This window comes from Lelliottia jeotgali (genome assembly GCF_016771845.1).
GTDB lineage: Bacteria > Pseudomonadota > Gammaproteobacteria > Enterobacterales > Enterobacteriaceae > Enterobacter > Enterobacter jeotgali.
Map to the genome: position 1 here is coordinate 1,150,289 of NZ_JAENMQ010000001.1, position 228,568 is coordinate 1,378,856.

General features: G+C 54.1%; 202 protein-coding genes, 7 tRNA genes, 2 rRNA genes and 1 other RNA gene (1 of these 212 only partly in view). 77 read left to right on the top strand and 135 right to left on the bottom strand.

Annotated elements, in window-relative coordinates; translation table 11 throughout:
* The 5 genes from accD to pdxB all read right to left on the bottom strand — a co-directional run.
* Positions 1–711: the 5' portion of an acetyl-CoA carboxylase, carboxyltransferase subunit beta gene (gene accD, locus JBO43_RS05415; RefSeq protein ID WP_095282781.1), read on the bottom strand. Its footprint begins 195 nt before the window's first position; the window shows 711 of its 906 coding nt (coding positions 1–711); its start codon is at positions 709–711; its stop codon lies beyond the left edge, outside the window.
* Between the two features lie 154 nt (positions 712–865).
* Complete coding sequence (locus JBO43_RS05420) at positions 866–1,525, bottom strand: DedA family protein (RefSeq protein ID WP_202673851.1); 660 nt, start codon at positions 1,523–1,525, stop codon at positions 866–868.
* A gap of 29 nt (positions 1,526–1,554) precedes the next feature.
* Positions 1,555–2,367, bottom strand: a complete 813-nt coding sequence (gene truA / locus JBO43_RS05425; protein ID WP_202673852.1) for a tRNA pseudouridine(38-40) synthase TruA — start codon at positions 2,365–2,367, stop codon at positions 1,555–1,557.
* Positions 2,368–2,369: 2 nt separating this feature from the next.
* Positions 2,370–3,380: an aspartate-semialdehyde dehydrogenase gene (locus tag JBO43_RS05430; protein WP_095282784.1), complete on the bottom strand. Its 1,011-nt coding sequence runs from the start codon at positions 3,378–3,380 to the stop codon at positions 2,370–2,372.
* Between the two features lie 67 nt (positions 3,381–3,447).
* Positions 3,448–4,584, bottom strand: a complete 1,137-nt coding sequence (pdxB, locus tag JBO43_RS05435; RefSeq protein WP_202673853.1) for a 4-phosphoerythronate dehydrogenase PdxB — start codon at positions 4,582–4,584, stop codon at positions 3,448–3,450.
* Positions 4,585–4,701: 117 nt separating this feature from the next.
* Here pdxB and flk point away from each other — a divergent pair, with 117 nt between their 5' ends.
* Positions 4,702–5,706 (top strand): flagella biosynthesis regulator Flk, encoded by a 1,005-nt coding sequence (gene flk / locus JBO43_RS05440; protein WP_095282786.1) that lies wholly within the window; start codon positions 4,702–4,704, stop codon positions 5,704–5,706.
* Between the two features lie 76 nt (positions 5,707–5,782).
* Here flk and JBO43_RS05445 read toward each other — a convergent pair whose 3' ends face one another.
* Positions 5,783–6,961: an MFS transporter gene (locus JBO43_RS05445; protein ID WP_202673854.1), complete on the bottom strand. Its 1,179-nt coding sequence runs from the start codon at positions 6,959–6,961 to the stop codon at positions 5,783–5,785.
* A gap of 205 nt (positions 6,962–7,166) precedes the next feature.
* Entirely contained in the window at positions 7,167–8,384 is a 1,218-nt protein-coding gene (fabB, locus tag JBO43_RS05450) for a beta-ketoacyl-ACP synthase I (RefSeq protein WP_095282788.1), read from the bottom strand.
* Positions 8,385–8,541: 157 nt separating this feature from the next.
* On the opposite strand from fabB, the gene mnmC reads away from it, so the two are divergent.
* Positions 8,542–10,554: a bifunctional tRNA (5-methylaminomethyl-2-thiouridine)(34)-methyltransferase MnmC2/FAD-dependent 5-carboxymethylaminomethyl-2-thiouridine(34) oxidoreductase MnmC1 gene (gene mnmC / locus JBO43_RS05455; RefSeq protein ID WP_202673855.1), complete on the top strand. Its 2,013-nt coding sequence runs from the start codon at positions 8,542–8,544 to the stop codon at positions 10,552–10,554.
* Between the two features lie 292 nt (positions 10,555–10,846).
* Here mnmC and JBO43_RS05460 read toward each other — a convergent pair whose 3' ends face one another.
* The 6 genes from JBO43_RS05460 to prmB all read right to left on the bottom strand — a co-directional run bounded on the left by JBO43_RS05460 (position 10,847) and on the right by prmB (position 15,398).
* Positions 10,847–11,125, bottom strand: coding sequence for a YfcL family protein (locus JBO43_RS05460; protein ID WP_100779413.1), 279 nt, complete (start codon positions 11,123–11,125; stop codon positions 10,847–10,849).
* A 9-nt stretch (positions 11,126–11,134) separates the two neighbouring features.
* Complete coding sequence (locus JBO43_RS05465) at positions 11,135–11,683, bottom strand: elongation factor P hydroxylase (protein WP_202673856.1); 549 nt, start codon at positions 11,681–11,683, stop codon at positions 11,135–11,137.
* A complete protein-coding gene (locus tag JBO43_RS05470; protein ID WP_095282792.1) occupies positions 11,683–12,492 on the bottom strand; it encodes a sulfite exporter TauE/SafE family protein in 810 nt (269 codons plus the stop codon). The genes JBO43_RS05465 and JBO43_RS05470 overlap by 1 nt, the downstream gene beginning before the upstream one ends.
* The gene (gene mepA, locus JBO43_RS05475) at positions 12,492–13,316 is read right to left on the bottom strand and encodes a penicillin-insensitive murein endopeptidase (protein ID WP_202673857.1); all 825 of its coding nucleotides are present in this window, start codon (positions 13,314–13,316) and stop codon (positions 12,492–12,494) included. The genes JBO43_RS05470 and mepA overlap by 1 nt, the downstream gene beginning before the upstream one ends.
* A 2-nt stretch (positions 13,317–13,318) precedes the next feature.
* A complete protein-coding gene (aroC, locus tag JBO43_RS05480) occupies positions 13,319–14,404 on the bottom strand; it encodes a chorismate synthase (RefSeq protein WP_202673858.1) in 1,086 nt (361 codons plus the stop codon).
* 61 nt (positions 14,405–14,465) lie between these two features.
* Positions 14,466–15,398, bottom strand: a complete 933-nt coding sequence (prmB, locus tag JBO43_RS05485; RefSeq protein ID WP_202673859.1) for a 50S ribosomal protein L3 N(5)-glutamine methyltransferase — start codon at positions 15,396–15,398, stop codon at positions 14,466–14,468.
* A 157-nt stretch (positions 15,399–15,555) separates the two neighbouring features.
* Here prmB and smrB point away from each other — a divergent pair, with 157 nt between their 5' ends.
* Positions 15,556–16,107: an endonuclease SmrB gene (smrB, locus tag JBO43_RS05490; protein WP_095282796.1), complete on the top strand. Its 552-nt coding sequence runs from the start codon at positions 15,556–15,558 to the stop codon at positions 16,105–16,107.
* 45 nt (positions 16,108–16,152) lie between these two features.
* Here smrB and sixA read toward each other — a convergent pair whose 3' ends face one another.
* From sixA to JBO43_RS05510, 4 genes are all read right to left on the bottom strand, one after another.
* A complete protein-coding gene (gene sixA, locus JBO43_RS05495; RefSeq protein ID WP_095282797.1) occupies positions 16,153–16,638 on the bottom strand; it encodes a phosphohistidine phosphatase SixA in 486 nt (161 codons plus the stop codon).
* 210 nt (positions 16,639–16,848) lie between these two features.
* Positions 16,849–18,996, bottom strand: a complete 2,148-nt coding sequence (gene fadJ, locus JBO43_RS05500) for a fatty acid oxidation complex subunit alpha FadJ (protein WP_202673860.1) — start codon at positions 18,994–18,996, stop codon at positions 16,849–16,851.
* Positions 18,996–20,306 (bottom strand): acetyl-CoA C-acyltransferase FadI, encoded by a 1,311-nt coding sequence (gene fadI / locus JBO43_RS05505; RefSeq protein WP_103947238.1) that lies wholly within the window; start codon positions 20,304–20,306, stop codon positions 18,996–18,998. Before fadI ends, fadJ begins: the two co-directional genes overlap by 1 nt.
* Positions 20,307–20,554: 248 nt before the next feature.
* Entirely contained in the window at positions 20,555–20,839 is a 285-nt protein-coding gene (locus JBO43_RS05510) for a YfcZ/YiiS family protein (RefSeq protein WP_095282800.1), read from the bottom strand.
* 374 nt (positions 20,840–21,213) lie between these two features.
* Here JBO43_RS05510 and fadL point away from each other — a divergent pair, with 374 nt between their 5' ends.
* Positions 21,214–22,560, top strand: coding sequence for a long-chain fatty acid transporter FadL (gene fadL / locus JBO43_RS05515; RefSeq protein ID WP_095282801.1), 1,347 nt, complete (start codon positions 21,214–21,216; stop codon positions 22,558–22,560).
* A 45-nt stretch (positions 22,561–22,605) separates the two neighbouring features.
* On the opposite strand, the gene mlaA is transcribed toward fadL, so the two are convergent.
* Positions 22,606–23,358, bottom strand: a complete 753-nt coding sequence (gene mlaA / locus JBO43_RS05520) for a phospholipid-binding lipoprotein MlaA (protein WP_095282802.1) — start codon at positions 23,356–23,358, stop codon at positions 22,606–22,608.
* Positions 23,359–23,675: 317 nt separating this feature from the next.
* Between mlaA and JBO43_RS05525 the strand changes: the two genes are divergently transcribed.
* The 3 genes from JBO43_RS05525 to JBO43_RS05535 all read left to right on the top strand — a co-directional run bounded on the left by JBO43_RS05525 (position 23,676) and on the right by JBO43_RS05535 (position 26,094).
* Positions 23,676–24,617, top strand: coding sequence for a formate/nitrite transporter family protein (locus JBO43_RS05525; protein WP_202673861.1), 942 nt, complete (start codon positions 23,676–23,678; stop codon positions 24,615–24,617).
* A 75-nt stretch (positions 24,618–24,692) separates the two neighbouring features.
* Positions 24,693–24,767, top strand: a tRNA-Arg gene (locus tag JBO43_RS05530).
* Between the two features lie 160 nt (positions 24,768–24,927).
* Positions 24,928–26,094 (top strand): tyrosine-type recombinase/integrase, encoded by a 1,167-nt coding sequence (locus JBO43_RS05535; protein WP_202673959.1) that lies wholly within the window; start codon positions 24,928–24,930, stop codon positions 26,092–26,094.
* A 2-nt stretch (positions 26,095–26,096) separates the two neighbouring features.
* Here the strand turns inward: JBO43_RS05535 and JBO43_RS05540 are convergent, their stop codons facing one another.
* The 10 genes from JBO43_RS05540 to JBO43_RS05585 all read right to left on the bottom strand — a co-directional run bounded on the left by JBO43_RS05540 (position 26,097) and on the right by JBO43_RS05585 (position 35,719).
* Entirely contained in the window at positions 26,097–27,137 is a 1,041-nt protein-coding gene (locus JBO43_RS05540) for a retron Ec48 family effector membrane protein (protein ID WP_202673862.1), read from the bottom strand.
* Positions 27,137–28,321 carry a reverse transcriptase family protein gene (locus JBO43_RS05545; RefSeq protein WP_202673863.1) on the bottom strand — a complete coding sequence of 395 codons (1,185 nt, stop codon included), beginning with the start codon at positions 28,319–28,321 and terminating at the stop codon, positions 27,137–27,139. The genes JBO43_RS05540 and JBO43_RS05545 overlap by 1 nt, the downstream gene beginning before the upstream one ends.
* A gap of 722 nt (positions 28,322–29,043) precedes the next feature.
* Positions 29,044–29,316 (bottom strand): Ogr/Delta-like zinc finger protein, encoded by a 273-nt coding sequence (locus JBO43_RS05550; protein WP_202673864.1) that lies wholly within the window; start codon positions 29,314–29,316, stop codon positions 29,044–29,046.
* A gap of 284 nt (positions 29,317–29,600) precedes the next feature.
* Positions 29,601–32,288: a DUF927 domain-containing protein gene (locus JBO43_RS05555; protein ID WP_202673865.1), complete on the bottom strand. Its 2,688-nt coding sequence runs from the start codon at positions 32,286–32,288 to the stop codon at positions 29,601–29,603.
* Positions 32,285–32,695, bottom strand: a complete 411-nt coding sequence (locus JBO43_RS05560; protein ID WP_202673866.1) for a DUF5375 family protein — start codon at positions 32,693–32,695, stop codon at positions 32,285–32,287. The genes JBO43_RS05555 and JBO43_RS05560 overlap by 4 nt, the downstream gene beginning before the upstream one ends.
* Complete coding sequence (locus JBO43_RS05565) at positions 32,685–32,924, bottom strand: hypothetical protein (protein WP_202673867.1); 240 nt, start codon at positions 32,922–32,924, stop codon at positions 32,685–32,687. Before JBO43_RS05565 ends, JBO43_RS05560 begins: the two co-directional genes overlap by 11 nt.
* Positions 32,921–33,493: a host cell division inhibitor Icd-like protein gene (locus JBO43_RS05570; RefSeq protein ID WP_202673960.1), complete on the bottom strand. Its 573-nt coding sequence runs from the start codon at positions 33,491–33,493 to the stop codon at positions 32,921–32,923. Before JBO43_RS05570 ends, JBO43_RS05565 begins: the two co-directional genes overlap by 4 nt.
* 108 nt (positions 33,494–33,601) lie before the next feature.
* On the bottom strand, positions 33,602–34,606 hold the full coding sequence (locus JBO43_RS05575; RefSeq protein ID WP_202673868.1) for a P2 family phage major capsid protein: 1,005 nt from the start codon (positions 34,604–34,606) through the stop codon (positions 33,602–33,604).
* Between the two features lie 19 nt (positions 34,607–34,625).
* Positions 34,626–35,486: a hypothetical protein gene (locus JBO43_RS05580; protein WP_202673869.1), complete on the bottom strand. Its 861-nt coding sequence runs from the start codon at positions 35,484–35,486 to the stop codon at positions 34,626–34,628.
* 11 nt (positions 35,487–35,497) lie between these two features.
* Complete coding sequence (locus JBO43_RS05585) at positions 35,498–35,719, bottom strand: helix-turn-helix transcriptional regulator (protein ID WP_407929811.1); 222 nt, start codon at positions 35,717–35,719, stop codon at positions 35,498–35,500.
* A gap of 229 nt (positions 35,720–35,948) precedes the next feature.
* Here JBO43_RS05585 and JBO43_RS05590 point away from each other — a divergent pair, with 229 nt between their 5' ends.
* From JBO43_RS05590 to ypdK, 3 genes are all read left to right on the top strand, one after another.
* Positions 35,949–36,182, top strand: coding sequence for a hypothetical protein (locus JBO43_RS05590; RefSeq protein WP_202673871.1), 234 nt, complete (start codon positions 35,949–35,951; stop codon positions 36,180–36,182).
* Positions 36,183–36,535: 353 nt separating this feature from the next.
* The gene (gene lpxP, locus JBO43_RS05595; protein ID WP_095282804.1) at positions 36,536–37,456 is read left to right on the top strand and encodes a kdo(2)-lipid IV(A) palmitoleoyltransferase; all 921 of its coding nucleotides are present in this window, start codon (positions 36,536–36,538) and stop codon (positions 37,454–37,456) included.
* 355 nt (positions 37,457–37,811) lie between these two features.
* A complete protein-coding gene (gene ypdK, locus JBO43_RS05600) occupies positions 37,812–37,883 on the top strand; it encodes a membrane protein YpdK (protein ID WP_099458937.1) in 72 nt (23 codons plus the stop codon).
* A 78-nt stretch (positions 37,884–37,961) separates the two neighbouring features.
* On the opposite strand, the gene alaC is transcribed toward ypdK, so the two are convergent.
* The gene (gene alaC / locus JBO43_RS05605; protein ID WP_095282805.1) at positions 37,962–39,185 is read right to left on the bottom strand and encodes an alanine transaminase; all 1,224 of its coding nucleotides are present in this window, start codon (positions 39,183–39,185) and stop codon (positions 37,962–37,964) included.
* 386 nt (positions 39,186–39,571) lie between these two features.
* On the opposite strand from alaC, the gene JBO43_RS05610 reads away from it, so the two are divergent.
* Positions 39,572–41,269, top strand: a complete 1,698-nt coding sequence (locus JBO43_RS05610) for a sensor histidine kinase (RefSeq protein WP_095282806.1) — start codon at positions 39,572–39,574, stop codon at positions 41,267–41,269.
* 13 nt (positions 41,270–41,282) lie between these two features.
* Positions 41,283–42,020, top strand: coding sequence for a LytR/AlgR family response regulator transcription factor (locus JBO43_RS05615; protein WP_202673872.1), 738 nt, complete (start codon positions 41,283–41,285; stop codon positions 42,018–42,020).
* A 32-nt stretch (positions 42,021–42,052) separates the two neighbouring features.
* On the opposite strand, the gene glk is transcribed toward JBO43_RS05615, so the two are convergent.
* Positions 42,053–43,018 (bottom strand): glucokinase, encoded by a 966-nt coding sequence (glk, locus tag JBO43_RS05620; protein ID WP_095282808.1) that lies wholly within the window; start codon positions 43,016–43,018, stop codon positions 42,053–42,055.
* A 205-nt stretch (positions 43,019–43,223) separates the two neighbouring features.
* Between glk and JBO43_RS05625 the strand changes: the two genes are divergently transcribed.
* The gene (locus tag JBO43_RS05625) at positions 43,224–44,459 is read left to right on the top strand and encodes an ion channel protein (RefSeq protein WP_095282809.1); all 1,236 of its coding nucleotides are present in this window, start codon (positions 43,224–43,226) and stop codon (positions 44,457–44,459) included.
* On the opposite strand, the gene ipdC is transcribed toward JBO43_RS05625, so the two are convergent.
* Complete coding sequence (gene ipdC / locus JBO43_RS05630; RefSeq protein WP_202673873.1) at positions 44,460–46,118, bottom strand: indolepyruvate decarboxylase; 1,659 nt, start codon at positions 46,116–46,118, stop codon at positions 44,460–44,462.
* A 184-nt stretch (positions 46,119–46,302) separates the two neighbouring features.
* Here ipdC and mgrA point away from each other — a divergent pair, with 184 nt between their 5' ends.
* Positions 46,303–47,301: an L-glyceraldehyde 3-phosphate reductase gene (gene mgrA / locus JBO43_RS05635; protein WP_202673874.1), complete on the top strand. Its 999-nt coding sequence runs from the start codon at positions 46,303–46,305 to the stop codon at positions 47,299–47,301.
* Positions 47,302–47,427: 126 nt separating this feature from the next.
* Complete coding sequence (gene ypeC, locus JBO43_RS05640; RefSeq protein ID WP_095282812.1) at positions 47,428–47,772, top strand: DUF2502 domain-containing protein YpeC; 345 nt, start codon at positions 47,428–47,430, stop codon at positions 47,770–47,772.
* Between the two features lie 45 nt (positions 47,773–47,817).
* On the opposite strand, the gene JBO43_RS05645 is transcribed toward ypeC, so the two are convergent.
* Complete coding sequence (locus JBO43_RS05645; protein ID WP_095282813.1) at positions 47,818–49,056, bottom strand: Nramp family divalent metal transporter; 1,239 nt, start codon at positions 49,054–49,056, stop codon at positions 47,818–47,820.
* Between the two features lie 350 nt (positions 49,057–49,406).
* On the opposite strand from JBO43_RS05645, the gene nupC reads away from it, so the two are divergent.
* Entirely contained in the window at positions 49,407–50,594 is a 1,188-nt protein-coding gene (gene nupC / locus JBO43_RS05650) for a nucleoside permease NupC (RefSeq protein ID WP_010433166.1), read from the top strand.
* Between the two features lie 38 nt (positions 50,595–50,632).
* On the opposite strand, the gene JBO43_RS05655 is transcribed toward nupC, so the two are convergent.
* From JBO43_RS05655 to JBO43_RS05665, 3 genes are all read right to left on the bottom strand, one after another.
* Positions 50,633–52,861 (bottom strand): sensor domain-containing phosphodiesterase, encoded by a 2,229-nt coding sequence (locus JBO43_RS05655; RefSeq protein ID WP_331251884.1) that lies wholly within the window; start codon positions 52,859–52,861, stop codon positions 50,633–50,635.
* Between the two features lie 180 nt (positions 52,862–53,041).
* Positions 53,042–53,117, bottom strand: a tRNA-Ala gene (locus tag JBO43_RS05660).
* A gap of 38 nt (positions 53,118–53,155) precedes the next feature.
* A tRNA-Ala gene (locus JBO43_RS05665) sits at positions 53,156–53,231 on the bottom strand.
* 217 nt (positions 53,232–53,448) lie between these two features.
* Between JBO43_RS05665 and JBO43_RS05670 the strand changes: the two genes are divergently transcribed.
* Together JBO43_RS05670 and JBO43_RS05675 are read left to right on the top strand one after the other, a co-directional pair.
* Positions 53,449–53,811, top strand: a complete 363-nt coding sequence (locus JBO43_RS05670) for a YfeC-like transcriptional regulator (RefSeq protein WP_095282815.1) — start codon at positions 53,449–53,451, stop codon at positions 53,809–53,811.
* A 1-nt stretch (position 53,812) separates the two neighbouring features.
* Positions 53,813–54,208: a YfeC-like transcriptional regulator gene (locus JBO43_RS05675; RefSeq protein ID WP_095282816.1), complete on the top strand. Its 396-nt coding sequence runs from the start codon at positions 53,813–53,815 to the stop codon at positions 54,206–54,208.
* A gap of 50 nt (positions 54,209–54,258) precedes the next feature.
* Here JBO43_RS05675 and gltX read toward each other — a convergent pair whose 3' ends face one another.
* The gene (gene gltX / locus JBO43_RS05680) at positions 54,259–55,674 is read right to left on the bottom strand and encodes a glutamate--tRNA ligase (RefSeq protein WP_095282817.1); all 1,416 of its coding nucleotides are present in this window, start codon (positions 55,672–55,674) and stop codon (positions 54,259–54,261) included.
* Positions 55,675–55,932: 258 nt separating this feature from the next.
* On the opposite strand from gltX, the gene JBO43_RS05685 reads away from it, so the two are divergent.
* From JBO43_RS05685 to JBO43_RS05710, 6 genes are all read left to right on the top strand, one after another.
* A tRNA-Val gene (locus JBO43_RS05685) sits at positions 55,933–56,008 on the top strand.
* A 43-nt stretch (positions 56,009–56,051) separates the two neighbouring features.
* Positions 56,052–56,127: transfer RNA gene (locus JBO43_RS05690), tRNA-Val, on the top strand.
* 33 nt (positions 56,128–56,160) lie between these two features.
* Positions 56,161–56,236, top strand: a tRNA-Val gene (locus tag JBO43_RS05695).
* Between the two features lie 3 nt (positions 56,237–56,239).
* Positions 56,240–56,315, top strand: a tRNA-Lys gene (locus tag JBO43_RS05700).
* 29 nt (positions 56,316–56,344) lie between these two features.
* Positions 56,345–56,468: non-coding RNA, RtT sRNA (locus tag JBO43_RS05705), on the top strand.
* 134 nt (positions 56,469–56,602) lie between these two features.
* Positions 56,603–56,944, top strand: coding sequence for a FlxA-like family protein (locus JBO43_RS05710; RefSeq protein WP_202673875.1), 342 nt, complete (start codon positions 56,603–56,605; stop codon positions 56,942–56,944).
* Here JBO43_RS05710 and JBO43_RS05715 read toward each other — a convergent pair.
* Positions 56,941–57,876, bottom strand: coding sequence for a LysR family transcriptional regulator (locus tag JBO43_RS05715; RefSeq protein ID WP_202673876.1), 936 nt, complete (start codon positions 57,874–57,876; stop codon positions 56,941–56,943). The two genes, JBO43_RS05710 and JBO43_RS05715, sit on opposite strands and share 4 nt — an antisense overlap.
* A gap of 89 nt (positions 57,877–57,965) precedes the next feature.
* On the opposite strand from JBO43_RS05715, the gene JBO43_RS05720 reads away from it, so the two are divergent.
* Positions 57,966–58,961: a bile acid:sodium symporter family protein gene (locus tag JBO43_RS05720; RefSeq protein WP_095282820.1), complete on the top strand. Its 996-nt coding sequence runs from the start codon at positions 57,966–57,968 to the stop codon at positions 58,959–58,961.
* Here JBO43_RS05720 and JBO43_RS05725 read toward each other — a convergent pair.
* The 3 genes from JBO43_RS05725 to zipA form a co-directional block, all read right to left on the bottom strand.
* Positions 58,958–59,173, bottom strand: coding sequence for a DUF3820 family protein (locus tag JBO43_RS05725; RefSeq protein ID WP_095282821.1), 216 nt, complete (start codon positions 59,171–59,173; stop codon positions 58,958–58,960). The two genes, JBO43_RS05720 and JBO43_RS05725, sit on opposite strands and share 4 nt — an antisense overlap.
* 1 nt (position 59,174) lies before the next feature.
* Positions 59,175–61,190, bottom strand: coding sequence for an NAD-dependent DNA ligase LigA (gene ligA, locus JBO43_RS05730; protein ID WP_202673877.1), 2,016 nt, complete (start codon positions 61,188–61,190; stop codon positions 59,175–59,177).
* A gap of 68 nt (positions 61,191–61,258) precedes the next feature.
* Positions 61,259–62,227 (bottom strand): cell division protein ZipA, encoded by a 969-nt coding sequence (zipA, locus tag JBO43_RS05735; RefSeq protein ID WP_095282823.1) that lies wholly within the window; start codon positions 62,225–62,227, stop codon positions 61,259–61,261.
* A 230-nt stretch (positions 62,228–62,457) separates the two neighbouring features.
* Between zipA and cysZ the strand changes: the two genes are divergently transcribed.
* From cysZ to crr, 5 genes are all read left to right on the top strand, one after another.
* On the top strand, positions 62,458–63,219 hold the full coding sequence (gene cysZ / locus JBO43_RS05740; protein ID WP_202673878.1) for a sulfate transporter CysZ: 762 nt from the start codon (positions 62,458–62,460) through the stop codon (positions 63,217–63,219).
* Positions 63,220–63,381: 162 nt separating this feature from the next.
* Positions 63,382–64,353 (top strand): cysteine synthase A, encoded by a 972-nt coding sequence (gene cysK, locus JBO43_RS05745; RefSeq protein WP_095282825.1) that lies wholly within the window; start codon positions 63,382–63,384, stop codon positions 64,351–64,353.
* A 317-nt stretch (positions 64,354–64,670) separates the two neighbouring features.
* Positions 64,671–64,928: a phosphocarrier protein Hpr gene (gene ptsH, locus JBO43_RS05750; protein ID WP_000487600.1), complete on the top strand. Its 258-nt coding sequence runs from the start codon at positions 64,671–64,673 to the stop codon at positions 64,926–64,928.
* Between the two features lie 43 nt (positions 64,929–64,971).
* Positions 64,972–66,699: a phosphoenolpyruvate-protein phosphotransferase PtsI gene (gene ptsI, locus JBO43_RS05755; protein WP_095282826.1), complete on the top strand. Its 1,728-nt coding sequence runs from the start codon at positions 64,972–64,974 to the stop codon at positions 66,697–66,699.
* A 40-nt stretch (positions 66,700–66,739) separates the two neighbouring features.
* A complete protein-coding gene (gene crr, locus JBO43_RS05760) occupies positions 66,740–67,249 on the top strand; it encodes a PTS glucose transporter subunit IIA (protein ID WP_049841435.1) in 510 nt (169 codons plus the stop codon).
* A 44-nt stretch (positions 67,250–67,293) separates the two neighbouring features.
* Here the strand turns inward: crr and pdxK are convergent, their stop codons facing one another.
* The 10 genes from pdxK to JBO43_RS05810 all read right to left on the bottom strand — a co-directional run bounded on the left by pdxK (position 67,294) and on the right by JBO43_RS05810 (position 75,654).
* A complete protein-coding gene (gene pdxK / locus JBO43_RS05765) occupies positions 67,294–68,130 on the bottom strand; it encodes a pyridoxine/pyridoxal/pyridoxamine kinase (RefSeq protein ID WP_202673879.1) in 837 nt (278 codons plus the stop codon).
* A 5-nt stretch (positions 68,131–68,135) separates the two neighbouring features.
* Positions 68,136–69,047, bottom strand: coding sequence for a cysteine synthase CysM (gene cysM / locus JBO43_RS05770; RefSeq protein WP_103947336.1), 912 nt, complete (start codon positions 69,045–69,047; stop codon positions 68,136–68,138).
* A 115-nt stretch (positions 69,048–69,162) separates the two neighbouring features.
* The gene (gene cysA / locus JBO43_RS05775; protein ID WP_103947335.1) at positions 69,163–70,257 is read right to left on the bottom strand and encodes a sulfate/thiosulfate ABC transporter ATP-binding protein CysA; all 1,095 of its coding nucleotides are present in this window, start codon (positions 70,255–70,257) and stop codon (positions 69,163–69,165) included.
* Complete coding sequence (gene cysW / locus JBO43_RS05780; protein ID WP_202673880.1) at positions 70,247–71,122, bottom strand: sulfate/thiosulfate ABC transporter permease CysW; 876 nt, start codon at positions 71,120–71,122, stop codon at positions 70,247–70,249. The genes cysA and cysW overlap by 11 nt, the downstream gene beginning before the upstream one ends.
* A complete protein-coding gene (gene cysT / locus JBO43_RS05785; protein WP_095282831.1) occupies positions 71,122–71,955 on the bottom strand; it encodes a sulfate/thiosulfate ABC transporter permease CysT in 834 nt (277 codons plus the stop codon). The genes cysW and cysT overlap by 1 nt, the downstream gene beginning before the upstream one ends.
* A complete protein-coding gene (locus JBO43_RS05790) occupies positions 71,955–72,971 on the bottom strand; it encodes a sulfate ABC transporter substrate-binding protein (RefSeq protein ID WP_095282832.1) in 1,017 nt (338 codons plus the stop codon). The genes cysT and JBO43_RS05790 overlap by 1 nt, the downstream gene beginning before the upstream one ends.
* A gap of 183 nt (positions 72,972–73,154) precedes the next feature.
* Positions 73,155–74,054 (bottom strand): Dyp-type peroxidase, encoded by a 900-nt coding sequence (locus JBO43_RS05795; RefSeq protein ID WP_202673881.1) that lies wholly within the window; start codon positions 74,052–74,054, stop codon positions 73,155–73,157.
* 92 nt (positions 74,055–74,146) lie between these two features.
* Complete coding sequence (locus JBO43_RS05800) at positions 74,147–74,731, bottom strand: RpoE-regulated lipoprotein (protein WP_095282834.1); 585 nt, start codon at positions 74,729–74,731, stop codon at positions 74,147–74,149.
* A 61-nt stretch (positions 74,732–74,792) separates the two neighbouring features.
* Positions 74,793–75,242 carry a DUF2919 domain-containing protein gene (locus JBO43_RS05805; RefSeq protein WP_095282835.1) on the bottom strand — a complete coding sequence of 150 codons (450 nt, stop codon included), beginning with the start codon at positions 75,240–75,242 and terminating at the stop codon, positions 74,793–74,795.
* Positions 75,229–75,654, bottom strand: coding sequence for a GNAT family acetyltransferase (locus JBO43_RS05810; protein ID WP_041689485.1), 426 nt, complete (start codon positions 75,652–75,654; stop codon positions 75,229–75,231). Before JBO43_RS05810 ends, JBO43_RS05805 begins: the two co-directional genes overlap by 14 nt.
* Before the next feature lie 214 nt (positions 75,655–75,868).
* On the opposite strand from JBO43_RS05810, the gene amiA reads away from it, so the two are divergent.
* Positions 75,869–76,744, top strand: a complete 876-nt coding sequence (gene amiA, locus JBO43_RS05815) for an N-acetylmuramoyl-L-alanine amidase AmiA (RefSeq protein WP_095282836.1) — start codon at positions 75,869–75,871, stop codon at positions 76,742–76,744.
* Entirely contained in the window at positions 76,741–77,640 is a 900-nt protein-coding gene (gene hemF / locus JBO43_RS05820; RefSeq protein ID WP_095282837.1) for an oxygen-dependent coproporphyrinogen oxidase, read from the top strand. Before amiA ends, hemF begins: the two co-directional genes overlap by 4 nt.
* Before the next feature lie 88 nt (positions 77,641–77,728).
* Here hemF and maeB read toward each other — a convergent pair whose 3' ends face one another.
* Complete coding sequence (maeB, locus tag JBO43_RS05825) at positions 77,729–80,008, bottom strand: NADP-dependent oxaloacetate-decarboxylating malate dehydrogenase (RefSeq protein WP_202673882.1); 2,280 nt, start codon at positions 80,006–80,008, stop codon at positions 77,729–77,731.
* 418 nt (positions 80,009–80,426) lie between these two features.
* On the opposite strand from maeB, the gene tal reads away from it, so the two are divergent.
* Together tal and tkt are read left to right on the top strand one after the other, a co-directional pair.
* Positions 80,427–81,377, top strand: a complete 951-nt coding sequence (tal, locus tag JBO43_RS05830) for a transaldolase (RefSeq protein WP_095282841.1) — start codon at positions 80,427–80,429, stop codon at positions 81,375–81,377.
* Between the two features lie 18 nt (positions 81,378–81,395).
* On the top strand, positions 81,396–83,384 hold the full coding sequence (gene tkt / locus JBO43_RS05835) for a transketolase (protein ID WP_202673883.1): 1,989 nt from the start codon (positions 81,396–81,398) through the stop codon (positions 83,382–83,384).
* 49 nt (positions 83,385–83,433) lie between these two features.
* Here tkt and JBO43_RS05840 read toward each other — a convergent pair whose 3' ends face one another.
* From JBO43_RS05840 to JBO43_RS05875, 8 genes are read right to left on the bottom strand one after another with little or no spacing between them, the layout of a single operon-like run.
* Positions 83,434–84,138 (bottom strand): fimbrial biogenesis chaperone, encoded by a 705-nt coding sequence (locus JBO43_RS05840; RefSeq protein ID WP_202673884.1) that lies wholly within the window; start codon positions 84,136–84,138, stop codon positions 83,434–83,436.
* Between the two features lies 1 nt (position 84,139).
* On the bottom strand, positions 84,140–84,658 hold the full coding sequence (locus JBO43_RS05845) for a fimbrial protein (RefSeq protein WP_202673885.1): 519 nt from the start codon (positions 84,656–84,658) through the stop codon (positions 84,140–84,142).
* Complete coding sequence (locus JBO43_RS05850; RefSeq protein ID WP_157738413.1) at positions 84,655–85,179, bottom strand: fimbrial protein; 525 nt, start codon at positions 85,177–85,179, stop codon at positions 84,655–84,657. Before JBO43_RS05850 ends, JBO43_RS05845 begins: the two co-directional genes overlap by 4 nt.
* Positions 85,180–85,190: 11 nt before the next feature.
* A complete protein-coding gene (locus tag JBO43_RS05855; protein WP_202673886.1) occupies positions 85,191–86,285 on the bottom strand; it encodes a fimbrial protein in 1,095 nt (364 codons plus the stop codon).
* A complete protein-coding gene (locus JBO43_RS05860; RefSeq protein WP_202673887.1) occupies positions 86,285–88,906 on the bottom strand; it encodes a fimbrial biogenesis usher protein in 2,622 nt (873 codons plus the stop codon). The genes JBO43_RS05855 and JBO43_RS05860 overlap by 1 nt, the downstream gene beginning before the upstream one ends.
* A gap of 10 nt (positions 88,907–88,916) precedes the next feature.
* A complete protein-coding gene (locus JBO43_RS05865) occupies positions 88,917–89,567 on the bottom strand; it encodes a fimbria/pilus periplasmic chaperone (RefSeq protein WP_158251373.1) in 651 nt (216 codons plus the stop codon).
* Between the two features lie 59 nt (positions 89,568–89,626).
* A complete protein-coding gene (locus tag JBO43_RS05870; RefSeq protein WP_202673888.1) occupies positions 89,627–90,190 on the bottom strand; it encodes a fimbrial protein in 564 nt (187 codons plus the stop codon).
* Between the two features lie 47 nt (positions 90,191–90,237).
* Positions 90,238–90,804 carry a fimbrial protein gene (locus JBO43_RS05875; protein ID WP_095282849.1) on the bottom strand — a complete coding sequence of 189 codons (567 nt, stop codon included), beginning with the start codon at positions 90,802–90,804 and terminating at the stop codon, positions 90,238–90,240.
* A gap of 392 nt (positions 90,805–91,196) precedes the next feature.
* Between JBO43_RS05875 and JBO43_RS05880 the strand changes: the two genes are divergently transcribed.
* Positions 91,197–91,883 (top strand): helix-turn-helix domain-containing protein, encoded by a 687-nt coding sequence (locus JBO43_RS05880; protein WP_103947325.1) that lies wholly within the window; start codon positions 91,197–91,199, stop codon positions 91,881–91,883.
* Between the two features lie 124 nt (positions 91,884–92,007).
* Here JBO43_RS05880 and JBO43_RS05885 read toward each other — a convergent pair whose 3' ends face one another.
* From JBO43_RS05885 to aegA, 3 genes are all read right to left on the bottom strand, one after another.
* Positions 92,008–93,051: a DUF1176 domain-containing protein gene (locus tag JBO43_RS05885; protein WP_202673889.1), complete on the bottom strand. Its 1,044-nt coding sequence runs from the start codon at positions 93,049–93,051 to the stop codon at positions 92,008–92,010.
* A 124-nt stretch (positions 93,052–93,175) separates the two neighbouring features.
* Entirely contained in the window at positions 93,176–93,748 is a 573-nt protein-coding gene (gene nudK / locus JBO43_RS05890) for a GDP-mannose pyrophosphatase NudK (protein ID WP_095282852.1), read from the bottom strand.
* A 66-nt stretch (positions 93,749–93,814) separates the two neighbouring features.
* Positions 93,815–95,791, bottom strand: a complete 1,977-nt coding sequence (gene aegA, locus JBO43_RS05895; protein WP_202673890.1) for a formate-dependent uric acid utilization protein AegA — start codon at positions 95,789–95,791, stop codon at positions 93,815–93,817.
* Between the two features lie 184 nt (positions 95,792–95,975).
* On the opposite strand from aegA, the gene narQ reads away from it, so the two are divergent.
* Positions 95,976–97,667 carry a nitrate/nitrite two-component system sensor histidine kinase NarQ gene (gene narQ, locus JBO43_RS05900; protein ID WP_202673891.1) on the top strand — a complete coding sequence of 564 codons (1,692 nt, stop codon included), beginning with the start codon at positions 95,976–95,978 and terminating at the stop codon, positions 97,665–97,667.
* A gap of 201 nt (positions 97,668–97,868) precedes the next feature.
* Positions 97,869–100,982 carry a multidrug efflux RND transporter permease AcrD gene (gene acrD / locus JBO43_RS05905; RefSeq protein ID WP_103949704.1) on the top strand — a complete coding sequence of 1,038 codons (3,114 nt, stop codon included), beginning with the start codon at positions 97,869–97,871 and terminating at the stop codon, positions 100,980–100,982.
* Between the two features lie 111 nt (positions 100,983–101,093).
* Here acrD and ypfM read toward each other — a convergent pair whose 3' ends face one another.
* Positions 101,094–101,153 (bottom strand): protein YpfM, encoded by a 60-nt coding sequence (ypfM, locus tag JBO43_RS05910; protein ID WP_100780840.1) that lies wholly within the window; start codon positions 101,151–101,153, stop codon positions 101,094–101,096.
* Positions 101,154–101,543: 390 nt separating this feature from the next.
* Here ypfM and JBO43_RS05915 point away from each other — a divergent pair, with 390 nt between their 5' ends.
* From JBO43_RS05915 to JBO43_RS05925, 3 genes are read left to right on the top strand one after another with little or no spacing between them, the layout of a single operon-like run.
* On the top strand, positions 101,544–101,891 hold the full coding sequence (locus JBO43_RS05915; protein WP_095282856.1) for an ArsC family reductase: 348 nt from the start codon (positions 101,544–101,546) through the stop codon (positions 101,889–101,891).
* Between the two features lie 10 nt (positions 101,892–101,901).
* On the top strand, positions 101,902–103,029 hold the full coding sequence (gene dapE / locus JBO43_RS05920; protein WP_095282857.1) for a succinyl-diaminopimelate desuccinylase: 1,128 nt from the start codon (positions 101,902–101,904) through the stop codon (positions 103,027–103,029).
* A gap of 25 nt (positions 103,030–103,054) precedes the next feature.
* A complete protein-coding gene (locus JBO43_RS05925; RefSeq protein WP_095282858.1) occupies positions 103,055–103,258 on the top strand; it encodes a YpfN family protein in 204 nt (67 codons plus the stop codon).
* A gap of 68 nt (positions 103,259–103,326) precedes the next feature.
* Here the strand turns inward: JBO43_RS05925 and ypfH are convergent, their stop codons facing one another.
* From ypfH to dapA, 6 genes are all read right to left on the bottom strand, one after another.
* Positions 103,327–104,022 (bottom strand): esterase, encoded by a 696-nt coding sequence (gene ypfH, locus JBO43_RS05930; RefSeq protein ID WP_202673892.1) that lies wholly within the window; start codon positions 104,020–104,022, stop codon positions 103,327–103,329.
* A 73-nt stretch (positions 104,023–104,095) separates the two neighbouring features.
* Positions 104,096–106,069, bottom strand: coding sequence for a tRNA(Met) cytidine acetyltransferase TmcA (locus JBO43_RS05935; RefSeq protein WP_202673962.1), 1,974 nt, complete (start codon positions 106,067–106,069; stop codon positions 104,096–104,098).
* A 29-nt stretch (positions 106,070–106,098) separates the two neighbouring features.
* A complete protein-coding gene (gene ypfJ / locus JBO43_RS05940; RefSeq protein WP_095282861.1) occupies positions 106,099–106,974 on the bottom strand; it encodes a KPN_02809 family neutral zinc metallopeptidase in 876 nt (291 codons plus the stop codon).
* Between the two features lie 120 nt (positions 106,975–107,094).
* Positions 107,095–107,808, bottom strand: coding sequence for a phosphoribosylaminoimidazolesuccinocarboxamide synthase (gene purC, locus JBO43_RS05945; protein ID WP_095282862.1), 714 nt, complete (start codon positions 107,806–107,808; stop codon positions 107,095–107,097).
* 108 nt (positions 107,809–107,916) lie between these two features.
* Positions 107,917–108,951 carry an outer membrane protein assembly factor BamC gene (gene bamC / locus JBO43_RS05950; protein WP_202673893.1) on the bottom strand — a complete coding sequence of 345 codons (1,035 nt, stop codon included), beginning with the start codon at positions 108,949–108,951 and terminating at the stop codon, positions 107,917–107,919.
* Between the two features lie 16 nt (positions 108,952–108,967).
* Positions 108,968–109,846 (bottom strand): 4-hydroxy-tetrahydrodipicolinate synthase, encoded by an 879-nt coding sequence (gene dapA / locus JBO43_RS05955; RefSeq protein ID WP_095282864.1) that lies wholly within the window; start codon positions 109,844–109,846, stop codon positions 108,968–108,970.
* A 145-nt stretch (positions 109,847–109,991) separates the two neighbouring features.
* On the opposite strand from dapA, the gene JBO43_RS05960 reads away from it, so the two are divergent.
* Complete coding sequence (locus JBO43_RS05960; RefSeq protein ID WP_095282865.1) at positions 109,992–110,552, top strand: glycine cleavage system transcriptional repressor; 561 nt, start codon at positions 109,992–109,994, stop codon at positions 110,550–110,552.
* A complete protein-coding gene (gene bcp, locus JBO43_RS05965; RefSeq protein ID WP_095282866.1) occupies positions 110,552–111,022 on the top strand; it encodes a thioredoxin-dependent thiol peroxidase in 471 nt (156 codons plus the stop codon). The genes JBO43_RS05960 and bcp overlap by 1 nt, the downstream gene beginning before the upstream one ends.
* Positions 111,023–111,152: 130 nt before the next feature.
* On the opposite strand, the gene JBO43_RS05970 is transcribed toward bcp, so the two are convergent.
* A complete protein-coding gene (locus JBO43_RS05970) occupies positions 111,153–112,214 on the bottom strand; it encodes an AI-2E family transporter (protein ID WP_103947319.1) in 1,062 nt (353 codons plus the stop codon).
* Positions 112,215–112,435: 221 nt separating this feature from the next.
* On the opposite strand from JBO43_RS05970, the gene bepA reads away from it, so the two are divergent.
* On the top strand, positions 112,436–113,899 hold the full coding sequence (bepA, locus tag JBO43_RS05975) for a beta-barrel assembly-enhancing protease (protein ID WP_095282868.1): 1,464 nt from the start codon (positions 112,436–112,438) through the stop codon (positions 113,897–113,899).
* 12 nt (positions 113,900–113,911) lie between these two features.
* Positions 113,912–114,271: an arsenate reductase (glutaredoxin) gene (gene arsC / locus JBO43_RS05980; RefSeq protein WP_103949697.1), complete on the top strand. Its 360-nt coding sequence runs from the start codon at positions 113,912–113,914 to the stop codon at positions 114,269–114,271.
* Here arsC and JBO43_RS05985 read toward each other — a convergent pair.
* Positions 114,268–115,092 carry an XRE family transcriptional regulator gene (locus tag JBO43_RS05985; RefSeq protein ID WP_202673894.1) on the bottom strand — a complete coding sequence of 275 codons (825 nt, stop codon included), beginning with the start codon at positions 115,090–115,092 and terminating at the stop codon, positions 114,268–114,270. The genes arsC and JBO43_RS05985 overlap by 4 nt on opposite strands.
* A gap of 158 nt (positions 115,093–115,250) precedes the next feature.
* On the opposite strand from JBO43_RS05985, the gene celB reads away from it, so the two are divergent.
* The 3 genes from celB to JBO43_RS06000 are packed head-to-tail and all read left to right on the top strand — an operon-like array spanning position 115,251 to position 118,957.
* A complete protein-coding gene (gene celB / locus JBO43_RS05990) occupies positions 115,251–116,570 on the top strand; it encodes a PTS cellobiose transporter subunit IIC (protein WP_103949695.1) in 1,320 nt (439 codons plus the stop codon).
* A 3-nt stretch (positions 116,571–116,573) separates the two neighbouring features.
* Positions 116,574–117,533, top strand: a complete 960-nt coding sequence (locus JBO43_RS05995; protein ID WP_202673895.1) for a glycosylasparaginase — start codon at positions 116,574–116,576, stop codon at positions 117,531–117,533.
* Positions 117,530–118,957 (top strand): leucyl aminopeptidase family protein, encoded by a 1,428-nt coding sequence (locus JBO43_RS06000; RefSeq protein ID WP_202673896.1) that lies wholly within the window; start codon positions 117,530–117,532, stop codon positions 118,955–118,957. The genes JBO43_RS05995 and JBO43_RS06000 overlap by 4 nt, the downstream gene beginning before the upstream one ends.
* Before the next feature lie 82 nt (positions 118,958–119,039).
* On the opposite strand, the gene JBO43_RS06005 is transcribed toward JBO43_RS06000, so the two are convergent.
* The 4 genes from JBO43_RS06005 to JBO43_RS06020 all read right to left on the bottom strand — a co-directional run bounded on the left by JBO43_RS06005 (position 119,040) and on the right by JBO43_RS06020 (position 123,566).
* Positions 119,040–119,741, bottom strand: a complete 702-nt coding sequence (locus JBO43_RS06005; RefSeq protein ID WP_199184160.1) for a DnaA inactivator Hda — start codon at positions 119,739–119,741, stop codon at positions 119,040–119,042.
* 96 nt (positions 119,742–119,837) lie between these two features.
* A complete protein-coding gene (gene uraA / locus JBO43_RS06010; protein ID WP_095282874.1) occupies positions 119,838–121,127 on the bottom strand; it encodes a uracil permease in 1,290 nt (429 codons plus the stop codon).
* Positions 121,128–121,214: 87 nt separating this feature from the next.
* On the bottom strand, positions 121,215–121,841 hold the full coding sequence (gene upp / locus JBO43_RS06015) for a uracil phosphoribosyltransferase (protein ID WP_023308769.1): 627 nt from the start codon (positions 121,839–121,841) through the stop codon (positions 121,215–121,217).
* A 294-nt stretch (positions 121,842–122,135) separates the two neighbouring features.
* On the bottom strand, positions 122,136–123,566 hold the full coding sequence (locus tag JBO43_RS06020) for a 6-phospho-beta-glucosidase (protein WP_103947312.1): 1,431 nt from the start codon (positions 123,564–123,566) through the stop codon (positions 122,136–122,138).
* 270 nt (positions 123,567–123,836) lie between these two features.
* On the opposite strand from JBO43_RS06020, the gene purM reads away from it, so the two are divergent.
* The 4 genes from purM (at position 123,837) to ppx (ending at position 129,362) form a co-directional block, all read left to right on the top strand.
* Complete coding sequence (gene purM / locus JBO43_RS06025) at positions 123,837–124,874, top strand: phosphoribosylformylglycinamidine cyclo-ligase (protein ID WP_202673897.1); 1,038 nt, start codon at positions 123,837–123,839, stop codon at positions 124,872–124,874.
* The gene (purN, locus tag JBO43_RS06030; protein WP_202673898.1) at positions 124,871–125,512 is read left to right on the top strand and encodes a phosphoribosylglycinamide formyltransferase; all 642 of its coding nucleotides are present in this window, start codon (positions 124,871–124,873) and stop codon (positions 125,510–125,512) included. Before purM ends, purN begins: the two co-directional genes overlap by 4 nt.
* A 244-nt stretch (positions 125,513–125,756) precedes the next feature.
* Complete coding sequence (ppk1, locus tag JBO43_RS06035; protein ID WP_095282878.1) at positions 125,757–127,817, top strand: polyphosphate kinase 1; 2,061 nt, start codon at positions 125,757–125,759, stop codon at positions 127,815–127,817.
* A gap of 3 nt (positions 127,818–127,820) precedes the next feature.
* A complete protein-coding gene (ppx, locus tag JBO43_RS06040; RefSeq protein WP_103947309.1) occupies positions 127,821–129,362 on the top strand; it encodes an exopolyphosphatase in 1,542 nt (513 codons plus the stop codon).
* A gap of 10 nt (positions 129,363–129,372) precedes the next feature.
* On the opposite strand, the gene JBO43_RS06045 is transcribed toward ppx, so the two are convergent.
* The gene (locus JBO43_RS06045) at positions 129,373–131,613 is read right to left on the bottom strand and encodes a bifunctional diguanylate cyclase/phosphodiesterase (RefSeq protein WP_095282880.1); all 2,241 of its coding nucleotides are present in this window, start codon (positions 131,611–131,613) and stop codon (positions 129,373–129,375) included.
* A gap of 350 nt (positions 131,614–131,963) precedes the next feature.
* Here JBO43_RS06045 and JBO43_RS22925 point away from each other — a divergent pair, with 350 nt between their 5' ends.
* A complete protein-coding gene (locus JBO43_RS22925) occupies positions 131,964–132,152 on the top strand; it encodes a YfgG family protein (protein WP_095282881.1) in 189 nt (62 codons plus the stop codon).
* 131 nt (positions 132,153–132,283) lie between these two features.
* Here the strand turns inward: JBO43_RS22925 and guaA are convergent, their stop codons facing one another.
* Entirely contained in the window at positions 132,284–133,861 is a 1,578-nt protein-coding gene (gene guaA, locus JBO43_RS06050; RefSeq protein WP_095282882.1) for a glutamine-hydrolyzing GMP synthase, read from the bottom strand.
* A 61-nt stretch (positions 133,862–133,922) separates the two neighbouring features.
* Positions 133,923–135,389 carry an IMP dehydrogenase gene (guaB, locus tag JBO43_RS06055; RefSeq protein ID WP_095282883.1) on the bottom strand — a complete coding sequence of 489 codons (1,467 nt, stop codon included), beginning with the start codon at positions 135,387–135,389 and terminating at the stop codon, positions 133,923–133,925.
* Positions 135,390–135,548: 159 nt separating this feature from the next.
* Here guaB and xseA point away from each other — a divergent pair, with 159 nt between their 5' ends.
* Entirely contained in the window at positions 135,549–136,922 is a 1,374-nt protein-coding gene (gene xseA, locus JBO43_RS06060) for an exodeoxyribonuclease VII large subunit (RefSeq protein WP_202673899.1), read from the top strand.
* Positions 136,923–137,037: 115 nt separating this feature from the next.
* On the opposite strand, the gene JBO43_RS06065 is transcribed toward xseA, so the two are convergent.
* From JBO43_RS06065 to JBO43_RS06120, 12 genes are all read right to left on the bottom strand, one after another.
* On the bottom strand, positions 137,038–137,253 hold the full coding sequence (locus JBO43_RS06065; protein ID WP_095282885.1) for a zinc ribbon domain-containing protein: 216 nt from the start codon (positions 137,251–137,253) through the stop codon (positions 137,038–137,040).
* Between the two features lie 42 nt (positions 137,254–137,295).
* A complete protein-coding gene (locus tag JBO43_RS06070) occupies positions 137,296–138,327 on the bottom strand; it encodes a Gfo/Idh/MocA family oxidoreductase (protein WP_202673900.1) in 1,032 nt (343 codons plus the stop codon).
* Positions 138,328–138,400: 73 nt separating this feature from the next.
* Positions 138,401–139,876: a ribosome biogenesis GTPase Der gene (gene der / locus JBO43_RS06075; RefSeq protein ID WP_095282887.1), complete on the bottom strand. Its 1,476-nt coding sequence runs from the start codon at positions 139,874–139,876 to the stop codon at positions 138,401–138,403.
* Positions 139,877–139,986: 110 nt separating this feature from the next.
* The gene (bamB, locus tag JBO43_RS06080) at positions 139,987–141,165 is read right to left on the bottom strand and encodes an outer membrane protein assembly factor BamB (protein WP_095282888.1); all 1,179 of its coding nucleotides are present in this window, start codon (positions 141,163–141,165) and stop codon (positions 139,987–139,989) included.
* A 10-nt stretch (positions 141,166–141,175) separates the two neighbouring features.
* On the bottom strand, positions 141,176–141,796 hold the full coding sequence (locus JBO43_RS06085) for a YfgM family protein (protein WP_202673901.1): 621 nt from the start codon (positions 141,794–141,796) through the stop codon (positions 141,176–141,178).
* Positions 141,797–141,809: 13 nt separating this feature from the next.
* Positions 141,810–143,084 carry a histidine--tRNA ligase gene (gene hisS / locus JBO43_RS06090; protein ID WP_095282890.1) on the bottom strand — a complete coding sequence of 425 codons (1,275 nt, stop codon included), beginning with the start codon at positions 143,082–143,084 and terminating at the stop codon, positions 141,810–141,812.
* Between the two features lie 91 nt (positions 143,085–143,175).
* A complete protein-coding gene (gene ispG / locus JBO43_RS06095) occupies positions 143,176–144,294 on the bottom strand; it encodes a flavodoxin-dependent (E)-4-hydroxy-3-methylbut-2-enyl-diphosphate synthase (RefSeq protein WP_095282891.1) in 1,119 nt (372 codons plus the stop codon).
* 26 nt (positions 144,295–144,320) lie between these two features.
* Positions 144,321–145,328 carry a cytoskeleton protein RodZ gene (gene rodZ, locus JBO43_RS06100; protein WP_202673902.1) on the bottom strand — a complete coding sequence of 336 codons (1,008 nt, stop codon included), beginning with the start codon at positions 145,326–145,328 and terminating at the stop codon, positions 144,321–144,323.
* A gap of 299 nt (positions 145,329–145,627) precedes the next feature.
* Complete coding sequence (locus JBO43_RS06105; protein WP_095282893.1) at positions 145,628–146,794, bottom strand: dual-specificity RNA methyltransferase RlmN; 1,167 nt, start codon at positions 146,792–146,794, stop codon at positions 145,628–145,630.
* 163 nt (positions 146,795–146,957) lie between these two features.
* On the bottom strand, positions 146,958–147,389 hold the full coding sequence (gene ndk / locus JBO43_RS06110; protein ID WP_095282894.1) for a nucleoside-diphosphate kinase: 432 nt from the start codon (positions 147,387–147,389) through the stop codon (positions 146,958–146,960).
* 156 nt (positions 147,390–147,545) lie between these two features.
* Positions 147,546–149,870: a peptidoglycan glycosyltransferase PbpC gene (pbpC, locus tag JBO43_RS06115; protein ID WP_202673903.1), complete on the bottom strand. Its 2,325-nt coding sequence runs from the start codon at positions 149,868–149,870 to the stop codon at positions 147,546–147,548.
* A gap of 1 nt (position 149,871) precedes the next feature.
* Positions 149,872–154,821 carry an alpha-2-macroglobulin family protein gene (locus JBO43_RS06120; protein ID WP_202673904.1) on the bottom strand — a complete coding sequence of 1,650 codons (4,950 nt, stop codon included), beginning with the start codon at positions 154,819–154,821 and terminating at the stop codon, positions 149,872–149,874.
* A gap of 277 nt (positions 154,822–155,098) precedes the next feature.
* Between JBO43_RS06120 and JBO43_RS06125 the strand changes: the two genes are divergently transcribed.
* The 4 genes from JBO43_RS06125 to JBO43_RS06140 all read left to right on the top strand — a co-directional run bounded on the left by JBO43_RS06125 (position 155,099) and on the right by JBO43_RS06140 (position 159,729).
* A complete protein-coding gene (locus JBO43_RS06125) occupies positions 155,099–156,643 on the top strand; it encodes a PTS transporter subunit EIIC (RefSeq protein ID WP_103949688.1) in 1,545 nt (514 codons plus the stop codon).
* 11 nt (positions 156,644–156,654) lie between these two features.
* The gene (locus tag JBO43_RS06130; RefSeq protein WP_095282898.1) at positions 156,655–158,022 is read left to right on the top strand and encodes a 6-phospho-alpha-glucosidase; all 1,368 of its coding nucleotides are present in this window, start codon (positions 156,655–156,657) and stop codon (positions 158,020–158,022) included.
* Positions 158,023–158,113: 91 nt separating this feature from the next.
* Positions 158,114–158,959 (top strand): 3-mercaptopyruvate sulfurtransferase, encoded by an 846-nt coding sequence (sseA, locus tag JBO43_RS06135; protein ID WP_095282899.1) that lies wholly within the window; start codon positions 158,114–158,116, stop codon positions 158,957–158,959.
* A complete protein-coding gene (locus JBO43_RS06140; protein WP_095282900.1) occupies positions 158,959–159,729 on the top strand; it encodes a MurR/RpiR family transcriptional regulator in 771 nt (256 codons plus the stop codon). Before sseA ends, JBO43_RS06140 begins: the two co-directional genes overlap by 1 nt.
* Before the next feature lie 18 nt (positions 159,730–159,747).
* Here JBO43_RS06140 and sseB read toward each other — a convergent pair whose 3' ends face one another.
* The 11 genes from sseB to trmJ all read right to left on the bottom strand — a co-directional run bounded on the left by sseB (position 159,748) and on the right by trmJ (position 168,682).
* Entirely contained in the window at positions 159,748–160,524 is a 777-nt protein-coding gene (gene sseB, locus JBO43_RS06145) for an enhanced serine sensitivity protein SseB (RefSeq protein WP_202673905.1), read from the bottom strand.
* A 96-nt stretch (positions 160,525–160,620) separates the two neighbouring features.
* Positions 160,621–161,907: an aminopeptidase PepB gene (gene pepB / locus JBO43_RS06150; protein ID WP_103947297.1), complete on the bottom strand. Its 1,287-nt coding sequence runs from the start codon at positions 161,905–161,907 to the stop codon at positions 160,621–160,623.
* 183 nt (positions 161,908–162,090) lie between these two features.
* Positions 162,091–162,291 carry a Fe-S cluster assembly protein IscX gene (gene iscX / locus JBO43_RS06155; RefSeq protein WP_095282903.1) on the bottom strand — a complete coding sequence of 67 codons (201 nt, stop codon included), beginning with the start codon at positions 162,289–162,291 and terminating at the stop codon, positions 162,091–162,093.
* A gap of 11 nt (positions 162,292–162,302) precedes the next feature.
* Entirely contained in the window at positions 162,303–162,638 is a 336-nt protein-coding gene (gene fdx / locus JBO43_RS06160; protein WP_095282904.1) for an ISC system 2Fe-2S type ferredoxin, read from the bottom strand.
* A 1-nt stretch (position 162,639) separates the two neighbouring features.
* Positions 162,640–164,490: a Fe-S protein assembly chaperone HscA gene (hscA, locus tag JBO43_RS06165; protein WP_202673906.1), complete on the bottom strand. Its 1,851-nt coding sequence runs from the start codon at positions 164,488–164,490 to the stop codon at positions 162,640–162,642.
* A 14-nt stretch (positions 164,491–164,504) separates the two neighbouring features.
* Positions 164,505–165,020, bottom strand: coding sequence for a co-chaperone HscB (hscB, locus tag JBO43_RS06170; RefSeq protein WP_095282906.1), 516 nt, complete (start codon positions 165,018–165,020; stop codon positions 164,505–164,507).
* 76 nt (positions 165,021–165,096) lie between these two features.
* A complete protein-coding gene (iscA, locus tag JBO43_RS06175; RefSeq protein WP_095282907.1) occupies positions 165,097–165,420 on the bottom strand; it encodes an iron-sulfur cluster assembly protein IscA in 324 nt (107 codons plus the stop codon).
* Between the two features lie 13 nt (positions 165,421–165,433).
* Positions 165,434–165,820, bottom strand: coding sequence for a Fe-S cluster assembly scaffold IscU (gene iscU / locus JBO43_RS06180; protein WP_005120408.1), 387 nt, complete (start codon positions 165,818–165,820; stop codon positions 165,434–165,436).
* A gap of 24 nt (positions 165,821–165,844) precedes the next feature.
* Complete coding sequence (locus JBO43_RS06185) at positions 165,845–167,059, bottom strand: IscS subfamily cysteine desulfurase (RefSeq protein WP_095282908.1); 1,215 nt, start codon at positions 167,057–167,059, stop codon at positions 165,845–165,847.
* Between the two features lie 169 nt (positions 167,060–167,228).
* Complete coding sequence (gene iscR, locus JBO43_RS06190; protein ID WP_095282909.1) at positions 167,229–167,720, bottom strand: Fe-S cluster assembly transcriptional regulator IscR; 492 nt, start codon at positions 167,718–167,720, stop codon at positions 167,229–167,231.
* A gap of 227 nt (positions 167,721–167,947) precedes the next feature.
* A complete protein-coding gene (gene trmJ, locus JBO43_RS06195) occupies positions 167,948–168,682 on the bottom strand; it encodes a tRNA (cytosine(32)/uridine(32)-2'-O)-methyltransferase TrmJ (RefSeq protein WP_095282910.1) in 735 nt (244 codons plus the stop codon).
* 138 nt (positions 168,683–168,820) lie between these two features.
* Between trmJ and suhB the strand changes: the two genes are divergently transcribed.
* A complete protein-coding gene (gene suhB / locus JBO43_RS06200; protein WP_095282911.1) occupies positions 168,821–169,627 on the top strand; it encodes an inositol-1-monophosphatase in 807 nt (268 codons plus the stop codon).
* Positions 169,628–169,688: 61 nt separating this feature from the next.
* Here the strand turns inward: suhB and JBO43_RS06205 are convergent, their stop codons facing one another.
* On the bottom strand, positions 169,689–170,669 hold the full coding sequence (locus JBO43_RS06205) for a nickel/cobalt transporter (protein WP_202673907.1): 981 nt from the start codon (positions 170,667–170,669) through the stop codon (positions 169,689–169,691).
* Entirely contained in the window at positions 170,660–171,298 is a 639-nt protein-coding gene (locus tag JBO43_RS06210) for a DUF1007 family protein (RefSeq protein WP_095282913.1), read from the bottom strand. The genes JBO43_RS06205 and JBO43_RS06210 overlap by 10 nt, the downstream gene beginning before the upstream one ends.
* A gap of 125 nt (positions 171,299–171,423) precedes the next feature.
* On the opposite strand from JBO43_RS06210, the gene csiE reads away from it, so the two are divergent.
* Positions 171,424–172,701 (top strand): stationary phase inducible protein CsiE, encoded by a 1,278-nt coding sequence (gene csiE, locus JBO43_RS06215; protein WP_202673908.1) that lies wholly within the window; start codon positions 171,424–171,426, stop codon positions 172,699–172,701.
* Here csiE and JBO43_RS06220 read toward each other — a convergent pair.
* From JBO43_RS06220 to JBO43_RS06235, 4 genes are all read right to left on the bottom strand, one after another.
* Entirely contained in the window at positions 172,696–173,844 is a 1,149-nt protein-coding gene (locus JBO43_RS06220) for a 3-phenylpropionate MFS transporter (protein ID WP_095282915.1), read from the bottom strand. The two genes, csiE and JBO43_RS06220, sit on opposite strands and share 6 nt — an antisense overlap.
* A 72-nt stretch (positions 173,845–173,916) precedes the next feature.
* On the bottom strand, positions 173,917–174,762 hold the full coding sequence (locus JBO43_RS06225; RefSeq protein ID WP_202673909.1) for an aldose 1-epimerase: 846 nt from the start codon (positions 174,760–174,762) through the stop codon (positions 173,917–173,919).
* The gene (locus JBO43_RS06230; protein ID WP_202673910.1) at positions 174,762–176,204 is read right to left on the bottom strand and encodes a sugar porter family MFS transporter; all 1,443 of its coding nucleotides are present in this window, start codon (positions 176,202–176,204) and stop codon (positions 174,762–174,764) included. Before JBO43_RS06230 ends, JBO43_RS06225 begins: the two co-directional genes overlap by 1 nt.
* Positions 176,205–176,274: 70 nt before the next feature.
* Entirely contained in the window at positions 176,275–179,550 is a 3,276-nt protein-coding gene (locus tag JBO43_RS06235; protein ID WP_202673911.1) for a DUF5107 domain-containing protein, read from the bottom strand.
* A 115-nt stretch (positions 179,551–179,665) separates the two neighbouring features.
* Here JBO43_RS06235 and JBO43_RS06240 point away from each other — a divergent pair, with 115 nt between their 5' ends.
* The 6 genes from JBO43_RS06240 (at position 179,666) to JBO43_RS06265 (ending at position 186,871) form a co-directional block, all read left to right on the top strand.
* Positions 179,666–180,865, top strand: a complete 1,200-nt coding sequence (locus tag JBO43_RS06240) for an ROK family protein (protein WP_202673912.1) — start codon at positions 179,666–179,668, stop codon at positions 180,863–180,865.
* Between the two features lie 213 nt (positions 180,866–181,078).
* On the top strand, positions 181,079–182,470 hold the full coding sequence (locus tag JBO43_RS06245) for an MFS transporter (protein WP_202673913.1): 1,392 nt from the start codon (positions 181,079–181,081) through the stop codon (positions 182,468–182,470).
* Positions 182,467–184,659, top strand: a complete 2,193-nt coding sequence (locus JBO43_RS06250; protein WP_202673914.1) for an alpha-galactosidase — start codon at positions 182,467–182,469, stop codon at positions 184,657–184,659. Before JBO43_RS06245 ends, JBO43_RS06250 begins: the two co-directional genes overlap by 4 nt.
* Positions 184,660–184,730: 71 nt before the next feature.
* The gene (locus tag JBO43_RS06255; protein ID WP_202673915.1) at positions 184,731–186,149 is read left to right on the top strand and encodes an OprD family outer membrane porin; all 1,419 of its coding nucleotides are present in this window, start codon (positions 184,731–184,733) and stop codon (positions 186,147–186,149) included.
* A 27-nt stretch (positions 186,150–186,176) separates the two neighbouring features.
* A complete protein-coding gene (chiQ, locus tag JBO43_RS06260) occupies positions 186,177–186,359 on the top strand; it encodes a ChiQ/YbfN family lipoprotein (protein ID WP_095282922.1) in 183 nt (60 codons plus the stop codon).
* A gap of 89 nt (positions 186,360–186,448) precedes the next feature.
* Entirely contained in the window at positions 186,449–186,871 is a 423-nt protein-coding gene (locus JBO43_RS06265; protein ID WP_095282923.1) for a DoxX family protein, read from the top strand.
* Between the two features lie 80 nt (positions 186,872–186,951).
* Here the strand turns inward: JBO43_RS06265 and glyA are convergent, their stop codons facing one another.
* Complete coding sequence (glyA, locus tag JBO43_RS06270) at positions 186,952–188,205, bottom strand: serine hydroxymethyltransferase (RefSeq protein WP_095282924.1); 1,254 nt, start codon at positions 188,203–188,205, stop codon at positions 186,952–186,954.
* Positions 188,206–188,509: 304 nt separating this feature from the next.
* On the opposite strand from glyA, the gene hmpA reads away from it, so the two are divergent.
* Positions 188,510–189,688: an NO-inducible flavohemoprotein gene (hmpA, locus tag JBO43_RS06275; protein WP_095282925.1), complete on the top strand. Its 1,179-nt coding sequence runs from the start codon at positions 188,510–188,512 to the stop codon at positions 189,686–189,688.
* Between the two features lie 111 nt (positions 189,689–189,799).
* Here hmpA and glnB read toward each other — a convergent pair whose 3' ends face one another.
* The 5 genes from glnB to purL all read right to left on the bottom strand — a co-directional run bounded on the left by glnB (position 189,800) and on the right by purL (position 198,207).
* Entirely contained in the window at positions 189,800–190,138 is a 339-nt protein-coding gene (gene glnB / locus JBO43_RS06280; RefSeq protein WP_002914032.1) for a nitrogen regulatory protein P-II, read from the bottom strand.
* A gap of 80 nt (positions 190,139–190,218) precedes the next feature.
* A complete protein-coding gene (gene glrR / locus JBO43_RS06285; protein ID WP_095282926.1) occupies positions 190,219–191,556 on the bottom strand; it encodes a two-component system response regulator GlrR in 1,338 nt (445 codons plus the stop codon).
* The gene (gene qseG, locus JBO43_RS06290) at positions 191,553–192,317 is read right to left on the bottom strand and encodes a two-component system QseEF-associated lipoprotein QseG (protein WP_095282927.1); all 765 of its coding nucleotides are present in this window, start codon (positions 192,315–192,317) and stop codon (positions 191,553–191,555) included. Before qseG ends, glrR begins: the two co-directional genes overlap by 4 nt.
* Positions 192,314–193,747 (bottom strand): two component system sensor histidine kinase QseE/GlrK, encoded by a 1,434-nt coding sequence (qseE, locus tag JBO43_RS06295; RefSeq protein ID WP_202673916.1) that lies wholly within the window; start codon positions 193,745–193,747, stop codon positions 192,314–192,316. The genes qseG and qseE overlap by 4 nt, the downstream gene beginning before the upstream one ends.
* 572 nt (positions 193,748–194,319) lie before the next feature.
* Positions 194,320–198,207: a phosphoribosylformylglycinamidine synthase gene (purL, locus tag JBO43_RS06300; RefSeq protein WP_202673917.1), complete on the bottom strand. Its 3,888-nt coding sequence runs from the start codon at positions 198,205–198,207 to the stop codon at positions 194,320–194,322.
* Between the two features lie 266 nt (positions 198,208–198,473).
* Between purL and mltF the strand changes: the two genes are divergently transcribed.
* Positions 198,474–200,024: a membrane-bound lytic murein transglycosylase MltF gene (gene mltF, locus JBO43_RS06305; protein ID WP_202673918.1), complete on the top strand. Its 1,551-nt coding sequence runs from the start codon at positions 198,474–198,476 to the stop codon at positions 200,022–200,024.
* Here the strand turns inward: mltF and tadA are convergent.
* Genes tadA through murQ form a run of 4 tightly spaced genes read right to left on the bottom strand, consistent with a single transcriptional unit; the run spans position 199,912 to position 203,383 of the window.
* Positions 199,912–200,451 carry a tRNA adenosine(34) deaminase TadA gene (gene tadA, locus JBO43_RS06310; protein ID WP_095282931.1) on the bottom strand — a complete coding sequence of 180 codons (540 nt, stop codon included), beginning with the start codon at positions 200,449–200,451 and terminating at the stop codon, positions 199,912–199,914. The two genes, mltF and tadA, sit on opposite strands and share 113 nt — an antisense overlap.
* Before the next feature lie 24 nt (positions 200,452–200,475).
* Complete coding sequence (yfhb, locus tag JBO43_RS06315) at positions 200,476–201,111, bottom strand: phosphatidylglycerophosphatase C (protein WP_202673919.1); 636 nt, start codon at positions 201,109–201,111, stop codon at positions 200,476–200,478.
* A gap of 3 nt (positions 201,112–201,114) precedes the next feature.
* A complete protein-coding gene (locus JBO43_RS06320; protein WP_202673920.1) occupies positions 201,115–202,476 on the bottom strand; it encodes a PTS transporter subunit EIIC in 1,362 nt (453 codons plus the stop codon).
* A 13-nt stretch (positions 202,477–202,489) separates the two neighbouring features.
* Complete coding sequence (gene murQ, locus JBO43_RS06325; protein WP_095282934.1) at positions 202,490–203,383, bottom strand: N-acetylmuramic acid 6-phosphate etherase; 894 nt, start codon at positions 203,381–203,383, stop codon at positions 202,490–202,492.
* 114 nt (positions 203,384–203,497) lie between these two features.
* Between murQ and JBO43_RS06330 the strand changes: the two genes are divergently transcribed.
* Both JBO43_RS06330 and JBO43_RS06335 read left to right on the top strand, forming a co-directional pair.
* On the top strand, positions 203,498–204,346 hold the full coding sequence (locus JBO43_RS06330; protein WP_095282935.1) for a MurR/RpiR family transcriptional regulator: 849 nt from the start codon (positions 203,498–203,500) through the stop codon (positions 204,344–204,346).
* Positions 204,347–204,402: 56 nt separating this feature from the next.
* Entirely contained in the window at positions 204,403–204,663 is a 261-nt protein-coding gene (locus JBO43_RS06335) for a YfhL family 4Fe-4S dicluster ferredoxin (protein ID WP_095282936.1), read from the top strand.
* Here JBO43_RS06335 and acpS read toward each other — a convergent pair.
* The 12 genes from acpS to rseD all read right to left on the bottom strand — a co-directional run bounded on the left by acpS (position 204,660) and on the right by rseD (position 214,075).
* On the bottom strand, positions 204,660–205,040 hold the full coding sequence (gene acpS / locus JBO43_RS06340; protein WP_103947281.1) for a holo-ACP synthase: 381 nt from the start codon (positions 205,038–205,040) through the stop codon (positions 204,660–204,662). The two genes, JBO43_RS06335 and acpS, sit on opposite strands and share 4 nt — an antisense overlap.
* Positions 205,040–205,771, bottom strand: a complete 732-nt coding sequence (gene pdxJ, locus JBO43_RS06345) for a pyridoxine 5'-phosphate synthase (RefSeq protein WP_202673921.1) — start codon at positions 205,769–205,771, stop codon at positions 205,040–205,042. Before pdxJ ends, acpS begins: the two co-directional genes overlap by 1 nt.
* Positions 205,772–205,798: 27 nt before the next feature.
* Positions 205,799–206,509, bottom strand: coding sequence for a DNA repair protein RecO (gene recO / locus JBO43_RS06350; protein WP_202673922.1), 711 nt, complete (start codon positions 206,507–206,509; stop codon positions 205,799–205,801).
* 10 nt (positions 206,510–206,519) lie between these two features.
* Positions 206,520–207,425, bottom strand: coding sequence for a GTPase Era (gene era, locus JBO43_RS06355; protein ID WP_095282940.1), 906 nt, complete (start codon positions 207,423–207,425; stop codon positions 206,520–206,522).
* Positions 207,422–208,102 carry a ribonuclease III gene (gene rnc, locus JBO43_RS06360; protein ID WP_095284345.1) on the bottom strand — a complete coding sequence of 227 codons (681 nt, stop codon included), beginning with the start codon at positions 208,100–208,102 and terminating at the stop codon, positions 207,422–207,424. Before rnc ends, era begins: the two co-directional genes overlap by 4 nt.
* 221 nt (positions 208,103–208,323) lie before the next feature.
* Positions 208,324–209,286, bottom strand: coding sequence for a signal peptidase I (gene lepB, locus JBO43_RS06365; protein ID WP_103950368.1), 963 nt, complete (start codon positions 209,284–209,286; stop codon positions 208,324–208,326).
* A 16-nt stretch (positions 209,287–209,302) separates the two neighbouring features.
* On the bottom strand, positions 209,303–211,102 hold the full coding sequence (lepA, locus tag JBO43_RS06370) for a translation elongation factor 4 (RefSeq protein ID WP_095282942.1): 1,800 nt from the start codon (positions 211,100–211,102) through the stop codon (positions 209,303–209,305).
* A gap of 185 nt (positions 211,103–211,287) precedes the next feature.
* Entirely contained in the window at positions 211,288–211,764 is a 477-nt protein-coding gene (gene rseC / locus JBO43_RS06375) for a SoxR-reducing system protein RseC (RefSeq protein WP_202673923.1), read from the bottom strand.
* Positions 211,761–212,714, bottom strand: a complete 954-nt coding sequence (gene rseB, locus JBO43_RS06380; protein WP_095282944.1) for a sigma-E factor regulatory protein RseB — start codon at positions 212,712–212,714, stop codon at positions 211,761–211,763. Before rseB ends, rseC begins: the two co-directional genes overlap by 4 nt.
* Positions 212,714–213,367: an anti-sigma-E factor RseA gene (rseA, locus tag JBO43_RS06385; protein ID WP_095282945.1), complete on the bottom strand. Its 654-nt coding sequence runs from the start codon at positions 213,365–213,367 to the stop codon at positions 212,714–212,716. Before rseA ends, rseB begins: the two co-directional genes overlap by 1 nt.
* Positions 213,368–213,398: 31 nt before the next feature.
* The gene (gene rpoE, locus JBO43_RS06390; RefSeq protein ID WP_095282946.1) at positions 213,399–213,974 is read right to left on the bottom strand and encodes an RNA polymerase sigma factor RpoE; all 576 of its coding nucleotides are present in this window, start codon (positions 213,972–213,974) and stop codon (positions 213,399–213,401) included.
* Complete coding sequence (gene rseD, locus JBO43_RS06395) at positions 213,971–214,075, bottom strand: rpoE leader peptide RseD (RefSeq protein WP_233210446.1); 105 nt, start codon at positions 214,073–214,075, stop codon at positions 213,971–213,973. The genes rpoE and rseD overlap by 4 nt, the downstream gene beginning before the upstream one ends.
* A gap of 325 nt (positions 214,076–214,400) precedes the next feature.
* Here rseD and nadB point away from each other — a divergent pair, with 325 nt between their 5' ends.
* Positions 214,401–216,020, top strand: coding sequence for an L-aspartate oxidase (gene nadB, locus JBO43_RS06400; RefSeq protein WP_103947277.1), 1,620 nt, complete (start codon positions 214,401–214,403; stop codon positions 216,018–216,020).
* Here nadB and trmN read toward each other — a convergent pair.
* The gene (gene trmN, locus JBO43_RS06405) at positions 216,005–216,742 is read right to left on the bottom strand and encodes a tRNA(1)(Val) (adenine(37)-N(6))-methyltransferase TrmN (protein WP_202673924.1); all 738 of its coding nucleotides are present in this window, start codon (positions 216,740–216,742) and stop codon (positions 216,005–216,007) included. The two genes, nadB and trmN, sit on opposite strands and share 16 nt — an antisense overlap.
* Before the next feature lie 131 nt (positions 216,743–216,873).
* Here trmN and srmB point away from each other — a divergent pair, with 131 nt between their 5' ends.
* Entirely contained in the window at positions 216,874–218,205 is a 1,332-nt protein-coding gene (srmB, locus tag JBO43_RS06410; protein ID WP_095282949.1) for an ATP-dependent RNA helicase SrmB, read from the top strand.
* A gap of 52 nt (positions 218,206–218,257) precedes the next feature.
* Here the strand turns inward: srmB and grcA are convergent, their stop codons facing one another.
* Positions 218,258–218,641 (bottom strand): autonomous glycyl radical cofactor GrcA, encoded by a 384-nt coding sequence (gene grcA / locus JBO43_RS06415; RefSeq protein ID WP_095282950.1) that lies wholly within the window; start codon positions 218,639–218,641, stop codon positions 218,258–218,260.
* A gap of 314 nt (positions 218,642–218,955) precedes the next feature.
* On the opposite strand from grcA, the gene ung reads away from it, so the two are divergent.
* On the top strand, positions 218,956–219,645 hold the full coding sequence (gene ung / locus JBO43_RS06420) for a uracil-DNA glycosylase (protein ID WP_103947275.1): 690 nt from the start codon (positions 218,956–218,958) through the stop codon (positions 219,643–219,645).
* Positions 219,646–219,708: 63 nt separating this feature from the next.
* On the opposite strand, the gene JBO43_RS06425 is transcribed toward ung, so the two are convergent.
* Positions 219,709–220,806 (bottom strand): tRNA/rRNA methyltransferase, encoded by a 1,098-nt coding sequence (locus tag JBO43_RS06425; protein ID WP_095282952.1) that lies wholly within the window; start codon positions 220,804–220,806, stop codon positions 219,709–219,711.
* A gap of 206 nt (positions 220,807–221,012) precedes the next feature.
* On the opposite strand from JBO43_RS06425, the gene trxC reads away from it, so the two are divergent.
* The 5 genes from trxC to JBO43_RS06450 all read left to right on the top strand — a co-directional run bounded on the left by trxC (position 221,013) and on the right by JBO43_RS06450 (position 226,732).
* Positions 221,013–221,432: a thioredoxin TrxC gene (gene trxC / locus JBO43_RS06430; protein WP_095282953.1), complete on the top strand. Its 420-nt coding sequence runs from the start codon at positions 221,013–221,015 to the stop codon at positions 221,430–221,432.
* A gap of 69 nt (positions 221,433–221,501) precedes the next feature.
* The gene (gene tapT / locus JBO43_RS06435) at positions 221,502–222,200 is read left to right on the top strand and encodes a tRNA-uridine aminocarboxypropyltransferase (RefSeq protein WP_202673925.1); all 699 of its coding nucleotides are present in this window, start codon (positions 221,502–221,504) and stop codon (positions 222,198–222,200) included.
* 35 nt (positions 222,201–222,235) lie between these two features.
* Complete coding sequence (locus JBO43_RS06440; protein WP_202673926.1) at positions 222,236–224,899, top strand: bifunctional acetate--CoA ligase family protein/GNAT family N-acetyltransferase; 2,664 nt, start codon at positions 222,236–222,238, stop codon at positions 224,897–224,899.
* A 110-nt stretch (positions 224,900–225,009) separates the two neighbouring features.
* Positions 225,010–226,365: a CDP-diacylglycerol--serine O-phosphatidyltransferase gene (gene pssA / locus JBO43_RS06445; RefSeq protein WP_103947272.1), complete on the top strand. Its 1,356-nt coding sequence runs from the start codon at positions 225,010–225,012 to the stop codon at positions 226,363–226,365.
* Between the two features lie 43 nt (positions 226,366–226,408).
* Positions 226,409–226,732, top strand: a complete 324-nt coding sequence (locus tag JBO43_RS06450; RefSeq protein WP_202673927.1) for a YfiM family lipoprotein — start codon at positions 226,409–226,411, stop codon at positions 226,730–226,732.
* On the opposite strand, the gene JBO43_RS06455 is transcribed toward JBO43_RS06450, so the two are convergent.
* From JBO43_RS06455 to JBO43_RS06465, 3 genes are all read right to left on the bottom strand, one after another.
* Positions 226,729–228,024, bottom strand: coding sequence for an MFS transporter (locus JBO43_RS06455; RefSeq protein ID WP_095282958.1), 1,296 nt, complete (start codon positions 228,022–228,024; stop codon positions 226,729–226,731). The two genes, JBO43_RS06450 and JBO43_RS06455, sit on opposite strands and share 4 nt — an antisense overlap.
* Before the next feature lie 228 nt (positions 228,025–228,252).
* A 5S ribosomal RNA gene (rrf, locus tag JBO43_RS06460) occupies positions 228,253–228,368 on the bottom strand.
* Positions 228,369–228,464: 96 nt separating this feature from the next.
* A 23S ribosomal RNA gene (locus JBO43_RS06465) occupies positions 228,465–228,568 on the bottom strand; the annotation flags it as partial.

Sequence of the window (228,568 nt, forward strand, 5' to 3'; positions counted from 1 at the left end):
GACTGTCTGTTCGATAACGCGTGGACCAGCAAAGCCGATCAGCGCTTTCGGTTCAGCGATGTTCAGATCGCCCAGCATCGCGAAGCTCGCAGAGACACCACCCATTGTTGGGTCGGTCAGTACGGAGATATACGGCAGACCGCGTTCCTGCATTTTGCCCAGTGCCGCAGAGGTTTTCGCCATCTGCATCAGGGACATCAGCGCTTCCTGCATACGTGCACCACCGGAGGCGGAGAAGCAGATCAGCGGGCAGTTGTCTTCCAGAGCCTGCTCAACGGCACGGATGAAACGCGCACCAACCACAGAACCCATTGAGCCACCCATAAAGGAGAACTCAAAGGCCACAGCGACAACCGGCATCTCGTGCAGAGTACCTTTCATCACGACAAGCGCGTCTTTCTCGCCGGTCTCTTTCTGAGCAGAAGCCAGTCTGTCTTTGTATTTCTTGGAGTCACGGAACTTCAGCACATCTTTAGGCTCAAGTTCACTACCCAGTTCTACCAGCGAACCTTCGTCCAGCACGCTGTGCAGGCGATTACGCGCCGACATACGCATGTGGTGGTCACACTTCGGGCACACCTCAAGATTGCGTTCCAGCTCAGCGCGGTACAGGACCTGGCCGCAGCTGTCACACTTGGTCCACACCCCTTCAGGAATACTCGCCTTACGGGTTGGGGCTATGTTGCTTTTAATTCGTTCAATCCAGCTCATTGATAACCTTTCTGCCTGAACCTGGTCGTATGCCAGTTTTGCTGTAAGCGGCGCATAATGCCATTTTTGCCGCAAACAGACCATGAATGTTGCACATTAAAACATAACAGCCCGAAACTTTGGATAAAAAAGTGGTCGAACCGCAAATGCGTATTTATTTCGCTTGCTTCGCTGCCGCACGTTTATGGCGAATTATTTCGATAACGCCAGGCAGGATTGAGAGCACAATAATGGCAACAATCAGTAACTTAAGATTTTCCTGCACAATCGGCAGATCGCCAAACAGGTAGCCCGCGTAGGTAAACAGCAGCACCCACAGCAGCGCACCAATGACGTTATAGGCCGCGAAATGACGATAGGACATATGCCCCATTCCCGCCACAAACGGCGCAAACGTACGGACGATCGGCACAAAACGCGCCAGAATAATGGTTTTGCCGCCGTGGCGTTCGTAGAACGCATGCGTTTTGTCTAAATAGCTGCGACGGAAAATCTTCGAATTCGGATTACTGAACAACCGTTCACCGAACACCCGCCCAATAGTGTAGTTCAACGCATCGCCAACGATAGCCGCGATAATCATCAGCACCACCATCAGGTGAACGTTCAAATCGTTGGTCGGCAGCGCGGAAAGCGCACCCGCGACAAACAGCAGCGAATCGCCCGGCAGAAACGGCGTGACCACCAGACCGGTTTCACAGAACAAAATCAGGAACAGAATGGCATACACCCAGACGCCGTACTGCGCGACCAGCTCCGCCAGATGCACATCGATATGCAGGATGAAATCAATAATAAATCGTATTAAGTCCATATTATGAATAACCTTAAATTGCAACTGCGTTAGTCCGCTAAAAACAGCGGGCCCATTGGCGGTTTTGGAAGGTCAAAGCGATCCGGGTAGTCTACCGACACCAGATACAGCCCTTCCGCCTTCGCCGTTGCTGCCGCAAGCGTTCTGTCCTTCGCTGCCAGCAGTTCTGCAATCCAGCTCTCCGGCTGGTGTCCGGCGCCTACTTCCATCAGGCTGCCCACTATATTCCGCACCATATGATGTACAAAGGCATTGGCTTTGATATCCACCACCACATACGCGCCATAACGACTGACGGTAATGTGCATCACGTTTCGCCACGGCGTGCGCGACTGGCACTGAACCGCACGAAACGAGGTAAAGTCATTTTCACCGAGCAGAAACTGCGCGGCACGATGCATACGTTCGGCATCCAGCGGCTCATAAAAATGGGTCACGCCCTGGCTTAACACTGCCGGTCGCAGACGCTGATTGTAGATAACGTAACGATAGCGACGTGCCGTGGCGCTGAATCGCGCATGAAAATCATCCGGCACATCTTTCACCCAGCGCACCGCGATGTCACCAGGCAAATTCGCATTTACGCCCAGTGTCCATGCCGCATGTTTTCGCACCGCAGTGGTTTCGAAATGCACCACCTGGCCCGTTCCGTGTACGCCTGCATCGGTACGACCGGCGCACAGCACGCCGATCGGTTCGTTCGCCACCTGAGAGAGCGCTTTCTCCAGCTTTTCCTGAATGCTGCGCACTTCATTCTGACGCTGCCAGCCATAGTATTTGCTGCCGTCGTATTCAATGCCGAGGGCAATTCTATGAACGGGCTTTTGTTCCACTTCAGACATCCTTACAGGTACTCCTGCACCAGTTTCTCAGCGATTTTCACCGCCATCAGTGCGCCGCCAAAACGAACGTTATCGGCAACCGACCAGAACTGCACCTGTTCCGGCATTCCGTAATCGTTACGCACGCAGCCAATAGAGAGACGCGCATTGCCGGTAGCATCGCCCACCTGAGTCGGGAAGTCGGTTTCTTCACTTAATGAGATATCTTCCCCGCGCTCAAACGCATAACGCGCTTCTTCAGCAGCCAGCGGGCGCAGAGCTTCAAAGCTCACCATCTGCGCATGGCCGTAGAAGACCGGCGCACGCACGCAGGTGGCGGAAATAATCAGACCGTCATCCTGCAAAATTTTGCGCGTCTCATCGACGATACGACGCTCTTCACGCACGCTACCTTCGCGATCGGCCAGAATCGGCATCAGGTTGAAGGCTAACTGGCGACCAAAGAAATCGTCATCGTCTACTGGAATCCCGTTCAGCAGTTTGGCGCTTTGCCCAGCCAGCGCGTCGACGGCCTTTTTACCCTGCGCAGACACAGAAAGCAGACTGGTCACATTAATGCGCGCTAAACCGCCATCGTCGATCAGCGGTTTCAGGGCGGTAAGCAACTGACTGGTCAGGCTGTCCGGCACAGCGATGATGTTACGGTTACGGTAATCGGCCAGCACAAATGGATTCACGTCTGGCACCACAAGCGGCACGTCCGGCTCCAGTGAGAACAGACCGCTCAGGTCGATAACTAAACAGCCTGCGTTAGCCGCTTCTTCAGCGTAAGCTGCCGACGCTTCAGCGCCACCAGCAAAAAACGCCAGCTGCGCCTGCGTCCAGTCAAACTCCGCAACATCCTGCGCACGAACAGTTTTACCTTCATAGCGCAGGGACGTCCCGGCGCTCTCTGCGCGGGACAAAGCATAAATTTCTCCCACCGGGAACTGACGCTCCGCAAGTGTTTCGAGCAGGGCTTCGCCCACAGCGCCAGTGGCACCCAGTACGGCAATATTCCAGCCTTCAGACATGGTGGTTTACTCCAGAAGTGAAACGGCGTCCCTGCCAGATTATCTGGCAGGAAGCATTAAGAAGACATTAACGCGCCGGGTTATATGTGGCGTTGAACCCCAGTTGATTCAGTAACGTTGCAGCAGTGGCATCGTCACAGATGACATACAGGGAGGACCACTCGCGACGCTCAAGATAATTCTTGCGCAATTTGTCGAACTCGCCCGGAGTGCCCGCCACTTTACGCAGCAGCGCATCATCGCGGCGCACATCATACACTAAATGTACCAGCCTTTTTAGCGAAGACTCATCAAGCGATCCGTGCAATGTAATGCGACCAAATTCCGGCGCAGGCAACAGCGAATCCAACGACACCTGCTGCGGATTACCGATAAAAGCGCTATAGGCTTCAAACACCTGCGTCGTGCCGCGTGCTTTGCCTTCCAGGGTATATCCCGCGATGTGTGCCGTAGCGACATCGACGTGATTGAGCAGCGTGACATTCAGATCCGGCTCCGGCTCCCAGACGTCCAGCACCACGCTCAGATCCTGCCCCTCTTCCAGGCATTTCAACAGCGCCGCATTATCCACTACCGGACCACGGCAGGCATTTATCAGAATAGTGCCAGGCTTTAGACGGCGAATAAACACTTCATCAGCCAGATGCAGGGATTTATAAGGGCCGTCTTTGAACAGCGGCGTATGGAAAGTGATCACATCCGCCTGCTCGACCAGTTCATCCAGGGCGCGGAAATCACCTTCATCACCACGATCGGCGCGCGGCGGATCGCACAGCAGCGTGCGGATGCCGAGCGCTTCTAGACGTTTTTGCAAACGCCCGCCGACGTTACCCACGCCAACAATACCCACGGTGCGATCTTTCAGCGCAAAGCCATCGCGCTCGCCTAACATCAGTAAAGAAGAGAAAACATATTCCACGACCGCAATCGCGTTACAGCCCGGCGCTGCTGAAAATCCGATACCGGCCTGTGCCAGCCAGGCATCGTCCACGTGATCGGTTCCTGCCGTCGCTGTACCGACAAACTTGACGCTTTTGCCCGACAACAGCGTCTCATTTACTTTGGTCACCGAGCGCACCATCAGGGCGTCGGCATCGTCAAGTTCCGCCAGCGGAATCGGGCGGCCGGGGACAGCCTTAACGTCACCCAGGCGGCTAAACAGCTCACGGGCGTAAGGCATATTTTCATCAACAAGGATTTTCACGACAGAGTACCTGTTTGAGAGGAAGTTAACCGGGCAAGTGTGCCATAATCTCGCCGCCAGGCATACCCGAACGCCTTGCCTGGTTTACGGTGAGTAACGACTTTAAGGATTTTGACCATGCAGCCCATTTCAGGTACGCCGCCGCGCCCTCCCGGTGAAGGCCCCGTAACAGCTTCCGCCATTGGCGAACAGCCTTTATCGACGCAGCAGCGCACCGTTCTGGAGCGACTGATCACCCGTCTGGTTGCGCTCACCTCGCAGCAGAATGCGGAAGTTTGGGCGGGAATGAAGCATGATTTAGGGCTGAAAAATGACACGCCGTTGTTGTCGCGTCACTTCCCAGCCGCCGAGCAAAATCTCAACCTGCGCCTGAATACCGCGCAGCAAAATCACACGACTCGCCAGATTGTGTCCCAGCTTACCGAGTTGTTAAGCCAGGGAAATAATCGCCAGGCAGTAAGTGATTTTATTCGTCAGCAATTTGGCCAGACGGCGCTGAGCCAGCTCACGCCAGATCAGCTGAAAACCGTGCTGACGCTGTTGCAAAGCAACCAGCTTTCTATCCCTCAGCCGCAGCAGCGCCCTGCTACCGAGCGCCCATTACAGCCAGCGGAGCATAATACGCTCAAGCAGATGGTCACACGGCTGGCCGCCGCCACGGGCGAATCGAACAAACTTATCTGGCAATCAATGCTGGAACTTTCTGGCGTGAAAGCCGGAGAGCTGATCCCGGCGAAACAATTTACCCATCTGGTCACCTGGCTGCAGGCGCGCCAGACGTTGAGCACGCAAAGTGCACCGACGCTGCATACCCTGCAGGCGGCGCTTAAGCAGCCGCTGGAACCGCGTGAATTTGAAGCGGTGCGCGAATATGCTCAGCAGAACTGGCAGGTGACGCCGCAAACGGTGCTGACCACCGCGCAGGTGCAGGATTTGCTCAATCAGATATTCATTCGCCGCGCCGAACGCGATGGCGGAGTGCCAGAAGCACGCAACATTCAGCCGATTTATAGCCCACTGTTTGCCCCGGTGGTCGAAACGATGAAATCGCTGTCGGCACGTCCAGGGCTGATGTTCATTGCGCTGATGATTGCCCTGGCGCTCTTCTGGCTGGTTGCCTGAGTCGTTAAACATCCAGCGGACGAAATAACGGGTTTTGTAGGTCGGGTAAGGCGCAGCCGCCACCCGACAACCCCGCTCAGCGCTTACGAAACGCGATAATCGTCACCACAATCCCCACCACCGCCGAAACCGCCCCGGCCAAAAACACCGACGGATAACCAAATGACGTTGCCAGTACGCCCGCCAGCGGACCGGTGATACCGTAAGAGATATCCTGGAACGCCGCATAGCCGCCGAGCGCGGTTCCGCGAATCTGCGGCGCGACGCGTTTTACCACTTCCACGCCGAGTGCGGGGAAGATAAGCGAGCAGCCGCAGCCCGTTAACGCCGCGCCCAGTAACGCTATCCACGCCACCGGAGCTTGCCACAGGAGCAGCAGGCCGAGGGTTTCGATAACCAGTGAAACCACAGCCACTTTGACACCGCCAAAACGATCCGGCATCCAGCCGAACAACACGCGCATAAGAACGAATGCGCCACCGAATGCGGTCAGCGTGAAACCCGCCATCGCCCAGCCGCGACTCATAAAGTAGAGCGAGACAAAGGTGCCAATCACCGCGAAACCGACGCCCTGCAGCGCCAGTCCAAGACCCGGCTTCCAGATTTGCCCTACCACGCTCCACAGCGAAGGACGCTCGCCTTTGTGCGCGGGCACTTTACGCACCGTGCCATTAAAGGCCCACGCCACCAGCGGCAGGACCATCGTCGTTCCCGCCAGCGCGGCAAAACCGAAATGGCTGTGGATCAGCAGACCCAGCGGAGCGCCTGCGGCGAGTGCCCCGTAGATAGCCATCCCGTTCCAGGACATCACTTTTCCTGACCGCGTCGGCCCGACCAGCCCCATGCCCCAGGTGAGCGTCCCGGTCAGCAGCTGGCTTTCGCCAAAACCGAGAATTAAGCGCCCAACAATCAGCAGCGCGAACTTATAGAAGGCATCCACCGGCAATAGTGCCGCCAGAAGCCAGGCGCCGCCCGCCAGCCCACAGGCAAACATCCCCTGTAACGCGGAGCGTTTTGCGCCATGCTGATCGGCCAGTCGCCCGGCATAGCCACGGGTCAGAACGGTGGCTAAAAACTGAATCCCCACCGCGACGCCCACCAGGGTATTGCCGTAGCCCAGCTCCTGATGCACAAATAAGGGGATTACCGGCAGCGGCAGGCCGACGGTCAAATAGGTAAGAAACACCGCGAATGCGATGCGAAACAGCGAGACATTCGCTGAAGCCGTTTTTTCGGTTTGGGTTACTGCGGTCATGCGTTACTCCGAAATAAAGAGTAAGGCGGGGAAATGCCACGCCCCCTCTACCTGATGATCAGGATTAAGGTGCGTTGGTTGACGTTAAACGCTTACGCATTATCAAAATGATAATGTTGAAGCCGAAGTTTGCCTTTTCAGTCAACCGATTGTCAACGCATAAAAAAAGGAGCCCTCAGGCTCCTTTTTCACATCAGCGGAAAACTTACGCTTTCAGCTTACGCATGACCAGAGTGGCGTTGGTACCGCCGAAACCGAAGCTGTTAGACATGACGGTCGTCAGCGCCTGCTCAGTCGGTTTAGTGACGATGTTCAGGCCAGCAGCCTGCTCATCCAGCTCTTCAACGTTGATGCTTGGGGCGATAAAGCCGTGTTCCAGCATCAGCAGAGAGTAGATGGCTTCCTGCACGCCAGCGGCACCCAGAGAGTGACCGGTCATCGCTTTGGTTGCGGAGATTGCTGGGCTGTTGTCGCCGAAGACTTCGCGGATAGCACCCAGCTCTTTCACGTCGCCGACCGGAGTCGAGGTACCGTGGGAGTTCAGGTAGTCGATTGGGGTATCAACACCGTCCATCGCCAGCTTCATGCAGCGCACAGCGCCTTCACCTGATGGAGCAACCATATCTGCGCCATCGGACGTTGCGCCGTAGCCAACAACTTCTGCATAGATGTGTGCGCCACGCGCCAGAGCATGTTCCAGCTCTTCAACCACAACCATACCGCCGCCGCCAGCGATGATGAAACCATCACGGTGCGCATCATAAGTACGGGAGGCTTTTTCTGGTGTTTCGTTGTATTTGGTGGAGAGTGCGCCCATTGCGTCAAACTCACACGCCATTTCCCAGCACAGCTCTTCGCCGCCGCCAGCAAAGACGATGTCTTGTTTGCCCAGCTGGATCTGCTCAACCGCGCTGCCGATGCAGTGTGCGGAAGTCGCACATGCGGAACTGATGGAGTAGTTCACACCGTGGATTTTGAACGGCGTTGCGAGGCACGCAGAAACTGCAGACGCCATCGCTTTGGTCACGACGTAAGGACCGACCGCTTTCAGGCCGCGCGGACTACGCATAGCGTCTGCGCCGAATACCTGAGATTTAGAAGAACCACCGGAACCTGCGATCAGGCCCACGCGCGGATTGTTCTGATAAACATCTTCTTTCAAACCAGCATCTTCAACAGCCTGCTGCATTGAGAGGTAAGCGTAGATAGAGGCATCGTTCATGAAACGGACCACTTTGCGGTCAATCAGACCGGTGGTGTCCAGTTTGACGTTACCCCACACGTGGCTACGCATGCCTGAATCTTTGAATTCTTGAGAGAAAGTGATCCCCGAGCGTCCTTCACGCAGAGATTCCAGGACTTCCTGCTGGTTGTTACCGATGCTGGAAACGATGCCCAGGCCAGTAATCACTGCACGTTTCATTCAATACCTCTGTCATTCACACTAGTAAAGTTTCGAGTCGCACAATAGCGTACACTTGTACGCTGAACAAGTCCGATCAGCCAATTTCTGTGGAAATTTGCACCATCGGGCGCACATCGTTAAGATCGTGCCACTGCCTGTCAGACGAGTAACTTACGTGAAACAAAACGCCATACAACCCGCCAACCTTGAGTTCAATGCTGAGGGTACACCTGTTTCCCGAGATTTCGACGATGTCTACTTCTCTAATGATAACGGACTGGAAGAAACCCGTTATGTTTTCCTCGACGGTAACCAGCTCAGTGCCCGCTTCCCTGTGCATCCGCGCAGCCAGTTTGTGGTCGCGGAGAGCGGTTTTGGCACCGGATTAAACTTCCTCACCCTCTGGCAGGCGTTTGATCAGTTCTGCGAGGCGCATCCCGACGCTACGCTACAAAGATTACATTTCATCAGTTTCGAGAAATTCCCCCTCACCGCCCAGGATTTGAGGCTGGCTCATCAACACTGGCCGGAACTGCGCGTCTGGGCCGAGCAGCTACAGACCCGGTGGCCGCAGCCGATCGGCGGGTGCCATCGTTTAGTACTGGACGATGGGCGAGTGACGCTCGATCTGTGGCTCGGGGATATCAACGATCTGACGGATAAACTCGACGATTCACTGAATCAGAAAGTCGACGCCTGGTTTTTAGATGGCTTTGCCCCGGCGAAAAACCCGGACATGTGGAGCGAGAATTTGTTCGCGGCGATGGCGCGACTGGCCCGCCCTGATGCGACGCTTGCCACCTTTACCTGCGCCGGATTTGTGCGCCGTGGTTTGCAGGAAGCCGGTTTTACCATGCGTAAAACCAAAGGATTTGGCCGTAAGCGAGAAATGCTGACGGGCGTAATGGAACAGGACAATACTCAGCCTGCACGCACGCCGTGGTTTGCCCGCAGCGGCGCGGAAAAACGTGAAACGGCGATTATTGGCGGCGGTATTGCCAGCGTATTGTTGTCGCTCGCTCTGATTCAGCGCGGCTGGCAGGTGACTTTGTACTGCGCCGATCCCGCGCCCGCCGCAGGTGCCTCCGGCAATCGCCAGGGCGCGCTGTATCCCCTTCTTACCGCCCACGATCCGGCGCTCAGCCAGTTTTTCCCGGCGGCGTTTACCTTCGCCCGCCGTCTGTACGACGCCCTGCCGGTGAAATTTGACCATCAGTGGTGCGGCGTGACGCAGCTCGGCTGGGATGAAAAAAGCCAGCGCAAGATCGACCAGATGCTGAGCATGGGAATGCCCGCGCAAATTGCCACGGCGGTGGATGCGCAGCAGGTTCTGGAAAATAGCGGTTTGCCAACCGAATGCGGCGGTATTCATTATCCGCTGGGCGGCTGGCTGTGCCCGGCAGAGCTGACGGCGGCAGCCATGACACTTGCGCAGTCGCAGGGGCTGACCGTGCATTTTGGCTATCAACTTGAGTCGTTCGAGCGTCGGGACGACAGCTGGCAGCTGCGCTTTAGCAGTGGCTCAGAAGCGCTGCATTCCAGCCTGGTACTGGCAAACGGTCATCGCATTGGCGACTTCCCGCAGACAGAAAATCTACCGGTTTATCCGGTTGGCGGCCAGGTCAGCCATATTCCCACGACGCCACAGCTGAAAAAACTACGCCAGGTTCTGTGCTACGACGGCTACCTGACACCGCAAAACCCGGCTAATGGTCATCACTGTATTGGCGCAAGCTATCATCGCGGTCAGACGGAAATTCAGTACAGCGAAGAAGATCAGCAGCAAAACCGCCAGCGCCTGATCGACTGCTTCCCGCAGGCGGAGTGGGTAAAAGAGGTCGATGTTAGCGACGCGAATGCGCGCTGCGGTATTCGCTGCGCCACCCGCGATCATCTGCCGATGATTGGCAATGTACCGGATTACGCCGCGACGCTGACCACCTATGAGGATCTGACTGAAAACCAGGAATCAGCAGCCAGTGCACCTGTGCATCCAAACCTATTTATGCTCGGTGCGCTGGGTTCGCGCGGATTGTGTACCGCCCCGCTGGCGGCAGAAATTCTGGCTTCGCAGATGAGTGAAGAACCGATCCCGATGGACGGCGTTACGCTGGCAGGACTGAACCCGAATCGACTGTGGGTACGGAAATTATTGAAGGGTAAGTTAGTTAAACTGGGTGCGGCCTGATGCCCTCACCCCTGCCCTCTCCCACGGGAGAGGGAGAAAACATTAAAAACGACAACTGGCGTTGCCGTTTTGCTTTTACCTTGTGCGGTTGGATGCTCTCACCCCGGCGCTCTCCCACGGGAGAGGGAGAAAACACTAAAAACGACAACCAAAGGTTGTCGTTTTGCTTTTACCTTGTGCGGTTGGATGCCCTCACCCCGGCCCTCTCCCACGGGAGAGGGAGAAAACACTAAAAACGACAACCAAAGGTTGTCGTTTTGTTTTTACCTCGCAGCGCCACCGGGCAAAACATTTACTTCAGATTCGCCTGCTGGAACAAATTGTCCCACATGCCCAGCACCAGAGACTGGTCACGCGGCGAAAGCTCACCCGCCTGAATCGCTTTTTCCAGACCACGGCTCACTTCAGCGTGGACCGCTTCAGGTGAGTGATCGTCGCCTGCTTCAAGTTCCGCAACGGCAAGCGTCAGGTGACCACGCAGATAACCGCTGGCAAACAGTTCATCGTCACTGGCGTGTTCCACCATGTCATCAATTAACGCCAGAATGCGTGATTCAAATTCTGCGATCATCTTCTTTCCTCAGTTAAGATCTTCCGGCCACGGGAAGAGTTCCGCCTTTAATTCCGGCGTGTGGTAATAATTCTGTAGTGCCTTGATGAAACGCGCCGGTCGCTCCGGGATGCCTTTCTCAAGATATTCCATCACCTGCGCATGAACGCGGCGCTGGAAGGTAATGCGATCCGGCTCGCAATCGCCTTCGAGATTGTCGCAGCTGACGTTGAACGGGAAACCTGCCGCCACGCAAAACAGCCAGTCGAAGGCCTGCGGTTTAACTTCCACATCTTCAAACTGCCCTTGCTTCGTGGCATCACGCCCGTCCGGACAATACCAGTAACCAAAATCCACCAGCTCGCGGCGCGCTTTCCCGGCGATACACCAGTGGGAAATTTCATGCAAACCGCTGGCATAAAAACCGTGCGCGAAAACAATCCGGTTGTACGGCGCGTCGGCATCAGCAGGAAGATAGATCGGTTCGTCGTCGCCTTTAATCAGACGGGTATTAAAATCATCAGCAAAACAGCCGTCGAAGATCTCAATCAGCTGCTCATATTTATGCGTACTGTTCATTAGTTCATCCCCAACCAGTGGAGGATCTCCTGTCCGTGGCTGTCATAAAGAAGTTTGGCACTCATCACCGCCGACACAATCACAATCATCGGGCGAATAAGCTGTTGCCCTTTGCTCAATACCAGACGCGAGCCGACGCGCGCGCCTAAAAACTGCCCGACCATCATCACAAAGCCGGTCGCCCAAATCACCTTGCCGCCAATAATAAACAGCAGCAGACCGCCGAGGTTCGAAGTAGCGTTGAGTACTTTGGCGTGGGCGGTGGATTTGGCGAGATTAAAACCGGCCAGCGTGACAAACGCCAGCGCATAAAACGAACCCGCACCGGGGCCGAAGAAGCCATCGTAAAAACCGACGCAACCACCGGCAATGAGGGCAAACGGCAGGCCGTGCAAGCGACGTTGTCTGTCCTCTTCACCCAATTTTGGCATCAGTAAAAAATAGAGACCAATGCAGATCACAAGGATTGGTAAAATCTGGCGCAAAATGTCCGACTGCACGTGCTGGACCAGCAGCGCACCGCTGGTAGAGCCGATAAAGGTCATCAGAATATTGAGTTTCTGATCGGCAAGGCTGACCACTTTACGACGAATAAAGTAGATCGACGCGGAAAGCGAACCGCCGCAGGCTTGAAGCTTATTGGTCGCCAGCGCCTGAGCCGGACTCATGCCCGCCGCCAGCAGCGCAGGCACCGTGAGCAATCCGCCTCCACCCGCCAGCGCATCGATAAATCCCGCCAGCATCGCGACAAAAAACAGCACCACCAGCAACAGCGGCGACACCATAAACAGATCGACGAAATTATCCATTACAGTACATGCTCATCCAGTAGCGCCTGGCAGGAAGGCGGCAACGGAGGCGGTGTCTTCTTCTCAGGCTTGGTGGTTCCAGGTTTTGCTGGCTCAAACCAGCTCTGCAGCTCGGCTCCGCAGCCATCTCCCGGCGGCGGTAACGGCTGATCTTCACATTCGAGGCTGTTCGCCGGGCAACGCAGACGCACGTGCATATGCGCACGATGCTGGAACCACGGGCGCACTTTACGCAGCCAGTCGCGATCCGTTCCGGCATCGAGGCACAGCTGCTGTTTGATCGCCGGGTTCACGAAGATGCGCGTGACGTCGTTATCTTTTGCAGCCAGTTTGATCATGCTGGAAACTTCCGGTGACCACAGGGATGGCACTACGCTTTTGCCATCGCGCGCCACTAAATCCAGCGCCTGCGGTTTCAGCAGTTGCGACGAGCTCCAGCGTGTTTTCGGCAATTGCAGGAAAATATCAACATCCAGACCGGACTGATGGCTGGCGTGACCGCCGTTGAAGCGACCGCCCGCTGGCATTCCCATATCGCCAATCAGCATCGTCCCCATCCCCAGGTTGTGCACCTGGTTACCCAGACGCTGGATAAACAGCACCAGATCCGGATGACCAAAGTAACGACGCTGATCGGTGCGCATCACCTGATAGGTATCAGATTGCAGTGGTAAATCTTGCGCGCCCACAATACAACCGTTGGCAAACGCGCCGATCGACTGGGCGCTGCCCGCGATCGGATGGGTAATTTTCTGCCACGGGGTGGCTGCCAGACTGGCTCCGCTGGCGAGCAGTGCCAGCAGAGCAATAGCGGTTTTTTTCATGTTTACCAGCGTGGAAGAGGGGCCGTAACGTCCGCATTCTGCGCGCGCTGGCGCAGGAAATGATCCATCAGCACAATCGCCAACATCGCTTCTGCGATCGGCACCGCACGGATACCCACACACGGGTCGTGACGCCCTTTGGTGATCATCTCAACTTCTTCGCCAGAGCGGTTAATAGTGCGCCCCGGAACGGTAATGCTGGAGGTTGGTTTCAGCGCAATGTTGGTCACAATTTGCTGTCCGCTGCTGATACCGCCCAGAATGCCGCCCGCGTGGTTGCTCTGGAAACCGTCTTTGGTGATTTCGTCGCGGTTCTGGCTGCCGCGCAGCGCCACCACGTCAAAACCGTCGCCAATCTCAACGCCCTTCACCGCATTGATGCTCATCATCGCGTGGGCGATGTCTGCATCAAGGCGATCGAAGACCGGTTCACCGAGGCCCGGCGGAACGCCGTCTGCCACCACGGTCACTTTCGCGCCGATGGAGTCGCCCTCTTTTTTCAGGCCGCGCATCAGTTCGTCCAGCGCATCAATTTTGTCGGCATCCGCGCAGAAGAACGGGTTCTGTTCGACCAGATCCCAGTCTTTGATCGCCAGTGGAATGTCGCCCATCTGGGTCAGGCAGCCGCGGATCACGATGCCAAATTTCTGCGACAGATATTTTTTTGCGATAGCGCCTGCGGCCACACGCATGGCGGTTTCACGCGCCGAAGAGCGCCCGCCGCCGCGATAGTCGCGAAAACCGTATTTTTGTTCGTAGGTGTAATCAGCGTGTCCTGGGCGGAAAACGTCTTTAATCGCGCCGTAGTCCTGGGAACGCTGATCGGTATTTTCAATCAGCAGACCGATACTGGTGCCGGTGGTACGGCCCTCAAAAACGCCGGAGAGAATTTTGACCTGGTCCGGCTCGCGACGCTGCGTGGTGTAGCGCGAGGTCCCCGGACGGCGACGATCGAGATCGTGCTGTAAATCGGCTTCGGTCAGTTCGATGCCAGGCGGAACACCGTCCACGATGCAACCCAGCGCCAGGCCGTGAGACTCACCGAAAGTGGTTACACGGAATAATTGTCCAATACTGTTTCCTGCCATCACGGCTCCGTTGTCGTTGTTCTGTGTTTGAGCAATGTGAAACGGGCCGAAGCCCGTTGGATTAATCTTTATAGATGCTGAAGTATTCGCGCGCGGCGATGAGCTGCGCTTTGGTCAGCATGAAGACGCCTTCGCCACCGTTGTCAAATTCAAGCCAGGTGAACGGCACGTCCGGGTACTGCTCCATCAGATGTACCATGCTGTTACCGACTTCACAAATCAGAATGCCGTCATCGGTCAGATAATCCGGGGCACAGGCCAGAATGCGGCGCGTCAGCTTCAGGCCGTCAGACCCGGACGCCAGGCCGAGTTCTGGCTCGTGGCGATATTCGTTTGGCAGATCGGACATATCTTCTGCGTCAACGTACGGCGGGTTGGTGACAATCAGGTCATATTGCAGTTTTGGCAAGTCACGGAACAGATCGGAGCGGATTGGCGTAACGTGATGAATCAGACCGTGTTCTTCGATGTTGTGTTCGGTAACGGCCAGCGCGTCGGTGGAGATATCCACCGCGTCAACTTCCGCTTCCGGGTAGGCGTACGCGCAGGCAATCGCGATACAGCCGCTGCCGGTACACATATCCAGAATGTGCTGCGGCTGATGGTCGATCAGACCCGCGAAGTGGTTGTTGATCAGCTCACCAATCGGTGAGCGCGGCACCAGCACACGTTCATCAACATAGAATTCGTGGCCGCAGAACCAGGCTTTATTGGTGAGATAAGCGACCGGAATGCGTTCGTTAACGCGGCGAATCACGCGCTCAACGATGCGGTGTTTTTCGCTGGAGGTCAGACGTGCTGTGCGCATGTCCTCTGGAATATCCAGCGGCAGATACAGGGACGGCAGAACCAGTTGAACCGCCTCATCCCACGGATTTTCCGTACCATGACCGTACCAGATGTTGGCGGCGCTAAAGCGGCTGACGGACCAACGCAACATGTCCTGAATGGTATGCAGTTCGTTTACTGCTTCATCGACAAAAATTTTATCCATTATTCTCTCCAGGGCATGCTTGCTTAATTTTCGGCGGCTAGTTTGCCATGAAGACGGCGATAAATCAGCACTGCGAGGGCGTGGGATAGGTGAAAAAATGCGTTTTGCTTGCGGCTCGCTCAGGTAAACTAAGGGAAATAAGAAATGAGACGGACTAATGAAAAAGAAAATGCCGCTTAGCGAGGAGGATCAGACGCTCTTTCGCCAGCTCATGAGCGGGACGCGCAAAATCACTCAGGACACGATTGTCCACCGCCCGATCCGCAAAAAAGTGACCGAAGTGCCAGTGAAACGGCTGCTGCAGGAACAGGCCGATAACAGCCACTATTTTTCAGACGAATTTCAGCCGCTGCTGAACACGCAGGGCGCGGTGAAATATGTGCGGGAAGATGTCAGCCATTTTGAGCTGAAAAAGTTACGTCGCGGGGATTATTCGCCAGAGCTGTTTCTCGATCTGCACGGTCTGACGCAGATGCAGGCAAAGCAGGAATTGGGCGCGCTGATTGCGGCGTGTCGTCGCGAGCACGTGTTTTGCACCTGTGTGATGCACGGCCACGGGAAGCATATTCTTAAGCAACAAACGCCGTTGTGGCTGGCTCAGCATCCACACGTGATGGCTTTTCATCAGGCGCCAAAAGAATACGGCGGAGATGCCGCGCTACTGGTGTTGATTGAAGTTGAAGAGTGGCAGCCACCGGAGCTGCCCTGAAAGGCAGGCGGGTGGCACAGGCTACCCGCCAGATCATTCGTCACGTCAGATAGCTTTTGCCATCTTCAAATTGCACGGACTCATTTGCCAGTTAAATACCCCTTTGCCGCTTTCGTCGAGGGTGACGTTAGCAATGGCCGAGGTAGTAAACATCGGTGGCGTTTCGCCGGGGCACAGTTCAGACACCAGGTAGCCGACCAGCGGCAGATGGGAAATCACCAGTGCAGAAGCGACACCTTCATTGCACAGCGCCTGAAGATAAGCGCTGACAAGACCCACATCGCCGCACGGAGTGAGTTCAGGAAGAACATCCACGCCTTTAGGCAGGTTCATACATTCCCCTACCACATCCAGCGTCTGCTCGGCCCGCAGGAAAGGGCTCACCAGTACACGATCGATATCCACTTTTTGGCCCTTGAGCCAGGTCGCCATTTGACGGGATTCGTCACAGCCACAGGTGGTCAAAGGACGAACAGAGTCACTGGCAGCATCGAGTGCCGCGTCGCCGTGACGCATGATAAAAACTTGCATATTGCACCGCTTTTGTTAACCAGGATCACCGGCGTTGACTACCCGCTATAACAGCAAAAAAGGTAGAAAACCCGATGGCCGGGCATTGTGCCTGATCCATCTGATGAATGAAACGCTGTTTTTTACCTTAATGGTGTAAGTATAGTCAATATCTGTTTACAAAATCACCAAAACAGGTTCATTCACCGTTGGATATACTCTTGTTGGACCTTAAGTTACGAGGTCAGTTTCCTCTGTCGGCCAAAAGTGCAGATTATTTTCTGCCATCCGCATTAAAGGTTCACACGGGGTAAACCGCGGACCATAAAGCGATGCCAGACGCTGCAATATTGCCACAACTTCACCCGCGCCCAGACTATCCATATAGCGGAACGGGCCACCCAGGAAAGGTGGAAAACCAATGCCAAACACGGCGCCAATATCGCCGTCTCGCGCACTTCTAACGACCTGCTCGTCAAAACAACGAGCCGCTTCGTTGAGCATCATCATGACGCAGCGCTCAGCACATTGCTGTGCTGACAGTTTCCCCTGGCCGCTGGCGCGAATAAGCCCATAAACCGAGGGGTCGACCTGTTTCTTGCTTTTACGCCCTTTAACTGCGTAAAGATAGAAGCCGCGTCCATTTTTTCTGCCTTTGCGATCGTCATTCAGGATCGTAGAAACAATGTTTGCAGGCGGGCTAAAACGTTCTCCATAAGCCGCTTCTAACACAGGTATAATTTTAGTGCCTGTGTCTATTCCAACCTCATCCAAAAGTTGGATTGGACCGACAGGAAAACCAAACTTCACTAAGGCTTCATCGATGTGATCGATTTTCTCGCCTTCGGTCAGCAGCCGCATGGCCTCATTAATATAAGGCGCGAGAATACGGTTGACGTAAAAGCCGGCCTTGTCAGCGACAACAATCGGCGTTTTTCCCTGCAACTTAGCGAGCTTCACCACCGTTGCCACCGTTTGTGCGCTGGTTGACGCATGGGGAATAACCTCCACCAGCGGCATTTTTTCGACCGGGCTAAAGAAGTGCAAACCGATTACTTGCTCCGGGCGTGCTGCTTTCTCCGCAATATCGCCAATCGGCAACGACGACGTGTTTGAGGCAAAAATGGTGTGCGGCGCGCAGTGTTGTTCCACTTCCGCGACCATCTGCTGCTTGAGATTCAGATCTTCAAACACGGCTTCAATCACCACATCACGATGCTGAAAACCACTGTAATCGGTGGTGCCGGAAATCAGCGCCAGTTCTTTATCGCGTTCACTGGCTTTGATATGGCGGCGTTTGACCTTTTGATCAAGGTGCTGCCAGCTGTATTGCAGGGCATGGTTGATGCCCTTGGGATTGATGTCTTTAATACGTACCGGCAATTTGCCTTTGCTGGCTGTCACGAATGCAATTCCACCGCCCATCAACCCACCGCCGAGCACACCAATGGCAGTGAGCGGCGCAGGAGAAGCATCACTTCCGGGATCTTTTTTCACGTCGGTGCTGGCAAAGAAAATGCTGCGCAACGCCTGAGATTGCGGCGTCATTGCCAGCTCACCAAAGGCTTTGGCCTCTGCCGCATAGCCACTGCTGCTGCCCTGCGACAGACCGGTTTCAATCACACTCAGAATGCGTTTGGTCGCCGGGTAGTTGCCTTTGGTTTTTTGCTCGGTTTTCTTGCCAACCATATTAAACAGCAGCGCGCGCCCAAGCGGCCCTGCCAGAATACGTTCACGTACCGGCAAATGACGACTGGCCTGACGCCCTCTTAGCGCCAGCTCAACTGCCGCTTCCAGCAGAATCGAGTGAGGAACCACTTCGTCCACCAGCCCGGCTTTTAATGCCTGACGAGGGCGCAGCTGTTTACCGGTTAGAATCATCTCCAGCGCAGTACTCACACCAATCAGGCGCGGCAAACGTTGGGTTCCCCCTGAACCCGGTAACAGCCCAAGCTGTACTTCGGGCAGGCCGAGCACGGTTTTCGCATCATCCGTGCAAATTCGGCTGTGGCAGGCCAGCGCCAGCTCCAGACCGCCGCCAAGACACGCGCCGTGGATCGCCGCGATCACCGGGATCGGCAATCCGTGGATCTCAGCCATGATCTGCTGTCCCTGACGAGCGAGCTCTTCGGCCTCCATCGCACTGTTAGCGCGGGCGATCATATTAATATCTGCCCCCGCGATAAAATTATCTGGCTTGGCTGAGATAAAGATCAGCCCGCGAATCTCTTTGTTTTCACGAATTTGCTTGAGGATAGCCCGCACCTGAACACCAAACTCGGCTTTCAGGGTATTCATTTTCTCGCCCGGCACGTCGATGGTGACGACAGCAATATTGTCCAGACGGACTTTCAGGGAAAAAGCGGAAGTCGTTTCCATTATTCAGCCTCCAGAACCATCGCCGCGCCCAGGCCACCCGCCGCGCAGGCGGTAACCAGACCAAAACCGCCGCCGCGACGGCGAAGTTCATGCAGCGTTTGGGTGATCATACGTGCGCCGGTAGCCGCAAACGGGTGGCCGTAAGCGATGGAGCCGCCCAGCACATTAAATTTGCTCTCGTCCACTTCGCCGGTGGCATGAGCGCGGCCCAGCACGTCGCGGGCAAAGCGTTCGCTGGCCAACAGTTGCAGGTTCGCGAGCGTTTGTGCGGCAAAGGCTTCGTGCATGTCGATCAGAGTTAAATCAGCCATCGTTAATCCGGCGCGTTCGAGCGCCAGTGGAGTAGACCATGCCGGCCCCAGCAGCATGTCCTGCCAGACGTCGATAGCAGTGAATGCATAGCTGCGCAGATAACCCAGCGGAACCAAACCCAGCTCTTTAGCGCGGGACTCCGTCATCAGGATCACTGCTGCCGCACCGTCGGTGAGCGGCGTGCTGTTCGCCGCCGTGACGGTACCGTGTTTGCGGTCAAACGCCGGACGCAACTTTGCATAATCCGCCAGCGTTGAGTTCCCGCGAATGTTGTTATCTTCAACGAGAGGCTCACGGAATGGCGGAATGTAGGCCGTCATGACTTCGTCGGCGAGTTTGCCCTCTGACCACGCCAGCGCCGCGCGTTGATGTGAACGATGCGCCAGCGCATCCTGCTGTTCGCGCGTAATGCCGTACGTTTTTGCCATTTGCTCGGCGGTATCGCCCATTCGCAGGCCGGTAGAGTATTCCGCAACCGCAGGCGGCACAGGCGCGAGATCGCGCAGGCGAAGGCGTGAGAAAAGTTTGAGGCGCTGCCCCATCGTGCGAGCTTTGTTGACGTCTACCAGCACGCGAGCCAGCTTTTTACTGACGCCAATTGGCAGAACGGACGAGGAGTCAGCCCCGCCCGCAATGCCCGCACGAATAGTCCCGGTGATCAGGCTTTCCGCCACGTTGGCGACGGCCTGGAAGCTGGTCGCACAGGCGCGACTGACGCTGTAGGCGTCCGTATGGACGTTCATGCCGGTGCCGAGCACGATTTCGCGGGCGATGTTGGGCGCTTCGGGCATTTGAACCACCTGCCCAAACACCAGCTGTTCGATAACCTCAGGGGGTATTTCGCTGCGTGCCAGCATCTCCCCCACCACCATTTTCCCCAGATCGACAGCCGGTATTCCGTGAAATGCCGTCGCCTGACGTGCAAACGGAGTACGCAATCCACTGACAATGGCAATGCGATCACCCTGACGGGTGACGAGCGGTAATGCCTGACTCATAACAGTCCCCTGTAAATAACCTATGCGCAAAGTGGTCTGACCTGATAACAGTTTTAACCATATTTTTACATTGAGCCAATCGGGGAAGCTAAAAATTGCGAGGTAAGGCACAGAGAAGAAAAAGAAAATGCCCCTGCATAGCAGAGGCATTTGAGATGTTTTTTATCGGGTAGCGCTTCGCTTACCCGACCTACAATTTCGTAGGCCGGGTAAGGCAAAGCCGCCACCCGGCATAATTACTTAGAAAATTAACGCAGACCGAGCTGGAAAATCAGCGTTTCGGCTTCACACGCAAAAATGAAATCGATGTCGAGTTGCACACCGCCTTCCACTTCCGTGAAGGTCGATTTGATTTCACAAGGATCGGATTCCACGTCGCGCGCGCGTTTCGTCAACGCGGTCAGGGTTTCTTCAGCATCCGAACGTTTGCTAAATACACGGCTGTAAGACGCGGTGCAATCGGTGTTATCCATAATGGTACCGACATCCATACAGCAGCAAACCGGGGTTTCATCAGCACTGCATTTACTCATAGCTCAAGTTCCTCTGCGTTTTCGCGCACGGCGCGAGATAAATACGTTGCTGATATTTTACGCCCTGGCTGAAGGTCTCTCCAGCCGTTAATGGCGCAAATGGGGATAAGTGACCGATATCACACTAAAAAATGATCTGGCGCAAAAATCACCCTTTCTGATGAGTGCGGGTGGTCGCATTTTTGCCACATAGATCTCGTTTCAAAAAACATCTTTGAAAAACTTCAGAAACAAACTTGCAACATCCCATCTGGTCCGACCTATACTCTCGCCACTGGTCTGATTTCTAAGTGTTACCACAGACCCTACACTTCGCGCTCCTGTTACTGTATGTAACATATATTGCATAAAAATAACTCAATGAGGTTATGGTCATGAGCCAGAAAACCCTGTTCAAAAAGACTGCGCTGGCAGTCGCAGTGGCAATCGTATCAACGTCCGCCTGGTCAGCGGGCTTCCAGCTTAACGAATTTTCTTCCTCTGGCCTTGGCCGTGCATATTCCGGGGAAGGCGCCATTGCCGATGACGCAGGCAACGTGAGCCGTAACCCGGCGCTGATCACCATGTTTGATCGCCCTACCTTCTCTATGGGTGCCGTCTATATCGATCCCGATGTCAACGTCACCGGGAAATCCAATTTAACCGGGCAGAGTGCTAACCAGGACAACATCGCGCCAGTCGCCTGGGTTCCTAACATGCACTTTGTTATGCCAATCAACGATCAGTTTGGTTGGGGTGCGTCTGTGACCTCCAACTACGGTCTGGCAACAGAATTTAACGACAGCTACGCGGCCGGCATTTACGGCGGCAAGACCGACCTGCAGACCATCAACCTGAACCTGAGCGGTGCTTATCGCCTGGACAGCAACTGGAGCTTCGGTGTGGGCTTTGATGCTGTTTACGCAAAAGCGAAAATTGAACGCTATGCAGGTTCCCTCGGCCCTCTGCTGGCGAGTCAGCTGCAAGGCCGGGTTCCACCCTCCATGCTGGACGGCATTAGCTCTCCAGACGACCAGATCGCGTACCTGAAAGGCGACGAGTGGGGCTTCGGCTGGAACGCAGGCATCCTGTATGAGCTGGACAAAAACAACCGTTGGGGCTTCACCTACCGTTCAGAAGTCAAAATCGACTTCGACGGCGACTATAAAAGCTCCATCGATCCGAACCTGAGCAACATCTTTGCCAGCATGGGTCTGACCGGCCTGCCAGCAGGTACCGGCGGCAGAACCCAGAACGGCGCACTGACGCTGAACCTGCCTGAAATGTGGGAAGTGTCTGGTTATAACCGCGTTGCACCACAGTGGGCTATTCACTACAGCCTGACCTACACCAGCTGGAGCCAGTTCCAGGAACTGAAAGCGACCGGCAACGACGGCCAGACGCTGTTCTATAAAGATGAAAGCTTCAAAGATGCTTATCGTATCGCGCTGGGTACTACCTACTACTACGATAAGAACTGGACCTTCCGTACCGGTATCGCGTTCGATGACAGCCCAGTTCCGGCTGACAAGCGTTCCATCTCTATCCCGGATCAGGACCGTCTGTGGCTGAGCGCCGGTATGACTTATGCGTTTAACGACGATGCATCTATCGATGTGGGCGCGTCTTATATGCACGGTCAGAACGTCAGCTTCACCGAGGGCGAAGGCCCTGCAGCGTACACCTTCAAATCTGAAGGTAAAGCCTGGCTGTTCGGTACCAACTTCAACTACGCGTTCTAAAAGCGTCGTTATTAAAAAAGGTGAGCATTTGCTCACCTTTTTTATTTATTCTTTATCTATCTCAGAAAGCTCATTCTCGATAGCCTTGGCGTTCGGATTATCTTCTGGTTTCAGCTTGCCGCCGCTAGCAATGAAGTCATGATTCTGGAAGTAGGCTTCGCGGACCATAATGTACGGGTCGGAAGACTGACGCAGCAGGCCGTCCGAATCCAGCAGTTGAGCGCGGGTCTCGATACCTTCCACGGTCCATTTGCCAATCGACAGCGGCCAGGTCAGCCACGACAGCACCGGATAAAGGGTATCGACCATGTCGCCACCGTCATCACGAATCGTAAAGCTGCCATAAAACGGCAATTGCATATACGGGCCGTAACCGACGCCATAGCTGCCGAGTGTGCTACCAAAGCGATGCGGCTGCTCACGCTGCAACTTCTGATTCGCCATTCCCGCCACATCAATAAAGCCACCCATCCCTAACAGGCTGTTCAGGAAGAAGCGGGTGAAATGCACCATCCCCTGATACGGATCGCCCTGCAGGAAGAAGTTCACCATGACAGCAGGCTCTTCCAGGTTACTGGTGAAGTTGCTCAGACCATTTCGAGCCGGTTGCGGAACGTAATCACGCCATGCCACAGCAACCGGACGAACCAGATACGGGTCCAGCACGTTGTAGTTAAAGCTATACATGGATCGGTTGAACCCTTCTAAGGGATCGGAGCGCCCTGTTTGCTCGCCCGAGCTGGCACAGCCCACGAGCAACGTGGTGCCCAGCGCAAGCGCCGACAGCCGAAGTTTCATATATTTCTCCCTGTTAGTATGGCTATCGTTGACTGCCATCCGAAACGGAACGCCGCGCGCTCCGCTAACATACGTGCAAGTGATTGTAACAGCACGTTTCTGGATGTCCACGCACACAATGACGGGCAGTCAGCTGCCATCACTCTGATCTCAGCATAGCCTGGCTTTTTCATTTCATTTCTTTGCCAATTTTATCCTGTGTCAGAAGTCGATGTATCACGTTTATTGCCATTGCCAGGAAAATAAGAGCATCCCCACGGGCAATGGCCGGAAAACCGCTACGATTACTGTTATGACAACGCAGCGAGACGCTTCTGATGGACGAACTGAACGCAGAAAAAATCGATAAACATACTGACGAGCTGGAAGTGGAAAGTGAAGAAAAACAGCACGGGGGCAAAATCGAGGTCGATGAGGACCGGCTTCCCTCACGGGCGATGGCGATCCACGAACATATCCGTCAGGACGGCGAAAAAGAGCTTGAGCGCGATGCGATGGCGTTACTGTGGTCAGCCATTGCCGCCGGGCTGTCGATGGGGGCATCGCTACTGGCAAAAGGGATATTCCACGTCCAGCTAGAAGGCGTGCCGGGCGGGTTTCTGATTGAGAATCTGGGCTACACCTTTGGGTTTGTGATTGTCATTATGGCGCGCCAACAGCTGTTTACGGAGAACACTGTCACAGCAGTTCTGCCCGTTATGCAAAAGCCCACGTGGGGGAACTTCGGGCTTCTGATGCGCCTGTGGAGCGTGGTGCTCCTGGGGAATATCATCGGCACGGGCGTCGCCGCCTGGGCGTTCGAGTATATGCCAATATTTGATGAGCCTACCCGTGATGCGTTTGTCAAAATCGGCATGGACATCATGAAGAACACCCCGCTCGAAATGTTCTCCAACGCCATTATCTCTGGCTGGATCATCGCCACTATGGTCTGGATGTTCCCCTCTGCCGGGGCTGCCAAAATCGTGGTGATTATCCTGATGACCTGGCTGATCGCGCTGGCAGACACCACACATATTGTCGTCGGCACGGTGGAAGTTCTGTATCTGGTGTTCAATGGCACCCAACACTGGAGCGATTTTTTCTGGCCTTTCGCCCTGCCAACGCTGGCGGGTAATATCTGTGGCGGAACCTTTATCTTTGCCCTGCTGAGCCATGCACAAATCCGCAATGATATGTCCAACAAGCGTAAGGCTGAGCTGAAGGAAAAGGAAAAATCTCAGCAAAACAACGTCGATAATCCAAAAAAAGCGGATTAAACGGCGACTCTTTAAGCAGTCAGGCGGTATCGAGCTTAACGCTAAGTATAAATAGGGCTATACTCGTGCCGCTTCGTCCCCTTAGTTAAATGGATATAACGAGCCCCTCCTAAGGGCTAGTTGCAGGTTCGATTCCTGCAGGGGACACCATTATCACCTCTCAGTAAGTCTAAGACATTCTATAACTCACTGATTTAAATCCTAATCACTCATATCACTCGTCCAATAAGGTGCCATTATTTCTAATGGAATCTATACATCTTTGCGTATAAGATTGTGTATAACTGAGTTCGATCTTTTTTCTATACACATGCTGCTATCTGACATACAAATAAAACGCGCAAAACCAAAGGATAAGCCCTACACGTTGAACGATGGTATGGGGTTATCACTACTTATTGACACCACTGGCAGTAAAGGTTGGCGCTATCGTTACCGCTTTGCAGGAAAGCCCAAGATGATTTCCTTCGGCGTATACGGTGATGTATCGCTTGCACAAGCGCGTGCTAAACGTGATGAAGCTCGTTCGATGTTGGCCAAAGGGATCAACCCCAGCGAGGCCAGAAAGGCTGTAAAAATTGCGTTGCAGTTTGCACATGAGAACAGCTTTGAATCTGTAGCAAGGGAATGGCATGGTTCAAAAAAAGCCACCTGGTCAGAAGGGTACGCAAAAGAAGTTCTCAATTGCATGGAAAAGGACATTTTCCCTTTTATCGGCCAACGTCCAATCGAACAGATTGAACCGCTGGAGCTGCTTACCGTTCTGCAAAAGATTGAGAAAAGGGGTGCTTTGGAGCAAACCAGTAAGATCCGCCGCCGTTGTGGTGAGGTTTTACGTTATGCCGTCGCCACTGGCCGGGCCAAATATAACTTTGCACCTGACTTAGCTATTGCGCTCAACAAGCCCCAAACGCAACATTTCCCGTTCCTGACAGAAAGTGAATTGCCTGCTTTTGTTAGCGCTCTGGAGAACTATCAAGGCAGTTTAGTAACCAAGTACGCCACACAGCTGCTTATGCTAACAGGTGTGCGTACAATCGAACTGCGTGCAGCAGAATGGGCTGAATTTGATTTAGAAAATGCCTTATGGGAAATCCCCAAAGAGCGCATGAAGAAACGCCGTCCTCATCTGGTTCCATTATCTACTCAGGCACTGGGTATTCTGAAACAGTTGCAAGCCATTACTGGGAATTACAGCCTCGTTTTTCCTGGCCGCAATGATGTCAGAAAACCGATGAGTGAAGCCAGCATCAACAAAGTGATAAAACTACTTGGCTATCATGGTCGGTTAACGGGCCACGGTTTTAGACATACAATGAGCACTATTTTGCATGAGCATGGTTTCGAAAGCGCCTGGATTGAAATGCAGCTTGCGCATGTTGATAAAAACTCTATTCGTGGGACCTATAATCATGCGCAATATTTAGTAGCAAGACGAAGGATGCTCCAATCTTACGCTGATTCTATTTATAAATAGCTTCAAACATATGCTCTTTTTACACTGGATAATTCAATATTTATATCTGTGAATGTTAAATTTATACAATCTATTAACTCAAACACCTGTTCTTCGATTAAAACAAACTCATTCTTTGGACCTGTACTAATCTTCACCCCTAGCAATCCAATAGCATCCAACATACTGATTTGATGATGAGTATAGACATATTTTCCAGATGGATCTGTTATCTTATTATTTGCATCAGTAATAACCTCAATTATTTTCTCTATCTTATTTTTATACTGGAGCGATATAGAGACATCGCCTTTTTTTGAATAAGGAAAAATCAAACTATACCACTTATATATATTTACCTTATCTGGTGATATAAATTTCCTTTTCGATATTTCAGCATTTACGTAATCCCTGAACATATTCAAATGTGAAATATGATTAGTCAAGTTACTGTTTTTCACACCAGTTTTATAAGTCATTAATGCAATACCAATACCGCCAATAGTACTAATTAATGTAATTAACCATGCAGCAGACTGAAGAATAATAGACACACTATTAAAATGTGTAAAAAAAGTTGTTACACACTTATCAGTAAAACAAATGTCTTTCTGATAGAGTTTTTCACTGTAAATAGTGAGAACAGAAACAACCGCACTACAAAAAATACCCATAAAAAATACAGAGATAATAGTTAAAATCAATCCTCTTATCTCTTTATCCCGGCCAAAGTCACCCAATGGTATACGATCAAGTAGTTTGCCGAGCCATACTAAAGGTAACTTAATCAAAAACAAAGGTGTACTAACTATAAAAATAACCAAAGTGATAAAGAGCGCTATGGCGCGTTTAAATACACATTTAAATCTTTTGATGACTCTAATCCAACTTCTTTTAAGACTTATCAAAGAACCTTGGTTTGTACCTCTTTTAAAGATTAAAGTGACAAATCCCCAAATGCTGCTAAGTAGTTGTGATATTACGCTAGAAATGTCTCTATAAAGAAAATAGAACGACATATTCATAGCTTTAAAGTCATCCCTGAGCTTATTAAAACCAATCATTAATACTTAACCTTTTCAAGACGTTTTTTAAAACCATCTGCGATTGAAACGAACCCCGCAGTTCTTCTTAGAATAATTAAATTAAAAAATGCCAGATCATATTTCTTTTTATAATAGTCTTTCTGAGAATTCCCACCTTTATAAGAATTTTCTAAGAACTGTACAGCCCTTTCAATTTTATCAATATCCCTTTTTGCTGCCTTGGGCTGTATCAACTTTAACTTCGCGGAGAGTATTTTATATTTCCCATGCTTGACTCGCCCTAACTTATTTACTCTACCCACACACCTATTGTATTCAAGTCGATATGCTATGCTTGTAATGGAGTTATTTTTTTTCGCTAACTGCTCTAAATTATGGACAGAAGCTCTAATTCGCCCTACCTCATCAGAAGGTAAACGAGGTTCATTAAAAGAAATACGCAGACCATGAACTTTCAAAGACTCAGTAGAAATGTTATGAACCTGAGTTTTATCCTCGTTTAAAGGCAAATCTTTTTCGTCCAACATGGATTTGATATGTTCCAATATCTGATTCATATTGTAACCAACTAACTTTGAAGAAACAGTAATATCATCAACCAACCGAGTGTAAACTAATTGTTTTCTTCTGGCCCGATTTACAACATTATGCTCAAGATCAAAAAGACACAATGAAGCAATATAACTTGAGGTTAACGCTCCTTGAACGATTTTATGATCAAAGCAACAGATATCCGTCAAATAGTTAAGAACTTCACCTTTAAATTTGAAAACACGCTGAAATATGGAATAAACAACATCTCGATGTATGTTATCAAAAAAATTCTTAATATCTACTTTAAGTATGGTCTTAGCATTGCAATGTTGTTTTGCGCATGCAATATAATGCCGTTCAATGCCTGCTTTTTTCTCTTCTTTGTTGGTTGGGACTGAGCCATATATAAAGCCAGGCCAAATAATCAGTTCTTTGAATATTCTATTGTTAATTCTTTTTTGTATACGTCTAATTAAGGGATGAGGGTCATAAACATCTCGAGAATCTCCATTTATTTTTTTCACTTGCTTCTTTTTATATCTCAAATGTGAAGGCATCTCACGAGCTTCATTTAAATCTGAGAGAGAAATATTCAAGCAAGAACTTAAAGAGTGCAGAGATCGCAGAGAATTTGTGTTTGGTTTTTTTATCGGAATATCAGTAATCATGATAACTTTCCATGCTCAGAAATCAAAATTACATCCGGCCTCCCTCATGCTCAAGAGGGCAAAAGAATAGGGATGCTTTCGTCAAAAGCCCTTAGCAACTGCCCCTATTCTTTGACCGGACGCAATTGAGGACGGCTACAGCCCCATCGTTGCCGGCCAGGCTTTGTGGGGGTTCCGTTCCAGCCTGTACGTTTGCACAGGCGCTCTCACATGTACACTGCGAGAGCGGAAGCTAAGAAACTATAAACTTTGACTGCCGCAGGCAAACGGTACGTTTGCGCTGATAAGATATTATCATTGACGTTATGAGTTTCAAGGGTTTGCAGTTATTTTTCTCAGTACCTACCAAAATTGTGACCGAATCACCAAAATCGCACTACACCGCACCCGCCTGCGGTTTTCAGATCATAAAAATTTTTCAGTTTGTTTTTTTTACAAATGATAGCGCCAAGCCGCACCAATTCTGGGGATGTACTGAGAGATAGCTACTGAAAACGATGAAAATAATTTCAGTTTTTTTCAGTTTTGAGGTACTGAGATTTTAGTGAAATCCATATAAGCCATTGATAATAAATGGATAATAAATTTTAGGTGAGACTTTTCAGGAATAAGGGCGAGAACATAAAAATATAATGCGTTGAATTATATGCGTTTTATTCTTTAAACGATTGAAATTTTATGAATCGAATCCGGGAACGTTAATGCCATTCCCGTCGATTCGTTTACCGGCTCTCGTTAGCCTCCAGCAAAAGTTCTAAAGCTCTTTGTCGCTCGTCAGGTGGTAAAGCATCCATCAGCTCTTTAACCCTTCCCTGGCCGTTTAGAGCGCTGGGGCTAATGGTGTGAGAAAAACAGATATTCATTACGAACGTATGCCCACACTCAACATTTGAACAGTAACAGTATACATCTGACAATTTAGGGTGTTTCCGGTTTGTCTTTCTCACCTTTGCCGCAGACATACACTCCGGGCAGTTAATTTTCAGCACTCGCATCGCTGTTCCTCTTTTGCCAGCCAGAATAAGGGATTTGAATCCCTACCTCTTGTTCTGAACGTGTAACACTGGTAACACGTGTAACATCGTTGATTTAATTGAATTTAATCTGTTACCAGTGAGCTAAAAAAGAGGTAACGAGTGGTAACACACTGATTTTTGTTACCTCTGTTACCACTGGCTATTTCTGACTGGTAACAGTGGCAAGCCTCGTCGTTACTGCCTGTTACCTCTGTTACCTCTGTTACCAGTGTTACCTGATAAAAATAAGACTCACGCGATTACTATTCGGGATCGGCGCTACCCAGTACTTGCGTATTAAACTGGTACACACGCTTAAGCCCTATTTCTGGCAGGCGAATGCTGTTTTGCGTTCTCCCGTCCTCCCCGGCTTTCAGCCAGCCCGCTTCAACACATAATCTGGCTACCTTTCGCGAATCGAACCCTTTACAAATTTCTTTCCAGCCAGATGGCAATACGTAGAAGGTCACAGTGGATTCTGTCACGTTGTCGCCCTTGTCCACTTTCCTGAACCCCATCATTGACAGTGGGCGGTTCTTGTCGTCGTGCCAGTCAGCAAAGCGGCTGAACTGGTTACGTGTCATATAATCCCTGACCTGCTCCAGTGCGGTTTTATCCTCCTGGTTCGCGGTGTGCCCACGATCAGCCATCCATGAGGCCAGACAACACTCAGCAGCCCTGAACGCCTCACCTTCGGGCCATCCGGTTATCCCGGCTTGTGTGGCCAGTTCTCCTGCCATCGCAACCAGCGCAAAACGGGTAATGGCGCGCCCAACCTGATTTCCTGCATCCGCAGGGGTCAACCTACGGGTGTAGTCCTTCAGCAGCGCTTTCGCCTGGCTGGTCAGTTCCGGTAGATCAGCTGTCAGACAATGCAGCCAGTCGCGGAAGGGTGAGCCATGATGATGAATAACGGCATGTTCAAGATGCTCCGCCAGCGCTTTACCGCCACTAAAACCGTGCAGCTCTTCAAATACACCATGCTTGCCCGAGTCACTTGGGATCTGGATCATGCGTACTTCAACCCCGGCGTAGGTTCGCTCTCCTGCATTGGCGGCGTGCTCGACCAGTGACAGCTCGCCCGTGGAAAGAAACAACAGATTCCAGCGGTTTGTTTCACGTACCGAACCATCAGTTCGGGCGCGGGCTTTGCCCTGGCCGTTTGCCAGCATGTAGGCAATATTTCCCGCCTCTCTGCCGTCCACTTCGCGGATTTCATCAAGCATCAGTGTGGCATCATTGCGGCGGCTGGCCGTTCCTTCCAGCGCGTTTCCGGTAGCACGCCATGTGTGCCAGAAATCCGTACCACCACACACCGAAGCTGCCACTTTCATGGTCGTAGTTTTACCGTCTGTAGATTCACCTTTAAGGTGATAACCGCCGCCACCTATGCCAACCAGCTTCAAAAGCGGCGCGGCGAATGCCAGGCTTACGGCAAAGGCCAGTCGGGCATTATTGACGCAATAGCGGCCTATATTTTCCCGCCATTCTTTCGTGGTGCCAGTAACACGAAAATCACGCCCCTGAACGCTGGACGTCTGGAGAATGACAGACTGTGACTCTCTGCCGATCACTTCATCCTGAAGAACATAAACGCCGCCATGCCAGCCTGTTTTATTTACACAGGTCACTTTTCTGTCAGGCTTGCACAGGGAGATGTATTCCATCAGGTGCGCTCTGGCCATCCCGTTGATATTGATATAAGAAAGCCCATTAACCAGCAGTATGCGCCGCAGCTCCTCTCCGCTGCCGCCCAGCATTTCCATCGGCATTGCCCATTTTCGGCTCATGCCGTTGGTGTCCTCCCATTCCAGCAGGCGGCCATAGTTGCTGCCGTCCGCATCGCTGGTAATAGCAGTCACACGCAGCGGGCTGCAAATCTTGATATTGCGGATCTCAGTGTCACCATCGGATTTGTTCACCAGCTTGTCGTACCACAAATATTCTTTCGTGAGCCTGAATCCCTGCGGCAATCTGGTTTGCCCTTTTCCGTGCAATGTCATTTCCTCCCGGAAGGCTTCACGCGCCCTTTCCTTCCCGGTTTCCTGACGATAATCATCCCAGTCTGCTTTATGACGTACCGGGGGAAGCGTTACCCAGCCATCTACGGCCTTCGCCGCTTTTTCAGCCCATACCCGGCCAGTGTTCTCTTTCCCGTCAACAAGATCATTATCTCCAGCCAGGATAATCCGGGTGTCCGGCCATCGAATGCGGATTTGCTCCGCAACCTTTACCAAATTTGTGGCCGCAATGGCAGCAACGATCCAACCGTCAGCCAGGAGGCTGACCGTCAACGCAGTGGCATACCCTTCAGTGATAATGACCTGTTCTGGAGCATCAGACGGAACATCAGCCACAGCAATAAAAGCACCTGACAGCTGACTGCCGGGTAACAGACTTTTATCACCGTCTGAGTTAATAAGCTGACCGCCTGTAACATTCCCGACGATGTCAGTTAAAGGCAGCAGCAGCGAATCGGCAGGAAAAGACATCCCCGCCAGATTGATGGTGCCAGTAAGAAGTGGCAAAGCGTAACCCTGTAACCCCTTCGCAGTCAGATAGGCTGATTCACCGTTTTGAGACAGCTTTTTAAGTTTCTGATAGCGGTCTGCCCCGGCTGCTTTTACCTCCGCCTTTTTCCTGGCTGGCATAGCGGGTTTATCCTGTACTTCAGGCAATGCCAGAACCTCAGAAACCATCCCCGCGACTTCCTTCACTGTGCGCCCAGTCACCAGGCGAACTAAATCAAGGCCATCACCATTGCCGCACTGATTACAGAACCATGTACCGCGCCCCTCTTTGTCATCAAGACGGAAGCGATCTTTTCCGCCGCAGGCTGGACAGGCACCGTGGCGTCGAGCGGAAGGAACATTAATCCCTAACGCGGAAAGGATGTTTGGCCAGTGCCCGTTTGCCGCCCCTGAAACCGTAGATACAGACTGAACTTTCATAGCAGCACCTCCCCGACTCCCGCAGTGGTTATGCTGAAACCAGGAGGTATTTCGCCATCGGGCGCACCGAAAACGATATCCCGGTACACTTCACGCAGCTCAGAAACACCAAATGCAGAAAGGTGAATATTTTCAGCCATGTAACCGGGTGACAGCATTCGCTCCAGAACTTCACATGCCAGGCGATGACCCTCTTCATGGCCGAACTCGTTAATCCAGGGCGCTTCAATGTGATAAAGAATATTCATAGCCACGCGATCTGGTGTCAGCTCGATACACTCGCCATCCTCGATATACACGGCTTCCCCATTAACCCGTATCATCAGGGAAATATAGGCATCAGCAATGAAGGAACGCAGAAATGCCGCCCGAAATTCTGGTGAGTTAACCCCGATATTAGCGCGCATCGCTTTCTCCTTTCATGGTGCTGGTTTCTCTCACCACACCTTCCAGCTGATCGGCAATGCAGGCCATGATGGCTGCGGCCCCTTCAGCAGAAACTGTTCTCGGCCCACTCATTGCAGGCAATGACAGAACTTCGGCAAGAAATTCGCTGGCCAGCGCAGCCCGTAAAAGACGGCTCTCGCCCGCTTCAGACAAGGTGCAACCGTGTTTAGTAATCGGTAAATGGCTCATGCGCTCACCTCCCCGAAATTTTTCATCGGAATACGTGCGGCGAAGCTCAGTACAAATTCAGCAACGAGTTTCAGACGTGCTGCACGTTCGCAGGTTGCAACAGTACGCACAGCGAATGGACGTGCGGCATAGTCAGCACGGCGAACAGCGAGAAATACAAAGGTAAATTGGGGGCGAGAAAAAGCAGGGATCGTAGCCATGGTGGCAGTCTCCGTTAGATAGCGTGTAAAGCTACCACCGGAGTTCCTACACTCATGGGTGGTAGCCCAGACGGGGGTAGGAATACCGGCTCTAACGGATACCGGCCAGCCCGAAAGCTGCCCCGCCTGGACTACCATAATTCTGACAATGTGGCGCAAAAAAAGACAAGAAACGATTAATCGCCACACCATTAAATAAAGGTGAGTCAAAGCTACGACACAAAAAAACACGCCTGGCGCGTGTTGTGTCGCCGTTAGATTACTCGGGTTCCTACGCCCGGTTGCCGATTTTGCGGCAACGCTGCGAATATAGCCCGAGCAATTAGCATGGTGCAAGAATTTTATAACCGAATTATGTTTGTTGAACATATAGATAAACCCTGGCATTCTTAAACCTCAGACCGAAGTTTCGGTTTTTCATAATCCTGTTGCTGTGCATAAGACCCGCTTTTGGCGGGTCTTTTTGTTTCTAAAGTCTCAGTCAGAAAAAGTCACTGCACTCTCATCAACAGCCGCATAAAGCTCCGGCTCTCCTAGCGCATAGCCTTCATTGCGAAGATAAGAATTCACGTATTCACATTTCTCATCATCAAACTCAGCCCGAAACGAGCGAGTGCGTGACTGGGTGTAAATGTGCAGATTATCCAGCGTAGTTATCGCAAGACGTTTGCCCGGCATAAAGGGCGGAACAAAAGCAAAACGGCCAGCTACGGAACTGACTGCCATTTGTGCGGCATCTACATCTGCCGGGCGATCAGCTGTGTTAAAAAGCTTAAGGCGCTGTTTAGCAGCTAGTTCAGCGCCAACCAGAACCACCAGGCGCGGATCTTCACGATAAGGTTCGGCAATCAGCTCTGTAATGAGGTGGTTAGCAAGCAGGTCAAGATTCTTCCATTCCCCGGTATCTCCGAGTGTAATAGGGGTGCTTAAAACCTGTTGACCATCCTGATAGTCTTTTGCCAGCGCATGCCACCCGATGTTTACGTCTTCACCTTTTTTATTCATCTCTGGATCAGTCGTATCCGCAATCGACTCACCATTAAAACCAACCCGCAGCATATCCAGCGCATAAGCCTGGCTAAAAAAAGTAGAGATCGTTTTATCGAATTCACCCTGAACACTTGTATTATAAATATGTGACATATCTAAATAGCTGATTCGTGCACAAGTGTCCGTTTCGGATAGAAAAAACTCAGTACCATTTACCGCTAACATCTTACTGAATCTGCCACCATGAACTCGGCCTGTATGCAATTCGCTGGCTCCAATATTTATGGCATTACCTGAAACAGCATTAACATCGCGCAACGTAATATTATTAATTAACCAACCAGACTCAAGAATTGAGCTTCGCAATAAATTTTCAGTTGGCTTGCTCAATGCAAAGCGTCTGCTGGAATCATCCTGATAATTTGTACCAGATACGAATTTACTGTGATAACGGCGTGCAGCGTCCGGCCTTTCGGCTTTGAATGCGTACATATTTTTCCCTTTATATTATTTAAGAAAAGATTTTTTTCTTGAAGTCGGATAACTGATTAAATTTTACAGCATGCTCGGCATACTCGTGATCGCTTACTACGGAGCGTAAAATTGCATTTTCAGCACGATAATACTCCCGGTAGGCCATAGTTCGACTAACCCCGCCCCTATCCAGTTCGTAACGGTCATTTGGAAATTTGCAGCACTTAAGAATGTGATCAACTGCTTTATCCAATGCACACAGAGCAGCCATGATAAATCTCACATCCCGAACTAAAACTGCATCGTTTAAAATATTAATAAACTCGGTTGGGGAAGTTAACTGTCTGGAAAACGAATTCTGATATTTTTTACTAATGTTCTTACCAATATGTTCAGCCTCTTCAAGTAGCAAACCTCCGAATCCTCTGAAGATACTTACGCGCGATTGCTGTTCTTTTAGCCGTGATTTTGCTGAATTGTATTGTCTTTCATAAGCATCACGTGTCACTTTCACAGCATTTTTGTTTTTGACTTCAGCAACCGTTCTTGAGTTAACATTTAATCCTGCATTTTTTAACGCGTACTCAGCAGAAGCAACATCCCTTTGTCTAAAAGATAACTCTTCTTCTTCACAGTGACACAGCCTTTCAAATCGACTCATCAAAAGATTGATTTCATCTGCAACTGCTTCTGTATCGGGGATTGTCAGTCCAGTTAAAGAATGTAGTTTTTCTCCCTTTCCGCGAAATTTATTTAAAGAGTAAATCTCTATTATTCTTACAATACATGCTGCATCACTATATTCATCTTTAAAGATGCTTGGCTGATAACTATTTAAAAGCGATGCACTTTCATTTTTAATTGACAATAGTTCATTTCCATTTTGAGCACTTACCATTTCACAGCCTCCTATGAGCAATTACTCTTTCTGTTCTGAATGTTTCTCTCTATCCATTCATTGATTTCTGTTTCTACCCATGCGACAGATCGAGCGCCAATAGACACTTGATCAGGGAATTCTTTATTTTTTATCTTTAGATAAATCGTTGATTTTGGTAGGCCTGTTAATTTTATTACATCCATCATTCTTAAAAGCCTTAATTTTTTATATGCCGAATCGCTTTGAGACATAAAACTCATAGTTTTGCCCTTTATAATTAATATTTACTTCTGAATTAGTCCTGATTGGATGTTTCTATACTTACACAGATAAATTTATTCGTAAAGGAAGCCTCAATTAGAGTCATTCAAAAATATTGAATGCCACCTTGTGACAAATATAGACCAATATTACTTAATATTATTGAGCAACAACTATTGGCAACAGCTGTTAACCGCTGATAATCATCAAATTTGACGAATGAAATATGTAACAATTTGTAATAATAAAAGGCTGGAGGCTGGAGGCTGGAGGCTGGAGGCTGGAGGCTGGAGGCTGGAGGCTGGAGGCTGGAGGCTGGAGGCTGGAGGCTGGAGGCTGGAGGCTGGAGGCTGGAGGCTGGAGGCTGGAGGCTGGAGGCTTTTCAGAATGTCCCCATACCAGACAAATTATCAAGGAGAAATATGCATGTATAAGTATGTGTATATAAAATAGATTATATAATATAAATAAACAATTTATTCAATGAGTTATGATGCAAATTCGATTCCTGCAGGGGACACTTTACACCTCTTCACTACTCTTACTCGTCACAAAATAAAGCCATCACCCCTCTTCTTTTATTCCATAATATAAATGGTCCCAGAGCGGCATAATTTCATGAAAAACAAGTCATAGCACAGATTGTATAAGGGTGCTACTCTACGCAACCCGCCTTATCTCGGCAGTGGTCTGGCAACGCCGTAAAGTTGGGTAAGGCCTGAAACCATCACCCTAAACTACGGTCTAAATCAGTATGTTGTAACGCAACGTTTGCGCTACCTTCTCAGGTTTTATATAGGTCCACTATTTTGTCTCAATGCAAATTTGAACGTGCATTTCTTCACCCACGTTACTGGCTCACATGGTTCGGTCTTGGCCTGCTCTGGTTGCTCGTTCAATTGCCCTATCCCGCTATACAAGTGCTTGGCTCAAGTTTAGGCAGCGCTTCACGTTACTTTTTGAAACGCCGTGAATCCATCGCCCGCAGAAATCTGGAATTATGTTTTCCTCAATATACTGCTGAGCAGCGTGACAAACTGATCGCCGAGAATTTCAAATCCATAGGCATGGCACTGCTGGAGACCGGCATGGCCTGGTTCTGGCCGGACGCGCGCGTGCGCAAATGGTTTGATGTCGAAGGCCTGGAAAACCTGCAGCAGGTGCAGGCACAGAATCGTGGCGTGATGGTCATCGGCGTACATTTTATGTCACTCGAATTGGGCGGCCGCGTCATGGGGCTGTGTCAGCCGATGATGGCAACCTACCGTCCGCATAACAATCGGCTGATGGAATGGGTGCAAACACGTGGCCGTATGCGCTCGAATAAAGCGATGATCAGCCGCAACAATCTGCGCGGTCTGGTCAATGCCCTGAAGAAAGGTGAAGCGGTGTGGTTCGCGCCCGATCAAGATTACGGACGCAAAGGCAGCAGTTTTGCGCCCTTCTTCGCGGTGAAAGATGTCGCCACCACCAACGGCACGTTTGTGATTTCACGCCTGTCCGGATCGCCAATGCTCACGGTTACCATGATCAGAAAAGCGGATAAGTCGGGCTATCGTTTGTTTATCTCGCCAGAACTGCATAATTACCCGCAGGATGAGCAAGCCGCAGCGACCTACATTAACAAAGTTATCGAAAACGAAATCATGCGCGCACCCGAACAATATCTCTGGGTACATCGCCGCTTTAAGACTCGCCCTGTGGGTGAAACCTCGCTCTACATCTAGCCTCTTCGAACGGTTAGTTTCGCTAAGAAACTAACCTTTTCAGTCACCTGTAATCACCTGCCGAAATTGTCTTATTACCCCTTCGCTCAACGTTATTTATTCCGCTGTGAAATTATACTGTCGCCGTTCCACGACAGTCGTAAGCTACGGAAATAATGAGAAAAAATGCCCCTTGCTCCCCCCTGTATTTAGGCGTACATTAGCGCCGTCTGGCAACGGGAACGCACAGAATTCTGAGCTGGAGTCATCGACGTTACGGGATAATTCTTATTTCCGGTTTGGTCTGATTTCAACTCTCTATACTCAGTTGGACTTTGTTTTTAAGGCGTATCTTTTGATGCGCGGAGCGATGAACGTGAAATATTTCTTTATGGGCATTTCGGTGATTGTTTTAGTCTGGGCCGGAACCTTTGCCCTGATGATCTGAGCGAAGAAAATACAGTTAAAAAAACAGGAGCCATTAGGCTCCTGTTTTTTTATGCACGCATTTTTACGGGCACATTGCCTATTCCGATTTTCTCTCTACCGGCAACAACCCGTCTGCGCGGAACATCCCTTTAATGCCTCTTATCGCCTGGCGAATGCGATCGCTGTTTTCGATCAGCGCAAAGCGTACGTGGGTATCACCATAGTCACCGAAACCGATGCCCGGAGAGACGCACACTTTTGCATCCTGGAGCAGTTTTTTGGCAAACTCCAGAGACCCCATTGCAGCGTAGTGCTCAGGGATTTTGGCCCAGACGTACATCGAGGCTTTCGGCATCTCAACCATCCAGCCCGCCTCGTGCAAGCCTTTTACCAGCACATCGCGGCGACGTTTGTACTGCGCTGCGATGTCATGTACGCATTGCTGATCGCCTTCCAGCGCGGCAATTGCGGCGACCTGGAGCGGCGTAAAGGTGCCGTAATCGTGGTAACTCTTGATTCTCGCCAGGGCGTTTACCAGCGTTTTATTACCGACCATAAATCCGATACGCCAGCCCGCCATGTTGTAGCTTTTTGATAGCGTAAAGAACTCAACGGCGACGTCGCGCGCACCCGGCACCTGCATAATAGACGGCGCTTTCCAGCCGTCATACACGATATCGGCATACGCCAGATCGTGCACCACCAGCACGTCGTAGCGCTTCGCCAGCGCCACGACTTTCTCGAAGAACTCCAGCTCGACGCACTGCGCCGTAGGGTTCGACGGGAATCCGAGGATCATCATTTTCGGTTTTGGATAGCTTTCACGAATTGCGCGTTCGAGTTCGTTGAAAAAGTCGACGCCCTCAACCAGCGGGACAGAGCGAACCTGCGCCCCGGCGATCACCGCGCCATAGATATGGATCGGGTAGCTCGGGTTTGGCACCAGCACCGTGTCACCGTGATCCAGCGTCGCCAGCATCAGGTGCGCCAGCCCTTCTTTCGAACCGATGGTCACGATGGCTTCGCTTTCTGGGTCGATTTCTACGTGATAGCGATCCTGATACCAGCGAGAGATCGCCCGACGTAAACGCGGAATACCGCGCGACGTGGAGTAACCGTGAGTATCCGGGCGCTGCGCCACAGTGCAGAGCTTTTCAACAATATGCGGCGGCGTGGGGCCATCAGGATTACCCATGCTGAAATCGATAATGTCTTCGCCGCGCCGACGCGCAGCCATTTTCAGTTCAGCAGTGATATTAAAAACATAAGGGGGGAGACGATCGATACGCGTAAAACGGCGTTCAGGACTGGATTCAGCCATAGATTCCTCAGATTCACGTGAGCGCCCGGACCGTCCGAGCGACGCTGCCACGATTGTGGCATGCTTAGAAAATAGCCTGATTGAAAAGCCGCTGTCGAGAGGGTAACGAAAAAATATTTATCCCGCTAAAACCGGAAGCGTGCTGGGATGAAAAGCGGAAGTCATCTCTTCAGAACATTTATATGACGCCATTTTTTTAACGCCGCGATATCAATGAAGTAACACCCAAAGAGAGCATAAAGGCTAAATAGTCGGTATTAAGGTCATCAAAAATCAATCCCCTTTGAAGGGAGTGGTTTTTCCTCATTTGATAATTAAGCCAGATGTCTGGTCATTGTGCGCCAGGTTTCCTATCATAGATTTTTCCCGTTTTCCCAGGTTTACTCGTGCACGAAATATTCAATATGCTGCTGGCGGTCTTTGATCGTGCGGCATTAATGCTGATTTGTCTGTTCTTCCTGATCCGCATCCGGCTCTTTCGCGAACTTCTGCATAAATCCGCACACTCGCCAAAAGAACTTCTGGCCGTCACTGCCATCTTCTCGTTGTTTGCCCTGTTCAGCACCTGGTCCGGCGTGCACGTTGAAGGCTCGCTGGTCAACGTGCGTATTATCGCAGTGATGTCTGGCGGTATTTTGTTCGGTCCGTGGGTGGGCATTATCACCGGGATTATTGCCGGGACACATCGCTACTTGATTGATATCGGTGGCGTTACGGCGATCCCCTGTTTCATCACCAGTATTATCGCGGGTATTTTGTCCGGCTGGATTAACCGTAAAATTCCAAAAAAACAGCACTGGAGAGCGGGTATCGCCGCCGGAATGGTGTGCGAAACGCTGACCATGATTCTTGTGGTGGCCTGGGCGCCAAGCATTGAGCTTGGGCTGGATATCGTATCCAAAATCGGTATTCCGATGATCCTCGGCAGCGTCTGTATCGGCTTTATCGTGCTGCTGGTGCAAAGCGTTGAGGGTGAAAAAGAGGCCAGCGCCGCGCGTCAGGCGAAGCTGGCTCTAGATATTGCCAATAAAACCCTGCCGCTGTTCCGCCATGTGAACGCCGAATCCCTGCGCCAGGTTTGCGATATTATTCGTCGCGATATTCACGCCGATGCAGTTGCCATCACCAACATCGACCACGTGCTGGCGTATGTCGGCGTGGGCGAACATAATTATCGCGACAATGATGATACCGTCAGCCCAACGACTCGCCAGGCCATTAATTACGGTAAAATCATCATCAAAAACAATGATGAGGCCTATCGTACGCCCGAGATCCACTCGATGCTGGTGATCCCGCTGTGGGAGAAAGGCATCGTTACAGGCACCCTGAAAATCTATTATTGTCACGCACACCAGATAACCTCTTCGCTGCAGGAGATGGCCATTGGATTGTCGCAAATCATCTCAACTCAACTGGAGGTTTCCCGCGCTGAGCAATTGCGTGAGATGGCAAATAAGGCAGAACTGCGCGCCCTGCAAAGTAAGATCAATCCCCATTTCCTGTTTAACGCTCTGAACGCTATTTCATCGTCGATTCGCATGAATCCAGACACCGCTCGCCAGCTGATTTTTAATCTGTCGCGCTATCTGCGCTACAACATTGAATTGAAGGACGACGAGCAGATCGACATCAAAAAAGAGCTGTATCAGATTAAAGATTACATTGCGATTGAGCAGGCGCGCTTCGGCGATAAGCTCACAGTTATTTATGATATCGATGAAGAGGTTCACTGTGTGATCCCGAGTCTGTTGATCCAGCCGCTGGTCGAGAACGCTATCGTCCACGGCATCCAGCCGTGCAAGGGCAAAGGCGTGGTGACCATCAGCGTGGCAGAGTGTGGGAATCGCGTGCGGGTGGCAGTACGGGACACCGGGAATGGCATCGATCCCAGCGTGATTTCACGGGTGGAATCAAACGAGATGCCAGGCAATAAAATCGGCCTGCTGAATGTCCACCACCGCGTAAAATTGCTATATGGCGAAGGGCTGCATATCCGCCGCCTGGAGCCTGGCACTGAAATCGCTTTTTATGTCCCCAATGAACGGCTGCCCGTTCATACGCAGACGCTGTTGTTGCCTTGAGTCGGAGTGACGCATGAAAGTCATCATTGTGGAAGATGAGATCCTCGCCCAACAGGAATTAAGCTGGCTGATTAAAGAGCACAGCGAGATGGAGATTGTGGGCACGTTTGAAGACGGGCTGGATGTGCTGAAATTTTTGCAGCATAACCGGGTCGATGCCATTTTTCTGGATATCAATATCCCGTCGCTGGACGGTGTGTTGCTGGCGCAAAACATCAACCAGTTCGCCCACAAGCCGTTTATTGTGTTTGTCACCGCATGGAAAGAACACGCTGCTGAAGCTTTTGAACTGGAAGCCTTCGACTACATTCTGAAACCTTATCAGGAATCGCGCATCATCAGTATGTTGCAGAAGCTGGAACTGGCCTTCCGACAGCAAAACAGCCCGGCAGTCGCGCCTGCGCCCACTGCCACGCGCGAGAATGACACCCTGAATCTCATCAAAGATGAGCGGATTATCGTGACAAAGATGGACGATATTTATTATGCCGAAGCGCACGAGAAAATGACGTTTGTCTATACCCGTCGCGATTCGTTTGTGATGCCGATGAATATTACCGAGTTTTGCGCCAAGCTTCCGGCGTCTCACTTCTTCCGCTGCCACCGCTCGTTTTGCGTCAATCTGAATAAGATCCGCGAAATCGAGCCGTGGTTTAACAACACCTATATTTTACGGCTGAAGGATCTGGAGTTTCAGGTGCCGGTGAGTCGCAGCAAAGTGAAAGAGTTCAGGCAGTTGATGCATTTCTAATGCCCTCTTCGGATGAAGAGGGCGGTGTGGAATCAGAGATATTGTCCCAGGGTTTGGCGCAGATGTGCGCCAGCCCCGAGCAGGCCAGGATTGTCATGCACGATCAGGTAAACCGGAATATCCTGCACGTAGGATTTGAAGCGTCCTTTGTCTTCAAAACCACCACGGAAACCGGATGCTTTGAAGAATTCAAGGAATCGCGGCACAATTCCGCCGGCGATATAAACGCCGCCAAAGGTGCCTAAATTCAACGCCAGGTTGCCGCCAAAACGTCCCATGATCACGCAGAACAGCGACAGGGCGCGACGGCAGTCGGTGCAGCTATCCGCCAGCGCGCGCTCGGTGACGTCTTTCGGTTGCAGGTTTTCAGGCAGGCGACCGTCTGATTTCACAATCGCGCGATACAAATAGACCAGCCCAGGACCGGACAGCACGCGCTCTGCCGAAACGTGCCCCAGTTCGGCGCGAAGCTCCTGCAGAATAATGCCCTCTTCTTCGCTGTTCGGTGCGAAATCAACGTGACCGCCTTCGCCCGGCAGACTGACCCAACGTTTATCCACGTGAACCAGATGTGAAACCCCGAGCCCAGTGCCTGCACCGTAAACGGCAATCGGTTTGCCCTCGACCGGTTTATCCCCGCCAAACTGAATCAGATGTTCCGGTTTGAGCATCGGGATCGCCATCGATACCGCCGTGAAGTCGTTAATAATTTCCAGATGCGCGAAACCGAGGTTCTTTTTCATTTCGGCAATCGAAAATGCCCAGGTGTGGTTGGTCATCGCCACCCAGTCGCCGGTTATCGGACAGGCAATGGCGATGCAACCATCCTCTACGCTGACCTTATGCTCATCCAGATAGACGCGCACTACCGCCTCAAGGCTTGGATAATCCAGCCCTGAGTAAGCTTTTGCCTGAGAGATTTCACCGGTATTAATATCACATAGCGCCAGTCGGGCGTTGGTGCCGCCCACATCGCCTACTAAAGCATACTTTGTCATTCTTCTACTGCTCCGCTAAAGTCAGAATAAATCTTTGGGACACTGTAAGTTTAAGGCGGGATAACAACAACGACCCGAATGCGTGTGGCCCAGGATAATCGATCTACGTCACAGAATAACTTTACCGTTTCAGCAGCTTTTGCACTATTGCCGTCAAACTGATTGTGCAAAACCACGCTTACTATTTTTGTACAAGGAAATCATCATGCTTCATCCGCGCGCCCGAACCATGCTGCTGTTAGCGACGCCTGCGCTAATCATCGGTATTGCGTCAAGCCTGGTGTTAATCGTGGTGATGAAAGTCGCCTCGGTGCTGCAAACGTTATTATGGACCTCTCTTCCTGGACAATTCGGTATCGATGCGGCCTCTCCGGTCTGGATTATCCTGATGTTAACGCTAACGGGTATTGCGGTGGGTCTGGTGATTCGCTTTAGTCCAGGTCACGCAGGCCCCGACCCTGCACTTGAGCCACTGATTGGCGCCCCCGTTAACCCGGCGGCCCTTCCGGGGCTGATTCTGGCTCTGGTAATTGGCCTGGCGGGCGGTGTGAGCCTCGGGCCAGAACATCCGATTATGGCGGTGAATATTGCCCTCGCGGTGTATCTCGGGGCGCGCGTTTTACCACGAGTGGGTGCACTCGACTGGACCATTCTGGCGTCGGCAGGCACGATTGGCGCGTTGTTTGGCACGCCCGTCGCCGCCGCGCTGATCTTTTCTCAAACGCTCAGTTCCGATAACGACGTTCCGCTGTGGGATCGGTTGTTCGCCCCGCTGATGGCAGCGGCTGCCGGTGCGCTGACCACCAGCCTGTTCTTCCAGCCGCATTTTTCGCTGCCCATCCCGCACTATGGACACATGCAGCTGGCGGATATTTTCAGCGGAGCCATTGTCGCCGCTATCGCCATTGCACTCGGTATGGTTGCTGTATGGTGCTTACCGCGCCTGCACCTGTTGATTCATAAGCTAAAACACCCGGTATTGATTCTGGGCGTCGGCGGATTTTTGCTCGGTATTTTGGGCGCCATTGGCGGGCCAATCACCCTCTTCAAAGGCCTGGATGAGATGCAGCAGATGTCGTTTAGTCAGGTCTTTAGCGTGTCGGACTATTTCATGTTCGCGGTAGTGAAACTGGCTGCCGTAGTGGTGGCAGCGGCGTGCGGTTTTCGTGGCGGGCGTATCTTCCCGGCGGTGTTCATTGCCGTGGCGCTGGGCCTGATGTTGCATGAACACGTCGATGCAGTCCCAGCGGCCATTACCGTTTCTTGTTCAATTCTGGGACTGGTACTGGTGGTGACGCGTGATGCTTGGCTGAGCCTGTTTATGGCCGTGGTGGTGGTCCCGGATACTAATCTGCTGCCGTTGCTGTGTATTGTGATGTTGCCCGCCTGGCTCCTGCTGGCGGGCAAACCGATGCTGATGGCCTGGCGACCAAAGAAATAGTCAGGCGTTATTTCGCGCTTCCAGCGCCTGGGTGATGGCGCTCAACAGCGGAGGGATGTCCTCTTTGGGCAGCATAACCTCAATCAACGACAGCTTTTCGCTGTGCGCGACTTTCTCCAGAACCTCTGCGAGCTGCACCGTTTCGCTCACCCGCCAGCACTGTGCCTGATTATTCTGGCTCAGCGCCTGCGGGATTTGCGTCCAGTTCCACAGGGCGATGTCATTGTAGCGCTGCTTCGGCCCATGAATCGCCCGCTCAACCGTGTAACCTTCGTTATTCAGCACCAGAATCACCGGATGCTGTTTATCCCGCAGCATCGACCCCATTTCCTGTATCGTTAGCTGCGCTGCTCCGTCGCCTGTCAGGACAATCACCCGTCGCTCAGGACAGGCGGTTTGCGCACCAAATGCCGCCGCCAGGGTGAAACCAATTGAACCCCACAGCGGCTGAACGATAAAGTTCACATCGGTTGGCAGGCGCAATGCAGCTGCGCCAAAAGCGGAGGTTCCCTGATCGGCAAGAATGATATCGCCGGGGCGGATAAAGGGTTGCAGGGTATGCCAGAAATTATCCTGGGTGAGGGTTTCATCGTGATGCTGATGAGTAAGTGGTGCCTGCCGGGCCGGAGTTGTCTGGCTCACGAGATGCTGCTGACATAGCGAAGAGAGAATATCGACGGCTTTAGCCATCGGTACCCCGGTGAACCAGCGGTCCCCAACTCGCGTCGCGTGTGGCTGGACTTCAATCGTTTTTCCAGCAGGGAGTTTATGCGTAAAACCGGCGGTGAGCGTATCGGTGAAACGCGTGCCGACACAAATGACAGTATCCGCCTCTTCTATGGCTTCTCTGACTTGCTCTGCGCTGGCCGCGCCGCTGTAGGTGCCGTAAAAACCGGGCTGGCGCTCATCAAAGATTCCTTTGCCCATCAGCATCGTCGCATGAGCCATCGGTGAATCATTAACCCATTTCTGCAATTGATCTTTCAACCCATAACGCAGAACCAAAAAATCAGCCAAAAGCGCGGTACGTTTGCTGGTAACGAGGCGTGATTCCGCGGCATCGCGAAACGCTTTCAGGCAAGCGCTGTCGGCGTGAGATGTACGTTCTGTGAGAGCGTTTACAGGCGGTATTGCCGGTTTTTTTGCCACATCTGCGGGTAACATCAAATACCCCGGACGCCGCTCTCGCAGCATGACCGACAACACCCTATCGATTTCATAGCAGGCATTTTGTTCGGTGAGAATAGCCTGTGCCACCGTCACGGGTTCACTCATGCGGTAAAAATGATGAAACTCACCGTCTCCCAGCGTGTGGTGCAAAAGCTCGCCTTTCTGTTGAGCGGCACTCCCCGGCGCCCCGACGATATGCAGCACTGGAACGTACTCTGCAAAGCTGCCAGCGATGCCGTTCATTGCGCTTAACTCCCCGACCCCAAAGGTCGTCAACAGCGCGGAAAAGCCCTTGCAGCGGGCATATCCATCAGCAGCATAGGCCGCGTTCAGTTCGTTTGCACAGCCCACCCAGCGAATGTCGGGACTGTCGATAACATGGTCGAGAAACTGCAAATTATAGTCGCCCGGCACGCCGAACAAATGTTCAGCGCCACAGTGTTTTAGTCGTTCAAGCAGATAATCAGCGACGCAGTATGGGGTTCGCATAGCAGGTGTCCTTCTGACGTTGACCTCACCTTGAGTATTAAAGAAGCGTGATGGCTGTCCAGAAACGGCGACAAGATGGCTCTGGAAAGAATGCTTTACGAAAAATGGCGGTGTAATCTGATTTACAGCGCCACGGTGTAAACGTATACACTGCTGGAATATTTCAGGTCAGAGGGGTTAAGCAATGGTTTTTCAGGCGGATAAAATGCGTTATCAGTCAATGCAGTATCGTCGTTGTGGCCAGAGTGGTTTAAAGCTGCCCGCCATTTCACTGGGTTTATGGCACAACTTTGGTGATACCACGCTCATTGACACCAGTCGCCAACTTTTACAGCGGGCATTTGAACTGGGGATTACCCATTTCGATCTGGCCAACAACTATGGTCCGCCTCCAGGCTCGGCGGAAAGTAATTTTGGCCGTATTTTCCGGGAAGATTTTCAGCCCTATCGCGATGAACTGATTATCTCGACCAAAGCGGGCTATACCATGTGGGAGGGTCCCTATGGCGACTGGGGTTCGCGTAAATACCTGATCTCAAGCCTCGATCAAAGTCTCAAACGTATGGGACTGGAATACGTTGATATCTTCTATCATCACCGCCCGGACCCGGAAACGCCGCTGCGCGAGACAATGAAAGCGCTCGACCACGTGGTGCGTCAGGGGAAAGCCCTGTACGTCGGGTTGTCGAATTACCCGGCCGAGCTGGCGCGCCAGGCGATTGAGATCCTGGAAGATTTGGGTACGCCGTGTCTTATCCATCAGCCTAAATATTCCATGTTTGAACGTGCGCCGGAGCAAGGGTTGCTGTCTGTTTTGCAGGAGAAAGGCGTCGGCTGTATTCCGTTCTCTCCGCTGGCCGGGGGCCAACTGACCGACCGTTATCTGAACGGAATTCCGGCGGATTCTCGCGCAGCCAGCGGGAGCCGCTTCCTCAATCCAGATCAGATAACAGAGGATAAAATCAGTCAGGTGCGCGCGCTAAACGCGCTGGCTGAAGGTCGCGGTCAAAAGCTCTCACAGATGGCGCTGGCGTGGGTATTGCGCCATGACGCGGTCACTACGGTGCTAATTGGTGCCAGTAAGACCGCACAAATTGAAGACGCCGTGGGTACGTTAACTAACCTTCATTTCAGCGCCGATGAGCTGAGTGCCATTGACGCGATCCTGAATCGGACAAAATAAATGCACTTTTAGCAAAACGTGCTCACCTTGACGAATTAGGAGTTGAGGCGATTAAACGGGGCTTTACGGCCCCGTAATATTGCGTTAACAGGCCGTCTAAGGCCCCGATCGTGAAGGAGAAGAACAATGTTCAGGTCACTGATTCTTGCAGCAGTACTCTTGGCTTCAGCCCCGCTGATCGCTAATGCTGGCGAAATCACCCTGTTGCCATCAGTAAAATTACAAATTGGCGATCGTGACAATTATGGTAACTACTGGGACGGCGGTGGCTGGCGCGACCGTGATTACTGGCACCGCAACTATGAATGGCGAAAAGACCGCTGGTGGAGGCATGATAATGGCCGCCATCGTGGCTGGGATAATCGCAAAGCGTACGAGCGTGGCTACCGTGAAGGCTGGAGTGACCGGGACGATCGTCGCGGACCACACGGTCATGGACGCGGCCACGGACACGGCGGTCATCGCCACTAAAATACAAAAAGGAGCCAAATGGCTCCTTTTTTCATGCATGGGCTCTTAAAGACCCAGCGCCGTCCCGATCAACAGCCATAGGTTCAACGCCACCACCAGCACCACGATAATCCACCCGATGCGTCTGACCAGCGTAGTGTTCACCAAATCGCCCATCAGGGTTTTATTGCTGGTAAAGATCAGCAGTGGAACCAACGCCAGCGCGATACCAAAGCTCAATAAAACCTGGCTCATCACCAGAATGCGCGTCGGATCCAGTCCCATCAGAATGACAATAAACGAAGGCAGCATCGTGACGGAGCGGCGCACCCACAGAGGAATGTGGAAACGCACGAATCCCTGCATGACCACCTGCCCTGCCAGCGTCCCGACGACCGTTGACGACAACCCTGCCGCCACCAGACTCAGGCCAAAAATGGTTGCCGCCGCGTGGCTCAGAAGAGGTTCCAGCGTCAGGTAAGCCTGATCGAGATCGGCAATCCCCGTGTGACCGTTAAAGTGGAACGCAGCCGCCGCCGTCGCCATCATCGCCAGATTAACGAACCCGGCGATGGTCATGGCGATCCCGACATCCCATTTGGTGGCCGAATAACGCTCCTGGCGCGAACCTTCATGGGCGTGCTGCGTCAGGGAAGAGTGAAGATAAATGACGTGCGGCATGATGGTCGCACCCAGCACACCAGCCGCCAGGAATACCGCTTCCGACGTCGGCAAGCTTGGGATAATCATTCCTTTACTGAGCTGCACCAGATTCGGTTGAGAGAAAATCAGCTCGACAATGTAAGCCGCCGCGACAAACAGCAGCAGACCGCCAATCACCAGCTCAAGAGGCTTTTGCCCGCGCCGTTGCAGCATCAAAATCAGGAAAGTGGCAATCCCGGTCAGCACGGCGCCTTGCAGGAGCGACACGCCCAGGATCAGCTTGAAGCCGATGGCCGCGCCGATAAACTCCGCCAGGTCGGTCGCCATCGCAATGATCTCTGCCTGCACCCAATAAAACCAAACCACCGGACGCGGATAGTGATCGCGAATCTGTTCTGCGAGATTTTTCCCTGTCGCAATGCCGAGCTTTGCAGACAGCACCTGAATGAGCATCGCCATGAAATTGGCCCACACCACGACCCACAGTAATTTATAGCCAAAGCTGGCCCCGGCCTGAATGTTGGTCGCAAAATTGCCCGGATCGATATAGCCGATGGCGGCAATGAACGCAGGTCCCATTAATGCAAACCTCAGCTTGCGCGCTGCTCTGCCACTGCTACCCTCTACGCGACTGTTAGTCATTTCTGCCTCTGGAAATATAGCCTTTGCTATGTTTCATGCTATCAAAATGAGAATGATTATCAAGATCATTTAAGATGTTTATAGTGATTTCTCTGATAGCAAAGAACGATAGCTGGGGCGGGTGCAATGAAACGATCTCACAGGAGATGAAATCGACAGTCATTTGTGAAGCGTAGCACACAAACGTAACTTTTCACTCATTTACATAACATAACAGAAGTGTATGGTTGATCACTATTTTTGAGACTCGTCACAGGATGTAACTATAGTGTGGTCTTGATCTCGTTTTCTTTGTGCTTGTTACATAGAATGTGCACGGAAATTAAACCTGCCTCATATTTGGAGCAAATATGGACCGCGTCCTTCATTTTGTCCTGGCACTTGTTGTCGTTACTGCACTTGCATTGCTGGTCAGCACAGACCGCAAAAACATTCGTATTCGTTATGTTGTACAGCTGCTCGTCATTGAAGTTTTACTTGCGTGGTTCTTCCTGAACTCCAACGTAGGCCTGGGCTTCGTGAAAGGCTTCTCCGAAATGTTCGAAAAACTGCTCGGATTTGCTAACGAAGGGACGAACTTTGTCTTCGGCAGCATGAACGATCAAGGCCTGGCATTCTTCTTCCTGAAAGTGCTTTGCCCAATCGTCTTTATCTCTGCGCTGATTGGTATCCTGCAGCACATCCGCGTTCTGCCGGTTGTGATTCGCGCGATCGGTTTCCTGTTATCCAAAGTGAACGGCATGGGTAAACTGGAATCTTTCAACGCAGTCAGCTCCCTGATTTTGGGTCAGTCTGAGAACTTTATCGCGTATAAAGATATCCTCGGCAAAATGTCCCGTAACCGCATGTACACCATGGCGGCTACCGCAATGTCTACTGTTTCCATGTCTATCGTGGGCGCATACATGACAATGCTGGAACCAAAATACGTGGTCGCCGCACTGGTTCTGAACATGTTCAGCACCTTTATCGTTCTGTCGCTGATCAACCCTTACCGTGTTGACGCCAGCGAAGAAAACATTCAGATGTCTAACCTGCACGAAGGCCAGAGCTTCTTCGAAATGCTGGGTGAATACATTCTGGCAGGCTTCAAAGTGGCGATCATCGTTGCTGCGATGCTGATCGGCTTCATCGCCCTGATCGCTGCGCTGAACGCACTGTTCGCTGCGGTGCTGGGTATCTCCTTCCAGGGCATCCTGGGCTACATCTTCTATCCAATTGCCTGGGTGATGGGTGTTCCTGCTCACGAAGCGCTGCAAGTGGGCAGCATCATGGCCACCAAACTGGTTTCCAACGAATTCGTTGCAATGATGGATCTGCAGAAAATTGCCAGCACGCTTTCTCCGCGCGCAGAAGGCATTCTGTCTGTGTTCCTGGTTTCCTTCGCTAACTTCTCTTCCATCGGTATCATCGCCGGTGCGATTAAAGGTCTGAACGAAGAACAAGGCAACGTGGTTTCTCGCTTCGGCCTGAAACTGGTTTACGGTTCTACTCTGGTGAGCGTACTGTCCGCGTCTATCGCTGCGCTGGTACTGTAATCCAAATAAAAAACCGGGGGTTTGCGCCCCCGGTTTTTTTACGCCTGCAGTTCGTCAAGCGGCTGAGGTTTTCCCAGCAAATAACCCTGCAAATAATCCACGCCGATATCCAGTAACATCTGTCGCTGCTCAGGCGTTTCGACAAATTCCGCCACCACACACAACGATTTAGTCTTCGCCAGACTACAAATCGACTTCACGATCGTCGCATCCATGCTGTCCGTACAGATATCTTTCACGAAGCAACCATCGATTTTAATGATGTCAGCCTGCAGTCGTTTAAGCCGCTCATAGTTGGCGTATCCCGTACCAAAATCATCGATCGCAATTTTGAAACCATACTCACGCAGCTGCTGGATATTCTGAATACTGGACTCTGAATCTGAAAAAGCCTGTTCTTCAGTGACTTCAATGATGACCGCCTGAGGGACAACCGCGTAGCGTTTAAACAGTCCCACAATTTCAGCGGCCACCTCTTTTTGATTGAGCGTCATCGGCATCAAATTGACGGAGAAACGGGCTCCGCAATTCGTCGTGGGGTGATCGCGGAGCCACTTAAGCAGGTTCTCGAGTACACACAGATCGAAACGGTGGCTGAGGTTAAACTGTGCAATCAGAGGGATGAACCGATCCGGGGTAATGATTTCACCATCGCTCTCCAGACGGGTTAAAATTTCATGGTAGCCCTCACCTGCTGCGTTCTGAATTGGTTGAGCATATAAACGCACGCCTCCCTCATCAAGGGCCCGTTTTACACGGCTGAGCATTAATACCCGATCGGTTGTTTGCCCCGCGACCGTCTCAATGCTGTTGGTCAGCGCCAGCACTCTGTGCGTCACGCAAGATTGCTCAGAAAGCCAGCTCAGTTGCCCCAGCGTGTGGTGAAGGTTTTCGCCATCATGCCCTTCCAGCTCTCCCCAGGACGCCCCAAATTCGATGTCCAGCCCGGTATTGTTCCAGTAGATTTTACGGCTGTTCAACCGATCGACGATGTGCTGTAAACGCTCACCGGTATCTGGCCCTGAGAGTACTAAAATCAATTCGCTGCCCGGCAGCTGGAAGAATTTTTCATTCGCCTGCAATAAAGGCTGCACCGCCGACGTGATGGCGCGCTTGCAGTGGATGCGCATCAACATGCCGTAATGGCGGCTGAGAAAGCCCAGATTCCCCATGCGCAGACAGCAGATTTTGGCATCCGGGTGCCGCAGCAAATAGTCTTCCAGCGCCCGCATATTAGCGAGGCCCGTGAGCGGGTCGGTCAATGCCCTTTCATGCCAGCCCTTCTTTAGCCATTCGCTGCGGTGGTAAATCCGCGACATGTACATCAGGCAGATGGCAAAGGAAATCAGCACCGACAGGACGAACGCCAGCGCATAGCCCGTCTGTACACCGTTGAGGAAATTTTTGTTGTAAGACAGGAGCAGAAAAGCGGAAATCGCCCAGCTCAGAGAAACAAGGGCGTAGCTCAAGCGACTTATAGCAACCGTGAAAAGGATAAAGATTACCGGAACCAGATAGCCGGCGATAAAACTGGCCTCAATCGGGGAGCATAAAACCACTAACCCCAGCGTCAGACATATTAGCCAGCCAAATGTAAATACGGAATGTTTATGAATAAGATAGGGCTTAACGCTGCGTAACCAGAAGGTTCTGGCATAGCGCGGATTAATTATCATTCTTAACGGATAATAGAACATCATCGTAAATATCAGGCTGGCACAAATCAGGCTCTGAATATCAACAATATTATAAATCGCGGTGCCATCGCCAAAGAAGTTAGAAATTGAAAGCGGAAAATCAAAGAAATATCCAGCCAGATACATTGACAACTTTATACCCAGGGGAATGACAAACCCCAGCCAGAAAATGCGTAATCCGATCTGCCGGTTCGGCAGCCCATAGCGCCAGCGCTTACCCATCGTGAAGCCAAGGATCGCGCAGACCGCAAAGACAGAAAACGTCTGGCAAAAAAGCACAACAGCGTGCTGCAGAGGAGTGAGCTGGAAGTAATATAAATTGGTTAAGGCAAAACTCAAGACAACAGGAAGAACCGCGCGGCGACCAAACAATAACATCATTGCCAGCATCACGCTTAAGGGAAGCCAGGCTAAATAGACGTAATGGCCGTCAAGAATGGAGCGAGGGGAAATAAAACGAGAGAAAGGCACCGCCAGCAGACATAAAATGAATGCCAGCATAAATATTCGTAAATTATTTGTAAGGTAACTTTTTGCTCGCAACAAGGGGCTATTTCCCAGTCGAATCATTGGTTGAAGAAATGGTAAGTTTATTAATTGAGCGAATCAAGTTCCCGGTTTTTAAATGAATGCTTTTCTTGATTTCGATTGAGGTCAGATTGATAAACATACACGGATGGCAACAAAAAAGGCAGGAGATGATAACAAATGCATAAAAAAACCCCCGCCTTTCGGCGAGGGTCTGAATTTTGGTGGAGCTAAGCGGGATCGAACCGCTGACCTCTTGCATGCCATGCAAGCGCTCTCCCAGCTGAGCTATAGCCCCACAGTGTTTTACGTTCCAAACTCTCCTGGATAAGAATTTGGTGGAGCTAAGCGGGATCGAACCGCTGACCTCTTGCATGCCATGCAAGCGCTCTCCCAGCTGAGCTATAGCCCCAACGTAAAGCTGTCGTGTTGACGGGCGGCATAATATGAATTCCATTGCAGAGTGTCAACGGCAAAATCAACGCAGCCCTTTCAATCGTCGAAAAATCATGCAAATGAGTCACAATGCGAAGCTGCTCGCAGCCAGTAGTTAAACCTGTCACATTTTCGCATAAAAGGGTGCTATAACATGAACCACTCATTAACCCTACTGATATTCAGGTAATTGCATGATCAAGGAACGAATGACGCCAGAGGAGTTGTCGCGACTCACTGGCTATAGCCGACAGACCATCAATAAATGGGTACGCAAGGAGGGTTGGAAAACATCTCCAAGACCAGGTGTTCAGGGTGGTAAGGCGCGTCTGGTTCACGTTAACGAAAAAGTGCGAGAGTTTATCCGCAGCGCATCCAGGATGACGGATGAACCTCAGCTCATTGAAAGCACAGCCAATAATAGCTCACTTAACGCTCTGCTGCTGACACTGGCCAATGAAATGACCCCGGATGAGCAAAAACAGCTGACGACGTTGTTACTGCGGGAAGGGATTACCGGATTGTTACAACGTTTAGGGATACGCGAACAGAGCTGATATGAAAAAATTACGGAGCAAAATGACCACGGAAGAGTTGTCCGATAGCCTTGGCGTCGCCAAACAAACGATTAACCGCTGGGTGCGTAAGCAAGGGTGGAAAACCGAAAGTTTGCATGGTGTAAAAGGCGGACGAGCACGATTGATCCATATCGACGCCCGCGTACGCGAACATATTATGAATATCCCTGCGATTCGTAACCGACAGGCTATTTATCAGCTTGCAGAAACGTCCGCCGAATATGAGGGGGCGAACACCACCAGCTTGTTACGGCAGGTGACCGGCGCACTGGAAAGTATGACGCTCATTGAGCAAGAAAAACTTGCCGTGCTGCTGGCCCGCGAAGGTATTCAGGGCTTCCTCGCCCGCCTCGGTATTGCTGAAGAACAGGCATAAAAAAACGGCAGGATAGCCTGCCGTTTTTGCTCTTCGTCTGCCCGACGTATTTACTGTTGGCTTTCGCGCTCAGTAATAAAATCCAGAGCTTTGTTAATGCGCGCAACGCTGCGCGTTTTGCCAATTGCATGAACGGTGACATCAAGTCCTGGGGATTGCCCAGCACCAGTCACGGCAACACGCAGTGGCATACCAACTTTCCCCATACCGACTTCCAGTTCGTCTGCCGTAGCCTGAATCGCGTTGTGAACATTTTCCGCAGTCCAGTCAGTCAGTGCAGACAGTTTATCACGCACGACTTCGAGCGGCTGACGAGCAACCGGACGCAGGTGTTTTTTCGCCGCGTCAGGATCAAACGCCTCGAACTCTTCGTAGAAATAACGGCAGCTTTCCGCAATCTCTTTAAGCGTTTTGCAGCGTTCACCCAGCAGTTTCACCAGATCCGCCAGCTCTGGGCCAGTGCGGGTATCAATATTCGCCTGCTCAATGTGCCATTGCAGGTAGGTTGCAACGTATTCCGGCGGCATGGTGTTGATGTAGTGATGGTTCAACCACAGCAGTTTATCGGTGTTAAATGCACTGGCGGATTTGCTCACTGCATTCAGGGAGAACAGTTTGATCATCTCTTCGCGGCTGAAGATCTCCTGGTCACCGCTGGACCAGCCCAGACGGACTAAATAGTTCAGCAACGCTTCCGGCAGATAACCGTCATCGCGGTATTGCATCACGCTGACAGCGCCGTGACGTTTGGACAGTTTTTTACCGTCATCGCCATTAATCATCGATACGTGCGCATAAATAGGCACCGGCGCATTCAGCGCTTTCAGGATATTAATCTGACGTGGTGTGTTGTTGATATGATCTTCACCGCGAATAACATGGGTGATTTCCATGTCCCAGTCATCAACCACAACGCAGAAGTTGTAGGTCGGTGAACCGTCAGTACGACGAATGATCAGATCGTCCAGTTCCTGGTTGCTGAACTCAATCGGGCCACGGATCTGGTCGTCGAAGATAACAGAACCTTCCTGCGGGTTAGCGAAACGCACAACGCAGGGTTCGTCATCGGCATGGTGCTCGTGGCTGTGGCGGCAGCGGCCATCGTAACGAGGCTTATCACCGTTCGCCATTTGCTCTTCACGCAGAGCTTCCAGACGCTCTTTGGAGCAGTAGCATTTATACGCGGTACCCGCGACCAGCATGTCGTCGATGACGGCGTTGTAACGGTCAAAACGTTTCGTCTGGAAGTACGGGCCTTCATCCCACTCCAGATTCAGCCAGTTCATCCCATCCATAATGGCTTCGATTGCTTCCGGTGTGGAACGTTCGAGATCGGTGTCTTCAATACGCAGCACGAACTCACCGTCGTGGTTACGTGCAAAAAGCCAGGAATAGAGAGCAGTACGTGCACCACCGACGTGCAGATAGCCTGTCGGGCTGGGCGCGAAGCGAGTTTTGATTTTCATGAAATGGCCTTACGTTATAAAGATGCCGACGACCGGCAAATGCTGGGATAAAAACAATGGGCAATATTCTATCACTGTGGGCCGATTCCTCAATGATGTTGCCTTATTGACGTGCAGGTTTACTAAATTTGTTTAGAAATCATGCTGCGCGGGCCATTTTGTGATCCGTTTGTTTAATTTTACGACGAACAAACAAAATCTTTAGAAAAGGCGTTGACTCATTTTCAACTCTCCCTATAATGCGACTCCACACAGCGGGGGTGATTAGCTCAGTTGGTAGAGCACCTCCTTTACACGGAGGGGGTCGGCGGTTCGAGCCCGTCATCACCCACCATTCATTTGTGAGTGATACCGCAGTGTAGCAAGAGATAAGATTTGGGTGATTAGCTCAGTTGGTAGAGCACCTCCTTTACACGGAGGGGGTCGGCGGTTCGAGCCCGTCATCACCCACCATTATCTTCTCTTGTAATAGCAGTACCGAAGTTTGGGTGATTAGCTCAGTTGGTAGAGCACCTCCTTTACACGGAGGGGGTCGGCGGTTCGAGCCCGTCATCACCCACCATTCGGGGCGTTAGCTCAGTTGGTAGAGCAGTTGACTTTTAATCAATTGGTCGCAGGTTCGAATCCTGCACGCCCCACCAATGTAAAAAAGCGCCCTAAAGGCGCTTTTTTGCTATCTGCGATATTCAAGATTCGAGCCTGCAGCAGGTTCGAGCCGAACGCAGTGAGGCAACGGAGCCGTAAGGCGACGGCCCGAAGGGCGAGCGAAGCGAGTTATCCTGCACGCCCCACCAATGTAAAAAAGCGCCCTAAAGGCGCTTTTTTGCTATCTGCGATTCCTGAATTTTCTCCCTCCCAGATCTGGCAGGTCCCCTCAAGCTATGGGTTTATTTGCCGATATGCTTGTTTTATGGCGAGAGGATTTAAAATGACAACAATACAGACATCAACTCCTTCAGTGCAGACCGGCAGCAGCGGTGGCAGCAGTTCCGGTGCAAGCGGTATCGCTTCGCAGATTAGCCGCCTGACATCGCAAATCACTAAGCTGACTCAGCAACTTAAGGATGTCGCGAACGGTAGCGGCAGCACCGAGGATAAGAAAAAACAGCAGGAGCTGCTTCAGGCTCAGATCAAAATGCTGCAAGCCCAACTGGCACAATTACAGCGCCAGCAGGCTGAAGAAGCCCAGCAAAAACAAGATCAAAAACAGGGCAAAATGGAAGGCGTTAACTCACCTTCCGCCGATCACCAGATTGATATCTACATCTAATCCTCTGGTGCATTAAATAACGGATCGCGTATGCGGGCCTCCATCAATCGCTGTGCCTGCATACGTACCACCTCCCAAAGCGCATGAGCCGCACCAGAAAGCGAGCGATTTTTACGCCGCGCAAGCATCAGTTTACGTTCTATGCACGGCGTGAAACGCCTGACAACAAGCCTACTCCCCTGCGGCAACGGCAGCGCCAGCGCGGGTAACACGCTGATGCCAATCCCGGCCTCCACCATTGGGAAAAGCGTCGCGGGATGTCCAATCTCCTGCACAATTGTCGCGTTCACCCTCTGCTGAGCAAGTGCCGCATCTATCAGCGGTCGGCTTCCCGATGCATAATCCTGTAATACCAGATTTGCGCCCTGCAACGACTGCCATGTCACCTGAGGCACCGATGCAAGAGGATCATCTTCGCGGCACAAGAGTAAAAATGGTTCTGACAGCACGACTTCACATTCGAGATCTGTCACTGGACCGGGATCGATAACAATGCCGAAATCAACGTCACCTTGCCTGATACTCTCCAGAACCCACTGCTGCGGCCTGTCGTGCAGTACAAAATCAATATCGGGATAGCGGCGATTACTTTCGGCAATGCATTGCGGAATCAAATGTGCAGAAATCGTCTGACTGGCCGCAACGCGGACTGTCCCGGAAAGCTGCTTCCCCACCCTGCCCACGTCACGCAGCGTACTGTTGAGTTCATCCAGCAGGCGCTCCAGACGCGCAGCCAGCTGCTGCCCCGCCTCGGTAAGTACCACTTCACGCGTGGTACGATCCAACAGGCGCACGCCGGTCTGTAATTCCAGTTCTTTTACGCTATGACTCACTGCCGACTGGCTCAGTCCGATCATCTCCCCGGCACGGCTAAAGCTGCGGGCCTGGGCGACGGTGACAAAAACACGAAGCTGACGAAGGGAATAATTCATCTGTTTTATTCATGAATGGATGCAATAAATCGATTTTATTTCTCAAACGGAACAAAGCACAATAGCGAAATCTGATTTCAGGAGCGTTTATGAAACTGTTTCGTGTTCTCGATCCCTTTACCCTTACGCTGATTGCCGTTGTCCTGCTGGCCTCTTTCTTCCCGGCGCGCGGTAGTTTTGTTCCGTTTATCGAAGGCCTGACAACGGCAGCTATTGCCCTGCTGTTCTTCATGCACGGGGCGAAGCTGTCTCGTGAAGCGATCATCGCCGGGGGCAGCCACTGGCGACTTCACCTGTGGGTAATGTGCAGCACCTTCATTCTGTTCCCGATCCTCGGCGTGCTCTTCGCCTGGTGGGCACCGGTGAACGTCGATCCGGCGCTGTATACCGGCTTCCTGTATCTGTGCATTTTGCCCGCGACCGTCCAGTCGGCCATCGCGTTTACGTCACTGGCTGGCGGCAACGTTGCGGCAGCAGTCTGCTCTGCATCAGCCTCCAGCCTGTTGGGGATTTTTGTCTCGCCACTGTTGGTTGGCTTGCTGATGAATATGCATGGCGCAGAGGGTAACCTTGAGCAGGTTGGTAAAATCTGCCTGCAACTGTTGCTGCCGTTCGTGCTTGGGCATCTTTCTCGTCCGTGGACCGGGGATTTCGTCGCGCGAAACAAAAAGTGGATTGGCAAAACCGACCAGACCTCGATTCTGTTAGTGGTTTACTCCGCCTTTGGCGAAGCCGTAGTGAATGGGATCTGGCACAAGGTCGGGATTGGTTCGCTGCTGTTTATCGCGCTGGTGAGCATCGTGTTACTGGCGATTGTGATCGCAGTGAATACTTTTGCCGCCCGTAAATTTGGCTTCAATAAAGCGGATGAAATCACCATTGTGTTCTGCGGCTCGAAAAAGAGTCTCGCCAACGGTATCCCGATGGCCAATATTCTCTTCCCGACGTCGGTGATTGGCATGATGGTGCTGCCGCTGATGATCTTCCACCAGATTCAGCTAATGGTCTGTGCGGTGATGGCGCGTCGTTACAAGCGCGAGACAGAGAAGCTGGCGCAGGAAGAGACCCGCGCCGCGAAAGCTTAAGGACGCTTGAGGGGCTGAACCAGATGGCTCAGCCCTTCGCTTTTAATGAGCAGTGTGATAGCCATCAGCTCGCCGAGTCGCCCGGCAGGGAATTGATCCTTACGCGCAAACCACAGAAAATACTCTTCCGGCACGTCAATCAATCGACGTCCCTTGTATTTTCCGAATGGCATTTCGGTATTGGCAATCTCGATGAGCTGTTCTTTCTCCACGTTACTCTCCCAGTAGCCTAATCATTTCGGCTTCGTCGATAACTTCAATGCCCAGCTCCTGCGCTTTCGCCAGTTTCGAGCCTGCCGCTTCACCGGCAATCACCAGATCGGTTTTCTTCGATACACTGCCCGCCACTTTTGCACCCAGCGCCACCAGACGCGCTTTGGCGTCGTCACGGGACAACTGACTCAGGCTGCCGGTGAGTACCACGGTTTTGCCCGCAAACGGGCTGTCGATCTCTTCGACGTTGACGACAACCGGTGCGGGCCAGTGAATGCCCTCTTCCAGCAATTTACCGATCACTTCGCGGTTGCTCTCTTCCGCAAAGAAGTTAAAGACGTGAGTGGCAACGACGATACCGACGTCCGGCACTTTTTGCAGATCGTCAATCGAGGCCTTTTCGAGCAGCTCAAGCGTACCGAAATGAGCAGCCAGTCCGGCAGCGGTCGCCTCACCGACTTCACGAATACCCAGAGCATACAAGAACCGTGCGAAGGTCGTTTCTTTGGCTTTCTCCAGCGCATTCACCACGTTTTGCGCGGATTTTGGCCCCATGCGATCCAGTCCTGTCAGCTTTCCAGCCGTCAAGTGGAACAGATCAGCAGGCGTGTGGACATACTCTTTCTCGACCAACTGATCGATAATTTTATCGCCCATCCCGTCGACATCCATCGCCCGACGGGAGACGAAGTGTTTGAGCGCTTCTTTGCGCTGCGCCCCGCAGATTAACCCGCCAGTGCAGCGCGTCACGACCTCGCCCTCTACGCGCTCAACGTCGGAACCACATACCGGACAGTGGGTCGGAAATTCAATGGCACGAGTGTCATCAGGGCGTTCAGATTCGACAACGTTCACCACTTGGGGGATCACATCACCCGCGCGACGAACAACGACTTTATCGCCAATCCGCAGGCCCAGACGTGCAATTTCATCAGCGTTATGCAGAGTCGCATTGCTGACCAATACACCCGCGACCTGAACAGGTTCCAGACGTGCGACCGGGGTAATCGCCCCGGTACGGCCTACCTGAAATTCCACGTCGCGCACGAAGGTCATCTGTTCCTGAGCGGGGAATTTAAAGGCCACCGCCCAACGCGGTGCACGCGCCACAAAACCTAACTGTTCCTGAAGCGCCAGCGAGTTCACTTTGATGACCACGCCATCGATATCAAACCCGAGTGACGGACGGTCCGCTTCGACCTGATGATAAAATGCCAGCACCGCTTCCGGTGAGTCGCAAAGTTTCACTCGATTACTGACCGGCAGTCCCCACTCTTTAAATTGCAGCAGGCGACCCAGATGGGTATCAGGCAGTTCTCCGCCCTCAAGAATACCCACGCCGTAGCAGAAGAACGTCAGTGGGCGCTTCGCCGTTATTCGTGGATCAAGCTGACGCAGCGATCCTGCCGCAGCATTACGCGGGTTAGCAAACAGCTTTCCACCGGTGCGACGCGCTTCATCGTTAATCTTTTCAAAGCCAGCCTGCGGGAGGAACACTTCACCGCGCACTTCGAGGCGTGCGGGAATGTTCTCGCCGCGCAGCTTCAGCGGTATCGCGCGGATGGTCCGCACGTTGGTGGTGATGTCTTCACCGGTTGTGCCATCGCCGCGCGTGGCGGCGCGCACCAGCACGCCGTTTTCATACAGGATGCTCACCGCCAGACCGTCGAGCTTCAGCTCGCAGCACCACGTCAGCACTTCAGCGCTTTTCAGTCGATCCTGGACACGCTTGTTAAACGCGAGAAAACTGTCTTCGTCGAAAACGTTATCCAGTGACAGCATCGGCACTTCATGACGCACCTGGCTGAAAGAGGCCAGCGGAGCCGCACCCACGCGCTGCGTCGGTGAGTCCGGGGTGATGAGATCGGGGTGTTGTGTTTCCAGCTCGCGCAGTTCGCGCATCAGGCGGTCATACTCCGCATCCGGGATTTCCGGTGCATCCATCACGTGATACAAATATTCATGATGGCGAAGTGTGGTTCGTAGCTGTGTGAGTTGTTGTTCGATTGAGTCCATATCGCACCATCAATGAGAAAAACCCCCGACAGGCGGGGGTTGAGGAGGAGTGGAAGAGAACGCAGCGTTTACGCGTTAGCTTCCTTTACTTCGCGGATGCGATCCTGATACTCGCGCAGTTTCTGCGGCGTCATCATGCGACGCTGATCGTCGAGTACCACACCACCGACTTCATCGGCGATATGCTGGGCGGATTGCAGCATCAGCTTAAAGTTTTGCAGTTCATCGCCGTAAGACGGCACCTGCATAAAGATAGTGATACCAGGCGTGGTGAAATCACCGCTCATTTCCGGGTCGAAAGTCCCCGGATTGACCATATTGGCCAGGCTAAACAGCGCGGGGCCGCTGCCGTCCGGGCTCAGATGGCGGTGGAAAATGTTCATGTCGCCAAACTTGAAACCCGCCTGCTGGATGCTGTTAAGCAACACTTCACCGTTGAGCTGAGTGCCATGATGAGCAGCCACGTTCATGATGATCACCGTTTCTTTACGCTGCGGCTTTTCAGTCACTGGCGCTTCTTCAACAACCGGCTCCGGTTCAAAGACCGGCTCAGGCTGCGGGGCTGGCTGCGTGTGAACAGGCTGCGGCGGTGTTTCTGGCGGCAGTGGCTGAACAGGACGCGGCGCTTGCGGCGCGGGCTGTGGCACAGGTTGCTGTTGCACAGGCGGCTGCTGTGGCTGGCGCACCGGCTCTTCAACCGGCTGCGGAGCAACAGGCTGGCGCGGCTGTGCAGACGCGTAAGGCGGCTGGTACTGGTGCTGTGGAGGCTGACGAGGCGCTTCATGCTCCCCATGACCTGCAGCAGGCGCAGTTGTATTGACCCGATGAACGCGGACTTCACCCACGCCTTCGTCGTCGGTATCTTCGATGTCGTCATCACCGTCATCGTCGTTACGACTGGACTTCATGCGCTTCAGTGGGCGATCGCGAAACATCGAGGAGCGTTCTTTACGGCTGGTCCAGAAACCATGTACCAGTAAAGCGAGTATGGCGATCGCGCCAACAATGATTAATATCAGACGCAAATCCTGCATCATTATATTCTCTGTTGTTCTAACACCTTGCCACCACGGCAAACATTTACTCACTAAGAGTATTTGCCGATTACGTCAAGTGCAAGTGTGTGCAGAGCATTCAAAGCATAAAGATGAACGAAATCGTGCTTTTTGCTGTTTTTTCGAACATTTCCGAACTGGTCATTGGTCCATAACTCGATAATATAGGCGTGCAATTCCACTGGTTGTGAAAAAAGGAGTACAGCCTGGTTATGGTTTCAACATCAACAACGACTCCGCGCAGCGGTATCTGGTACTTTTCTCAGGGATGGAAACTGGTCTCCCTGCCAGGCATTCGCCGTTTTGTCATCCTGCCCCTGCTGATCAACATTCTGCTGATGGGTGGTGCTTTCTGGTGGCTGTTTACGCAACTCGAAAGCTGGGTACCGGCCATCATGAGCCACGTCCCCGACTGGCTGCAATGGCTGAGCTATTTGCTGTGGCCGATTGTGGTCATCTCCGTCCTGTTAGTTTTTGGCTATTTCTTCTCAACGATAGCCAACTGGATCGCCGCCCCGTTTAATGGGCTGTTGGCAGAACAACTCGAAGCACGACTGACGGGGTCCACACCGCCTGATACCGGCGTACTCGGCATAATGAAAGATGTGCCGCGCATCATGAAGCGCGAATGGCAAAAGTTTGCATGGTACCTGCCACGCGCGATTGTCCTGCTGATCCTCTATTTTATCCCCGGCATTGGCCAGACCGTTGCGCCGGTGCTGTGGTTCCTGTTTAGCGCCTGGATGCTGGCGATTCAGTATTGCGACTATCCATTCGACAACCATAAAGTGCCGTTTAAAGAGATGCGCACGGCGCTGCGCTCGCAAAAGGTCATCAATATGCAGTTTGGTGCCCTGACCAGCCTGTTCACAATGATCCCTTTCCTTAACCTGTTCATCATGCCGGTCGCCGTCTGCGGCGCGACCGCGATGTGGGTAGATTGCTACCGTGCTAAGCACGCGTTATGGAAGTAATGCAAAACTGTGTAAATGGGGGGCGGCTTATGCCCTCCTTATTCCATACTGATAGCCATTATTTCCTTGCAGCATATAGATATGCGATTTCCTTACTTCCGCATACTTATCCAACGGGTATGCTGGGACGGTATCCCAATTTCATACAGTTAAGGACAGGCCATGAGTAAGATTTACGAAGACAACTCGCTGACTATCGGTCATACGCCACTGGTTCGACTGAACCGTATCGGTAATGGACGCATTCTGGCGAAGGTAGAATCACGTAACCCGAGCTTCAGCGTAAAATGCCGTATCGGTGCAAACATGATTTGGGATGCCGAAAAACGTGGCGTTCTGAAGCCTGGCGTTGAACTGGTTGAACCGACCAGCGGCAACACCGGTATCGCTCTGGCCTACGTTGCCGCTGCGCGTGGCTACAAATTAACGCTGACGATGCCAGAAACCATGAGCATTGAGCGTCGCAAGCTGCTGAAAGCACTGGGCGCGAATCTGGTTCTGACCGAAGGCGCGAAAGGCATGAAAGGTGCCATTCAGAAAGCAGAAGAAATTGTCGCCAGCGACCCGGCCAAATACCTGCTGCTGCAGCAGTTCAGCAACCCGGCAAACCCGGAAATCCACGAAAAAACCACCGGCCCTGAAATCTGGGAAGATACGGATGGCCAGGTTGACGTGTTTATCTCCGGCGTCGGCACAGGCGGGACGCTGACCGGCGTGAGCCGCTATATTAAAGGCACGAAAGGCAAAAAGGATCTGATCACCGTTGCCGTTGAGCCAACCGACTCCCCTGTCATCGCCCAGGCGCTGGCTGGCGAAGAGATAAAACCAGGCCCGCACAAAATTCAGGGCATCGGCGCAGGCTTTATTCCGGGCAACCTCGATCTGAAGCTGATTGATAAAGTGGTCGCTATCACTAACGAAGAAGCGATCTCCACGGCGCGTCGTCTGATGGACGAAGAAGGTATTCTGGCCGGTATCTCTTCCGGTGCAGCAGTGGCTGCTGCGCTGAAGCTTCAGGAAGATGAAACCTTTACCAATAAGAATATTGTGGTTATCCTACCGTCCTCGGGTGAGCGTTATTTAAGCACTGCACTGTTTGCCGATCTGTTCACGGAAAAAGAACTGCAACAGTAATGCCAGCATGTTAAGAACGCGTAAAAAAGCACCCAAAAGGGTGCTTTTTTGTGGCCTGCATCAAACTTTTACTCCTCCTGGCATTGATTCACCCCGTCGGGTCTGGTATTTAACCTGACAATTATTTTGAAGCGCGAAATTAATCAATGTCGGAAATAGCGAAGCTGAATCGATTTTATGATTTGGTTCAAGTCTTGCTTTCACTGCATAATGTTTAATGACGAGCGAAACGTCAGCGCTAACAAGACAGGCTAAAGTTAAGCCGCCAGGCTAGACTTTAGTTCCACAACACTAAACCTATAAGTTGGGGAAATACAATGTTCCAGCAAGAAGTTACCATTACTGCTCCAAACGGTCTGCACACCCGCCCTGCTGCTCAGTTTGTTAAAGAAGCAAAAGGCTTCACTTCTGAGATCACTGTGACCTCCAACGGCAAAAGCGCTAGCGCAAAAAGCCTGTTTAAGCTGCAAACTCTGGGCCTGACTCAGGGTACCGTTGTCACCATCTCTGCGGAAGGTGAAGACGAGCAGAAAGCAGTTGAGCATCTGGTTAAACTGATGGCTGAGCTCGAGTAAGTTCCGGGTTCTTTTTAATATCAGTCACAAGTAAGGTAGGGTTATGATTTCAGGCATTTTAGCATCCCCGGGTATCGCTTTCGGCAAAGCACTTCTGCTGAAAGAAGACGAGATCGTCATCGACCGGAAAAAAATTTCTGCCGACAAGGTTGATCAGGAAGTTGAGCGTTTTCTGAGCGGTCGTGCCAAGGCATCAGCGCAGCTGGAAGCGATCAAAACTAAAGCTGGCGAAACTTTCGGTGAAGAAAAAGAAGCCATCTTCGAAGGGCACATCATGCTGCTCGAAGATGAGGAGCTGGAGCAGGAAATCATAGCCCTGATTAAAGATAAGGGCATGACGGCCGACGCGGCTGCACATGAAATTATCGAAGGCCAGGCTACTGCCCTCGAAGAACTGGATGATGAATACCTGAAAGAACGTGCGGCTGACGTACGTGATATCGGTAAGCGCCTGCTGCGCAACATCCTGGGTCTGGCGATTATCGACCTCAGCTCTATCCAGGACGAAGTTATCCTGGTTGCCGCTGACCTGACGCCGTCTGAAACCGCACAGCTGAACCTCAAAAAGGTGCTGGGTTTCATCACCGACGCCGGTGGCCGTACTTCCCACACCTCAATCATGGCGCGTTCTCTGGAATTGCCAGCCATCGTGGGTACCGGTAGCGTCACCTCTCAGGTGAAAAACGACGACTATCTGATTCTGGATGCCGTAAACAATCTGGTTTACGTCAACCCAACCAACGAAGAGATCGAACAACTGCGTGCCGTTCAGGAGCAAGTCGCTTCTGAAAAAGCGGAACTGGCCAAACTGAAAGATCTGCCAGCCATTACGCTGGACGGTCATCAGGTGGAAGTTTGCGCGAACATCGGTACCGTCCGTGACGTTGACGGCGCTGAGCGCAACGGCGCGGAAGGTGTTGGTCTGTATCGTACTGAGTTCCTGTTCATGGACCGTGACTCACTGCCAACTGAAGATGAGCAGTTTGCGGCGTACAAAGCGGTTGCTGAAGCCTGTGGCTCACAAGCGGTTATCGTACGTACCATGGATATCGGTGGCGACAAAGAGCTGCCGTACATGAACTTCCCGAAAGAAGAAAACCCATTCCTGGGCTGGCGTGCAGTGCGTATCGCGATGGATCGTAAAGAGATCCTGTACGCGCAGGTACGTGCAATCCTGCGTGCTTCTGTATTCGGTAAATTGCGCATCATGTTCCCAATGATTATCTCTGTTGAAGAAGTGCGTGCACTGAAAGCTGAGATCGAAATCATGAAGGCGCAGCTGCGTGAAGAAGGTAAAGCCTTTGATGAAACTATCGAAGTGGGCGTGATGGTGGAAACACCAGCGGCAGCAACGATTGCTCGTCATTTGGCCAAAGAAGTCGACTTCTTTAGTATTGGCACCAATGATTTAACGCAGTACACCCTGGCAGTTGACCGTGGTAATGATATGATTTCACATCTCTACCAACCAATGTCACCGTCCGTACTCACGCTAATCAAGCAAGTTATTGATGCTTCTCATGCTGAAGGTAAATGGACAGGCATGTGTGGTGAGCTTGCAGGCGACGAACGTGCTACACTTCTGTTGCTGGGTATGGGTCTGGACGAATTCTCTATGAGCGCCATTTCCATCCCGCGCATTAAGAAGATTATCCGTAACACGAACTTCGAAGATGCGAAGGTGTTAGCAGAGCAGGCTCTTGCTCAACCGACAACGGACGAGTTAATGACGCTGGTTAACAAGTTCATTGAAGAAAAAACAATCTGCTAATCCACGAGATGCGGCCCAAATTACTGCTTAGGAGAAGATCATGGGTTTGTTCGATAAACTGAAATCTCTGGTTTCTGATGATAAGAAAGACACCGGAACTATTGAGATTATTGCTCCGCTGTCTGGCGAAATCGTCAATATCGAAGACGTGCCGGATGTAGTATTTGCCGAAAAAATCGTTGGTGATGGTATTGCTATCAAACCAACTGGTAACAAAATGGTTGCGCCAGTTGACGGCACCATCGGTAAAATTTTTGAAACCAACCATGCGTTCTCTATCGAATCTGATAGCGGTATCGAACTGTTCGTACACTTCGGTATCGACACCGTTGAGCTGAAAGGCGAAGGCTTCAAGCGTATCGCTGAAGAAGGCCAGCGTGTGAAAGTCGGCGACCCGGTGATCGAATTCGATCTGGCGCTGCTGGAAGAGAAAGCCAAGTCTACCCTGACTCCGGTTGTTATCTCCAACATGGACGAAATCAAAGAACTGATCAAACTGTCTGGCAGCGTGACCGTGGGCGAAACCCCGGTGATCCGCATCAAGAAGTAATTCTTGCCGCACAGAAAAATGGCGCCTTCGGGCGCCATTTTTGTTTATGCGGGGAGGATTAGCTCGTCAAAGCCCTTTTCCTGGGTGTACTTCATCACCTCAGTGACCCGATCGCCTGCACAGCGGATTGCATCGCCCACGTCCTTGCCCTGGACAATGCCACTTACCAGCTCTGAACAGAACAGATCGCCGGTTCCTTTCAGGTCAGTCGCAACACGCGGATGATCCGTTACCGTCACAGCGTCTTTCGTCACCAGAACCACGTGAATGTTCTCCGGGTCAGACTCCACCGGCGCGCTAGTAATCGCTACCCATTTCAGCGTGTCGGACAGCAAACTTTTTGCCGCAGCCACAGCGCTCTCCGGGGTGCGGCACGGTTGACCGCTTAGCACTTCCAGCTCAAAAACATTCGGCGTAATTCCCTGCGCCAGCGGCAGTAAATGCTGGCGATAGGCTTCAGGAATTTCAGGCTTCACGTAGATACCGCTGTCGATATCGCCAATCACCGGGTCGACCAGTACCAGCAAATCCGGGTGTTTTGCTTTGATCGCGACAAGCCACTGGGCCAGGATTTTAATCTGGCTGGCGCTGCCCATATAGCCGGTGGTCACCGCTTTAAGCTCGCGCAACACATCGCGTTCTTCCAGCGCTTGCAGGTAGCCGCTGAACCAGTCGTCGGGGATCACGCCGCCGTAAAACGTGTCGTAATGCGGGGTATTGCTGAACAGCACCGTTGGAACTGCCGTAACGGTCAACTGATGTTGTCTGATATTCGGCACCGCAATGCTGTTGCCCACGCTGCCGTAAACCACCTGCGACTGCACAGCCACGATATCCGTCTGCTGCGCACGGGTTTTATCCCGAAATAAAATCATCTCCATGACGCTTAAATCCCCGCCCCCTGCGAATAACTCTCTTCACCAAAGACCCCGGTAGATAGATAGCGATCGCCGCGATCGCAGATAATTGCGACCACCACCGCGCCCGGATTCGCCTGCGCCACGCGCAACGCTCCAGCTACCGCGCCACCCGAACTGACGCCACAGAAAATGCCTTCACGCACCGCCAGTTCACGCATGGTATTTTCCGCCTCACGCTGATGAATATCCAGCACCTGGTCCACAAGCTGGGCATTAAAAATCCCCGGCATGTATTCCGCAGGCCAGCGCCGAATACCCGGAATGCTGCTCCCCTCTTCCGGTTGCAGGCCAACAATCGTCACCTTGCTTTGCTGTTCGCGCAAAAAACGCGACACGCCAGTAATGGTACCGGTAGTCCCCATGCTGGAGACGAAATGGCTGATGCGTCCGTCAGTTTGACGCCAGATTTCCGGGCCGGTGGTGGTGTAGTGCGCGTAAGGGTTATCGGGATTATTGAACTGATCCAGCAGTTTTCCTTCGCCGCGCTGGGCCATGTCGAGTGCCAGATCGCGCGCGCCTTCCATCCCTTGCTCTTTGGTCACGAGAATCAGTTCCGCACCGTAAGCACGCATCGCAGCACGACGCTCCTGGCTCATGTTGTCCGGCATCAGCAGCTTCATGCGATAGCCTTTCAGCGCCGCAATCATCGCCAGCGCAATGCCGGTGTTGCCGCTGGTCGCTTCAATCAGCACGTCGCCGGGTTTGATTTCCCCACGCTTTTCCGCCTCTACAATCATCGACAGCGCCGCCCTGTCTTTAACAGAACCCGCAGGATTATTGCCTTCCAGTTTGACCCAAATTTCGCTGCCGTTACCGGGATGCATACGTTGCAGTTTGACCAGAGGGGTGTTGCCGATGGTGTGTTCTAATGTGTTCACGAATTCTGTCCAATAAAAAGCCCGGTGGCGCTTTCGCTTACCGGGCCTACAGGGATCGTTTTGTAGGCCGGGTAAGCGCTGCGCCACCCGGCAAATACCACGTCTAATTAACCTATCAGGCCGACTCCGCCAGAGCAAGACTCTCGCGCGACTCGATACGCTCGTTGCCGTGATATATTCGGGCATGTTGTAAGCCGACAAACAGGCGATCGCCGCGTGACGGAGCCTCTTCATCACGCATCACCACCGTCAACGGCTCGGTATACCAGCCCAACGGTTGTACCACCAGATGGGTGTAGTGACCTTTAGGGCTCGCTTCCAGTACTTGTACCGGCAGCGGGGAATCGAGGCTGGTGCGGCGGCTAACGTCCACTTCCCACGGACGCAGGAACAGATCGACCGGTCCCTGATGGGCAGGCGTGTAGCCCAGCGGCCAGCGGTGCGCGCCGACATGGAACTGTCCGCCGCGAATGTTACCCTGCATGCGGTTAACTTCGCCCATAAACTCCAGCACGAAGCGGGTCGCTGGCTCGCGCCACAGCTGTTCAGGCTCATCAACCTGTTCGATATTCCCCTGGCTCATCACTACCACGCGATCGGCGACTTCCATCGCCTCTTCCTGATCGTGGGTCACGAAGACGCTGGTGAATTTCAGCTCTTCATGCAGCTGACGCAGCCAGCGCCTAAGCTCTTTACGCACCTGGGCGTCCAGCGCACCAAAAGGTTCGTCGAGCAGCAGAATTTGCGGTTCCACCGCCAGGGCACGCGCCAGCGCCACACGCTGTTTCTGCCCACCGGAAAGCTGCGCCGGGTAGCGATCAGCGAGATGGGCCAGCTGCACCATTTCCAGCAGTTTGGTCACTTTCGCTTTGATGGTCGCGGCATTTGGGCGCTCGCGGCGCGGCAATACGGTCAGGCCAAAGGCGATGTTATCGAACACCGTCATATGTCGGAACAGGGCGTAATGCTGGAACACAAAACCGACTTTACGATCGCGAGCATGCAGACGGCTGACATCGGTTCCGTGGAAACGAATGTGCCCGCTGGTCTGATGCTCAAGACCGGCAATAATACGCAACAGCGTGGTTTTTCCGGAGCCGGATGGCCCAAGCAGCGCCACCATCTGTCCGGAAGGGATATCCAGCGAGATATCGTTCAGCACCTGGGTGCGACCAAAAGACTTCTTAATATTGGCAATCTCAATGCTCATGATTTCCCTCCTGCTGCAGGCGTTTTTCCTGATTCTCTAAACGCCACTGCACCACACTCTTTAAAAACAAGGTCAAAATAGCCATCAGCGTCAGCAGGGCTGCGGCGGTAAAGGAACCGACGGTGTTATAATCCTGCTCCAGCAATTCAATTTGTAGCGGTAGCGACAGGGTTTCGCCGCGAATCGATCCGGAAACCACCGACACCGCGCCAAACTCACCGATCGCGCGGGCGTTGGTCAGCACCACGCCGTACAGCAGTGCCCAGCGAATGTTCGGCAGCGTCACACGCTTAAACATCTGCCAGCCGGATGCGCCCAGCAGGATCGCCGCTTCGTCTTCATGGCTGCCCTGGCTCAACATCACCGGCACCAGCTCACGCACCACAAACGGACAGGTCACGAATACCGTCACCAGCACCATGCCCGGCCAGGCGAACATAATTTGCAGGTTGTGCTCGTCGAGCCAGCCGCCGAGCGGCCCGTTGGAGCCGTAAAACAGCAGATAAATCAGACCGGCAACCACCGGTGAGACCGCAAACGGAATATCCAGCAGGGTCAGCAACAGCTGACGGCCCGGAAAGTCAAAGCGCGTCACCAGCCACGCCAGCAAAATCCCGAACACCAGATTCACCGGCACGGAAAGCAGGGCGATCATCACCGTCAGCCAAATCGCGTGCAGCATGTCCGGGTCGGCCAGGTTTTGCAGCGCGGGCATAATCCCCTTGCTAAACGCCTGCACGAAGATGTAAACCATCGGCACCACGAGAATAAAGGCGGATACCAGTATTCCGGTGCCAATCAGAAACCATTTTCCCCAGTTGATGCGGGGGGCGTCGTAGCGCTTCAATTGAGTAACTTCCGCCATCAGTGACCTACCACACGCCGACCAAAGCGACTTTGCAGAGTGTTAATCGAGAACAGCAGCAGCAATGACGCGGCGAGGATCACCGAGGCAATCGCGCTTGCCGCAGGATAGTCAAACTCCTGCAAACGCACAAAAATCATCAGCGAGGTGACTTCAGTTTTCCACGCGATGTTACCGGCGATAAAAATGACCGCGCCAAACTCCCCGAGACTGCGGGTGAACGACAGCGCCACACCCGCCAGCAGCGCCGGAGAGAGCTCCGGTAATACCACTTTGCAGAAGCTCTGAATGCGCGTCGCGCCGAGGGTTTCGGCGGCCTCTTCGTATTCCGGGCCCAGCTCTTCGAGAACCGGCTGCACGGTACGCACCACAAACGGGATGCTGGTGAAGGCCATCGCCACCGCGATCCCAAGCCAGGTATACGTTACTTTGATGTCGAACTGCGCCAGCCACTGGCCGTAAAATCCGTTCACCGAAAACAGCGACGCCAGAGTCAAACCGGCGACCGCCGTCGGCAGCGCGAAAGGTAAATCCATCAGCGCGTCGAGCAGCGTGCGGCCCGGAAAACGATAGCGGGTTAAGATCCACGCCATCAGCAGGCCGAATACGCCGTTGAAAATCGATGCCACAAACGCCGAAAGCAGCGTCACTTTATAGGCCGCCACCACCTGCGGGTTGGTGATGACTTCCCAGTACTGCGCCCAGCTCATCTGCGCCAGCTGCATCACCAGCGCACTTAACGGCAACAACAAAATCAGACAGACGAACAGCAGGCTGGTCCCGAGGCTTAAAGTAAAGCCCGGCAGCACACGTCTGGAGGAGACGGCTAACATTACTTACGCCCCGTCGCCAGCAGTTTGTCCAGCTCACCGCCGGTGGTGAAGTGGGTTTTCATCACTTCAGGCCAGGAGCCAAACTGGTCTTCCACGCGGAACAGCTCGGTCTGCGGGAATTTGTCTTTCAGCTTGTCCATCACGTCCGGATTCGCCACGCGATAGTAGTAATCGGTGATGATGGTCTGCGCCTGTGGGCTGTAGAGATAGTTCAGGTACGCTTTCGCCGCTTTCTCGGTGCCGTTGGATTTGACGTTTTTATCCACCCACGCCACCGGGAATTCCGCAAAGATATTGACCTTCGGCACCACCACTTCGAAGCCCTGCGCTTCATACTGTTTACGGATGTTGTTCACTTCCGATTCGAAGCTTATCAGCACATCGCCCAGACCGCGCTCCACGAAGGTGGTGGTCGCCCCGCGACCGCCGGTATCGAACACTTCGACGTTTCTCAGGAACTGGGTCATGAACTGTTCGGTTTTGGCTTTATCGCCGCCGTCGGCTTTATCGGCTGCACCCCAGGCCGCGAGATAGGTATAACGCGCGTTACCGGAGGTTTTTGGATTCGGGAAGATCAGCTTCACGTCTGAACGCACCAGATCGTTCCAGTCGTGGATGTTCTTCGGGTTGCCCTTACGCACCAGGAACGCCATGGTGGAGTAGAACGGCGAGCTGTTGTTCGGCAGACGGCTCTGCCAGTCCGCCGGGATCAGGTTGCCTTTGTCATGCAGGATCTGCACGTCGGTAATCTGGTTGTAGGTCACCACATCGGCTTTCAGACCCTGCAAAATCGCCAGCGCCTGCTTGGAAGAGCCCGCGTGAGATTGTTTGATGGTCAGCTTGTCGCCGTTATTGTCTTTCGCCCACTGCTGTTCAAACGGCGGGTTCAGGGCGGCAAACAGTTCGCGGGAAACATCATAGGAACTGTTGAGCAGCTCAGTCGCCTGCGCCTGTGCAACCAGCAGCACGGAAGCTGCCAGCGCCAGATATCCTTTTTTCAGTACAGTAACGGCCATTGCGCACCCTTATAAATGTGATGACTAACTATGGTCATAATATTTATAACGGGTACGAAAGGAGTAACGGTTTTATATACCGTTTGGTGATTTAGCAGCAGAAAAGGGAATAAGGGTACCAGGCGGGGTGCGGCCTGATGCCCTCACCCCGGCCCTCTCCCACAGGGAGAGGGAGAAAAACAATTACAGAGCCATTAGACGCTCAGCGGACGGCGCGAAGTAGTAGCCGCCGGTCACCGGTTTGGTGAAGCGCAGCATGGCGTCGCGCTTGCCATCGGTGTCACCGAACATGCTCAGCAGCTGCTGCTCAATGTTGTACAGACGCGCACAGTAGGCGCAGAAATACAGACCGTGGGTGCCGCTCGCCGTGCCGTACGGCAGGCTCTGGCGGACAATCTTCAGACCTTTGCCGTCTTCTTTCAGATCCACGCGGGTCAGGTGAGACGTTGCCGGACGATCGTCGCCGTCGATCTCTTCGTTGGCTTCTTTGGTGCGACCGATCATCATTTCCTGATCGTGCACGCTCATGCGGTTCAGCTGTTTGAGGTTGTGCTCCCAGCGCTGCACAAACACGTAGCTGCCACCCGCGTCCACGCCATCTTTGATAACGGCCACATCGCGACGGGTTTCTTCGCCTGCCGGGTTCTCGGTACCGTCGACGAAGCCGCTCAGGTCACGCTCTTCCACCCAGCGGAAACCGTGAACTTCTTCCTGCACTTCAATGCTGTCGCCAAAGGCTTCAATTGCCGCCTGAGCAACCGAGAAATTAACGTCATGACGCAGAGAGAGGATATGGATCAGCACGTCGTACTGAGTCGCCGGGGCCAGGTCTTTACCGTAAGGGATAAAGTCTTTCAGCTCGGTTGCGCCTTCGCCACCGCTCAGCTGGCGCCAGACGTTGTTGCCAAAAGCCACCACCGCGCCAAGATGCGCATCCGGGAATTTGGCCTCGAAGGTCGCCAGTTTATCGATAAATACTTTGCTGGCCGCACGCAGGGCATCCACATCCCCTTTTACATTGGCTTCAATCCAAATCGCCGCGCGGCAATGTTCTGGCAAAATGCCACTCTGAACCTGAGACATCGCTCCTCCTGAAAAAAAGATGCCACGCGTTCGTGGCATTGATGGCGGCTATTATACCTGGATTTCAGCGAGGCGGTTTGTTCAGGCGCAAATTACTGCGTCCAGATAATCTTGCTGACTTTCCAGTTCTTAAGGGTGTCATCAGCAGGCATCAACCCTTCCGGACCGCTCCATTCGCCGGTGAAAACATAGCGAATATGCTGGCTGTCTTTGGCTTTACACTCCACGGCGACTTTATCGTCCGCCACCGCGCTTTCGCAGTTGCCGAATGCTTTCTGATACAGGTCGCTAAACGGTGTGCCCACTTTGACGCCGCTGTCGGTTTCCACATCGCTGTCCAGCACCTCAACGCGGTTCACGGTGCCTTTATCGCCGGTGATAATCAGCGCCAGTTTGTCGTCTTTCAGCGCTTCGAAGTAATGCACGATGGTGCCGTTCTCGGTTTTCATACCGCTGCGCAGGCGGTAGTCGCTGCTGAGCTCTGACTGGATGGCATCCTGGTCCAGGGCGGTTGTCGCGTTGATATTCCCGACGCCCTTTTCGGTCACTTCAAATGAGGAACCAAACCAGTTCCACGGATACGCCGCCGACCAGTTGATGGAGGAGATTGACGAGAGCGTTGAACACCCGGTTAATACCAGCGGCAAAGCGCATAAAACTAAACGCAGCGATTTCATTGAAACGTCCTTTCTTGTTAATTCAACGCTTGTTGGAGTGCAGCATCGATAAAAAGTGCCTTTAATCTTTTTCGATGGCGAAACTGGCGCGCAGACGCGGATGGGTCAGCAGCCACAGCAGTGCGACAATATCCGCCACCACCAGCGCGATGCCAATACCGCTCATTGGCTCACCGTAAAACCACAGTAGCGGTTGCCAGCATAACAGCACCACTTGGGCCAGAATCAGCAGCCAGCGCAGGCTGTACCACAGGCGTGGAAAAAGTTGCCTACGACCGCTGAGTAAAAACGCCAGCACTGCCGGGACGCCAGGCAACAGTCCGAGCCAGAAGTTATCGTGGTCGGGATAGAACAGATTCAGCAGCGTACTGCCCTGATCGCGGGATGCTCCCGCTACCACAAACAGTACCCAGGTTCGTGCCTGTAAGAGCAAAACGCACCAGAACAAAAACGGCAATTTGACGCGGCCCTGACTGTCATAGTGGGCCGGGTGAAACTCAGTATTCTTCATCTTCGATCAGGCGCTTACCGAGGTTCAGGACATCAGCATGTTCATAGCCCAGACGCTCGTACATGCCGAGCACCACGTCGTTGTCTTCGCGCACCATTATCTGAATTTTCGGACAGCCGCGCGCGATCAGCTTCTTTTCCAGACGATTGAGTAGCGCGTTGGCAATGCCGCGCGCGCGATATTCCGGGTGTACGCCCAGATAATACGCCGAGCCGCGATGTCCGTCGTAACCGCCCATCACCGTGCCCACGACTTCGCCGTTCACTTCAGCAACCAGGAACAGGCTCACGTCGTGATTCACCTTACGTTCGATATCCATTTCCGGATCGTTCCACGGACGCAGCAGATCGCAGCGTTCCCAAAGGGTAATCACCTCTTCGAAATCTTCCTGGCGAAAAACGCGTATCTCCATGGTATTAACCGCCTTTTTGGGTTTAAAAACAGTGATTATGGCGCGAACGCCGCCATTAGCCAATAAGCGGCGAAAAATGTGCAAAAATTTGGCATAATGTCACTCTGTCACGTATTGAAATGAAAAGTAAAACAATTCTCAACAAGGACTGTCGTCACGCGAAACGCGATACGATATAACACCAGGACCCCCAATTTTTTACAATTCAGGCCGCATGAGCACATTCAAACCTTTAAAAACACTCACATCGCGTCGTCAGGTTCTCAAAGCGGGGCTGGCGGCCTTGACGTTAACGGGCATCGCTCAGGCGCAGGCTAAAGACGATAGCACCCTGAAAACCAGTAACGGCCACAGCAAACCGAAAGCCAAAAAAGCGGGTGCTAAACGCGTGGTGATGCTCGATCCGGGCCACGGCGGGATTGACACCGGCGCGATTGGTCGCAACGGCTCGAAAGAGAAACATGTGGTGCTGGCGATTGCCAAAAACGTGCGCTCGATTTTACGCGCCAACGGAATCGACGCGCGCCTGACGCGCAGCGGCGACACCTTTATCCCGCTGTACGATCGCGTGGAAATCGCTCACCAGCACGGCGCAGATCTGTTTATGTCGATCCACGCCGACGGCTTTACCAACCCAAGCGCCGCGGGTGCTTCAGTCTTTGCCCTCTCCAACCGTGGCGCAAGTAGCGCGATGGCAAAATACCTGTCCGATCGTGAAAACCGCGCGGACGAAGTGGCCGGTAAAAAAACCACCGATAAAGACCATCTGCTGCAACAGGTGCTGTTCGATCTGGTTCAGACCGACACCATCAAAAACAGCCTGACGCTCGGCTCGCACATCTTAAAGAAGATTAAGCCGGTGCATCGTTTGCACAGCAAAGGCACAGAACAGGCGGCGTTTGTGGTACTCAAGTCACCGTCGATTCCGTCTGTGCTGGTCGAAACGTCATTCATTACCAACCCGGACGAAGAGCGCCTGCTCGGCACTACGGCATTTCGCCAGAAAATCGCCAATGCCATCGCTTCTGGGGTGATCAGTTACTTCAACTGGTTTGATAATCAAAAAGCGCATTCGTCGAGACGTAAATGAAACCGAATACTGAGCAGGTCAAAGCGTTTCTGCTGCAATTACAGGACACAATTTGCCAGCAACTGGCTGCCGTTGACGGCGGTGAGTTTCAGGAAGATAACTGGCAGCGCGAGGCCGGCGGCGGCGGACGTAGCCGCGTTCTGCGTAACGGCGGCGTGTTTGAGCAAGCGGGCGTCAATTTCTCTCACGTCCACGGCGACGCAATGCCTGCGTCTGCCACCGCGCATCGCCCGGAACTTGCCGGACGTAGCTTTGAAGCGATGGGCGTGTCACTGGTGGTGCATCCGCACAGCCCGTTTGTGCCGACCAGCCACGCCAACGTGCGCTTTTTCATCGCCGAGAAGCCGGGTGCCGATCCGGTGTGGTGGTTTGGCGGCGGATTCGATTTAACGCCTTATTACGGTTTCGAAGAAGACGCCATTCACTGGCACCGCACCTCGCGCGACCTGTGTCTGCCGTTTGGCGAGGACATTTATCCAAAGTACAAAAAGTGGTGCGACGACTATTTTTATCTCAAGCACCGGGATGAACAACGTGGGATTGGCGGGCTATTTTTCGACGATCTGAACACGCCGGATTTTGATACCGCATTTGCCTTTATGCAGGCGGTGGGTGAAGGCTATACGGAGGCCTATCTGCCGATTGTTGAACGACGCAAAGACACCGATTACGGCGTGCGCGAGCGTGAGTTTCAGCTGTATCGTCGCGGGCGTTACGTAGAATTTAATCTGGTGTGGGATCGCGGAACGCTGTTTGGCCTGCAGACCGGCGGGCGCACGGAGTCGATTCTGATGTCGATGCCACCGCTGGTGCGCTGGGAATACAATTTTGAGCCAAAAGAAGGCAGCCCGGAGGCTGCCTTGAGTGAGTTTCTGAAAGTTCGGGACTGGGTTTAACGCCGGGCGGCGCTACGCTTGCACCGGCCTACGGGTATTGTAGGTCGGGTAAGCGAAGCGCCACCCGACAACACAGACGACTCCTCTCTTACAACGGCTGCGTCTGCGCCTCAACCACCGCTAATGCAACCATGTTGACGATACGACGCACGGACGCAATCGGCGTTAACACATGCACCGGTTTCGCCACACCCATCAGCACCGGCCCGACGGTCACCCCTTCAGAACTCGACACGCGCAGCAGGTTATAGCTGATACGCGCCGCTTCCACGTTCGGCATAATCAGCACGTTCGCTGAGCCTTTCAGCGGGCTGTCCGGCATCCGCTCGTTGCGGATACTCTCCACCAGTGCCGCGTCGCCGTGCATCTCACCGTCAATCATTAGCTCTGGTGCACGTTCACGCACCAGCTCCAGCGTCTGGCGCATTTTGCAGGCCGCCGCTGATTTGGACGAGCCAAAGTTCGAGTGCGACAGCAGCGCCACCTTCGGTTCGATACCGAAACGACGCACCGTTTCCGCCGCCATCACGGTGATTTCCGCCAGCTGTTCCGGCGTCGGATCGTCGTTAACGTAGGTATCGGCGATAAAGGTGTTGCCGCTTGGCAGCAGCAGCGCGTTCATCGCCCCCGCCGTATGCACGCCGTCACGATAGCCAAAGATCTCCTGCACCACGCTGAAGTGCTCATGATAGTCACCCACCGTCCCGCAGATCAGCGCGTCGGCTTCACCGCGATGCACCATGATCGCGCCGATCACCGTGGTGTTACTGATCACTGCTTTCTGCGCCTGCTCCTGGGTTATCCCACGGCGTTTCATGATCGCGTAGTACTCGCTCCAGTACTCTTTGAAGCGTGGATCGGATTCGTTGTTCACGATTTCAAAATCGACGCCCGCCTTGATTTGCAGGCCGAGTTTCTGGATGCGCATCTCGATCACGCTCGGGCGACCAATCAGGATCGGCTTCGCCAGACCTAAGGTGATCAACTCCTGCGTCGCATGCAATACGCGCGCCTCTTCGCCTTCGGCCAGCACCACGCGTTTCGCGTCGGCGCGTGCCTGGGAGAAGATCGGCTTCATGAACAGGTTGGTTTTGTAGACAAACTCGGTCAGCTTATCGACATAAGCGTCAAAGTCTTCAATCGGACGCGTCGCCACGCCGGAATCCATCGCCGCTTTCGCCACGGCTGGCGCAATTTTGACGATCAAACGCGGGTCGAACGGTTTTGGAATGATGTAATCCGGGCCAAAGCTCAGATCCTGATCGCCATACGCCGAGGCCACCACTTCGCTCTGCTCCGCGTGAGCCAGCTCAGCAATCGCATGGACCGCCGCCAGTTTCATCTCTTCGTTGATCGCTGTCGCACCCACGTCGAGCGCACCGCGGAAGATGAACGGGAAGCACAGCACGTTGTTGACCTGGTTCGGATAGTCGGAGCGACCGGTACAGATAATTGCATCTTCACGCACGGATTTTGCCAGCGGCGGCAGAATTTCCGGTTCTGGGTTCGCCAGCGCCAGAATCATTGGCGCACGCGCCATTTTCTTGACCATTTCCGGAGTCAGCACTTTCGGGCCAGAACAGCCGAGGAAGATATCTGCCCCGTCGATCACGTCGTCCAGCGTGCGTTTGCCGTCGTCCTCCACCGCGTAGGCGGCTTTGGTTTCCGCCATGTTCGGCTCGCGATCTTTATAGATAACGCCTTTAGAGTCGCAGACCACGATATTGTGCTTCTGCATGCCCAGCGCCACCAGCAGATTCATACAGGCAATCGCCGCCGCACCCGCACCGGACACCACCATGCGCACATCGGAGAGGTTTTTCTCGACCACGCGCAGGCCGTTCAGAATGGCTGCCGTACTGATGATCGCCGTTCCGTGTTGATCGTCGTGGAACACCGGAATGTTCATGCGTTCACGCAGTTTCTGCTCAATGTAGAAACATTCCGGCGCTTTGATGTCTTCAAGGTTAATGCCGCCAAACGTCGGCTCCAGCGCGGCGACGACGTTGATAAATTTATCCGGGTCCAGCTCATCCACTTCAATATCAAACACGTCGATACCGGCGAATTTCTTGAACAGTACGCCCTTCCCTTCCATCACCGGTTTACCGGCCAGCGCGCCGATATTGCCCAGCCCCAGCACCGCGGTACCGTTGGAAATCACCGCTACCAGGTTGCCACGCGCGGTGTATTTGTAAGCGGCCAGCGGATCTTTTTCGATCTCAAGGCACGGCGCGGCGACGCCCGGTGAATAGGCCAGGGCCAGGTCGCGCTGCGTGGCGAGTGGCTTGGTGGGGGAAACCTGGATTTTGCCCGGTACAGGGAATTGATGAAAATCGAGGGCACTCTGTCTTAACTGATCATCCATCTTATTGTTCCTTTCACGTATCGATCAAAAAGGGTGGCGTACTCACGTTCCTGATGCTCACCCTGGAGTGGCGCTTAGTATCGCCCCTGCTGACGGCGCAAACTTTGAAGGCTGCCAAACTCTCACCATCGCGGGGCAAAATTTGTTATCAATTTATAACAACCATGTTACCCACTCCCGAAAGCAATGCCTCCCCCGTCTGCTATGCTTTTTTGTTAAGTACGTCATGTATTTCGCAGAAGTGTGAACCAACGCACTCGCCTGAGTTTTTCATGTACATACCCTAAATAATTCGAGTTGCAGGAAGGCGGCAAGCCTGAGAATCCTCAGGAGCTTACTCAAGTAAGTGACTGAGGTGAGCAGGCGCAGCCAACGCACATGCAACTTGAAGTATGACGGGTATGAAGGAGTCATTTCTATGAACCAGTTAGACGGCATCAAAAAATTCACCACGGTCGTCGCCGACAGCGGCGATATCGAGTCCATCCGCCATTATCAGCCGGAGGACGCGACCACCAACCCGTCACTGCTGCTAAAAGCGGCGGGCCTTGCGCACTTTAGCCACCTGATCGACGACGCTATCGCCTACGGCAAACAACGCGGCAAGACCCAGGAGCAGAAGGTGGCGGAGGCCAGCGACAAACTGGCGGTCACTATCGGTGCGGAAATTCTGAAAAGTATTCCTGGTCGCGTATCGACGGAAGTGGACGCCCGTTTATCGTTCGACAAAGAAAAGAGCATTGCCAAAGCGCGCCGCCTGGTCGAGCTGTACCAGGAGCAGGGCATCGATAAATCGCGCATTCTGATTAAGCTCGCCTCCACCTGGGAGGGTATCCGCGCCGCCGAAGTGCTGGAAAAAGAGGGGATCAACTGCAATCTGACGCTACTGTTCTCCTTTGCCCAGGCGCGCGCCTGCGCCGAAGCGGGCGTGTTCCTCGTCTCGCCGTTTGTCGGGCGTATCTACGACTGGTATCAGGCCAAACAGCCGATGGACCCGTACGTGGTGGACGAAGATCCGGGCGTGAAATCGGTACGTAATATCTACGATTACTTCAAGCAGCACCGCTACGACACCATCGTGATGGGCGCCAGCTTCCGCCGCACTGAGCAGATCCTCGCACTGGCGGGCTGCGACCGTCTGACCATCTCGCCAAACCTGCTGAAAGATCTGCAGGATAAAGAGGAGCCGGTGGTGCGCAAACTGATCCCGACGTCCACCGTCCTGCCAAAACCGAAACCGCTGACCGAAGCTGAGTTCCGCTGGGAACATAATCAGGACGCGATGGCCGTAGACAAACTGGCCGAAGGCATCCGCCTGTTCGCCGTTGACCAACGCAAACTGGAAGATCTACTCGCCGCCAAACTTTAATCATGCATGGAGTGAACTATGTCCCGTAAAGAGCTAGCCAATGCCATTCGCGCCCTCAGCATGGATGCGGTACAAAAAGCCAATTCTGGCCACCCCGGCGCGCCGATGGGCATGGCCGATATCGCCGAAGTGCTGTGGAATGACTTCCTGAAACACAACCCAACCGACCCGACCTGGTATGACCGCGACCGCTTTATTCTCTCCAATGGCCACGCCTCGATGCTGCTCTACAGCCTGCTGCATCTCTCCGGCTACGACCTGCCGTTAGAGGAGCTGAAAAACTTCCGTCAGCTGCACTCCAAAACGCCGGGCCACCCGGAACTGGGCTATACGCCGGGCGTCGAAACCACCACCGGACCGCTCGGACAAGGGCTGGCGAACGCGGTTGGGCTGGCGATTGCCGAACGCACGCTGGGCGCGCAGTTTAACCGCCCGGATCATGAGATTGTCGATCACTTCACCTATGTCTTTATGGGTGACGGCTGTCTGATGGAGGGGATTTCCCACGAGGTCAGCTCACTGGCGGGGACGCTGGGATTAGGCAAACTGATCGGTTTTTACGATCACAATGGCATCTCCATCGACGGGGAAACTGACGGCTGGTTCACCGACGATACGGCAAAACGCTTCGAAGCCTACCACTGGCACGTGGTACATGAAATCGACGGCCACGACCCGGAAGCGATAAAAAAAGCGATTCTCGAAGCGCAGAGCGTGACGGACAAACCGTCGCTGATTATCTGTCGCACGGTGATTGGCTTCGGCTCGCCAAACAAAGCGGGTAAAGAAGAAGCGCACGGCGCGGCGCTGGGCGAAGAGGAAGTGGCCCTGACGCGACAAAAATTGGGCTGGAAATACCCGGCCTTTGAGATTCCGAAAGAGATCTACAAAGCCTGGGATGCGCGCGAGGACGGCGAGAAAGCGCAGCAGACGTGGAACGAAAAATTCAGTGCTTACAAAAAAGCGCATCCTGAGCTGGCGGCAGAGTTCTCCCGCCGTATGAGCGGCGAATTACCGCAAGAATGGGAAGCGAAAACACAGGCACTGATTGAAGATTTACAGGCCAATCCGGCGAAAATCGCCACCCGTAAAGCCTCGCAAAATACCCTCAACGTGATCGGCCCCATCCTGCCGGAACTGCTCGGCGGCTCGGCGGATCTGGCCCCGAGTAACCTGACTATCTGGTCCGGCTCGAAATCGCTCAAAGAGGATATCTCCGGGAACTACATCCACTACGGCGTGCGTGAGTTCGGGATGACGGCGATTGCCAATGGTCTCGCCCATCACGGCGGATTTGTGCCTTATACCGCCACCTTCCTGATGTTTGTCGAGTATGCCCGCAACGCGGCGCGTATGGCGGCGCTGATGAAGGCGCGGCAAATTATGGTTTATACCCACGACTCCATCGGGCTTGGCGAAGATGGGCCGACGCACCAGGCGGTTGAACAGCTTGCCAGCCTGCGCCTGACACCGAACTTCAGCACCTGGCGCCCGTGCGATCAGGTGGAAGCCGCCGTTGGCTGGAAGCTGGCGGTTGAGCGCCACACCGGCCCAACGGCGCTGATCCTCTCGCGACAGAATCTGGCGCAAATTGAGCGCTCGCCGGAGCAGGTGAAAAATATCGCCCGTGGCGGCTACATTCTGAAAGACAGCGGCGGCAAGCCGGATGTGATTTTGATTGCCACCGGATCAGAGATTGAAATTACCGTCAAAGCGGCAGAAAAACTCACCGCCGAAGGACACGCCGTGCGCGTGGTTTCTCTGCCTTCAACGGATATTTTTGATGCGCAGGACGAGGCGTACCGCGAATCGGTGCTGCCATCGAACGTGGCAGCGCGGGTGGCCGTGGAAGCCGGGATTGCCGACTACTGGTACAAATACGTCGGCCTGAAAGGGGCGATTGTCGGGATGACCGGCTACGGTGAATCCGCACCTGCCGATAAGCTGTTCCCATTCTTTGGCTTTACGGTTGAGAACGTGGTTGAGAAGGCGTTAGGCGTGATGTAGCGCTATGTTGGCCCTCCCCTCTCCTAAATGAGAGGGGATAGTTCAGTGCTCACTTTCCCTGCTTTTCCCCTTCTCCTCGGGGAGAAGGTTGGGATGAGGGCGCCACTGAAATTTTGCGGACTGGCATTAAGGTGGCGTAATCATTCAAACTTTGCCATTGCACCTGGCAGGTCGCATTTTTGTGACACCCCGGTACTTTTAACGCACTAAAGGGGGCGACCATCGTGTTTTGTTCCGCAGGCTGTTCATCAATTTTAAGCTGACTGAGCGTGACATAATAAGGCGTAGGATTACTGACCTGTAGCACCCCGTCATTCATTTTCCACTGCACTTTCTGATAGGCCAAATCTGCCCCTTTAGTTAACCCCGCAGGGCGATAAAAGAGTTTCATCCGCGATTTCACCGCAATTTGCAGACTGTTGGCGTCGGGCCTGCCCGCCGGAATCGCCGCTATGGTCAGGTAAAACAGGCTTTCACGATCGGCGGGTAAAATACCGCCAGTGCGGATGATGCGGATCTTTCCTGCATGTCCACCTTCAACCATCACCAATGGCGGTGTGGCGACAAAAATCGTTTTCCCCTCAAGCGAGCTGATTTTGGTCTGTACCAGATAATCTGCGCTGGTGGTGTTTTTCATGTCGACGGTGATGGACTCTGCCGCCTCCGGGAAAACAAACCGCGTGCCGCCAATCACGATCCCCGCGTGGGCGGTGAAACTGCAGGATAACGCTAAAACCAGAAGGGGAATTTTCATCTTACTGATAGGTCAGGTTAAACGTCACGCTAGCCGATGCCGGGCCGGAAGTGACAGTGTCAGTGAAAGAGGTGTACTGCGCGAAGAAGTCCAGCGAAGCGGTAAGCGACGACGCCGTCAGTGGATAGTTACGGCTACTGCTGTTCACCGGGATGGTGTGTTGCTGGTCATCAAGCAGGGCAATACCGACGCCCTTGGCCGCACCGGGGTTATCATCCACAGCGATAAGTGGGCTGCCGGGCGCAGGCGCGGTGCCGATAAACGTGACGGCGACGTTACTGGCAGCACTGCCACAGTCTTTAAGGCCAATGGTGAATTTCACTTGGTTGCCGCTTTTACCCGCAGGCTCCAGCTGCTTATCAGAAATATTCCCCATTGTAATTTGCAGATCGGTGGTACTGACGGTGCAGGTGTTGTCATGGATAAATCCGGTGATATTGACGGTGCCAAGGCCATCGTCCGAGGCGAAACAATGGGGCGCGAAACCGAGCAGCAAGACGGCGCAGAGCATTTTCATCATTCATAGTCCATCGCAAAATAGAGCACGGCGGAGGCATTGCCCGGCGTGACCGGGTGCGCGGTGGCCTTGTAGCGCAGGGCAAAGTTCAGGCTGTTACTGCCGCCATGCAGGGTGTAACGAATGGGTGAGAGGCTGTTCACCGCCAGCGGCTCACCGTGTTCGTCCAGTAGCTGTACCGCCACGCCTTTTGCCATGTTGCCGGTGCCGCCGGTGTCGGACAGCGCCAGCAGCGACGGGTCTGAACCGCCGTCCTGCGCGCCGGTAAACGTGATCGCCGCGTTGATAATATCCGGCGAGCATTTGGTCAGCTCAATGGTGAAGGCCGTTTGGGTGCTGACCGCGCCGATCGCCTTGAACGCGTTTTCTGAAAAATCGCCCAGATGCACGGTCTGATTTTTACTTCCGGCGTCGATATCGCAGCTCTCTTTTAAAATGGTGCCCGTCATGATGAGGTTAAAGTGCGCCAAATCCGCCCCCGCCAAAGGGGAGAATAAGACGCAGAAGAGAAGCCACGTTTTCATCGGAATATCCCTCATGCGAAATCGACGCGAATATAGGCCAGCGCCTTAAACTGCCCGGCGGTGGGCGCATTCCCGGTAGTGCTGACCGGAGCAACCTGGAAGCTGACGCTAGCTTCATAATTTTCATTGATGGTGAATGGCATTAATCCGTTGTTGGGTAGAACCAGTTTCCCATTTTCATCGAGCAATTCCACGCCGACATCAGCGTTATCGGTTTTAATAAAAGTTGAATCATCAGGGGATACTTCACTTTGAAAACGCAGCGTCAGATTGGTATAAGCCGCAATATTGTTGCACTTCATTGAGGCTTTAATTTTTTTCTCGATATAACCCACAGGTTTTTGGCCTTTGGTGGTGAAATCGCCGGACCATATTTTCCCGAAGTCCACGGTGATAATTTGCCCGGAGTCGATGATGCAGTTTTGCGGCACGCTGATAAGTCCGTTGATCCACACGGACGACATTGGAATACTTCCATAAGAGCCAGGTGTTAAAGAAGCATAAATATCTACCACTTTTACATTCTCAACAAAAATGGTTCCGACAAACGGCTTGGCGATATATAACAATAGCTTTCCTTGACTTCCTGTAGTCCAGGTTGATCCCGATGTCCGATTGGGGTTAGTGGGATCCTTACATTTGTATGCCCTAGCAAAACCACCCTTTGAGAAGAGATTATTTTCATCATTCCAAGGAGTTGGGATAAATGCAAGGCGCGTTCCTGCCATCCAAATAGAAGTAGTGACTTCCAGATAATCATTGACAGTAAAAAATTGATATGTTCCATCTGAATGCCCAGTATTTAGAATAGTCGCTGTGGAATAATAGGTATCAGAATTGGTATTACTTTCATCTTCTTTGACAGGATCACAATCGCAACTAGCATTATATTTCCCTCCAAGATTCCATTCATATGGCCGAGGAAAAAGATAACCGGGTTTGTTTCCTTTAGGATCAACCACTGTGATATTACCAAAATTGTAGGTGAAATTATAAGTTCCATTTGTTGGCGAGCAGGCTCCCGTATATGCCTTCGCTGCCTGACTTCCGCCAACAATTAATAATAAGGAAAGGAATATGTTTTTTAAATAACGCTTATATTTCATTATTGACACTCAACTTTAAACAAACTGATCGGTTTATTCATTTCACTGTCGGCAAGCTGATATTTGGCTTTGCACTGTTCTTTGCCGTCATCGCCCCACTGCACGGTTAATTCACCCGTCAGCGGCAGCCCCATTAAATAGGCCTGCCCGTCGTCGCCAACGATGGTGGAGGTTCCGCCATCGCTGCGGCTGACGGTGGCGCCAAACGGCACCGGTTTGTTGTGGTACATCAGGGTGACCAGCGCGCGCAGGCCGGTATGGGCTTTGAAATCGGCCACTACCAGTGCACCTTCGCTTGGCACCACGTCCACCACGGCGTTATCGATATCGGTTTTATCGCCGAGGGTATCGCTGTTCAGCGCGATGCGGTTCTGGCGATAGGTGGTGGCATAGGGCACGACCGCATAGCCCCGCCAGTCGGTTTTCACCCCGGTGCTGTTTTCAATATCCACGCCCGCCGCCCCCGGCGCTTTGATCAGCACGTTGGTGCTGCCGAGCGGTTGGCTCAGCGTGATGCCGTTGGCATGAGCAACGATGCCGCCGCTCAGGCCATAGTTCACCTGCTGATAGCCCGAGCTGTAGTTGTAGCCGATATTGCTGTTGCCAAGCCCGCCCTGATAATCCAGCGACGCGTTGCCGTTAGCTCCTACACCTCTATTGGCATAACCCTGCTGCACGGTGTAGCTGAGGTTGTTATCGCGAAGCAAAGTGCCGCTTACACCCGCCGCCTGGGTCATTTTGCCGTGGCTGTCGGTGCTGTTGTTGTAGGTGGCGTAGGCGTTGTTCGGTGAGTTGCCCACCTCACTGTTGTCGCCGCCGGTGGAGAGCCACTTACCCAGCGGCAGGGAGATACTCAGCGCGAACTGCTGGTCTGAATCTGGCTGGCCCTGGGCTTTGTTGTAGCTGAAGCTCAGGTTATAGCTGACGTCATGCAGATTACCGCTGTAGCCCACCTGAAACAGCGAATCGGTTTCGCTGGTGTTCCAGTAACTTTGCTGGCTGCCGGTGACGTATACCGAGCCGACGCTGCCGACCTGCTGCGAAATGTTGACCTGAATTTTGCCGCGCTTGTTGTAGTAAAGATCGTAGTAATCGGTCCAGTTCGCCGGGTCGTCTTCGTTGTCATTCCCGGCTTCGTCCAGCGTATCGACATGATGCCCGCTCATTCGCGTATAGGTGGTATCACTCAGGGTGTAGTAACCCTGCGTGGAGTAGCGATAGCCCAGCAGCTGGAAGTTGGTGCCGGTGGCGCTCAGCGATTTCGCATACAAAAAACGCAGCGACTGGCCGGTATGTTTGCTGTCATCGGCAAGCGTACTGTTGGCCTGGGTCAGGTCGGTTGAGAAGGCGCCATAATCACCCAGGTTCAGCCCGAGCCCAAGGTTTTCCGCCTGATAGTTGTCGGCGTGCTGTACGCCACCGTAGGCGGTTAACCCGTACGGCAGCCCCCAGATGATGGTGCCCTGGGCGAAATTCTCGTCGTCCTGATTATCGGTGTTGGTGTGGTACTGCCCGCCGGTGAAGGCATATTTAATCCGGCCTTCGCGCTGTAACAACGGCACGGCGGAATAAGGCACTGAAAAGGTGGTGTGAGTGCCATCGGTTTCGGCAATGTCCACGTCCATATCGCCGCTCGATGACGTCGGATACAGATCGTTAATCTCAAACGCGCCCGGTGAAACATAGGTCTGATAAATCACATAGCCGTTCTGCTTGATGGTCACTTTGGCGTTGCTTTTGGCGATGCCGCGCACCGTCGGCGCGAAGCCGCGCAGGCTGTCGGGCAGCATATTGTCATCGGAGGCAATTTGCACCCCGCGAAAGCCGACGCTGTCGAAAACGTCTGACGGGGTATAGCTGTCGCCCACCGTTAGCTCGCCTTTCAGTGGAATGATGCTGCGTTGCAAATAGGTGCTGACGTGATCCCAACGGCTGGCGCTGCCGCTGTCTTGCCCGCCGCTGTAGGTGCCGGATGAGTAGTCGTGCAGCCGCCACGGCCCGACGTTCAGGGTGCTTTGCAGGTTGAGGTAATAGTTATTGCTGACGCTGTCGCCCCAGCTGTTGCTGCCGGTGAAATCGTAGTTCAGCAGCAGCGCAGTGATGCCGTCATCCCACTGCTCCGGGGGAATGTAGCCGCGCGCGTTCTGTTTCATCGCCGCCTGCGGCAGGCTGATTTTCAGCTGCTGTTGCTCAAAATCAAAATCGGTACGTGCGCCGGGGATCATGGTCGTCAGAGGAACACAGTCGTCCGGCGAGAGGGCCGCGATGTCGGGAAAGGCTTTCATCTCCACGCCGAGTGCGTCCAGGCGCACCCGTGTCAGACAGGGAATCACATCACCTTTCTTCTCAGCGGGCGCTTTGAACTCGATATCTTCTGTCGAGATGAAGTTTTCATTCAGGTAGAGATCGACGCGGTATTTTCCGGGGCCGTGCCCGCTGCCTTTTTCAAAGCGTTTTAGGCTGGCAACCGCCGACGGATCGTCCGACAAAAACGCCGGATTGAAGTAGCCCGCCGCACGCGTCGCGGGTGAAAGCGCCAGCGTCAGCAGCATCATATACCGCCAGCGCAGGGCGTGACAGATAGCCCGCGTGAGCAGCGTCAACTGAGTGTCCTTGCTCATCCGCATCACGCTATTCCATTATGCCTTTTTGCCCGGCTGAGTTAGCGCCGAAGTCGCTGACCGTCTGGAAGGTTATCTCACCCGGAGCGTTGTCGGGCACCGGAACCGTCAGGCTGTCTTTCGGCGGTACCATCGTGTTTGGCAGTTTTTTACCGCCGACAGTGAATTGCACCAGCGTCACGTAATAGGGACTGGGGTTTTTGATGGTCAGCTGTGGGCCAGTGCGATGAAAACGCAGCAGCGCCGGAGCCTCCACCGATTTCATCGGCAGATTTTTCGGGCGTACGAACAGCTTGATTCGGCTCAGCACCGCCAGCTGGAGGGTGTTTTTGGCTTTGCTGTTATCCGGCGCAGACGGCACGGCTTTCATGTTCAGCCAGTACACGCTTTCGCGATCGGCGGGCAGGGTTTTCTGACCGATGTACATCACCCGCAGGGTATTTTCCTTCTGCGGCTGAATGACAAACAGCGGTGGAGTGATCGCAAAATCTGAGCTTCTCTCGCCGTTCTCGTTCTCCACCCAACTCTGAATTAAAAACACGGCGTCATCATCGCTGTTGTTGACACTCATAGAGACCTGGCTGCTGCCTGCCGGATAGATAAGCCGCGTGCCGCCCAGGGAAATTCCCCCGGCAGTAGCATGCTGGCTGAAGCAGAGCATCAGGGCTGTTAACGCGAAGGGCCGAATAAAACGATGAGTCAACACATTCACCTCAGTAGCTACGGATAGATAACAATAAAATTGGCCACCACGCTGGCATCCCCGGCGACGATGCGCGCCGTGGCACGGTATTTGGCGAGAAAATGCAGCACGTTTTCGCCGTCAATCAGTGTTTTGTAAGAGCGAGGGGCACTGTTAGGGACCACCAGGTTGGTTTGCTCGTCGTAGATACCGAGGCCGACGCCAATGGCGGAGCCTGGCCCATCGATGACCGCGAGTACCATCGGATCGTGGCTGTCGGTGACCCCCTGGAAGGCCACGCCTGCAGACTGGCTGACCGTACTGTCGCAGTCTGTAATGGTCAGGGTGAAGCCGATAGGATCGGCCCAGCTGCCGACGCCGTTAAAGGCATCCTTCCGTACCTGGCCCATGTTGATGGTTTGGTCAGTACTGCGAGCGTCGACAGCACAGCCTGAATTCACCGCGCTACCGCCGAAGTGGATTTGCCCTCCGGTCTCAGCCGCCGGGGCGAAACGAGTCATCAAAAGCAGCCCGGCAATAAGAAAAGGCTGCCAGGTATACGCCTGATACGTCATCTTCAGATCCTTGAAACGAAGCATCATTACGCCATCCGTGGCGTCTCATTCATCCCTGAATCATGTTTTCAGGATCAGGAGTAGGTCACGTTAAATGTGGCTGTCGCCTGCACATCACCTGCTTTGACGGTGTCACCGGTAGAAATGTAATCCGCAGCGAAGATCAGTGAGTTTTCACCATTGATCAGGGTATAGGCCGGAGAAGCGGTACCCAGACCCAGCGCTTTGCCTACGTTGTCATACAGCTGGATGCCAATGCCCACCGCAGAACCGGCACCGGCGGTGTTGTCCAGCGCCGTTGGCATGGCGGCTGGGGCGTTGCCGCTGAAGGTGATAGAGGCGTTGGTGGAAACCGATGAATCGCAGTCAGACAGTTTGATGGTGAACGGACGCTTCTGGTTAGCCGCGGTACCTGCTGCGACTTTACCGTCCGCACCCGCGAATTTAGCGGTGCGAACCTGGCCCATGTCGACGTTAAAATCGACAGAGTCTTCATCCACTGAACACGCAGCATCCACAACGGTTCCGTTAAAATGCACCTGCCCACCGGTCACTGACGTGGTTCCCGCTGCCAGTGCAGAACCGGATAAAGCCAATAGGGTTGCTGCGAATAAAGTGTTCAGTTTTTGTGAAGTAGTCATGTATATCTTCCTTTATCATTTAAATAAGCTATCGTCTAATAGCCCGGAAACATTGTTAAATAATTGATGACAAATAACCCGTCACATGAATATGTAGGAATTCATGTTATTTGAGCATGACGAAGATTATTTGTTACGCCGACAATTATGCAGACATTTATTTTTAATTAAATAGAAAATTCACACCTTTTCTGGATAGTGCAATATCCAATTATAGACACTTTACCAAACACTCCTGGACACTTTATTTTAATTGAGCGATGCGTTTAAAATAATCTGCATTCATATGACAATCAAAATATTGAATCATTTTTACATTGGTTGCTTGTTATTTTCAGCAGAGAACTTTTACCTGGCATTGTGATATTATAAACTGTTATCTGGAGAGAGTTATGAAATCAGTATTACATAATAGTGCTTCTGTTTATCAAGATCCCTACTTTAACCTGGAAAAACCCGTAGCAGAGGTGAAACGCATCATTGAGAGTTTGCTTCCGGCAGCGACGCCGGTCTTCATGCAGGAAGGTGGAGGGGTTATCAACCTGCAGCTTCTCAATAAAAATGAGGGAGGGCTATCGGTCATTTTGTTATTAAAGGGAAAAATTAATTTTATAAGAAAATCCTCTGGGGGAATACTCTTTGGTACTGCCGATGCACCCTCTGTATTTGGATTATTGGGCTCCAGCTTCAAAGCAGAGGTTTTCAAATATGTCGCGGTGGGTGACTGTGATGTCTACGTTCTACCCAGAGATATGGCAATAGATATAATTAATGAGCACAATCTGTGTCGTGACGTTTTCAACTATCACGCCTATATTTCTGATATGGAAGTAAAATACAGTAACCGTCTAATCAATCAAACGCCCTATGGTATTGTGTGTGCGATTCTCTGCGAACTTGCTGCATTACCTGAATCGATAAGATTAAAAACAGGCATTGCGAAATTCATCATTGAAAGAAGTCATATAAGGCGCAGTACGATGATGAAAATTTTGGCTGATTTGCGTGATGGAGAGTATGTGGATATCCAGTATGGAAAACTTATAAGAATTATAAAGAATTTCCCGAAATTTTATTGAGTCTATAGAAAAGCAGATAGAGGCTGTCAATAAAAGTTCGGTGACCGTCTGAGCAATCACCTTTAACAGGGTGGCCGTTACACAGAATGATGACAGGCGCGCACAGCCGCCACCCGACAAAACGTTAGCGCGTGATCCACAACGTCGGCCATGCGTCTGGACCGTGCCAGTTATCGCAGCTCGGCTCCTCTGCATATCGCACCAAACGAAAACGCTGGCCGTCAAAACGCCAGCGCGTCTGGATACCGCAATCCGCCATGCCGCGTCCTAACGCCAGCGTCGTCAGCTCGCGCGTTTTCTCGTCAAAGCGGGCGTTCATCAGCTCCATATCGCTGCTCTCGCTCGACGAAACAAACGGCAGGCGCAACCGCACGGTTCTGGCGGCGAACGGTTTTTTACGCGACACCAGCCACGCCAGATCCACCGTATTGTAAGCCCCCGCTTCACAGCTGATCATCAGCAGCGCTTTGTCATCCGTTAAGGCGGTAACTCGCACTTCGCGGCGGTTGGGGTCGAGAGAACACTGGGAGTTGTTCATCCGCCAGCTGCCGTAATCCAGCAGATCGTTAAGTTCTTCATGCGTCAGCGGCGTCGGTGTCGGGTTGACGACCGCCACCTCTTTAAGCGCCGGGGCTGGCGGCACGCTCAGCGGCGGATCGTCGCCCTTTTTAATCCACGCGGTTTCGCTGCCCACACGCTTTTGCTGAGAATCAATAAACAGCAGCGCCGCCTTCAGCCCAGCCAGCGAAATAATCTGTTTTCCGTCTTTGAGCTCAAGCGCCTCCCCTTCCTGAATGGTTTTCAGAAACGCGGTGATGGTGGCAGTGTCATCGGTTGTCAGATGCCACGGCGTCAGCTTCCAGTGCAGCGCACCCAGCGTGAGCGGCGTGCCGTCCAGCATCAGGCGCGGCGCGATGGGTGCCTCTTTTACCGGCGACGATTCCAGACCACCCAGATCAATACGCAGATTGGCATCCGTTTTTGCGCCCGCGCTGCGGCTCAACGTCATCACCAGACCGTGATGCTCACCGGTGTTACGGGCCACGCAAAAGTTCTGATTATTGCAGGTCACCTGCCAGTCGGAGAACGATTGCTGTGCAGGTGCCGCCCAGACCAGAGGCACTGGCAGCACGCTGAGGAATAAAATAAGAAGTACGCAGTGACGCATGAAAGGCACAATCCCGGAAACAGAAACTCGAAAACTGGCGGTATCTTCGGGTTCTGCCCGGAATTGCTCAATCGGATTTATCGGATAGATTTATCTGAAAGGCATTCTACCGATGATTTAGAAATCAAGACATTAGGCCTGACAGCTGTAAATACTGAAGCAGTATCAACGTTTTACCGTCGCGGATTTCACCCGTTTTGACCATTTCCAGCGCCTGAGTGAACGGAATTTCCAGCACATCGATGGCCTCATCTTCCACGCCACCACCGGCATTGCTGCGCTGCGCGTCGGTATATTCAGCGATGAAGAAGTGGATAAGCTCCGTCACCCCGCCCGGCGACATATACAGCTCGAACAGCTTCGTGACGTTGCCCACTTCAAAGCCGGTCTCTTCAATGGCTTCTTTGCGGATGCACACTTCGGGTTCGTCGTTATCCAGTAGACCGGCGCAGGTTTCGATCAGGCGTCCGTCGGCGTTGCCGTTCACCCAGGTTGCCACCCGGAACTGGCGGATTAACACCACGGTCTGCTTTTCACGGCTGTATAAGAGGATGGTTGCGCCATTGCCGCGATCGTAGACCTCGCGCTTGTGGCGGACGACTTCGCCTTTATGGCTTAAATCGTAGGTAATGTTACGCAGGACAAAGTAATTTTCAGAGAGGATTTTATCTTTGATAATCTCAATTTTCAGACTCATACGGGCTCCAGGACGTAATGAGCTATTCATAGTACGCCGTGAAACCCGCTTTGTCGCCCCGCTGATTTAATGGATTTTTGGCGCTGCGATTTCCAGCCAGTCCATCATGCCCTGCGCGGCATGACGCCCTTCCGCCATCGCCGTTACCACCAGATCCGCCCCGCGCACCGCGTCACCTCCGGCAAAAATCTGCGGATGACTGGTCTGGTAGCGATAGCGGCTTTCCACGCTGGCGACGATCCGCCCCCAGTCATCGACGTTCACGCCCTGCGCCTGTAGCCACGGCATAGAATGCGGATTAAAACCAAACGCCATAATCACCGCATCGGCCGGCATCACAAACTCACTGCCTGCGACAGGCACCGGACGACGACGGCCCTGCGCATCGGGCTCACCCAGCGCGGTGCGCAGCAGGCGAATGCCGTTGACCTGACCCGCCTCATCCAGCACCAGTTCGACGGGCTGGACGTTAAACTCAAAGTGCGCGCCCTCTTCTTTGGCATTTTTGACCTCTTTTTTCGAGCCCGGCATGTTGGCCTCATCCCGACGATAGGCACAGGTGACTTTTGCCGCGTGATGGCGCAGCGCGGTGCGCACGCAGTCCATCGCCGTATCGCCCCCGCCCAGCACCACCACGTTTAATCCTGCGGTGTCGATAAACGGCTCGGATTCCAATGACGGCAGCCCCATCAGATGGCGAGTGTTAGCCACCAGGAACGGTAACGCGTCATGCACGCCCGGCGCATCTTCGTGCGGGATGCCCGCTTTCATTGAGCGATAGGTGCCGACGCCGATAAATACCGCGTCATACTCACTCAACAGCTGAGTCATCGGCAGGTCTTTACCCACTTCGCAGTTGAGTTCAAAGTGAATGCCCATCGCGGTGAAAATCTCACGGCGTCGCGCCAGCAGCGATTTATCCAGCTTAAAGGCCGGAATGCCGAAGGTGAGTAATCCGCCGATTTCCGGGTGTCTGTCGTAGACCGTGACGCTCACGCCGTGGCGAATCAGCACATCCGCACACGCCAGCCCCGCCGGACCTGCACCGATAATCGCAATACGTTTATCAACGGGCGTGACGCCGCTCATATCGGGCCGCCAGCCTTTACTCAGCGCCTGGTCGGAAATGTAGCGTTCAATATTGCCAATCGTCACCGCACCAGATTCATCGCGAACCGTGCAGGCACCTTCGCATAAACGGTCCTGAGGGCAGACGCGTCCGGTGATTTCCGGCAGACAGTTCGTTTGATGAGAAAGCGCGACGGCCGCGTCAATATCTCCGGCTTTGACACGCTCAATCCATTGGGGAATGTGGTTGTGCAGCGGGCAGGTCCATTCGCAGATGGAATGTTCGCCGCATTTCAGGCAACGCGCCGCTTCGCGGTTCGCCTGATCCGCGCTGAACGGTAAATAGATCTCGTCGAAATTATCGGCGCGCGCGGCCGGGCTGAGTTTGTCCGGTTCGCCGCGCGCTGGCAGAGCCTGCATCTGCTGAATTTTACTCTGTCGTGATTCGACTGCTGTCGCCGTGCGGTGCCACGGCTGCGCCTCCTGGCAGGCCGTGCGCAGACGCCGCGCTTTGGCCAGGCGGTTCAGTACTTCTGGCGTCACCAGCGTCAGGGCATCAGCCGGACAATTCTCCACGCACGCCGGGCCATTTGGCCGGTCACTGCAGAGATCGCATTTATGCGCCGTGGCTTTGACGTGACCGTTAGATATCGGCGTCACCACGATCTCCATCGTGCCAAAAGGACAGGCAACAACGCAGGCTTTACAACCAATGCATTTTTGCTGATTCACCTGTACGCTATCGTGGCTTTTGGCAATCGCGCCGTTTGGACAGCTTTGCGCGCAGGGCGCATTTTCACAGTGGTGACAGGTCACCGCGCTGCGCCGTGTGCCCTCTTTGAGCACCGTTATGCGCGGAACAAACTGGCGCTGGCTTAACACGTGTTGCTCATTATTGTGCGCCATCACGCAGGCCACTTCGCAGGCGTGACAGCCGATACATTGCAGGTTATCGGCCATAATAAAACGATTCATAGAAGCACCTGTTCTGGTAGCATTAACCCTGTTTTTTATAAGCATATGGTATTTACCGACCCCGGGGGTTCCAGGCAATGTTCAAATGCCCAAAAACCGGGACTAATTACGACTTACCTGTGGCAGATCAATTTATTTCATCGCAGGTGAAATTGCGTTTCAATAACGTTCTGGAAACCGTGTCATGATCGTTAAACGTCCTGTATCAGGAAGCCTGGCCAGGGCTTTTATCTCGATTATTTTGCTCTCCGTTCTGACCAGCGGGATTGCGTTGATGACGCTCGCCAGCAGCCTGCGGGATGCTGAAGCGATTAATATCGCGGGCTCGTTGCGGATGCAGAGCTATCGACTCGGCTACGATCTTGAGCGCAACAGCACTGCTTTCTCCGAACATCGCCAGCACTGGCAAAGCACCCTCAACTCTCCGGTACTGAAAGAGCTCGATCGCTGGTACGTGCCGGAATCGGTGAAAACGGGCTATCAGCAGTTACAAACAGCCTGGGCCGAGATGGACAGTCATCTTGAAACGGGAGATAAAGCCTGGTATCAGGACCATATTCAGCAATATGTCGAACGTATCGACACCTTCGTGCTCGCGCTCCAGCACTACGCGGAACATAAAATGCAGCTGGTGGTGGCGATTTCTCTGGCGGGTGGTGTAGGGATTTTACTGCTGGTGTTTATGACCCTGCGCGGGATCCGTCGTCAGGTGGTCGCGCCGCTCAATCATCTGGTGAACGCCAGCCAGCACATGGAACAAGGCCGTTTTGATATTCAGGCACAGGACACCCACCTGCCGAACGAACTGGGGTTGCTGTCGCGCACCTTCAATCACATGTCAGCCGAGCTGCATAAGCACTACCGCTCGCTGGAAATATCGGTCGAAGAGAAGACTCGGCATTTAAACGAAGCCCACCAGCAGCTCGAAATGCTGTTCAAGTGCTCACAGGCGCTGAATACCAGCCAGATAGATACGCATTGTTTCCGCCATATCATCCAGATCGTTCAGGAATACACGGGAATGAGCTACCTGGAACTGCAGGCGGGCGACAACTGGCAGCTTTGCGAAGGGGTGAAAAAACCAGAACAAAAGACGTTCTCCCTGCCGGTGGTGATGCAAGAAACACGCTTTGGCGAACTGCGCTGGCAGAGCGAAAGCGTGGTGCCGGAGCCCCTGATGAAAAGCGTGGCGACGATGCTTGGGCGCGGCCTCTATTTTAATCAGGCACAGAAGCACTTCCAGCAGCTACTGTTAATGGAAGAACGCGCGACCATCGCCCGCGAATTGCACGATTCTCTGGCGCAGGTGCTTTCCTATTTGCGCATTCAGTTGACACTGCTCAAGCGCGCGGTGCCGGACGATAACGTTCCGGCGCAAACCATCATCACCGACTTTTCACGCGAGCTGAATAACGCCTGGCGCCAGCTGCGAGAACTGCTGACCACTTTCCGCCTGACGCTAAATCATTCCAATCTTCCTGCGGCCTTGCAGGAAGCGCTGGAAGGTCTGCAAAGCCAGACCCGCGCGAAGCTGGATCTCGACTGCCGGTTATCGTCCCTGGCGCTGGATGCGCAAAAGCAGGTCCATCTGCTGCAAATTGTGCGCGAAGCGGTGCTGAACGCCATCAAACATGCCGAGGCGACCGAAATTACGGTGAGCTGCGTCACCGCGCCGGACGGCGAACATACGGTATATGTACGGGATAATGGCATTGGTATTGGCGACGCCAGCGAACCGCCGGGGCACTACGGTCTGAACATCATGCGCGAGCGCGCCGAACGGCTAGGCGGTACGCTGGGCTTTTCACAGCCGCAGAACGGCGGGACGCAGGTGTGCATTCGTTTTCGCACCCCGGAACCGGATGTCGGTAAATAACGGTAAATTGCGGGAAGTCGTCATACCCATGCGACGCCACCAGGCAATAATCGACAGGGCGGAAAGTTAACAAGGCGCTGTAAATGCGCATGATAATTTACACTATCTCCTTTTTTTCTCCACGTTTGGCATCCGCCTTGCCGCTAGAGTTAAGCGGGCAATAAACAATAACGATTCGAAGCGAAACGAGGTCTTATTTTCATGGCGAATTTCTTCATTGATCGCCCCATTTTTGCCTGGGTGCTGGCAATTATTTTATGTCTGACGGGCACTCTGGCTATTTTGTCACTTCCCGTTGAGCAATATCCCGATCTGGCCCCGCCGAACGTGCGCATCACCGCGAACTATCCGGGCGCGTCGGCACAAACGCTGGAAAACACCGTCACGCAGGTCATTGAACAAAACATGACCGGGCTGGATAACCTGATGTACATGTCGTCGCAGAGCAGTGCAACTGGCCAAGCGACCGTTACGCTGAGCTTTACCGCCGGTTCCGATCCCGATGAAGCGGTGCAGCAGGTGCAGAATCAGCTGCAATCTGCGATGCGAAAACTACCGCAGGCAGTGCAAAACCAGGGCGTGACGGTGCGTAAAACCGGGGATTCCAACATCCTGACCATTGCCTTCGTCTCAACCGACGGGTCGATGGATAAGCAGGATATTTCGGACTACGTCGCGAGTAATATTCAGGACCCGCTGAGCCGTATTAACGGCGTCGGCGATATCGACGCTTACGGTTCACAGTATTCAATGCGCATCTGGCTGGACCCGGCCAAGCTGAACAGCGTCCAGATGACCGCTACAGACGTCACCAACGCCATTAAATCTCAGAATGCTCAAATTGCCGTCGGGCAACTGGGCGGTACGCCGTCAGTGGACAAGCAGGCGCTGAACGCCACCATTAACTCCCAGTCCCTACTTCAGACGCCGCAGCAGTTCCGTGATATCACTTTGCGAGTGAATCAGGACGGTTCAGAAGTACGTCTCGGCGACGTCGCGACCGTCGAAATGGGTGCGGAAAAGTACGATTATCTGAGCCGCTTTAACGGCAACCAGGCGTCTGGTCTGGGTGTGAAACTCGCGTCCGGTGCGAATGAAATGGCCACCGCGAAACTGGTCATCGACCGCCTCGATGAGCTGTCGCAGTATTTCCCGCATGGGCTGGAATACAAGGTGGCTTATGAGACCACCTCGTTCGTAAAAGCCTCGATTGAGGACGTGGTCAAAACGCTGATCGAAGCTATCGCGCTGGTGTTCCTCGTAATGTATTTGTTCCTGCAAAACTTCCGCGCCACGCTGATTCCGACCATCGCCGTTCCGGTGGTGCTGCTTGGGACGTTCGCCGTGCTGTACGCCTTTGGCTACAGCATCAACACCCTGACCATGTTCGCAATGGTACTGGCGATCGGCCTGCTGGTGGATGATGCCATCGTGGTGGTTGAGAACGTCGAGCGCATCATGAGCGAAGAGGGTTTGTCGCCGCGTGAAGCGACGCGAAAATCGATGGGACAAATTCAGGGCGCACTGGTGGGTATCGCGATGGTGCTTTCCGCCGTCTTTGTGCCGATGGCCTTCTTTGGTGGCACCACCGGCGCGATTTATCGCCAGTTCTCCATCACTATTGTCTCGGCGATGGTGCTGTCGGTGCTGGTGGCGATGATACTGACGCCAGCGCTCTGCGCCACGCTCCTTAAGCCGTTACACAAGGGCGAACAGCACGGACAAAAAGGCTTCTTCGGCTGGTTTAACCGCATGTTTAACCGCAATGCGGCGCGTTACGAAGCGGGCGTGGCCAGAATCCTGCACCGCAGCCTGCGCTGGATGTTGATTTACGTCCTGCTGCTGGGCGGCATGGTCTTCTTATTCCTGCGCCTGCCGACATCATTTTTACCGCTGGAAGACCGGGGAATGTTTATCACCTCCGTTCAGCTTCCGAGCGGCGCGACCCAGCAGCAGACGCTGAAAGTGGTTGAGAACGTTGAATCATATTTTTTCACTCATGAGAAAGACAACATCGTGTCGGTGTTCTCCACCGTCGGTTCTGGCCCTGGCGGGAACGGGCAGAACGTCGCGCGAATGTTTGTGCGCCTGAAAGACTGGGATGAACGCGACAGTAAAACCGGCTCCTCCTTCGCCATTATTGAGCGGGCGACAAAAGCCTTTAGCCACATCAAAGAGGCGCGCGTCTTTGCCAGTAGCCCGGCGGCAATCAGTGGTCTCGGCAGTTCTGCGGGCTTTGATATGGAATTGCAGGATCACGCCGGGGCCGGACACGATGCGCTGATGGCCGCGCGCGATCAGCTGCTTGAACTGGCGGGTAAAAACCATGAGCTGACCCGCGTGCGTCACAACGGCCTGGATGACAGCCCGCAGCTGCAAATCGATATCGACCAGCGTAAGGCGCAGGCATTGGGTGTTTCCATTGACGATGTGAACGATACCCTGCAAACCGCCTGGGGCTCCAGCTACGTAAACGACTTTATGGATCGGGGCCGCGTGAAGAAGGTCTACGTTCAGGCCGCCGCGCCGTATCGCATGTTGCCGGACGATATTAATCTTTGGTATGTGCGGAATAACTCCGGCGGAATGGTGCCATTCTCCGCCTTTGCCACTTCCCACTGGGAGAGCGGTTCACCGCGACTGGAGCGTTATAACGGTTATTCCGCGCTGGAAATAGTCGGTGAAGCCGCGCCGGGCGTAAGCACCGGGACGGCGATGGATATTATGGAACAACTGGTTCAGCAGCTCCCTGCCGGTTTTGGCCTGGAGTGGACGGCAATGTCCTATCAGGAAAGGCTCTCCGGCGCGCAGGCCCCTGCCCTGTATGCCGTTTCACTACTGGTGGTGTTCCTGTGTCTGGCTGCGCTGTATGAAAGCTGGTCGGTGCCGTTCTCGGTAATGCTGGTGGTTCCGCTCGGGGTGATTGGTGCGCTGCTCGCCACCTGGATGCGTGGGCTGGAAAATGACGTCTACTTCCAGGTCGGGCTGTTAACGGTTATCGGGCTATCGGCGAAAAACGCCATTTTGATCGTCGAGTTTGCCAATGAGATGAATTCGAAGGGGCACGATCTGCTGTCATCTACCCTGCACGCCTGTCGTCAGCGTCTGCGTCCCATTCTGATGACTTCACTGGCGTTTGTGTTTGGTGTTCTGCCGATGGCGACCAGTTCCGGCGCCGGGTCAAGCAGCCAGCACGCGGTCGGTACCGGTGTGATGGGCGGGATGATCTCTGCAACCATCCTTGCTATTTACTTCGTTCCGCTGTTCTTTGTGCTGGTGCGTCAACGCTTCCCGCTAAAAGAGCGCCCAGAGTAACAGCCATAAAAAAGGCGGCTCCAGGGCCGCCTTTTTAGCGTGTGATTTATTTAGGGACAATCACATCATTTTTATAACTAAATTAAGTGCTCTTGCAGTTCTTCCTGAATGTCATTTACGAAGCATGTCTTCGATAAAATCTTTCCAGTTCCCCAGTTCACGTTCAATCATAACAACCTCTCTTATTATTATGCGTATTCTATGAGAATATATTGGCATTGTGAAGATAATTTAATCAATGACTCCGATTGCCTCCCCCTACTGCTGTGCTGGCCCTGAGACAAATATGGTCCTATCTCCTTTAATTTTATGTGACCAATCGCAATATTTAGAAACAACCATACTCGCGGGTGATAATCTTATTTTGGACTGACTTTAAAGGAGATTTAAGGTGACTGGACATTTATGCGTAAAAGATGAAACACTATTCAGCTAACAGCTGTAAGTTGAATTAACCCGCATAGTCGATTCAGTCATAAAGCGAATGTGTTATATTTCTCAAAACAATTTAAAATCGAAAATATTGAACATTTCGGATAAATAAAGACAAAAGGATTCACCATGATTGTGATGTACGGCATTAAAAATTGCGACACCATCAAGAAAGCGCGTCGCTTCCTGGAGGCTAATAATATCGAGTATCGCTTTCATGACTATCGCGCGGACGGCCTTGACGCAGAATTTCTGCATAGCGCTATCGCGGAACTCGGCTGGGAAGCGCTGCTGAATACGCGCGGGACCACCTGGCGTAAACTGGATGAATCTGTGCGCAATTCCATCACTGACGCCGACAGCGCAGCAAAATTGATGCTCGAAATGCCCGCGATCATCAAACGCCCATTGCTCTGCGCGCCAGGGCAGCCTATGCTGCTGGGTTTCAGTGAATCCAGTTATACACAAATCATTTGAGGTGTAGTCTATGTCTTGCCCGGTCATTGAGCTGACTCAGCAGCTTATTCGCCGTCCTTCCCTTAGCCCGGACGACGCAGGTTGTCAGGCATTAATGATTGAGCGCCTGCGCGCCATTGGTTTTACCGTAGAGCGTATGGATTTTGGCGATACCCAGAACTTCTGGGCATGGCGCGGTCAGGGCGAAACGCTGGCCTTCGCCGGACACACCGACGTGGTGCCTGCGGGCGACGCTGACCGCTGGATTAATCCCCCTTTCGAACCGACTATCCGCGACGGCATGCTCTTTGGCCGAGGTGCGGCTGACATGAAAGGTTCGCTGGCGGCAATGGTCGTGGCCGCTGAGCGCTTTGTCGCCCAGCACCCGAACCACAAAAACCGCCTCGCGTTTTTGATTACCTCCGACGAAGAAGCCAGCGCCAAAAATGGCACGGTGAAAGTCGTCGAAGCGCTGATGGAACGCCGCGAACGTCTCGATTATTGCCTGGTCGGCGAACCGTCGAGCACTGAGATCGTCGGTGACGTGGTGAAAAATGGTCGTCGCGGTTCCCTGACCTGTAATCTGACCGTTCACGGCGTTCAGGGTCACGTGGCTTATCCGCATCTGGCCGATAACCCGGTACATCGCGCCGCGCCAATGCTGAACGAACTGGTGGGCATCGAGTGGGATAAAGGCAACGAATTTTTCCCGCCGACCAGTATGCAGATTGCCAACGTTCAGGCAGGCACCGGCAGCAATAACGTCATTCCTGGCGATTTCTTCGTACAGTTCAACTTCCGTTTTAGTACGGAACTGACCGACGAGATGATCAAATCTCGCGTTATTGCCCTGCTGGATAAATATGAATTGCGCTACACCCTGGACTGGTGGCTTTCTGGCCAACCGTTCCTGACGCAGCGCGGCAAACTGGTTGATGCGGTGGTTAACGCTATCGCGCACTATAATGAAATTAAACCGCAACTCCTGACCACCGGCGGGACATCAGACGGACGCTTTATTGCCCGAATGGGTGCGCAGGTTGTCGAACTGGGCCCAGTGAACGCCACCATTCATAAAATCAATGAATGCGTGAACGCGGCTGATTTGCAGCTACTGGCTCGTATGTATCAACGCATTATGGAGCAACTCGTCGCCTGACGACTGCTCTGAGAAGGAATAGCGAATGGACTGGCTGGCTAAATATTGGTGGATTCTGGTACTGGTGTTTCTGGTAGGCGTGCTGCTGAACGTTATCAAAGATCTGAAGCGCGTGGACCACAAGAAGTTTCTCGCCAACAAACCTGAACTTCCCCCGCATCGTGACTTTAACGATAAGTGGGATGATGACGACAACTGGCCGAAGAAAGATCAGAAAGATCAGAAGTAATCGTCAAACTCCGCACCCAACTGTCCCCTCTCCCCTGTGGGGAGAGGGTCAGGGTGAGGGGTAATAACTCACATAAACTCAACGATATCGTCATCGTTCGGTTTACTGCCGCTTAATGCCTCATCAAAATAGTGCTTCGGCACGGTAAATTGCAGGTGATTCAGGGCGAACTGCATGCTGCGATCGTCAATGGCATGACCCAGTTCATCAACAATATCCAGCGTCACATCTCCCCCTTCACGAATCAGCGCTTCCTGAGCGGCCACCGCATGGGAAAGCTCAATCACGCGATCTTCCCCGCCGTGGATCAGGTGAATCGTCGTCGCTGTCGTCGCGCTCTGCGGTAACGTCGCGAAGCGTCCGTTAAAGGCAATCACGCGCGACACCAGCCCTGGCTGCGCTTTCACGCTCTCCAGCGACATAATCGCCCCCTGCGAAAAACCAATCAGCGCGGTAGCTCCGGCACCCACACCGCTCTGTTTTTGCCAGTAGCGCACGGTATCGATAAAGGTCGGCATGATGGCATCGATGCGCGCCTGACGATTATCTTCCGTTACGCCCTGTACGGAAAACCACTGACGCCCCTGGGGGCCACAAGGTTCTACGCCACCGATACTGACGATGAGCGCGTCCGGAAAAATCGGCGCAAACCAGCTGCCAATTTGCCCCATATTCGCCGCATTATCACCGACGCCATGAAACAGCAGCAGCAATTGCTGCGCAGGGCTGGAAGGGCTTTGGACAACAAAATGGTCGTGTTTCATGGCAGTCTCCTTAATTGATAGTCAGGATTTTACGCCTCTGGGGGGTAATGACCATGCCACTTCATTGAAGAAGTCATTGAAAAAATTGCCATTGCAAAATATCAGTTTTGAGCTGCTGGCAGCGGTGACTATCAATAAAATCAAGCGCCTGCTCGGCTTCGCTGCGCTGTTGTGCCAGCAACGCTTTGCGACCGGACATCGCGCGATCGTTGTCGTTTTCAAGCTTCCCGCGCAGTCCCTGAAGCGGCAAATCAACCGCCAGCAAAAGCCGCGTGAGCGCCGCCGCAGAGGTAGAAAGCGGACGATGCGCAAAGGCGAAACCACCCAACTCCAGCCAGTCATCATCGTTAAGGGTAGACTCCCAGCAATTGTCCACTGGGATCTTTTCGGCGTTCCATTTTTCAATTATTCGCGCATCGCGACACAGCCGTTGATGTTCCTGCGCACAAAGCGCCTGCCCCGCCTCGCTGATGGGCTTCAGTGCCATCGCCGTGTAACACCCGCTGCTGGCCTCACGGTGAGTGCCCATTCGCACCAGAACAAAACCGCAGCGCTGCCAGAAGCGCCATAGCTCTTGCGTGTAGCCAAAGCTAACGGAAAGATAATCCTGCTGCGCATGATGACTTGCGCCGAGGACTAATGACTGACCGATGCCTTCTCGCTGACGCGCCGGATGAACGGCTACCCGCGTGACGCGCCTCCCTATCAGGGTAGCCGCCAGCGGCGATCCCCCGTGAGCAGCCAGAGATTGCGCCACCAGATTGCCGCGTGGGCGTCGATAACCCGCCCATACCGCCTGACTCAATGGTGGCGCTAACCCGCCTTCATCGACCAGCCACAGCGCACCCACCAGGCCATCACCCGCGCGGGCGATGGCAAAATGCTGGCCCGGCGCGTCCATCATGCGACGTAAATCCAGCGGTGAGGTTCGATAATGGGCAGAGCAGAGTAGCGTGTAAATGTCTGCCGCGAGCTGCGGCTGACTCTCCCACGCATTTTGTTCCAGCGGGATAATTTCTGGCGAATCAACGGCGGTCTCATCGACGACGTCATCAAATAGCAGTGCGTTTGCCACGACGCGCTCCAGCGGACACCCCGCCGCCCAGCGAATGGGCGCAGAGAGCGTGAAGTGTTTCAGCCCGCTAAAGCGTGCACAGAATTTGAGTAAAAAACCGCGCCCGGTGCCTTCGTAACCTTGTACGGTCGTGGTCAGCAATACGCGCGGAAAACGCGACACCAGCTGTTCCAGCAGCGGACCGGGAATGGCGGCGGCTTCATCGACAATCAGCCAGTCGGCCTGTTGGTCAGAGGCCAGCAGCGCGTCAGGTGCCATAAAGTGATAGTTATCTGCCGCGAAACGGGCGATCACTTCCGTCGCCCCTTTCGCTGGCGCGGTGACGATAGCGCGGCCCGGAATGCGGCTTAACAACATTCCCGCGAGGGCAGATTTGCCGCGACCACGCGGTGCAGTCACCACCGCCACGCCTGCGTTCATCTCAATTAATGCCGCCAGAATCTCAGCCTGCTCGCGCTGCGGCTCGCCGCTGGCAGGCTGCCAGTCGGGTGCTGGAGAGAGAGAAAAATCAGGAAAAGGCTGATGCTGTTGCCAGACCAGCACGCCGGGATCGTGGCTCACCGTTCGGCAAAAGTGGCGGACAAAATGCGGGGTCGCGATCGGTTTTTCGCTGTCACTCCAGCGCACAGAATCGCTGTCGGGTTTTTCAGGCCAGACAGAAAAAGGCGGCGTGAGTAACACCAGCAGACTTCCGGCGCGTAACGTACCGCTGAGTGCGGCAAAAGCGGAGACATCAAAGCCGCGACGGGCATCGAAAATGGCGTGGTGGTATTCCCGCCCGAGCAGGTTTTTTAACGCCTGCGGTGCGCAGCTCGGGTCGACAGGCGTGTCGTTTCCAACCCACAGCCAGTCACCGACTAGCACGTCGCGCAGCGATAAAGCCTGCGTCTGTGACCACGTATCATCACCGCTTATTACCAGCAGTCGACGATGCCCTTCGCGCTGTAGCCGAGCCGCCAGACGTTCAACCATCACGACACTCTCATCCCTGAGGCTCAGATTCACATGGTTTTACCGAAGGTGTTGCACTGGGCCGGATCGCCGCTCGCAAACCCGCGTTTGAACCAGGTGTAACGTTCTTCTGATGTGCCGTGGGTGAAGCTGTCCGGCACCACGCGGCCCTGGCTCTGCTGTTGCAGGCGATCGTCACCGATGGCCTGAGCGGCATTCAGCGCCTCTTCCAGATCGCCCGATTCCAGCACGCCCTGCTGCTGCATACTGTGACCCCAGACGCCAGCGAAGCAGTCGGCCTGCAGTTCCATACGCACGGACAGGCGGTTGATTTCAGTCTGAGAGGCGTTTTGCTGCAGCTGACGCACTTTCGGCTCGATCCCGAGCAATTTCTGCACGTGGTGGCCGACTTCATGGGCAATCACATAACCCTGGGCGAAATCGCCGTCAGCGCCGAGCTTGCGTTTCATGTCGTCATAGAAGGAGAGATCGATATAGACAGTGCTGTCTGCCGGGCAGTAAAACGGGCCCATCACGGATTGTCCGGTGCCGCATCCCGTGCGCGTCGCGCCACGGTACATCACCAGTTTTGGCTGCTGGTAGGTGCGACCCATTTTTTCGAACTGCTGGCTCCACGTATCTTCAGTGGTCGCCAGAATCACTGACGTGAATTTAGCTGCTTCATCTTCGTTCGGGCTGATGGAGCGCTGAGATTGTTGCTGCTGTTGTTGAATGGGTTCGCCGGTCATTAAACCGGTCAGGTCGACGCCGTAGTAGCCCGCCACCAGTACGATAATCAACAGAACGATGCCGCCTTTACCGCCGGGAAGCCGCATTCCACCGCCACCCATAGAAGGCCCCATGCCGCCGCTACTGCTGCGCCTGTCTTCTACATTGTCACTTTCACGACGCCCTTGCCAGCGCATAACCACCTCGAAACTATCTCGTCATCAATAGAGTGATCGTAGGCGGTTAACGGGCGGATTACCATAGGAAACAAAGGTAAGAAGCCAAAGGATACGCTGATCCTTTGGCCTGCAAGGGAATTAATCGAGTTTAACGCCCAGACGATGCGCGACGGCTTCGTAGGCTTCAATCAGGCCACCCAGGCTCTGACGGAAACGGTCTTTGTCCATTTTATCGAGGGTTTCTTTGTCCCACAGGCGGCTGCCGTCCGGTGAAAACTCATCACCCAGCACCACTTCGCCTTTGTACAGACCGAACTCCAGTTTGAAATCGACGAGGATTAAGCCTGCATCGTCAAACAGCTTTTTCAGGACGTCGTTGGCTTTGTAGGTCAGTTCCTGCATACGCGCCAGATTCTCTTTGCTCACCCAACCGAAGGTTTCGCAGTAAGATTCGTTGACCATCGGATCGTGCATTTCGTCATTTTTCAGGAACAGATCGAACAACGGCGGGTTCAGCTCGATGCCTTCTTCAATACCCAGACGCTTCACCAGAGAGCCAGCAGCACGGTTACGCACCACGCATTCCACCGGAACCATATCCAGTTTTTTCACCAGACATTCCGTATCGGACAGCAACGCTTCCATCTGAGTTGGGATACCGGCTTCGGCAAGTTTGCTCATAATGAAATGGTTGAACTTGTTGTTCACCATGCCTTTACGGTCGAACTGCTCAATGCGTGCGCCATCCCCTGCTGACGTATCATTGCGGAACTCGAGCACCAACAGATCCGGGTTTTCGGTGCTGTATACGGTCTTCGCTTTGCCACGATACAACTCAGCTTGCTTCTGCATCTTCATTACTCCTGGTGTGATGATATGGTCAAAATCTCGGGATATTATGCCACGCACACGTTTGCGTGACACTAAAATAAAAAGGGCTGGATTAACCAGCCCTTCTTTTTATTTGCTAAATGCAGCCTGGAAGACCGCGACCAGCGCATCGTTCTGCGACTGGGTCAGCGTGTGACCTTTCGGATCGATGAACTGCAAGCTGCTGCGGTTATCGAGGTCACCGACCTGAATTTTATAATCGCCGGAAGCGAGGCCCGGATCGCTGGCACCCAGATCTTTCCATGCGCTATCGGAAAGCGGCTTATAGGTGGCCGTGATGCTGCCCGTAGAACGGGTGCTGTCGGTCACTTTCATACCGGCTTTTTCAAGCACAGCTGGCAAACGCTGCCAGGTCTGCTGGAACGGTGCACGCACCACCAGCATTGGCAGACCGGTGTCATCGGCTGCGCTCTGCACATCAAATGTCACGCCGCTGCGGCTCTGCGCAGAGTTCGCGGCATCGGTCGCGTTTTTATCCAGACCAGACGCAATCACGTTCAGCATTTCGGTGCTGTAACGCTGCAGAGAAGCTGCATCCGCTACTGGCTTACCCGTCTGCTCCAGGTTCAGCAGCTTGACCGTAACGGCCTGCTGATAACCCTGTGGTTTGACAGAGACTTGATAACGACCACGGTACTGCTGATCTTCATCCAGGCGGTTCCATTCGATCCAGTCGGTGGTCAGGGTCTGACCCGCGTCGTCGCGCTTATCAATCGTGTAGTTCTTCGACTGAATTACACTGACGACCTGCGGCCACAGCGTGTTGTTACGACCGTTTTCGACCAGCAGCGTTGCGGTGTCACCCGTAAACTGGGTGCGCGCACCGCTCACCAGAGCCAATGGCTGCGCAGGTGGGCGAATATCCAGCGCTTTACCGACAGCGCCACTGCCATTGGTGACAGGAATGTTGTAATCGCCGTTTTGAATCGGCAGGATCATACCCGCTGGCGCATGAAGTTCAGCAAGCGGAGCTGCATCCAGATAGGATTCATCACCGCTCACCTGGCGCTTGTAGCGCGAGTCTGAACTACAGGCAGCGAGCAGCATAACAAGCGAAACACCCGCAACCTTCGCCAGGCGCGTCTTCTGTACTGAGTAAGCCATCAAATCTCCCTAAACTCTACAGCAAACCGGCATGCTTCAGCGCCCCGGTGACCACTTCACGACCGTGGTCGGTGATGGGGGTCATCGGCAGACGCAGCGTGTCGGTCGCTACAAGTCCCAACTCCTTACATGCCCATTTCACTGGGATCGGATTGGGTTCGACAAATAATTTTGTGTGCAGCGGCATCAGACGCTGGTTAATCAAGCGAGCTTCGTCGAAATGACCCGCCGCAGCCAGTTTGCACATTTCGGCCATATCACGCGCCGCGATGTTAGACGTCACGGAAATCACGCCGTGACCGCCGAGCTGCATGAAGTCCAGCGCGGTCGCATCATCACCACTGAGCAGGATAAAGTCGTCTGAAACCAGCTCTTTGATCTGGTGAACGCGGCTTAAGTTCCCGGTCGCCTCTTTAATTGCGATAATATTTTTAACTTTCGAGAGACGGCCTACGGTTTCCGGCAGCATATCGCAGCCAGTGCGCGACGGCACATTATACAGAATTTGTGGCAAGTCAGTATGTTCAGCGATGGCTTTGAAATGCTGGAACAGACCTTCCTGAGTAGGACGGTTGTAGTACGGAGTTACCGTCAGGCAGCCGACAATACCGCTGTTGTTGAAACGCTGGGTCAGGCTGATGGCCTCTGCGGTTGCATTTGCACCCGTCCCGGCGATAACAGGAATACGCCCGTCAGCCAGTTCGACGGTCATCATCACCACATCGCCGTGTTCTTCATGGCTCAGGGTGGCGGATTCACCGGTAGTCCCTACCGAAACGATCGCCGCAGTCCCGTTGGCGACATGGTAATCAATCAGTTTTTTCAGGCTTGACCGGCAGACATTACCTTTCTCATCCATCGGCGTAACAAGCGCAACAATACTTCCCGTGAACATGGGCCATCCTCTGTGCAAACAAGATTCTCAATGGTACGTTTGGAACTGTAATAAAAGCAAGCGACGTAAGGTGTTCAGGCTGTTGTATGCACGTTTTTTTTATGCTTTCCTTATGATGACTTAACCACGCAAAGGAAGAACAGGTTTGACAACCTCATCACAACATTACCTGGTTATCACTGCGCTGGGTGCCGACAGAGCCGGTATTGTGAACACCATCACCCGCCACGTCAGCAGTTGCGGCTGTAATATCGAAGACAGCCGCCTTGCGATGCTGGGCGATGAGTTCACGTTTATCATGCTGCTGTCCGGGACATGGAACGCGATTACGCTCATTGAATCCACTTTACCGCTTAAAGGCGCGGAGCTGGATTTGCTGATCGTGATGAAACGCACAACTGCACGCCCGCGTCCGGCCATGCCGGCGACCGTCTGGGTGCAGGTTGAAGTCACCGACTCCCCGCATTTAATCGAACGTTTCACCGCACTTTTTGACAGCCATCAGATGAACATCGCGGAACTGGTGTCACGCACACAGCCTGGTCCAACGCCAACCCTGTTTATTCAGATAACGGCACACAGCCCTGCTTCACACGATGCATCAAATATTGAGCAAGCGTTCAAAGCACTCTGTACAGAACTCAATGCGCAAGGCAGTATAAACGTCGTCAATTATTCGCAGCACGAACAGGATGGAGTTGAGTAATGAATCCACTGAAAGCCGGTGACATCGCACCGAAATTTAGCCTGCCCGATCAAGACGGCGAGCAAGTAAATTTGACCGACTTCCAGGGACAGCGTGTTCTGGTCTATTTCTACCCGAAAGCCATGACGCCAGGGTGTACCGTACAAGCGTGCGGCTTACGCGATAACATGGATGATTTGAAAAAAGCAGGCGTAGACGTGCTGGGTATCAGCACCGATAAGTCAGAAAAACTGTCACGCTTCGCTGAAAAAGAGTTGCTGAACTTTACCTTGCTCTCCGATGAAGACCATCAGGTGTGCGAACAGTTTGGCGTCTGGGGTGAGAAGTCTTTCATGGGCAAAACCTACGACGGTATTCATCGCATCAGTTTCCTGATCGATGCCGACGGCAAAGTTGAGCATGTGTTTGATGATTTCAAAACCAGCAACCACCACGACGTGGTGCTCGACTGGCTGAAAGCGAACGCCTGAGTCACTTGAGCCGTCTGCTGCCCGGCGGCAAGATAAAGGCAAAACGGCAACCTTCGGTTGCCGTTTTTTATGTGTTCACCCTCTCCCGTGGGAGAGGACATCAGGCAGCACAAAGCGCCACCCGGCAAATTTACTCTTCGACAGCTGGCACATCCGGCCACGCGTGAACCACGGCTTTGATGAGCGTCGCCAGCGGAATAGCAAAGAATACTCCCCAGAATCCCCACAGGCCGCCGAAAATCACCACCGACAGAATAATCACTAGCGGATGCAGGTTTACCGCTTCCGAGAACAGCACCGGCACCAGAAGATTGCCGTCCAGCCCCTGAATAATCAGATATACCGCGAAGCAGCTCCAGAACTCCGTTCCAAGACCAAACTGGAACAATGCCACGCCGACCACCGGAATCGTCACCACGAATGCGCCGATATAGGGAATGAGCACCGAGAAGCCCACCAGCACCGCCAGCAGCAGCGAATAGTTCAGGCCGAAAATGATGAAACCAATCCAGGTCGCAACACCAACCACAATCATCTCCAGCACTTTGCCGCGAATGTAGTTGGTTATCTGCTGGTTCATCTCCTTCCACACCTGCCCTGCCAGACCACGATTGCGCGGTAAAATGCGGCGCACGGCGTTAAGCATCTGCTCTTTATCTTTTACCAGGAAGAAGACCATTAGCGGGACCAGCACCAGATAGACCGCCAGCGTCAGCAGCCCGACCAGCGAGGCGAGAGAATATTTCACCACCGAATCGCCCATCGTCATGATGCGGGCGCGCATGTTTTCCGCCATCGCATCAATAATGCCCGCGTCCATCAGCGCCGGATAACGTCGCGGCAGCGTAGCGGCAAAATCGGAGAGTTTATTGAGCATGCCGGGCATATCGCGAATCAGGTAAATCCCCTGCTGCCAGGCAACAGGCATTACCACAAACGACATCAGCAGCAGAATACCCACGAACAGGATCAGCACGATGCTGGTCGCCCAGCGGCGTGAGCAGCCAATATTTTCCAGACGAACCGTTGGCCATTCGAGAAGATAAGCCAGCACGAGAGCCACCAGCAAAGGCGCCAGTAGGCCGCTGAAGAAGAACAGGATACAGAACCCGGCAACCAGGATAACCAGCAAAGCAATAGCTTCGGGATCGCTGAAACGACGCCGATACCACTGCATTAACATTTCGAGCATACAACCCTTCCCTGAATCTGATGGCTGGAGCGAGAGGCGAATTGTATCTAACTGTCACTCAAAAGACTTTCGCTTTTTGACTCTGGGTCACGAAACGCAAAAGGCCGTTGTTTGGGATTTTCTTCACGCCACAACACCGCTACACTCGCAGAGCAGTTGAAGGTGAACGATATGCACGTTCTTCGGTCAAATGGCTACATCCAAAATACAGGGCAGAGGTTATGTTCAGGCAGTTGAAAAAAACTCTGGTTGCAACGCTTATTGCCGCATTGACTGTCGGTCAGATGGCGCCAGCTTTCGCTGACTCCGCCGATACATTGCCGGATATGGGAACCTCAGCAGGCAGCACGCTTTCCATCGGACAAGAAATGCAGATGGGGGATTATTATGTGCGCCAGCTTCGTGGCAGCGCGCCGCTGATCAATGACCCACTGCTGGTGCAATACATCAACGGGCTGGGGATGCGCCTGGTTGCCCATGCTGACTCGGTTAAAACGCCCTTCCACTTCTATTTAATCAATAATGACGAAATTAACGCCTTTGCCTTCTTCGGCGGAAATGTGGTGTTGCATTCGGCGTTATTCCGCTATTCCGATAACGAAAGCCAGCTCGCATCGGTGATGGCACACGAAATCTCCCACGTCACCCAGCGCCATCTGGCGCGTGCGATGGAAGATCAGAAAAAGAATGCGCCATTGACCTGGGTCGGTGCCCTAGGCTCGATTCTGCTGGCGATGGCCAGCCCGCAGGCCGGCATGGCGGCGCTGACTGGCACGCTCGCCGGGACGCGCCAGGGGATGATCAGCTTTACTCAGCAGAATGAACAGGAAGCGGACCGCATCGGCATTCAGGTGCTCCAGCGCTCCGGGTTTGATCCGCAGGCAATGCCCTCGTTCCTCGAAAAACTGCTTGACCAGGCGCGTTATTCCACACGCCCACCGGAAATTTTGCTGACGCACCCCCTGCCGGAAAGCCGTCTGTCGGATGCGCGTAACCGTGCCAACCAGATGCGCCCGGTCGTCGTCCAGTCATCGCAAGATTTTTACATGGCGAAGGTCAGAACCCTCGGCATGTATAACTCCGGGCGTAACCAGCTAACCAGCGATCTGCTTGATACGCTGGCGAAAGGCAACGTCCGTGAGCAGAATGCGGCGCAATATGGTCGGGCGCTTCAGGCGATGGAAGCCAACAAATACGATGAGGCGCGTAAAGCGCTCCAGCCGCTTTTGTCGGCTGATCCGAACAATGCCTGGTATCTCGACCTCTCAACCGACATCGATTTGGGGCAGAAGAAAACGGCTGACGCGATCAACCGTCTGAAAAATGCTAAAGATCTGCGCACCAATCCGGTGTTACAGCTCAACCTTGCGAACGCTTACTTACAAGGCGGCCAGCCTAAAGACGCGGCAACCATTCTGAATCGTTATACGTTTGATCATAAAGACGATCAAAACGGCTGGGATTTGCTGGCGCAAGTCGAAGGGCAGCTCGGCAACCGTGATCAGGAATTAGCAGCCCGCGCCGAAGGTTTTGCTTTAGTTGGGCGACTGGATCAGTCGATTTCCTTGCTCAGCAGCGCCAGTTCGCAGGTTAAACTGGGCAGCCTGCAGCAGGCACGTTACGACGCCCGAATCGATCAGCTGCGCGCCTTGCAGCAACGCTTCAAGCCGTACGAAAAGATGTAATAAGGAGAAGTCATGTCAGACGCGGTAAAAATTTATCACAACCCTCGCTGCTCCAAGAGCCGCGATACGTTGAGCCTGTTGAAATCTAACGGTATCGATCCTGAAATCGTATTGTATCTGGACACCCCTCCGGACGCCGCAACCCTTCGCCAGCTTCTGAGTATGCTGGGCATGGCAAGCGCGCGGGAACTGATGCGCCAGAAAGAGGATCTGTATAAGTCGTTAAACCTTGACGATAGCCATCTGTCCGAAGATGCGCTCATTCAGGCGATGGTCGAGAATCCAAAGCTGATTGAGCGCCCGATTGTGGTCGCAAACGGTGAAGCGCGCATTGGTCGCCCACCGGAAGATGTGCTCGAAATCCTCAATTAATTCGACCGCCGCAGCGCTTCGAGAAAAGCCTGCGGCGTACTGTCTCCCAGCTTTTTCTGCGTTTTACCCTGATTATAAAATTCACAGATCCGCATCAGCAGTTGCCCTGCCGGTTCCATATTCATCCGAGGAATAATCTCGCCTAATGGGATCGCCACCTGCACCGCGCAATACCGGGCCGCACTTCTTTTTACCCCAATCCCTTCAAGCGTTAACGGTGCAGTAAACCCAAAAGTCTCAATAGATTGGATATCAGCCGGACAGGCTTTTAACAATTCATTCGCCCAGTTAGCCACCAGCTGCGCCGAGATGCCTGCGTAAAGCCGAGCAAAACACCAACCGCTGATCGGCTCCCGTGCCCACAAAAGATGTTGCTCGCCGCCATCGTCCAAGTGCAACGAGAGCGGCAGATGGTGCAATTCAAGCCGATGCGGCACCCCGCCTGCTTTTAAGGCTTTTTTTCCCTGCAACGGCGCGCCCTGTCGTTGCACCGCAGCCGGTTTCAGGTAGCGATTGAGCGTTGCCCGCGAAACGCTGATCCCCAATCCTTCCGTCACCAAAAACAAAAGCTCGTCCAGCGGCGCACCGGTAGCGTCGCGTAGAGCATTAATCAACGCGATCTGCTCTTGTCTCATTGCTTTGTGTATCACTTTTGGGGTGGTGTGATTGTCTGAAACCTGGTCTCGTTTACGCCAGCGCCGGACGGTGGTCACTGAAATCCCCAGTTCAACAGCCAGCTCTCTGTCGCTTTTTTCGGACTGCTGAAGGTAGCGACGCGTCCGCGGCGTGGTCGTGGCATTGGCGTGCAGTTTAATTTCCATCGCGAGCCCTCAGTGGAATTTCTTATAACCAATCTTGTGAGATTTATATTAACAAGGCGATTACATTGTGACCTGTTTCACCTTTCGGTCGCAACGCTTCGCTGATAATCCTCAGACATAACACAAACAACGTCACTCGATCTTGTACGGAGTTCACAATGAACAATGTTCTGGGATTTATGGAAGCAAAATTGATGCCGCTGGCGGCCAAAACGGCTCAGCAGCGTCATCTGGGTGCCATTCGTGGCGCGTACGTATCATTCATGCCATTTATCATCGTCGGCTCAATTCTGCTGGTGATCTCCTCGTTCCCGAATCAGACGTATCAGCAGTTTATGTCCTCGGCCTTTGGCGAAAGCTGGAGCTCGATCATTGAAATTCCGTTTAACGCCGTCTTCTCTACCATGTCGCTGTTTATCAGCTTCCTGGTTGCCTTCCGTCTGGCGGAGCATTACGGCGAGGACCGCATTTCATGCGGTATTCTGGCGCTGGTTAGCTTCCTGATCCTCACGCCATTTATCAAAGTCGCGGAGAACGGCGGCATAACCGTCATGCCGGTCGAATGGATTGGCAGCAAGGGGCTGTTCGTGGCAATGATTGGTTCGCTGCTGTGGACGGAACTGTTCTGCTGGCTGAAGCGCAAAAATCTGGTGATCAAAATGCCAGACGGCGTGCCGCCTGCGGTGCAGGAATCTTTCGCCGCGCTGATCCCCGCCCTGCTGGTGATGATCCTGGTGCTGGTCATTCGCATCGTGTTTGAAAACACCCACTATCACACCATTCATCAGTTCATCTATGAAGTGGTCGCCACGCCGGTGCGCCACTACGGCACGTCCTATTTCGGCGCACTGATGACGGTGTTCAGCATCACCATTTTGTGGTCTGTGGGTATTAACTCTGGGTCGATGATCAACGGCATTATTCGTCCGCTGTGGATGGAGAACCAGACCGACAACATCGCCGCCATTCAGGCAGGCGTGACGCCGCCGCATATTATCACCGAGCAGTTTTTTGACATGATCTGGATGGGCGGCGCGGGTGCCACCCTGTCGCTGGTGATCGCGATGCTGATTTTTGCCCGCAGTAAAAACATGCGCGAAGTGGCGCGGCTCGGCGCGGGCGCGTCGGTGTTCAATATCAACGAGCCGATTTTGTTCGGCCTGCCGGTGATCATGAACCCGATCATGCTGATTCCGTTTAACCTGGTGCCGCTGGTATTAGTCACCGTGCAATACGCGGCGATGAAACTGGGCGCCGTGGCGGTTACAACGGGAGTCTTTATTCCCTGGACACTGCCTCCGGTGATCAGCGGATTTATCGTCACCGGGCATATTAGCGGCAGCGTGATGCAGCTGCTTAACCTGCTGATTGGCGCGATGCTTTATCTGCCTTTCATGCGGATTCTGGACAAACAGTACCGCGCGGCGGAAATTGCCACCGCGACGCAACCCGAAGCCACACTGGCGAAACAGGAGTAAAGCATGTGGGGAATTATCGCAACCTGGCGAATGGCGCTGGAAGGCGTGACGGAGTCTGCGTCTGCGCTGGCTGCGGGGAAGCCAGTTTCATCGGCGGTGGTGGATGCCGTTGCCACCGTTGAAGACTTCCCGTATTACAAGTCGGTCGGTTACGGCGGGCTGCCCACCGAAAATGGCGACGTGGAACTCGACGCCGCCTATATGGACGGCGATACGCTGGCCTTTGGTGCGGTAGGGAATCTGGTGGATATCGCCAACCCGGTGCGCGTCGCTCAGGCGCTTAGCCGCCAGCGCTACAACAGCCTGCTGGTCGGCCAGGGCGCGCGGGAATGGGCGCTCAGCCAGGGCTTTGCCGACAAGACCATGCTCACCGATCGGGCGATGCAGCACTACCGCAAGCGCTGTCGCGAAACGCTGGATAAAGGCTTAAGCCCCTACGATGGACACGACACCGTCGGCATTATCGGGCTTGATAAACAGGGGTCGATGAGCGTCGCCACCTCCACCAGCGGCCTGTTTATGAAAAAACGCGGACGCATCGGGGATTCACCGATCATCGGTTCCGGCTTTTATTGCGACAGCGAAACAGGTGCCGCCACTGCCACTGGTGTGGGGGAAGATTTAATGAAAGGCTGCACCAGCTACGAGATCGTGCGCCGCATGGCGCAGGGGATGACACCACAACACGCTGCGGATTCCGTGGTCTTCGAACTGGAAGACAAACTGATGTCGCGCTTTGGCCGCGTGGGCGATCTTTCGGTGGTGTGTATGAATAACAAAGGCGAGTTTGGCGCAGCGACCAATATCAAAACCTTCTCGTTTGTCGTCGCTACCGCAAATCAACCGTTGACCGTTTTCCGCACCGAACGCCTGCGCGAGAAAACCCATTATCAGGCCGTGGATGACGAATGGATGCAGGCCTACGCCGCGCGGATCCGCGCCCCGATTGAGGAACAATCATGATTTCCTGTGAGCTTATAACCACTCTTGCAAAAGCAAAACCGCACAGCCATTTGCTGGCGTACCCGTCCAGCGCCCTGCTGCCAGATACTGCGCTTATCAACGAAATGCGCGAACAGAAAAACGTGGCGGATGCGCGCTTCGGCTGCGCGCCGTTTTCCCGTATTACCCTCCTGCCGGACGCACTCTGGCATGACGCGCTGACCGATGGATTACTCGCCGCGCTGCGCCCACTTTTCGCCGCACCGGTCAGCGAGAATGTGGTGCTGGATGTCAGCAACATTCACGACACCGTTCTGGTGCAGGTGCTGCGCTTTCTGTTCAATCAGGCGCACAGACTCAGCGATTTAAAGCTGAAGAAAACAGCCGACACTGACCTTCGGATTCGCCACGTCACCGTCCTGTGTTTGCCTGAGCAGCAGGAACACCTGAGCAAAATCATTGAGCAGCAGCGGGCCATCGCCAACGGAATGATCGCCGCACGCCGTCTGGCAGATACGCCGTCGGATCGCTGTACGCCGCAGTATGTGGTCGACGAGGCGCAAACACTCTGTGCCGCCTTCCCTGCCCTGCGCTGCGAAGTGCTCGATGAAAAACAGATCGTAGAGCAAGGTCTGGGACTGTTACACGCCGTCGGCAAAGGGGCCACCTGCCCGCCGCGCCTGTTGGCGATTCATTATGACGGTATCGCTGAAGGTTCGGTGCGCTGCTACGTGGGCAAAGGGATCACGTTTGATACGGGCGGTCTGTGGCTGAAAGAAGGCGCGGGCATGTACACCATGAAGTACGACATGTGCGGTGCAGCCAACGTATTGGGCCTGATGCTGACCGTGGCGGAGTTGAATCTTCCCTTGAGGATCATGGGCGTGCTGGCGCTGGCGGAAAACGCCATTGGCCCGGACGCCATGCAGCCGGGAACGGTGGCACGCGCCTGTAACGGTCTGACGGTGGAAATCAACAATACCGACGCCGAAGGACGGCTGGTGTTGGCCGATGCCATCGCCTGGGCCAGCGAGCGGTATCCGCAGGCGCAGTACATCATTGATATGGCGACATTAACCGGCGCGGTGGTAAAAGCGCTGGGGTATGAGCTGAGTGGGTTGATGACGCAGAACGAGCCACTGCGCCAGGCGTTGTCCCTCGCAGGCAAAACGAGCGGCGATGACGTATGGTCGCTGCCGCTGGACGCGCGGCTGAAAAAGCAGACGGAGAGCACGATTGCCGACCTGTGCAATACGCCGACCAACAATGCGGCGATCAGCGCGTCGGCTGCATGGTTATTACATCATTTTTGTCCGCCGACGATTCCGTGGGCGCACCTGGATATCAGCGGGACCGCGTTGTGGCGTGAAGGCGGGAGAAGCGTGGCGTCAGGAAGACCGATTCCGTTATTAGTCGAGCATTTGTTAGCGGATATCGAATCGTAGGCCCGTGCAAGCGAAGCGCCGCCGGGCAACATAGCCGGGTGGCGGCTTCGCCTTACCCGGCCTACAGGACCGTCGGTTTTTGCTATAACTTGAGCGTTTCTTTCACAAACGGAATGGTAAGCTTGCGCTGAGCGGTAATGGACGCGCGATCGAGCTGATCCAGCGTATCAAACAGAGTTCGCATCTCGCGATCCAGCCGCTTTAACAGAAAACGTCCCACGTCTTCCGGCAGCTCAAACCCACGTAACCGCGAGCGCAACTGCAGCGCCTGAAGCTTATCTTCATCAGAGAGTGGCTGGAGTTTATAGATTTGTCCCCAGTCGAGGCGCGACGCCAGATCCGGTAATCCGAGGTTTAGCTGACGCGGCGGGCGATCCCCGGTGATCAGCAACCGGGTTTTACCCGATTCCAGAATGCGATTGTAGAGGTTGAACATCGCCATTTCCCACAGCTCATCCCCGGCGATGCATTCGATATTGTCGATACAGACCAGCGAAAGATGTTCCATACCGTCGAGCACTTCCGGGACAAACCAGGTTCGCTTATCCAACGGCACATAGCCTACCGCGTCCCCGCGCTGGGAAAGCTCCGCGCAGGCGGCGTGCAGCAGATGGCTGCGTCCCGCGCCTTCGCGTGACCAGATATAAATGTATCCGCTGTGCTCCTGGCGTAACACGTTTTGCAACGCAGCCAGTAAAGAGGGGTTATCGCCCGGCCAAAAACTCGCGAAAGTTTCGTCGTCAGGAAGATAAAGTGGCAGAGAGAGCTGTGCCGGTCCGTTCAGAAATACCTCGATCAAGGTCTCACATAAAATCGGGAGGGAGTTTATCACGGAACCCGCGATGAGAGAACCGGGCGGATCGCCCGCCCGGTTTTAGGATCAATGTGATGCTTTTTCGCTCTCCTGAGCGTCCAGCACTTCTTCCTCAGGGCGAAGCACAGAGATCAGCTTGAAGATCAGGCTCAGACCTACACCAACGATAGTCGCCAGCGCCATCCCTTTCAGCTCTGCCGCGCCGATATGCACCTTCGCGCCGCTCACGCCGATGATCAGGATAACGGAGGTCAGGATCAGGTTCTGCGTTTTGTTGTAATCCACTTTGGACTCAATCAGCACGCGAATACCGGACGCACCGATGACTCCGTACAGCAGCAGAGAAACACCGCCGATCACCGGAACCGGGATAATCTGGATCGCCGCCGCCAGTTTCCCGACACAGGAGAGCAGAATCGCAAAGATAGCCGCCCCGCCGATCACCCAGGTACTGTAGACGCGGGTAATCGCCATCACGCCGATGTTCTCACCGTAGGTGGTGTTTGGCGTGGAGCCGAAGAAACCGGAAATCATGGTCGACAGGCCGTTAGCAAACATCGAACGGTGCAGGCCTGGGTCGCGGATCAGATCTTTTTTGACGATATTCGCCGTCACCACCAGGTGACCAACGTGCTCGGCAATCACCACCAGCGCCGCAGGCAGAATGGTGAAGATCGCAAACCACTCAAAGCGTGGCGTGTAGAAGGTTGGCAGTGCGAACCAGTGCGCCTGCGCAATCGGAGAAGTATCCACCACGCCCATCGCGAAGGAGAGCGCGTAGCCCGCCAGCACCCCAATCAGAATCGGGATAATCGCCAGGAAGCCGCGGAACAGTACCGAGCCGAAGACGGTTACACCCAGAGTCACCAGCGAAATAATGATGGTTTTAGATTCAGGCGATTGCCCGTCCGCAGGCAGCAGGCCGGCCATGTTTGCTGCCACACCTGCCAGCTCCAGACCGATGACGGCAACGATTGCGCCCATCGCCGCAGGCGGGAACATCACGTCCAGCCAGCCGGTCCCGGCTTTCTTCACAATGAAGGCCACCAGGCAGAACAATGCACCACACATGATAAAGCCGCCCAGCGCCACTTCGTAGCCTAACGGCAGCAACAACAAGACCGGGGAGATAAATGCAAAGCTGGAGCCCAGATACGCCGGGATTTTGCCTTTACAGATGAAAAGGTACAGCAGCGTGCCGACGCCGTTGAACAGCAACACGGTGGCCGGGTTAATGTGAAACAGGATGGGCACCAGTACGGTTGCGCCAAACATAGCAAACAAGTGCTGCAAACTAAGCGGGATCGTCTGCAAAAGCGGCGGTCTTTCACTCACCCCGATAGTACGGCGCGTCATAGTGTTTTCCTCTAAGTATTGTGAGTTGTTTGTGTTTTATTCAAAAAAAAGCCGACTATCAAAGTCGGCTTCTTTATCGTTATTCGATTATTTCGTACCAAAAATCTTGTCGCCGGCATCGCCGAGCCCAGGGATAATATACCCGTGCTCGTTCAAGCCCTGATCGATAGAGGCGGTATACAGCTCAACGTCCGGGTGTGCTTTTTCCAGCGCCGCGATACCTTCCGGTGCCGCAACCAGTACCAGCACCTTGATGCTGTTACAGCCGGCATTTTTCAGCAGGTCGATGGTGGCGATCATGGAGCCGCCGGTGGCGAGCATCGGGTCAACGACCAGCGCCATACGCTCGTCGATGTTGGACACCAGCTTCTGGAAATACGGGACTGGCTCGAGGGTTTCTTCATTACGGTAGATACCGACCACGCTGATACGCGCACTCGGTACGTGCTCCAGCACGCCTTCCATCATGCCCAGACCTGCGCGCAGGATTGGCACCACGGTAATTTTTTTGCCTTTGATCTGCTCGACCTGCACCGGGCCGTTCCAGCCTTCGATGGTCACTTTTTCAGTTTCCAGGTCAGACGTCGCTTCGTAAGTCAGTAAGCTTCCAACTTCAGAGGCCAGTTCGCGAAAACGCTTCGTGCTGATGTCATGCTCACGCATCAGGCCCAGCTTGTGTTTAACGAGTGGGTGTTTCACTTCCACAATCTTCATTCTCATTCTCCTCTGAGGTGGCTACCGCAAAAAAAATCGCCGGATTATACCGCTTTTTTCCGGGATCGCCATACCCATCTTGCTTGATGCGGATCAAGCAAAGTGGATTAGGGAGCGATAGTGAGTATAAAACAGGAAAAAAAAGAAGGGAGTTTTGCCGGGTGGAGGTAAAGGCAAAACGGCAACGAGGTTGCCGTTTTTGGTGTTTGCGCCCTCTCCCGTGGGAGAGGGTCGGGGTGAGGACACCAGACCGCAGAGGCTTATGGCCCGTGCAAGTGCAGCGCCGTCGGGCGATTACAGGTCTGCGCCGTTAGTGGCGATCACCTTCTGATACCAGTCGAAAGATTTTTTCTTGCTGCGGTTCAGGGTGCCGTTTCCTTCGTTATCTTTATCAACAAAAATAAAGCCGTAACGTTTTTTCATTTCACCGGTGCCGGCAGAGACCAGATCGATACAGCCCCACGGGGTGTAGCCCATCAGATCCACGCCATCTTCAACGACCGCTTTTTTCATCTCGCGGATATGGGCGTCGAGATAATCGATACGGTACTGGTCATTGACCGTGCCGTCACTCTCCTGCACGTCGATCGCGCCGAAGCCGTTCTCAACGATAAACAGCGGCAGCTGATAGTGATCCCAGAACCAGTTCAGGGAGTAGCGCAGGCCCACCGGGTCAATCTGCCAGCCCCAGTCGGACTTCTGCACGTACGGGTTGGAAACGAGGCTTTTGCTCTCGTCATAATCCAGCTGCGGGTTATCCGGCGTGGCTTTGGTGGCGAACGACATGTAATAGCTGAAGCCGATGTAATCCACACAGCCCTGCTTCAATGCCGCAACGTCTTCTTCAGTAATATCCAGTTCAAAACCACGACGCTCAAAGTAGTTCAGCAGATGCTGCGGATATTTCCCGCGCACGTGCACGTCAGTAAACCAGTAGCGACGGTGCATGGCGTTCATCGCCATCATGATGTCGTTTGGCGCGCAGCTCAACGGGTAGATTGGGCACATGGCAATCATGCAGCCAATTTGCAGGGACGGATTGATCTCACGTCCGGCTTTTACCGCCAGGGCACTGGCCACCAGTTCGTAATGTGCAGCCTGGAACATCACCGGCTCGCGATCTTCGCCTTCTTCATACTTCAGGCCGGAGTTGGTGAACGGCGCAAAATCTTCGTGGAAGTTAGCCTGGTTGTTGATCTCGTTAAAGGTCATCCAGTACTTCACTTTGTGCTGATAACGCTTGAAGCAGACGCTGGCGAACCGCACAAACATGTCGATCAGCTTACGGTTGCGCCAGCCTCCGTATTCGGTGACCAGGTGGAAAGGCATTTCGAAGTGCGACAGGGTAATTACCGGTTCGATGCCGTATTTCAGGCACTCGTCAAACAGGTCGTCGTAGAATTTCAAACCGGCTTCGTTCGGCTCCAGCTCGTCGCCTTTCGGGAAAATGCGCGTCCAGGCAATGGACGTGCGGAAACATTTAAAGCCCAGTTCGGCAAAAAGTTTGATGTCTTCTTTGTAGCGATGGTAAAAATCGATGGCTTCGTGGTTCGGGTAATTTTTGCCCTGAATGACGCCTTGGGTGATTTCACGCGGTACGCCGTGAGCTCCAACGGTCATTACGTCTGCGACGCTGATCCCCTTACCGCCCTCTTTCCAGCCGCCTTCCAGCTGATGCGCCGCCACCGCGCCGCCCCACAGAAAACCTTCTTTAAATCCTGGCATGCCTTTTCCCTCATTCTGCGTTATTTTCTGCAAAAACAATTACAGAAACCGGTTTCAGTCAAATCATGTGCAATGGTGTAGCCTGTTGCAAGCAGATTACCGAAACCGGTTTCATTTTCGTGAACGGCATCAAGTTTGTCTGCGCCCGATGTATAAATGTGTAAATTTGCAGCGACTTTTTTTGACCGCAGAATAGGCTCGCAAACGTTTGCCTGGACTGTTAGAATTGCGCCGATTTTTCTTACTATGCTATGCGTGGGGACTTAAGCCGTGACCAACAAAACTTCTCTCAGCTATAAAGATGCCGGTGTTGATATTGACGCAGGTAATGCGCTGGTTGACCGAATCAAAGGTGTGGTCAAAAAGACCCGTCGCCCTGAAGTGATGGGTGGTCTGGGTGGATTTGGCGCGCTGTGCGCACTGCCGCAAAAATATCGTGAGCCTGTTCTGGTTTCTGGCACTGACGGCGTGGGCACGAAACTGCGTCTGGCGATGGATCTCAAACGCCACGACACCATCGGCATCGATCTGGTGGCCATGTGTGTGAATGACCTCGTGGTGCAGGGTGCGGAACCCCTCTTCTTCCTCGATTATTACGCGACCGGCAAACTGGACGTGGATACTGCATCCAGCGTGATTACCGGTATCGCTGAAGGCTGTTTGCAGTCTGGCTGTGCACTGGTCGGTGGTGAAACCGCAGAAATGCCGGGGATGTACCACGGTGAAGATTACGACGTCGCAGGATTCTGCGTCGGTGTAGTAGAAAAATCAGAAATTATCGACGGCAGCAAAGTGGCCGATGGCGATGTCCTGATTGCGCTGGGCTCCAGCGGTCCACACTCCAACGGTTACTCCCTGGTGCGTAAAATTCTTGAAGTCAGCGGCTGCGACCCGGAAACCACCGAGCTTGAAGGTAAACCGCTGGCCGATCATCTTCTGGAACCTACCCGTATTTACGTGAAGAACATTCTTGACCTGATCGCGAACGTTGACGTTCACGCCATTGCGCACCTGACCGGTGGCGGCTTCTGGGAAAATATTCCGCGCGTTCTGCCTGACAATACGCAGGCGCTGATCGACGAGTCCTCCTGGCAGTGGCCGGCTGTGTTTAACTGGCTGCAAACCGCGGGCAACGTCAGCCAGCACGAAATGTATCGCACCTTTAACTGCGGCGTCGGCATGCTGATTGCTCTGCCTGCCAGCGAAGCGGATAAAGCCGTTGAGCTGATGCAGGCGAAAGGTGAAAACGCGTGGAAAATCGGTATCATCAAAGCGTCTGATTCCGAACAGCGCGTGGTCATTGAATGAAAAATATCGTGGTGCTCATTTCCGGAAACGGAAGCAATTTGCAGGCTATTATCGATGCCTGCAAACAGAAACAGATCAATGGCACCATTCGCGCAGTATTCAGCAACAAGGCCGACGCGTTCGGCCTTGAGCGGGCGCGGGATGCACATATCCCAGCGCACGCGCTGGAAGCCTCTCAGTTTGCCAGTCGTGAAGCGTTTGACCGGGAGCTGGTGCAGGAGATCGACGCCTATGCGCCGGATGTCGTGGTGCTAGCCGGTTATATGCGTATCTTAAGCCCGGCGTTTGTTTTGCACTATTCCGGGCGCCTGCTGAACATCCACCCTTCTCTTCTGCCGAAATATCCTGGCCTGCATACGCATCGTCAGGTGCTGGAAAATGGCGATGAGGAGCATGGTACTTCCGTGCATTTCGTCACCGACGAGCTGGACGGCGGGCCAGTAATCCTGCAGGCGAAAATTCCGGTGTTTGACGGCGATGACGAAGACGACATCACCGAACGCGTCCAGTCTCAGGAACACGCCATCTATCCTTTAGTGGTGAGCTGGTTTGTCGACGGGCGTCTTGAGATGCGCGATAACGCCGCCTGGCTGGATGGCGTTAAGCTGCCCGCGCAGGGACATGCGGCGGACGAGTAGTCTGTTTGTCGGGTGGCGCTTACGCTTACCCGACCTACAAAACCGTAGGCCCGTGCAAGCGCAGCGCCGCCGGGCATTATTTTGCGGTCCCGCATTTATCCCCACCAACTCCCTAAATTCCCCCAGAAAAAAAATTAACTGTCATACTTTTCTGGCACAGTTGGACATCTCGTGTCAAAGCTCGCCATAATAGAATCGAGACGGATTTGCTGCGTCCCGTGATTGAAACGGAGTGTAAGTTGTAATGGGTCAGGAAAAGTTATACATCGAGAAAGAGCTAAGCTGGTTAGCGTTTAACGAGCGCGTACTTCAGGAAGCGGCTGATAAAAGCAATCCGCTGATTGAACGTATGCGTTTTCTGGGTATTTATTCCAATAACCTGGATGAATTCTATAAAGTCCGTTTTGCTGAACTGAAGCGGCGGATCATCATCAGCGAAGAGCAAGGCCTGAACTCCCATTCGCGCCACCTTCTGGGTAAAATCCAGGCGCGCGTCCTGAAAGCAGACCAGGAATTTGACGGTTTGTACAACGAGCTGCTGCTCGAAATGGCGCGTAACCAGATCTTCCTGATTAACGAACGCCAGCTTTCCGCCAACCAACAAACCTGGCTACGCCACTACTTCAAGCATTATCTGCGCCAGCACATCACCCCTATTCTTATCAATCGCGAAACCGATCTGGTGCAGTTCCTGAAAGACGATTACACCTATCTGGCGGTTGAAATTATTCGTGGCGACTCCATTCGCTACGCGCTGCTGGAGATCCCGTCGGATAAAGTCCCGCGCTTTGTGAACCTGCCGCCGGAAACCCCGCGCCGCCGCAAGCCGATGATCCTACTGGACAACATTCTGCGCTACTGCCTGGACGACATTTTCAAAGGCTTCTTCGATTACGATGCGTTGAACGCCTACTCCATGAAAATGACCCGCGACGCCGAATACGATCTGGTGCACGAGATGGAAGCCAGTCTGATGGAGCTGATGTCCTCCAGCCTGAAACAGCGTCTGACCGCCGAACCGGTGCGCTTTGTTTATCAGCGAGATATGCCAGACGCGATGGTGGAAATGCTGCGCGACAAGCTGACCATTTCCCGCTACGACTCCATCGTGCCGGGCGGGCGTTACCACAACTTTAAAGACTTTATTGGCTTCCCGAACGTAGGTAAAGCTAACCTGGTCAACAAGCCGCTGCCGCGTCTGCGCCATATTTGGTTCGATAAATTCCGTAACGGATTCGACGCCATCCGTGAGCGTGACGTGCTGCTCTACTATCCTTACCACACCTTTGAGCACGTGCTGGAACTGCTGCGTCAGGCGTCGTTCGACCCGAACGTGCTGGCTATTAAGATCAACATTTACCGCGTGGCGAAAGACTCGCGCATCATAGATGCGATGATTCACGCTGCCCACAACGGTAAAAAAGTGACGGTAGTGGTTGAGCTGCAGGCCCGTTTCGACGAAGAAGCGAACATCCACTGGGCGCGTCGTCTGACGGAAGCCGGTGTACACGTCATATTCTCCGCGCCTGGCCTGAAAATTCATGCCAAACTGTTCCTGATTTCCCGTAAAGAAGGTGACGACGTGGTGCGCTACGCCCACATCGGGACCGGTAACTTTAACGAGAAAACCGCGCGACTTTATACGGACTACTCGCTGCTGACCGCCGACGCGCGCATCACCAACGAAGTGCGTCGGGTGTTTAACTTCATCGAAAACCCGTACCGCCCGGTGAGTTTCGACTATCTGCTGGTCTCCCCGCAGAACTCGCGCCGCCTGTTGTACGCGATGATCGACAAAGAGATTGCTGCCGCGCAGAAAGGCGAGCCGTCGGGTATTACACTCAAACTGAACAATCTGGTCGACAAAGGGCTGGTGGATCGTCTGTATGCCGCCTCCAGTACCGGTGTGCCGGTGAATCTGCTGATTCGCGGCATGTGTTCGTTGATTCCAGAACTGGAAGGCATCAGCGAAAATATCCGCGTGATCAGCATCGTTGACCGTTATCTGGAACACGACAGGATCTATATTTTTGAAAATGGTGGCGACAAACAGGTTTATCTCTCTTCAGCGGACTGGATGACGCGAAACATTGATTACCGAATTGAAGTCGCCACTCCGCTGCTCGACCCACGTCTGAAGCAGCAGATCCTCGATATTATTGAGCTGCAATTGAGTGACACTGTTAAGGCTCGCTATATCGACAAAGAACTGAGTAACCGCTACGTGCAGCGCGGCAACCGCCGTAAAGTGCGCTCACAGCTGGCGATTTACGACTATATCAAATCACTCGAGCAACCTGATTAACCTATGCCGATAAATGATAAGACCCCACGCCCGCAAGAGTTCGCTGCGGTCGATTTAGGTTCTAACAGCTTCCATATGGTCATCGCCCGCGAGGTCGACGGCGCCATGCAGATCATCGGGCGCCTCAAGCAGCGCGTTCATCTCGCCGATGGTCTTGACGACAAAAACATGCTCAGCGAAGAGGCGATGGAGCGTGGCTTAGCCTGCCTGTCGCTGTTCGCCGAACGCTTGCAAGGCTTTTCGCCGTCCAGCGTGTGCATCGTCGGAACGCACACGTTGCGCCAGGCGCTGAACGCACCGGAGTTTCTCAAACGCGCGGAAAAAGTTATCCCCTATCCTATTGAGATAATCTCGGGTAACGAAGAAGCGCGATTGATTTTCATGGGCGTGGAACACACTCAGCCTGAAAAAGGCCGCAAGCTGGTGATCGATATCGGCGGCGGTTCTACCGAGCTGGTCATTGGCGAAGACTTTGAGCCGAAGCTGGTTGAAAGCCGCCGTATGGGCTGCGTCAGCTTTGCGCAGATGTATTTCCCTGGCGGCACCATAAACCGGGAAAACTTCCAGCGCGCGAAAATGGCAGCGGTGCAAAAGCTGGAATCCCTCGCCTGGCAGTATCGCATTCAGGGCTGGAACGTTGCGCTTGGTGCGTCCGGCAGCATCAAAGCAGCGCATGAAGTGCTGCTGGCGATGGGCGAAAAAGACGGGATTATCACCCCGGAACGTCTGGAGTTGCTGCGCGAAGAGGTGCTTAAACATAAAAGTTTTGAAGCGCTGAGCCTGCCGGGTTTATCCGACGAACGTAAGGCCGTATTTGTACCTGGCCTCGCAATTCTGTGTGGGGTATTTGATGCGCTGGCGATCCGCGAGCTGCGTCTGTCGGACGGTGCGCTGCGTGAAGGCGTGCTGTACGAAATGGAAGGTCGCTTCCGTCATCAGGATATTCGCAGCCGCACCGCACAAAGCCTGGCGAATCAATACAACATCGACCGGGAACAAGCAAAACGCGTTCTGGAAACCACCACGCATATTTATGAGCAGTGGGAAGCGCAGAATCCGAAGCTCGCTCATCCGCAGCTGGCTGCCCTGCTGAAATGGGCAACGATGCTGCACGAAGTGGGCCTGAATATTAACCACAGCGGAATGCATCGTCACTCGGCGTATATTCTGCAAAACAGCGATCTGCCGGGCTTCAACCAGGAGCAACAAACGATGATGGCGACATTGGTGCGCTATCACCGTAAAGCCATCAAACTGGATGATTTGCCGCGCTTTACGCTGTTCAAGAAAAAACAGTTCCTGCCGTTGATCCAGTTGCTGCGCTTAGGCGTGCTGCTGAACAACCAGCGCCAGGCGACGACCACACCGCCGACGCTGATTCTGAAAACCGACGACCATCACTGGACGTTGAGCTTCCCGCATGACTGGTTTAGCCAGAATGCCCTGGTGCTGCTGGATCTCGAAAAAGAGCAGCAGTACTGGGAAGGCGTGACCGGTTGGTTGTTGAAAATTGAAGAAGAGCAGTCGCCGGACGTCGCGGCGTAATCTGTGGTTCTCAGGCGTCTATCGGTGACGCCTGAGAATGCAGTAATGTTTCCAGCGCTTCAGGTTTACCGATCAAATACCCCTGCAGATAGTCAATTCCTAACGAATCCACCGCACTGCGAATCGCTTCACTTTCCACAAATTCAGCCACCACCAGCATTTTTTTCATTCTGGCGAGATGACAGATGGACGCCACAATCTGATAGTCGAGGCTGTTGTCGGCAATATTGCGAATAAAGCTACCGTCAATTTTCAGGATATCCGCGTCGACACTTTTCAGGCGCGCATAGCTCGCGTAACCCGTACCAAAATCGTCGATCGCAATCCTACAGCCCATTTTTTGTAGCTGTTTCACGATTTGATTGAGCAGATCCGCGCTGCCAAAGCCGCTGCATTCAGTAATTTCAAATATCAGCTGCCACGCTTCGATTGAATACTTCTTCAGCAACCGGTGAACTTCAACAGGAAAGTGCGAACGGCAGAGCGTTGAAGGGGAAAGATTAATCGCAAACCGCTTGCCCCGCAGCCTGTCGCGATGCTCAGCCATAAACTGCAGCGTGCGCTCCAGAACCCATAGATCAACACGTGATGAAAGACCGAATTCCTGCGCCACCGGCAAGAATTTATCGGGCGCAATAAGTGCGCCATTTTCGCTCTGCATGCGGAGCAAGATCTCGTGGTAGTGGTCACCACGGATACCTTGTACTCGCTGAGCTACCAGCTGAAATTCGTTATGATCAAGTGCTCGTTGCAAGCGATTCATCATCGCCACTTTATCTTTCAGGCTACGCTGCAAATTCGCTGCGCCACGCTGCTGTAGACTCTCGGGATGATTGGTGGATAACGACAAATCCGCGATGATACTCAGCTCACCCAGCAGCAGATAAAGATGGTTAACCGGCGAGCGTACGCAGCAATAGCTAATGCCGACCTGAGGCTGCAACGGCATACCATCCCAGATAAACCGAAACTGCTTGATATGTTCATCCAGCGCTTCAATGCGCGCCGCGTGTGACTCCGTATTCAGTCGTATCGCCAGATCGTGTCCAGACAGTTGATAAACGCACTCATTTTGCTGGAGCGAGCCGTTGAGCCACTCCGCCAGCTTTTGTTTGTACTGGATGCGCAGTAGCACCCCATAATTACGCCCCAGCACTTCAAGTTCAGGTACACGCAGCATACACAGCGCCGACCAGGGCGATTTAGCCAGCGATCGCGACAACGCCCGCAGATTCGGCATATGCACCATAGGGTCGAGAAAGGCCAGACGACTGGCGTGTCGCGTTATCTCGCGCTGGCGCGTGGCCAGCATCGCCATGTAAATCACCACGAAAGAGAAAACCAGATAGCTGGATGAGGTAATTGCCAGCTGAACGTCGTAACCCTGGCCGAGAGGGATGTAGCGGTAAAAGTAGTGAATGGCAACCATTAACACCGGCGTCCAGACTATCGATATCAGCTTATAGCCAAAGCGCATCGATCCCCATAGCATCAGCGGCATCAGTAACGACAGCGTATAGTTGGTGCTGAAAATGGAACTGTTATCGCTCATAGGGAACAGCAGCAGGCACAGCAGACTCGCCAGGGCGGCTCCCCAAAGAATAAACTCTGCCACCGTGACTTTCTTATCTATCTGCGCGCGAATCTGAGAAGCTAACCGTTTGAGATAGCGCGGATGGCGGATTACCCGGATCAATAAATAACTCAGCGGTACACCCGTTAGCCCGCCAACCAGCAGTCCCTGGTAGTTAATCAAAGTGTGAATACTGAGCGGATTCAACCCGGCCAGGCTCTGGCGACTCTCATAAATCCCCAGATAAACAGCAAACTGGAACAGCACCAGAAATAACGTTGACGGACACAGAACCTGCCAGAAAATACGCTGCGACATGAGTCTGATATCGCCGTACGCCACCATATTTCGCCGGGGAGCAAACACCCGATAACCGCCCCAACTGATGATCAGAGGAACAATAAAATGACAAATAACAGCGATGGTTTCAAAAACACTGGTGTCAGGATAATAACGAAGAAACAGTGCCAGCAAGATCCCCGGCAATGCGGCAAAGCCAAAAAAGAGCAACGTGGAAAGCAGAAATGCCAGTGGCATATAGTAAAGGGCAATAATTCCGCCGTTTAAGTGCGTATAGGTACTCGCAAAACTCAGGATGGGCAGAAAGATCACAGGTAAAACAAGAGGAAGCGCCCACCAGCGGTCTTTGTGTCGTTTCAGGAAGGGTATTATTTTCATAGATGCCTGACTAAGCCTTTTTTATCCGAAGATTGTTTTTCAGACAGGCATCCAACCTGACGTATTGACCCACACTGTTTTCATAGAAAACGTCGTGGAGGGAGGATTTTAGTGATCAATGGCAGGTCGGAATTGACGTAAATCAAAGCAAGATGGTCAAAAAATCAATTATTACAATTTTCCCACTGAGTTTTCAGTTTTCTATCAGTGCGTTAAATAGTTCAATTACCATTGATAACAATAATTAATTTTTAGTCTGACGATTTTTTACACATCTCACAATTGACCCCTCGTTCCCACTGTGACTTAATAGTCCCATCGCCCAATAAGGGTATGCCCAGGAAAATACAGTGAGTCAGGCAACGAACATGCACAAACGAAATCGATTTAACACTCGAATGACCCGCATTATATTGCTTATCAGCTTCCTCTTTTTCTTTGGCCGCTTCGTTTATTCCTCCATTGGCGCCTGGTATCACCATCAGGACAAAATTCAGTCTCAACAGGTGAGTCAACCGCTGGATGCTGCAATCCGATAGCCCTCTCGCGCACGTCGGTCGTTTCCCCTAATTGATACCGTCATCCATACCGTCAAAAATGGGTGAACAATGGGTATATGCAAAAAAAAACCTCTGAATAAACAGAGGTTTTTTTGGTAACAGAGAGAAACTTATTCCCACTCAATCGTCGCTGGTGGTTTACCGCTAATGTCATAGACGACACGGGAAATACCGTTAACTTCATTGATGATGCGGTTGGATACGCGCCCCAGGAAGTCGTACGGCAGGTGCGCCCAGTGAGCGGTCATGAAGTCGATGGTTTCGACGGCGCGCAGAGACACAACCCAGTCGTATTTACGACCATCGCCCATTACGCCGACGGAGCGGACTGGCAGGAACACGGTGAACGCCTGGCTCACTTTGTTGTACAGGTCAGCTTTATGCAGTTCTTCAATGAAGATGGCATCTGCACGACGTAGCAGGTCGCAGTACTCTTTCTTCACTTCGCCCAGCACGCGCACGCCCAGACCTGGACCCGGGAACGGGTGGCGGTACAGCATGTCGTACGGCAGACCCAGCTCAAGACCGATCTTACGCACTTCGTCTTTGAACAGCTCGCGCAGCGGTTCCACCAGACCCATCTTCATCTCTTTCGGCAGGCCGCCCACGTTGTGGTGAGATTTGATGACGTGTGCTTTACCCGTTGCGGAGGCAGCGGATTCGATCACATCAGGGTAGATGGTACCTTGCGCCAGCCACTTCACGTCTTCCAGACGCAGCGCCTGTTCGTCGAACACTTCAACAAACACGCGACCAATGATTTTACGTTTGGCTTCAGGATCGTTCTCACCCGCCAGCGCGGAAAGGAAACGCTCTTCGCCTTCGACGTGAACGATGTTCAGACCGAAATGATCACCGAACATGTCCATGACCTGCTGGGCTTCGTTCAGACGCAGCAAACCGTTATCCACGAACACACAGGTCAGGTTTTTGCCGATAGCACGGTGCAGCAGCATCGCGGTCACGGAGGAGTCAACGCCACCGGACAGGCCAAGAATAACTTTGTCATCGCCGACTTGCTCACGCAGACGAACAATCGCGTCTTCGATGATTTTTGCAGGCGTCCACAGCGCTTCGCAGCCACAGATTTCACGCACGAAACGCTCGAGCAAACGCTGGCCCTGACGGGTGTGGGTGACTTCCGGGTGGAACTGCACGCCATAGAAGCGTTTTTCTTCGTTTGCCATAATGGCAAACGGGCAGCTTTCGGTGCTGGCAACGGTCACGAAGTCAGACGGAATGGCGGTCACTTTGTCGCCGTGGCTCATCCACACATCCAGCACAGGTTTGCCTTCAGCGGTCAGGGAATCTTCGATCCCGCGAACCAGGGCGCTGTCGGTCAGTACTTCGACCTGCGCGTAACCAAATTCACGCTCGTTAGAGGACTCAACGTGGCCGCCCAGCTGCATCGCCATGGTTTGCATGCCGTAGCACACGCCAAATACAGGAACGCCAGCTTCAAACACATATTGCGGTGCGCGTGGGCTGTTGTGCTCGGTGGTGCTTTCCGGGCCGCCGGAAAGAATGATGCCGCTTGGGTTGAATTCACGGATTTGTGCTTCCGTGACATCCCATGCCCAAAGTTCACAGTAAACGCCGAGTTCGCGCACGCGACGTGCCACCAGCTGTGTGTACTGAGAACCGAAATCCAGGATAAGAATGCGATGTTTATGAATGTTTTCCATTATTGACGCTAATTCCGAGGCAAGTGAAACAAAGCGCCCGGCATAAGCCGGGCGCGGAAACTTATCAGGAGCCCAGACGGTAGTTCGGGGACTCTTTGGTGATCGTCACGTCGTGAACGTGGCTTTCCTGGATACCCGCACCGCTGATACGCACGAATTCCGCTTTAGTACGCAGCAGGTCGATAGTACCACAGCCGGTCAGGCCCATACAGGAACGCAGGCCGCCCATCTGCTGGTGAATGATCTCTTTCAGACGGCCTTTATACGCCACGCGACCTTCGATACCTTCTGGTACCAGTTTGTCAGCGGCGTTGTCGGTCTGGAAGTAACGGTCGGAAGAGCCTTTGGACATCGCGCCCAGGGAACCCATACCACGGTATGATTTATAAGAACGGCCCTGGAACAATTCGATTTCGCCAGGAGATTCTTCAGTACCAGCCAGCATGGAACCCACCATCACCGCTGCTGCACCTGCCGCGATCGCTTTCGCGATGTCGCCGGAGAAACGAATACCGCCGTCGGCGATAACCGGAACACCGGTGCCTTCCAGCGCTTCTACCGCGTCGGAAACCGCAGTGATCTGTGGAACGCCCACGCCGGTTACGATACGGGTAGTACAGATGGAGCCAGGGCCGATACCCACTTTCACTGCGCTGCAACCCGCTTCTGCCAGGGCACGAGCGCCTGCGCCAGTCGCCACGTTACCGCCGATGATTTGCAGGTCCGGGTATTTAGCACGGGTATCACGAATACGCTGCAGAACGCCTTCGGAGTGACCGTGAGAGGAGTCAATCAGCAGAACGTCAACGCCTGCTGCAACCAGCGCATCTACGCGCTCTTCATTGCCTGCACCTGCGCCAACCGCTGCACCTACGCGCAGACGGCCACGTTCGTCTTTACAGGCGTTCGGTTTACGCTCTGCTTTCTGGAAATCTTTCACGGTGATCATGCCACGCAGATGGAAGCCGTTATCCACCACAAGCGCTTTCTCGACGCGCTTTTCGTGCATTTTAGCCAGCACGACTTCACGGGTTTCGCCTTCACGCACGGTCACCAGACGCTCTTTCGGCGTCATGTACACGCTGACAGGCTGGTTCAGGTCGGTCACGAAACGCACGTCACGACCGGTAATGATGCCGACCAGTTCGTTGTCTTCAGTCACAACCGGGTAGCCCGCAAAGCCGTTACGCTCGGTCAGCGCTTTCACTTCGTGCAGGGTGGTGGTTGGCAAAACGGTCTGTGGGTCGGAGACGATACCGGATTCATGTTTCTTCACGCGGCGAACTTCTTCCGCCTGACGCTCGATGGACATGTTTTTGTGAATAAAGCCGATGCCACCTTCCTGTGCCAGGGCGATAGCCAGGCGCGCTTCAGTCACGGTGTCCATTGCCGCAGAGAGCATAGGAATGTTCAGACGAATGGTTTTCGTCAACTGCGTGCTGAGATCGGCAGTATTCGGCAGAACGGTGGAATGAGCGGGAACGAGGAGGACGTCGTCAAACGTCAGTGCTTCTTTAGCGATACGTAGCATGGGCAATATCTCTGACCTGGGTGGTTAAATATTGCCGTGGCATTATACAGAGCGTAACCGATTGCATCCACACTTTTTTATAAAAAATGCTTGCGATTACCTCCGGGCGGGTTACTATCGACTGAATAACTTGCTGATTTAGAATTTGATCCCGCTCACATGTTATCCTCTCAAAGCCCCTCAATTTATACCGTAAGCCGCCTCAATCAATCGGTTCGTTTGCTGCTCGAGCAGGAAATGGGACAGGTTTGGATCAGCGGAGAGATATCTAATTTCACGCAGCCCTCTTCCGGCCATTGGTACTTTACGCTGAAAGACGACACCGCTCAGGTGCGCTGTGCGATGTTTCGCAACAGCAATCGCCGGGTGACGTTCCGCCCTCAGCATGGTCAGCAAGTTCTGGTACGCGCTAATATCACATTGTATGAACCGCGCGGTGATTATCAAATTATCGTCGAGAGCATGCAGCCTGCGGGCGAAGGGTTGCTGCAACAAAAATACGAGCAACTGAAAGCGACACTTTCCGCAGAAGGCCTGTTCGATCAGCAGTTCAAGAAAGCACTGCCCTCACCTGCCCATTGCGTGGGGGTGATCACCTCCAAAACCGGTGCGGCGCTGCATGATATTTTGCATGTGCTAAAGCGTCGTGACCCGTCGCTACCCGTTGTGATTTATCCAACCGCCGTCCAGGGTGATGATGCGCCAGGGCAAATTGTTCGCGCCATTGCGCTGGCAAACGCCCGTCAGGAGTGCGACGTCTTAATTGTCGGGCGCGGCGGCGGTTCTCTGGAAGACTTGTGGAGCTTTAACGACGAACGCGTAGCGCGGGCGATTTTCGACAGTCAGATCCCTATCGTTAGCGCAGTCGGACATGAAACCGACGTCACCATCGCCGATTTTGTTTCCGATATGCGCGCACCAACGCCGTCAGCCGCCGCTGAAATCGTCAGCCGGAACCAGCTGGAACTCTTGCGCCAGTTGCAGAACGGACAGCAGCGTCTGGAGATGGCGATGGACTATTTCCTCGCTAACCGCAATCGTCGTTTCACCCAGCTTCAACATCGCCTGCAACAGCAGCATCCACAGCTGCGTCTTGCGCGTCAGCAGACGGTGCTGGAACGTCTGCGCCAGCGGATGAATTTCGCGCTGGATAATCAGCTTAAGCGCGCCGTGTCGCGCCAGCAACGCATGACCCAGCGCCTGAATCAGCAAAATCCGCAGCCGCGCATCTACCGTGCACAAACCCGCATGCAGCAGCTTGAGTATCGTCTGGGCGAGAATATCCGTGCACGTCTGAGCAGCACACGTGAGCGCTTTGGCAACGCGGTAACGCATCTGGAAGCCGTTAGCCCGCTCTCGACGCTGGCGCGCGGCTACAGCGTGACCACGGTGACCGACGGAACGGTGCTGAAGCAGACCAAACAGGTGAAAGCCGGGGATGTGCTGACCACCCGTCTGGCCGACGGCTGGGTAGAAAGTGAAGTGAAAGGCATTACGCCCGCCAAAAAGACGCGCAAGAAAAAGGTGGTTTAACCGGCTTTGACGCATCAGATGTTGCCGGGTGGCGCTTCGCTTACCCAGCCTACAAAACCCGTAGGCCCGTGCAAGCGAAGCGCCGCCGGGCAGTGTTGGCACAATCTGAAATTATTTACACCGGCTTAAATTCCACGCGTTTCTTCGAAATCAAACCGTGCCCATTCTGGCAGAAATAATCGACCGCGCCGCAGGCTTTCAACACCTGCAAAGGCTGATGGCAGTCGGGGCATAGCGCTTGCAGCGCGATATCTTTATCGCACGTTTCGCAGTGCGCCATTCCGTTGACGGGTTCCAGCTCGGAATGACAATCCGGACAGATAACAGACATTGTGACTCCTTAAAAAGTTTTGTAGTTATTTTACCACGCCGCTCAGTGCGGGCCACGCAGCAGCTGCTGTAATTCCAGAAGCAATTCGACCTCTTCCAGCCGGCGCTGGGTGATGCGGCTCACCTCTTCCGGCGCTCGCTCATACAGGCTCTTCTCCGCCAGGATATGCTCCACCAGGCAGCGCGCGTAGATCGTGCCCGGAAGCGTCCAATGCTGCACGTTTTCACCCTCAATCAACTCAATCACATCCTCAGCGCCGCGCCGGTCATGGCTAATGATTCGGCCATCGCGCAGATGCAGGCGGAGCCCTTTTTGCCCGCCCGCGGGTCCGGCGTATTTATTCAGCCAGATATCGACTGGAATACCGCTCACGGTCCCCCGAAGCTGCGCTTCGCCTTCAGCGGTGTGCAGATCGCCTTTAGCTATCGGGCGGCCTAGCCTGTCTTTTGCTGAGATTAACTGCAACGACAATTCACCGCTTCCCCCCAGACCATGCAGGGTATCGCGCATCATCGCCAGTACGTGAGTGCCAATATCGATAATCACGCCGTCAGGATGCTGGAGCTGGCGGGTATCAGGCTCGCCGGTAGCAAAATTGAGGGCGACAGGCTCCCCCGCCGCGTTGAAGCCGCTTGGCTCCTGGAGAAATCCTTCGATTTTGACAATTTCGTCAAGTTGGCCCTGCGCGATCTGTATAGCCCCCGTGCGTGCCATCCAGTGATCGAGTGCCAGCACCCGAGAAGCGTCCTCCGACTGCGCCAGCAGATGCTTCAGCCGTTCAACCTGCGTCAGGCTCGCCACCACCGGTTTTTCCACCACGATTCGCTGGATCGGCGAGGCTAATGCCTGCTCTAACGCGTCGAGGTGATTTAGTGAAGAGGTGGTGATGAACAACGTGTCAATTGGGCTCGCCAGCAACTGTTCAAGCGTACGGCAGCGCGTTACGCCTTCCAGTTCACGCTCCGGGCGAATATCAAAACCAAGACAACTCACAGGCTGGTTAAAAATCTGACGCAATGCCGGTAGATAGGCCGTTTCAACCACCGCACCAAGACCAATAAACCCAAATCGCATTTTCCACTCCGTTCATCTGATTGTCGGGCGACAAAAGGCAAAAAACCCGACTCAGTCGGGTTTTTTTGTGCAATTACTTGCCTTTCTTGATGTGCTTGATCAAACGCTTACGCTTACGCATCTGGTTCGGCGTCAGGGTGTTGCGTTTGTTGGCAAACGGGTTTTCCCCTTCCTTAAACTGAATGCGGATAGGGGTACCCATCACGTCCAGCGATTTACGGAAGTAGTTCATCAGATAACGTTTATAGGAATCTGGCAGGTCTTTCACCTGATTACCGTGAATCACCACGATTGGCGGGTTGTAACCACCGGCGTGGGCATATTTCAGCTTCACGCGGCGACCGCGAACCAGCGGCGGCTGATGGTCTTCTGCTGCCATCGTCATGATGCGTGTCAGCATCGCCGTGCTCACACGACGGGTGGAGCTGTCGTAGGCTTCGCGAACGGATTCGAACAGGTTACCCACGCCGCTGCCGTGCAGCGCAGAGATGAAGTGCACGCGGGCAAAGTCGATGAAGCCCAGACGGAAGTCCAGCATCTCTTTGACTTGCTCACGCACTTCATTGCTCAGGCCGTCCCATTTGTTGACGACGATAACAAGTGAGCGCCCACTATTGAGGATAAAGCCCAGCAGGGAAAGGTCCTGATCGGAGATACCTTCACGCGCGTCGATGACCAGCATGACCACGTTGGCATCTTCAATCGCCTGCAGCGTTTTGATAACGGAGAATTTTTCCACCACATCGGTGATTTTCCCGCGCTTACGCACACCTGCGGTGTCGATAAGCACATACTCGCGCTCATCACGTTCCATCGGGATGTAAATGCTGTCACGCGTCGTGCCCGGCATGTCGTAGACCACCACGCGGTCTTCGCCGAGGATACGGTTAGTCAGTGTGGACTTACCCACGTTTGGACGGCCGACAATCGCAAGTTTGATAGGCAGATCCTGCGGATTGAAATCATCCTCAGGTTCTTCTTCTGCACCCTCTTGATCGGCTTCGAACTGTGCCCAGTATTCGGCATCTTCGTCCACTTCTTCCGGCGGGTTCACTTCATCAACCCACGGCAGCAGAACGGTTTCGAGCAGACTGGTAACACCACGACCATGAGACGCAGCAATCGGGTAGATTTCGCCCAGACCGAGGGCCCAGAAATCAGCCACCGCCTGATCGGCATCAATACCGTCAGTTTTGTTCGCCACCAGGAAGGTTGGCTTTTCGCGGGAGCGAAGGTGTTTGGCGATAGCCGTATCGGCAGGCATCAGGCCCGCACGTGCGTCTACCATGAACAGAACAATGTCCGCCTCTTCAATCGCCAGCAGAGATTGCTCTGCCATGCGCGTTTCCACACCGTCTTCTGTCCCGTCGATACCACCGGTATCGATACAGATAAACTCGCGTCCTTCAACTTCAGCACGACCGTACTTACGGTCACGAGTCAGCCCCGGGAAATCCGCCACCAGCGCATCACGGGTGCGTGTTAAACGGTTAAAAAGAGTGGATTTTCCAACGTTCGGGCGCCCGACAAGCGCGACCACAGGTACCATGTTTGAAGCCTCATAAAATTCAAAGAAACGTCGCAGGTGCGGCGTTTTTATAAAAGTCAAAACGGCCCCTGAGTTAACAGGAGCCGTTTATTATACTACAAACGAGACGATTAACGCGTGATCGCGTAGAGCGTACCGTCTTTTGCCTGGATCAGCAGTTTGCCGTCAGCCACTACTGCATCGGTCAAGAAACCGGAGCTGTCGACTTTTTCCTGCGCCACGAAGCGACCCGTTTCCGGATCAATCCAGTGCATATAACCTTCGCTATCACCCACAACCAGGCTGCCATTATACAGCGCAGGTGCCGTTAACAGGCGGTGTAGCAGATCGCTTTGCGTCCAGAGCGTTACGCCACCATCGGTGTTCAGCGCCAGCAGGCGATCGTTCTGATCAACGATGTAAATACGATTGCCATCGACGATGAAATCGTTCACAGAACCTAGCTCACGTTTCCACATTACCTGACCACTGCGCAGATCCAGCGCCGTCAGGTTACCGTTATAAGCCAGTGCGTAAACGACGTTATCCACGATAACTGGAGTGGTATCCACATCGCTCAGACGATCGATTTCAGTCGGGCCAGTGGCCTGAGAGATACGCTGCTGCCAGATCATTTGACCTTGCTGCATCAGCACGGCACTCACGCGACCGTTATCCCCACCGACGATAGCCGCACCGAAAGCCGTTGCTGGTGCAGATTCACCGCGCAGAGACAGGGCTGGCATATCCAGGTTGACGGTCCATTTCACTGCGCCGTCAGTTTCGTTCAGCGCCTGCAGCTGGCCATTGCTGGTATGAATCAGCACCAGGCCGTCGCTGACAACCGGACGTGACAAGGCTTCGCCCGCAACGCGAGTCTGCCATGCAATAGAACCATCGCTGGCGTTCAGTGCATAAACCTGCGCTTTTTCGCTACCGATATAGACATGCCCACCAGCAACGGTCACGCCACCTGAGAGCAGTGCAGGAGAACGGGAGAACCAACCGTCTTTTTCGGCCAGATTCACAGACCAGACTTCTTTTCCATCATCCGCATTGAACGCACGCACGGTGCCTTTGCGATCGGCTGCATAAACAACGCTATCAGCGTACGCAGGATGCAGGTTGGAATAAAAATCACCAATCCCATCACCCACGGAAGAACTCCACGCAGTTGACGGGGTAAACTGGTTTTCAACAGTCGGCAGCGGGGACATTTTTACAACATCTTCTTCGCCACTGAACAGTGAACAGCCACTCAATAACGTAACAGAAAGCAGTCCTGGCAGAAGTAATTTACGCAATTGCATCGGGTCCCTCTCAGACGGACAAATTATTTATTTTCATCTGCATCATTTCGCTCAGCGCAGGTGAGGCGTTGCTTTTCACGCCTGCTTCCCACGCGCTGCGCGCGCCTTGTTTGTCGCCTTTGCTCAACAGCGCTTCACCGCGCAGGTCAGCAACAATGGCTGCAAAACCTTCGCCTTTCACCGTATCGAGCGTTTTCAGCGCATCATCGGCTTTTTTCTGCTGTACCTGAATACGGGCCAGACGCAGGTTGATCACTGCTTTCAGATTGTCATCGCTGGCAGCAGCCAGACCTTGAGTCAGCTGGGCAGACGCTTTATCCAGTTCATTTTTATCAACAAACTGCTGAGCCACTTCAAGTGCAGCCAGTGCACCGTAAGTATTTTTGTTGTCAGCTGCAAATTTCTCAGCGGCGGCCAGCGTTTGAGGCTGATCGGCGCGAATTGCGCTCACGGTATTTTCATAAGACAGGGAAGCATCACGCGCGGAATCAGCCTGATGACTGTTCCAGTAGCGCCAGCCAAGTAGCGCACCAACACCCAAAATCACCCCAACCACCAGGGCTTTGCCATTTTCGGCAAAGAAGCGTTTGATCGCATCAACCTGGTCGTTTTCGTTCTCGTACATTTCCACGCTGTTTTTCCCCTTACCAAGTCAAAGTGCGCAAGTGCGCGGCAACGCTTTCCTGCGTTACGGTTGTTTGCTCACCAGAGCGCAGGTCTTTTACCACCACTTCGCCAGCAGCCACTTCGGACTCGCCCAGCACCAGTGCGATAGTTGCGCCCCACTTGTCGGCACGGGCAAACTGCTTTTTGAAGTTGCCACCACCGTGGTTGGTCATCAGTTTAACGCCCGGCAGCGCATCGCGCAGACGTTCGGCAAACTGCATTGCCGCAGACTGCGTATCCGCACCTGAAGCCACCAGGTATATATCGACAACAGATTCTGCTTTAAATTCCGGATTAACTGCCTGAACCAGCAAAACAAGTCGCTCAAGACCCATCGCGAAGCCCACCGCTGGGGCGGCACGACCGCCGAGCTGTTCAACCAGACCGTCATAACGACCGCCTGCACAGACAGTACCCTGCGATCCGAGGCTGGTGGTGACCCACTCAAACACGGTGCGGTTGTAGTAATCCAGACCGCGAACCAGACGCTGGTTAACGGTATAGGCAATACCCGCGTCTTCCAGCAGTTTGCACAGACCAGCGAAGTGTTCGCGGGAATCTTGATCCAGATAGTCACCCAGCGCCGGAGCATCATTCAACAGCGCCTGCACTTCCGGATTCTTGGAATCCAGAACGCGCAGCGGGTTGCTGTACATGCGGCGCTGGCAGTCTTCATCCAGCTTATCTTTGTGCTGTTCCAGGAACGCGACAAGCGCATCACGGTAGTTGGCACGCGCTTCGAGGGAACCAATAGAGTTCAGCTCCAGCGCAACGTGCTGGGAAATCCCCAGCTCACGCCACCAGCGCGCAGTGAGCATGATGAGCTCAGCGTCGATATCCGGCCCTTGCAGGCCAAAGACTTCAACACCCAGCTGATTAAATTGACGGTAACGACCTTTTTGCGGACGTTCGTGGCGGAACATCGGGCCGATATACCACAGACGCTGCTCCTGATTGTACAGGAGACCATGTTCGATGCCGGCGCGTACACAGCCCGCTGTACCTTCCGGGCGCAGAGTCAGGCTGTCGCCGTTGCGGTCCTCAAAGGTATACATCTCTTTTTCAACGACGTCAGTGACTTCACCGATCGCGCGTTTGAACAATGGGGTCTGCTCTACAATCGGCAAACGGATTTCGCTGTAACCGTAGCTGCCTAGCACCTGTTTCAGGGTGCCTTCAATGCGCTGCCAGATGGCGGTTTCGCCAGGCAGATAATCGTTCATGCCGCGAATGGCTTGAATGTTTTTTGCCACGTTTATTCTCTTTCTATATACAAAAAAGAACCCGAAGATTCATTAATCCAGGGTTCAATCATACATGGGAAGCCTTTGGCTTCCCAACACGTTATTTTTCAACTTGCTGAATGCTGATGCGCTGGGCTTCATCCAGCATCGTTGCTTTAGCGCGGATGCGAGCTTCCAGCTGATCGATCATGTCGTTGTTGTCCAGACGATCTTTACGAATCCCGTCTTCATAAAGGCCGCTTTTCTTGTTGCCACCGGTCACGCCGAGCGTGGATACCAGTGCTTCACCAGGACCGTTCACGACGCAGCCGATAATGGAGACATCCATCGGCGTAATCAGATCTTCCAGACGCTGTTCCAGCGCGTTTACTGTTCCAATGACGTCAAATTCCTGACGCGAACAGGTTGGACACGCAATGAAGTTGATCCCGCGAGCGCGGATGCGCAGCGATTTCAGAATGTCGAAACCGACTTTGATCTCTTCAACTGGATCTGCCGCCAGCGAAACACGCAAGGTGTCGCCGATCCCTTCGGAAAGCAGCAGCCCAAGGCCGATCGCCGATTTGACGGAACCGCTACGCAAGCCACCTGCTTCGGTGATCCCGAGGTGCAACGGCTGATCGATCTGTTTCGCCAGCAGACGATAGGATTCAACGGCAAGGAAAACGTCAGAGGCTTTCACGCTCACTTTGAACTGATCGAAGTTAAGACGATCAAGGTGATCCACATGGCGCATCGCAGATTCGAGCAGCGCCTGTGGCGTCGGTTCGCCGTATTTCTCTTGCAGATCTTTTTCCAGCGATCCGGCGTTTACGCCGATGCGGATAGGGATGTTTTTATCACGGGCGCAATCAACAACCGCGCGAATACGCTCTTCGCTGCCGATATTACCTGGGTTAATGCGCAGGCAATCCACGCCATATTCCGCGACTTTCAGGGCAATACGGTAGTCAAAGTGGATATCAGCGACCAGCGGAACACTAACCTGCTGTTTGATAAGTTTGAATGCCTCTGCAGCATCCATAGTCGGCACGGAGATACGGACAATATCCGCACCTACGCGCTCTAATGCTTTGATTTGATTGACTGTGGCCTCAACATCCGTAGTTCGGGTGTTGGTCATCGATTGAACGGCGATGGGTGCACCATCACCAATCGGCACATTCCCAACGTAAATCCGTTTGGATTTTCTACGTTGAATCGGAGCCTGATTATGCATGAAAAGTCTCCCGCGCTACTCGCCTGTTACTGTGCTGCTGATTGTTCGGCATTAACGGTAAGACGCGCAACCTGGTTAGTTCTGATAAAACGGCTCAGATCGACAGGTTTTCCTTGATACTGGATCTGCACCGCAGCCGGAGCGCCGATTTTAAGCTTATACGGTGCCTGACCGGTAAGATTTAACGTGCCATCTTTACGCTGCAAGCCGCTGAACAGCTTTTTGCCGGTTGCGTCTGTCACTTCCAGCCAGCAATCGGCAGAAAAGTTCATGACCAGCGCGTTAGGGTCGGCAGTTGTGGTCCCTGCAACACCCGCCTGATCCGTTGGCAGTGGTTGAGCGGTATTCGCCGTATTAGCCGATGCCGTGGTGGCTGGAGCGGTATCAACATTGGCCTGAGAAGGCGCAACGACGGCGTTTTGCGCCGTCGTTTGATCCGGTGTAGTAGCTGGTACAGGCGTCTGTACAGGTTCTACGGTCTGAGAATCTGTCGCAGCCGTGTGCGGCTCGACAGAAGTGCTGCTCTCGGTGTTTAACGGCACGCTTTGCGCACCGTCGTTACCGGAATTGTTCAGCTCAGCTGATGACTGATCGGCCATCGTGGTGATCTCTTCCTGCTGCGCTTTGTGGTTTTGCCACCACCATGCGCCCGTCAGACCAATCACTACAAACAGCACCAGCCAGGTAAAACTCATCAGCCAGCCATCACGTTTTTTACGACGTTTGCCCAGAGAAAAAGTCTGCATCGGCGCGACTTTCGCCGCACGAACCGGTGCCTGTTTTTCCATCATAGGCAGCAGTTCTTCTTCAGGGATATGCACCAGTTTTGCATAAGAGCGGATGTAACCACGCAGAAACGTTGAAGCGAGATCGGCGGGAGCCTTATCTTCTTCAATATTGCGAACCGTGGAAACCTTCAGGCACAAGCGTTCTGCAACGGCTTGCTGGCTGAGTCCGAGTTGTTCACGGGCGTTGCGAAGACGAACGCCGGTGGAGAGTGCTTCATTTTGGTCGTGAGTGGCTTCAGTATTCATTCGCTACAACTACTTACTGGTACGTGTAAATTAGGGTTCAGGCGCCGGTGAGTCACAATGCCACCCGCACCGCGAAACTTCTGGTCATTTAACCGTAGTCGGACACTAAGTATAAGACTGTCCGGCCTTAGTTGACAGTGCAGCGCTACTCATGAGGCTAAACTGTTGTTGCGACGTTACATACTGCCTTAAAGTCGTCGGAAACGCACCGTAATTATTCAGCAATCCCAATGAATCTAACTGAATATTCAGTAAGCTAATGCGTCACGACGCAAATATGCGCCGTGACCGCATAAGAATCACACCGCTTTGACCTCAATCGCCTCGCCCTGCATGCGTTTACGCAGCGTACGCTTGGTACGGTCAATCACATCGCCAGCCAGCTGACCGCAGGCAGCATCGATATCATCACCACGCGTTTTACGCACGATAGTGGTGAAGCCGTACTCCATCAACACTTTGGAGAAACGGTCGATACGACTGTTCGAGCTGCGACCATACGGTGCGCCAGGGAACGGGTTCCAGGGGATCAAGTTGATCTTGCATGGCGTGTCTTTCAGCAATTCCGCCAGCTGATGCGCATGATCGGTTTCGTCATTCACATGATCCAGCATTACGTATTCGATAGTCACGCGACCCTGATTAGCATTGGACTTTTCAAGATAACGACGCACAGCGGACAGGAAGGTTTCGATATTGTACTTTTTGTTGATCGGTACAATTTCGTCACGGATTTCGTCGTTTGGTGCATGGAGAGAAATGGCCAGGGCCACGTCAATCATATCGCCCAGTTTATCCAGAGCGGGTACAACGCCAGAAGTAGAGAGCGTTACACGGCGTTTGGACAGACCAAAACCGAAGTCATCCAACATGATTTCCATCGCTGGAACGACGTTAGTCAGGTTCAGCAACGGCTCACCCATGCCCATCATCACCACGTTGGTGATTGGACGCGTGCCGGTGACTTTTGCCGCGCCAACGATTTTCGCCGCGCGCCATACCTGACCAATAATTTCAGACACACGCAGGTTTCGGTTGAAGCCCTGCTGCGCTGTTGAGCAGAATTTACACTCCAGCGCACAACCCACCTGGGAGGAGACGCACAGCGTCGCGCGATCTTCTTCCGGGATATACACCGTTTCAACGCGCTGATCGCCAACCGCAATCGCCCATTTGATGGTGCCGTCAGCAGAACGCTGTTCTTCCACCACTTCCGGTGCACGGATTTCAGCGACGTCTTTGAGTTTGTTGCGCAGCACTTTGTTGATGTCAGTCATGTCATCAAAGTTGTCGCTGCAATAGTGGTACATCCATTTCATGACCTGATCGGCACGAAACGGCTTCTCGCCCATCTCTTTGAAAAACTCGCGCATCTGCTGACGGTTCAGATCCAGCAGGTTAATTTTTCCATTTTTATTTGGAACCGCGGCAATGGCGACTTCAGAGGTGTTAACTAGTTCAGACATAATATTTTCCGGCCTCGTTGTTACACGTTATGGCCCGTGGAGGGTTGAAAAGAAACGCCCCGGTAGGCGATCTGCTCTTCCGGGGCGTTGCATTGTACAAAGTCTGACGCAGGGATGCCACGTTTGCACGCGGCATTTACGAAAAATTAGTATTCCAGCGGAATTAGCGCGTACGTGCGCACACTTCGCCTTCTGCGAAGAAGTAGGCGATTTCGCGCGCAGCAGATTCAACAGAGTCGGAACCGTGGGTGCCGTTTTCGGTGAAGCTGTCCGCGTAGTCAGCACGCAGGGTGCCAGCCAGTGCGTTAGCCGGGTTAGTTGCGCCCAGCAGATCGCGGTGACGCTGTACTGCGTTTTCGCTTTCCAGTACGGAAACCACGATTGGACCGGAAGTCATGAACTCAACCAGGCCGTCGAAGAAAGGTTTGCCGTCGTGCTCAGCGTAGAAACCGCGAGCCTGTTCAACGGTCAGATGCAGCATTTTGGTGCCAACGATTTTGAACCCTGCAGATTCAAAGCGAGCAAAGATGCTGCCAATAACGTTTTTTGCCACCGCGTTTGGTTTGATGATGGAAAAAGTACGTTCAATAGCCATGATTACCTCTGTTATGTGTTCTGTTGTTTTGCATACGTCTGTATAAGATGGCGCGGATTATAGAGAGCAATAGCGTCATTGCCTATGGTTCGACGTAACATTTTTTTAAAATAAGACGAGTTTTAGCAACAGGTCACATCTACGATTTTCTTTTCGTTACTGCAAGGTGAAATTCGCCGTGGCGACTTGCCCCGTCTCATCCAGTACCAGTAACTGATAATCCCCTGCTTTATCAAGCTGCAAAGTGTAAGCGCGTCCCTTCACATTCAGCGGTTCGCCGTTCAGGAACCACCAGCGCACGCTGTCGCTGCCGATGGCCTGTAGCGGCAGCGACACCCGAGTCTCACCGGGTAGACGTTTAATCAACGCGCCTTCACGTATGCCAGATAACATCAGCGGCGCGGGGGAATCTTGCGCCAGGGGAGGACAAACGGCAGAAGACGCAGGAACGCGCGCGGCTCTGCGCTCAGATGCAGGTAGCCACGGCTCCAGCGGCAGCGGCCAGACGTCGAGGATTTTCTCCTGCGCATCAGGGCAATCTACCGCGACGCGTTTGCCCGACTTATCCAGCCAGACCGGGAAACGAATCCCGCGAATGCCTTCCTGCTCGGGAAGTAACAGCGTGGGCGGCTGGCTGCCATCAAGCAACCAGGTCGCGAGCCTGCGACGACAGTTCTCACTACCTTCAGGCAGCGTCTGTCCACCAGGCCAGCAGATCACACCCCGACTTACGGAGGCTGGACGTGGATCGCGCGGCAAACGCCCCTCGTCGACTGTCGAACTCGACTGCAGCATGTTATTGACCTGGTTCAGCAACGGCACGGCGCTGGCAAAGCCAAACTGCCCGGCAACCGGTGTGCCGTCCGGTCGACCAGTCCAGATACCGATGATGTAACGCGCATTCAGGCCAACGGCCCAGGCATCACGATACCCGTAGCTGGTGCCGGTTTTCCACGCCAGAGGCGCAACCTGTGGCAGTGCACCATCCGGCAGCGGTTGCGTTTCGTTACCTAAAATGCGGCGAATAATCCACGCCGCACCGGGCGAAAGCAGCGGGCGCTCAATCAGCGGGTCACCAGGCTGCAAACGTAACTGTCCCGCTTTCCCCTGACGGGCAAAGGCACTGTAGGCGGCAGTGATATCTGCAAGCCTGGCGCCCGCGCCGCCCAGTATCAGCGATAGATTGGGCTGCGCACCAGCAGGCAGGATCAGGCGTAATCCGACGTTGCTCAGCATCCCGGCGAAACGTTTGGGACCGTAGGCTTCCAGCACCTGAACAGCAGGAAGATTGAGTGAGCGCACCAGCGCTTCGCTCATACTGACGGGGCCATGAAATCCACTGTCAAAGTTGCCGGGACGATAATCCCCCGTGCGCCTTGGCACATCCTGTAAAAGAGAAGCAGGATGGATCAGACCGTCGTCCAGCGCCATGCCATAGACAAAGGGTTTCAGCACCGATCCCGGCGATCGGATCGCGCTCACCATATCGACGTGGCTAAACCGGCTGTCGTCATTGATGTCCACCGATCCTACCCAGCCACGCACTTTCATGTTGGTGTGATCAACGACGATCATCGCCAGAGAGCTGCGCGGGGGCAGACGAGATTTCCAGTTCATCGCCAGCTCTTCGAGCTGTCTTTGAAGCGAGGCATCCAGCGTGGTCACGATTTTATTGTCGCGGCTTTTGCTCAGCATCATGCGGGAGAACAACGGCGCCAGCTGCGGCATTTGTCGTGGAGCCAACCAGACCGGCTCCTGACGCGACTCTTTCACCTGCTGCTCACTCCAGACCCCCTGCGTCACCATACGCTCAAGCACTTTATTGCGTGCCGCTTCAGCGCGGTCTGGCCAGCGGTCCGGGCGCAAACGACTCGGTGCTTGTGGAAGCACTGCCAGCAGCGCGGCTTCGGAGTAGCTTAGCTGCGCCGGTGATTTCCCAAGAAAGGCCCAGCTTGCCGCCCCCACTCCCTGAAGTGTTCCACCAAAAGGTGCGCGATTGAGATAGAGGGTGAGAATGTCGCGTTTGGAAAGATGCCATTCCAGCTGCATCGCCCGCCAGAGCTGACGCACTTTGCCGCCAAAGGTACGCGGATGCGGATCGAGCAGGCGCGCCACCTGCATGGTGAGCGTACTGCCGCCCGACACCACTTTGCCAGAACTCAGATCCTGCCAGGCAGCACGCAAAACGGAGAACGGATTGACGCCCGGATGATCCCAGAACCAGCGATCTTCATACTGGATCAGGGCGTCGAGATAGCGGGGAGAAACCTCTTCGATCGTGACCGGATAGCGCCAGATCCCGTCGCTATCGGCAAACCGCCACAGTGGCGTACCTTTTTCATCAACCACCACCCGCGCCGGGTTGACCTCTTTCAAAGGCAACGGCCACAGGCGGTCGGCGACAAAAATCAGTCCCCATAAAATGAGAATCGCCCCCACCAGCCACAGCCAGCGGGAGCGAATGAGTCGAGATAACGTCACGTTACGGAACGATAATCAACGGGCCGCTTGCGGCACCCGTTGCCCGCCACTGTGGAACATACATAGATTCCACCATCGGAACCGGAACCTCATACGTCCCAGGCGTAACAGCGCGAGCCAGGTACACCAGCGTTACAGGCTGCCCGTCGTTCACCGGAACCGCCGCGACAAAGCGATCGTCGCGGAACTCCATATGCTGAATATCGGCCTGTTGCATCTGGTTTAACAGGTTCTGCACTTCACTGCCGCTGTCCTGAAGGCTGGCGCTGCTGCTGGCGAGATTCTGGTTTTCCAGCTCAAGACCTGCCGGGAGTAAATCCACCACCAGCGCATCCGGGACATTCTGATTGGCTTTCACTTCCAGCCAGACCAGAACCAGTTCACCGCTCTTCAGGGAGGAGAGGGATTTACTGCTGCCGTCGGTCGCCAGAATATGACGCTCGATTTGCAGGACATTAGACGATGGCTCTGGGGCATATTCCGGATAACCTGTACTGTCGAGACGCACCCACAGTGGCGTAGTGCCGCTGTTGGTGACCTGCAATGCGCCCAACTGATCGCCCGTGACATTTTGCACCTGAGACTTGTCGCTGCTCAGCGCTTTATCAGAGACGCTGGTCGTTGCTTGCCAGGCACCGGAAAGCGTCTGGAGCGAACGTCCGGCCAGGAACAGAGCATTGATCTCCTGAGTCGAAAGCCAGCGCTGGCTGAACGCCTGTTGAGAGAGCGTATTCAGCAACGTGTTTTGCGCATCCGGCAGCAGTTTGTACTCTTCCAGCAGAGAGAGCATCAGGGCGTTATCGCGTAGCTGGCTGCCGTAGTCTGCCATCCAATTTTTGCTGTCACTGCGCGGGGTTTTTATCGCCAGATCCAACGCCTGCTGGCTGCGCGGCGCATCGCCCATCAGTTTCAGCGCCATCCCCAGTTGCATCAATGGCAGACCAGAACCGGTCTGAGCACGACGATCCCAGATTTCACGCAGAGCGCCGAGCGGAGCCTTTTGCTGGCGTGCGAGCACCAGGGCGGCATACGCTTGTACGGCGAACTTACTGGCCTGAGTATCATCGCTGTAGCGAATGGACATCATGCCCGGATCTTGCAGATAGCGCAGCAGACGGCTGTTGGCATTGTTCACAGCATCCACGGGCACGCTGTAACCCTGTTCGCCCGCGCGCACCAGGAAATCGGTGACGTAGGCGGTCAACCAGTACTCTTCCGGGCCATTTTTATCCCACAGGGCAAAACCGCCGTCATCGCGCTGCATTTGCAGCAAACGGGAGATGCCGATATCAATGGCCGCGCGACGTTTGTCATCGGTATCCCCTTTGATGCCAAGCGCGGTCAGCTGCGCGGCGTTGGTGTAGAGCGACGGGAACAGGCCGCTGGCGGTTTGTTCCAGACAGCCGTACGGATACGCCTGCAATTCGCGAATATAGCGCGCCAGATTCAGCGGCGGCTTACCGCTGAGCAGCAACTGCCCTTGCAGCGTGGCCGGAGAGAATCCCGTGATATGCTGCGTCGGTGCCGTCCAGCTTTCGCCTGGGTTGAGCATCGTGCCGGTATTGACCGTCTGCGCCGGGAACGCCGGACGCACGCCGATTTTCCAGCTTTTCTGCTGCGGTGCGAAGGTTTCGCCCGGAAGTTCAAGGCCGGTCACCTGCGCGGTAATTTCACCGTCGCCGTAGCCATCCAGCGCACGCACCGGAATAAACAGCGTATTGCGTACGCCTGGCGCCAGTTGAACAGGCTGCGGCTGCGCCCCTTCAAGAGACATTAAACCCGACGCGGTGAGCGATACGTTCAACGTCTGCGGCTTGTCGGTGAGGTTGGTCAAGTCCAGCGTCAACCGCGTGGAATCACCGCTGGCCAGGAAACGTGGTGTGTTCAACTCGGTAATCACCGGGGCGGCGACAATTACTTTTCCTTCGCTGCTACCAAAGTCATCCTCGGTCCAGGCCTGGGCCATCAAACGCAATTCGCCGTTGAAATCGCCAATCGGTAAGGTAATAGTCCCCTCCCCATTCGCGTCCAGCGTCACAGGCTGAGCCTGTTGAGCAATAATCGTGACGTGATTCACCGGCGGTTTACCGCCGCGTTTCAGCTCATCACCATCGCCACCAAAGCGCAGCGCCGCCATGCGTCCCTGTCCTTCGATAACCTGGCCGTAGATGTCATAGATATCTGCGCCGTAGCGTTTCTGGCCGAAGAACGCCTGCCACGGGTCGGGCGTGACGTAATCGGTGATATTCAGTACGCCGCTGTCCACAGCCGACACCAGTACGTTCACTTTCTGCGGAACAGCACCGTCTTTCACGCTAGCTTTGACTTTCACCGACAGCGTCTGATTCGGGCGCATTTTCTGCGGATTTTCCAGCGCAATATTCAGGCGACGGTTTTCATCACCCATCGGCAGATGTAACAGACCTACGGCGCGTTTTGGCGTCGCTGATTTGGATTTATCTCCCGGACGCACCACCAGCGTGCTGAGGTACAGATCGTGACGCTTCCAGGCCTTGTCGACTGGTATAGAGATATCCAGGCCATTGGCCGGAACGTCGATCTCTTTCCACCACAGCGGCCCTTCGCTGGATTCGATCATCGCATAGCCTTTACCCGCAGCAGGTGCAGCAACGTGTAACTTAATGGTGTCGCCAGGCTGATAGGAGGGCTTATCGAGTTTCAGCATCACCCGGTCCGGGCGCGCAGCGCCGGTGCCGTCGCTGTTATCCTGCCAGCTGTAGCCCGCCCAGAAGCGCACACTGCTGACCATGTTATCTGGGGCTTTGACTTCCAGGCGGTAAGACCCCCACTCCACCGGGAAGGTCACTTTGCCCGTTTCGTCGGCCTTAAGCGTCAATTCCTGCTCGCCTTCCACCAGATCTTTCTGGTCGAACTGCGACAGCCAGCCATCGCTTTCGGACCAGTTCCAGTAGTAGTCACGACGCTCGCGAATCAGGCGCACCTGAAGATCCGAGACCGCTTTTTTGGCGCCGCTGGCATCGGCATAAACAATGTCGAAACTGGCGTTGCCATTTTCATCGACAATCGGCTGGTTCACCGTAGTGTCGGTCCGATAGTCGTAGACCGCCTTACTGGCAAACTGCGGGCGAATCCCCGGCAGCGTATCGGCAGGCCAAATAGCCTGTTCCGCACGGCGCGTCACCGGACGTCCACCCGATTCCAGCAGGCTTGCCTGGAGAATCAACTGCAGCGGCGAGTGAGTTTCTTTCCACTGGCTTTCGGTCGAGACCTGACCCCGGCCTTGATCATTGAGCGCTAACTGCACTTCATCCAGGCTGCGGCTGAGATTCTCCTCAGCGATGTCGCCAAACTGGAAGCCTGGCAAGGCGCTGACCGCCTCACGCAGCGGACGAAGGAACAACTGCCCCTGCAGGTTATTACCGTTGGCCGGAGCACCGTAAAGGTAATATCCGACAACATCAAAATTCACCTCGTCCTGCGTCGAAACCGGGGCTTTCTGCCCGGTCAGATTCAGCGCCATGCGTTCAGGCATGAAATCTTCGACGTGGAAATCCCACAGACGTTGCTGGTTGTCACCGGTATTGGCACGAACGTGCCACATGCCCGTTTGCGAACCGCTCTCCAGCGGGTAGTTAAAACGGTACAGACCGTTTTCCGGTTTGCTAACCACCGTGCGCGCCACTTGTCCATCTGGGCGCAGAACTTCCAGCTTCACTGGCTGGTCTGGCAGCGGCTTGCCATCACTGTCGCGCAGCAGACCGTTGAGGATCACCGTCTCGCCCGGACGATAAAGATCGCGCGGACCAAACATGAAGAATTGCTTGCTGTAACCTGGCGCACCGGCGATATCAAATTCCGCCAAATCGAGCGCCGGGAGTTTGAGATCAAGAAGCGTGGTCTGCCCGTCTTTACGGGCCAGAATCAGCGCGGCTTCTTTATCGGTTTCTAGCTTCGCGTGGCCGTCAGTATCGCTGGTGCCTTGCGCCAGCGTCTGGCCTTTATCGTTCAGTAGCAACACTTCAACGCCGGACTGCGCCGCGCCGTTCTCCAGGCTCTGGGTGAAAATATCCAGACGGTTGTGATAGCGGTGCGCGGATAAGCCCACGTCGCTCAGCGTGAACAGGGTTGCCGCGTTGCTGTAATTGTAATGCCCGGCCTGATTCATCACGGCGATATAGACGCCAGACTGCTGCAACGGTTTGATATCACGCAGTGGCAGGAGCAATTTTTCACGCGTGTTGCGTGCCGGATTGAGATCAAAACGCCCGGTATAGACCAAATCTGCCATCTTCAACAGATTGTCGGATTCCCAGTTGGTCAGGGAGTTGCGGTACTCCCACTGGCTGACAAATGACGCCAGCGATTCCGGCTTCACGCGGTAGAAGTTCACGTCCACGTTATTGACGTTGAGCGCCATCACCGGCAGGCCTTCGACGACTTTTCCTGGCAGGAGCGAACCCCGGCTGGCAAAGCCCACGGTCGGTTCAATATCCCGCGTAGTGATCGCTTTTTCGTAATCGATGCCAAACGTCGCTTTATTCAATGCCTGAAGATCGCGCTCCACGGTGACAACCAGGTTGCGATTCGGCTCCAGGTGACGCAGGCGCAGCTCTTTCAGATTCGGGGCAAGTTCCCAGGCACCATCCACTTTGCCGCTCTTTTTATCGACGACATGAACCGTGCGGGCGAAATCCTGATCGGGATTGAGCGGAACGGAAAAAGTCAGCACCAGCGTTGATGCACCATCAAGCTGCACTTCCGAGGCATCCAGTAGCGTCAGCTCTTTGCCCTGACTCAGCGCGGCCAGTTTCGCCAGCTTATCAGCATCGGGTTTTACAGGGGCTTTTTCTGTCGGAGTGGACGCAGCGGGTGCCGTCGCCTGAGACTTGTCGTCACTGTTATCACAGCCAACAAGCGTAAAAGTGGTGAGTAGCGCGAGAGAAAGCGCAGCTAAGCGAAACGGTGTCATCCTATATCCCTGGTCCGTAGAGCCTGTTAGTCGTCCGACTAAGTATTATCCGCAAGTTTCACGAATACAAAAGTCCAATTTTAGAATCTGGATAGCGCCTCGCATATTACTCCCGGAAAGGGGCAACTGCTACTCAGATCACAGTGGTAAAGGTTACATGTTACCTTTCGCGTCATTTGTTTTTAAAACAATAAGATAGCTGGATGTAAAGGTCACCCACCTGCTAGTTTAAACCTGAGACGCACCCAGAGTGCGCGGTTCACTTAGAGAGATAGCCATGAAACGAGCCGTGAACGCCCTACAAAATTTCGGAAAATCATTATACGGACCGGTACTTATCTTACCGATTGTCGGGCTGTTCATCGCCTTCGGCAACGTATTGGGTAACGGTAATCTAGCAGAATATGTGCCGTTTCTCGGCCATCCTTTGATTCAAAACATTGGCCAGCTGATCGCCAAATCAGCGGTCTCTGTGCTGGTAAACCTGGCGCTGGTTTTTGCGGTCGGCATTCCTATTGGTCTTGCGACGCGGGACAAAGGTTACGCCGCGCTCATAGGGCTGGTGACCTTTGTGGTGTTCATCAACGCCATGAATGTGACGCTCCAGCTGCAAGGGCATCTGGCTCCGGCCGATCAGATGAAAGCCGCCGGGCAGAGCATGGTACTCGGTGTACAAGTGCTGGAGATGGGCGTGTTCGCCGGGATCCTGACGGGCGCATTGTCGGGATACCTGTACAACAAATACTCCGGCGTACAGTTTAACGGTGCGATGGCGATCTACTCCGGGCACTGCTTCGTGGCGATTGTGATGCTGCCAGTATCGATGTTGCTCGGCGTGTTAATGAGCGAACTGTGGCCCTTCGCCCAGCACGGTATCAGCGCGATGGCTCTGGCTATTAAGGGTTCTGGCGCGTTTGGCGTGGCGATTTATGGTTTCCTGGAGCGCATTCTGGTGCCGACAGGACTCCATCATCTGGTCTACACCCCGTTCCTGTATACGGAGCTTGGCGGCACGCAGGACGTGTGCGGCACGGTGTATCAGGGCGCACGGAATATCTATTTCGCTGAAATGGCCTGCCCGGAAGTAAAACAGTTAAGCAGCACGGTGGTGTGGGATGCGCGCGGGATCAGCAAGATGTTCGGTCTGCCCGCCGCAGCGCTGGCAATGTATATGACAGCCCGCCCGGAACGTAAAGCGCTCGCTAAAGCCATTCTGATCCCGGCGGCACTGACCTCCCTGTTGGTCGGCGTGACTGAGCCGCTGGAGTTCTCATTCCTGTTTGTCGCCCCGCTGCTGTTTGTAGTGCATGCGGTACTGACCGGGATTGGCATGATGCTGTTCTACCTGTTTGGCGTTCATGCTATCGGCGCTAACGGCATTATCGATTTCATTTTGTACAACCTGCCGCTCGGCACCGAAAAGTCCAACTGGCCGATGTACATCGTGGTCGGGATGATTATGTTTGCCCTCTATTTCATCGTGTTCCGCTTCCTGATCCTGCGCTTCGACATGAAAACGCCGGGCCGCGAGGATGACGAACAGGAAACTCGTCTGTACAGCAAACAAGAGTATCAGGCGAAGGGCAGCAACGACGGGCTGGGCGAGTCCATCGTGGTCGGTCTCGGCGGGCGAGCAAACATTGAAGTGGTGGATAACTGCTACACCCGACTGCGCGTCACCGTCAAAGATGTCGACATCATCGACGAGCCACGCCTCAAGGCGACGGGCGCGAAAGGCATTATCAAGCAAGGTAACAACGTTCAGGTGGTCTACGGGCTGCACGTCAAAAAAATGCGAGAAGCCGTTGAGACGTTTCTCTGAAGGAGCCAAACATGTTTAAACCTCCCTTTATTCTGTCCATTGCCGGTGGCGGCAGCACTTACACGCCGGGCATTGTGAAAAGCCTGATGGTCCAGTTGCAGGATTTCCCGCTGGCGGAAATTCGCCTCTACGACATCGACGCCGCACGCCAGGACACCATCGCGCCAGTGGTCGAAAAAGTAATTCGCGACCACAGCCAGAGCATCAAATTTACCGTGACCGACAACCCGGAAGTGGCGTTCAGCGGGGCACATTTCGTCTTCGCTCAGATGCGCGTCGGTCAGTACAAAATGCGCGAGCAGGATGAGAAGATCCCCCTGCACCACGGCGTCGTCGGCCAGGAAACCTGCGGTCCTGGCGGGCTGGCCTACGGTCTGCGCACCATTTTACCGATGGTGGAGCTTATCGATCTGGTGGAGCGTTACGCTCACCAAAAAGCGTGGATCGTGAACTACTCCAACCCGGCGGCAATTGTGGCAGAAGGCGTGCGTCGCCTGCGCCCGAATGCCCGCGTACTGAATATCTGCGATATGCCGGTGGCGGCGATGCGCAATATGGGCGCGATTCTGGGTGTCGATCGTCACAAGCTGGAAGTCGACTATTTTGGTCTGAACCACTTCGGCTGGTTTACCCGCGTACTGGTGGACGGCGTCGACAGATTGCCGGAACTGCGTCGCCACATCGCGAAATACGGCCTGCTGACGGAAGACGCGGCCAAAACCGACCCGCAGCACTCGGACCCCTCGTGGGTGAAAACCTGGCGCAACATTAAGCCAATCATGGATAACTTCCCGGAATACCTGCCGAACCCGTATCTGCAGTATTACCTGATGCCAAATCAGATTGTTGAGCATCAGAACCCGGACTACACCCGCGCTAATGAAGTGATGAACGGGCGAGAGAAAAAACTGTTCGCGGCGGCGGAAGAGTACAAGCGTACCGGCATTCTGTCCGACGCTTTCCACGTCGGTGTACACGGCGAGTTTATTGTCGATGTTGCGCGCTCACTGGCGTTCAACCTGCGTCAGCGCCATCTGGTGATGGTTGAAAACCGTGGGGCGATCACCAATCTGCCGTACGACGCCGTAGTAGAAGTCCCGGCCTATATTACCTCCGAAGGGCCAGAGCCGATTCGCGTGGGCCAGGTTCCGCTGTTCCATCAGACGCTGCTCCAGCAGCAGCTCGCCTCTGAGCAACTGCTGGTGGAAGCGACTATCGAAGGCAGTTACGAAAAGGCGTTGCAGGCATTTACCCTGAACCGCACCGTACCGACGATGGAACACGCGAAAGCCATTCTTGATGAGATGATTGAGGCCAACCGCGACTACTGGCCTGCGCTGCAAAAAGCGTGGCAGGACGGCGAAGCGGTGAAAAAATAAGGGCTTGCTCGCGAGTTGAACGTGGTGTGCTTGTCGGTGTCAGAAAAAACACCGACAATCCTTTCAATTCAAAAATGAAATGGAGGCACCCATGTCCACCTCATATTTTGTCGCAGCCGACTGGCTTCTCGAACACAGCGACGACCCGGAAGTGCAAATTCTTGATGCGCGAATGGCCCCTCCAGGGCAAGAACATCGCGACGTTCCCGCTGAATACCGCGCCGGACATCTCCCGGGCGCGGTCTTTTTCGATATCGAAGCCCTCTCCGATCACACCTCTCCTCTGCCGCACATGATGCCGCGCGCGGAAGCCTTTGCCGTGGCAATGCGCGAGCTGGGCGTGAGTCGTGACAAGCATCTGGTGGTGTATGACGAGGGCAATCTGTTCTCCGCCCCACGCGCGTGGTGGATGCTGAAAACCTTTGGCGTCGAGAATGTGTCTATTCTGGCCGGTGGACTGGCGGCCTGGCAGCGCGACGAACTGCCGCTTCAGCAGGGGGATGTCGCTCTGCCGGAAGGGGATTTCGACGCCACGCTCGATCCGACCGTCGTGAAACGTCTGACCGATGTATTACTGGCGAGCCACGAGAAAACGGCGCAAATCGTCGATGCCCGCCCTGCGCCTCGCTTTACTGCCCAGGCCGACGAGCCGCGCCCTGGCCTGAAACGCGGCCATATTCCCGGCGCACTTAACGTGCCGTGGGGCGATCTGGTCTTTGAAGGCGAGCTGAAAACCACCGATGAACTGAGCGAGATTTTTGAACGTCAGGGTGTGGATTTGCACAAACCGGTCATTGCCAGCTGCGGCTCTGGCGTCACCGCCTGCGTGGTGATTCTGGCGCTGGCGACCCTTGGCGTGACCGACGTGACCTTATACGACGGCGCGTGGAGCGAATGGGGTGCGCGTGACGATCTGCCGATTGAACCCGCTCAATAATGGATAACCGGCTGGCGACACTGCTCACGCGCGGGGAATCGTTGACCCGCGCGGAATATCGCGTCCTGTCGCATCTCACGGAGCATCCCCTGCTGGTGGGTAATATCACGGTGCGCGAGCTGGCGCAGGCGACATTTGTCTCGACGGCGACCATTATGCGCCTGTGTCAGAAGCTGGGGTTTAGCGGCTTTAGTGAGTTCATCTGGCACTGCAAGCAGTTACTCACCGATACGCCGCACATTGCGAGCCAGGCTCAGGATTTACCCCACCTGCCCGCCCTGTTCAGCCAGTTTATCGCCAACTATCAGCAGACCTTTCAGTGGGTGACGGAAGAGAAGCGCCGTCAGTTTGCGACGCTGCTGCGCGAGAAAGAGAGTTTCTTTTTGTACGGGGCCGGGTTTTCCTATTTGTTCGCCGAGTACCTGACCAAAAAGCTGCAGGTGCTGGGCAAAACGGCGTTTATTTCCGGGCCGGGCGACAGCCGGAATATTTTTCTCAGCAACGCAGCGCGCTATCAGGTGTTTATCGCGGTGTCGCGCAGCGGCGAAACAGAACAGGTTCTGGATAAAGCGCGGATCGCTAAAAACGTCGGCATGACGGTAATCGCCTTTACCCGTGCGTCAGCGAATACCCTTGCCGGGATGGCGGATCTGCATTTTGCGTTGTATGACGAAGCGGTGCATTACGCCGCCGAGGCCGCAGGCGTGACGTCGTTTGAATCGAATCTGGTGTTACTGATGGATTTACTGCTGCTGGAAGCAACGGGGTGAATGTTCACCCCGCTCACTTTAGATAATGCGGGTGGTTTTCAAATCGCGCAGGAAGCCGCCCCAGCGACGTTCGTAGAACGGCGTGATGTGCTCGGTAATAAAGTGGCTGATGCCCTTCTCACCTTTAACGACCTGACAGATATCAATCGGCTCGTCGCCCGGCAGAGTATCGGTAGCAACGCTACCTGTCGCCTGAATGATCTCTTCGATATCACCGTCCGCTTCAATCCCAATCAGCAGAACCGACTGTTCTTCCGCGCTCTCTTTGATCGAGCAGAGAAACGCGCGTTTCACCGGTTTGATGGTTTTGAACAGCGTGGTCAGGGAGTCGATCATCTGCGCCGGGGGTTCGGCCACTTCGGACAGCAGCAGCGTTTCGCCGCCTTCCAGCACTTCCTGCGTGCTCAGCGGGTTGCCCTCTTCGCCAATCAGATGGCTGATTTCGCGCGGGGTGAACTCTTTTCCGGTCGGCAGTTTGGCGTTGAGGAACAGGGTTTCGCCGAGCGTCATTTCGAACAATGTGCGCACGGGCATGACCACAAACGCCTGCTCGTCTTCAACCGCTTGCTGTAAGGCTTCAAGTGAGGTGAAGAACGGGATGACGGAAGTGCCGTCGTCTTTTTCCCAGTGCAGCAGATCCAGCGCGCTGTCTTCAACAACCTGCTCGCCTTCCGCCGCCGTTCCTGGAACCCAGACGGTGGACTCCAGCAGGGTGCGGAAAAATGCCGGACGATGGGCGGGCTCAGTCGCCGCCTGCTCCAGCAGAGTTTCTAATTCGTTTTTGGTTTCGGACATAGTTTCGTTACGTTAATCGCCCGGCGGCGCTGCGCTTGCACGGGCCTACGGGTTTTGTAGGCCGGGTAAGCGCAGCGCCACCCGGCATTAAGCCAATTACTCAGCCGTCAACAGATTCGCAATAGTGCGCACACCCAGACCGGTGGCGCCCGCAGACCACTGCTCCACGCCCGCTTTACGGTAGGTGGCGGAACAGTCGATGTGCAGCCAGCCTTCGCGATAGTTTTCAACGAAGTGGGACAGGAAACCTGCCGCGGTGCTTGCGCCTGCCGGATAGGCTGCGCTCGCAGTGTTGTTCAGCTCGGCAAAATTAGATGGCAGCTGGCTGCGGTGGAATTCGGCCAGCGGCAGACGCCAGAACGGTTCGTTCTCGGCTGCGGCACTCGCCAGCAGACGGGCGGCCAGTTTGTCGTCGAAGCTGAACAGGGCGTGATAGTCGTTGCCCAGGGCGGTTTTCGCCGCACCTGTCAGGGTCGCCATGTCGATGATCAATTCTGGTTTCTGCGCAGATGCGTCAATCAGGCCATCGGCCAGCACCAGACGGCCTTCGGCGTCGGTGTTCATCACTTCAACGTTTTTACCGTTGCGATAGCGAATGATATCGCCCAGCTTGAATGCGTTGCCGCTCACCATGTTGTCGGCGCAGCACAGGTACAGTTTCACGCGCTTATTCAGGCCACGGGTGATGGCAAACGCCAGTGCGCCAGTGATGGTCGCCGCGCCGCCCATGTCGGACTTCATAGAGTCCATGAATGCGCTTTGTTTCAGGCTATAGCCGCCGGTATCAAAGGTGATACCTTTCCCGACCAGGCAGGCAAAGACAGGCGCTTGTTTGTCACCCGTTGGGTTGTAATCCAGCGCCAGCAGGACCGGTGGGCGCTCGGAGCCACGGCCCACAGTGTGAATACCCATGTAGTTCTGCTCGCGCAGATCTTCACCTTTGGTGATGCGGTACGACATTTTATCGCCTGCCGCTTTGCACAGCAGATCGACCGCGCGCTGCGCCAGCTGCTCTGGACCGAGCTCTTCCGCCGGGGCGTTGATGGTGTCACGCACCCAGTCGATGATGGTCAGACGGTTTTCCAGCTCTTTCTGCGCGGCTTCATCGAGGTTTGCCCACTCGACTTTACGGGTGCCTTTCGGGCCTTTGTAACCCGCCCAGAAGGCCCAGCTGCGATCCGTGTCCCAGCCTTCACCAGCTAGAGTGACATGCTTGATGCCCAGACCGTCGATTTTACGCGCGGCGCGCTGGATCAGACCCAAATCATCGGAATCGTTCAGGTGCAGGGTGATGCCGTCATTGTTAATGCTGTAGGTGGCTTTGTCGCCCCAGCGTGCGTCCGCAGGCTGTGTAGAGAGCGTAATTTTCATCGCTTCGGTCATTTTATTTTTCCTTATTAGCAACTAGCAAACGGGCCGCCAGAGGCAGCCCGTATATTCATTCCACTAAATGATTCGCGCTGCAGAAAGGCGGCAAGCGAGCAAATCCCCAGGAGCAGAGATTACTCTGTGACTGGGGTGAGCGAGCGCGGCCAACGCATCTGCAGCGTGAAGCATGACGTGGAACTACTCTGCTTCATCTAACCAGACTAGCAGAATCGCCTCCAGAATTTTTTCATTGGATGCGCTAGGATCGTCGTCAAAATCTTCCAGATCGCAGATCCACTGATGCATATCGGTGAATCGGACGGTCTTGGGGTCGAGATCCGGGTTGGCGTCGTATAGCGCCTCGCCGATTTCGCGGCTGTCGGTCCACTTCAGTCCCATACTACCCCCTGTTAATGCTCACGCGCATGGTTGATAGTGTAACGCGGGATTTCGACCACCAGGTCTTCATCGGTGACGCGCGCCTGGCAGCTTAAACGGCTGTCTGGCTCCAGACCCCATGCTTTATCCAGCATGTCGTCTTCGTCTTCGGTGCTTTCCGCGAGGGAGTCAAAACCTTCACGCACGATGCAGTGGCAGGTGGTGCAGGCACAGGATTTTTCACAGGCGTGTTCAACTTCGATACCGCCGCGCAGGGCAACATCGAGAATGGTTTCGCCGGTCTCAGCTTCCAGAACTACGCCATCCGGACAGAGGTCCGCATGAGGCAGAAAAACAATCTTTGGCATATTAAACCTCGTCCACGGACTGGCCTTTCAGCGCGGTACGGACAGACTGGTCCATACGGCGTGCGGCGAAGTCCTGGGTTTGTTTATCAACGTTTTTAATCGCTTGTTCTATTGCGTCAGCGTCATCGCCGTCGGCCACTGCGCGTAACTGCGCGGTAGCATCGTCGATAACCTGACGCTCGGCGGCGCTTAACAGCGCGGCATCAGCAGTGAGTGCGCCTTCCAGACTTTCCAGCACGCGCGCGGCTTCGACTTTTTGTTCAGCCAGCATACGCGCCTTCACATCCTGTTCGGCATAGCTCATTGAATCCTGAATCATGGTGGCGATTTCGCCATCGGTCAGTCCGTAGGACGGTTTCACCTGAATGGAAGACTCCACGCCGGTCGATTTTTCCATCGCCGTGACGCTCAGTAGACCGTCGGCATCCACCTGGAAGGTGACGCGGATATGCGCCCCACCCGCAGGCAGCGCCGGGATACCGCGCAGCGCGAAACGCGCCAGCGAACGGCAATCCTGAACCAGCTCGCGCTCGCCCTGCATCACGTGGATGGACATCGCCGTCTGACCGTCTTTGAAGGTGGTGAACTCCTGCGCGCGCGCCACAGGAATAGTGGTGTTACGCGGGATCACTTTCTCGACCAGGCCGCCCATCGTTTCCAGCCCTAACGAGAGCGGAATAACATCGAGCAGCAGCATTTCGCTGTCCGGCTTGTTGCCGACCAGAATGTCCGCCTGCACCGCCGCGCCAATCGCCACCACTTTGTCCGGGTCGATGGAGGTGAGCGGCGTACGGCCAAAAAATTCGCCCACGCGATCGCGCACCAGTGGTACGCGGGTCGATCCGCCAACCATCACCACTTCCAGCACCTCGCTGGCGTCGACGTTGGCGTCTTTCAGTGCGCGACGACAGGCCAGGAGCGTGCGTTTTACCAGTGAGGCAATCAGTTCGTTGAACTGCTCGCGGGTGATTTCACCGCTCCAGCCCGCCACGTTAACGGTGACAGACTGCGCGTCGCTAAGAGCAATTTTGGCGTCAATAGCGGCGTCGAGCAGTTCGCGCTGGACGCGGACGTCGCTGCGATCGGCAATGCCTGCCTGTTCGCGAATGTAATCCGCCAGCAGATGGTCGAAGTCGTCGCCGCCGAGGGCAGAATCGCCGCCGGTCGCCAGCACTTCAAACACACCACGGCTGAGGCGCAGAATGGAGATATCAAAGGTGCCGCCACCGAGATCGTAAACGGCAATCACCCCTTCCTGACCGGAGTCGAGGCCGTAGGCAATCGCTGCTGCGGTAGGCTCGTTGAGCAGACGCAGCACGTGCAGGCCCGCCAGACGTGCAGCGTCTTTGGTGCCCTGACGCTGGGCATCGTCAAAGTAAGCCGGAACGGTGATCACCACGCCGTCCAGCTCGCCTTCAAGCGTTGCCGTCGCACGCGCCGCCAGCGCTTTGAGAATATCGGCAGAGACGCGAATCGGATTGAGTAAACCGGCATCGGTTGCGATCATCGGCAGGCCGTTTTCACTGGCTAGCAGCTGATAGGGCAGATGCGGGTAACGCGTCTGAATATCGACCAGCGAGCGGCCCATCATTCGTTTTACCGAGCTGATGGTATTGGCTGGATCTTTCGCGGCATTGGCGCGCGCGTCATATCCTACCGAGTAGCCCTGCTGCTGGTAGTAAACCACGGAAGGCAGCAGATGACGCCCTTCGGCGTCTGCCAGGGTTTCCGCCTGGCCGCTGCGTACGGTCGCTACGAGGGAATTGGTGGTGCCTAAATCAATGCCCACCGCCAGACGACGCTGGTGCGGTGCGGCGCTGAGGCCAGGCTCACTAATTTGTAATAAGGCCATAATTGCTTCCGAAATCAGAAATCGAGCAGCTTTTCTTCGAGTTGTTCAGCACTGCTTCGTAGTTTATCGAGAAAACGCAGCTTGCGTACAGTGTCCGCCGCCACGTCCCACGTCTGGTTATTCAGTTGTTCAACCATCAGCTGATGGCGGGAGTCGAACATCGCTTTCACCCGTTTGATGAAGCTTTCAAGACGCGCTTCGTCTTTTGCCTGTTCGATCTCATCCAGCTCTTCGCGCAACTCCAGCTGTTCCATCAGGAAGGCGGTGTCACGGACGGTGTGCTGTTCGCTTGCCAGATCAAAACCGTGCAGGGAGAGCAGATATTCCGCGCGTGCTAACGGATTGCGCAGAGTTTGCCACGCCTGGTTGATCGTGGCCGACTGCGAAACTGCAGCCAGTTGCTCCGCCGGGGTACCGCTGGCAAATTTATCCGGATGGAATTGACGTTGCAGATCCTGAAAACGAACCGTCAGGCTCTGAATATCAATCGGGTACTGGGCGGGCAACCCAAAGAGGGTGAAGTAATCCATAACAATCTCAGGGTTAGCCAGTTAGAACAAACCCCACACGTAGCCAGGCCACGGTGGGGTTTCGGATAACGCGCCGTTAAACGTGGAAGCTTTCGCCGCAACCGCACTCGTCTTTTACGTTCGGGTTAGTGAATTTAAACCCTTCGTTGAGGCCTTCTTTCACGAAGTCCAGCTGAGTGCCGTTGAGAAATTGCAGGCTCTTGCCATCGACTACTACCTTCACGCCTTTATCTTCAAACACGGTGTCATCAGTTGCCGGTTCGTCAACAAACTCCAGTACATAAGCCATACCGGAACAGCCGGAGGTACGTACGCCCAGTCGCAGGCCAAAGCCTTTACCACGGTTCGCCAGAAAGGAGCTTACTCGCGCGGCAGCGCTGTCGCTAAGGGTAATCGACATACTCAAACCTCAATTATTTCGCTTCACGTTTGCTTTTATAGTCCGCAATAGCGGCTTTGATCGCGTCTTCTGCCAGGATAGAACAGTGAATTTTCACCGGTGGCAGTTCGAGTTCGTCAGCAATATCGGTGTTTTTAATTGCCTGAGCTTCGTCCAGAGACTTGCCCTTTACCCATTCGGTAACGAGGGAGCTGGATGCGATTGCAGAACCGCAGCCGTAAGTCTTGAAACGTGCGTCTTCAATGATACCTTCATTGTTGACTTTAATCTGCAACTTCATCACGTCGCCACAGGCCGGTGCGCCGACCATACCGCTACCAACGCTTTCGTCGCTGTTGTCGAAAGAGCCAACGTTGCGTGGATTCTCGTAATGATCAATAACTTTTTCGCTGTATGCCATTTTTTAACTCTCCTGTCCTACCGATTAGTGATGTGACCATTCGATGCTGTTGATATCCACGCCCTGTTTGAACATTTCCCACAGTGGAGAAAGGTCGCGCAGACGGCCAATGGAGTTACGAACCAGTTTGATGGTGTAGTCAATCTCTTCTTCGGTAGTAAAGCGACCTAAAGAGAAACGGATAGAGCTGTGTGCCAGCTCGTCGGTCATACCCAACGCACGCAGCACGTAGGATGGCTCGAGGCTTGCAGAGGTACAGGCGGAACCGGAAGAAACGGCCAGGTCTTTCAGGGCCATGATCAGTGATTCGCCTTCAACGTAGTTGAAGCTGACGTTAAGAATGTTTGGAGCACCCTGTTCAAGGTCGCCGTTCAGATACACTTCTTCCATATCTTTCACGCCGTCCCACAGACGGTTACGCAGAGTGCGCAGACGCGCCATCTCGCCTTCCATCTCTTCTTTCGCGATACGGTAGGCTTCGCCCATGCCGACGATCTGGTGAACAGGCAGAGTGCCGGAACGCATGCCGCGCTCGTGACCGCCGCCGTGCATCTGTGCTTCGATGCGGATACGTGGCTTACGACGAACGTACAGCGCGCCGATACCTTTCGGGCCATAGATTTTGTGGCCGGAGAAGGACATCAGGTCTACTTTCAGCTGGCTCAGATCGATAGGCAGTTTGCCCACGCTCTGGGTCGCATCAACGTGATAGATGATGCCGCGCGCACGGCACAGTTCGCCGATAGTCGCGATATCCTGCACCACGCCGATTTCGTTGTTTACATGCATGATGGACACCAGAATGGTGTCGTCGCGCATTGCCGCTTCGAGCTCTTTCAGGTCGATAATACCGTTGCTCTGTGGGGCGAGATAGGTGACGTCAAAACCTTCACGCTCAAGCTGACGACAGGTGTCCAGCACGGCTTTGTGTTCGGTTTTGCTGGTGATGATGTGCTTGCCTTTTTTCTGGTAGAAGTTGGCAGCACCTTTGATCGCCAGGTTGTCGGATTCGGTTGCACCGGAGGTGAAAACAATTTCACGCGGATCGGCACCAACCAGCTCAGCAATCTGATTACGGGCGATATCTACCGCCTCTTCAGCATGCCAGCCAAAACGGTGTGAACGGGAAGCTGGGTTACCAAAGTTTCCGTCCAGGGTCAGACACTGCATCATTTTCTCGGCAACACGCGGGTCCACCGGCGTGGTTGCGGAGTAATCGAGATAGATCGGTAATTTCATTGCTCTATAAACTCCGTACATCGCTTCAATGCAAGGAATCAGGCTAACCGGCTGGATGTACGACCGAGTAGACGGGGCGAGTTAACGCCCCGGCCTGATTCTGAAATTCTTTATATTTTTTTGCCCACAATAGTTCGTGTTGCATGCAGCACGAACTATGACGGGCAAATTATGCGCGTAATTTGACGTCGATCGCGTCTTGTCCGCGGGTGCTGCGTTGGTTTTCGTGATTGTGCTGACGACCAGACACATCCAGAACTTCCTGGTTATTCACCAGTTCACCGAGGGTGATGTTGTTCAGGAAGCCGGTCAGACGGTCGCTCAGATCGCGCCACAGCGCGTGGGTCAGGCATTTATCGCCGCCCTGACAGCCGCCTTTGCCCTGGCAACGGGTCGCATCTACCGACTCATCAACAGCGCTGATAACTTCGCCAACTGCAATACTGCCCGCGTCTTTACCCAGCAGATAGCCGCCGCCTGGGCCACGTACGCTGGAAACCAGTCCGTTTTTACGCAATCTGGAGAATAATTGTTCCAGATAAGACAGGGAAATTCCCTGACGTTCAGAAATATCAGCCAACGGAACCGGGCCCGATTCAGAGTTGAGCGCGACGTCCAGCATCGCGGTCACAGCATAACGCCCTTTAGATGTCAGTCTCATGTCTTACTTAACCTCAAACTCGCCCCTGCCCGGGGTTTTTTATTGTAAAATGGGGGGTATTGCATAGCAGGGGCAAGTCTGACATTCCCGACTAAATTGGTCAACTATTTACTTGACTGTTTTAGTCAGGTATTTAGCCATATGTGCGCTCAAAGCCTTGCCGGGTGGCGCTTCGCTTACCCGGCCTACAAAATCGTGCGTACTGTGCCACCCGGCAACAGGCCGCATTATTCTTTATTCTTCTGCTCAATAATCGACGCCAGCATCCCGCGCAGGATATTCAGCTCCTGTGTTTCCGGGCGAGCACGAGTAAACAGACGGCGCAGCTTATTCATTACCTGGCCAGGATGGGACGCGCGGATAAAGCCCGTCGTCAGCAGCGTTTGCTCAAGGTGGCCGTAAAAACGCTCCAGATCGTCCACCAGCGGATACGCAGCTTCTTCTGGCTGTTCAGCGGTGACACCTTTTTCCTGGGTCGCCAGCCACGCCATACGCACTTCATAGGCGATAACCTGCACTGCCATCGCCAGGTTCAGCGAGCTGTATTCCGGGTTCGCGGCAATCGCCACGTGATAGTGACATTTCTGCAGTTCGTCGTTGGTCAGACCCACACGCTCACGGCCAAACACCAGCGCGATCGGCGCTGACGCGGCTTCTGCGACGCTTTTCAGGCCGCATTCGCGCGGATCGAGCATCGGCCACGGCAGCGTGCGTGAACGTGCGCTGGTCCCGACCACCAGGCTACAGCCCGCCAGCGCTTCGTCAAGGGTGTCAACAATTTGCGCGTTGCCAATCACGTCGCTCGCGCCTGCTGCCAGTGCGATAGCCTGAGAATCTGGTTTCACCAGCGGATTAACCAGCCACAGATTGGTTAAACCCATGGTTTTCATTGCGCGGGCGACAGAGCCCATATTGCCAGTGTGTGATGTTTCGACCAGTACGATTCGGATGTTTTGCAGCATAATGAGTTTTGTCTGAGACCAGTGTCTAAAGAATATTCAACCATATTATCATAAACGAGAGACATGATCCGAACTCGCTGCTATACTCTGCGCCGTTTTCGAGTATCCCTGTTCTTTAACATCCAGTGAGAGTAACCGATGCAACATCCTATGTTGACCATCGCCGTGCGCGCAGCGCGCAAGGCGGGTAATGTAATTGCCAAACACTACGAAACGCCAGATTCTGTAGAAACCAGCCAGAAAGGCAGCAATGACTTTGTGACTAACGTCGATAAAGCCGCAGAAGCGATTATTGTCGAAACCATTCGCAAATCTTACCCGCAACACACCATCATCGCCGAAGAAAGCGGTGAACTGGCAGGCGAAGATCAGGATGTTCAATGGATTATCGATCCACTGGATGGCACCACCAACTTCGTTAAACGCCTTCCTCATTTCTCTGTCTCTATCGCAGTACGCATCAAAGGCCGTACTGAAGTAGCCGTTGTTTACGATCCAATGCGTAACGAACTGTTCACGGCAACCCGTGGTCAGGGCGCACAGCTGAACGGATACCGTCTGCGTGGCAGCAACTCTCGCGATCTGGATGGCACGATTCTGGCGACCGGTTTCCCATTCAAAGCCAAACAACACGCTCAAACCTACATGAAGATCCTTGGCAAGCTTTACACCGAATGCGCGGATTTCCGTCGCACCGGTTCTGCTGCACTGGATCTGGCCTACGTTGCCGCTGGCCGCGTTGATGGTTATTTTGAAATCGCGCTGAAGCCGTGGGATTTTGCAGCTGGCGAACTGATTGCTCGTGAAGCAGGCGCCCTGGTATGCGACTTCACTGGCGGTCACAACTACCTGATGAGCGGTAACATCGTTGCCGGTAATCCACGTGTTGTGAAAGCGATGCTGGCGAACATGCGTGACGAACTGAGTGAAGCGCTGAAGCGTTAATTCCTTTCGGTTCCCTCTCCCTGTGGGAGAGGGCTAGGGTGAGGGCATCAGGCCGCACCCTTTAAAACGGTCGTAACCCCCGCCCCACCGGCACCGCGCTGACCCACATCGTCACCGCCGCCACCAGTAAAATTACCCCGCCTGCTAACGCCAGCGTCGTCCAGCCCACCTGCCGCCACAGTACCGGCGTTTTGTTGCCGCTCAGTTTCACCGCCAGCTGGCGAAAACTGTGGACCAGCAAGGCCAGAGACGTAATCGTCAGCGACGTCCCCGCAGCCATCGCCAGTGCGGAAATCACGCCCCAGCTAAATACCCCAATCACCTTACTGAACAGCAGCACCATGATTGCCCCGGAACAGGGCCGCATCCCCATCGACAGAATGATCATCAGCCGTGCGCGCCAGTCGTCCCCGCTTTGCAGCTGTTCTTGCGTCGGCAAATGCTGATGCCCGCAGCCGCAGTGGGCATCGTGAACATGATGCGGCGTGAACGTTTTGAATTTGGGTTTTTGCAGCAATGCGCGCAGTTTTTTGAGCGCTCGCCAGCAGAGCAATAGCCCAAGCACGCCCACCAGCGCATAGCTCCCCTTCTCCAGCCAGAAACTACTCATGTGCAGCTGACGAGCCGGTAGTTGCAGTACCGTCAGCACCACGACCACCAGCGCAATCGCCACCAGTCCCTGCAATAACGAAGAGGCAAGCGTTAAGCCAATACTCGATTTGAGCTTTGAAGGATGGGTCGCAAGCCAGGTGGTAATGACGATTTTCCCGTGCCCCGGCCCTAGCGCGTGCAGCACGCCGTATAGAAAACTGAAGATCAGCAGCGAGCCACCGGCTTTGGTCGGGTTCTCCGCCACCGCTTTGAGCAGTCCGCTCATTTGCTGATTGACCTCGCGCTGCCAGATGATGCTTTTCATCATCACCTGCGGCCACGCCTGCCAGAGCCAGAATGCGCCAACGGCGGCCAGAACCAGAAACAGGAATAGCGGCCAGAGGTGCAGCCAGCGGCGTTTTTTACTGAGAGAAGAAGCCATCACTGACATTGCACGGTCACCTGCTGCGCGAACTGTTTACCCAAATCCATATCCTCCGGCGGCGCATCGGCTTTATCGAGCGATAGCGCAAAGTTCATCGTCTCTTCACTCGGCTTTGGCGTATGGACTGCAATCGTGCAGCGCTTTTGCAGCGCGGCGGGAAGCGCCGCATCTTTGTCTTCGGCATAGCTCATGTCGACGTAATAGCTCGGATCAAAAGTCGAGAAAGTGTATTTCTGCCCGGCCAGCGGCTGCGGTTCGGCCAATGGCAAAATAAAGGTTAACACTGCCTGATGGCCATCGCGCTCCATGCCGTAGGTGGTCGGTCGATTAAGAAATTTAACCTTTTGCCCGTTATGCCAGAACTCGGTGAAATAGTGCTGCCCGAGCACATTGGCCATCACTTCCGCTGCCAGCTTTTTCCAGATCTCATCGCCAGGCTTTGCCGCGCCTGCATCATAAAGCAGATCGGCCGAGGTGATTTCATCCATCGTCCAGCGCATTTTCAGGCCGCTCATCTGCATATCATCGGCGACAATTTCCGTCTGCAGGCTGATAAAACTGTGAGGATGCGCACTGGCCGCCGAAGATAAAACCGCCAAAAATAGCGCCGAAGCGCTGTGTTTAACTATTTGCATCGATTCCTCACGTCAAAAATTCTGTGATGTTCTCCCGCATTCCTGACGGAAAGACCCACGGGTGCGCTTTCCTGCGCACATCCTTTAGCTATTCTTATCGAATACCCCTACTGGATACCCGACAGATGATGACGACACTCGAAAACCCATCTGTGCTTTCCAGTTCGCAGCGCCGCTGCCAGGTGCTTTTGATGCTTTACCTGCCAGGTTTTGTCGTCACCCCGCAAAGCATTATCGATATCAATGGGGTCGACGACGACATCGCACGGCAAGATATAGCCGAGACGCGCGATGAGATCCAGCGCTATCACCGGCTGAACATCGTGACGCATCATGACGGCAGCTACCGAATTGAAGGTACGACGCTCGATCAACGCTTATGCCTGCTGCACTGGTTGCGACGGGCGCTGCGGCTATGCCCGCATTTTATTAGCCAACAGTTTACCCCGGCGCTTAAAACAGAGCTTAAACAGCTCGGCATCGCGCGTACGCTGTATGACGATACCAATTTGCGGGCGCTGATTGCCTTCTGTTCGCGCCGCCTGGAGTGCAACTTCGAGTGCCGCGACGTACAATTTTTGCAGCTCTATTTGCAATATTGCCTGATCCAGCATCATCTGGGCCAGACGCCGCAGTTTTCCCCCGTTCAGCGCCACTGGGCACATTCGCGCGGTGAATATCTGGCGGCGCAGGAGATTGTCCGCCACTGGCAGCGCCGGGTGCGACAAAGTCCGCACGCCGATGAGCCGCTGTTTCTGTCATTGCTGTTTATGATGCTGCGCACCCCCGATCCGCTGCGCGATGCGCATCAGCTAGACCAGCGTCTGCGCCACGCCATCTCACGCATGATCGGGCGTTTTCGCGGCCAGACGGGAATGCGCTTTAGCGACGAGCAGGGGCTGACGGATCAGCTGTATATTCATCTTTCCCAGGCGCTGGATCGCTCGCTGTTTGGCATCGGGATCGACAACAGCTTGCCGGAAGAGATTGGTCGCCTGTACCCGCGTCTGATGCGCACCACAAGGGATGTGTTGTTTGAAGTGGAGGCGGAATTTGGCCTGCGTTTTTCTGATGAAGAGATGTGCCTGGTGGCGGTGATTTTTGGCGCGTGGCTGATGCAGGAAACGGATCTGCATGAGAAACAGGTCGTGCTGCTAACGGGCGATGACAAAGCCAGTGAAGTGCTGATTGAGGGGCAACTGCGCGAACTGACGCTGCTGCCGCTCAACATTCGCTATGTGTCGCTTCAAACGTTCCAGAAAGAGGGTGCACCGCGCGAGGCGGCGCTGATCATCACCCCTTACGCCACCGCCCTGCCGCTGTTCTCGCCGCCGCTGATCCACGCCGTGGAGACGCTCAACCCGCAGCAGCAGGAACATATTCGCGCCATGCTGGAATCATAACGCCACGTTTTGCGCTGCCACTTTTGGACGAACCACCAGAGCCGGCAGCGCCACCAGCGCCATCACCCAGAACACGCCGTGGCCGAGATGCTGATACAGGAAGCCCGCGAACACGGTCATCACCGCAATACTGCCGCCCATCGCCACTGCCGAATAGACCGCTTGCAGACGAATGACTTCGCTGCCCTGACGCGCAGCGATATAGCGCATCGCCGCCAGATGGCAGACGGTGAAGGTGCCGCAATGCAGGATCTGGGCGACAATCAGCCACGGTAAATCGGTGGTCCAGCCCATGATGCCCCAGCGCAGCACGCCGCACACGGCGGAGAGCAGGAGCAGATCGCGCGCACCAAAGCGGCGGAAAAGCTTTTTGCTGAGAGCAAAAATGATGACTTCCGCCACCACGCCGAGCGACCAGAGATATCCAACAGCAGACGCAGAATAACCCGCGCCCTGCCAGTAAATCGCGCTGAAACCGTAGTACGCCGCGTGCGCGCCCTGCAATAAACATACGCAGGCCAGAAAACGCCAGCTTTGCTTAATCAGTGTGCTCCACGCAGCCCAGCCGGTGCTCTCCTGCTGGCGGCTTTCACCCTGCGGTTTGACCGACGGTTGTAGCAGCATTCCCAGCAGCATCGAGGCAATCCCGACGCTGAGCAGCGCCAGAATGGCATGATAATCGTAAAGGCTGACCAGCTTGCCGACCAGCGCCGAGCCAATCACAAAGGCCACCGATCCCCACAGACGCACGCGACCGTAGTCCATCGTTACCTGTTTTTGCCAGGTGTTCGCAAGGGCATCCGTCAGCGGAACCAGCGGCGAGAAGAAGAGGTTAAAGCCGACCATCACCACCATCAGCCAGGCAAACTGCTGGCTGACCCAGAAGCCTGCAAGGAACACCAGCGTGAGCAGCGCAAGAATGCGCATGGCTTTAATCAGCAGAGAGGGATCACTGACGCGCGGCGCAATCAGCAGGCTGCCGAGGAATCGCGCCACCAGGCCTGCGCCCAGCAGTACGCCGATGGTTTCCGGAGTCAGGCCGATACCTTTGAGCCACACGCTCCAGAAAGGCAGAAAAATACCGTAGCTAAAAAAGTAGGTAAAATAGCTGAGCGCCAGCCAGCGCGTGGAATGCAAACCCATGAATCCCTCCCGTTTTGGAGGCGCTAGTCTGGCGCTAAAAAGGGGTTGGCGCAAGCGGGTATTAACAGCCGATTAACAGGAATTTGCCGTTGATTCGACGGCAATTTCCATCGCCAAACGAGTACTGTCACCCCGGCCTAACGCCACTAATCCTGGCTGTCCGGCCTGATGATGGGCGTTCACCGGATGACTCTGGGGTTCGAGGCATAAGAATGATTCACCCGACATTCGGAACAGCATCAGCCAGGGTGTTTGCGATGATAATGTGACAGTCATCACATCTCGCTGAATCTTCGCCACGCCGTTCCAGCCGGAATAGCCGACATTCAGCCAGCCGTTCTCGCCGTGTTTTGCCTCGCTGAAATCGATCGCGGGTGGAATTTCACCGTGCCACGCCAGCGGCAAATGCTTCTCCCCTTCCGGCCAGTAGCCGCTGGCCGAAAACTGCACGCGACTTTCCGCCTCAAACACGAACCACGGATGAAAACCCAGCCCGTAGAGCATCGGATTTTTGCCGAAGTGCGTGAGTGTCAGCTCCGCCCGCAGAACGTTTTCCCGCAACCGGTAACGCAGCTCGGCCAGATAGTCGAAACCGCAGGGGTGCTGGCTGCGAAGCAGAAGCAGGCACTCCGTATCCGATACGGATTCAACGGACCAGCGCTCAAGCCAGCCGTTGCCGTGCAGGAAAAACGCGTCATCGACCGGACTGCGAGGCAGCGCGACTTCACGCCCCTGAAATGAAAAGCGATTCCCGGCCACCCGGTTTGCCAGCGGCAGCATTGGGAATAGCGCACTTTCACCTTTGTCCCACAGGACGTGTGTGTCGTGAGTGAGGGACACCAGCTCGCGCAGCCCGCCTCCCTGCGGGTCGACGCTAAGGCGCAGATGCGCGTTTTGAAGCAGTAACGAGTTCTCCATCAGTGAGCCCGTCCGGCATTCGCCGCATGAGTACTTTTCGTGTGCTGTTTTTCCAGCTGTTCTTCCAGCGCTTCGAGGGTCACGCCTTTGGTTTCCGGCACGTTACGCAGAATGTAGAGATACCCGGCCGCACAAATCACGCCGTACAGCAGGAAGCTGCCCGCCGCGCCCAGCCCGGCATTGAGCAGCGGGAAGGTGTAGGTCAGCAGGAAACAGGCCACCCACAGAGCTAACGTTCCGAGCGACATCGCCAGCCCGCGCACGCGGTTCGGGAAGATTTCAGAGAGCAGCACCCAGGTGACCGGGGCCAGCGTCAGAGCGTAAATCGCAATCGCCGCCAGCACCAGCAGCAGAACCGGCCAGCCCATGATGTTCATCGCATAGGCGCTGGCGATCAGCACATAGATAATGGTCAGGCCCGATGCGCCCAGCAGCATCAGCTTGCGACGTCCGATTTTGTCCACCAGCGGCAGCGCGGCGACGGTAAAGACGAGGTTAATAATGCCCGTAGCCACAATCGATTTCAGGGTGTCGTTGATATCAAACCCGGCGGAGGCAAAGATCTCCTGAGCGTAGTTGAAGATCACGTTGATCCCGCACCACTGCTGGAACATCGCCAGCACCATGCCGATAATCACAATCGGTTTGATTTGCGGCTGCAACAGCGTGGAGTAAGAGACTTTCTGAGTGTCTTTTTCCAGCGTATGGGCAATCTCTTTCAGCGTCTGACTGGCGTACTGCGCGGTGCCAATGCGCTCCAGCATGGCGCGCGCACGTTCCGGTTTGCCGACTTTCATCAGCCAGCGCGGGGATTCCGGCACGAAGAACATCAGCAGTAAAAAGGCCAGAGCAGGCACCAGCCCTGCGCCAAACATCCAGCGCCAGCCGATTTGCCCGTTCCAGCTGTGGAGGATGGTCTCCTGCGTTGCGCCTGCCGCCACCGGCTCGGCGATCATCAGGTTTACCAGCTGCGCGGCCAGTACGCCAACCACGATGGTGAGCTGGTTGACCGCCACAAAGCGACCGCGTTTTTCTGCCGGGCTGACTTCGGCGATATAAAGCGGGCTAAGCGCCGAGGCGAGACCAATCCCGATGCCGCCAATAATGCGAAACACCACGAAAACGTCGAAATTATGCGCCAGCGCCGCGCCCAGCGCGGAGATGCTAAACAGCAGCGCCGACAGAATCAGTGGGCGCTTGCGTCCCAGCTTATCGGCGCACCAGCCAGAGATCAGCGCACCAAAAATACAGCCCACCAGCGCGGAGCTCATCGCCCAGCCGGACTGCGCCGGACCGGTTATTGAGAACCAGGCTTCGTAGAAGGGTTTTGCCCCGCCTATCACTACCCAGTCGTAGCCAAACAGCAGCCCACCGCAGGCCGCAACCAGGCAGATGGTCCAGACGTAGCCCATTTTCAGTTGTGTCTGTGCGTCATTATTCATCGTGATTCCTCTTTAAGGGAATGCAGGAAACAGAGGGTTAACAGGTGGGTTGCCCCACCTGTCAGGTCAGTTAGTTAAAAATGCCAGCCGCCTGCGCGTGCTGAACGAAATGCGCTTTGTCGTGCGCAGGATTCAGGGTTAACAGGGTATTGAGGAAACGCTGGCTGGCGGTGAAATCCCCCAGTCCCGCGTGGCCGAGCGCCTCGATAAACAGACAGTGCTGCTGATGCTGTAGCCCGGCGGGTGCATCAAGCACCACCAGATCCGGCAGCGAAACAGCAAAGAAATCGGCCTCAGGTACATCGTCGTGATGGGCTTTCGCCCAGGTCAGGAAACTGTTGAAGTGAGGCTCGGCTGCGGCACTGTCGCCCAACGCGCGCATCGCCATCCCCTGCCAGAAGAGATAATCGGCGGGCTGGTCGTTATAATAGCGCCCGGCATCGAGCGAACTTCCGCCCTGCGCCGCGCGGGTGAAGCAGCGCTGCGCCTCGGCCTGGCTGTCGCACTGCGCATGGCAGTAGCCGAGCAGATACCAAATATCGTTATCCGTTTGCCCCGGCAGACGCCCTTCCCCGAGGTTATGCGGATAGCGGAGCGCGGCCTGCAGCAGGTTTATCGCCTCAGCAAAATCCCCGCAGGCAATGTGCTGCAAGGCGCGATGCTGCTGGTTGAGCAGATACTGGCCGGTGACTTTGCCTTCCCCGCCCTCCCACGGGTGGAACTCGCGGGTTTTCAGTACGTTCGCTGTATCAGCGTAGCGCCCGGAGCCATTCCACAGACTCAGCAGTTCTGCCGTCAGGTCGTCGCGTTTAAGGGCAACATTTTCACGGGCGGACAGCATCGTCAGACGTTTCGCCACCGTTTCGCCAGTGAGTTTGTTCAGGTAGTCGAGTTCGAACAGGAAACGCGGATTTTCCGGTTCCAGCTCGACGGCACGTTGCAGATACTGCTGCGCCAGCGCCAAATCCTGCTGTTTGTTCCATGCGTAAATGCCCAGCAGGCGCTGGGCTGGCGCAAACTGCGGTTCCTGTTGCAGGGTGAATTGCCAGCAAGAGACCGCTTCGTCATAGCGACGTTTGCTGTACCAGAAGCAGCCCAACTGATAGCGGGCAAAGGCATCATCCTGCAAGTTTTGCAGCATTTGCACTTCGTCGAGCGCGTTCGGGAAACGCACGCGGTTAGGCTCGCAGCGCCGCGCGGCAGCGAGGTGACGGGCGCGCGTTTCTGCATTTTCACTTAGCGCCGCACGCCACAATTGCGGGAGCGTCTCCTGGCTGTCGAGCAGATCCAGCACCTCGCGCGTCGCATCACTCATGCCCATCGACGTTAACCAGCCCGCCAGCACGCAGGCATTTGCCCCGCGACGACCCGTCACCTGACGCAGTTTTTCCCGCGAGATGTCATCTTGATTTATCGCCCAGCGCGCATAGTGCAGGGTGTAGCTGAGAGGATGGGTGCGCAGACCGGCATCAATAAACGCCAGCGCGTCGTCTTCGCGCCCGAGTTTCGCCAGCGCCAGCACCTTCAGCCCCATCGCCAGATTGTTACTGGCGTTGATACCAAGGCTGACCTCAACCTTTTCCAGCGCGTCGGCGTAGTCACCGCGCTTCATCGCCAGACGCGCCAATGACCAGAACGCCGCGTCGCGACAGTTCCCGCTCCACGACGCTTTGTAGTAGTGATCCCAGGCTTTTTCGTCATCACCCATACGCTCGAGCGCCGTCGCCAGCAGCTGGCTGGCTTCGCCATCGCGCGGGTTTTTATTCAGCTGATGGGCGCGTACCAAAGCCGCTTTCGCGCACTGCTGCGCCAGGGCCCAGTCTGCGCGGTTGAGCGCCAACGTCCCGAGCGCGACGTTGTTGCGATAGTCGTGCGCGTCCAGCGCCAGCGCACGGCGGTAGTAATCTTCCGCGTAACGGCTGGCGTGGTTGTACTGCTCCAGGTGCTGGCCGATAAAATAGAGTTCGTCGCAATTCGTGATGTTTTCCGGCAATGCCGGGGCGGTGGCCGGTGCGGGCAGCGGCGTCTCTTCGGGAATATGCTCCTGATAGCTCAGCAGTGTGCGGCCCGACGCATCTTTGACCGTCAGGGTTAAACGCGGTGATGTGAAATTTTCCAGCGTCTGCTGATGACTCTCGCCGGGAAGCAGGCTGAGGCGCGTTTGCCAGAGCGTTTTACCTTCAGCGCTCAGTTCAAGACTCACCTCCACCAGCGGCGCGATGGCGTAAATTCCCAGCTGTAAATGCGGCGCGTGGCGTTCCAGTTTTAACGCCAGCTGGGTATTGGCGTTCTGCACCATACCCAGCTCGCTGTAAGGCAGGAAATTCTGCACGAACACTTTCTCTTCGTACGGCGCAAGCCAGGTGAAATCCGGCTGGTTATCGGTAAAGACGCCGGTCATCAGCTCAATATAGGGGCCGTTTTCATCCGTCAGATGGCGATCCCAGGCGCGGCCAAACTCTTCATGGCCCCAGGTCCACTGCTTTTTACCCGGTGAAACGTGATGATCGGCAACGTGTAGCAACCCGCCGCGCTCACCGTGGTGGTACGCCCCGACAAAATCGTAATCAGATTTCTCGGCCATGTAGGAGGTCGGCACTGGCACGTTTTTGTAGCGCGAGATATCCACGCCCGCCGAATAGTCGACTTTGTAATAGGTTCCATGAGCAATCGGGAAGGCGGAGACATCGCGTTTACCGTGATCAAAGACTGCCGTCACATCTGGCGGGAAAACGCTCTGGTGGTCGTTCCCGCCCTTCACCGCCGGGTTGGCCCACCACAGGAAGTGGCGCGGCGTGGCGTTGGGGTTAAATACTTTGCCGGTAATTTCGATCAGCGCACGATCCGGATAAAGCGTAAAACCGGTCATTACCTGAAGGCCTCGCATCGGTTCGGCTTCGCCCATCCAGACGGTTTGTGCGCCGTTGTCGGCAGGCTGAATACTCAAATCCACGGGCATAAACGTGGTCGGACGATGGTGCTGCGGCCAGTTAAATTCTATACCGCCGGAGATCCACGGCCCGAGCAGGCCCACCAGCGCGGGTTTGACCACCTCGTTGTAGTAGACAAAATCGCGCTCTTTGACTTTGTCATAGGCGCGGTGAATTCTTCCGCCCAATTCCGGCAGCAGCATAATGCGGATAAAGTCGTTTTCCATCCACACCGCCTGGTACTCGCGCATTTCGCGTTTGCCCGTCAGGGTGTCGGTGACGCCATAGGGATAGACCGCGCCGGACGAGCCTTGATAGACGCGTTTTTCGAGAAACATCGGATTGGTATCTTCGCTGCCTGTCGTCCAGGTGGGGAGAGAGAGAGTTTCTTGCCAGACTTTAACAACTCCGTACATAGCCATTCTCCAGTAAACAAATGTTAGTGAATGAGGGGATGGCAACAGTCTGGCGGAGAGTGATATGTTTTAATTGCTTAAAGCTCACGCAATACAGTTAACGAGGTTTAGTGAAATGCAGGAGTCAGGTCTGAACAATCAGCGGGTGCGACAGCTTAATCGCCAGACTCTGCTGAAACTGGTGTGGAAACACAAACAGCTGAGCAAATCGCGTTTTGCGCAATTTACCGGCCTGTCGATTCCGGCAGTCAGCAAAATCCTCGATGAACTGGTGGAGGATGGCAAACTCAGCCACTCCAGTGAAAATATGAGCAGCAGAGGGCTGAACGGCGGCAGTTATCAGATTCCGCCTGAGGGCGATTACATTCTCTGCATGAATGTGACCCCCACCAGTATCGAAAGCCAACTCTGCGATGCGCAGCTGTCGGCGCTCGGTGAGTTTGAACGCCGCGCCATCAGCGCCCCCACACCGCAGGCACTGCTGGCCGCAATTGAATCTATCTGGCTGCAGCAGTCAAAAAACTGGCCGCGAAAAACCATCAATCTGGCGCTGGGTATTCACGGCCAGGTCGACCCGGTAACCGGCGTGTCGCAAACCATGCCGCAAGCGCCGTGGCGCGGGAACGTGGAGATTAAATATCTGCTGGAGGAGAAGCTGCGCATTACGGTGAAGCTGGATAACGACTGCGTGATGCTGGCCCTCGCGGAGAAATGGCAAAATGCGCAGAACCGCGAGGATTTTTGCGTGATTAACGTCGATTACGGTATCGGCTCGTCGTTCGTGATTAACGGACAAATTTATCGCGGGAATTTATACGGTAGCGGGCAAATCGGGCATACGATCGTTAACCCGGATGGCGCGATGTGCGACTGTGGCCGCTATGGCTGCCTGGAGACGGTGGCCTCCCTTTCCGCCCTGAAAAAACAGGCGCGGATCTGGCTTAAGAGCCACCCTGCTGTCCCGCAGCAAGATCCTGAAACCCTCAGCTCACAGCAGCTGGTGAAAGCCTGGCACGCGGGCGACGAACACGTGATGCGCTGGGTGGAAGAGTCGGCGCATGCGATTGGCCTGAGCCTGTATAACTTCCTCAACATTCTGAATATCAATCAAATTTGGTTTTATGGCCGCAGCTGCGGGTTTGGTGAGAGTTGGCTTGAAGCGATAAAACAGCGCATCGGCTTTAATCCGTTTGATCACAGCGATGGCTTAAAGCGCAATGCCACGCAGATTAATTTTGGCGGCTTAACCCGCGCCCAGCAGGTAATGGGCATTGGATATTTGTATGTCGAAGCCGCACTTGAAAATGAAGGCTAACGCGATTCAGCTTTTCCTTTAATATAATTACCGGGTAAATATTTTATTAAGACAAAGAGATTATTAGCTTTTCGATTAGTAATCCGTGTTTACTGAAATATAAACGCCCGCGCAAAGTCCGTTTCATTTTAGCCTCCTACAATTGCCAACGTTCAATTCTCTCCGGGTTCAATAAAATGAATCCGCGCTTCCTGGCAATTAGGAGTTTTCAGAATGGAATTAGCACAAGTCAATGAGCAAAAGACCGTGAAGAAGGATAATTTCGCGAGCGACAGAGTTTCCTGGAGCACCGCTATTTCCTATGGCATGGGGAGCTTCGGGGCAAATGTGATGTATGCCTTTATCGCTATCTATCTCATGCTTTACTATACCGACAGTTTTGGCATCAAAGCCGCAGCAGTCGGATTATTGTTTTTAATCGCCCGCCTTGTCGATGGCGCAACGGATATTGCCCTCGGTATTCTGGTGGATAATACCCACACAAAAATGGGGAAATTCCGCCCGTGGATTCTGGTCGGCAGTATTCTGGTTTCTCTGACCACCGTCGCCTGTTTTCTGAGTCCGGATCTTTCAGAGGCCGGAAAGCTGGTATATGCCTACTCGACCTATATATTGTGGAGTGTCTGCTTCGCGATCATTGATATTCCCTACTGGTCGCTGTCCGCCGCCATCACGCAGAATCCGACGGAACGCACCAAAGTGATTACCATTCCCCGAACCATTGCCACCTTCGGATTTCTCTCCGTCAGCGCCTCGACGCTGTGGCTGGTAAAGTACGTCGGAAGCTGGTGGGCCGTGGCCATTATTTACAGCGTGGTGTTTCTGGTGTGTATGCTAATTACCTTTTTTGGCGTCAAGGAAAAGCATACGGTGCCGCGCAAAGAGCGTCAGAGTTTCAAAGGATTCTGGACCTTGTTAAAACAGCATCGCCCGCTGCGGTTATTACTCATCGGGATGTTCTTATTAGAAATGATCGGCGTAATTCGTGGAACCTTCCAGCTTTACTTCTTTATCTATAATTTAAATGCTGAAATGATGTTAGGGATTTTCCTGACTGTATCGATGATTGCACAGGTTTTAGGTGCTGTCGTCTCTCCCTTTATTTCTGCCAGAATAGGCAAAAAGAATACCGCTATTTACAACAGCGCGGTCATGGCGCTGGCCTGTATGCTGTTATTCTTTTTCCAGTCCAACATCATATTAATCTTTATTGTTGGCGCTCTGGCGCCGTTCTGTGGCGGGATTGGGCAAATCTCCCTTTATTCGATGGTCGCAGACTGCGTGGAATACGGCGAGTGGCGCAGCGGCAATCGCTCCGAAGGAATGGTTTTTTCACTCAATATTTTTAAAACCAAACTCTCAGGCGCTATTGGCGGCGCAATCGGTGGATTTATGCTGTCGTGGGCCGGATATATTCCGCATCAGATTCAGGCGACCGAGACCGCCATGTGGATCGGTCTGCTATTCACGATGATTCCGGGCGTATTAACCCTGCTAAGTCTGGTCCCGCTTGCTCGCTATGAAATTACCGAAGAACGTTTCTACGAAATTTTGAGCGATATCCATCAACGTAACGCCGCGTCCTCTGCCGAGGTGAAAGCATGATTATCTGGAACCCTGAAAAACAGTCTTTCCACCTGCAGAATAGCCAGATTAGCTACGTATTCGGGATTGCGCATCAGCGTTATCTGGTTCACTGCTACTGGGGTAAACGTATTGCCGATTGTTCGCAACCGCATGATTACCCGAAGCTCGACCGGTCATCGTTTTCCCCGACACCAGCCGAATGGCCGGACAGGACGTTCTCGCTGGATACGGTGTTACAGGAATATCCGGGACACGGCGCTGGCGATTACCGCGAGCCTGCCTTTGAAGTACGTTATGCCGACGGGCATCAGGTGTCGAACCTGCACTATGTTTCACATCAGATAGTGTCAGGGAAACTCGCCCTCGATGGCCTTCCCGCCACATGGGTCAGTTCGCCGGAGGAAGCACAAACGCTGAGGGTGACGATGGCCGATCCCGTTACGCATCTGCAGGTGGAACTTAGCTACACGATTTTTCGTGACCTGCCGGTGGTAACGCGCCACGCGCGGATCACAAACCCGGGCGACAAACCGCTGCGTCTGCTGCGCGCTCTGAGCTGTTCGCTGGATTTCCCCGACAGCGAGTTTGAGCAGATACAGTTCCCCGGCGCGTGGGCGAGAGAGCGTCAGCTGCATCGTCAGCCGCTGAACCCCGGCATAACGGTCCTCGACAGCAAGCGCGGGGCGAGCAGTACCCATCAGCAGCCGTTTATTGGCCTGGTTCGCCCGCATACCACCGAAATGCAGGGCGAGGCGTGGGGGTTGCATCTGGTCTACAGCGGTAATTTTACCGCCCGCACCGAAGTAGATGCGTATCAACAGACCCGCGTTCAGCTCGGCATTAACCCTCATGGTTTTGGCTGGGAACTGCAACCCGGCGACAGTTTCCAGACGCCAGAGGCGGTGCTCGCCTGGTCGGAAACTGGGCTGAATGGGCTTTCTCATGCCCTACACACGCTCTATCGCGACCATCTGGTGCGTGGCCCCTATCGCCATCAGACCCGCCCGATTCTCGCCAACAACTGGGAATCGACGTATTTCGATTTTAATGAGGAAAAATTACTGCGTTTTGCGCGCAACGCCAAAGCGCTCGGCGTGGAACTGCTGATGCTCGACGACGGCTGGTTCGGTGAGCGCAGCGGAGATACGTCGTCGCTAGGCGACTGGTTTGTTAACCAGCAGAAATTCCCCCACGGTCTGCGCCCGCTGATCGATCAAGTGCATGCCCTGGAGATGAAGTTCGGCCTGTGGTTTGAGCCGGAAATGGTGTCGCGGCGCAGCGAGCTGTTTGCTGAGCACCCGGACTGGGTCCTCAACGCGGGCGATCAACCGCTCTCCGAAGGGCGTAATCAGTACATCCTCGATTTAGGCCGCCCGGAAGTGCGCGACAATATTCTTGAACAGCTGAGTACGTTTCTCGCCAGCCATCCCGTGGATTACATCAAGTGGGATATGAACCGCAACATGACCGAAGTCGGCTCTTCGACGGTGCGAGCCACACAGCAGCAGGAGACGGCGCATCGCTACATGCTGGGCCTGTATGCGCTGCTGGATGCGCTGACCACCCGCTTCCCGCACATTTTGTTTGAGTGCTGCGCAGGCGGTGGCGGACGCTTCGATCCGGGGATGCTGTTTTACATGCCGCAGGCCTGGGTCAGCGACAATACGGATGCTGCCTCGCGGGTGCAGATCCAGTACGCCACCAGCATGTTGTATCCGCCGGTTATGCAGTGCGCCCATGTTTCCGAAGTACCTAACCATCAGATGGGGCGCTCCACCAGCATGGCGATGCGCGGGGCCGTCGCCATGAGCGGCAATTACGGCCTGATGCTCGACCTGATGCACAGCAACGCTGAGCGCGATGACGCCGTGCGCCAGCAGATCGCATTCTACAAACAGCACCGGAAACTGCTGCAATTCGGCACTTTCTGGCGACTCATCTCACCGTGGGAAAACCCTGATTTTGCCGCCTGGATGTTTGTCTCTCCCGACCAAAGCGAAGCGCTGCTGATGGCCTTCTCGCTAGTGAGCCACGCCTCGGCTCCCCTGCGTAAAATCCGTCTCGCCGGGCTGGACTCTGCTTCGCGGTATCAGTTGGACAACCAGTGTCTCGGCGGGGATGAGCTGATGTACCGCGGGATCTTCGTCGATCCCCCTCTGAGCCGGGATTACATCAGCCGCATCTGGCATCTGAAACGTCAGCCTTAACGCCAGGGGGCGCTGGCCCCCATCAATCGCGCTGTTCTGAATATCAGTCTTCACATGGAGGAGGAGTTTCTATGCACTATTTTCGCCTTAACGCGCTGTTTGCCGCTCTGCTGGCAAGCGTGCCTGTCATTCTATTTCCTGCCCCTGCCACCGCGTCCGGCTTCGTTGATGATTCTCATCTCACCGGCGGAATTTATTATTCCCAGCGCTATCGCGACAAGCGCGATATGACCGTCGGCAGCGAGGATTACGGGCATTACGTGGAAGATCTTCACCATTCGACCTTTAACGCCAATCTCGATTTCACCTCCGGTTACGCGGCGGACCTGATTGGCCTCGACGTGGCCGGTTTTGCCGCCGCCAACCTTGCCACCGGCAGTGCGGCGCATCCGAATGAAATTAGCCTCAGCTCGGCCAATCAGCGCTGGGGCGAGGATTGGTCCGGCGATAAGGGCGGTTTTAATCTCTACAAAGCGGCGCTGAAAATGAAATATGACGATTACTGGATGCGCGCAGGTTACATCCAGCCGTCCGGCCAGACGCTACTCGCCGTGCATTGGGGCTTTGTGCCCGGTGCTTATCAGGGGGCGGAGATCGGCGGCAGCTGGGATTTTGGCGAGCACGGCGCGCTGTCCAGTTCGTACCTGTGGTCGGATAAATACAAAGCCCCGTGGTACACGGAGATGTACGAGTTCCGTGCGGCGGATAACACCACCAAAATCAATTACGTTCACTCTCTTGGGCTGCGTTACGACTTCAAAAATAAACTGGTGCTGGAGGCTTCGATGGCTCAGGCAGCTGATTTTATGGATCAGTATTTCGGCAAAGTGTCGTACAGCTTCCCGGTGGCCGGCAACGACTTGCGCATGAGCTATCAGTTTTACGGCGCAAAAGACAAAGTGGGCGATAACACCATCGCCGCCTATGGTTCCGTCAACGACGAATATGACGGGTTAGCCTGGCTGCAGGGCATCATGCTCGGCTATACCGTGGATACGCTGGATTTCCGCCTCGAAGCGCAGACCGTAAAAGCCGAAGGTAACCAGGGCTTCTTCCTGCAACGTATCACCCCGGCTTATGCCAGCTCCAACGGACGACTGGATATCTGGTGGGATGCGGCATCCGACTTTGATGCCAACGGTGAAACCTCTGTCTTCGCCGGTGTGACCTATGACCTGAAAAATTACGATCTGCCCGGCTGGGCGATTGGCGCAGGTTATGCCTACGGCTGGAATGGTAAACCCTGCACTACCTGTACCGTGAACGGAGAGCTTGCCGATCAGAGTCAGCGCATCGATGAATCTGCCTGGACCTTCAATATCGCCCACACGGTGCAGACCGGCCGCCTGAAAGGCACGCTGTTTAATCTGCACTACATCAACTACGACAACCACGGCAGTAACCCCAACTACAGCGGCGGCTACAACAACATGTTCCAGGACGAAATCGACATTAAATTCAATGTGATTGCGCCATTTACGATTTTTTAATCGCTCATAAACCACAGGAGATCAGAGATGAAAATAATAGGGATAGTTTTTGGGCTTTTACTGCTGGCGGGCTGTCAGACATCGCCCTCTTCGCAAACTCAGGAAACCGTTTCCCCCACCGACTATCAGGCCTGTATTCAAGCCGCTAAAAGCGGGAACGGTGCGGAAAGCGAGGCGAAGTGTGAGAGGGTGATGGATGACACGCGCTAAGGGTTAAGCAGCTGATTATTTGGTCTTATGGCGGAGTTCCGGGTTGTGTATTAGCTTTAACGTAAACCCCACCCAATAACGAGCCTGCCATGAACACTCTACGCTATTTCGATTTCGGTCAGTCCCGCTCGCTGGTTCTGCTGATTGCACGTATCGCGGTTGTTGTGTTGTTTATTATTTTTGGACTTCCAAAAATAACCGGGTTTGATGGAACAGTGCAGTATATGACGTCGCTCGGCGCACCGATGCCAATGCTGGCGGCGATTATTGCGGTGATCATGGAAGTGCCCGCCGCGATTTTGATTGTGCTCGGTTTCTATACCCGACCACTGGCAGTGTTATTTGTCTTCTATACCCTGGGGACGGCGGTGATTGGCCACCACTACTGGGATATGAGTGGCGATGCGGTGATGCCGAACATGATTAACTTCTACAAGAATGTGAGTATTGCCGGGGCGTTTCTGTTACTGGCCGTGACCGGGCCGGGGGCGATATCGATCGACCGTCGGTAACATCCTCGCTTATCGGGCCGACATTATTCCCAGACAATAAAAAAGGCCGCTTACGCGGCCTTTTAAACTGAAGCGAGATCTTACGCGTACACAGGGAAACGTGCGCAGATATCCAGCACTTTGCCTTTGATACGTTCGATAACCGCTTCGTCGTTGATGTTGTCGAGAACATCACACATCCAGCCAGCCAGCTCTTTCACTTCGGCTTCTTTGAAACCGCGGCGAGTCACAGCCGGAGAACCGATACGGATACCGGACGTCACAAACGGGCTCTTCGGATCGTTAGGTACGCTGTTTTTGTTCACGGTGATGTTGGCACGGCCAAGCGCAGCATCTGCTTCTTTACCGGTCAGGTTTTTGTCCACCAGATCCAGCAGGAACAGGTGGTTCTCAGTGCCGCCAGAAACCACTTTGTAGCCGCGGTTCAGGAACACTTCCACCATCGCTTTGGCGTTTTTGGCAACCTGCTGCTGGTAAACTTTGAACTCTGGCTCCATCGCTTCTTTCAGTGCGACAGCTTTAGCCGCGATGACGTGCATCAGCGGGCCGCCCTGTGCGCTTGGGAACACAGCAGAGTTCAGTTTCTTATACAGATCTTCGTCACCGCCTTTCGCCAGGATCAGGCCGCCGCGCGGACCCGCCAGGGTTTTGTGGGTGGTGGTGGTCACGACGTGCGCGTGTGGAACCGGGTTCGGGTAAACGCCTGCCGCGATCAGACCGGCAACGTGTGCCATATCCACGAACAGGTATGCGCCGATGCTGTCTGCGATTTCACGCATTTTTGCCCAGTCAACCACGCCGGAGTAAGCAGAGAAACCACCGATGATCATCTTCGGTTTGTGGGTCTGTGCCTGCTTCGCCATGTCTTCATAGTCAATTTTACCGGACTCATCAATACCGTAAGGGATGATGTTGTACAGTTTACCGGAGAAGTTAACCGGGGAACCGTGAGTCAGGTGACCGCCCTGCGCCAGGTTCATACCGAGAACGGTATCGCCCGGCTGCAGCAGCGCGGTGTAAACCGCGAAGTTAGCCTGAGAACCAGAGTGCGGCTGAACGTTCGCGTAGTCTGCGCCGAACAGCTCTTTTGCACGGTCAATCGCCAGTTGTTCAACGATATCAACGTACTCGCAACCGCCGTAGTAGCGCTTGCCCGGGTAACCTTCTGCATATTTGTTGGTCAGCTGAGAACCCTGCGCCTGCATGACGCGCGGGCTGGTGTAGTTCTCGGAGGCGATCAGTTCGATGTGCTCTTCCTGACGTACTTTTTCCTGCTCCATAGCCTGCCACAGTTCGGCATCATAATCGGCAATGTTCATTTCACGCTTTAACATCCGCATCTCCTGACTCAGCTAACAATAAAATTTGGCCTAGAAAAGGCTGTCCTGATAGACGACGGGCAACAGTATAACCGAATAGTGTTGCGATAACAGGTCTTGACAAACGATTTTACGCAAACGTTTACCTCCACGCCACGCAAGGGTTTGAGGAATAAAGACCTCGCGGTTTTCAATGGATTTCTTTTCAGGTTTGTGATGCAACTATTTCATGTTGCAAAGAACCATTTACAACACAGGGTTATTTTTTATAAGATGCATTTAAAATACATCATTAAAATAACTGTCCAAGGAAGTTGCTATGTTAGACGCTCAAACCATCGCTACAGTGAAAGCTACCATTCCCCTGCTGGTCGAAACTGGACCTAAACTCACCGCCCATTTTTACGATCGCATGTTCGCGCACAACCCGGAGCTCAAAGAGATTTTCAATATGAGCAACCAGCGCAACGGCGATCAGCGCGAAGCCCTGTTTAACGCCATCGCCGCGTATGCCAGCAATATTGAAAACCTGGCCGCGCTACTGCCTGCCGTCGAGAAAATCGCCCAGAAGCACACCAGCTTCCAGATTAAACCGGAGCAATATGACATCGTCGGCGGGCACCTGCTGGCGACGCTGGACGAGATGTTCAGCCCAGGCCAGGAGGTGCTTGACGCCTGGGGCAAAGCCTACGGCGTGCTGGCGGGTGTGTTCATCAATCGTGAAGCGCAGATTTACAGCGAACACGCCACGAAAAACGGAGGCTGGGAAGGTACGCGCGCATTCCGTATCGTCGAAAAAACTCCGCGCAGTGCGCTTATTACTAGCTTTGAATTTGAGCCGGTCGACGGACAGCCGGTCGCGGATTATCAGCCAGGCCAGTATCTCGGCGTGTGGCTAAAGCCAGAAGGGTTCCCGCATCAGGAAATTCGTCAATATTCACTCACCCGTAAAGCGAATGGCAAAGGCTATCGTATTGCGGTGAAACGTGAAGACGGCGGTCAGGTTTCGAGCTGGCTGCATAATCATGCTGTCGTCGGGGATGTGGTTCATCTGGCTGCACCTGCGGGTGATTTCTTTATGGCGGTAGAGGCGAACACTCCGGTGACGCTGATTTCCGCGGGTGTTGGTCAAACGCCGATGCTGGCTATGCTGGATACCCTCGCAGCGGCTAACCACAGCGCGCAGGTCAACTGGTTCCACGCGGCAGAAAACGGCCAGGTGCATGCTTTTGCTGATGAAGTGAAGACCCTGGGTGCCACGCTGCCGCACTTTGCTTCGCATGTCTGGTTTAATCAACCGGAAAGCGGAGACCGGTTTGATAGCGCAGGGCTGATGGATTTACGCACTCAGGAAGGGTTGTTCAGCGATCCGGCGATGCAGTTTTATCTTTGCGGTCCGGTCGGGTTTATGCAGTTTGCGGCGAAGCAACTGGTTGAGCTGGGTGTGAACGCAGAGCAGATTCATTACGAATGCTTTGGTCCGCACAAGGTGCTGTAAGCCCAAAAAAGCCGGGTGGCGGCTTCGCCTTACCCGGCCTACGAGTCAGGTGCGGTCTGGTGCCCTCACCCTAACCCTCTCCCACGGGGAGAGGGAAAAAAATCTATCCGCTTAAATCGCCGCGTCGTCTTCTTCACCCGTACGAATACGGATGACGCGCGCCACGTCAAAGACGAAGATCTTGCCGTCACCAATTTTACCGGTCTGGGCCGTGCGGATAATGGTATCCACGCAGGTATCGACGATATCGTCAGTCACCACAATTTCGATTTTCACTTTCGGCAGGAAATCCACCATGTACTCTGCGCCACGGTACAACTCGGTATGACCTTTCTGGCGACCAAAGCCTTTCACTTCCGTGACGGTCATCCCGGTGATACCGACTTCCGCCAGCGCTTCACGCACATCATCCAGTTTGAAAGGTTTAATAATCGCATCAATCTTTTTCATGGTGGGTCCTTAAACGCTCGCCTGTCTGTAGCCTCGTAATCGATTGCTCACAGTATCATAGTCAGTCAAATTTTGCGGTACTACTCTTTAAAATCGTTCGCTTCCAGCTCGTGTCGCGACAGCAGTTTGTAGAACTCGGTGCGGTTACGCCCGGCCATGCGCGCGGCGTGGGTGACGTTGCCTTTGGTTATTTGCAGCAGCTTGCGCAGATAGTTGAGCTCGAACTGGTTACGCGCTTCGACGAAGGTCGGCAGCGCCGTGTTTTCGCCCTCCAGCGCCTGATCCACCAGCGCATCGCTGATCACCGGCGAAGAGGTGAGCGCCACGCACTGCTCGATCACGTTCACCAGTTGGCGCACGTTGCCCGGCCAACTGGCGGTCATCAGGCGCTTCATCGCATCGGTGGAGAACGCGCGTACGAAGGGTTTGTGGCGATCCGCCGACTGGCGCAAAAGATGGTTCGCCAGCAGCGGAATATCTTCTGAACGCTCGGCGAGTGCCGGGATTTTCAGGTTCACCACGTTCAGGCGGTAGTAGAGATCTTCGCGGAACTCTTTGCGCTCCATCGCTTTCGGCAGATCGCGGTGCGTTGCGGAAATGATGCGCACGTTGATGTCGATATCCCGGTTGCTGCCGAGCGGGCGCACTTTACGCTCCTGCAACACGCGCAGCAGTTTGACCTGCAACGGCACGGGCATGTCGCCAATCTCATCGAGGAACAGCGTGCCGCCTTCTGCCGCCTGGAACAGCCCTTCCCGGCTGCTGACCGCGCCGGTAAAGGCTCCGCGCGCATGACCAAATAGCTCTGACTCCAGCAATTGTTCCGGCAACGCCCCGCAGTTGATAGCAATAAACGCATTTTTACTGCGCGGGCTGGCATTGTGGATTGCCTGCGCCAGAATCTCTTTCCCGGTGCCGCTCTGGCCGTTAATCAGCAGGCTGACGTCTGACTGGGCGACCATTCGCGCCTGCTCAAGCAGACGCAGCATTATCGGGCTGCGGGTAACAATCGATTCACGCCACTTCTCATCCACCGACGGAGCGGAGTGTTCCAGCGCATCATCGATGGCTTTGTACAGTGCGTCTTTGTCCACCGGTTTGGTCAAGAAGCTGAATACGCCCTGCTGAGTGGCCGCAACCGCATCCGGGATTGAGCCGTGGGCGGTCAGGATAATCACCGGCATTCCGGGCTGCAGCTTCTGGATTTCGACAAACAGCTGCATCCCGTCCATTTCATCCATGCGCAGGTCGCTTATCACCAGATCGACTTTCTCGCGTCCCAGTGCTTTCAGCCCTTCCGCGCCACTTTCGGCGGTAACCACGCTGTAACCTTCGCTGACCAGACGCATTCCCAACAGCTTTAACAGGCCGGGGTCGTCGTCGACCAGCAGGAGATGGGCAGGTTTGCGGATTGTCATGGCTTCACATCCTCTTGTTTCGACGTTTCGCTCTCCTGCTCTGGCGTTTTAGCAGGCTGCGCATTGCCCTTCGAGCTATCAGGTAAATAGCTGCTGGTTGGCTTGCGCGTGGAGAGCTGGCGTTCGATATCCGTCAGGTTTTCAAGCTTGCGGGTGGTGGTATCAAGCTGGGAACGTAGATATTGCTGCTGCTGGCGCAGGGTATCCAGCTCGCCGTCCGCAGACTGTTGCAGCTTGCTGTAGCGCGAGCGCTCTTCAGCGAGCTGCAGTTGCAGAACTTGTCCGTCGCGCCACAGCTGATACAGCGGGCGAATTTGCGCGGGGATTTGCGGGCTGAGCGCATCCATTCGCGTGGTATTGGTGCGGCGCTCCAGCGGATTGATTTTGGCATTGGCCAGTAAAATTCCGCGCTTGAAGGTGTCCTGCCAGGTATCGTCGGCCCATAAATGTGCCTGAGCGCGGGCCGCCGCCGGAGAGAGACGATCGGCGCAATCCATACCGCGCAACCAGAACAGCGGGTTCGATTCGACATCATGACCGCTTAGCTGCCAGATATTATTGCAGTCGGTCGATAAGAAATCAGCCAGTTGATGTTCAGGATATTTATCGTCTTGTTTGTCGCTGATGGCACTTTTTGGCGCATGCGAAGCGCAGCCCGCCAGCAGCAGACATGGCAGACCTAAACGTAAGATTTTGCTGGAAAACGTCGCGCTTAATGCGCGGAAAAAGACGTGTGACATACTCACCAGACTTAGCTTCATTTCATTGATTTTTCCGGCTCAAGGGGTAGCTCAATACGAAAACAGACGTCGGCTCGGTCGTCATCGGAGATATAGAGCTCCCCGTGCATCCGCCGTATGCAATCGCGGGCAATGCTTAAGCCCAAACCACTCCCTTTTACCGCACCTTTTCGCTGATGACTTCCCTGGAAAAAGGGCTCAAAAATCATCTTCTGCTCGTCAACCGGAATCGGACTACCGGTGTTGGCGACGTCGATACAGACCCGTGAATTGTGGGTAAAACTGCGAATATAAATGTTACCGGATTCAGTACCATAGTGCACCGCATTGGAATAAAGATTATCCAGCACACTCATTAATAGCATAGGTTCTGCAAAGCAGACTGGCTCAGTGAGTTCCAGTTCGGTATGCATCATTTTAGCTCGCGCAGGCAGGCTGTGGGCGGAGAGCACCATATCGACCAGCGGTTCTATCTCCACTTTTTCCAGCTCAACGGCACCGTCAGCCAGTTTGCGGTTGTAATCCAGCAGTTGTTCAATCAGCTTTTGCAGGTTGCGGCTGCTGTCATCCAGAATCTCGACGATCTCTTTTTGCTCGGTGGTTAACGGCCCCGCCACTTCATCGGCCAGCAGCTCGGTGCCTTCGCGCATACTGGCTAGCGGCGTTTTCAGCTCATGGGAAATGTGACGTAAAAACTGGTGGCGCTGAGATTCAAGCCACTGCAAACGCTCGGAGAGCCAGATGATGCGTTGCCCGACAGAGCGCAGCTCGCGCGGGCCTTTGAACACCACGGAGTTACCGAGAGATTTGCCCTCCCCCAGACGATTGATCATTCGCTCAATACCCTTCACCGGGCCGATGATCATGCGGGTGAAAAGCAGCACCAGTCCAAGGCTGACCAGAAACAGCACTAGCGCCTGCCAGCCAAAGAACTGGCCGCGCTCGGCGATCTCCTGCTGGAGTTGCAGCCCGCGGGATGAAATCACTGCGCGCGTGGATTGCACCATTTCGGTATTGGCGCTGGCAAAGGCTTCGAGCTTAGCGGTGGCGACCTCATCCGGGCCGCTATTTTTGCACTGCAGCTGCCCCAGGTCGTTCAGATCCTGGCGCAGCGCCTGATAGAGTTTGTCATCGGGAAGCACGCCCGCGTGGGCGTCCAGCATTTCACTGTAGCGTTTGCGCTGATTCTGATAGACCTTCGCCAGCGTGCGGTCGTCGAGCACGCAGTACTGACGATAGCTGCGCTCCATCTCCAGCGCGGCGTTGGTCATTGCCTCGCTGCGGCGGGCATCGACCAGCGTGGTGCGGTTCGTCTGTGCCGCCTGGGCGCTGAGCGCGTTGAGGCTCTGCCACGCCTGCCAGGCCAGAACCAGCAGCGGTAACAGGATCAGCAAGAATGCCATCATAACGAGCTGTCGCAGGGAGCGTGGGAAAATTGACCAGCGTTTCAACGCATGACTCTCTCAATGTGGGTGTTGAGTGATGCTAACTGAGTCAGCCCTTTAGATACAACAAAGCCGGGTAAAAACCCGGCTTTGTTGTGAAATGAGGCGGTGCCTTACTCGACGTTTCGCCCTGGGTCTGATAAAGCATCGCTATAATCAGTAGTTGGACGGCAGGCACCTTGTTGTGCGTCATTCGAAGTTTATGTAGCGCGTCCCGAAGGGGCTGACATAAGAGGGTGAATGAGCCACTGGTTAATATTATGCAACAGCCGTGCCAGAATGCAAAACAATTTATTAACACGTTGAATGTAAACTGTTTTATAACGTTTTCATGTTACTTCGTCGATGAACAGTTTCCAGGCTAAGTGTCGCTAATTAGATACACCTTCTTACCGCTATCTCACACCCTTTATAAATCAATGCCTTATATGTCTCCTTTTGGAGACATCATTGTTATGCGTTTGTCGCGATTTTGCGACAGACATAAAAAAGCCCGGTGGCGCTAACGCTTACCGGGCCTACAGGGGATTTAATCGTAGGCCGGGCAAACGCAGTGCCGCCCGGCAACAACTGGCTGATTAACCTAACTGTTTACGCGCATTGCGGAAAATACGCATCCACGGGCTGTCCTCGCCCCAGTTTTCCGGGTGCCAGGAGTTGCTCACGGTACGGAACACGCGCTCCGGGTGCGGCATCATGATAGTGGCACGACCGCTTTCGCTGGTTACGGCGGTGATGCCGTTCGCCGAGCCGTTCGGGTTCGCCGGATAAGTTTGTGTCACCTTTCCGAAGTGATCCACGAAGCGCAGCGCCACCAGCCCTTTGCTTTCGAGCGTGGCGAGATGTGCCGCATCACGCACTTCCACCTGCCCTTCGCCGTGAGAAACAGCGATAGGCATCTGCGAGCCGACCATTCCCTGCAACAGCAGAGATGGGCTTTGCGTCACTTCTACCAGGCTGAAACGCGCTTCGAAGCGGTCAGACTGGTTACGCACAAAGCGCGGCCAGGCGTCGCTGCCTGGGATCAGTTCGCGCAGATTCGACATCATCTGGCAACCGTTACACACGCCCAGCGCCAGCGTCTGCGGACGATGGAAGAAGGTTTCGAACTCGTCGCGCACGCGGTTGTTAAACAGGATGGACTTCGCCCAGCCCTCGCCCGCTCCCAGCACGTCGCCGTAAGAGAAGCCGCCGCAGGCCACCAGCGCCTGGAAATCTTCCAGGCCGGTGCGTCCTGCCAGCAGATCGCTCATGTGAACATCGATAGCGTCGAAGCCCGCACGGTGGAACGCCGCCGCCATTTCGACGTGGGAGTTCACGCCCTGCTCGCGCAGAACCGCCACTTTGGGACGCGCACCTTTCGCGATGTATGGCGCTGCCACATCTTCGTTGATGTCGAAGGTGAGCTTCACGTTCAGGCCCGGATCGTTGTCATTCGCTTTCGCTTCGTGCTCCTGGTCGGCGCACTCCGGGTTATCGCGTAGACGCTGCATCTGCCAGGTAGTTTCTGCCCACCACATACGAAGCGTAGAACGGCTTTCGCTGAACACCGCATGACCGTCTGCTTCGATAACAAAACGATCGCCGGTGACGGCTTTACCGAGATAATGCACGCAATCCGCCAGGCCGTGTTTCGCCAGCAACACTTCGACCGCGTCGCGATCCGCGGCACGCACCTGAATTACCGCCCCCAGCTCTTCGTTAAACAGCGCGGCCAGACGGTCGTCGCCCAGCGTGGCGATGTTCGCTTCCACGCCGCAGTGGCCGGTAAAGGCCATCTCTGCCAGCGTGACCAGCAGGCCGCCGTCTGAACGGTCGTGATAGGCCAGCAGTTTACGTTCAGCCACCAGCGCCTGAATGGCGTCGTAGAAGCCTTTCAGCTGCGCGACGTCGCGCACGTCGGCCGGTTTGTCGCCCAGTTGACGATAAACCTGCGCCAGCGCGGTCGCGCCGAGGGCGTTGTGGCCTTTGCCGAGATCGATAAGCAGCAGGGCGTTATCTTCCGTGACCAGCTGCGGGGTGATGATGTGACGCACATCTTCCACGCGGGCAAAGGCGGTGATAACCAGCGACAGTGGAGAAGTCATCTCGCGCTGTTCGTTGCCTTCCTGCCAGCGGGTTTTCATCGACATGGAGTCTTTGCCGACCGGAATGGTCAGACCCAGCGCCGGACACAGTTCCTCGCCAACCGCTTTTACCGCTTCGTACAGGCCAGCGTCTTCGCCAGGGTGACCGGCTGCGGCCATCCAGTTGGCGGAGAGTTTGATGCGTTTGATATCGCCAATCTGCGTCGCTGCGATGTTAGTCAGCGCTTCACCAACCGCCAGACGGGCAGAGGCGGCAAAGTCCAGCAGTGCCACCGGGGTACGTTCACCCAGCGCCATCGCTTCGCCGTAGTAGCTGTCGAGGCTCGCGGTGGTGACCGCACAGTTCGCCACCGGGATCTGCCACGGGCCGACCATCTGATCGCGAGCCACCATACCGGTCACCGAGCGGTCGCCGATGGTGACGAGGAAGGTTTTTTCTGCGACCGCAGGCAGGTGCAGAACGCGATTCACCGCATCGGCAATCGAGATACCGCGCACATCCAGCGCTTTGCCCGCGGCTTTGCGTGTTTCGACGTTACGGGTCATCTTCGGCGTTTTGCCCAGCAGTACGTCGAGCGGCAGGTCAATCGGCTGATTGTCGAAATGTGGATCGTTCATGCTCAGGTGCAGTTCTTCCGTCGCTTCACCGATGACCGCGTACGGCGCGCGCTCGCGGCGGCACAGTTCGTCGAACAGCGGCAGCTGATCCGGAGAAACCGCCAGCACATAGCGTTCCTGAGATTCGTTACACCAGATTTCCAGCGGGCTCATGCCTGGCTCATCGCTCAGGATGTCGCGCAGGTTGAATTTACCGCCGCGTCCGCCGTCGCTCACCAGTTCCGGCATGGCGTTAGACAGACCGCCCGCGCCGACGTCGTGGATGAACAGAATCGGGTTGGCGTCGCCGAGCTGCCAGCAGCGGTCGATCACTTCCTGGCAGCGACGTTCCATTTCCGGGTTGTCGCGCTGCACGGAGGCGAAATCGAGATCCGCGTCAGACTGGCCGGATGCCATCGAAGAGGCCGCCCCGCCGCCCAGACCGATGTTCATCGCCGGGCCACCGAGGACGATCAGCTTCGCGCCGACGGTGATCTCACCTTTCTGCACGTGATCGGCGCGGATGTTGCCGATCCCGCCCGCCAGCATGATCGGCTTGTGATAGCCGCGCAGCTCTTCGCCGTTGTGGCTGTCGACTTTTTCTTCGTAGGTACGGAAGTAGCCGTTCAGGGCCGGGCGACCAAATTCGTTGTTAAACGCCGCGCCGCCCAACGGGCCGTCGGTCATGATGTCGAGCGCGGTGACGATACGCTCCGGCTTACCGAAATCTTCTTCCCACGGCTGTTCAAAGCCAGGAATACGCAGGTTGGAGACGGAGAAACCGACCAGGCCCGCTTTGGGTTTTGCACCGCGTCCGGTTGCCCCTTCGTCACGGATTTCGCCGCCAGAACCTGTCGCCGCACCCGGCCACGGAGAAATCGCCGTCGGGTGGTTGTGTGTTTCCACTTTCATCAGGATATGCGCAGGCTCCTGATGGAAGTCATAGCGCCCTGCTTCGCGGTCGGCGAAGAAGCGGCCTACCTCGGAACCTTCCATCACCGCCGCGTTGTCCTTATAAGCAGACAGAACGTGGTCAGGCGTTTTTTCCATGGTGTTTTTGATCATCTTGAACAGCGACTTCGGCTGTTCTTCGCCGTCGATAATCCAGTCGGCGTTGAAAATCTTATGACGGCAGTGTTCAGAGTTGGCCTGCGCGAACATATAGAGTTCGATGTCGTTCGGATTGCGGTTCAACTTCACGAACGCATCCTGCAGGTAATCAATCTCGTCATCTGCCAGTGCCAGACCCAAACGCAGGTTGGCATCAATCAGGGCCTGACGGCCTTCACCCAGCAGATCCACGCTCTGTACCGGCGCAGGCTGATGGTGAGAGAAGAGTTTTTCTGCGTCATCCAGAGAGGCGAAGACGCTCTCCATCATGCGGTCGTGCAGTTCAGCGGTAACCGTCTGCCACTGTTCAGCGGTCAGGGTCGAGGCTTCAACGTAATACGCCACTCCGCGTTCCAGACGATTGATCTGGCTCAGGCCGCAGTTGTGGGCGATGTCAGTGGCTTTAGAAGACCAGGGGGAGATGGTACCAGGGCGAGGCGTTGCAAGGACCAGTTTGCCGGTTGGCGTATGGCTGCTCAGGCTCGGGCCATACTTGAGCAGACGTTCAAGCTGCTCGCGCTGCTGTGCATTTAAGGGAGCATTCAGGTCAGCAAAATGGACATACTCAGCGTAAATATTGCTTACCGGAAGGTCGGCTGCCTGAAAACGTGCCAGCAGTTTGTTGATACGGAAGGCAGACAGTGCAGGCGAACCACGCAGAATTTCCATCATAAGTCTCTCGTCTTCGAAGCGCCTGAGGCGCTTACAGTGTGCGCAAGGGGAAAACGGGCGTCATTATAGAGAATCCTGAGCGCCGACGAAACCGTTTGCGTCGAAATAAAATCATCTCGCATTTTTATCCATAGGTGTGACCTGTCTCTCTAATTTGTTGCCAACTGACGCAAGTTTGCGCAAAATGCCGCTCAATCAATGGCAAACCTTATAATCAACATGGCTACAGCACACTGAGGCAACGCACGGCGCAGAGAATTAACTAATTGAAAAAATTAAAGATTAATTATCTGCTCATCGGCATTGTTACACTGCTGCTGGCAGCGGCCCTCTGGCCTTCTATCCCCTGGTTCGGCAAAGCCGAAAACCGTATCGCCGCGATCCAATCGCGGGGGGAACTGCGCGTCAGTACCATCAGCTCTCCGCTGACCTACAACAACGTGAACGGCAAAATCACCGGTCTCGATTATGAGCTGGCGCAGCAGTTTGCCGACTATCTGGGCGTGAAGCTCAAAATCACCGTGCGCCAGAACATTAGCCAGCTGTTCGACGATCTGGATAACGACGATGCGGATATGCTGGCCGCCGGCCTGGTCTATAACAGCGAACGCAGCAAGAGCTATCAGCCGGGGCCGACCTACTATTCCGTTTCACAGCAGCTAGTGTATCGCGTCGGAAATTTGCGCCCTCGCACTCTTGCCAATCTGACCGATCAGCAGCTCACTATCGCGCCCGGGCATGTGGTAATTGACGACCTGCGTTCGCTGAAAGAGAAGAAATTCCCCGATCTCAGCTGGAAGGTCGATGAAAAACTCGGTACTTCAGCTCTGCTGGAGCAGGTAAAAGATAAAAAGCTGGCCTACACCATCGCCGATTCGGTGGCGATCAGCTTGTTCCAGCGCGTGCACCCGGAGATTGCTGTGGCGCTGGACGTAACCGACGAACAGCCCGTGACCTGGTTTAGCCCTCTCGACGAGGATCAAACCCTGTCCGCCGCAATGCTCGATTTCTTCAATTCGATGAACGAAGACGGCACGCTTGCACGGCTGGAGGAGAAATACCTCGGTCACGGTGGCGATTTTGATTACGTCGATACCCGCAGCTTCCTGCGCGCGGTGGACAGCGTGCTGCCCGATCTCCAGCCGCTGTTTGAGAAATATGCCCAGGAGATCGACTGGCGTTTGCTGGCGGCGATTTCGTATCAGGAATCGCACTGGGACGCGCAGGCGACTTCACCGACCGGCGTACGCGGTCTGATGATGCTCACCAAAAACACGGCGCAAAGCCTTGGCCTGACGGATCGTACCGATGCCGAACAGAGCATCAGCGGTGGGGCGCGTTATCTGCAGGATATGATGGCGAAAGTGCCGGACACGGTGCCGGAAGAAGAACGGATCTGGTTTGCGCTGGCGGCGTACAACATGGGCTACGCGCACATGCTCGACGCGCGGGCGCTGACGGCCAAAACCAAAGGGAATCCCGACAGTTGGTCTGACGTCAAACAGCGCCTGCCGCTGTTAAGCCAAAAGCCCTGGTACAATAAGCTGACCTACGGCTATGCGCGCGGGCATGAGGCCTACGCGTATGTGGAAAATATCCGTAAATATCAGATAAGCCTGGAAGGGTATTTGCTCGAGAAAGAGAAAGAGGTGATTGAGGCGCAGCAGCTGGCGCAAAGCTATCCGGTGGTGTCACCGAATGAGCTTAATCACCCGACGACTTCAATTCTGCCTTTTGTTGCTTTTTCTGCTGACGGCGCATTCGAAAGAAATCGCTTAATAGCCCCGAACAGTCTGGTGCAAGCACCCCACCGATAATCTGCACCTGATGGTTCATGCCCGGATGCCCAAGGACGTCCATTAATGATCCCGCCGCGCCGGTTTTTTCATCCCGCGCACCGTACACCAGCGTGCCGATGCGGCTATGGACCATCGCCCCGGAGCACATCACACAGGGTTCGAGGGTGACGTACAGCGTGGTATCGAGCAGTCGATAGTTCTGTAATACCAACCCGCCCTGACGCAGAGCCATGATTTCCGCATGCGCAGTAGGATCGTGGCGACCAATTGGACGGTTCCACCCTTCGCCAATCACCTGATTGTTATGCACCAGAACGGCACCCACGGGCACTTCGCCCTCATCCCAGGCGCGTTTAGCCAGTGTGAGCGCGTGGCGCATCCAGTATTCATGGTTGAGTTCAAGGTCAGACAACGAAAGGTACTCCAGTTGGAAAGCGGGCGGCATTATACACACCCGTTATGGTTAACACTATTCCAGTTGCTGAAGTTCGCCCGACGGCGTAACGCGCCAACGGTGCTGGCAGAAGTAGAGCAGCGGGTTGTCCTGCTTGCTGTCGCTGTAGCCACTGTAAAGACGCAGCGGCGTGCCGATTTTTTTTTCCAGTTGCACCACTTTCTCATGGCCCAGACAGCGCAGAGTCAACACCCAGCCGCCATATGCACGTCCCATTTGAGTGGCAATAAGATTGACGCGCGGCAGCCAGGGGGTGTCGAAATAGACCTGCTCCACCAGCGGCTGCGGCGAGCCGGTAATCAGCCAGATATCGGCGTCGTTGGCGTTAAGATATTGCGTCAGGCGATCCTGAACCACCGGAAACGCGGTGACATGCCCGCGAAACCAGTGGACGAAATCCTGCACAAGCTGGTTGAGTCGCGCGTCGCTGTGACCAAAGGTGCAACCCCACAGTAGCAGGCTCATTGGCCATCTCGCCGCGCGGCCTTTGATCAACATCGCAATCCCGATAACCGGTAAAAGAGGTAGCACGAGCAGTGCGTTTAAAGGCTGGCGACGCAACAGATAGCGCATAAATGTGCCAAACATATCCTGCTGATGTAGCGTTCCATCCAAATCGAAAAAGACAACGCGGCGCTCGTGATTAACCAAACCTTACTCCTCTGGATCGTTGAATCCTAACAGCCTGGTAAACAGGAACCCGGCGATGATTGCTACCAAACAGCCTAACAGATAGAGCATGACTTTTCCGGTCACGATGGTTAATGCCAGCGGTAAACCGGAGATGCCAAAGGTAATAACCGTCGCCACTTTCCAGAAACTGATCAGCGCCCCACCGGCCGCCCCACCCAGACAGGCAGCGAGGAATGGCTTACCGAGCGGCAGCGTGACGCCGAAAATGAGCGGCTCGCCGATGCCCAATAATCCCACGGGCAACGCGCCTTTGATGACTTTTTTAAGGCGCGCGTTACGGGTTTTCATCAGGATGGCAACCGCCGCACCGACTTGCCCCATCCCTGCCATCGACAGGATCGGCAGCAGCGCGTTGTAGCCATGCGCCTGGACCAGCTCGACGTGAATCGGCACCAGCCCCTGATGCAGCCCGGTGAGCACCAGCGGCAGGAAAGTGCCCGACAGTACTGCCCCAACCATCAATCCGCCGCGATCAATGGCCATCGTCGCCCCGTGGGCAATCGCCTCGGAGATCAGGCCGCCCAGCGGCTGCAACGCCACAATCGCGATGGTACCGGTAATCAGCGTCGTCAGCAGCGGGTTGAGGATCAACTCAATCGAGCCTGGCAGAAGATTCCTCAGCCTTTTTTCGATCCAGCACATCAGAGCGACCACCAGCAGTACCGCGATGACACCACCGCGCCCAGGCTGGAGCGCCGCGCCAAACAGGGTGATTTGCGCCAGCTGCGGGCTGGAGAGGATCCCCGCCATCACGCCGCCCATCGCCATCGAGCCGCCGTAAACTTTCGCCGCGTTGACACCGACGAGGATGTTCATGATGGCAAACACTGCACTGCCGAAAATGCCCAGAATGCCGAGCATATTTGGATAGTGGGTCGCAAAATCACCGACAATATCCGGGCGTTTAAGGATGTTGATAATACCGGTAATCAGGCCGGAGGCGATAAACGCCGGGATCAGAGGAATAAAAACGTTAGCCAGCTGTCGCAGCGCATCGCTCATCGGGGCTTTGTATTTGGCTTTGGCCTGCGCTTTATTGCGATCGACATCGCCTAATACTTCTGCGCTTTCCCCTGTCATCAACGCACGCATCGCATCCACCACCTGCGCGGCTTTGCCTGGCCCGACAATCAGCTGGTGCTGTGCACCCTGCTTCACGTAGCCGCTGACGCCGGAGAGCTTTTTCAGACGAGCCAGATCGAGCTGGCCGTCGTCCTGCACTTCTACCCGCACGCGCGTCATGCAGTTTTCAAGACGAAGTATATTTTTCTCTCCGCCAATCCCCTGCAGGATGTCGCTGGCGAGCGCTGCTGTTTTTTCCATAAACGCCTCAGTTTTAGTTTTGTAATGCAGCGCGCAAGAATCCCTGATGGGCTTCCAGTTTTGCCCGCGCCGCTGTGGCGTCCAGTCCGCTCAGAATCATCAGAATGGCCGGTTTAACATCGTGATCGGTTTGTTTGAGTACCGCTTGTGCCTCTTCGCGGCTGGCACCGGTGGCTTCGACCACCATGCGGCAGGCGCGGTCCACTAGCTTGATGTTGGTGGCTTTCATGTCCACCATCAGGTTCTGGTAGACCTTGCCAAACTTCACCATCGCACCGGTGGAGATCATGTTCAGCACCAGCTTTTGCGCGGTGCCTGATTTTAGACGAGTGGAGCCCGTCAGCGCTTCTGGCCCGACAACGGGCGAGATTGCGATCGCAGCAACCTGAGCAATGGGTGAACCCGGATTACAGGAAATCGCCACAGTCGTGCAGCCCAGCTGGTTGGCATATTCCAGACCACCGATAACATAAGGCGTGCGCCCGGACGCCGCCAGGCCGACCACCAAATCGTTTTCGGTCAGATTGATGGCGATCAGATCGTCAGCCCCGAGCTGTTTGTCGTCCTCCGCCCCTTCGACCGCTTTTAACAACGCGCCAGGCCCACCGGCAATTAGCCCGACCACCAGACCATGCGGCACGCCGAAGGTCGGCGGGCATTCAGACGCATCCAGTACGCCGAGACGACCACTGGTACCGGCTCCCATATAAATAATGCGTCCACCAGCTTTCAGAGCATCGGCGGCGGCATCGACGGCTTTCGCCACCTCAGGCAATGTCTCTTTCACTGCCAGCGCGACCAGCGTATCCTGTTGATTAAAGCGGTTTACAAGGTCAAGCGTGGAGAGCGCATCAAGATCCATCGTTTGTGGATTGCGGGTTTCTGAAACGAGTGAGCCTAGATTCATCTTTTTACCTCAAGAATTTTTAATTCATAATGACCGTACTATAATGGAATATAAAATTCATGCAGGCGAGCAAATTCGGTTTTGCAGCCGCTATCACATTTCGCCAGGAGGCGTATGAACTGTTTAATTCGTATTCGCCAGCGGTACGCGGGCTTTGCCCAGAGCGATAAGAAACTGGCGGACTTCCTGCTGGCGCAGCCCGATCGTGCGCGTCATTTAAGCTCCCAACAGCTGGCCAGCGAAGCCGGAGTGAGCCAGTCGAGCGTGGTGAAATTCGCGCAAAAAATTGGTTTTAAAGGTTTTCCGGCACTCAAGCTGGCGATCAGCGAAGCGCTGGTCAACAACCCAAATCCACAATCGATGCCGCTGCATAACCAGATTCGCGGTGACGATCCGATGCGTCTGGTGGGTGAGAAGCTGATCAAAGAGAACGTCTCGGCGATGCACGCTACGCTTGATGTGAACAGCGAAGAGAAGTTACTGGAAAGCGTTGGAATGCTGCGCACTGCACGGCGGATTATTTTGACCGGCATCGGCGCGTCGGGGCTGGTTGCGCGCAACTTCGGCTGGAAGCTGACTAAAATCGGCTATAACGCGGTTGTCGAACAGGACATGCACGCGCTGTTATCCACCGTTCAGGCGATGGCACCTGAGGATTTACTGCTGGCCATCTCGTACTCCGGGGAACGTCGCGAGATCAATCTGGCCTCCGATGAAGCGCTGCGCGTGGGCGGCAAAATCCTGGCAATTACCGGTTTTACTCCGAATGCGCTACAACAGCGGGCTACGCGCTGCCTCTACACGATTGCTGAAGAGCAAGCCACTCGCAGCGCGGCGATTTCGTCCACTAGCGCACAGATGATGCTGACGGATTTGCTGTTCGTGGCGCTGGTGCAGCAGGATCTTGAGCATGCGCCGGAGCGTATTCGTCACAGCGAGGAGCTGGTAAAAAAACTGGTCTGAACAGAGAATGAGCGTATAATGCCCGCCCTGTTTGTGATGTTTCTGAGATTTTCCTGATGGCGCTGTTAATCACCAAAAAATGCATCAACTGCGATATGTGCGAACCCGAGTGCCCTAACGAGGCGATTTCGATGGGTGACAGCATTTATGAGATTAACAGCGATCGCTGCACCGAATGCATCGGCCATTACGAAACGCCGACCTGTCAGAAAGTTTGCCCGATCCCGAACACCATTCTCAAAGACCCGGCGCATACCGAATCCGAAGAGCAGCTGTGGGACAAATTCGTGCTAATGCATCACGCGGACAAACTCTAACTTTCGATGATCACCGTCGCACAGGCGTAATGACGTTCGTCCGCCAGTGTGACATGCATGTGATTCACGCCCAATTTTTCTGCCAGTTTTTGCGCTTCGCCCCATAACCGCAGGCGGGGTTTGCCCAGCTCATCGTTAAACACTTCAAACTGATTAAACGCCAGGCCGTTACGGATCCCGGTGCCAAACGCTTTCGCGGCGGCTTCTTTGACCGCGAAGCGTTTCGCCAGAAAACGCACCGGCTGTTGGTGCGCTTCCCAGATGGCCCATTCGTTATCGCTGAGCACCCGTTTTGCCAGGCGATCGCCGCTGCGAGCGATCACCGCTTCAATGCGGGAGATTTCAACGATGTCCGTTCCTAAGCCAAGAATCGCCATTACTGACGCGCTTCCAGCACCAGGCGTTTCATTTCGGTAACGGCGTCTTTCAGACCGCTCATCACCGCGCGCCCGATTATCGCATGGCCGATATTCAGCTCGTGCATTTCCGGAATTTCAGCAATTGCTCTGACGTTGTGATAGGTCAGACCGTGACCGGCGTTGACCTTCAGGCCGAGGCTCGCCGCGTAGGTTGCCGCTTTGGCAATACGATCGAGTTCTTTGGCCTGAGTGACTTCGTCTTTAGCGTCCGCATAGCAGCCGGTGTGAATTTCGATGTACGGCGCACCGACATCGGCGGCGGCTTTGATCTGGTCGAAATCCGCATCGATAAACAGAGACACCAGGATACCGGCATCAGCCAGGCGTTTGCAGGCATCGGTCATTTTGTCACGCTGTCCGGCGACATCCAGCCCGCCTTCGGTGGTCACTTCCTGGCGCTTTTCTGGCACCAGGCAGCAGAAATGCGGTTGGGTTTCGCAGGCGATCGCCAGCATCTCTTCCGTCACCGCCATTTCCAGATTCATACGTGTGTCCAGCGTCTGGCGCAGGATGCGTACGTCACGATCGGTGATATGACGGCGGTCTTCACGCAGATGAACGGTAATGCCGTCGGCGCCTGCCTGTTCGGCAATAAATGCCGCCTGAACCGGATCAGGATAAGCCGTGCCTCGCGCATTACGCAGCGTGGCAATGTGATCAATGTTGACGCCTAACAGTAATTCAGCCATGACAATCCTCGGTTTTCTCATTGTTCGTTAACGCTTTGGCACAAACTGCCTGAATAATTCGCGGCTCTTTAAGGGCTTGCCACCAAGATACGGCTTGAGGGCAATTCGGGTAAAGCGTTTTGCCGCGCGTAAGGTATCCTGGTCAGGAAATTCTCGCTCATACAGCGCCCTGAGATGCCGTCCGGTGAACGTTGTGTTGTCGATAACCACGCTGGCAATAAAACCTTTCTCTTCACGATAGCGGTAGGTCATGACGTCATCCACGGATTCACCGCTCCCCGCGCAGTGCAGAAAATCCACGCCGTAGCCAAGATGGCCGAGCAGCGCCAGCTCAAAGCGACGTAATGCGGGTTCGGGCGTGCCCGTTGCGCCAGCCAGCGCCTGGATGCAATGCAGGTAATCGAAAAAGAGTTCAGAGAAGCGGGTTTCGTGTTCAAGGACGCGGGAGATGAGTTCGTTGACGTACAGACCGCTATAGAGCGTGATACCCGACAGCGGAAGCGCCAGAGAGACGGCTTCGGCACTGCGCAGGGTTTTGACTTCGCCGCGTCCACCAAAGCGAACCAGCAGCGGAGTGAAGGGTTGTAGCGCGCCCTTCAGGTTAGAGCGTTTGGAGCGTGCGCCTTTAGCCACAAGGCGCACGCGACCGGATTCTTCCGTGAAGACGTCCAGCATGAGGCTGGTTTCGCTCCACGGACGGCTGTGCAAGACGAATGCGCGCTGCCAGCCTTCAGTCATGTTCGTTGTCTTATACGTCGTCGCCGTAACCGAGACTACGCAATGCGCGCTCGTCATCAGCCCAGCCGGATTTGACCTTCACCCACAGTTCCAGGTGAACCGGGGCTTCGAACATATCCTGCATATCTTTACGCGCTTCGATTCCGATGGTTTTGATTTTGGCGCCTTTATTGCCAATCACCATCTTCTTCTGCCCTTCACGCTCAACGAGGATCAGCCCGTTGATGTCATACCCGCCGCGTTCGTTGGTCTGGAAGCGTTCGATCTCCACGGTCACGGAGTACGGCAGTTCTGCACCCAGGAAACGCATCAGTTTTTCACGGATGATTTCAGACGCCATAAAGCGCTGGGAGCGGTCGGTGATGTAATCTTCCGGGAAATGATGAATGGCTTCTGGCAGATGTTTACGCACGATACCAGCGATGGTATCGACGTTCATGCCGGTTTCCGCAGACAGTGGAACGATGTCGAGGAAATTCATCTGACTTGCCAGGAACTGCAGGTGCGGCAGCAGATCGGCTTTTTCCTGCACGTTGTCAACTTTGTTGACCGCAAGAATGACCGGCGATTTGCCATCGCGCAGTTTGTTCAGCACCATCTCATCGTCCGGCGTCCAGCGAGTGCCTTCAACCACAAAGATGATCAGCTCAACGTCACCGATAGAGCTGCTCGCCGCTTTGTTCATCAGGCGGTTGATCGCACGCTTCTCTTCCATATGCAGGCCTGGGGTATCGACATAAATCGCCTGATACGGGCCTTCAGTATGAATACCGACGATACGGTGACGCGTGGTTTGCGCCTTACGGGACGTAATAGAAATTTTCTGCCCAAGCAGATTATTCAGTAGCGTTGATTTGCCGACGTTCGGACGTCCGACAATGGCAACAAAACCGCAGTAACTTTTTTCTTCGCTCATTCCAGCTCCAGCATTTTTAACGCCTGTTCGGCGGCAGCCTGTTCAGCCTTGCGACGGCTTGAACCTGTGCCAACCACCGGTTCACTCAGGCCGCTAACCTGGCAATGGATGGTAAATTCCTGATCGTGTGCTTCGCCGCGTACCTGCACCACCAGATAAGATGGCAGAGGAAGGTGGCGACCCTGCAGGTATTCCTGCAAACGAGTCTTCGGATCTTTTTGTTTATCGCCCGGACTAATTTCGTCCAGACGCGTTTGGTACCAGTTCAGAATGAGTTGTTCAACCGTCTGAATATCGCTGTCGAGGAAAACACCGCCGATTAATGCTTCGACAGTGTCCGCGAGAATAGATTCACGGCGAAAACCACCGCTTTTCAGTTCACCCGGCCCGAGTCGCAGGCATTCACCCAGCTCAAACTCGCGTGCAATCTCGGCAAGCGTATTGCCGCGTACCAGCGTGGCGCGCATACGGCTCATATCACCTTCATCCACACGAGGGAAGCGGTGATAAAGCGCATTGGCGATCACGTAACTTAAAATGGAGTCGCCTAAAAACTCGAGGCGCTCATTGTGTTTGCTGCTGGCACTGCGGTGGGTTAATGCCTGTTGCAACAACTCCTGATGCTGAAAAGTGTAGCCCAGCTTCCGTTGAAGCCGATTAATTACGATGGGGTTCATGCGATACCAGTAAATGAATGCGTCAAAAATGCAGCACACGAAACCGACCTGATACAACCAACGCGGTTTCGTGTGCCGTGGCACTGAGTCAGCGCCAACCTTAAACTTCGGGGGAATATTCTATACGCAACGACAGGGTATGTCGTTAGCCAGGTGAGATTATCTCTTAAATAATTCACATAACCCTCAGTTACGAGGGTTATGTGCGCAAATAACAGGAATTAATGGATTCCGCCAATGCGATTCAGGCGAACGCCGGTCGGCCACTCACCTTCCTGTTTCTCGAAACTCATCCAAATGGCGGTTGCCTTGCCGACCAGATTGGCTTCCGGAACAAAGCCCCAGTAACGGCTGTCCGCAGAGTTATCGCGGTTATCACCCATCATGAAGTAATGTCCTGGTGGAACAATCCAGGTAGCAAGCTGCTGACCAGGTTGTTGGTAGTACATCCCCAACTGATCCTGGGCGATCGGCACCGTTAAAATACGGTGCGTCACGTCACCCAGCGTTTCTTTACGCTCAACCAGACGAATCCCGTTTTCTTTGGTTTCGCCTTTTGGCAGCTGGAAGAAACCGCTGGTCGCTTCCCCGCCGTTACGACGGGCAAAGGTCTGCACGAAATCGCTTGGCTCAACGTTGGAGTAGGTGATCGGCAACGCGTTTTCACACGCCGTACCAGAGCTACAGCCCGGCTGAACGGTCACTTCTTTCGCCACTGGATCGTAGCTCACCTTATCGCCTGGCAGGCCGACGGCACGTTTGATGTAATCCAGACGTGGATCTTCAGGGTATTTGAAGACCACGATATCACCACGTTTTGGATGACCGGTTTCGATTAGCGTTTTCTGGTAGATAGGATCTTTAATGCCATAGGCATATTTCTCTACCAGAATAAAATCGCCAATCAAAAGCGTTGGCATCATCGAACCGGACGGGATCTGGAAAGGTTCATAAATAAACGAACGCACCACCAGTACAATCGCCAGAACCGGGAAAACAGAAGCACCTGTTTCCAGCCAGCCCGGTTTAGGGCTGACTTTTTTCATGGTTTTCGCATCCAGTTGTTCACCGGTAATAGCCTGACGTTCGCGGCGCTTAGGGGCGAAAATAAACTTATCCAGACACCACAACAGCCCCGTCACCAGGGTCGCAATGACCAGGATCAGGGCAAACATGTTCGCCATGCCAACTCCTTAAGGATTATTTTCCGTCTTTGCCAACGTGCAGAATGGCAAGGAACGCTTCCTGTGGCAGCTCAACGTTACCGACCTGCTTCATACGCTTCTTACCATCTTTCTGTTTCTGCAACAGTTTCTTCTTACGGCTAACGTCACCGCCGTAGCATTTCGCCAGGACGTTTTTACGCAGCTGTTTCACTGTTGCACGGGCAATGATGTGGTTGCCAATGGCAGCCTGAATCGCGATATCAAATTGCTGACGTGGGATCAGCTCTTTCATTTTCTCGACCAGTTCACGACCACGGTACGGCGCGTTATCGTTATGGGTGATCAGCGCCAGCGCATCGACACGCTCGCTGTTAATCAATACATCTACACGCACCATGTTGGACGCCTGGAAGCGTTTAAAGTTGTAGTCCAGCGACGCATAGCCGCGAGAGGTCGACTTCAGACGGTCGAAGAAGTCGAGTACCACTTCCGCCATCGGGATTTCATAGGTCAGCGCAACCTGGTTACCGTGGTAAACCATGTTGGTCTGCACGCCACGCTTCTCGATACACAGGGTAATGACGTTACCGAGGTATTCCTGCGGCAGCAGCATGTGACATTCGGCGATCGGCTCACGCAACTCTTCGATATTGTTCAGCGGCGGCAGCTTGGAAGGACTGTCGACGTAGATGATCTCTTTGTTGGTGGTCTGAACTTCATACACTACGGTCGGGGCCGTGGTGATCAGGTCCAGATCATATTCGCGCTCCAGACGTTCCTGAATGATTTCCATGTGCAGCAGACCCAGGAAGCCGCAGCGGAAGCCGAAGCCCAGCGCGGTGGAGCTTTCTGGTTCATAGAACAGAGAGGCATCGTTCAGGCTCAGCTTACCCAACGCATCACGGAAGTTTTCGTAATCGTCAGAGCTGACCGGGAACAGACCCGCATAAACCTGTGGCTTCACTTTTTTGAAGCCCGGAAGCGCTTTGTCTGCCGGATTACGCGCCTGAGTCAACGTATCGCCTACTGGCGCGCCCAGGATGTCTTTGATCGCACATACCAACCAGCCCACTTCGCCGCATTTCAGCTCGGTACGGTCAACCTGTTTCGGCGTGAAAATGCCCAGACGGTCAGCGTTGTACACCTGGCCGGTGCTCATCACTTTGATTTTGTCGCCTTTACGCATGGTGCCGTTTTTAATACGGACCAGCGACACAACGCCAAGGTAGTTATCAAACCAGGAGTCGATGATCAGTGCTTGCAGCGGGCCATCCGCGTCACCTTCCGGTGCAGGGATATCACGCACCAGACGTTCCAGCACATCAGGAACACCGACGCCGGTTTTCGCAGAGCAGCGCACCGCATCAGTGGCATCGATGCCGACGATGTCTTCAATCTCTTCTGCAACACGCTCAGGATCGGCGGCCGGCAGGTCGATTTTGTTAAGAACCGGCACCACTTCAAGATCCATTTCCATCGCGGTGTAGCAGTTCGCCAGGGTCTGAGCTTCTACGCCCTGCCCGGCATCGACCACCAGCAGCGCACCTTCGCAGGCTGCCAGAGAACGAGAAACTTCATAGGAGAAGTCAACGTGGCCTGGAGTGTCGATGAAATTCAGTTGATAAGTTTCACCATCAAGGGCTTTGTAGTCGAGCGTCACGCTCTGCGCTTTGATGGTAATACCGCGTTCGCGTTCCAGGTCCATGGAGTCCAGTACCTGGGCTTCCATTTCACGATCAGACAGGCCACCGCAAATCTGGATAATACGGTCAGACAGCGTCGACTTACCGTGGTCAATGTGAGCAATGATCGAAAAGTTACGTATGTTCTTCATATAGTTAAATAATTATGCCTTACGAATTCCTGGAGGCCGCTGTTCTTAGCCTGACGTTTTTCAGTGCGAAAACGCAGCATTCTACACTACATCTTCGTCACCAGGAAATGCTCTTCAAGCCAAGCATAGCGTCAGGGAAGGACGTTTTCAGTTCTGGGATGTAAATAAAGATAAAGCCCGATGATTTACCGGGCTTCTGAAGAGAGCGTTTCAACACGAAGCATGTCTGGCGGGAACCCCACGCTGAGGATAATGGGCTGCCAGGCTTCTTTCTCAGCAAGCTTCTGAGAAAAGCCGCGCGCCAGCATAAAACCACCGACGCCACCCAAAACTCCGCCACACATTGACGCAAGATCAGTGCCAAACAGCATCTGGAAAATGCCGGCGACAACAAATAATCCAACCAGGGGTGAGAGATACACCAGCATCGCAGAACCCAGTAGGCTGCCTTCAGCAATACCCAGTTCAACTTTTTGCCCAACCGTCAGCGGCTGTTCGCTCGGCACGGAAATGGTGTGTGTGGTTTGAGGCCCGAGTTTGTTTAGTACCCGGCTGCCGCAGCCTGCGCGTGAGGCACAGCTGTTACATGATGCTTTCACGTCACAGCTCACCAGCGCGACGCCATTTTGCCACGACACTACCGTGGCCCATTCTTTGATCATTGTGCGGCCCTGAATTTAATACTGTCAGCAATACGCTTCGCCGTTTGCGGGGGAAGTTCGCCCACAATAGTGATTTCAGCATTGTCGCGCACGGTTGTGCTCACGGTCCGGCGCCCCGTACGCAGCATTTGATCGCTACTGTTGGCCGTCGCGCGGTTGATGTTCACTGAGAAGCTGAACAATCCATCAGAATAGAGGCGCGACTCAACCGGTGTTTCAATGGTCGGAAGCTGACGGCGACTGCTGGATATTTCGCTAAAACCTTGCGGTATCCACGATGGCACCCAGTTGAAATTCACGGTATCACCTGCCGGCACTGACAGAAGCGGCGGAAGGCTCGCTTTCGCCAGATTCTGCATGCTGTTGCCCACCTGACCATCTACCGAGAAGGAGATGACGCGGAACTGTTCCAGCGTTTCGCCATCACGATCGAGCAGATCAACACGCATCGGCAGTTTGCTCTCAGCATCCATCCAGACAATGTAGCTGTAACGCGTACCGTCCCTCGCCACCACGCGGATCACTTCGCACAGCCGGTCCGCAATGCGTGTACGGCCAACGGAAATAAAGTCGTAGTAAGGCGACAGACGCTTGAAGTCGGTGTAGATGAGGGCCGGGAGTGAATCGACAATGTAATCGCCATTCAGCGTAAACGGCTCGAGACCCGGTTCGAAATAGCTGATTTCATTACCGCGTTGAACAACTTCACGGCGCGGACCGTCGAGTTGTAATAGCTGGGCGAGCGGCTGGTTATCAAGACGAGCATGACGATAGCGCAACGACTCAACGCCCTGCTTGTTGATACTGACAAAAGCCAACTCATAATTGAGTGACTGGCTGGCCATATTCATTTGCTGCAACAACGCCCCGGACGATAAATCAGCCGAGGCGTTGGCAGAAAAGAACAGGCTACCCGCCACTAAGGACATGGCGCACCAAAGTTGCTTCATTACTGCGATTGCGTTCCTAAAGTTTGGTTTCCTGGCACTTGCACACCAGCCTGCTGGGTCTGTGCCTGCTCAAACTGGAGCTGCTCAGAGTGCAGACGACGCTGCAACTCATAGTCCTGCAGCATCGCATTAATGCGACGACGCTGTTCCTGAACCTGCTGTTGCTGGCCCGGACTGACTGATGCATCGGCGGCTGGCACACCCAAACTAACCGGACTTGCTTTACCCATCATCGGCAGAGTGTTGAACACTGGCGCTTCAGGCTGCTGGTTAGCTTCTGATTGACCGTTATAGTGCTGGACGCCAACGATAACTGCAAGCGATACGCATGCAGCCACCCCCATTTGGGTGAGTTGGCTGGCCCACGGACGCACTTTTTTCCAGAATGGCATCTTCTGCCATTGATGCGGCGCAGGTTGGGCTTCAGGAATCAGCGGAGTGGTCTGATGTACAGGCTCGTTCTCAATTGCCGCCATTACGCGTGCAGAGATATCGAAATGGAGAACATCGCCCGTATCACCGCGCATAGAGTCGCGGATGAGATGGTAACTCTCCCAGGTCTTTTGCATCTCGGGAGAGTGAGAGAGCTCGTTAAGCAGCTCACTGTCCAGCGTTTCACCATCCATTAAAGCGGAAAGTTTTTCTTTCTGCATGCCTAATACCTTTTCCAGTATCCCGCTATCGTCAACGCCTGATAAGCGGTTGAACTTTATTATCAATAGCTTCTCGCGCACGGAAGATTCGCGAACGAACCGTTCCGACCGGACAATCCATGATAGCTGCTATCTCTTCATAGCTGAGTCCATCAAGCTCCCGCAAGGTAATTGCCATGCGTAAATCTTCCGGGAGTGCCTCGATCGTGCGAAAAACGATTTGTCTCAGTTCTTCTGACAACATTAAGTTCTCAGGGTTCGAAATTTCTTTCAGCGCACCGCCACTTTCGAAGTTTTCAGCGTCAATGGCATCCACATCACTAGACGGCGGACGACGGCCCTGAGCGACCAGATAATTCTTTGCTGTATTGACTGCAATGCGATACAGCCAGGTGTAAAAAGCACTATCTCCCCGGAAAGAATCCAGCGCACGATAGGCCTTTATGAATGACTCTTGCACCACATCAGGAACATCTCCTGACGGCACATAGCGGGATACCAGACTCGCCACTTTATGCTGGTAGCGAACCACCAGTAAGTTAAAGGCTTTCTGATCTCCCTTCTGGACCCGTTCAACCAGGACCTGGTCCGTTAACTGCTCGCTCATCCGAGGTAATGTCTCCCCAAACCTAAATTCCACGCGTCATCGAAACGCCACTCTAAAAACACTGCAATGTGAGCAAGCACGAGGTTAGAGTGTATGTTCATCAATAAGTTCCGTTACGCCTTTGTTTTTGTTCATCGTGATGCAGACAGTTCATTTTCTCTCATTATATGTCTGTTAACGATACGTACCCCAGTTTCTGATAAGAAATGGTATTTTTGCTGCCCGAAGAGTACCGCAAGACAGGGTTTATTTCACCACATAATCTGAAGCTAACGATCTGCTTCGCAAAATATTTTCGTTCTTTTACGCGTTTTTTGAGCTTCTGTTTATGTTTAGGCTGCGCAACACGACCTAAAAAAAACGTGCGATTCATCGCATTCGAGTGCTATTCTGGCCAAACACTGTTTAGTAAATTAAACAAACATCATGAACACAACTCCAGAACTGCATTGTGACGTACTGATTATCGGCAGCGGCGCGGCCGGGCTTTCGTTGGCGCTGCGACTGGCCTCACATCAGAAAGTTATTGTCCTGAGCAAAGGCCCGATGAGCGAAGGCTCAACGTTCTACGCACAGGGCGGAATCGCCGCCGTGTTTGATGAAACGGACAGCATTGCCTCTCACGTAGAAGACACGTTGATTGCAGGCGCAGGCATTGTTGATGCACATGCGGCGGAATTCGTTGCCAGCAATGCTCGTCATTGCGTTCAATGGCTTATCGATCAAGGCGTGTTATTTGATACTCACGTCCAGCCGAACGGTGAAGAGGGCTACCATCTCACCCGAGAAGGCGGTCATAGCCATCGTCGTATTCTTCATGCCGCTGATGCCACTGGCAAAGCCGTCGAAACTACACTGGTGAGTCAGGCGCGCAATCACCCCAATATTCAGATCCTGGAACGCAGTAATGCGGTGGATCTGATTATCTCCGATAAAATTGGCTTGCCAGGCACACGGCGTGTTGTCGGTGCGTGGGTCTGGAATCGCAACAAAGAGACAGTTGAAACCTGCCAGGCGAAATCCGTGGTACTGGCAACAGGTGGCGCATCCAAGGTGTATCAATACACCACTAACCCGGATATCTCTTCCGGGGACGGAATTGCGATGGCATGGCGCGCAGGCTGTCGCGTCGCCAATCTGGAGTTTAACCAGTTCCACCCAACCGCCCTCTTCCATCCGCAAGCGCGTAATTTCCTGCTAACCGAAGCCCTGCGGGGTGAAGGCGCGTATCTCAAGCGTCCTGACGGCACGCGGTTTATGCCTGACTTCGACGAGCGTGGCGAGCTTGCCCCGCGCGATATCGTGGCCCGCGCCATTGACCACGAGATGAAACGTCTCGGCGTTGATTGTATGTATCTCGATATCAGCCATAAGCCCGCTGATTTTGTCCGCCAGCACTTCCCGACAATCTATGAGAAATTACTGGGCCTTGGGATCGACCTGACCAAAGAACCGGTGCCGATTGTTCCCGCCGCACACTATACCTGCGGTGGCGTAATGGTGGACGATCATGGCCGTACCGATGTCGATGGTCTGTATGCTATCGGTGAAGTGAGTTATACCGGGCTTCACGGCGCGAACCGCATGGCGTCAAATTCGCTGCTGGAGTGTTTGGTTTACGGCTGGTCAGCCGCAGAAGATATTACCAAACGGATGCCGTATGCCCGTCAGGTGGAGAGTCTTCCTGCATGGGATGAAAGTCGGGTGGATAATCCTGATGAACTGGTTGTGATTCAGCACAACTGGCATGAGCTGAGGCTCTTTATGTGGGATTACGTCGGGATCGTGCGTACCACCAAACGCCTTGAGCGTGCACTGCGCCGGATCACGATGCTGCAGCAGGAAATTGACGAGTATTACGCTAACTTCCGCGTCTCGAACAATCTGCTGGAATTGCGCAATCTGGTGCAAGTCGCGGAGCTGATTGTCCGCTGTGCGATGATGCGCAAAGAGAGTCGGGGCCTGCATTACACGCTGGACTACCCCGATCAATTAGCAGTATCCGGCCCTTCGGTGCTGGCTCCGCTCGCTCACATAAACAGATAAAACGCCTGGGTCAGCGCGGTGTAGGCTTCGGAGTAGCACTGATCTGGCCCACGAATAACCATCCTGTCGCTAAAGCATTCTCCTTCTTTTGGGGAGAGTGCTAATAAAACGCGGTGCGGCAGTCGTCCTTCGTTATCGGCAATATCGGTTCGTAAACGTAAGAACCAGCCCATCTCGAGTGCTTTTTTAATAAACACGTTGCCGGTGCTTTCAGGCAAAACGACGCAGAAAAAGCCCTCTTCTGAGATCAAATTCGCCGCCGATATCAACAACGCCTGGTGATCCAGCGAGCCTGTGTAACGCGCCTGATTACGCTCAGGCGTGGCACACTCTACGCCCGGTTCAAAATAAGGCGGGTTGCTGACAATCAGATCGTAGCGCGCGGTTTGCTCTGGCGCCCATGCGAGAATATCGGCACATTCCACCCGAACGCGAGACGCCCACGGTGATTCGGCAGCGTTCTCCCCGGCCTGACTGGCGGCTAGCTCGTCAAGTTCAACCGCATCAATAGTGACATGCTGCTCGGTTCGTTGTGCCAGCATCAGCGCCAATAGCCCGCTTCCAGCACCAATATCCAAAATTCGCTTAACCTTCGCGACGGGCGCCCACGCACCCAGTAAGATACCGTCAGTACCGACTTTCATCGCACAGCGATCGTGAGCCACAAAAAACTGTTTAAAGGTAAAACCATCGCGGCGCAACTGCGCTTTGGGTTGAGACATGTCCAAGCAACCTTCTTAAATAAAACTGGATTAGCATAGGGGAAAGCGAAGTGGCGGAAAAGGGATATCCACAAACAGATGAAGATTGCAGCCATAACGTCTATAATCAGCGCCCCACACAGAGGTAGAACATGACTGTAACGACTTTTTCCGAACTTGAACTCGATGAATGCCTGCTGGAAGCTCTCCAGAATAAAGGCTTCACACGCCCAACTGCCATCCAGGCGGCTGCAATTCCGCCTGCGTTAGAAGGCCGTGATGTACTCGGTTCTGCGCCGACAGGCACCGGTAAAACGGCGGCATATTTGCTGCCTGTCTTGCAGCATCTGATCGACTTCCCACGCAAGAAATCAGGCCCACCGCGCATTTTGATCCTGACACCGACACGTGAATTAGCCGTGCAGGTCGCAGAACATGCCCGTGAACTGGCCGCGAATACGCATCTGGATATCGCCACCATCACCGGTGGTGTCGCCTATATGAACCACGCCGAAGTATTCAGTGAGAACCAGGATATTGTGGTGGCGACAACCGGACGCTTGATGCAGTACATCAAAGAAGAAAACTTTGACTGCCGCGCTGTGGAAACGCTGATCCTTGATGAAGCAGACCGTATGCTGGAACTCGGCTTTGCACAGGATATCGAACACATTGCGGGCGAAACGCGCTGGCGCAAACAGACGATGCTGTTCTCTGCCACTCTGGAAGGTGACGCGATTAAAGACTTCGCTGAACGCCTGCTGAATGAGCCGGCTGAAGTGTCTGCTACGCCGTCCACGCGTGAGCGCAAAAAGATCCACCAGTGGTATTACCGCGCCGACAATCTTGAGCACAAAGTTGAGCTGCTCAAGCACCTGCTGAAGCAAGATGACACCACCCGTACCATCGTGTTTGTGCGTAAGCGCGAGCGTGTGCATGAGCTGGCGAATATGCTGCGTTCAGCCGGTATCGATAACTGCTATCTTGAAGGCGATATGCCACAGGCGAAGCGTACCGAAGGCATTAAGCGTCTGACCGAAGGTCGCGTCAACGTTCTGGTTGCCACCGACGTAGCCGCGCGCGGTATCGATATTCCTGATGTCAGCCATGTCATTAACTTCGACATGCCGCGTACCGGTGATACCTATCTGCACCGCATTGGCCGTACTGGTCGTGCAGGCCGTAAGGGTATTGCGATCTCACTGGTTGAAGCGCACGACTACATGCTGTTGATGAAAGTGGGACGTTACATCGAAGAACCAGTCAAAGCCCGCGTCATTGATGAACTGCGTCCAACCACGCGTGCGCCGAGCGAAAAAATGACGGGTAAACCGTCCAAGAAAGTGCTCGCGAAGCGTGCAGAGAAGAAAAAAGAAGAAGCAAAAGAGAAGCCGCGCGTGAAGAACCGTCATCGCGATGCCAAAAACATTGGTAAGCGCCGTAAGCCAAGTGGCACTACGCCGACTTCACAAAACGAAGAGTAAAAAAAAGCCGGGTTAATCACCCGGCTTTTTTATTTCCCCAAAACTTCAAACCTTACAGGCTTTCAGTAAAGGTACGCGCGATAACGTCACGCTGCTGTTCTGGGGTCAGAGAGTTGAAGCGTACCGCATAGCCAGAAACACGAATGGTCAGCTGCGGGTATTTCTCTGGATGTTCAACTGCGTCTAGCAGAGTTTCACGGCGCAGAACGTTAACGTTCAGGTGCTGACCCCCTTCTACGCGAACTTCTGGCTGAACTTCCATTGGCACTTCACGGTACTCAATCTCACCCAGCTTGTTGACCGGGACGATTTCGTCTTCAGCGAAACCGGCTTTAGCAACGACGCATCGCGCTTCGCCTTTTTCGCTGTCCAGCAGCCAGAAAGAGTTAAGCAGATCGTCGTTTGCAGCTTTAGTAATCTGGATACCTGTAATCATGTTTTGCCTCCAGGGCTACATTAATTCATGGATGTCGGCCTCTCGCGGCCAATTGGTAAAACCATTGTTGCTTGAGTGTATATATATCAGCCGCCACACCATGATTCTTTGATTTAAATCAACAAAATCACCGACCGCACAAAGAGTGTGGTTTGATTTTATTGTTTTAAATCAATTTACACCAGACCATAAACAGCATTAATTTGAGTATTTCAAATTAAATTGAAAGACTTAGGGGCAAATTTCGCGATGGATTTTATTCCCTTCTCTTAAACGGTTAAGCTAGTCGCCATTAAGATATGCAGGAGAGCATCATGACTACCCTTAAGACCTGGCATGACGTGCTGGCAGAAGAGAAACAACAACCCTATTTTGTGAATACGCTCAGCACTGTCGCCACAGAACGGCAATCCGGTCAGACGATCTATCCCCCGCAGAAAGATGTGTTTAACGCCTTTCGCTATACCGAACTCAATGATGTGAAAGTGGTGATTCTGGGCCAGGACCCGTATCACGGTCCGGGACAGGCGCACGGTCTGGCGTTTTCAGTACGTCCGGGGATTGCCACGCCCCCTTCGCTGCTGAATATGTATAAAGAGCTGGAAGGTTCGATACCTGGATTTACCCGGCCTCTGCATGGCTACCTGGAGAGCTGGGCACGTCAGGGCGTTCTGCTGCTCAATACGGTGTTAACCGTTCGCGCAGGGCAAGCCCATTCTCACGCTAGCCTGGGCTGGGAAACCTTTACGGATAAAGTCATTAGCCTCATCAATGAACATTGTGAAGGCGTGGTCTTTTTGCTGTGGGGCGCTCACGCGCAGAAGAAAGGGGCAATTATCGATGGGCAACGTCATCATATCCTGAAAGCGCCGCATCCTTCGCCACTGTCGGCTCATCGCGGCTTTTTTGGCTGTAATCACTTTGTACTGGCGAATGAATGGCTGAAAAAACGCAATGAAGCACCAATCGACTGGATGCCCGTGTTACCGGCGGAAAGTGAGTGATTTTTTAGAAGGAATAAGAGGATATATGCCCGGCATTCACCGGGCATAAGAACACAAAGCTCATTATGCTTTGTTCTGACGCCACCATTCAGCCAGCAGGACGCCAGTTGCAACGGAAACGTTGAGGCTTTCTACTTTGCCAGTACCCGCGATGGAAACGCTCAGATCGGCAGAAGAGAGCGCCGCATCAGACAGTCCGTCACGTTCCTGACCCAGCACCAGCACCATTTTGCGCGGTAGTGTCGCTTCGAACAGCGGCGTACCTTTATGGCTGGAGGTTGTCACGATAGAGTAGCCCGCTTTGCGGAACTCTTCGATGGCATCCAGAACGCTTTCGCCCGTAATAGGCTGTACGTGCTCCGCACCACCTTCGGCAGTACGAATCGCCGCACCGGATTCGACAACCGCCGCATCCTGCAACAACACGCCTTTCACACCGAAATGTGCGCAGCTACGCATGATCGCACCCAGATTGTGAGGGTTGCCCACATCTTCCAGCGCCAGCACGCAATCGTCGGCATCAGCCTGACTAACCCATTGCTGGACGGTCGTGCCATTACGTTTTTTGATCAGGAAGCAAACGCCACCGTGATGCTCTGTACCGGATGCTTTGGTCAGCTCAGCATCATCTACCACATGGTAGGCTTTGCGGTTTGCCGCCATCCAGCGCAGGGCTTCTTTGAAACGCGGCGTAACGCTCTGGATAAACCAGGCGCGAACGATACATTCCGGACGGCTCTGGAACAGGGCCTGACAGGCATTCTCGCCATAGACTCGGGTTTCTTCTGCGCGTTGACGGCGCAGAACTTCCGGATCGATAAAGCTCTTACCACTAATTCCGCCGTGATCGGCTTTTGCCGGTGCTTCTTCACCCGGTGCGCGGGAAACGGTACGCCACGGTGAGGCATCACGTGGGAAATCATCACGTGGACGGTCGTCGCGGCGGCGATCGCCCGGCTTGCGGTCATCACGTTTGCGGTCATCACCACGGTTATTTCTGTCATCGCGGGCGGGGCGACGGCCACCGTCTGCACGAGATGGACCCGGACGCCCCCCACCCTTTCCGGTACGCGGATTTTGGGTGCGTTTGTCAGAATCATCATCACTGCGGACATACATCACTTTGACCTTGCCGCTTTTATTCTTCAGTTCGTCGTTCATGCTTTTCTCCACCAGCGCTGCGCGAAGCGCGCAGATTACCCGATGTGTCAGCGCATAGCCATTATTTCGTACAAAAGCCTGTGACTATTGTTCCCATTGAATAAAACGCATTGTCGTTTCAAACAGGGTCGATGATAATATGTAACATATCCGAAACATTATCGGCATTTTGCCGCTTTGTCCCACTGCTCTATCAGAGGTTAGTTATGAATACCGTATGTGCCAACTGCCAGGCCCTCAATCGCATTCCGGATGACCGAATTGATGATGGGGCAAAATGCGGGCGTTGCGGTCATGAGCTTTTCGATGGCGACGTGATTAACGCAACCGGCGAAACCCTTGATAAATTACTGAAAGACGATCTGCCAGTCGTGGTCGATTTCTGGGCTCCCTGGTGCGGCCCGTGCCGTAACTTTGCGCCGATCTTTGAAGATGTCGCAGAAGAGCGTAGCGGTAAAATACGCTTCGTGAAGGTGAATACTGAGGCTGAACGTGAGTTAAGTGCTCGTTTTCGTATTCGCAGTATTCCGACCATTATGATTTTCAAAAACGGTGAAGTCGTCGATATGCTCAACGGTGCCGTGCCGAAGGCTCCTTTTGAAAGCTGGCTGAACGAAAGCATCTAACATTCACGGGGCATATCTTGTGCCCCGTTCTTCCCTCTGCGAGAATGGCGTTTTTTATGCGCCCCTCCCATGACTGATAACGCCGTACTCCAGCTGCGCGCCGAACGCCTTGCGCGTGCGACCCGTCCTTTTCTTGCTCGTGGCAACCGTGTTCGCCGCTGCCAGCGTTGCCTGCTGCCGCTGAAACAATGCTTGTGCGAAACACTGACAGCCAGCCATGCACAGAGCCGATTTTGCCTGGTTATGTTCGACACCGAACCTATGAAGCCCAGCAATACCGGACGGTTGATCGCGGATATTTTGCCAAACACAGCTGCGTTTCAGTGGTCTCGCACCGAGCCGCCGCAGGCGCTTCTCGATTTGGTCGCCAATCCCGATTATCAGCCAATGGTGGTGTTCCCCGCATCCTATGCTGGCGCGGATCGCGAGGTGATTTCTGCGCCCCCAACAGGCAAACCGCCGCTTTTTATTATGCTGGATGGCACCTGGACCGAAGCACGAAAAATGTTTCGTAAAAGCCCTTACCTGGATGCATTGCCGGTGATTTCTGTCGATCTTTCACGCGTGTCTGCTTATCGTCTGCGTGAAGCCCATGTTGAGGGGCAGTATTGCACGGCGGAAGTCGCCATCGCCCTGCTGGATCTGGCAAACGATACTGCCGCCGCCAGCGCTCTGGGCAAGCATTTTTCGTGCTTTCGCGAGCGCTATCTGGCAGGAAAACCCATTCGTACGGGAAGCGTCACAGCAGAAGAGCCGGAAAGCGTTTAAAATCATCAGGTCACTCGCGTTTACAGGAGACTTGTATGAGCCAGCGAGGGCTAGAAGCGCTACTCCGCCCTAAATCTATCGCCGTGATCGGGGCATCCATGAAGCCCGACCGCGCCGGATATTTAATGATGCGCAACCTGCTGGCCGGTGGATTCAATGGCCCGGTCATGCCTGTCACCCCGGCGTATAAAGCCGTTCAGGGCGTGCTGGCGTGGCCTGACATACAAAGCCTGCCCTTCGTCCCCGATCTCGCCATCCTCTGTACTCATGCCAAGCGCAATCTCACCCTGCTGGAAGCACTGGGTGAGAAAGGGTGCAAAACCTGTATTATTCTCTCTTCACCGCCTGAGCAGCAGGCAGAATTACTGGCCTGCGCGAGCCGATATCAGATGCGCTTGCTTGGGCCTAACAGCCTGGGGCTTTTGGCTCCGTGGCAGGGATTGAACGCCAGTTTTTCTCCGGTGCCAATCCGTCAGGGCAAACTGGCGTTTATCTCCCAGTCAGCGGCTGTCTCCAACACCATTCTCGACTGGGCGCAGCAGCGTGAGATGGGATTTTCGTATTTCATCGCGTTGGGCGATAGCCTGGATATTGATGTCGATGAACTGCTGGATTTCCTGGCCCGTGACAGTAAAACCAGCGCAATCCTTTTGTATCTCGAACATCTGAGCGATGCGCGCCGCTTTGTCTCCGCTGCTCGTAGCGCCTCACGTAATAAACCGATTCTGGTGATTAAAAGTGGTCGTAGCCCGGCGGCGCAGCGCTTACTGCATTCTCACTCGGGGATGGACCCAGCCTGGGATGCCGCCATTCAGCGCGCCGGTTTGCTGCGTGTGCAGGATACTCATGAGCTGTTTTCTGCGGTAGAGACCTTAAGCCATATGCGCCCGCTGCGGGGTGAAAGGCTGATGATTTTGAGTAATGGCGCGGCGCCTGCCGCACTCGCCCTTGATGAACTGTGGTTACGCAACGGAAAGCTGGCCGCGCTGAGCGAGGAGACACTCCATCGGCTACGTGAAGCGTTGCCTGCAAGCGTAACGCCGGGCAATCCGCTTGATTTACGGGACGATGCCAGCAGCGAACGTTATATCCAGGCCATCTCAATATTACTGGATAGCCAGGATTTTGATGCGTTGATGGTGATTCATTCGCCTAGCGCAGTTGCACCCGGCAGCCAAAGCGCTCGAGCGTTGATTGATGCCGTCAAGAATCATCCTCGCGGAAAATATGTCAGCCTGCTGACCAACTGGTGCGGAGAGTATTCCTCACAGGAAGCGCGACGTCTCTTCAGCGAAGCGGGATTACCGACCTATCGCACGCCAGAAGGCACCATTACCGCATTTATGCATATGGTGGAATACCGTCGCAACCAGAAGCAGTTGAGAGAAACACCGGCATTACCCGGTAATCTGGCGGCTAATGCGACCGAAGCCCACAATCTGCTGCGCCAGGCAATTGAAGAGGGGGCATCTTCGCTTGATACCCATGAGGTACAACCGATTCTGGATGCCTATGGCATGAAAACCTTGCCCACCTGGATCGCGAGCGACAGCGCCGAGGCAGTGCATATTGCCGAGCAGATTGGTTATCCAGTGGCGCTAAAGCTTCGTTCTCCTGATATTCCGCATAAATCGGATGTGCAGGGCGTCATGCTTTATTTGCGTACGGCAGCGGAAGTACAGCAGGCCGCTGAGGCGATTTTCGATCGCGTCAAAATGGCCTGGCCGCAGGCAAGAGTCCACGGTCTTTTGGTTCAGAGCATGGCGAACCGCGCCGGGGCGCAGGAACTCAGAGTGGTCGTGGAGCACGACCCGGTCTTTGGCCCGCTGATTATGCTGGGGGAAGGAGGCGTTGAGTGGCGACCGGAAGAGCAGGCAGTCGTCGCGCTGCCGCCGCTGAACATGAATCTGGCGCGGTACCTGGTTATTCAGGCGATTAAGAGTAAAAAAATCCGCGGGCGCAGCGCACTCCAGGCTTTGAATATTGCCGGTCTGAGTCAGTTTCTCGTCCAGGTGTCGAACCTGATCGTCGATTGCGCCGAGATCCAGCGGCTGGATATTCATCCGCTACTGGCTTCTGGCAATGAGTTTATCGCGCTGGACGTGACGCTGGATATTGCGCCGTTTACAGGTGACCGGGAAAGCAGGCTGGCGATTCGCCCGTATCCTCTGCAGCTGGAAGAGTGGGTGGAGATGAAAAATGGCGAGCAGGTGCTGTTTCGCCCTATCCTGCCTGAAGATGAGCCGCAGCTGCGGGCCTTTATCGCGCAAGTCACGAAAGAAGATTTGTACTATCGCTACTTCAGTGAAATCAGCGAATTTACCCATGAAGATTTAGCCAATATGACCCAGATCGACTACGATCGGGAAATGGCGTTTGTTGCCGTTCGCCATCGTGAAGAAGGCGATGAGATCCTCGGCGTTACGCGCGCAATTTCTGATCCTGACAACATAGATGCGGAATTTGCCGTGCTGGTTCGCTCCGATCTAAAAGGTCTTGGACTTGGGCGGCGGCTGCTGGAAAAACTGATCGGATACACGCGCGATCACGGATTACTTTGCCTGAATGGGATTACTATGCCCAATAACCGGGGCATGATTACCCTGGCGCGCAAACTTGGATTTGACGTAGATGTTCAGCTGGACGAAGGGATTGTCGCCCTCTCGCTCCGTCTGGCAGCGACGTCCGCTCAAGAGTAAGGTACTGGAAATGTTGACCACTTTAGCAAGCACTGGTGGTATCATTGTCCACTTATGTTGTCTGCAGATGCCAGATAACCCTTCAATGAACAGAGAAGATACGCACTGTGATGTTGTCAAAATTTAAGCGTAACAAACATCAACAACACCTTGCTCAACTACCGAAGATTTCTCAGTCAGTTGATGATGTCGAGTTCTTTTACGCTCCCGCCCATTTCAGGGAGACGCTTCTGGAAAAGATCGCGAGCGCCACGCAGCGTATTTGCATTGTGGCGCTTTATCTTGAACAGGATGAAGGCGGACGCGCTATTTTAAGTGCTGTCTATGAAGCTAAACGCCAGCGCCCGGAACTTGACGTTCGTATACTGGTTGACTGGCATCGCGCGCAACGCGGTCGAATTGGTGCGGCAGCGTCCAATACCAATGCTGACTGGTACTGCCGTATGGCGCAAGAAAACCCAGGGGTTGATGTTCGTGTTTACGGAGTGCCCGTTAACACACGTGAAGCACTTGGTGTTCTGCATTTCAAAGGTTTCATCATTGATGACTGTGTGCTGTACAGCGGTGCCAGCCTCAATGACGTTTACCTGCATCAACTCGATAAATATCGCTACGACCGTTATCACCTGATCCGCAACGCACAGATGACGGACATCATGTTTAACTGGGTCGATCAGAACCTGGTGCATGGCCGTGGTGTGAATCGCCTTGACGATCCTCATCGTCCAAAGAGCCCGGAAATCAAAAATGACATCCGCCTTTTCCGTCAGGAACTGCGTGATGCGGTCTATCATTTCCAGGGTGATGCAGATAACGAACAGCTTTCCGTTACGCCTCTGGTGGGCCTGGGGAAATCCAGCCTGCTGAATAAAACCATCTATCATTTGATGCCGTGTACTGAGCAAAAGCTGACGATCTGTACGCCGTACTTCAACTTACCGGCGATACTGGTCCGCAACATCATTCAGCTGCTGCGCGACGGTAAAAAAGTCGAAATCATTGTCGGGGATAAGACCGCCAACGACTTCTTTATCCCGGAAGATCAGCCGTTCAAGATTATCGGTGCGTTGCCGTATCTGTATGAGATCAACCTACGTCGCTTCCTGAGCCGCCTACAGTATTACGTTAACACCGATCAACTGGTGGTGCGCCTCTGGAAAGACGAAGACAATAGCTATCATCTCAAAGGGATGTGGGTTGACGACGACTGGATGCTTCTGACCGGGAATAACCTCAATCCGCGAGCCTGGCGTCTGGATCTGGAAAACGCCATCCTGATCCACGATCCACGACACGAGCTTTCTGCTCAGCGTGACCGTGAACTCGAATTGATTCGTACTCATACGACAACCGTTCGCCATTACCGCGATTTGCAGAGCATTGCAGATTATCCGGTGAAAGTACGTAAGCTTATCCGCCGGTTACGTCGTATTCGTATTGACCGCCTCATCAGCCGTATTCTGTAACGAACCAGCCCTGTCATCGACGGGGCTTTTTTTGGAGTCCGTTATGCGAAACTTTCTCCTGCTCTCTCCCTTCTTGCTTTCAGGCTGCAGCCATATGGCCAATGACAGTTGGCAAGGTCAGGATAAGGCTCAGCATTTTATCGCCTCGGCAATGCTCTCTGCAGCGGGCAATGAATACGTACAACGCCAGGGTTACAGCCGCGATCGCAGCGCGGTTTACGGACTCATGTTTTCCGTAAGCCTTGGTGCCTCTAAAGAATTGTGGGACAGCCGCCCTGCTGGGAGCGGCTGGAGCTGGAAAGATTTTGCATGGGATGTGGCCGGTGCCACAACCGGCTTTGCCGTGTGGCAGCTGGCTCATTATTAAAGTCGAATGCCTTTTCCTTTGCGATGCAGCATCAGCGAAACAATAAATGCCAACGCCCCCATGACGGTCACATACCAGAAAAAGGTGTTTTCACTTCCTACCGACTTCAGCGTTAGCGCGACATATTCTGCAGAACCACCGAAGAGCGCGTTAGCCACCGCATAAGACAATCCCACCCCTAAAGCGCGGACCTGGGCAGGGAACATTTCCGCTTTTAATATTCCACTGATCGAGGTGTAAAAACTGACGATCACCATCGCCAGCATAACGAGCGCGAACGCGGCATACGGTGAAGAAACATGCTGCAGCGCAGACAAAATAGGGACTGTGCAAACAGCGGATAATCCACCGAAGATTAACATCGATGTCCTCCGCCCGATTCGGTCTGACAGCGCGCCGATCAACGGTTGGATGAGCATGAATACAAACAACGCGGCGGTCATCACGATACTTGCAACATTGGCATGCATTCCCGTGGTGTTGACCAGATACTTCTGCATATACGTTGTGAAGGTGTAAAAGCTGAGTGAACCGCCAGCGGTGAATCCTAATACCATCAAGAAGGCTTTGCGGTTGCGCCATAACCCTTTCATCGATCCTGCTTCTTTAAGTGCCCTTACCTCTTTTTGCGAAGTTTCATCCAACTGGCGACGCAGCCATAAAGCGACCACGGCCAGAACGGCCCCCATCGCAAAAGGAATTCGCCATCCCCAGGAATGTAATTGTTCATCGGTCAGGATCTGCTGCAGAACGACCACAACCAGAATAGCCAGTAACTGCCCGCCGATGAGTGTGACGTACTGGAAAGAAGCGTAAAAACCTTTCCGTCCCTCAACAGCAACTTCACTCATATAAGTGGCGCTGGTGCCATATTCACCACCGACTGAGAGCCCCTGGAACAAACGAGCCAGTAACAGCAATGCAGGTGCCCATGTGCCGATGGTGTCATACCCAGGCAGGCAAGCGATCACCAACGATCCCAGACACATCATGCAAACGGAGATCAGCATTGAGGTTTTGCGCCCCTGTCTGTCTGCAATTCGGCCAAATAGCCAGCCGCCAATCGGCCGCATCAGAAATCCGGCAGCAAATACCCCTGCGGTTTGTAGCAACTGGGTTGTGGTATTCCCGGACGGGAAAAAGATATGGGCAAAATAGAGGGAACAAAACGAGTAAACGTAGAAGTCGAACCATTCGACCAGATTACCTGATGAGGCGCTGACGATCGCCCATACCCTGCGCCGGGTATCGCTGTCAGCCAGCGTCCCGTGCGATGTGATACTTTCAGTCATTTTACTGTGCTCCTGCCATAAGACTTAAGCGCGTTGGAAGCTGAATGCCCCAATCATTAGTAAATGAAATGTTATATTTTTGTTATATTTAACATTGTGATTTAGATCACACATTTACTTAGCAGAGTAAGCGATTAGGAAGAGTTACTGGAATAGTGTTTGATGATTTGAGAAAGGACAAAAACGCAAAAAGGCCATCCTTCCGGATGACCTCTTCACTTAATTGATGCCTGGCAGTTCCCTACTCTCACATGGGGAGACCCCACACTACCATCGGCGCTACGGCGTTTCACTTCTGAGTTCGGCATGGGGTCAGGTGGGACCACCGCGCTAAAGCCGCCAGGCAAATTCTGTTATCAACCCGCATCGCTGCAGGTCAATTAATCTGTTATCAAGCTGAATATGATGTCTGTCTTCCGCCAAAACATCTTCGGCGTTGTAAGGTTAAGCCTCACGGTTCATTAGTACTGGTTAGCTCAATGCATCGCTGCACTTACACACCCAGCCTATCAACGTCGTAGTCTTCAACGTTCCTTCAGGACCC

Coding starts and splice junctions, on each gene's coding strand:
- JBO43_RS05420 (WP_202673851.1), bottom strand. CDS start 1,525: ATGGACTTAATACGATTTATTATTGATTTCATCCTGCATATCGATGTG.
- truA (WP_202673852.1), bottom strand. CDS start 2,367: ATGTCTGAAGTGGAACAAAAGCCCGTTCATAGAATTGCCCTCGGCATT.
- JBO43_RS05430 (WP_095282784.1), bottom strand. CDS start 3,380: ATGTCTGAAGGCTGGAATATTGCCGTACTGGGTGCCACTGGCGCTGTG.
- flk (WP_095282786.1), top strand. CDS start 4,702: ATGCAGCCCATTTCAGGTACGCCGCCGCGCCCTCCCGGTGAAGGCCCC.
- JBO43_RS05445 (WP_202673854.1), bottom strand. CDS start 6,961: ATGACCGCAGTAACCCAAACCGAAAAAACGGCTTCAGCGAATGTCTCG.
- fabB (WP_095282788.1), bottom strand. CDS start 8,384: ATGAAACGTGCAGTGATTACTGGCCTGGGCATCGTTTCCAGCATCGGT.
- JBO43_RS05460 (WP_100779413.1), bottom strand. CDS start 11,125: ATGATCGCAGAATTTGAATCACGCATTCTGGCGTTAATTGATGACATG.
- JBO43_RS05465 (WP_202673856.1), bottom strand. CDS start 11,683: ATGAACAGTACGCATAAATATGAGCAGCTGATTGAGATCTTCGACGGC.
- JBO43_RS05470 (WP_095282792.1), bottom strand. CDS start 12,492: ATGGATAATTTCGTCGATCTGTTTATGGTGTCGCCGCTGTTGCTGGTG.
- mepA (WP_202673857.1), bottom strand. CDS start 13,316: ATGAAAAAAACCGCTATTGCTCTGCTGGCACTGCTCGCCAGCGGAGCC.
- aroC (WP_202673858.1), bottom strand. CDS start 14,404: ATGGCAGGAAACAGTATTGGACAATTATTCCGTGTAACCACTTTCGGT.
- prmB (WP_202673859.1), bottom strand. CDS start 15,398: ATGGATAAAATTTTTGTCGATGAAGCAGTAAACGAACTGCATACCATT.
- smrB (WP_095282796.1), top strand. CDS start 15,556: ATGAAAAAGAAAATGCCGCTTAGCGAGGAGGATCAGACGCTCTTTCGC.
- sixA (WP_095282797.1), bottom strand. CDS start 16,638: ATGCAAGTTTTTATCATGCGTCACGGCGACGCGGCACTCGATGCTGCC.
- fadJ (WP_202673860.1), bottom strand. CDS start 18,996: ATGGAAACGACTTCCGCTTTTTCCCTGAAAGTCCGTCTGGACAATATT.
- fadI (WP_103947238.1), bottom strand. CDS start 20,306: ATGAGTCAGGCATTACCGCTCGTCACCCGTCAGGGTGATCGCATTGCC.
- JBO43_RS05510 (WP_095282800.1), bottom strand. CDS start 20,839: ATGAGTAAATGCAGTGCTGATGAAACCCCGGTTTGCTGCTGTATGGAT.
- fadL (WP_095282801.1), top strand. CDS start 21,214: ATGAGCCAGAAAACCCTGTTCAAAAAGACTGCGCTGGCAGTCGCAGTG.
- mlaA (WP_095282802.1), bottom strand. CDS start 23,358: ATGAAACTTCGGCTGTCGGCGCTTGCGCTGGGCACCACGTTGCTCGTG.
- JBO43_RS05525 (WP_202673861.1), top strand. CDS start 23,676: ATGGACGAACTGAACGCAGAAAAAATCGATAAACATACTGACGAGCTG.
- JBO43_RS05535 (WP_202673959.1), top strand. CDS start 24,928: ATGCTGCTATCTGACATACAAATAAAACGCGCAAAACCAAAGGATAAG.
- JBO43_RS05540 (WP_202673862.1), bottom strand. CDS start 27,137: ATGATTGGTTTTAATAAGCTCAGGGATGACTTTAAAGCTATGAATATG.
- JBO43_RS05545 (WP_202673863.1), bottom strand. CDS start 28,321: ATGATTACTGATATTCCGATAAAAAAACCAAACACAAATTCTCTGCGA.
- JBO43_RS05550 (WP_202673864.1), bottom strand. CDS start 29,316: ATGCGAGTGCTGAAAATTAACTGCCCGGAGTGTATGTCTGCGGCAAAG.
- JBO43_RS05555 (WP_202673865.1), bottom strand. CDS start 32,288: ATGAAAGTTCAGTCTGTATCTACGGTTTCAGGGGCGGCAAACGGGCAC.
- JBO43_RS05560 (WP_202673866.1), bottom strand. CDS start 32,695: ATGCGCGCTAATATCGGGGTTAACTCACCAGAATTTCGGGCGGCATTT.
- JBO43_RS05565 (WP_202673867.1), bottom strand. CDS start 32,924: ATGAGCCATTTACCGATTACTAAACACGGTTGCACCTTGTCTGAAGCG.
- JBO43_RS05570 (WP_202673960.1), bottom strand. CDS start 33,493: ATGTTCAACAAACATAATTCGGTTATAAAATTCTTGCACCATGCTAAT.
- JBO43_RS05575 (WP_202673868.1), bottom strand. CDS start 34,606: ATGTACGCATTCAAAGCCGAAAGGCCGGACGCTGCACGCCGTTATCAC.
- JBO43_RS05580 (WP_202673869.1), bottom strand. CDS start 35,486: ATGGTAAGTGCTCAAAATGGAAATGAACTATTGTCAATTAAAAATGAA.
- JBO43_RS05585 (WP_407929811.1), bottom strand. CDS start 35,719: ATGTCTCAAAGCGATTCGGCATATAAAAAATTAAGGCTTTTAAGAATG.
- JBO43_RS05590 (WP_202673871.1), top strand. CDS start 35,949: ATGAAATATGTAACAATTTGTAATAATAAAAGGCTGGAGGCTGGAGGC.
- alaC (WP_095282805.1), bottom strand. CDS start 39,185: ATGGCTGAATCCAGTCCTGAACGCCGTTTTACGCGTATCGATCGTCTC.
- JBO43_RS05615 (WP_202673872.1), top strand. CDS start 41,283: ATGAAAGTCATCATTGTGGAAGATGAGATCCTCGCCCAACAGGAATTA.
- glk (WP_095282808.1), bottom strand. CDS start 43,018: ATGACAAAGTATGCTTTAGTAGGCGATGTGGGCGGCACCAACGCCCGA.
- JBO43_RS05625 (WP_095282809.1), top strand. CDS start 43,224: ATGCTTCATCCGCGCGCCCGAACCATGCTGCTGTTAGCGACGCCTGCG.
- ipdC (WP_202673873.1), bottom strand. CDS start 46,118: ATGCGAACCCCATACTGCGTCGCTGATTATCTGCTTGAACGACTAAAA.
- mgrA (WP_202673874.1), top strand. CDS start 46,303: ATGGTTTTTCAGGCGGATAAAATGCGTTATCAGTCAATGCAGTATCGT.
- ypeC (WP_095282812.1), top strand. CDS start 47,428: ATGTTCAGGTCACTGATTCTTGCAGCAGTACTCTTGGCTTCAGCCCCG.
- JBO43_RS05645 (WP_095282813.1), bottom strand. CDS start 49,056: ATGACTAACAGTCGCGTAGAGGGTAGCAGTGGCAGAGCAGCGCGCAAG.
- nupC (WP_010433166.1), top strand. CDS start 49,407: ATGGACCGCGTCCTTCATTTTGTCCTGGCACTTGTTGTCGTTACTGCA.
- JBO43_RS05655 (WP_331251884.1), bottom strand. CDS start 52,861: ATGATTCGACTGGGAAATAGCCCCTTGTTGCGAGCAAAAAGTTACCTT.
- JBO43_RS05670 (WP_095282815.1), top strand. CDS start 53,449: ATGATCAAGGAACGAATGACGCCAGAGGAGTTGTCGCGACTCACTGGC.
- JBO43_RS05675 (WP_095282816.1), top strand. CDS start 53,813: ATGAAAAAATTACGGAGCAAAATGACCACGGAAGAGTTGTCCGATAGC.
- gltX (WP_095282817.1), bottom strand. CDS start 55,674: ATGAAAATCAAAACTCGCTTCGCGCCCAGCCCGACAGGCTATCTGCAC.
- JBO43_RS05710 (WP_202673875.1), top strand. CDS start 56,603: ATGACAACAATACAGACATCAACTCCTTCAGTGCAGACCGGCAGCAGC.
- JBO43_RS05715 (WP_202673876.1), bottom strand. CDS start 57,876: ATGAATTATTCCCTTCGTCAGCTTCGTGTTTTTGTCACCGTCGCCCAG.
- JBO43_RS05720 (WP_095282820.1), top strand. CDS start 57,966: ATGAAACTGTTTCGTGTTCTCGATCCCTTTACCCTTACGCTGATTGCC.
- ligA (WP_202673877.1), bottom strand. CDS start 61,190: ATGGACTCAATCGAACAACAACTCACACAGCTACGAACCACACTTCGC.
- zipA (WP_095282823.1), bottom strand. CDS start 62,227: ATGATGCAGGATTTGCGTCTGATATTAATCATTGTTGGCGCGATCGCC.
- cysZ (WP_202673878.1), top strand. CDS start 62,458: ATGGTTTCAACATCAACAACGACTCCGCGCAGCGGTATCTGGTACTTT.
- cysK (WP_095282825.1), top strand. CDS start 63,382: ATGAGTAAGATTTACGAAGACAACTCGCTGACTATCGGTCATACGCCA.
- ptsH (WP_000487600.1), top strand. CDS start 64,671: ATGTTCCAGCAAGAAGTTACCATTACTGCTCCAAACGGTCTGCACACC.
- ptsI (WP_095282826.1), top strand. CDS start 64,972: ATGATTTCAGGCATTTTAGCATCCCCGGGTATCGCTTTCGGCAAAGCA.
- crr (WP_049841435.1), top strand. CDS start 66,740: ATGGGTTTGTTCGATAAACTGAAATCTCTGGTTTCTGATGATAAGAAA.
- pdxK (WP_202673879.1), bottom strand. CDS start 68,130: ATGGAGATGATTTTATTTCGGGATAAAACCCGTGCGCAGCAGACGGAT.
- cysA (WP_103947335.1), bottom strand. CDS start 70,257: ATGAGCATTGAGATTGCCAATATTAAGAAGTCTTTTGGTCGCACCCAG.
- cysW (WP_202673880.1), bottom strand. CDS start 71,122: ATGGCGGAAGTTACTCAATTGAAGCGCTACGACGCCCCCCGCATCAAC.
- cysT (WP_095282831.1), bottom strand. CDS start 71,955: ATGTTAGCCGTCTCCTCCAGACGTGTGCTGCCGGGCTTTACTTTAAGC.
- JBO43_RS05790 (WP_095282832.1), bottom strand. CDS start 72,971: ATGGCCGTTACTGTACTGAAAAAAGGATATCTGGCGCTGGCAGCTTCC.
- JBO43_RS05795 (WP_202673881.1), bottom strand. CDS start 74,054: ATGTCTCAGGTTCAGAGTGGCATTTTGCCAGAACATTGCCGCGCGGCG.
- JBO43_RS05800 (WP_095282834.1), bottom strand. CDS start 74,731: ATGAAATCGCTGCGTTTAGTTTTATGCGCTTTGCCGCTGGTATTAACC.
- JBO43_RS05805 (WP_095282835.1), bottom strand. CDS start 75,242: ATGAAGAATACTGAGTTTCACCCGGCCCACTATGACAGTCAGGGCCGC.
- JBO43_RS05810 (WP_041689485.1), bottom strand. CDS start 75,654: ATGGAGATACGCGTTTTTCGCCAGGAAGATTTCGAAGAGGTGATTACC.
- amiA (WP_095282836.1), top strand. CDS start 75,869: ATGAGCACATTCAAACCTTTAAAAACACTCACATCGCGTCGTCAGGTT.
- hemF (WP_095282837.1), top strand. CDS start 76,741: ATGAAACCGAATACTGAGCAGGTCAAAGCGTTTCTGCTGCAATTACAG.
- maeB (WP_202673882.1), bottom strand. CDS start 80,008: ATGGATGATCAGTTAAGACAGAGTGCCCTCGATTTTCATCAATTCCCT.
- tal (WP_095282841.1), top strand. CDS start 80,427: ATGAACCAGTTAGACGGCATCAAAAAATTCACCACGGTCGTCGCCGAC.
- tkt (WP_202673883.1), top strand. CDS start 81,396: ATGTCCCGTAAAGAGCTAGCCAATGCCATTCGCGCCCTCAGCATGGAT.
- JBO43_RS05840 (WP_202673884.1), bottom strand. CDS start 84,138: ATGAAAATTCCCCTTCTGGTTTTAGCGTTATCCTGCAGTTTCACCGCC.
- JBO43_RS05845 (WP_202673885.1), bottom strand. CDS start 84,658: ATGATGAAAATGCTCTGCGCCGTCTTGCTGCTCGGTTTCGCGCCCCAT.
- JBO43_RS05850 (WP_157738413.1), bottom strand. CDS start 85,179: ATGAAAACGTGGCTTCTCTTCTGCGTCTTATTCTCCCCTTTGGCGGGG.
- JBO43_RS05855 (WP_202673886.1), bottom strand. CDS start 86,285: ATGAAATATAAGCGTTATTTAAAAAACATATTCCTTTCCTTATTATTA.
- JBO43_RS05860 (WP_202673887.1), bottom strand. CDS start 88,906: ATGAGCAAGGACACTCAGTTGACGCTGCTCACGCGGGCTATCTGTCAC.
- JBO43_RS05865 (WP_158251373.1), bottom strand. CDS start 89,567: ATGCTCTGCTTCAGCCAGCATGCTACTGCCGGGGGAATTTCCCTGGGC.
- JBO43_RS05870 (WP_202673888.1), bottom strand. CDS start 90,190: ATGATGCTTCGTTTCAAGGATCTGAAGATGACGTATCAGGCGTATACC.
- JBO43_RS05875 (WP_095282849.1), bottom strand. CDS start 90,804: ATGACTACTTCACAAAAACTGAACACTTTATTCGCAGCAACCCTATTG.
- JBO43_RS05880 (WP_103947325.1), top strand. CDS start 91,197: ATGAAATCAGTATTACATAATAGTGCTTCTGTTTATCAAGATCCCTAC.
- JBO43_RS05885 (WP_202673889.1), bottom strand. CDS start 93,051: ATGCGTCACTGCGTACTTCTTATTTTATTCCTCAGCGTGCTGCCAGTG.
- nudK (WP_095282852.1), bottom strand. CDS start 93,748: ATGAGTCTGAAAATTGAGATTATCAAAGATAAAATCCTCTCTGAAAAT.
- aegA (WP_202673890.1), bottom strand. CDS start 95,791: ATGAATCGTTTTATTATGGCCGATAACCTGCAATGTATCGGCTGTCAC.
- narQ (WP_202673891.1), top strand. CDS start 95,976: ATGATCGTTAAACGTCCTGTATCAGGAAGCCTGGCCAGGGCTTTTATC.
- acrD (WP_103949704.1), top strand. CDS start 97,869: ATGGCGAATTTCTTCATTGATCGCCCCATTTTTGCCTGGGTGCTGGCA.
- JBO43_RS05915 (WP_095282856.1), top strand. CDS start 101,544: ATGATTGTGATGTACGGCATTAAAAATTGCGACACCATCAAGAAAGCG.
- dapE (WP_095282857.1), top strand. CDS start 101,902: ATGTCTTGCCCGGTCATTGAGCTGACTCAGCAGCTTATTCGCCGTCCT.
- JBO43_RS05925 (WP_095282858.1), top strand. CDS start 103,055: ATGGACTGGCTGGCTAAATATTGGTGGATTCTGGTACTGGTGTTTCTG.
- ypfH (WP_202673892.1), bottom strand. CDS start 104,022: ATGAAACACGACCATTTTGTTGTCCAAAGCCCTTCCAGCCCTGCGCAG.
- JBO43_RS05935 (WP_202673962.1), bottom strand. CDS start 106,069: ATGGTTGAACGTCTGGCGGCTCGGCTACAGCGCGAAGGGCATCGTCGA.
- ypfJ (WP_095282861.1), bottom strand. CDS start 106,974: ATGCGCTGGCAAGGGCGTCGTGAAAGTGACAATGTAGAAGACAGGCGC.
- purC (WP_095282862.1), bottom strand. CDS start 107,808: ATGCAGAAGCAAGCTGAGTTGTATCGTGGCAAAGCGAAGACCGTATAC.
- bamC (WP_202673893.1), bottom strand. CDS start 108,951: ATGGCTTACTCAGTACAGAAGACGCGCCTGGCGAAGGTTGCGGGTGTT.
- dapA (WP_095282864.1), bottom strand. CDS start 109,846: ATGTTCACGGGAAGTATTGTTGCGCTTGTTACGCCGATGGATGAGAAA.
- bcp (WP_095282866.1), top strand. CDS start 110,552: ATGAATCCACTGAAAGCCGGTGACATCGCACCGAAATTTAGCCTGCCC.
- JBO43_RS05970 (WP_103947319.1), bottom strand. CDS start 112,214: ATGCTCGAAATGTTAATGCAGTGGTATCGGCGTCGTTTCAGCGATCCC.
- bepA (WP_095282868.1), top strand. CDS start 112,436: ATGTTCAGGCAGTTGAAAAAAACTCTGGTTGCAACGCTTATTGCCGCA.
- arsC (WP_103949697.1), top strand. CDS start 113,912: ATGTCAGACGCGGTAAAAATTTATCACAACCCTCGCTGCTCCAAGAGC.
- JBO43_RS05985 (WP_202673894.1), bottom strand. CDS start 115,092: ATGGAAATTAAACTGCACGCCAATGCCACGACCACGCCGCGGACGCGT.
- celB (WP_103949695.1), top strand. CDS start 115,251: ATGAACAATGTTCTGGGATTTATGGAAGCAAAATTGATGCCGCTGGCG.
- JBO43_RS05995 (WP_202673895.1), top strand. CDS start 116,574: ATGTGGGGAATTATCGCAACCTGGCGAATGGCGCTGGAAGGCGTGACG.
- JBO43_RS06000 (WP_202673896.1), top strand. CDS start 117,530: ATGATTTCCTGTGAGCTTATAACCACTCTTGCAAAAGCAAAACCGCAC.
- uraA (WP_095282874.1), bottom strand. CDS start 121,127: ATGACGCGCCGTACTATCGGGGTGAGTGAAAGACCGCCGCTTTTGCAG.
- upp (WP_023308769.1), bottom strand. CDS start 121,841: ATGAAGATTGTGGAAGTGAAACACCCACTCGTTAAACACAAGCTGGGC.
- JBO43_RS06020 (WP_103947312.1), bottom strand. CDS start 123,566: ATGCCAGGATTTAAAGAAGGTTTTCTGTGGGGCGGCGCGGTGGCGGCG.
- purN (WP_202673898.1), top strand. CDS start 124,871: ATGAAAAATATCGTGGTGCTCATTTCCGGAAACGGAAGCAATTTGCAG.
- ppk1 (WP_095282878.1), top strand. CDS start 125,757: ATGGGTCAGGAAAAGTTATACATCGAGAAAGAGCTAAGCTGGTTAGCG.
- ppx (WP_103947309.1), top strand. CDS start 127,821: ATGCCGATAAATGATAAGACCCCACGCCCGCAAGAGTTCGCTGCGGTC.
- JBO43_RS06045 (WP_095282880.1), bottom strand. CDS start 131,613: ATGAAAATAATACCCTTCCTGAAACGACACAAAGACCGCTGGTGGGCG.
- guaB (WP_095282883.1), bottom strand. CDS start 135,389: ATGCTACGTATCGCTAAAGAAGCACTGACGTTTGACGACGTCCTCCTC.
- xseA (WP_202673899.1), top strand. CDS start 135,549: ATGTTATCCTCTCAAAGCCCCTCAATTTATACCGTAAGCCGCCTCAAT.
- JBO43_RS06065 (WP_095282885.1), bottom strand. CDS start 137,253: ATGTCTGTTATCTGTCCGGATTGTCATTCCGAGCTGGAACCCGTCAAC.
- JBO43_RS06070 (WP_202673900.1), bottom strand. CDS start 138,327: ATGCGATTTGGGTTTATTGGTCTTGGTGCGGTGGTTGAAACGGCCTAT.
- der (WP_095282887.1), bottom strand. CDS start 139,876: ATGGTACCTGTGGTCGCGCTTGTCGGGCGCCCGAACGTTGGAAAATCC.
- bamB (WP_095282888.1), bottom strand. CDS start 141,165: ATGCAATTGCGTAAATTACTTCTGCCAGGACTGCTTTCTGTTACGTTA.
- ispG (WP_095282891.1), bottom strand. CDS start 144,294: ATGCATAATCAGGCTCCGATTCAACGTAGAAAATCCAAACGGATTTAC.
- rodZ (WP_202673902.1), bottom strand. CDS start 145,328: ATGAATACTGAAGCCACTCACGACCAAAATGAAGCACTCTCCACCGGC.
- JBO43_RS06105 (WP_095282893.1), bottom strand. CDS start 146,794: ATGTCTGAACTAGTTAACACCTCTGAAGTCGCCATTGCCGCGGTTCCA.
- ndk (WP_095282894.1), bottom strand. CDS start 147,389: ATGGCTATTGAACGTACTTTTTCCATCATCAAACCAAACGCGGTGGCA.
- JBO43_RS06120 (WP_202673904.1), bottom strand. CDS start 154,821: ATGACACCGTTTCGCTTAGCTGCGCTTTCTCTCGCGCTACTCACCACT.
- JBO43_RS06125 (WP_103949688.1), top strand. CDS start 155,099: ATGAAACGAGCCGTGAACGCCCTACAAAATTTCGGAAAATCATTATAC.
- JBO43_RS06130 (WP_095282898.1), top strand. CDS start 156,655: ATGTTTAAACCTCCCTTTATTCTGTCCATTGCCGGTGGCGGCAGCACT.
- sseA (WP_095282899.1), top strand. CDS start 158,114: ATGTCCACCTCATATTTTGTCGCAGCCGACTGGCTTCTCGAACACAGC.
- JBO43_RS06140 (WP_095282900.1), top strand. CDS start 158,959: ATGGATAACCGGCTGGCGACACTGCTCACGCGCGGGGAATCGTTGACC.
- sseB (WP_202673905.1), bottom strand. CDS start 160,524: ATGTCCGAAACCAAAAACGAATTAGAAACTCTGCTGGAGCAGGCGGCG.
- pepB (WP_103947297.1), bottom strand. CDS start 161,907: ATGACCGAAGCGATGAAAATTACGCTCTCTACACAGCCTGCGGACGCA.
- iscX (WP_095282903.1), bottom strand. CDS start 162,291: ATGGGACTGAAGTGGACCGACAGCCGCGAAATCGGCGAGGCGCTATAC.
- fdx (WP_095282904.1), bottom strand. CDS start 162,638: ATGCCAAAGATTGTTTTTCTGCCTCATGCGGACCTCTGTCCGGATGGC.
- hscA (WP_202673906.1), bottom strand. CDS start 164,490: ATGGCCTTATTACAAATTAGTGAGCCTGGCCTCAGCGCCGCACCGCAC.
- hscB (WP_095282906.1), bottom strand. CDS start 165,020: ATGGATTACTTCACCCTCTTTGGGTTGCCCGCCCAGTACCCGATTGAT.
- iscA (WP_095282907.1), bottom strand. CDS start 165,420: ATGTCGATTACCCTTAGCGACAGCGCTGCCGCGCGAGTAAGCTCCTTT.
- iscU (WP_005120408.1), bottom strand. CDS start 165,820: ATGGCATACAGCGAAAAAGTTATTGATCATTACGAGAATCCACGCAAC.
- JBO43_RS06185 (WP_095282908.1), bottom strand. CDS start 167,059: ATGAAATTACCGATCTATCTCGATTACTCCGCAACCACGCCGGTGGAC.
- iscR (WP_095282909.1), bottom strand. CDS start 167,720: ATGAGACTGACATCTAAAGGGCGTTATGCTGTGACCGCGATGCTGGAC.
- trmJ (WP_095282910.1), bottom strand. CDS start 168,682: ATGCTGCAAAACATCCGAATCGTACTGGTCGAAACATCACACACTGGC.
- suhB (WP_095282911.1), top strand. CDS start 168,821: ATGCAACATCCTATGTTGACCATCGCCGTGCGCGCAGCGCGCAAGGCG.
- JBO43_RS06205 (WP_202673907.1), bottom strand. CDS start 170,669: ATGTCAGTGATGGCTTCTTCTCTCAGTAAAAAACGCCGCTGGCTGCAC.
- JBO43_RS06210 (WP_095282913.1), bottom strand. CDS start 171,298: ATGCAAATAGTTAAACACAGCGCTTCGGCGCTATTTTTGGCGGTTTTA.
- csiE (WP_202673908.1), top strand. CDS start 171,424: ATGATGACGACACTCGAAAACCCATCTGTGCTTTCCAGTTCGCAGCGC.
- JBO43_RS06220 (WP_095282915.1), bottom strand. CDS start 173,844: ATGGGTTTGCATTCCACGCGCTGGCTGGCGCTCAGCTATTTTACCTAC.
- JBO43_RS06225 (WP_202673909.1), bottom strand. CDS start 174,762: ATGGAGAACTCGTTACTGCTTCAAAACGCGCATCTGCGCCTTAGCGTC.
- JBO43_RS06230 (WP_202673910.1), bottom strand. CDS start 176,204: ATGAATAATGACGCACAGACACAACTGAAAATGGGCTACGTCTGGACC.
- JBO43_RS06235 (WP_202673911.1), bottom strand. CDS start 179,550: ATGTACGGAGTTGTTAAAGTCTGGCAAGAAACTCTCTCTCTCCCCACC.
- JBO43_RS06240 (WP_202673912.1), top strand. CDS start 179,666: ATGCAGGAGTCAGGTCTGAACAATCAGCGGGTGCGACAGCTTAATCGC.
- JBO43_RS06245 (WP_202673913.1), top strand. CDS start 181,079: ATGGAATTAGCACAAGTCAATGAGCAAAAGACCGTGAAGAAGGATAAT.
- JBO43_RS06250 (WP_202673914.1), top strand. CDS start 182,467: ATGATTATCTGGAACCCTGAAAAACAGTCTTTCCACCTGCAGAATAGC.
- JBO43_RS06255 (WP_202673915.1), top strand. CDS start 184,731: ATGCACTATTTTCGCCTTAACGCGCTGTTTGCCGCTCTGCTGGCAAGC.
- chiQ (WP_095282922.1), top strand. CDS start 186,177: ATGAAAATAATAGGGATAGTTTTTGGGCTTTTACTGCTGGCGGGCTGT.
- JBO43_RS06265 (WP_095282923.1), top strand. CDS start 186,449: ATGAACACTCTACGCTATTTCGATTTCGGTCAGTCCCGCTCGCTGGTT.
- glyA (WP_095282924.1), bottom strand. CDS start 188,205: ATGTTAAAGCGTGAAATGAACATTGCCGATTATGATGCCGAACTGTGG.
- hmpA (WP_095282925.1), top strand. CDS start 188,510: ATGTTAGACGCTCAAACCATCGCTACAGTGAAAGCTACCATTCCCCTG.
- glnB (WP_002914032.1), bottom strand. CDS start 190,138: ATGAAAAAGATTGATGCGATTATTAAACCTTTCAAACTGGATGATGTG.
- glrR (WP_095282926.1), bottom strand. CDS start 191,556: ATGACAATCCGCAAACCTGCCCATCTCCTGCTGGTCGACGACGACCCC.
- qseG (WP_095282927.1), bottom strand. CDS start 192,317: ATGAAGCTAAGTCTGGTGAGTATGTCACACGTCTTTTTCCGCGCATTA.
- purL (WP_202673917.1), bottom strand. CDS start 198,207: ATGATGGAAATTCTGCGTGGTTCGCCTGCACTGTCTGCCTTCCGTATC.
- tadA (WP_095282931.1), bottom strand. CDS start 200,451: ATGCCGCCCGCTTTCCAACTGGAGTACCTTTCGTTGTCTGACCTTGAA.
- JBO43_RS06320 (WP_202673920.1), bottom strand. CDS start 202,476: ATGGAAAAAACAGCAGCGCTCGCCAGCGACATCCTGCAGGGGATTGGC.
- murQ (WP_095282934.1), bottom strand. CDS start 203,383: ATGAATCTAGGCTCACTCGTTTCAGAAACCCGCAATCCACAAACGATG.
- JBO43_RS06330 (WP_095282935.1), top strand. CDS start 203,498: ATGAACTGTTTAATTCGTATTCGCCAGCGGTACGCGGGCTTTGCCCAG.
- JBO43_RS06335 (WP_095282936.1), top strand. CDS start 204,403: ATGGCGCTGTTAATCACCAAAAAATGCATCAACTGCGATATGTGCGAA.
- acpS (WP_103947281.1), bottom strand. CDS start 205,040: ATGGCGATTCTTGGCTTAGGAACGGACATCGTTGAAATCTCCCGCATT.
- pdxJ (WP_202673921.1), bottom strand. CDS start 205,771: ATGGCTGAATTACTGTTAGGCGTCAACATTGATCACATTGCCACGCTG.
- recO (WP_202673922.1), bottom strand. CDS start 206,509: ATGACTGAAGGCTGGCAGCGCGCATTCGTCTTGCACAGCCGTCCGTGG.
- era (WP_095282940.1), bottom strand. CDS start 207,425: ATGAGCGAAGAAAAAAGTTACTGCGGTTTTGTTGCCATTGTCGGACGT.
- rnc (WP_095284345.1), bottom strand. CDS start 208,102: ATGAACCCCATCGTAATTAATCGGCTTCAACGGAAGCTGGGCTACACT.
- lepB (WP_103950368.1), bottom strand. CDS start 209,286: ATGGCGAACATGTTTGCCCTGATCCTGGTCATTGCGACCCTGGTGACG.
- lepA (WP_095282942.1), bottom strand. CDS start 211,102: ATGAAGAACATACGTAACTTTTCGATCATTGCTCACATTGACCACGGT.
- rseC (WP_202673923.1), bottom strand. CDS start 211,764: ATGATCAAAGAATGGGCCACGGTAGTGTCGTGGCAAAATGGCGTCGCG.
- rseB (WP_095282944.1), bottom strand. CDS start 212,714: ATGAAGCAACTTTGGTGCGCCATGTCCTTAGTGGCGGGTAGCCTGTTC.
- rseA (WP_095282945.1), bottom strand. CDS start 213,367: ATGCAGAAAGAAAAACTTTCCGCTTTAATGGATGGTGAAACGCTGGAC.
- rpoE (WP_095282946.1), bottom strand. CDS start 213,974: ATGAGCGAGCAGTTAACGGACCAGGTCCTGGTTGAACGGGTCCAGAAG.
- rseD (WP_233210446.1), bottom strand. CDS start 214,075: ATGAACATACACTCTAACCTCGTGCTTGCTCACATTGCAGTGTTTTTA.
- nadB (WP_103947277.1), top strand. CDS start 214,401: ATGAACACAACTCCAGAACTGCATTGTGACGTACTGATTATCGGCAGC.
- trmN (WP_202673924.1), bottom strand. CDS start 216,742: ATGTCTCAACCCAAAGCGCAGTTGCGCCGCGATGGTTTTACCTTTAAA.
- srmB (WP_095282949.1), top strand. CDS start 216,874: ATGACTGTAACGACTTTTTCCGAACTTGAACTCGATGAATGCCTGCTG.
- grcA (WP_095282950.1), bottom strand. CDS start 218,641: ATGATTACAGGTATCCAGATTACTAAAGCTGCAAACGACGATCTGCTT.
- ung (WP_103947275.1), top strand. CDS start 218,956: ATGACTACCCTTAAGACCTGGCATGACGTGCTGGCAGAAGAGAAACAA.
- JBO43_RS06425 (WP_095282952.1), bottom strand. CDS start 220,806: ATGAACGACGAACTGAAGAATAAAAGCGGCAAGGTCAAAGTGATGTAT.
- trxC (WP_095282953.1), top strand. CDS start 221,013: ATGAATACCGTATGTGCCAACTGCCAGGCCCTCAATCGCATTCCGGAT.
- tapT (WP_202673925.1), top strand. CDS start 221,502: ATGACTGATAACGCCGTACTCCAGCTGCGCGCCGAACGCCTTGCGCGT.
- JBO43_RS06440 (WP_202673926.1), top strand. CDS start 222,236: ATGAGCCAGCGAGGGCTAGAAGCGCTACTCCGCCCTAAATCTATCGCC.
- pssA (WP_103947272.1), top strand. CDS start 225,010: ATGTTGTCAAAATTTAAGCGTAACAAACATCAACAACACCTTGCTCAA.
- JBO43_RS06450 (WP_202673927.1), top strand. CDS start 226,409: ATGCGAAACTTTCTCCTGCTCTCTCCCTTCTTGCTTTCAGGCTGCAGC.
- JBO43_RS06455 (WP_095282958.1), bottom strand. CDS start 228,024: ATGACTGAAAGTATCACATCGCACGGGACGCTGGCTGACAGCGATACC.